We start from the raw sequence: 225729 nt of genomic DNA on the forward strand, positions 1-225729 counted from the left end.
TCATTCTCTCCGGGCGGAATTCCGACCGAAGACGTCGCGCGATACTACCGCCGCCGTGCCGAAGGAGCGGTCGGGTTCATCATATCGGAGGGTACGGGCGTGGATCGTCCGGCATCCCTGAACGATCCGAATGTTCCCCGCTTTCATGGCGAGAAGGAGCTGGCAGGGTGGCGGCGTGTGGTCGACGAGGTGCACGCCGCCGGCGGCCTGATGGCGCCGCAGCTATGGCATGTCGGAGCCGTTCGCACGCGCGCCCAGAATTGGTCTCCTCCCGGCGCCTACGACAGTCCGTCCGGCCTGTCGCGACCGGAGAAGAAGTTCGGCGAGCCGATGAGCGAGGAGGACATTGCAGACGCCATTCGCGCTTTCGCCGACGCGGCGCTTGCGGCGAAGCGTCTGGGGTTCGATGCCGTCGAATTGCACGGCGCGCACGGCTATCTGATCGATCAGTTCTTCTGGGAAGGTACCAATCGCCGAGAGGATACGTATGGGGGCAAGGACCTGCCCGGCCGGGCCCGGTTTGCCGCTGATATCGTCCACGCGGTGCGCAAGTCAGTAGGAACGGATTTTCCGATATTGCTCCGGATCAGCCAGTGGAAGCAGCAGGACTTTGAGGTAAAGCTGGCCGACACGCCTCGCGCATTGGAAGCCTGGCTCAAACCTTTGGTCGACGCGGGAATCGACATTCTGCATTGCTCTCAACGGCGCTTCTGGGAGCCGGAGTTCGATGGCTCCGATTTGAATTTCGCCGGATGGGCGAAGAAAGTAACGGGAGTGCCGACGATTTCGGTCGGGTCGGTCGGTCTGACCGGCGAATTCATCGCCGCATACGGCGGCGAGAGTTCCCGTCCGGCGTCCCTCGACGAGTTGATCCGCCGCCTCGATCGCGAAGAGTTCGATCTCGTCGCGGTGGGCCGGGCGCTGCTTCAGGATCCGCAGTGGCTACTGAAGGTGCGTGACGGCCGGACGGAAGAACTGATGGCTTTCGAACGAACTGCGTTCGCTGAACTGAGCTAAGCGAGCGACGAAAGGGTTTCACGGCAGGGCGATCGCCACTGAATAACGGTTATCAGAATGTTTTGTAACCAGTGTTTCGGCGACTGTTCAAAGCTGGCTGGCAAGCAATAATCGGCTGCACGCCAGTCGACGGGGGAAGCCTGCGTGTCGTTGCGCAGTCGCCTGGAAGCCGTTCGGAGACTTGCAAATGAACGAGACGAAAACCCAGGTTGGCCAGATCCGGACCGAGGTGCACGGGCACGTCTTCAAGATCATCATCGACAATGTGGCGAAGAAGAACTCCTTCAGCCCGCAGATGATGGCGCAGATGTCGGATGCGATGACGCTTCTCGACCGAACGGACGATTACTGGGTCGGGGTGCTCTGTGCCGAAGGCCCGGATTTCACGGCCGGGCTGGACATGCCGAAATTCTTCGGACCCAAGGCCGAGAATACCGAGATCAAGCCCGGCAACATCGATGCGTTCGCGCTCAAAAGCCGGTGCCGCAAGCCGATCGTGACGGCAGTGCAGGGGATCTGTTTCACGATCGGTATCGAGATGATGCTGGCTGGCGATATCGTTGTGGCGGCCGATGACGCCCGGTTCTGCCAGATGGAATCCAAGCGCGGGATCGCGCCACTTGGTGGCGCGCACTTCCGGTATTTGACGCGGGCAGGATGGGGAGATGCGATGTATCACCTGTTCTTGTGCGACGAGTTCAACGCAGCGCGGGCTTACAAGATCGGATTTGTCCAGGAGGTCGTTGCTCCTGGCCAACAGATTGCCCGCGCAATGGAGATTGCGGATCTGATCGCCAGGAACGCTCCGATCGGAATTCAGGTAACCAAGGAAGCCGCGCTGAAATACATCGAGGCCGGTGAAAAAGCTGCGATCGATTACATCCCGAAGATCAAGGATCGCGTCTTCAGCAGCGAAGACATGAAAGAAGGTATCCAGTCTTTCGTGGAACGGCGCTCGGCAGTATTCCGCGGGAAATAGAGATCCCGCGAAACGCCCGCGTAACGGCGCAGTAGAACTTCGCCCACCAGCTTGAGGATTTGACTATGGGAAGCATCAAGAAGGCATTCGATCTCACCGGCAAGAATGCCCTTGTTACGGGCGGCTCCCGCGGCCTTGGGCTCCAGATCGCCGAGGCGCTAGGTGAGCAGGGGGCACGTGTCGTGATTTCGTCTCGCAAGGCGCCAGACCTGGAAAATGCCCAGGCGCATCTTGCCGGTCTCGGTATCAAGGCGGAGTGGATCGCAGCGGATAATTCCAGGGACGAAGACGTCAAGCGGCTCACTGACGAAGCGATCAAGAAGCTCGGCCGGGTGGACATTCTGGTGAATAACGCCGGCGCCACCTGGGGCGCGCCTACCGAAGATCACCCGATCGAAGCGTGGGACAAGGTGATGAATCTGAATATCCGCTCGCTGTTCCTGCTCAGCCAACAGGTTGCAAAGCACTCGATGATTCCCAACAAGTATGGCCGCATTATCAACCTTGCTTCGATCGCGGGCCTGTTCGGAAGTTCCGGAGATATGCAGATGGTTGCCTACAATACAAGCAAGGGCGCCGTGGTTAATTTCACGCGGGCCCTGGCGGGTAGTTGGGGACGCTACGGAATTACGGCCAATGCTCTGGCGCCCGGCTTCTTTCCGTCGAGGATGACGAAGGGCACGATCGAGGCTGTCGGGGTCGAAAAGCTCGCCGCCGGCGCGCCGCTCCGCCGCATCGGCGACGAGGACGATCTGAAAGGCGCCGCGGTTCTCTTCGCCAGCGACGCCGGCAAGCACATCACCGGTCAGATCCTTGCCGTCGATGGCGGTCTGACTTCGGTGATATCGTCTTCCTGAGCTTCTCTGTCCAGCCGCTTTCGATTTGGTGGTGATATGCGCCATTTTGCGGAATTCATATATGATGATAATCATCTAAAAGGTGGCTGTTTCTTAGGTCAGCTCGGAGCAAGCAATGCGTTACCCGAAAGACCATGGGCTGCAGACGCGCAGGCGGATCGTCAGATGCGCGACAGGCCGCCGCCGGCGCAATTGCGACTATGGTCGGTTCGATCGTGCTCGCGCGTGCGGCCGGTGACAAGCGGCTGTCTGACGACCTTTTGGAAGCCGGTCGGCAGGCCGTGCGCAATCAGACCGCAAGCACCACGGCGGAATCCTCTCCAGCGGACCGAATCTGAGTTCCTCTTTCCGAGTCCATCAGCCTCCAGGGCAGCTTCGGCATATCGAGCGTCAAACCATTTGATGCAAACTATGACTTGCAAAATGCAAGCCGTGGTGTAGCCTGCATTTCGCAAATCAAATGATGCGGTCGCAAGAGCCGCCGGCAAACAGGAGGCAGCTTTGTCCGAGGATGCGTTGGTGACGCGCGAACAGCGCGGCAATATTTCCGTTTTGACAATGGTTTATCGGCCGTACAACCTGCTCGGCCCCAAGCTCCTTAACGCGATCGTGGAGCAGGTGGAGGCCGCGCAAAGGGCAGGCAGCCGCGCCATCGTCATCCGCAGCGGACTGCGGCATTTCTCCGCCGGCGCAGATCTGGATATCTTCGAGAAACGTGTGGAGGCAGGCAGCGCAGATCAGGGCGGTGAAAATCGGCGACTGAACGGCGTCGAATTTCTGCGCTTCATGGAGCTTCTGCCAATTCCCCTGATCGCCAGTGTTCACGGCGTTTGCCTAGGTGGCGGTCTCGAGCTCGCGCTATCGTGCGATTACATCATAGCGGCCTCTTCGGCGAAGATCGGATCGGTCGAGGCGACACTTGGTCTGCATCCCTTACTGGGAGGAATCCAGCGGCAGGTGCAGCGTATCGGCGCGCAGCGCGCCAAGGAAATGTCAATGCTGGCTCGGCGCTACGATGCGCCAACGCTGGAGAAGTGGGGATTGATCAATCTCACTGTCCCGGAGGAGTCGTTGGAGACGGCGACCATGGCCATCGCGGAGGAGTTCGCGCAAGGCCCGACGGTGGCGCATGCCGCGACCAAGGAACTCGCGCATATCGCCGTTAATCAGGGCGTGGTGGCTGCGGACGAGGCGATGTCACGAGTACAGGCGCCGATCTGGGCGTCGGAAGACCTCAAGACCGGTCTTGCATCATTCCGCAAGAACGGCCCGGGTCTCGCAAAGTTCGCGGGGCGCTGACATGAGTGGCCCCTTGAGTGGAATCCGGGTCGTCGATTTTTCCCGTGTGCTGGCTGGTCCGCTGTGCGCCCGGACCTTGCAGGACCTCGGCGCTGAGGTGATCAAGATCGAGCCACCAAGCCCCGACGTTTCTCGCTTTGCTTTTCCATCGACCGACGGGATGTCAGGCTATTACGCCCAGCAAAATGCCGGCAAACGCAACGTCAGTATCAATCTCAACATCCCGGGCGCTTACGAGTTGGCGCTGGAACTCTGCGACACCGCCGATATCCTGGTCGAAAATTTCCGGGCGGGCACGCTGGGTTTCTTCGGGCTGGATTACGCAACGCTGTCGAAACGCAATCCACGGCTGATCTACGCGTCGATCACCGGCTATGGGCAGGGTGGTCCGTGGCGGAGCAGGATGGCCTATGCGCCAACCGTGCAGGCCGAGGCCGGCTTTACCGAAAACAGCGTCCGCCACTATGGCAGCGCGCTGACGGAGCCGCGTACCGATAGTCTGTCGCATGCCGACGTCTACGCTGGATTGCAGGCCGTGATCGCGATACTTGCGGCTCTCAACAGCCGCCAGAGGACCGGACGGGGCCAGTATATCGACATCGCAATGGCGGCGACGTTGCTCGCGGTCAACGAACGCGCGCACGTCGATCTTTCCGATGATGACATCGGGGCGGAGCCTGCGGTGCTCGGCGCCACTGATTGTTCCTTCTTTACAGGACCGCAAGGCGAAAATTTCACGGTCGCGACCAGCATTGTTGGCAGCCGGACCTTTCCGTCGTGGCTGCGCGCCATGCGCCGGGTCGATCTGATGGATGATCCGCGGTTCTCAAGCGCTGCCGCGCGCCGCCTGAATTTCGGCGTGCTGCATCAGATCATCCAGTCCTGGATCCTGACCTTTCCGGATATGGCGACCCTCGACGCCCAGTTCGACGAGGCCAAAATCGCCATGGGCGAGATCCGTTCTATCAAGGAGCTCGCGGCATCGGAATGGAGCGATTACTGGGGCGCCGTCCAACGCGTCCCTGACCGCAGCGGCGGCGAATATCGGTTGCCGGGCCGGCCGTGGCATTTTTCGGCAGAAGAGCTGACACCAATTGGCACACCTGCCTTTCAGGGCGAGCATAACTTCGCGGTCTTCAGCGAACTCGGCCTTAGCGAGGCGGAATTGAAACGCTTAAGCGAAGCGGGCGCGCTCGTTTCGCATCGGCGTGCGCTGGAGCCCGAGATCGTCGCCAAGCCGGAAGCCGAGCCGGGACAGGCGGCCTGATCAGAAACGCCGAAGGGCGTACTGGACATACACGAATCCCGCTCAATATGGTATGAGCTGAGTTCGGGTGAAAGAGCTATGTCCAGTGTGAAGCGAAGCCGTCTTGCAAACAAGGAATGTTCCATGGCGCGCGCCATGGAAGTTGTCGGCGACCGCTGGTCCATCCTGATCCTGCGCGAGGCCTATTACGGCGTGAAACGCTTCGACGAATTCGAATACTATATCGGGATCGCTCCCAATATCTTGAGCACCCGGCTGAAGAAATTGATCGATGCCGGCGTCATGACGCGGGTGCCGTTGCCCGAACACGCCGGGCGATACGAATACGTTCTGACCGAGAAAGGACGCGATTTCTTTCCGGCCTATCTCGCGCTTAAGAAATGGGGTGACGACTGGCTGGCGGAGCCCGCAGGGCCGCAGGTAGTGTTCCGCGAACGCGCCGCCGGACGCCCGATCGAATATCCGGCATTGCGGACGAGCGGCGGCAAGCCGTTGCGGCTCGAGGATGTCGAGATCGTTGCCGGCTCGGGTGCTGTTCCATTCAACCGCAAGCGATTTGGTGGCGATGCCGCCGATCGTGCGGCGGCCGGCGCGAAGGCTCACGTTTCACGACGAAAGCGCAAATAGCGCGCGTCTGGTCTCGACCCGGATCAGATTCGCGCGGTATTTCGCCGAAGCGTAGCGGTCGGAGAGGCACTCGGTGGTCTCACTCAGCAATTTTGCCGCCTGGTCGATGTTGTCCCGCGAAAGCGTCTTGCCGATCAGGAAATCGGAAGCGTGTTGGCCGGCGAACGCGTGGTTCGCTGCACCGGTGACGCCGATGGAAATCTCGTCAACCGCATCCTGCTGCAGTCGCACGCCAACCGCGATTCCTACAACGGCAAAACCGCTCGCGGGATGTCGGATCTTTCGGTAGATGAAACGCATGCCGGGCTTCGGCCGCGGAATACGGATGCTGGCGAGAATCTCGTCCGGTGCCAGCGCGGTCGAAAAGATATCGACGAAGAAATCCCGTGCCGCCACCCTTCTCAGGCCATTCGGGCCTGCGATCTCGATCTCTGCCTGCAGCGCCACCACTATCGCCGGCCAGTCAGCCGCGGGATCGGCGTTCGCGAGCGAACCGCCGATCGTGCCGCGGTTACGCACCTGGGGATCGGCAATCAGGCTGGCTGCCTGGCGAAAGATCGGTAATTCCCTGTACAGCGGCTCGGAAGCAAACAGTTCGGCATGGGTGGCCAGTGCGCCGGTCCTGATGCCGGTTTCGCTGATCTCGATTCCCTTGAGCTCGGCGATGCCGCCAATATCGACCAGGAGTTCGGGCGATGCCAGCCGCAGCTTCAGCGCCGGCAACAAGGTATGGCCACCGGCAAGGAGCTTTGTTCCGTCAGGATCGTCGCGCAACAGATCGATCGCCTGGGCGAGCGAAGACGCGCGAACATAATCGAAGGCTGCGGGGATCATTGGGACGCTCCCATGCGTGCTTGTTGCACCGCCGCCCAGACCCGTGGCGGCGTCATCGGCATGTCCAGATATTTGATACCGAACGGTGACAAGGCATCGAGCACGGCGTGAACCATGCAGGGCGGGGCGGCAATCGAGCCGCTCTCGCCGATGCCCTTGACGCCGATCGGATTGGTCGGCGAGGGAGTTTGCTGGAATAGCGATCGGATGTTCGGCACATGCTCGGCGCGCGGAACGGCATAATCGAGCAGCGAACCGGTCAGCAGCTGCCCATTGTCAGGATCGTAGCTGACCTCTTCATAGAGCGCTTGTGCGATGCCCTGCACGACGCCGCCATGGATCTGGCCGGCCGCGAGACGGGGATTGATCAGCGTGCCAACGTCGTCAACCGCGACATAGTCGAGGATATCGACAATCCCGGTCTCCGGATCGACTTCGACATAGGCGAGATGGATGCCTGACGGCGAACCCATGCCGGTCGGGTCGTAAAACACCGTCTCATCAAGGCCCGGCGCGACGCCATCCGGCAGTTTATGCCCGAGATAGGCCATGCGGGCCACCTTCGGGAAGGTTACCGGCGCGATATCGGTACCGGGCACGCTGAACGCGCCGGCCGAATAGGAAACGTCCTTCTCGTCCACTTCCAGCATGCCCGCCGCGATCTTCTTCGCCTTGGCGACAATGCGTTGCGAGGACACGTGCACGCTGGATCCACCGACCGCCATCGAACGGGAATTGAAGGTGCCGTGGCCAGCCTGTACCTGGCGCGTGTCGCCCTGTACGATGTCGATGTCTTCAATCGGAATCTGCAACACGTCGGCAGCGATCTGCGACAACGACGTGATATGGCCTTGTCCCTGGCTCATCGAGCCCGAATAGATCGTGGCTCGTCCGCTGGAATCGATGCTGACCCGCGCGCTTTCCCAGCCGCCCCGGTCGAATCCGCTCACAGCCAACCGGCGTGATGGTGCCATCCCGCACATATGCGTATAGGCGGCGACGCCAATGCCGCGATAGATGCCGCTTCCGCGCAAGGCTTGGCATTCGCTGCGGCGGCCTTCATAGTCGAAAGCCGCGAGCGCCTTGTCGAGCAGTCCCTGGTAATTGCCGCTGTCGTACATCACGCCCGTGCTGCCGTAGGGCCGATAGGGAAATTCCGCCGGTTGAACGAAATTCTTCCGCCGCACTTCGACCTGGTCGAGCTCGAGGTGGCGTGCCACCGCATCGATCGCGCGCTCGGCAATATACGCGCCTTCGGGCCGGCCATAGCCGCGATAGGCATCAACCGGCACGGTATTGGTCACGACGACGCGGGAAATAGCCTCATAGTTGTCTATCTTGTAAGTGCCGGTGCCAAAGTTGATGGTATTCACGGTCGGACCGCCGCTCGCCATGTTCGACAGGTAGGCGCCGACGTTGCCGAAGGTGTCGACCTTCAGGCCGAGGATTTTGCCGTCGTTCCTGAACGCAACCTCGATGTTTTCTGTATGAGCGCGGCCATGGCTGGTCGATTGATGGCTCTCGGAGCGGCTCTCCCACCACTTGACCGGTGCGTCAAGTTCGCGCGCGAGATAGGGGCAGAGCAGGTCTTCCGGATACAGATGCATCTTGGCGCCAAAGCCGCCTCCGATATCAGGTGCGACCACCCGCAATTGATGCTCGGGAATGCCGACCGTTTCCGCGATCCAGCGCCGGTGCATGTGGGGAACCTGGCTGCCGATATAAACCGTCAAGGTGCCGTCCGGTTCTGGCGAGGCAACGATCGCGCGCGTTTCCATGCAGGTGGGGATCAGGCGGTTGTTGACGACGCGCAGGCCGATGACATGATCGGCCTCGCGGGCGGCGTTCTGGTAGTCGCCGCCGCGCACCTTGTAGATCGTGGTGATATTGCCCGGAACGTTGTCATGGAGCTGCCGTGCGCCCTCCCGGATCGCGACTTCCTCATCGATCACAGCGGGCAGCACGTCGTACTCGACTTCGATCATGCCGACGGCGTCATAGGCTTCAGCCAGCGTTTCCGCCACCACGAGTGCCACGCACTCGCCGACAAAGCGAACGCAATCGGTCGCGACCACCGGACGGAACGGTACCTTGCTGCCGGGAATGACCCAGTTCGGCACGATCGGGCCGATCTTGCCGGCGAGCGCCTTGCCGGACAAAACAAGGCGAACACCCGGTGCGACTTTGGCTGCCGACAGATCGACGCTTCTGATCTTGGCGTGGGCGTGCGGCGATCGCAGTACTGCCATATGCAGCATGCCCGGCAACCTGACATCATCGACGTATCGGCCCTTGCCGGCGAGAAACTTGAGATCCTCGCGTCGCCTGAGTGGCTGGCCGATATGGCGGATCGCAGTCGTATCGTTCATGGCTGGTCGCCTTTCGATGCCAGGCTTTCGACTGCGCGGACGATGTTGTGATAGCCGGTGCAGCGGCAGATGTTGCCGGCGAGGCCGTGTCGGATGTCATGCTCGCTCGGATTGGGCTGATCCCTCAATAGCTGGCGCACGCTCATCACCATGCCCGGCGTGCAGAAGCCACATTGCAGAGCGTGATGCTCATGGAACGCCGCCTGAACCGGGCTGAGTTCGGCCCCTATGTCGGTCAGGCCCTCGATCGTTGTGATCGACGCACCGTCTGCCATTACGGCCAGCACGGTGCAGGACTTGATTGCCTGTCCGTCGATCTCCACAGTGCAGGCGCCGCACTGCGAAGTATCGCAACCGACATGCGTTCCGGTGAGGCCAAGGTCTTCCCTGATCAGGTGGACCAGCAATTTTCGCGCTTCCACCGTGACGGTCTTGCGCGTGCCGTTGATCTCCAAGGTTACCACATGACGATCGTCGGGTTCGGGCATGCATTGCTCCTGATTACAGCACGTTGTCTGCCGTACTTCTTTATGAGAGCCGGATGTCGGCAATATCGATCGCGACCATTTGCCCTGCTCTTGATGGGCTTGCCATTCGAGGTCTCGATGGCGACGGCCTCGGGATGATAGACGCTGCGCCAGTCCGGCTTGGTGAACGGCTGATAGCTGACCCGCTGAGCGCCGGTATCGGTCGTGACGTGAACCTGCTTCAGGGCATCGGGCCAACCCTTTCTGGCCCAAAGCATTCCGGTGATCGACATATAGCCTTCGATCGTGCTGGCCGATTTCCAACGCGCGACACCATGAGCGTTGAGGACAAGGTCGCGCAGTTCGCTCATATCCATTGTCCTCCCATTGTGCATTGACCAACTCTAATAATAAGAGTGACTGGAAAGCAAGTGAGTTCTTGCATGAAAATTCCCGGTCTGGCCTTGGATAGCGGGCCAGGCAAGTTTACTCTGGTAATAAGAGTTATTCGGAGGTCCACGCAGATGCGCTCGAAGAGTTTTGAGGGAATGGCTTGTTCGATCGCCGGGGTGCTGGATGCCGTCGGCGATCGCTGGGCAGTCCTGATCTTGCGCGACCTGTCGCTGGGTTTGAGCAAGTACGAGGATTTGAGAAAGTCGACTGGTGTGACCCATGCCACCTTGTCCGACCGCCTCAAGCATCTTGAAGAAAATGAACTGATCGAGCGGCGGCAGTATCAGTCGGGTCCCGATCGTTACGAATACCTCCTGACCCGAAAGGGCAGGGACGTCATCCTCGTCGTTCAGGCGCTTGCCCAGGTCGGGGATAAATGGGGAATTACCGGGGACGCCGGCCCCCCTCTCAAATTCATCAACAGGAACAGCGGACGCCAGGTGAAGCTGGCGCTCGTGGACGAGAAGTCAGCCGAGGTGGTCCGCATGAGGGATGTTCGGCCTCAGGCCGGTCCCGGCGCCGACGATCTGGTGAGGTGGCGACTGACCAAGTTCGATCAACGATGATTTCGGTGCATGGGGAAAGCGCGACGAGATATGAGGGGTGCCTCTCCCCGGCTACAGCCTTTAGGACAGGTACTTAAGTCAATTCTATTTTAGAATTGACTTTCCCGAGAACGGGTCGTTTATTGCGATTGAAATTCCCCAGGCAAGCGGTATCGGGCTTCCGCTGACTTGGACCTTGGGCCGGCTGCATTGCAGCTGGCCCTTTTTGTGAGCCGGCATAGCCGTCGACTGACAGGAAATTGTGCAAACGTGCCTCTGGAATTCCAGCCGGCGGTGGAATAAGTTCTAAAATCGCACTTATAGATTTCCCGCTCGGGCGGTAATTATTATCGCTCTTGCCGACCAACGGAGGGGAGGAACATGAGCGTTGCAGACTTCATTCGCAGCGAAGTGAACGCAAACGAGATTCTTCTGTTCATGAAGGGCACGCCGACGGCGCCGGCTTGTGGATTCTCTGCGCAAGTCGTCCGGATCCTCGACCATCTCGGCGTTCCATTCAGATCGCACGATATCTACCAGTCCGAAGAGCTGCGCCAAGGTATCAAGGATTACTCGGATTGGCCGACGATTCCGCAACTGTACGTCCACGGCGAATTCGTAGGCGGCTGTGACATCGTGACGGAGATGTTCCGATCTGGCGAATTGCAGGCCCTTCTCCTGAAGCAGCCGCAAGCAGAGCAGTCCTGAGCGCACACTGCCGCAACATCGAGATCCCCGGTTGTTCCTGTAGGCCATGTTAACGACTGCGAAGCGCTGCGGCGGTGCTACAGATCCGAGAAGGGGCGGTCTGCCAATGCGGCATTGGTTCGCCAAGGCTGAGCTACTCACACCCTCTCCAAGACACGGGGGGCCGCCAGCATCGCATTCAGCGCCGCCTCAAGCGAAACGAGGCCCATGCCGGTTCTAAAAGCCACCACTTTCGGCCTTAGCATGGCCACTGTCAGCGTATTCGACTGCGCCGTGTCGAAGAAAAACGACAAGGACAGATTGTCGGGCGAGATCAGGACAGCGAACAGGCTGCCAGCGAAGATGCACACGCGCACCGCCGAGTTTCAAGCGATGCCGCGCGGAGCCGGTTCGAGATCGTTGATAACGTCCTTCGCTGCTGCGGCCGTGATCGGTCGGCTGGCCGGAGGCGGCGCGCCCTCCTGCGCCGGCAGGCTGATGACCGCGTGCAATCCCTTCGGCCCGTTGGTCAAGACAATGTCTCCGCCGTGGTGGCGCACAATGGTCCGGGCAATGGAAAGGCCGAGGCCTACGCCTCCCGTTTCGCGGTTTCGCGAATTCTCCATCCGGAAAAATGGCGTAAAAACCTGCTCCCGGGCGCTGTCGGGAATGCCGGGTCCATCATCCGAGACGATGATTTCGATATTATCTGCGCGCCTCTCCACGCTGACGCGCGCCCGCTCGCCATAACGGATGGCATTCTCAATGAGGTTACGGCACGCGCGGCGGAGTGCGTCTGGCCGGCAGCTGTAGCCGATTTTCTGTCCGTTCGAAAAAGAGATGTCATGACCGAGTTCGGCAAGATCGTCGCAGAGACTTTCCACGAGCGCCGAGAGGTCCACGGTTCGCGTCATCTCCGCGGTTGCGTCTTCGCGGGCGAATGCGAGGGTAGCCTCCGTCATCGTCTGGATTTCGGTAATGGTGGAAAGCATTTTCTCGCGGATGTCCTCGTCGTGCACGAATTCTGTACGCAAACGAAGCGAGGTCAGGGGTGTGCGCAGATCATGACCAATGGCGGCCAGCATTTTGGTGCGGTCGTCGACGAAACGGTGCAGGCGCGCTTGCATGCGATTGAATGCCTCGGCGGTGCGTCGGATATCGTCGGGGCCGGTTTCCGGCAGCGGCACGATCTCCTGGCCACGGCCAAGGGCCTCGGCTGCTACGGCGAGGCGGCGCAAGGGTCGCGCAATGCCGCGCGCGGCAAACACGGCAATGATCGACAACGACAATGCCGAAAGGCCGAGCGCCAGGGTGGATTTGGAGGTCCAGAAGCCGTCTTGTGCGGGTTTGGCAAATGCAGTGTTCAGCCACGCCCCGTTCGCCAACTGAACGGCCAGACCCATGCCGGTGGCGTCATCGAGATAAAGAAACTTCGCCGGCCGGGAGAGCGGCCAGGCTTCCGGTTTCAGGTCGATCCACTGTGAGGTGGCGCTGCTGCTCTTGGCTGTGTTTCGGGTGAAGTCCGGTCTCACCTCGGCGGGCACATTGTGGCCAGCAAAGGATACGCGCGGCAATGGCTGCGCCAGGCGCTCCCATGCCTCCTCTCGCCATGCCGAGGCATCCTTCAGGCCGTTGGTCGATATCCAGTATCTCGCCGAACTGGTGTTGCTGGCGTTAAGGATGTCGGTCTGCAGCGACTGAGGGGTCGCTTCCAGGACCCGGGCCAGCGAGGCACACCGGCTGAATATCTCGCCCTTGGCGGCCTTCCGCATCGACTGCCCGTGCTCATCCCAGGAAATGAAGAACACGATTGCTTGCGACAGCACGAGGGATAGCAGCGTGAAGCAGATGAAACGGGCTGCAAGACTGCGCGTCCACAAGCTCATCATGGCTGCCCGATCTCTGCGACGAGGCTGTATCCACCACCCCAGTGAGTCTTGATCAAGGCTGGTACTTTCGGGTCGGCCTCGATCTTCTTCCGCAAGCGGCTGACCTGATTGTCGATGCTGCGGTCGAACGGATCGGCATCTCGGCCGACTGTCAGGTCAAGGAGCTGATTGCGGCTGAGTACCAGGCCCGGATGATCGAGAAATGCGCATAAGAGACGGAACTCCGCCGTGCTGAGCGGCACGGCAACGCCGTCGTTTCCCAGCAATTCGCGCCGGTTGACGTCAAAAGTCCACCGGTCGAAACGTACGATCTTGCTCGCGAGCCGGCCCTTCTGCGGCGGCAGGCTTTGCACTCGCCGAAGCACCGCCTTGATGCGGGCGAGGAGTTCACGGGGATTGAATGGCTTCGTCACGTAGTCGTCGGCGCCGACTTCCAGACCGACGATACGGTCGGTCTCCTCCGCCATGGCAGTCAACAGGATAACGGGAAGCTCCGTGGTGCTGCGTAGATGGCGGCAGAGCGACAATCCGTCTTCGCCCGGCATCATGATGTCAAGAACCACCAGGTCCGGAGCACTTCGTTCGAGCAGACGGCGCAGTGCCACAGCGCTCTCCGCGAGGCTGATGCGGTAGCCATGCTGCATCAAGTATTTGCCGACCAGGTCGCGGATGTCACGATGATCGTCTACGACGGCGATGTGCGGTGCCGATTCCATCCGATTGCTCCGTTCCGCATCATACTGAAGTCCAGCACCCAACCCATCGGAAAAGTGTAACAGAATGTATCGGCTGGGTACGATCGACTGAAATCAAATCCTTGCGGCATGGCTGCCCTGACAGGAACGTGGCGTTAAATCGGGAAAGGTGCCGGCCTGTTCCGTGAGGAACCGCCCCTCATGTGCAAGGATCTTCGATCTCAGTCGAAACATCTTAGCCACAAGCTGTCGCAGAACCTTGTCCCGGCGGGCCGTATCTGTCGCAAATTGTCGCAAACTCGCATGTCCGTCAGGATCTGATGCGATCGGGAAGCCGCATTGAAAGCAACGTGATTGAAGAACGGCAGATGGGAGGAGGCGCCAGGCAAAGACGGCCAACTTGTCGCGAACTATGCAATGCAGCATCCCTGAGACAGATCGCGACAATTCCCGGCAGTTGTCGGCAAAGTTCTGCGACAACCGGGCCGCATCGTGCGCATGTTCAACCGAGCAGGAGCGCTGCATGTGTGCGATGGACGCCGTTTCTCACGGGGCAGTTCTGGAAATCTCGAGCGGCTCATCAGTCGGGAACGATGATGGCGACACCACACAGGGACGGCTTCTTCGCAGAGCCGCATTTCGGATAGCCTGCCTGCTCGTTCTCGTATTGCGAAATACTTCGTCCTCGGCCACGCCCGTTGATTTGACGCAGGGTGCGAGCCGCATGGCCATTTCGCGTCTCGTGACGGATGGCGACTGTTTGACGCCTGAGCCGCATCTCAGGTTCGCATGCGGAGCGCCGGTTCGAAGGCGGAAGCGATCGCGCGCGATCGATGATCGCGCGTGGCGGCCCATCTTTGCGGAATCTCTAGCAGCTTGCGCGCTTCACCCAACGCCTGAATCTGCCTTCGCTCAGCGATCGCGTCCCTTGTGAACAGGGCGGCGCTGTCGCGTAAGCATGTGGAAACGGCGTAACACTTTTGGCGGTGACAGAGCCACCTGCGTCGCCGCACACGATCTGCTCATTCCCGTTCCATCAATTCAGCGATCGCCTTGATGCGGCTTCTGGCGTATTTCGGCAGGCCGGCGCTCAGCGAATCGCCGCTGTTGAAGGAGCTGTTGCCCATGAGCAGTTGCGCGGGCACGAGGTTTCGCAGCATGGGTGTTCTGCTGTATTCCCTTTGCTTGTTCAGCACGTCGTCCCTGACCGCAATCAGGATGTAGACCGTCGCGATGACGGCTTCCCGATCGGCCGGATGCTGTTGCACAACCGCAAGCAGCTTGCCGAACTGGATGACCTGGTTGACCCAAAAGATGTTCTGCTCGAGCCCGCCGCTGACTGTGGATTCGAGCCCTGTCAGGCTCGGCAGCTCGGCAAGCTGCGGCTGCGCGACCAACATGATCTCACTCTGGAACTCGATGAAATCCGGGATCGGCTTCTTGCTCTCCTCGCGCAGCTTGTTGGCAAGCTGAATGCCCGCCGGAATTTTCCCTTCGAACATGTAGCGGGACTGAACGCAGATCGCCTTCGCGTCCTCGCACCAGCGGCGATCCGGTGGACGGTTGTGCGCGGCGCCCGCGTCCTTGTTGGGAACAGCATCGCCCGCCGTGATCGGCCGGTGCTTGACTGCCGGATCGATCTGCTCGAGGAACGCAACATTGGCATACCGCGACAGATCCAATGCCGCTGCCGGTCTTGGAAGTCGAAACCGCGCCTCCGCCTGGTAGACCGAGAGCTTCAGCTTCGTTTGTTGCTTGAGCGTGGGCTCAACGAAGCTCGGGAAGAGCGAGAGGAAGCGCCGCTGACCCGGACGTGAGCGGGCCCAATCGTCGAAAGGAATGAGCCCGGTCGAGGAATCGGCGAGCTTGTCGTTGCGTTGGTCGGCGAAGATGACCGTGCGCGGCTTGATCTGTGCGATTGGAACGCTGGCGACTGCGGGCACGTCCTCCAGCTGGAATTCCTGCGCGGCCGCGCCCGTGCAAGTGGCCACGCAGGCGGCGATGAAGATAGCGGCAGCGTGGAGTCTCATGGCATCAATGCTCAATTCAGCCGCCGCCAGAAATAATCGGGATCGACTCGCAGCGGCGGTCGCGGGAGACGGTCCTCGTCATCGGGATATCCGCGCCAGGAGGGAAATTCGCGCGGACCAAGACGCCAGCCGGGGAATGGAAAGGGCGGCCGGTTATCGCCGTAAAGGCGGTTGTCGTGGGACCACTGCTGGAATGGCCCACTGTCTTCGTCATAACCGCCACGATAGGCGTAGCGTTCGGCACGCGAGACGATCCGAAATTGCGTATCATTGATTCTCCCCGCCGGATCCCTCTTGAGGTGTTCGGTGAAAGCGCGTCCGGAGCCGGCCGGTGCAGGATCGCCGGTATAGGGATCGATCGACAGAGCAGCGAGCTGACGCATGGCTTCGCGCGAAGGGCCGTTCAATGCGGTTTTGGGAGCGTGCAGCTCCCAGGCTGCCTGCACGATCGGCTCGAACATCGGCAGAGCCACTTTTCCGCCGGTCTGGCCGCGCCCAAGGGTGCGGCGCCCGCCGTCGCTGTTGTCGTAGCCGACCCAGATGGCGATGGTAACGTCATTTGTGAAACCGACGAACCAGGCGTCGACCGAATTATCAGTGGTACCAGTCTTGCCTCCGACAAAGGGCGAGAGATGCTTCACCTCGCGCGCAGTTCCGCGCGCGAGCACGCCCTGCAGTATTGATTTCAACTGGTAAAACGATGCGCGGTCGGCGGAGCCGATCCAGTCAACCGCACGCGGATCGTGCTGGTAGATTGGGCGGCCGTCCTGTTCGATCGTTTCGATCGCATGGGGCCGGGGTCGTGCGCCTTCGTTGGCGATCGCTGCATAAAACGCCGCAAGGTCGATGAGCCGCACAGTTTGGGCACCGAGTACGAACGGGTAGTAGCGCATGCATTCTTTGTAGAGCTGCGCTTCCATTGCGAGCTCGCAGACTCTATCGAGGCCTCGCTCGGCGCTTTCGTCGAGGCCGGTCGCGAGCAGTTGCGCGGTGGCGAGATTCCGGGAGTTTTCCAGCGCACGCCGCAGCGTAATGGCGCCCGAAGCGCCGCCGTCGTAGTTCTTCGGCGACCAGAAACCGCGTTGGCGCGCGTAGCCCGTCGCGCCGATCGGTGCCAGCGTAATGGGTTCGTCCATCACCAGCGTGTTGGGTTGCAATCCCTTCTGAAGGGCGGCGAGGTAGGTCAGCGGCTTCAAGGTCGAGCCGGGTTGCCGCAGGCTCTGGACGACGCGGTTGAGCTGGCTTGCCGGATACGAAAAGCCACCCGCCATCGCGAGAATGCGGCCGGTTTCGTTCCCGAGTACGAGCGCCGCTCCCTGCACGGTCGGTCGAATGCGCAGATCGGCACGCGGCGCTTGCTTACCCTTGGCTTCGCGCACCTGCACATAGACTACGTCGTACGGCTTGAGACCTCGCCCGATCGCGGCGCTCCAGGTGTTCAGCGGCAGGATGCTTCCGTCGGTCAGACCGACGTTGATCGCATGGCCGCGCTTTCCACGCGTATTCTCCAGGACGACCGCCGATTGCCAGTGAACGTCATAGAGTGGTAGCCGCGTCGTCTTCAACGCCACGAGCCAAGCCGGCTCCGTGGTCTTCAGGTCAGCCGCTCTCAGACGGACGGCATCGGAAATGTTCGCCTCGGGTCCCTCAAATTTGTAGCGATTGGTGTTCAGCTCGTACCGCGCCAAGCCCTCCTGCAGTGTTGCTTCGACTATGCGCTGCAAGGCCGAGTTGACCGTCGAGTGCACCGTGTAGGAGGAACTGGTGAGAGTATCGAGGCCGGCGGCCACCTTTGCCTCGCGGGCAATGTAATCGACGAGATGAAAGGCGAAGTCCCGTCGCGTCGGCCGGTACTCGACGAACTGCGGCAATACTGCTTGCGCCGCGGCTGCGTCGATCATGGCGTCGTCCTGCATGCGGCCCAGCACGTAGGCAAGGCGCTCGCGCGCGCGCTCAGGGTGGTGGTCGGGATTGAAGTAGTTCGGTCCCTTGGCGAGCCCGGCGAGCAGCGCGCCCTCGACTGCGGAGAGCGCGTTGGCTGGTTTGCCGAAATAGCTGCGCGCCGCCATCTCGATGCCCCAGGCTCCGCGACCGAGATAAATCGAGTTGAGATAGAGCTCGAGGATTTCCGCCTTGGTCAGGGAGCGCTCCATCCGCGAGGCAACGATCATTTCGCGCAGTTTTCTTTCGTAAGTGATGTCGTTGCCCACCAGCAGGTTCTTGACGACCTGCTGAGTAATGGTCGAGCCGCCCTGCGGCCGGCCCGGCTGCGTGAAGTTGCCGAGGAAGGCGCGGACCAGTCCGCGCTCGTCAATGCCGATGTGCTGGAAGAAGCGCTTGTCCTCCGCGGCGATGAATGCGTTGCGCACCGCTTCCGGGATATCTGCAAGCTTGACCCAGATGCGGCGATTGTTCGGCGCGTAAATCTCGGCAACGCGCTGGCTCTTGTTATCGAGGATTACGCTGGTGCCAGGAAGCCTGAGGTGCTTGATCTGCGCGGCGTCGGGCAGATCCTTGACCGCGCTGTTGTAGAAAGCGATGACCTGGCCAAGATCGACCGGAGATCCTTCCACTTTTTCGCCTTTGCAGAACTGTCTGTAGGCCACATGGAGGTCGGCCAGATTCAGTCCTTTGAGTGCCTTGATCTCGCTGCTCAACGCTTCTTTGTCATCCATGGCAGTGGCAATCAGGTCGTCCAGGTTGAGGTCCTCGATGTCGAAAGCCTTGCGCATGTGGGCGCAGCCGGCACCCAAAAGCTGCGCCACCTCGAGGCGGTCGTGCGCCGCATCGAACTCCGTCTTGACCTCATCCGGACGGGTAGTGACCTGGCTGAAGGCAAGCGCCGTGGCGAAGATCTTGATGAGAATCGAGTCCATGACCTGCCGACGGTCGCAAACCGCCTCCGTAAGGTCCCGTTTTTGTAGAACAATATTAAACAAGGCTGTTATGGGGAAAAAGTTCCCGCTGGCTCGCTTTGGCCGCGGTGGGATGCCGGACAGTCAGGGGAAAGACAGTGGGACCCTCTGGCACCCCCGGTGCACGGCGATGGCCATGTCGGGATCAGGCCTTCGAGCTACCTCGACAGCATCCGGTCGGCTCAAGGCTTGGCAGCCGATTACATCGCCAACGAAGAGATCATCTACGGCTGAGCGCAAACATGGGATGGCGCGCCCCGCCGCTTCTCCGGCCGTTCAGCACCGCTCCCGGCCGCGGAACCAACGCTGCGGCCAATGCGTTCTAAAAGCACAGCATTGGCAGCGCACTCATGAATGCCCCTTTTCCCGTCGTGCTTGCCGCGGCGCTCTTCAGCGCTACCATCGCGACGATGCATGCGGATGCTGCTCCTCGAAAAAAGAAGACCGCGGTCCCCCCAGCAGCTAGCGTCGCTCAGCCACCAACGGACAGGTTTTTGGCCTGCGATGTCCGGGTGCGAGACTATCTTCGCGAAGGCGGAGCCGCGATACGGGTCACCAAGATCGAAGTGGATGATGCCCGACTTCAGTTGAACATTCATCATGAGTATGGAGAGGCAGGAAAGTCGCCTCGAAAACACCTCCGCGGGGACAGCGAAGAAGAAATGCGCAAAAATCTGCGCGGAATATTGGATGAGTTCGCGGCAGCGGCGAAGGCCGCAGCGGCTGGTCGCGCTTGGTATGTGATCGCTGCTCGCAAGGTCATGCCGGACCTCCGCGACGGTTCGGGCGAGAACGCGAGTCCGTGGACGGCTGTTGTCCTCGCGGATTTCGAGGGAAAATGCAGACCCATCACGTTCTATCAGTCTGTCGATCGGAACAAGCTCAATCCTGAACTTAGCAAGAAATTGGAGGAGTGAAGTTTTACGCTTGAAGTGATTTGCAGTCGTGGCGACGGCGCCTGGACGCCATGAGGCGCGGGGAGGATGCTTAACTGCCGTCGCCGGTGGGGGGCCGCTGTGACGCGCAATCCCGTCATGAATCAAGCGGCAAACATTCTTCATTTCTGCTATCATCAAACCATGACGATCGGGATTGCCGGACCCGAACGGAAGGCACCAAGGCAAAGCGCCGTGGTCGGGTTCATCATTGCGGCCGTCTTCTCCGGGATTTGCCTGATCCTGCTCTGGCTCGCGAGCGACTTCCTGGTCGACTGGCTGTGGTTTTCTGCGATCGGCTATCCTCAGGTTTTTTGGACGACGATCGGCGCCAAAGCCGTCATCCTCTTTGCAGTCTGGACCGGAACTGCGGCCGTCCTTTGGTTGAACGGATGGCTCGCGGTCCGCTTTGCCCGACGGCAGCCGCCGCAATCTGTCGCGGCCTTCGTGCGGAATCTTTCGGGCAATGTGCCGCCGCCCGACCTGTTCGCGATCGTGCGCGACCGGCTGCCGTGGCCCCGCGTCATCGCGGGCGGTGCCGGTTTGCTCGCTCTGCTGGTTGCCGCCTTGGAAGTCGGCAATTGGGGCGTCATCCTGCAGTTTTTCTATCACGTTCCCTACGGCGCAGACGATCCGCTCTTCAACAAGGATATCAGTTTCTACCTCTTCGTGCTGCCGGCCTATATCCTCGTCAAAAACTGGATGATGCTCACACTCGTTCTGAGCGCGCTCTTCGCCGCAGCGATCTACTGGGTGCACGGCGACATCGAATACGACATCCATCATCGATCGACGTCGCCGACAGCAATCGCCCACGGCTCGGCGTTGCTTGCTCTCCTCTTCGTCGTGAAGGCCTGGTCGTATGTTCTCGACCGTTATCTGCTGCTCTATGGCGACAACGGCGTCGTCGTCGGCGCCAGTTACACCGACGTGCATGTGGGGCTGCCGGGCCTGTGGCTAATGATCGGGCTGTCGATCAGCGCGGCGGTTGCTGCGTTGGCAAACCTCCGGGTGAGGACCTACCGGCTTCCTGCCGCCGCGGTCATGCTTGTCGTCATCGGCTCTTTCGTGCTGTCCGGCATAGCTCCCGTGCTGTTCCGGCAGTTCTTCGTCAAACCAAGCGAGTTGGAGCTGGAGAAGCCCTACATTGAACGCAACATCGCGCTCACCCGGCAGGCATACAATCTCGATCAGATCGCAGCCAAGCCGTTTGCTGCCGAACAGAAGCTTACCTCCAAGACGCTCGACGCCAACAAGGCGACAATCGAGAATATCAGGCTGTGGGACTGGCAGCCCTTGTCAGACACCTACGCGCAGCTGCAGGAGATCCGCACCTACTACAAATTCCATCATCTTGACGTTGATCGCTATTGGCTCGATGGCTCCTACCAAAGCGTAATGATCTCGGCCCGCGAACTGCGGCCCTCCTTGCTGCCGCCGAATGCCCAGACCTGGGTCAACCGCCACGTGCTGTTTACTCACGGCACCGGTGCGGTGATGAGCCCGGTCACTCGCAAGAGCAGCGAAGGGCTGCCATTCTTTTATTTGCGCGACATACCCCCAGTTGCGGACGGAGGCCCCCAGATCCGCGAACCGCGCATCTACTACGGCGAAGAGCACGACAGTTACGTCATCGTCAAAGGGAGCACACCTGAGTTCGACTATCCAAAGGGAAAGGACAATGTCTACGCGGCCTATGACGGCACCGGTGGCGTTCCGATCGGATCGATGGTGTGGAGAGGCCTGTTTGCTTATTACTTCAACGACCCGAACCTGCTGCTCTCAAGCTACATCACCGCCGACAGCCGGATCATGATCCGCCGCAATATCCAGCAACGCGTAGGAACGATCGCTCCCTTCCTCAGGCTCGATCACGATCCTTATCTGGTCATCAGCGAGGGGCGGATGTTCTGGATGCAGGACGCCTATACGGTGAGTTCCTATTTCCCCTATGCACAGCCGGTGCAAGAGCTGGGCCTCAACTACATTCGCAATTCAGTGAAGGTTATCGTCGATGCCTATAACGGAACCGTCGACTTTTATCTGATGGACACCGGTGACCCGGTCGCCGCAACCTTCCAGCGCATCTTTCCGAGCTTGTTCAAGCCGTTCGCGGTTATGCCGGCGGACCTGCAGAGGCACATTCGCTATCCGGAGGATCTGTTCCTGATTCAGGCGCGGCTCTATCAGACTTACCACATGGAGGCGGCCGACGTTTTCTATAACCGCGAGGATCTCTGGCAGTTCCCGCGCCAGCCGGGCGGCGGCGGCGTTGCAACGATGGCCCCCTACTACATCATCATGCGGCTGCCCGGTGAGCCGCAGGCCGAGTTCTTCCTCATGCTTCCGATGGTGCCTAGCCGCCGCGACAACATGATCGCGTGGCTCGCCGCGCGCTGCGATGCGCCCGACTACGGCAAGCTGATCGTCTACGAGTTTCCCAAGGAGAAGCTCGTCTACGGGCCGTTCCAGATCGAGGCGCGGATCAATCAAAGTACCGAGATATCGCAACAGATCACTCTTTGGAATCAGATGGGCTCGCGGGTGATACGCGGTGCGAACTTGCTTGTGATCCCGATCGAGAACTCGATCCTCTATGTAACGCCGCTCTATCTGCGAGCGGAACACGGACACCTGCCGGAACTGAAACGCGTGATCGCAGCCTACGGCGAACATGTGGTGATGAAGGAGACACTCGCCGAGGCCTTGGCCGCGCTGTTCATGGAGCCCGGCGCTGCGCCGGCAGTTTCAACCACGACAGAGGAGAGGCCCGCTACAGGCCCGGCGGCAAGTCAGGCACGTGAAGCGCTTGATCGCTACAATCAAGCAGTAGAGCGATTGAAGTCCGGAGATTGGAAAGGCTTCGGCACGCAGTTCGATGCAATGCGCGAGCTTCTTGAGGAAATGAACCGACGCTCCACCAGCCACTAGGGCCCCGAATCTTCAGTCCAGCGCTGCCTCTGACCGGCGGCGGCTTGCACAAGCCCGGCCGCGAAGTCGGGATCGGAAGTTGTTTTTGCCATTTTGAGCAATGCTGCCGCTGCCTCACGTGCATGGAAGTAATTAGACATGGATACTCACGTCTTACTCTTCTGTTTTCCTGATGCAGCATAAACAAAACGCCGAGTTTCCGTTCCGCGGCGGAAGTACAAAATACACAAAGCGCTTTGGTCCATGACGGACCTGTCGGCTGACTGATCGAAAAAGGAGCTCCTCGGGCGCAGGCAGGGAACCCAACGGCCCACGTAAAAAAGCTTGCTGTGGCTCGCGCGCCACAGGATTGAGGCGAAAAATTCCCTAAACGTTGTAATTGCGACTCAACGGGGAAGATATTTTGGCATGTTTGCGGCGCGGCCCAAGCCAACAAGGTTTCCCGCAACTTTTGTTGCGGTGACAGCACTTGTGATTGCCACGCTGAGGCTAAGCGTCCCTTCGTCCGCAATTGGGAGCGACTTTGAGGAATGTGCGGAGTGGAGCCGAAGGATGTTTTTGGGCGCCGAGCGCGTCGCGCGGATTATGGATTGCGGCGCCCGCTTTGCCGGCCGCCAAAAGATGGGCGGAGGTTATGCCTACTACGATCTATTCCAGTACCGCAGCTTCGATATCGCTGGTCCGAACCCGACTGCGAACGAGCGCGCACGGATTTATGCGGCGTATAAGCGCTTTCTTGATGTGCAACGTCGCGAAGCGGCTTTGGCCGAACTTCAACAGCCAGTCGCCGAAGAGCCTCGCATCCTCGCATTGTCAACGCCCAACCCGCGCCGTCCAAAGCGGTCGAGGCCGGAGTCGTGCATGATAGAAGGCTCGTTGTCGTGTACTTGGGTGAAGTTGGCGTCTACCGTTAGAAACGCGTTTGCTTCGAGCGGCTCCAGGCCTGTAGCTCCAACGAACTCGCGCTAGCGATCGCCACTTCCGACCACCCAACACCTTCCCTTTGGTCGGGCCGGGCAGCATCGTTCTCGCGGCCAAAGTCACGGCTTTCGCTCGGCCAACTTGCCGCAGCGACGCGGTCTCCGATCGGCCACGATCGCAATTGCTCCCTCTTTTCGAACCTCTCGACAGATCCGCCGCGACTTCTTCTGCGCCCTCGTCGAATCGATTATCACGCAAGCATTCTAGCTTCACGAACTCGCGGATGCGACTGGACGTTGCATTCCCGTCAGTTGTCGCCGCAATCCACCGGGGGCTCCTAAGATGCACGTCCCTAAAATTCTTTTCCATTTTATGCAGCTATTTCAATGATATACGAGTCGTGAGCTTTTATTTTGAGACTTTGCGCGCTGTTGCGAAACCCAATCACTTCATCTCTTCCAGCAGCTTCCGCGCTTCACCCAACAACGCCTGAATCTGCTTTCGCTCGGCGATCGCATCCCCGGGAATTACGGTGACAGTGCATAAAACTCTTACCCGGCGTTTGAGTGCACTGTCACCGTAATCGCATCTCGGCTTGAAACCGAAGCGTCGAACCGGCCCAAGCGTAGGCGAACGGCTGCAGGCGGCCTATGAGAAGGTGATGGCGAAGAGGGCCAAAGGCTGACGTCAGCGAGGCGCAGCCCGCGATTGCCTGACGAACGTCGCGGGACAAGCAGCCTCACGCATACGCAAAAACGGCAACTGTCCCCTTCATAGGAAGCTATTGAGCCGCCGTCACTCGCAACGATTTCCTCAGAGCCCGTTTGGGGCTCGCTTCCGGATCCGCGATCGGGCGGCGGTAGGTCGCGACGCGGCGCAGCCAGCCGACCTCGAAGACACGGTTGGATGGAAGGTTGCGAACCCTCTGCTGCAGGACGAACTGCGCCGCATCGGCGAATTCGGCGCGTACGGCCTTCGGATCGCTGGTATCACCGTTCATCTTGAGCAGCACCTGCTTGAGACCCCAACCCTGCCGCCGCCCGGTCTCCCTGTCCATGGCGGCTTCGTTCGGGTTGGTGCCCTCGCCCTTGAAGTTGATGTAGTCGATCAGCGGATAAAAATTCTCGGAGGCGCGAATGACGCGCGTGAACTGGATGACGATATGTTCGCGCTCCGTGCCGTCGGGCGTCGTCTTGAGGATCTTCTCCATCGCACCTTGCGCCCGCGCCACCATGAATTGCGTCTGCTCCGGCACGGTGTCGAGCAGAAACTGCCTCAACTCCTTCATCTGCGGTGAGTTGGCGTTCTTCCTGAACTCGGCCCGGCTTGTCCAAGGGTTGGCCGGAATTTGCGTCTGGTCCAGCCAGGCGGGCAAATGCACGTTCTTCTTGCGCATGAATTCGAGCAGGGCCGGAAAGCTCTCCTCGAAAGGCAGCCATTTGCCGACAGGAAACCAGATGAAATGACCGATGCCCAGGGAAGCGAATTCCTCGTTCGCACTCCATGCCGTGATCGCATCACTTTTTCCGCCTGTTTCATTCAGCCAGATCTTCTGGCCGATCTTCTTCGCCAGATCGCCCGGCAAGACGAGCTGTGGTACAGGTAAATCCTTGGCCTCGTGGCTCGATTTCCGTGCTTCCGGCATTTGAACGGCAGCTTCCGGCGCTGGCTTCTGCACCTCAGGCCGTCGCAGGACTGTTTCGGGGTCCAACTTCTGCGTGTGGGATGCTTGCTCGATGCCAGGCCCGTCCTGCTCTTTTTCGTTATCAGCGACGCGTGTCGCGGCCGGCGCGACTATTTCCGCCAATGCCGTTTGCGTCGCCATGCCAGCGACGATGACACACGAGAGCAGCAATGAGCCGCAAGCAAGCACCTTCGCGCTGTACCGTCCGGGTTTAGCTTGCCGTGCCGTTCTCCTGCCGCTACCCGCACGCCAGCGGCCAATGAAATCACCGCCCATGTCCATGTTTCCGAAGGCTAGCCTGACGGGAAGGGTCGTGCGTGCGAACAACACGATGCGTATGGCGAAATCGTGGGGTCATAGTGGCGGCCCGGTGCCGGCGGACAATCCTGCGCATCGCGCCGACGACGGGGGCGAGAACGCGGTCCCTGAGAACATCCCGAGAATGCTGATGCGCGTTCGACCGACACCTCCCGCAGATCGGGGCATTACGGTGACAGTGCATAAAACTCTTACCCGGAGTTTGAGTGCACGGAATTACGGTGACAGTGCATGAAATTTTCACTCCAGTTGAGTGCACTGTCACCGTAATTGGCCAATGCTTGAACGGCAGGTATGGCTAGCTAGAAATCGAATGCTGTCGGTGCAAGACAAGGGCAAGCTTGCCAACGCGTGGCGCACCCTTCTGCGAAAGCCAATCACTTCATCCCCTCCAGCAGCTTCCGTGCTTCACCCAACAACGCCTGAATCTGCCTTCGCTCGGCGATTGCATCCCTGGTGAACAGGCCGTGCTTGCGCGCATTCTGGTTTGCCCTTGGCGCGCCGGATCCCGGTGCTGCGCCGTGCATGCGGCAGCGCTTCCTGCCATACACCGCCGGCGAGCGGCACGCGCCGCCGGAACGGGTTTTGGCGCCGCAACGTGGGCTCGCCAGCATCGCGCCGGTGTTTCTGATGTGATCGCTCATGCCTGGGCTTCCGGCTTGGCATCAGCGGGAGCGCGCTTTCGCCTGGAGCCCGACCCTTTCGGCGCTTTCCGGCGCCGCGGGTGCCGGCTTCTTGTCCGAAACGATCACGCGCGCATGCTGCGTGACATTGCCGACGATGGCCTTGCCGCCGTCCCCGACCGACACGTTCTGCACGGTGATGGCGGGCTCGCCATGGCTCCGGTAGCGGTTAAGCGCCTCGATCTGGGCGGGAAAGGTGCGGGCGAGCCTGCCCAAGGCGCGCGCGGCGCTGTCGTGCTGGGCGAGATCGTCCGCATTCGCAAGGTGATGGGCGCACCGCATCGCCATCACGTGAACGGAAACCATCTGCGCCACCAGCATGGCCTCGACGGCATCCCGGGGCTTGATGCTCGTCACCATCGAAATCATGAAAGAGAGGTTGACCTCGTCAGGACGCTCGCCGCTCACGCTGGCCTTTACCAGTTGCCTGATAATGCCATGCATCGCTTCGCGGCTGGCGACCCCCAGTGCGTTGGCCATGAGCTGTTCGCCGATTTCAGGGTCAGGATGGTCGATGGAGAATCCGTGCGACAGCAGCTTGATCCGCGGGGCTGCGGCAGCGTTGGTCTGGCCGGTTGCGGCGATCGACGTTGGCACAGTGATATCAGGAGCGGTGTTCATGTCGAGATTCCCTAGGGCACGCGCGGGCCGAGCGCGCGGTTCGGCCACGCACAGGCGGTCGTTCGCCGCGGTGATCCCTGCAATTTCAGTTGTGGGTAAGGATGTTCGGCCGCAATCGTACCGACACGCCCGCTATTGCGGGGCGACGGGCGTTTACAGGATTGCGGGATGATGAAGAAATGCCGCTGATTTGCCCGACGCGTCAAGTTGCTTTTTCGGATGGCGTCGGCCGCCGGCTACTTTGCATGGGGTTGTTTTCGATATTTTGGCAGCGCGCATGTCGGAGGCGCAGCTTCCTAATCCTTCTCCGCCGACCGCCTCAGCTTGAAATGCCCGAACGCCGTCGCGATCGGCTTCGCCGCATCCTCCTGCCAGGCCTGTGCCTGGAAGGCGACGATGCGCTGGCCCTGCCTGACGATCGAGACATTCGCAAAACTGTCCAGCGCGCGTCCCGAACGCAGATAGTTGATGGTCAGGCCGATCGGCTTTGGCGGCGTTGCAATGCCGAGTTCGCGTGCCACGCCAATAATCGCCGTCGTCTCCAGGAAGGCGCCGGTGATGCCGCCGTGAATGGCGGGCAGCACCGGATTGCCGATGATCTTCGGCGAGAACGGCATGCGCAGCACGCCGTCCTCAGTGAGGCGGATGCCGAGGCAGCGGGCGAACGGGCTTTTGGCGAATGGACCGGAAGCATCATCGGGGCAATCGAGAACAGGTACCTCATACGCTTCCCTGTCCTGCAGCATGTTGGTGCGGTTGGCGCCGACCATGAAGCACGCGGCGGCGGTCGCGACAGGATCCTGCTCGGTCTCCTGATAGGCGGTCGAGCGCACGAAGGCGATCGAACGCGTGACGTGATAGCAGATCGAATGCGCCTTGATGTCGAGACCGGGTTTTGCGGGCTTCTGGTAATCGATGCGCAGGTCGAGCGTCGCGATCGCGCGGCTGCCGTCAAGTGCCAGCTGCGCGGCCATGCCGCAGCTCTCGTCGAGCATGGCGGTGACCACGCCTCCGTGGATCACGCCGGTTTCCGTGTCGCCGGCGAAGACGGATTGGTAGGGCAGGCTGGACCAGGCCTCGCCGCGCTCGGCGCGATCGATGCGAAGTCCGCTGGCGCGGCCATAGGTAGACCGGCGTTCCGCGATCGCTTTCGCGAGTTGCTCGAACGGCAGCGGCTGCCCGTCATAGGTGGGGATTTCAGACATGCCGGTGGTTTAGCATGCCGTCGCGGAGAATGTGCAGCAATAGCGCCGCGGAACTGCCGGCGGTCTGCCTTTGCGTTCCTGCGTGCGGGAGTGCAGGTTGGGTGCGCTAAGGCCGCAAAACGTCTTGAATGCGATCATCGCCTTTCGGCGTATCGCGCCGGCTTACTGTCGGCTGATCCTGGGGCGGCCGCGACGCTCTTTCGATGCATTCAATGTCTTCTCGTAATTTCTTTAGCTCGAAATACGCTGTGATGAAGTTGAAATCTGCTGAAGTAGCCGCAGTGGGACGTTTGCTCATATCAATCACTCCGCTCTTTCCAAGAGCCAATAACAAGAACCAATAAATTCGTCGCGCGTGCTCGAAAAAGCAGCGTGCGGACTCGTAGAGGTTAGGCCCCAAGGCCCTCGACGAGTCCGCACCGACCGCGCCGCTTTAACTACCCCCGCAGCCACACTTGCCGATGTTGGCCGCAGAGTCTGTAGCGCCGCGAACACAGCAACACTGAACTCGTCGATGTGGTAACGGAGTTACAGCTTTTTCCCGCTGCTGGACCGCTAACCTCAAATCTTCCCGTCCGCCTTCCTGGCGAAGCGATGCCGCTGTCGGCGATCGATCTGCAGAGGATGCCTTCGCGATGAAATGCGGGATGCGGAACAATACGCATGATGCGCCAGCGTCAGCGGAGGTGGTCGTCGGTCCGAAAATCTGGCTCTATTGGGATCGAGACGGCCCGTATTTTGCCTGCGGAGCTGTTGCCGGCCCTGGCCGGACGGGGGTCTTTGCATACGGGAGTGGCGATATGGGTGGTTTGGTGATCAGTGGCGGCCGGGTGGTGGATCCCGCCAGCGGGATGGACGCCATTGGCGATGTGGCGGTGGTGGATGGCCAGATCTCCGCTGTCGGCACCGGGCTCGGCAGCGCCGAACGGGTGATCGACGCGACCGGGCTGGTGGTGGCGCCCGGCTTCATCGACCTGCACGCGCACGGCCAGTCGATCCCGGCCGACCGCATGCAGGCGTTCGACGGGGTGACGACCACGCTCGACCTCGAGGCCGGCGTCTTGCCGGTCGCATCCTGGTATCGGCGCCAGGCCGATAAAGGACGCGTGCTGAACTACGGGGCCGCCGCCAACTGGGCGTTCGCGCGCATTGGCGCGATGACCGGCTCCAATACGGAAAGCTCGCTGGAGGCGTTCGGCAATGCCATGCGCGATCGCCGCTGGATCGACAACGTGGCCAGCGACACCGAGGTGGCCGGCATCCTCGACCGCCTTGCCATTGGACTGAACGAGGGCGGCATCGGCATCGGCATTCTCAACGCCTATGCTCCGGGCGCTGGCGTCCAGGAATTAACCGCGGTGTGCCAACTGGCGGCAGCGCATGATGTGGCGACCTTCACCCACGTTGCCTATATGTCCCGCATCGACCCGGAAAGCGCCGCCGAGGCCTATATCCGCCTGATCGGCTATGCCGGCGCCACCGGCGCGCACATGCATATCTGCCACTTCAACTCTTCCAGCAAGACGGACGTGGAGCGTTGCGCCGTGCTGGTGGCCAAGGCGCAGGCGCAGGGCCTGCCGATCACGGTGGAGGCCTATCCGTACGGCACCGGTTCGACGGTGCTGGCAGCGGCGTTCTTCAGCGACCCCGAATTCGTGGAGCGCAACGGCACCGGCTACGATTCGGTGCAGCGGGTGACCGACGGGCGACGCTTCCGCGACCGCAAGGAATTGCTGGCGGCGCAGGCGGAGGAGCCCTCCACGCTGGTGCTGTGGCACATCCTGGATACCGAGAACAATCCGCACCATCGCGACCTCCTGGACATATCGGTGCTGTATCCCGGTGGCGCGATCGCGTCCGACGCGATGCCGTGGACGCTGTCGGACGGCAGCGTCTACACCGGCGATGCCTGGCCGCTGCCTGATGACGCCACCTCGCATCCGCGGTCGGCGGGCTGCTTCACCCGTTTCATCCGCGAGTGGGTGCGCGAGCGCCGGGCGGTGTCGCTGCTTGAAGGCATCCGCAAATGCGCCCTGATCCCGGCGGAGATCCTTTCCCGCAGCACGCCCGCCATGCGCGCCAAGGGAAGGCTGCAGGCGGGCGCGGATGCCGACATTGTCGTGTTCGATTTCGAAACGCTGACCGACCGGGCGACCTTCTCGGCGATTAACCGCCCGTCGGAGGGCGTGCGGCATCTGGTGGTCAGCGGCCAGCCGCTGATTTCAGATGGCGTGCTGGATGTGGCGGCAAGGCCCGGCCGGCCGGTGCGCCGGCCCGTTGTCGAGAGCTGATTGTGCCGATCCCGGTCCTGCTGATCACCGGCTTCCTCGGGGCGGGCAAGACCACGATCGTGAACCACCTGCTGGCGAATGCGGCGGGGCGGCGGATCGCCGCCGTGGTCAACGATTTCGGCGCGATCAACATCGATGCGGAGCTGATCGCGGGCGCCAGCGACGGGGTGGTGAGCCTGAGCAACGGCTGCATCTGCTGTTCGCTGGAAGGCGATCTCTTGCGCACGCTCGCCGCCCTGCTGCGGCGTGATCCGCCGCCGGAATTCATCGTGATCGAAACCAGCGGGATCGCCGATCCGTCCGATATCGTGCGCACCCTGATGGATCCCCTGATCTGGCGCGAGGCGCCGCTGGAAACGGTACTGTGCGTGGTGGACGCGACGACGCCGCCGGGGAAATTGAACGACGACGCGCTGTTGCGGTCACAGCTCCGGGCGGCAGACGTGGTGGCGCTCAGCAAGGTAGACCTGGCAGACGCGGCGCGTCGCGCGCAACTGCGCGAGGCGATCCGCGCGTTGCATCCGGCGGCAGTGGTGGTCGATGCCCTGCATGGCGAAGTCCCGGCAGCGCTGCTATTCCCTGTTGACGTCGACCGCGCGCCGACGCCGCGTGAGGTAGGGCCGCGACGACCGGCGATTGACCGCTTCGAAACGCTGAGCTGGACATCGGAACAACTGGTATCGCTCCCGCGGTTGCAGCACGCGATCGGTCGGCTGGCGCCGAAGCTCGTTCGGGCGAAGGGGGTATTCGAGACGGTGGAGCAGCCGGGGCGGTTGATGGTGTTTCAGCTCGCCGGCGGGCGCGCGACGTTGGCGCCGGGCGGGGAACCGGCCGCCGGGGTGCCGCGGACACGGATCGTATTCATCGCCGAGATCGGGATTCTCTCGAAGTCCGAGATCGACACGATCATGGAAGCGTGCATCGAAGCTGTGTGAGTGACGGCATGTTGCCCGATGACTGATTGATCGCGGCGGCCCACTCCTGCCACCGCTACTCCTGCAACGACGAAACACTTGTGGCGATGTTGTCGGCAAGCGCCTTCACCAGAGGCACGTAGCGCTGGACGATGTCGGTGCGGTCGAGCGCGGAGGTGAAGTAGGTCATGCCGACGGTGGCGAGCACGCGGCTGTTGATGATGATGGGAGCAGCGATCGTGTTCGACGAGCGCGGTTCGACCATCGGGTCGCGCTCGGCAAAACCTTGCTTGCGGATTGCGGTCAGCATCGCCAGCGCGCGTTTGCGCTCGGTGGCGAGTTTGTCTTCCGCCTCCTGCGACCGCGCCAGCATGTCGAGCAGCATCGAGCGCTCGCTGATGGGACAGAACGCCAGATAGGCGCGCCCCAGCGCCCGCCCGAGCAGGCTGAGATGCGTGTTGAGCGTGCCGTGAAACGGCGAGACCGGGCTGTCGGGAATCGTGCTGAAGCGGACCACGACCGAACTCCTGTCGAGCACGGCGATGGCGATCGGCCAGTGATATTGCCGCGTGAACGCGATCGCCCATGGGCGCGCGGCCTCCACCACCAGCGGATCGCCGTGAAAGCCGTTGCTCAGCGATTTGACGCGCGAAGCAACCGCGTAACCGCCCTGGCGCCGATCATTCGCGGCATAGCCCATCGCGCATAGCGACTTCATCAATCGCACCACCGTCGATTTCGGCAAGCCGGTCGCTCTGTGCAGGCGGTCGATCGAGGTGACGCGGTGGCGGTTGAGCTCCTCCAGCAGCAGGAGCGAGCGCGAGGCGGCTTCAACCGTGTCGGACTTGAGCGGCATCAGGGATTCCACCTGGTGGAACGCGGCGGAATAGCTATGGCCGACCGGCGTCCTCCCTGCAATCGTTTTCGCCAAGCGCCACGCTGGCCTGCCCACTGAAGGCAGCCCGTGCAGATGGCCGGGGAGGAACAACCGTGTCCGGAGATATCGTCAGGCCGCATTTTTCGTCGTTCCGCCGCCGGCTCGTAGCGCGGCAGCCCGTCGTCGGCTCGTTCATCAAGACGCCGACCACGCATGCGACCGAGATTTTTGGCGCGCTCGGTTATGATTTTGTCGTGATCGACGAGGAGCACGCGCCGATTGATCGCGCGATGACCGATGTCATGCTGCTGGCCGCGCGCGCCGGCAATCTCGCCGGCATCGTTCGGGTGTCGTCGGACGATCCGGCCAAGATCCTGTCCTGCCTGGACTGCGGCGCGGCTGGTGTGCTGGTGCCCCACGTCGCTACCGTCGAGAAGGCGCGCGCGGTTGCCGCCGCCGCGCGATACCGCGGCGGACGGCGCGGTTATTCCGGCTCGTCCCGCGCCGGCGCCTATGGTGGCACGCCGATGTGGTCTCTCGTCGATGAACAGGATGCATCGGTCTGCGCGATCGCGATGATCGAAGACCGGGAAGCGCTGGACCAGATCGACGCCATCGCCGCTGTCGAAGGAATCCACGGCTTCTTCATCGGCCGCGGCGATCTCACCGTCGCCCTCGGCGCCAAATCGTCGGCCGACGCGTCCGTGAAGGACGCGGTCATCAGGATCATCGCCGCGGCGAAGAAGGCCGCCAAGCCGGTCTGCGTGATGGTCGCAAGCGCGGCGGAAGCCAGGGAGTTCGCCGAGCTCGGCGCCAGCGCCTTCATCATCTCGTCGGATCAGGGCCAGATGCGCCGGGCTGCGGCGCAAACGCTGACCGATTTCAACACTCTCGTCAAAACCACGGATGGTTCGCATGTATCACAGCTCTGATCCACGCGCTGCGCTCGCCGCCTCGCCCGTCGGCACAAAGCCCGCCGCCACCCAATTTGCAGGCGCCGAATACGCAAAGTTCTACGAAACGCCGCCGGCCGAGAATCAAAATGGCGCACGCACCTGGTATGCCCGCGGCCAGAACTTCATCATCGCCTACAGCGAGGCCGATGAGGGCGCGGTGCTAAGCCGAACCAACCAGCCCGACGAATATGTCGTGCTGCTTCCCGATCCCGGTGCGGGCGCCGAGATCGTGTGGGGTAACGAGAGCAAGGTCATTGGCGGCCACTCCATCAGCTTTGTGCCGGCGGGCGCAAGCTCCGTCACGTTGCGCGGCGCTGCCAAGGTGGTGCGCATGGTGACAACGCGATCGGAGGATCTCGCTAAGCGCTGCTCCAACGCCGCTTCCTATGCGACGCCGCATCCCAATCTGCCGCCGTTCGAGCCGTGGCCGGAGGCCGCAGGAGGGGCGAAGATCCGGACCTACAGTCTCGACGTCGCGGCGACGCCGGGCCGGTTCGGCCGGATCTTCCGCTGCTCGACCTTCATGGTGAATTTCCTCGAGCCGAAGAACGGTCCGCGCGATCCAAGCAAGATGTCGCCGCATCACCATGACGATTTCGAGCAATGCTCGCTGGCGCTGGCCGGCACCTTCATTCATCACCTGCGCTGGCCATGGACGACTGACATGGCGCAGTGGCGCGCAGACGATCATGAAAGCTGCGGATCGCCCTCCATCGCCGTGATTCCACCGCCCTCCATTCACACCTCGCAGGCTGTCGATCCCAAGCTCAACATTCTCGTCGACATCTTCTGCCCGCCGCGGCTGGATTTTTCGGCCAAGCCGGGCTGGGTGCTGAACGAGGACGATTATCCGATGCCAGCGCAGGCCGCTGCCGGCAAATCCGCTGCCTGACACGTTCTACACGTTCTACTAGAGAGGGCCCTGACCATGGCCGACACGCAAGCGTCCTATACGACCACCGTACCGCTGCCGCCGCTGTCGCGGGCGACGGAAGTCGCCGAGCTTCTGGTCGGGGCGATCGACCTGCACTGCCACAGCGGTCCGGCCGCCATGCCGCGCATTCTCGATCATCACGAGGAACTGCTCGATGCAGCGGAGGCGAAGTTCCGCGCCGTGCTGTTCAAGGATCATTTCTATGCCGGCATGCCGCATGCGATCCTGCTGGAGAAGCTGTTCCCCGAGACCAATGTAAAACTGTTCTCGGGCATCGTGCTGAACAACGCGTCGGGCGGCATCAACCCGCATGCCGTCGATCATACGATCAAGCTCGGTGGCAAGATCGTTTGGATGCCGACGCTGTCGGCAGCGAACCATATCAAGGCGATGGCGGCCGGAAACAAGACCTTTCCGAAGACCTCGCAGAAGATGCTCGATCCGATCCCGCTTTCGGCGCTCGACGCCAATGGCAAGCTCACGGACGATACGAAAAAGGTGATCGATCTCATCGCCGAGGCGGACATCATTTTGGCTGGCGGTCACCTGCCGGCCAGCGAACTACACGTTCTGTTCGACGAGGCGGCGCAGCGCGGCGTCAAGAAGATGATGGTGAACCATCCGACCTACATCGTCGGCTGCGGTGATGCCGATATCCGCCAACTCGTCGCCATCGGTGTCAAGATGGAACATTCGATCTGCATGTTCATCGAGGGCAAATCCCTGAAGTACAGCCCGGATGATCTCGCGCACCTGATCGAAGTGGCCGGTGTCGACAACACGATTCTGTCGTCCGACCTCGGGCTGCAGGGATCGCAGCGGCCGGTCGATGGTTTCCGCAGCATCACGCAGATCCTGCTCGATCTGCAGATGCCGCGGCCGGCGATCAAAAAACTCATCAGCGACAACGCCGCGCGGTTCCTGAATCTTCCGGTGATGCAGTCGGCTGCGCAAGACGCCGCCTAGCGAGGACAAGCGCAAAGACCGCGAATAGCGGCGCGCGCCAAGGGGAGGAGGTCATTATGGGTCGGGGAGATCGCGACGGCGCCGCACCGATGGTCCGCATCATGTCGCGGATCATGGCATCGGGGAGCGCATTACTGTTCGCTGCAGCAAGCCATACGGCCGTCGCCGAGGAGAACCGAAAGCCACCGATCGTCCTGGAATCGATCGGCGCGTATGAAGTGGGCGGCAAAGTCATCACAAAACCCGGTGATCCCAGCCAGACGCTCTCCTGCGACCATGGCTACGTCGAATACTTCATCCCGGCGAAACGGCGCAGCGTCGGCCTGATCATGTGGCATAGCTCCAGCACCAAGGTGTGGGAGAACCGATGGGACGGCGGCGAGGGTTACAAGAGCATTTTTCTGCGCAAGGGGTATCCCGTTTACCTCTGGGACGGCCCGCGCGTCGGTCGCGCGAACTGGAGCTGCGAGCCGATCACCTACACGCCGGATTACTTCGATCAACGCAACTTTGCCGCCTGGCGCTTTGGCGTGAACTATCTCAGCTGGCATCCGAGCCTGCAGTTTCCGACGGCAGACAAGGAAGCCTGGAACCAGGCGACGCGGGCGCGTTACGACGAGTTCGACACGCTCGAGAATGCCTTGTTGCAGGCGGAGGCCGGCGGCCAGGCCATCGACAAGATCGGTCCCGTCGTCGCGCTCACCAATTCCGCGGGTGGCTGGCGCGCACTGCTGTCGGCGCTCAAGGCCAAGAGCGACAACATGAAGGGTATCGTCGCCTATGAAACCCCGGGCTTCGTCTTTCCGGAAGGTGAGGGGCCCGAGCCGAAGCCGGATGCGCCGTTCGGTCCCAATTCCGTGCCGCTGGCCGAATTCAAGAAGCTGACGAAGTTTCCGATCCAGATGGTGTTCGGCGACTACACCGATACGCGCCCTATCTGGGCGACGTCGATCAAGGTGGCGCGGACCTTCTGCGATATCGTCAATCGCCATGGCGGGGACTGCGAGGTTCTGCTGCTCCCCGATGCGGGCCTGCGCGGCAACACGCATATCGCCTTTGCCGATCTCAATAACGAAGCCGTCGCGGACGAACTGTCCAAATGGCTGGGCCGCAAGGGCCTCGACAGGTTTGCCGGAGAATAAGTGCTTGCGTGAACGCGACACGAGCACACAGCTTGGAGGAAACATGCGCCTGCTAGCTTTCGGCCTTCTCGGCCTTGCACTTGCCATTGCGCCATCTCACCGCGCCGTCGCGCAGGAATGGCCGAACCGTCCGGTCACCATGATCGTCCCGTTCCCGGCCGGTGCCGCTGTCGATACGCTGGCACGCGCCGTTGCGCACGCGCTGAGCGAGGATTTCGGCAAGCAGTTCATCGTCGACAATCGCGCCGGAGCTGGCGGCAATCTCGGTGGGACCGCGGTCGCCAAGGCGACTGCCGACGGCTACACATGGCTGTTCGGCACGCCGGCGCCGATCGCGCTCAACAAGCTGATGTACAAGGGGCTGGCTTACGACTCCGAGCGGGATTTCATGCCGGTCATCCTCGTCGCCAAATCTCCGATGATGATCACGGCGACATCAGGCTTTCCGGCGAAGACGCTCCCCGAGCTGATCGCCTATGCCAGGCAGAATCCCGGCAAGGTCAATGTCGGCCATCCCGGCAACGGAACGCTCGGACACATCACCTCGGCCTTGATCCAGCAGTTCGCCGGCGTCGAGATGACGCACGTGCCGTATCGCGGCTCGGCGCCGCTGATCACGGACCTGCTGTCGGGACAGGTCGACGTCGCCATGGATTTCATGCCGACCTATCTGCCGCTGGTGGCCGATCGCACGATCCGTGCGCTTGCGGTGACGACGAGCCGGCGCGTGGCGCAATTGCCCGATGTGCCGACCGTGCAGGAAGCGGGATTCAAGAACTTCGAGGCGACCGCATGGTACGCAATCGTGGCTCCGACCGGCACGCCGCCCGACATTGTGGGAAAGGTGAACAAGGCGGTGAACGCCTTCCTCAGGAGCGACAAGGGCAAGGCAATCCTCGAACAAAACTCGCTGCAAGGCGTCGGAGGTTCGTCGGAAGACCTTAAGGCGTTTATCGACGGCGAACGCGACAAATGGCGTCCCGTAATCGAGACGGCAAAGATCGCGATGCAGTGAAACGAGATCGCTACACATGACGGGCATTGAAATTCCTGCGCTGTCGATTCCAAGGGTAGCGCTCGTCACCGGCGGCAATAGTGGTATCGGAAGGGCCACTGCGGCGCGCCTCGCTGCCATGGGGTCTGCTGTCGTGGTCGGCTACAACAGTCGCCGCGCGCAGGCCGAAGAAGTGATCGGTGGGCTGCAAGGCGAGGGGCATCTCGCCATGCGCATCGCGATCGACGATCCGGTTTCCATCGCGGAGGCCGCGGCAGCCGTGGACAAGCGGTACGGACGGCTCGACGTGCTGGTCAATTGCGGCGGCGCCACGACACCAGTACCTGCCAATGATCTCCAGGGACTAACGGACGAGATCTTCGACAAGACCGTTGCGCTCAACCTGCGCGGACCGTTCGCGATGGTCCGCGCCTTCCGCCCCATGCTGGAGCGCGGCAGCGAAGCCGTCATCGTGAACATTTCGTCCATCGCGGCGCGAACAGGGCTGGGGAGCAGCCTGGCTTATCTCGCCGCAAAAGCGGGCGTCGACGCGCTCACGATCGCGCTGGCAAAGGTGCTGGCGCCGCGCATCCGCGTGTTCTCGGTCTCGCCGGCCGGCGTGGACACGGATTTTGTCGCCGGCCGTACCCGCGAACAGTTGCAGAAGACCGCCGAGAGATTGCCGCTGGCCCACGTCACCACGCCAGACGATGTCGCAAGGGCCGTGATTGCCTGCATCGCCAACCTGACCAGTTCGACGGGAATTGTGCTGCCGGTGGATGAGGGCAGGCACCTTTAGGGCGCAGAATAGCGTCACGGAAAAGGAACGATGGAAAAACTGAAATTCTACATCGACGGCGCCTGGGTCGATCCGGCTGCACCATCGACGCTGGGAATAGTCAACCCTGCAACGGAGGAGATCTTCGCGCAGATCAGCCTGGGCTCGCCGCAGGATGTGGATCGGGCCGTCAAGGCAGCGCGCCGCGCGTTCGCGGCCTATTCGGTAACAAGCGTCGAAGAGCGTCTGTCCTGGCTTCAGAAAATCATCGCAGGCTTCAGAGCGCGGCTGCCGGAATTGGCGCGGATGATGACGCTCGAAATGGGCGCGCCCATCACGTTTGCGACCGAACGCCAGGCGACGGTCGCGCTGTTTCATTTCGAGGAAGCGGCGCGCGTACTCGCGCAATACCGGTTTGAGGAGCGGATGGGGAACGGCATCGTCCGCCGCGAGCCGATCGGTGTCTGCGGGCTGATCACGCCCTGGAACTGGCCGCTGAACCAGGTTGCATCCAAAGTTGCACCGGCGCTTGCGACCGGCTGCACCGTCGTGCTGAAACCCAGCGAGATCGCGCCGCTCAGTGCAATGTTGTTCGCCGAGATTGTCGACTCCGCCGGTGCCCCGGCGGGCGTCTTCAACCTCGTCAACGGCGATGGGCCCACGGTGGGCGAGGCGATCGCCGCCCACCCGGGGATCGACATGGTGTCTTTCACCGGATCGACGACGGCTGGCGTCAGGGTGGCCAAGCTTGCGGCGGATACGGTCAAGCGCGTCGCGCAAGAGCTGGGTGGCAAGTCCGCCAACATCATTCTGGCCGATGCCGACCTGAAAGCCGCCGTGATGCAAGGAGTTCACGCCTGTTACACGAATGCCGGCCAGAACTGCCAGTCACCCACGCGCATGCTAATCCCGCGTGGGCAGCGGGATGCGGCGTTCGAGGCGGCGCGTGAAGCGGTTGATGCGATTCGTCTGGGAGACCCGCTCGACCCCGCGTCCACCATGGGACCATTGGTGAGCCGGGCGCAGTTTCAAAAAGTTCAGGATCTGATCCAGTCAGGTGTGGACGAGGGGGCGACGCTGGTGGCCGGCGGAACCGGGCGGCCCGCCGAAGTCAACCGCGGATACTTTGTTCGCCCGACCGTCTTCGGCGATGTGACGCCGCAGATGAAGATTGCGCGGGAGGAGATCTTCGGCCCGGTGCTGTCGATCATGAGCTATGACAGCGAGGACGAGGCGATTGAAATCGCCAATGACACGCCGTTCGGATTGGCAGGCTTTGTGCAGTCCAAGGACGTGGCCCGCGCCCGCGCCGTCGCCAATCGCATCCGCGCCGGGCGTGTTTACCTCAACGGTGCTCCCTTCGACCGCAGCCTGCCGTTCGGCGGCTACAAGCAGTCGGGCAACGGTCGCGAGTTCGGGGTCTTCGGGTTTGAAGAATATCTCGAGGTGAAGGCCATCCTCGGCCACTAGGGTCAAGCGATCGGTCGGAAATGTCCGGGCGGATGTTTGGTGTCGCGCCGGATCAGCCGGCGCAGCGTGGAGGGCTCCGCATATCCGACCCTCCGCGCGATCTCCTCGACCGGCAGCCGCGTGGTCTCCAGCAGGAATCGCGCGGTCTCCAGCCTGATCCGCTGGATGAATTGAATCGGTGAAACGCCGCAGGTCGCTGCCATTCGCCGGGCGAATGTCCGCGGCGCCAGCGCGACGGCTGCGGCGAGTTCCTCGATCGCAAAGTCGCGCGCGATGTTGTCGCGCACCCATTGCTCGGCCTTGGCAATTTTGGGGTCCTGGCCCGCCAGATAGGTCATCGCCATGAATGGCGCCTGCGAGCGCCGCTCATCCAGCAGGAGAAAGTTGGCGCAGGCTTTCGCCAAGCGCGGTCCGGCGAACCGGGTAACGACTTCGAGCATCAAGTCCATCTGCGCCATGGCCGCGCCGGCGGTTGCGATCGGCCAATCGGCGACGACCATCTGCTCCGTCATGAGTTCGACGCGGGGATAGCGCTGCTGGAACAGCGGCGCGAACCACCATGTCGTGGTCGCCCGCCGGCCATCGAGCAAGCCCGTCTCCGCCAGCAGGAATGTGCTGGCACAGGGCGCGGCGAGCATGGCGCCGTTGCTGAACGCGCGGGTGAGCATGTCGCCCGCGCGCCGGCACGCCGGACTCTTCAACTTGCTGACCAGTTCGTCGGCCGACGGCGTGCCGAGACCGGGAACGATGACAAGTTCTATCCCTCGCAGATTGACGTCGCTGCGGCGGGAGCCGCAGCGCACCGTCGTCACCTCGAAAGGCAGAACGCGTTTCGCCCCGCTGATCCGGTTGGCGGTCGCCATGACGTCATGGGTGATGGCCGCGCTTGAAGCCATGCATCCCTCGATCTCGACAATGGCGACCTTGGTCATGTCAAAAAATGCCTGATAAATGTCATTTTTGACACTAGCCCGCCGGCCGTGAAAACGCAACGATACGCTCGAAAACATCCTCCTGTGAGTACTGATCGATCAAGGAATTGCGCCGATGCCGACCCGGTCCATGAAGCAGGACGATCCGCTCGAGGATTTCACGCGCCGTGACATCACGCTCGATGACGTCACCAAGGTCGTCTACGTCGCTGGCGCAGGGCCTGCCGTCATCGTGATGACGGAGATGCCAGGCATCAGCCCGCATGTCGCGCGGTTTGCGCGCTGGGTTCGCGACGCCGGCTTCACCGTCTACATGCCCTCGCTGTTCGGCCGCGATGGCGCCGTTCCGGGCGCGGAGGAGGGCGCTGCAATCTTTCAGCGCGCCTGTGTGAGCGCCGAGTTTCGCGCCTTGGCCTCCAACCAATCCAGTCCGGTGACGAAGTGGCTGCGATCGTTGGCTCGGTTTGCGCATGGCGAGCGCGGCGGACCCGGCGTCGGCGCCATCGGGATGTGTTTTACGGGAAACTTCGCGCTGACCATGATGCTCGAACCGTCGATGCTGGCGCCGGTGCTCTCGCAGCCGTCACTGCCGCTGAACGATCCGGCCGGCATTGAAATCGCGCCTGACGAAGTCAGGGCGGTGCGCGAGCGGCTCGAACGGGGAGATCTGACTGTCATGGCCTATCGCTTCGAAGGCGACAAGTTCTGCACGGCGCAACGCTTCGCGGCCTATGCAGACGCGCTTGGCGACCGCTTCATCGGCCGGGTGCTTCCGGACAGTGCCGCGAATACCGATCTCGCGCCGTTTTTCGCGCGCCACGTGACGACGCCGCATAGCGTCGTCACCGCGCACCTGATCGACGAGGCCGGCCAGCCGACCATCGCGGCGCGCAACGAGATCCTGGCGTTCTTCAGGCACAGGCTGGCGCCGCCACAAGGCGGATGCAGCTCATAGCGCCCCAAGCGCGCGTCGCGACGGCGCAATCGGCAGCCATTCCGGGATGCGGCGCTTGGCGAGCCAATACGGCCGCCAAAGCGAAAGCCAGGTCATGCGATCGAGCGGCGCGGTGTCCCAGCCACGCCGCACTATGTTGATCTGCGATAGGTCATGCATATGAAGCTGCCAATATGCAACCCGAGACTGCATGCTACTTGTGCGCCATCGTTAACGCGATTTCAAAGCGGCTGGCTTTGCACGCACTCATTCACGCCCGGACCATTGGTCCTTTGCGCGTCCGCCTCAAGAGTGCTTGTCCAGCCGACGCTTCAGCAGGGTCAAATGTTGCAGCAGGTCGGATTGTGCGACGGGTGACAATTCACCGATCAGGGCAATCACCCATTCCTCGTGCCGGCGCGCCATCCGGCCGAATTCCTTGGCGCCTTCCTGAGAGAGGCGCAAACGGAAGGTGCGACGGTCCTCGGAATCGACCTCGCGATGGATAAGGCCGTCGGCTTCCAGCTTCTGCACCAGCGCGGTGATGGCGCCGTTCGAGACCATTAGCAGCTCGGAGACCTCGGACATGGTCGCGCCTTCGGGCTTGCGCGTAAGCTGCGCCAGCAGATCGAAGCGGGCCAGCGTGGTGTTGAATTCTTTGCGCAGTCTTGCGTTCAGCGCCTTCTCGATCCGGGTGGCGCAGGAGAGCAGCCGCAGCCAGATGCGCAATTCCAGATGCGCGCCGTCGGATTCGTGCGCCGGCTCGACCGGCCGCAACGCTTGCCCGCGCGTGCCCTTCGGGGATCTGGCCTTTCGCTTGACTGTGGCGTCCATGGTTGTGATCTCAGATGGAAATCGATCCAATGCTGGCTCCGCCGCAGACATACAGCGTCTGTCCGGTGATGAAGTCGGCATCGGGTGAGCTGAAGAATGTAACCGCGCGGGCGACGTCGCTCGATTTGCCGAGGCGGCCAAGCGGGATCGACTGCGCCAGCTTTTTGGCGCGTTCGGATTCCGGCGACATCACGCTCTCGAACATCTCGGTATCGCCGATCGGGCCGGGCGCGACGACATTGACGGTGATTCCGAAGGGCGCGAGCTCGAGTGCCCAGGTCCGCGCCATGCCGATGATGCCGGCCTTGGTGGCCGAATAGACCGTGCGTGTGGTGGCGCCGAGCGCGGCGCGGGAAGACAACAGCACGATGCGGCCGAAGCGGGCCTGCTTCATGTTCGGCAGCGCCGCTTGTGCCAGCGCGATTCCCGCGCCGAAGTGGAGCTGCGCCAGGGCGCCGACGTCTTCGTCGTCGACTTCTTCCAGCGGCTTGGCGCGGATTGCGCCGGCGTTGTGCACGACATGGGTGATGGCAAACTTCGCGGCGATTTCCGCCGCTGCCTGCCGCGTCGCCGCCGCATCGAGCAGATCGACCTCGCGCGAAGAAAGTTTTGGATGGCTCCAGTCGGGCTTGCGCCGCGACAGCGAGATCACGTCATAGCCCTCGGCGAGAAGATCGCGCGCGATCGCAGCGCCAATGCCGGTATTACCGCCGCTGACGATCGCCGTGTGGTGGAGAGCACCCATCTTTCCTCACATGAAGAGCTGGATGTTGCCGAAGGCAGCATCGCAATTGATCAGGTCGACACGCTTCAGCTTGATCTTCAACTTGCCGTCCTCGACGCTGAGATGATGCGTCGCCCAGGCCGCATAGAGCGTCTGCTCGTCCAGGCGGGTCTCGATGTAATGCATCGGGGTCCAGGTGACGTAGCTGTTGGCGGCGGCATCGCGCGAATCCACCTGCGGCGTCTGCAGCACGTGGTGGCAGCGGCTCTTCGGTTTCTGGCTGAAGGTCCGCGCGCCCTTGAGCCGCTCGACCCGGATCGAGAGCAACAGCTTGTCCTCGTACATCAGCGAGCAGGTCAGCCGTGGATCGGTCTGATTCCATTCCAGCGGCATCCAGTAGAAGGCGTCGTCGGCGTACATATCGAGCCATTCGTCGAAACGCTGCTGGTCGATCAGCCGCGCCTCGCGCACCACGAAGTCGATCAATTCCTGATCGGTGGGGACTGCATTCTTGAGGGGAGCTTCAGCGACCATGCTCATGTCACATCCCCATCGTCATGAATTTGGTCCAGGCTCGGAACTGGTGGCGCATCGGCCACTCGCTGGTGCCGTTGACGGCCACGTTGGTCTGCCCGGCTTCGTCGGGGCTGTAGAGGCGCTGGAGGTTGACCCACTCGTTGCCGTTCGAGTGCAGGCCTTCCTGCGCGCGTTCATACATTTCGAGGTCGTCATGGCCGACGATGGAGGTCGGCGCATTGATGAGCCGGTTGTACATCAGCGTGCGCTCCAGCAGCATATCGGGCGCATCGACGAGCTGGAACGTCCAGGACTCCACCAGCGTTTTGTTGGCGGCGATCGGCTTGAAGTGCCGTAACAGCTGGATCGGACCCTTGATCATGATGTTGGGGAAATAGACGGTGTTGTGCCGGTTCTCGCCGAGGATCGCCTTGGCGCGCTCCTCGCCATAGGCCGCCGTCATCTTTTCGAAATAGCCGGGGATCGCCGAATAGTCGGAATGGATCGAGTGATGCACGCCGGTGTGGCCGTGGCCATTGTCCCAGATCCGGATGCCCATGTTCTCGAAGAACTCGTAAGGGCTCATGAAGGGGGCGATGATCTCGACTGCCATCGGCTTCTTGGTGCCGGGCGGCGCCTTCTTCCAGACCTCGACCACGGTCCCGGCCGAAGATTCGTGTGCCACCATCGGATGGCAGGTGTCGGTCTGGTTCTCGACCAGCATCTTCCAATTGCAATTGTGCATGTAGCGCAGCACGCCGCCGGCGACCTTGAGCTGGCCGACCGGCGAACGGTCGATCATGTTGTCGAAGCTAGACAGGCTTTCGCCAAAGAATTCCTCGAAGTCGAGGCCGCCGTCGTTGATCTTGGCGAACACGAAACCGCGATAGTTGCGGACATGGCGCACCGGCGTCATTCCGGTCGCGGCATGGCTCTGCTCGAAGCCGGTGTTCTCGTAGCCCTTCTTCAGGGGAATCGCGAGCAGCGAGCCGTCGGTCTTGAAGCTCCATGCATGATAGGGACAGCGGAAGAATTTTCCGGTGTTGCCGCAGGTCTCGGAGGTGATGCGCGTGCCCTTGTGCGGGCAGCGGTTGTGCAGAACCTTCACCGTTCCGTCGGTGTGGCGGACCAGCAGGATCGGCTGCGTGCCGATCGTGGTGCCGTAATAGTCACCGGGATTGGGGACCTGGCTGTCGTGGCCGACATAGACCCAGCTATTCGGGAACATGTGCTCCATCTCGAGCTGGAACACTTCCTCGCTGACATAGACGTCGCGGTGAACCTCCTGGTCGCGGACCAGGGCGCGGAGCGCCGCGGCGTTGCCGGCATATCGGGTCATGCGTTCCTCCTTCACAGGTCGAGCACGAGTTTCTTGGTCTTCGCGCGCGAAATACATATCTGCATCACCTTGTTCGACGCCTTCTCGCTGTCGCTCAGGATGTAGTCGCGATGATCGGGGACGCCCTCGATCACCGTGGTCTGGCAGATGCCGCAATCGCCGCGCTTGCAGTCATGCATCGGGTCTTCGCCGGCCTCGAGCAGCACGTCGAGGATGGTCTTACCGGCCGGAATTTCGTAGACGCGTCCGCTGCTCTTGAGTTCGACCTCGAAACTGGCATCGCCGGATTTTTCTTCCGGCGCGCTGAAGATTTCGAAATGCAGCCGTCCCTGCGGCCAGTTCATCCGTTTCGCCAGCGCGATGGCGGCTTCGATCATCGGCAGCGGCCCGCAGAGATAGAGCGGCACCTCGGGCGCAAGCCTGTTCATCAGGCCTTCGAGATCGAAGAGGCCGCCGGCCTCCTCGTCGGCATGGATGGTCGCGCTGGCACCAGCCAGCCGCTCGACCTCGCCGAGAAAGGCCAGTTCGCTACGGCTGCGTCCGGCGTAATAGAACGAGAACGGCCGCTTTGCTGCATTCAATTCGCAGGCCATGGTGAGCAGCGGCGTCACGCCGATGCCGCCCGCGACAAGCGCGACTTCATCGGCGCCTGCATGAAGCGGAAAATTGTTCGCCGGCGGCGAGATCGTCAGGCGGTCGCCGGTCTTGAGGCCGTGCATAAAGGTGGAGCCGCCTTGGCTCTTGTTTTCCTGCAGCACGGCGATGCGATAGGCGGTCGGGTGGTCGGCCGCGCGCGGCGACGTGGTCTCGATCAGCGAATAGGAGCGGCGGCCGACATCGGGCAGGTGGATGTCGATATGGGCGCCGGCAGCCCAGCCTGGCATCGGCGCGCCATTGGCGCGCGCCAGCACGAATTCACGGATGCGCGGCGTGAGTGCCTCGGCCTTCGACACCACGACTTCGAAGTGATCCATCCTCAGGCGTCCTCAAACAGTGTCTCGACGGTACGCAACGCGCCGTCGAGCTCCGCGCCATCGGCGTCCTTCAGCGCGACCTTGATCAACCGCTGCACCCATTCGGCGGCGTCGGCCCGGCCGGCCAGACGCTCGGACGCAAGCATGACCTTGTCGAATTTCGATTCGCCGCGGGAATGCGTGTCCGAATAGCCGCCGACGAGACGGCGGGCCTCGCACACGGCGGTTGCAAGTGCGACGTCGCGTGCTGCGAATTTCCCGATGCGCTGCACCCATTCGTTGAGATGGCGCATTTCGCGGGCATGCCGCAGCGTGCGGCGGCGGAAGCGGCGCAGGCCGGCGACGCCGTACAGCATCAGGAATGCCGACGGAGCGGTCGTGCGCAGTTTGCGTCCGCGATCGATCAACCGCGCGAGCCGCTCGCTGCGCTCGACCTTTTCGCCAAGAAGCGGCGGCAACAGCCCTGCCATTTCCTCGATCCGCGGATGGAAGAACTCGGTAATGGCGAGAATCTGTTCGTCGCCGGCCCGCACCTCGCGGCGCACCCGGTCAAACCGCCCCGCTCGGGTCTTGAGATCCGCGACGCGGATCACGTCGTCATAGGCCATCGCGATGGCAAGATACTTGGCAAAGGCCTGCAGCAGGCCGGTCGCGTCGCGCGGCATCGCTTCCAGGCGATGGAGATATTCGCCGCCATAGGCGACGTCCTGATAATCGACAACGCGCTGCAGGCCGGCCGCGACGATTCCGTGCACCTCTTCCGGCAATTGCCGCGCTCGCGCGACCAGCGCGTCGTAATCGGCGTGACCGATCGGCTCGAGGCGCGGAAGGTGTTTAGCGAGCGGCGGCTTCGCTGCGGGCTTGATCTTCGGATCCTGCTTGAGCGTGGCGACGGCCCGCTCGCGGCCGGCGGAGAAGGCGCGCAGGCTGGCATCGACGCCGACGCCGGCGGCCCGTATCGTTTCTTCAAAATCCTCTGTCGTGAAGGGCAGGGCGTCGGACCCCGCGAGCGCGCCGAACAGCACCGAGGACACCACGCTGCCGGTGGCGTCAGCGATCTCGGCCATGTCGAAGGCGATGAAGCGATTGGCTGCGACATTCGCCGCCTCGTAGACCTGCGATGCGTCGGCAGTGCCGTCGCCGGGCGCGGTTTTTTCGATCACGGCCAGGGAGCGGTGCGAAGAGCCGATTAGGAGCGTGCGGTCGGGCGAGACCAGCCCGCGCAGGATGGCGCGGCCGGCTTCCATCAATTCGGCGCCGATCACGATGTCGACCTTGCCCGGCGCCGGCATCAGCGACAGCACGGGGTGACGGTCGGGTTTGCTGGCGTCGGGCGCGATCATCTCGATGTAATAGATCGTGGCGCCGGTGCGCTGGGCGACGCCGGGCACCGAGGTCGATTGCGCGAACCAGCCGCGCCGCTCGGCCAGCGCCACGATCCAGTCGACCAGCACGCCGCCGCCCTGGCCGCCCATCGCGAGCACCGCAACGGTGATGGGCCGTGCCTGACTGAGCGCGACGGAGGAGGGCGCTACGGAGACGTTCATACCGCCTCCTGTTGGAACATGATCCGCCGTCCCGCCCGCCAGCGCTGCAGCGCGCCGATCACACCCCGCCAGATGCGGTCGAGCCGCGCTTCGAATGCTGACGGATTGGAAACGATGTCGGCACGGTAGAAGGAAGGACACAGCACGGCGGCGTCGGCGACCTCGCCGCAATGCCCACAGCCCACGCAGGTATTGTCGACCGCCGCGACCGGATTGTCCTTTAACGGGTCGGTCGTCGGCTTCACCGACAGCGACGGGCAGCCGGACAGGCGGATGCAGGCGTGGTCGCCGGAACATACGTCGTCATCGACGCCGAAGCGCTCGCGCACGATGCGCTCGCCGCGTTTGGCGGCAGCCGCGACCAGCGGTTTCACGCGCCGCTGCTTGTTCAGCATGCACTCCGAGGAGGCGACGATGATCTTCGGGCCCTTTTCCTCCGTGGTCAGCGCCTCGCGCAGCGTGTCGCGCATACGGGTGACATCGTAAGTGCGGTCGATCTGGCGTACCCATTTGGCGCCGACGCCCTTCACCGCCTCGACGATCGGATGCTTGGTCGAGCGCGAACGGTTGTCGGCGCGGGAGGAGGGGATGTCCTGCCCGCCGGTTGCGGCGGAATAATAATTGTCGACCACGACGATCACCCCGTCGTGCTGGTTGAAGACAGCGTTGCCGACGCCGCTGGTCAGCCCGTTATGCCAGAAGCCGCCGTCGCCCATCATCGAGATCGAGCGCTTGCCCGCGGGAACGTTGAAGGCGGAGGCCGATGCCGGGCCGAGCCCGTAACCCATGGTGGTGGCGCCGATATTGAACGGCGGCAGGATCGAGAACAAATGGCAGCCGATATCGGCGGCGATATGATGCGGGCCGAGTTCCTTTTCGACCAGCTTCATCGCAGAAAAGATCGGCCGCTCCGGGCAGCCGGTGCAGAAGCCCGGCGGGCGCGGCGGCACTACGTCGGCGAGCGCGCGGATCTTCTCATCGACCTCGGTGCGGTCGATGTTCGGTGCGCGCGCGGCGTCCGACAAGATATCCGGGCGCCAGCGGCGGATGAAGGCGCCGATCGCTTCGCCCGTCACCTGCGCGGTGTACTCGCCGGCCATCGGGAACAGGTCCTTGCCGTGCAGCTTGGCCGGAATGTCGGCATTGCGCAGGATCTTGTGCAGCGCCTGCTCGATGAATTCGGGCTGGCCCTCCTCGACCATCAGCACGGCCTTCTTGCCGCGGCAGAAGTCGATCACCTCGCGGTCGACGATCGGGTAGGTCACGTTCATCACATAGAGCGGCACCCGCGTCTCACCCCAGATGTCGGCAAGGCCTGCCTCGCGCAGCGCGGTGATGACGCCGTTATACATGCCGCCCTGCATGATGATGCCGATATCGTCGATATCGCCGTCGAACGTCTCGTTCATGCCGCGTGCATGGATGAATTCGACCGCTGCGGGCCAGCGATGCTCGATCTTCTCCTTCTCGTGCAGGAACGAGGCCGGCGGCAGCACGATGCGGTTGGTGTCGCGTGACGGCTGATCCAGCGCGCGGGAAAGCGGAAAGGCGGGACGGACGTTGTCGCGGGTGGCGAACCGGCCATGCACATGGCAGGCGCGGATCCGCACTTCCAGCATCACAGGCGTATTCGACGCCTCTGACAGCTCGAAGGAATCGTGCACGGCCTTGACGATGGAGGCCACGTTGGGCCGCGGATCGACCAGCCAGAGCTGCGACTTCATCGCAAACGCGTGCGAACGCTCCTGCATGATGGAGGAGCCTTCGCCGTAATCCTCGCCAATGATGATGAGCGCCCCGCCGGTGACGCCGCCCGAGGATAGATTGGCGAGCGCGTCGGACGCGACGTTGATGCCGACCGGCGCCTTGAAGGTGACCGCGCCGCGGATCGGATACATCACGGACGCGGCCAGCGTCGCCGCTGCCGTCGCTTCGCTCGCGCTGGATTCGAAATGCACGCCGAGGTCGGAGAGGATATCCTGCGCGTCCGACAGCACGTCCATCAGATGCGAGATCGGGGCGCCCTGGTAGCCGGCGACGTAACTGACGCCGCATTCAAGCAAGGCCTTGGTGATGGCGAGGATGCCTTCGCCGCGGAATTCCTGGCCGGCGCCGAGCTTGAGGTCCTCGACCTCGCGCGCGAAAGAGCGTTCTGCCATGCTCGCCTCCAAGGCCTTGCCCGGAACTCTGGGATGACCGAATATAATTTTAGACATCAAACAAAAATGATGTCAATCGGGCCGGCGGGTTCACAGGCCTCAAAAACACCGATCGCGCATTTGTGCGCAGTTTCTAGCCTGTTTCGTAGGCTTCGTGCGCAGCCGCCGCGCTTCCGATGGGCGCGCGGCTCGCTTGACAGGATATTTTAGACATGAAACATTATTGGGGCGCGCTGCGCTTGGCGGTGTGCGCCAAAAGCGGCCTTTGCGGGAGACTAGTATGACCCCGGTTTCGCCATTACGCGGGCCGTCGCGCGAACATCTCGCGTGGCCGTTCTTCGATTCCCGCCACAGCGAATACGCTGCCGCGCTCGATGCATTTGCTGCCGATCTTGGCGATACGCACGGCCATGACGTGGACGAGACCTGCCGTTCGCTGGTCCGCAGGCTTGGCGCCGCCGGATTGCTGGAGGCGTCCGTTGCGGGCGACCAACCTGATGCGGTGATCGATTCCCGGCTGATTTGTCTCGCCCGCGAAACGCTGGCCTGGCACAGCGGGCTCGCCGATTTCGCCTTTGCGATGCAGGGGCTTGGCACCGGTGCGGTGGCGATTGCCGGCTCGCCCGAACTGCGCGCACTGGTGCTGCCGAAGGCGCGGCGCGGCGAATGGGTTGCCGCCTTTGCCCTGTCGGAGAAGGAAGCCGGTTCCGACGTTGCCGCGATGGCCTGCAGCGCCCGGCGCGAGGGCGACCACTACATCCTGGATGGCGAGAAGACCTGGATTTCCAACGGCGGCATTGCTGACGTCTATACGCTGTTTGCCCGAACCGGCGAGGCGCCGGGTGCGCGGGGCATTTCAGCCTTTGTAGTGTTGCCGGACGATCCCGGCTTTTCGATCGCCGATCGCATCGATGTGATGGCGCCGCACCCGCTGGCGACGCTGCGTTTTGAGGGCTGCCGGATTCCGGCGAGCCGGCTGTTGGGTTCCCCGGGTGAAGGTTTCAAGATCGCGATGCGCACGCTCGACATCTTCCGGGCATCGGTCGCAGCCGCAGCGTTGGGTTTTGCCCGCCGCGCGCTCGATGAGGCCGTGGTGCATGCCCGGTCACGACGGATGTTCGGCGGCGTGCTGGGCGACCAGCAATTGACGCAAGCCACGCTCGGCGACATGGCCGCCGACGTCGATGCCAGCGCGCTTCTCACTTATCGGGCGGCGTGGCGGCGCGACGTGCAGAAGGCCTCCACGACGCGCGAAGCAGCGATGGCCAAGATGGTTGCGACGGAAGCCGCGCAGGCAGTGATCGACCGCGCCGTACAGATGTTCGGCGGCCGCGGCGTGCGCTCTGGCGAGATCGTCGAGCAGCTCTATCGCGAAATTCGCGCGTTGCGCATCTATGAAGGCGCGACCGAAGTCCAGAAACTCATCATCGGACGCGACGTCCTGAAGGCGATCTAGCCGTACGGCTTTCCAGTCGCGTCCTGCTACGGGAGTTGAGAATGTTCGAAGTCTTGCAGCCGCCCGGTTGGGCCAAGCCGAGCGGTTACGCGAACGGCATCGCCGCGCGGGGCAAGATGATCTTCATTGCCGGCCAAATCGGCTGGAACGAACAATGCAAGTTCGAGTCGGACGATCTGGTGGATCAGATCGGCCAGACCCTGAAGAACGTCGATGCGGTTGTGCGCGCCGGCGGCGCCGCACCCGAGCATATCGTGTCGATGACCTGGTTCCTGCTCGACCGCAAGGAGTATTCAGCGCGCCTGAAGGAAATCGGCGTTGTCTACCGCGGCGTCATGGGCCGTCACTTTCCGACCATGACGGCGCTGCAGGTATCGGGGCTGGTCGAGGATCGCGCCAAGGTCGAGATACAGGCGATTGCGATGATACCCGATTAGATGAATTGACAGGCGATGCCGGAAACGGCGCCAACTCACAGGAGGGCGGCATGGCAACGAAAGCTCGTGAAAACCACCGGGAAGACGTGGCCGGGCGGGCCAATGTCGAGGATACCCCTGAACTGCTCGCCTACTATGACGAACTCGAAAGGCTGGAGGCGGGCGCGCTCTGGACGGTGGCGAACAAGATCGAGCCCTGGCAACCAAAATCATCCTCCGTTCCGGTCTTGTGGCGTTATGAAGATCTTCGCGCGCATGTGCTGCGCTCCGTCGAACTGGTATCACCGGAAAAGGCCGGGCGGCGCGTCATCTATCTGAACAATCCCGGCCGGCGCGAGCACGCCGCCGCGGTCGGCTGGCTCTATTCCGGGCTGCAGGTGATGCATCCGGGCGAGGTCGCATCTGCCCACGCTCATTCGGCCTCCGCGCTGCGCTTCATCATGGAAGGCGAGGGCGCCTACACCATCGTCGACGGTCACAAGATGACGCTTGGCGCCAACGATTTCGTGCTGACGCCGAATGGCACCTGGCACGAGCACGGCGTCTCCAGCGACGGCACGCCCTGCATCTGGCAGGACGGCCTCGACATTCCCCTGGTCAACACGCTCGAAGCCAATTTCTACGTGGTTCATCCCGATCTGCAGCAGAGCGTCGGCTATCCCGTCGACGATATGACGCACACCTGGGGGAGTCCCGGCCTGCGGCCGGCCGGCGCCGAGTGGTCCAAGGGATATTCGCCGCTGCTGAAATATGAGTGGGGTCCGACCTACGAGGCACTGCAGCGCTACGGCAAGGCCACCGATGGCTCGCCATACGACGGCGTTCTCATGAACTATGTGAATCCAGTGACCGGCGGTCCGGTGATGCAGACCATCGGTGCATCGATGCAGATGCTGCGGCCGGGCGAGAGCACCCGAGCGCACCGTCACACCGGCAGTTTCATCTATCAGGTCGCCAAGGGGCGCGGTCACTCCATCATCGACGGCAAGCGCTTCGACTGGAAGGAGCGCGACATCTTCTGTGTTCCGTCCTGGGCCTGGCATGAGCATGTGAACGGCTCGGCCAGCGAGGATGCCTGCCTCTTCACCTTCAACGACCTGCCGGTCATGCAGGCGCTTGGCCTCTATCGCGAGGAAGCGTTCGGCGACAATGGCGGCCGCCAGCCGCTCGTAGCCTAGGAGAGCAGCAGTGCGTCTTGTTACTTATCGCAGCACCGTTGAAGCCGCCGCGCGTCTTGGCGCTGTCGTTGGTGATCTCGTTTTGGACGTCGAGAAGGCCGGGCAGCATGCCGGGCTTGCGCTTCCTTCGTCGATGCTCGATTTCATCGATCTCGGGCCGGCCGCACTGGCCGCGCTCAAAAAGATACTGAACGAAGGCAAGAATAACTGGCCCGTCGGCGCCGCCTTGCCGCTCGCGAACGTCAGGCTGCTGGCGCCGATACCGCGTCCGCGCAAGAACATTTTTGGCATCGGTCTGAACTATGTCGAGCACGTCGCGGAATCATCGCGCGCCCTCGATACCGCGAAGGACCTGCCGAAGCAGCCCATCATCTTCTCGAAGCCGCCGACCAGCGTCATCGGGCCGGATGAAGCCATTCATCACAACAAGGCGATCACGCAGCAGCTCGACTGGGAGGTCGAGCTTGCAGTCGTGATGGGGCGAACCGCGCGGAGGGTATCGGAGGCGGACGCACTCGACTTTGTGTTCGGATACAGTGTGATGATCGACGTCAGCGCCCGCGACAATCGCCGCGCCGGTCAATGGATCTACTCCAAGGGACAGGACACCTACGCGCCGTTCGGGCCGTGCATCGTCACCGCAGACGAAATCACCGATCCACACGCGCTCGATCTCTGGCTGACGGTGAACGGCGTCGAGAAGCAGCGCTCCAACACGCGCCACATGCTGTTCAAGGTGCCGCTGCTGATCGCCGACATTTCGGCCGCGATGACGCTGGAGCCGGGAGACATCATCGCGACGGGCACGCCCGAAGGCGTCGGCGCGGGGCGCTCTCCGCAGGAATGGCTGTGGCCGGGCGATGTGGTGGAAGCCGAAGTGACCGGCATCGGCCGGCTGCGTCATCCCGTGGTGGCGATCTGAGAGGCCGACATGATCTTCGACATGGAGACGCTGGAAGCGCAGAACCGCTACAAGATCCTGACGGCCACGGTGACGCCGCGGCCGATCGCCTGGATCACCACGCTCTCCGCGAGCGGCGTGATCAACGCTGCGCCTTTCAGCTTCTTCAACGTGATGGGACATGAACCGCCCACCGTCGCGATCGGGCTTCTGGCGGGCTCGGAACGCTTCAAGGACACGGCGGCAAATATCCTCGACACCGGGGAATTCGTCGTGAACCTCGTCGCCGAAAGCAACGCCGAGGCCATGAACATCACCTGCATCGATGCGCCGCCGGACATCGACGAACTGAAGCTCGCCGGATTGACGCCGGCCGCCTCGCAGGCGGTGCGCCCGCCGCGTATCGCGGAATCGCCGGTGTCGTTCGAATGCCGCGTCCTCACGTCGCTGGTGACAGGGCCGCGGCAGACCGCCGTCATCGGCCGCGTGCTCCGTGCCCATGTCGACGATGCCGTGATCCTGGACAAGGAACGCTGCCACATCGATACGCAGGCGCTGCACCTGATCGCCCGTATGCATGGCAGCGGCTGGTATGCGCGCTCCACCGACCTGTTCCAGATCGATCGGCCGACCTGGGCAGCGTGGCAGGACAAGAACGCCAAGGCGGAACCTGCGTGACAGGGTTTCCGATGCGTAGGTCGACGAAGCGGAGGACATCTTGAAGATCGCAGTGTTGGGTGGAGGAAACGGTTCGTTCGCGGCCGCCGGGGACTTCGCTTTGGCCGGTCACGAAGTCCGGCTGTGGCGTCGAGATTCGAAAGACGTCGAGGCGCATCGGGCGCAGGGCGGCACGATAACGGTCATCGACCGGTCTGGCCGCAGAGAAGTCCGTCTCGCGGCGATCACGTGTTCGATCGCGGAAGCCATCGAAGCCGCCGACCTCATCCTGTGTCCGGCGCCTGCGTTCGCCCAAGAATCTATCGCCAAACTGGCCGCGCCGCATTTGCGCGACGGCCAAGTCGTGTTTCTGCCGCCTGGGACGTTCGGTTCCTACATCTTCGCCCGCGCCACGAAAGACGCGGGCAACCGCGCGGCAATCGCAACCGCGGAGACCGGGACGTTGCCGTGGCTGGCGCGCAAGCAGGGTCCTTATACCGTCCGCATTTCCGGCAGGGGCGCACGGCTGCCGACCGGGGTATTTCCGCTGCGCCTCGCCCCGCATGCGCTCGATGTGATCGAACGCGCGTTTCCGAACGCCATCGAGCCATGCGGCGATGCGCTTTCGGGGGCGCTGATGAATGCCGGTCCGATCATCCATCCGCCGCTGATCACGATGAATGCCGGCCCGATCGAACATTTCGACAAGTGGGACATCCATAAGGAAGGTACCCAACCGGCGATCCGCCGCGTAACGGACGCGCTCGATGCCGAACGCATCGCCATCCGCGAGGCGCTTGGTTACAGAGCGCCGCATTTTCCGTTGGCCAACCATTACTCGAAGGATGGCGAACCCTGGATGTATGCGCGCGACGCGCACGACCAGCTCACGGATTCCGGCGACTGGTCCGAACGCCTCATCCTCGTCGAGCATCGCTACATGCTGGAGGATTTGCGTCTCGGCTTGTCGTTCCTCGCTTCTGTAGCCGGTCTCGTTGGTGTGCAAACCCCGCTCGTGAAGGCGTTCCTCGCGATCGGTTCCGCCATCACGGGACAGGATTTCGCGGTGACGGGCCGCAGCCTGTCATCACTCGGCCTCGGCGATCTCGACCAGACCGCATTGCAGACCCTTCTGACTGAGGGCTTCAGATGAAACCGGTCATCGGATGTCTCGGCGCCGGACGGATGGGACGCGGCATTGCCGTCGTATTCGCGTTCGCCGGCCACAAAGTCGTCGTTATCGACTTCAAGGAACGGGAGGCGTCGGCATTTGACGCACTGGCGGCCGAAGCCAGGGCTGAGATTCGCTCGACGCTGGAGATCCTCTCACGCATCGATCTGCTTCCGGCCGAGCTCGTGCCGACAATTGCCGAGCGCATTACGATCGTGCCTCGGCAGGAGGCGGGTGCAGCACTGCCGAGCTGCGATGTCATCTTCGAAGGAATGCCGGAAATTCTCGCGCTGAAGCAGGCGGCGCTAGTCGAGGCCTCGCGGTTGGCGGGCGAGCGCCCGATCATCGCTTCGACCACGTCGACAATATTGGTCGACGATCTCTCCGGATCGATCGAGCATCCCGGCCGCTTCCTCAATGCGCACTGGCTCAATCCGGCCTATCTGGTGCCGCTGATCGAATTGTCACCCGGGCGGCTCACCGCGCCGGAGACGACGACGCGGATGAAGGCGCTGCTCGAGGGCATCGGCAAGGTGCCGGTCGTCTGCGCGGCGCGGCCGGGCTTCATCGTTCCCAGAATTCAGTCGCTGGCGATGAACGAAGCGGCCCGCATGGTGGAAGAGGGTGTCGCCTCGGCGGAGGATATCGACAAGGCCGTGATCTACGGCTTCGGATTCCGCTTCGCGGTGCTGGGCCTGCTTGAGTTCATCGACTGGGGCGGCGGCGATATCCTGCATCATGCCAGCCGCTATCTGGTCGAGGCGCTCGGCGACAGCCGTTACGCCGCACCTGACATCATCGCGACGAATATGCGCGATGGGCGGATCGGCATGAAGACCGGGCAGGGCTTCATGAACTATGAAGGCGTCGACTTGGCCGCCTACCGCGAGCAGCGCCTTGCGGCCTTTGCGTCGGCGCTGCGGGCCATGGGTTTGGCGCGCGAACCGGTCGCTTGATGCGCCGTCGCTTCAGTGACCGCCGAGATAGGCCGCGATCAGTTTTGGGTCGTGGATCAGCGTGTCCGCCGGGCCAGACTGGATGATCTCGCCGGTTTCCAGCACATAGCCGTAGTCCGCGGTCTCCAGCGCTGCGCGGGCGTTCTGCTCGACCAGGAGCACCGAGACGCCGAGGCTTCGCAGCGAGGCGATGGTGCGGAAGATTTCGCGGACGATCAGCGGCGCCAGCCCGAGGCTGGGTTCGTCGAGCACGAGCAGTTCCGGCTTCGCCATCAGCGCGCGGCCGAGCGCCAGCATCTGCCGCTCGCCGCCCGATAACGTGCCGGCGGCCTGCTTGCTGCGCTCCTTCAGCCGCGGGAAGCGGTCGAACACATCGTCGAGGCTTTTGCGCGTCGTCGAGCGGTCGCGCAGGCTGTAGGTGCCGAGCAGCAGATTGTCGGCCACCGACATGTCGGCAAACAGCTCGCGCTTTTCCGGCACGAGACAAAGGCCGCGCTCGACGCGGCCCTCGACGTCGATCTTCGCGAGATCGGCGCCCTGAAACACCATGCGTCCGGTCGATTTCAGCATACCAATGGCCGCCATCAGCAGGGTGGTTTTGCCGGCGCCGTTCGGGCCGATCACGGTCACGATCTGCCCTTGCTCGACGGACAGCGAGACGTTTCGCACCGCCTCGACCTTGCCGTAGGCGACCGACACATTCTCGATCGAGAACATCTGTGTCACGCGACACCTCCGAGATAGGCTTCCTGGACCCGGGCATCGCTGCGGATCGCCGCCGGTTCGCCTTCGCAGAGCTTTGAGCCGAAATCGAGTACGACGATGCGGTCGACCAGCGACATGACGAATTCCATGTCGTGCTCGACCAAGAGGATGGTCAGGTGATCCGCGCGCAGCGACCGCAACAGCTCCGCAAGCTTCAGCTTCTCCTGGCGACGAAGGCCGGCGGCCGGCTCGTCGAGCACGAGCAGCGTCGGATCAGCGGCAAGCGCGCGGGCGATCTCGAGCACGCGCTGATTGCCGAGCGGCAGATTGCCGGCGAGCTCGAATGGTTTGTCGCCGAGCCCGACCCGTTCGAGCTGCTGCAGCGCTTCGTAGCGGGCGCTGGCCTCTTCCGCCTGGTTCAGGCGTAAGGCGCCGGCGAGCAGGCCGGTTTTGGTCCGCGAATAGGTGCCGAGCAGCACGTTGTCGAGCAGCGTCATGCGTGGGCGCAACTTGACGTGCTGGAAGGTGCGGGAGATGCCGGCGCGGGCGATGTGGAATTGCTGGTCGTGGGTGATCGAACGGCCCGCGAACGCGATCTCGCCGCTATTCGCGCGCAGCGCGCCGGTGAGCAGGTTGAACATCGTGGTCTTGCCGGCGCCATTCGGCCCGATCAGCCCGAGGATCTCGCCGGATTTCACTTCGAAGCTGACATTGTTGACGGCGACGAGACCGCCAAATCGGCGCTGCGCTTCGCGCACTTTAAGAAGGAGCGTGCCCGGCGCCGGTTTGTCACGGAGCGGCAACGGGTCAGCCACCTGCGGGCGGGACTGCTTGAGGTCAGGCAGAAAGCCTGCGAGGAACGGGACGATGCCCTGCCGGGCACGTTGCAGGAACAGGATGAACAGCGCCGAGAAAGCCACGATCTCGAGCTGGCCGGAGGCGCCCTTGGCGATCAGCGGCAGATAGTCCTGCACGGTGTTCTTCAGCAGCGTGACGATCGCGGCGCCAACCACGCCGCCCAGAATGCTGCCGGCGCCGCCGACCATCGCCATCATCAGATATTCGATACCCATGCCGGCTTCGAACGGTCCGGGGCTGACGAAACGGCCGAGATGGGCGTAGAGCCATCCAGACAGCGAGCCAAGGAACGCAGCGATGACGAACGTCACCAGCTTGATCTGGAACGCGCTGATCCCGAGGCTTTCGACCAGCGTATTGCCGCCGCGAAGCGCGCGCATCGCGCGGCCGATGCGCGAGTCGAGCAGGTTGTAGCAGACGAAAAGAACCGCCACGACAATAGCCCAGATCAGGAAATAGATCTGCCGGCTCTCGACCAAGGCGATCGGGCCGATCGAGATCGGCGGAATGCCCGAGATGCCGTTATGTTGACCGAGGCCATCGATGTTGCCGAACAGGAACGCGATTGCCAATCCCCAGGCGACCGTGCTCAGCGACAGGAAGTGACCGCCCAGGCGCAGCGTCACGAAGCCCAGGATCGCCGCGATGCTGCAAGTAAGAACGACGGCCAGTGCCAGTCCGAGCCATGGCGAATAGCCGTTCACCGCCGTGACCCACGCGGTCGAGTAAGCTGCGACGCCGACAAAGGCGGCCTGGCCGAACGACACAATACCGCCAACGCCGGTCAGCAGCGCCAGCCCGATTGCCGCAAGCGCGTAGATGCCGATGTAGTTCAGCAGGGTGATGCTGAACGGATTGAGCACGAAGGGCGCCGCCACGAGGCAGGCAATCGCCGCGGCAATGATGAGACGGATCTGCTGCAGTGTCATTCCTCGACTTCCTCTTCGGAATGCTGCGAGGCGAGCGAGCGCCAGAGCAGGATGGGGATCAGCAGCGAGAAGACGATGACGTCCTTTAACGTACTGCTCTGGAATGAGGCGAAACTCTCAATAATGCCGACGCCAAATGCGCCGAGCGCCGCGCCTGGATAGCTGGCCATGCCGCCGACGATGGCGCCGACAAAGGCTTTCAGGCCGAGCAGGAATCCGGAGTCATAGAAGATCGTGTTGACCGGTGCGATCAGGATGCCGGAGACGCCGGCCATCAATGATCCCAGCAAATAGGCGATGGTTCCGGCACGCGCAGGCCTGATACCCATCAGCCGGGCGCCGGTCCGGTTCAGGGCGGTGGCGCGCAGCGCCTTGCCGATCAGCGTGAAGTCGAAGAACAGAAACAGCAGGCCGCTGAACACCAGCGCGGCAGTGAGGATCAGCACCGTCTGTCCGGAAACGTGCACGCCGGCGATCTCGATCGCCATCGACGTCAGCGGCTCGGTCCTGACGCCTTCGGGGCCGAAGAACAGCAGGCCAAGTCCGACCAGCGCGAAATGCAGTGCGACCGAGACCGTCAGCAGCAACAGAACCGAGGCGTCCGCGATCGGGCGAAACACGATCCGGTCCAAGAGCGGCGAGATCGGCATGATCAAAAGCAGCGCCAGCACGATCCGGACCGGCATCGGGGGATTGAAGCGCATCGTCAGCCAAACGATGCCGACGACGATCAGCGGCAACACGAGATAGCCGAGCACGGCCTTCGGCACGGAGCGAAGCTCGCCGGCACGCGCCAGCGAGACGACCTCCATGACGCAGGCCATGCACGCCAGCACGACAACCAGGCCGACCGTGCCGGGAAGCTGCTTGGCATCGAGCGCCGCCAGCGTCAGTGCCGTGAAGGCGGCAATGTCGCCGAACGGAATGAAAATCACCCGCGTCACGGTGAAGATCAGCACGGTGCCGATCGCAACCAGGGCGTAGACCGCCCCGGTCGCAATTCCATCGATCGCAAGGATCGCTGCGATGTCTGCCGTCATGCCGTCGGCCGTCCTTCCGTGTTACCCGCAGGCACCGCTCAGGGTTGATAGGTCCAGGCGCCGTTGTTGAGGCGGACGATGACCAGGGCGCGCTCGTCCACGCCGTGATAGGCGCCGGGCTTGAAGTTGTAGACCGCGTGCACGCCCGAGAGCTCCTTGGTGTTGAGGATCTCGTCGCGCAGAGCTTTTCGGAATTCGACGGTGCCGGGTTTCGCGGTCTTCAGCGCACGCTCGGCGGCAGAGGTGAAGATCCTCCAGCCGTCGAAAGAATAGGCCGAGAAGCCGTCCGTGGTCGGGACATTGTTGGCCTTCAGGAAGGCAGCGCGGAACTCGAGCGCGAGCTTCTTGGCGAAATGGTCGTCGGGAAGCTGCTCGGCCACAATGACCGGGCCTGCCGAGACCTGAATGCCTTCAGCAGCCTTGCCGCCGACGCGCACGAAATCGGGATTGACCAGCGCGACCGTGCCGTAGGTCTTGCCCTTGAAGCCGCGTTCGCCGAGCGCAAGCAGCGGCAGCGCGCCCTGCGTGCCCGACCCGCCGATCAGCACGGCATCCGGACGCACGGCGAGAACTTTAAGGATCTGGCCCGTGACCGACGTATCGACGCGCGCATAACGCTCGTTGGTCAGTACCTTGATGCCGTCCTCGGTTTCCACCGCCTTGGCGCCGTTGTAGACGAGATCGCCCCAGGCATCAGAGAAACCGATATAGCCGATGTTCTTCATCGCATCGCGCTTCATGCGGTCGGCGACGACCTTGACCAGCAGCGAGGCGGGCTGCGGAACGGAAATGCCCCATTGGTCGGCCGGATTCGGCTGACCGATCACCGGGGAGACCGCGATCATCGGCACCTTCAATTCGGTTGCGACCGCCAGCATCGCAATGGTCGAGGGGGCGGTGGCGGTGCCGATCAGGAGGTCGACCTTCTCTTCCTCGATGAGCTTGCGCGCATTGCGGGTTGCGGCGGAGGGATCGGAGCCGTCGTCGAGCTGGATCAGCTTGATCTTCTCGCCGTTGACCTCGTTCTTGTATTCCATCGCCGCCTGGATGCCGCGGCCATACGGGATGCCGATCGAGGAGCCGGGTCCACTAAGCGACGTCACGAATCCGATCGTGATATCGGCCTGTGCGGTCGAGGCCGCGACCAGGCCGCCGATGAGTGCAGTCAAACTCAACATCTTGCGCATTGCATTCCCCTTGGTTGAAATCAGCCGCGACCTGAGCGAGATGTCAGCATGGATCGAGGTCGGACCAGCACGATCGATGCCGCGATTGTCGCCGAAAGCAAGCGTGGGCCTGGTGCCTGCATCCGGATGGAGCTACGAAATGAGCGCTACAAGAACTGGTTCCAGCGTCGAGCGTCGCTTTGTTACGACACCTCTTGGGCGCATCCATGTCGCCACGGCGGGAACTGGCTTTCCCATCCTCATGCTGCATCAGACGCCGCGCTCGTGGGACGAATACCGCGATGTGCTGCCGCTGCTCGGCCGCGATTTCCGTGCGATCGCGATGGACACGCTCGGCTTCGGAGATTCCGATCGGCCTGCCGGCGAACCTTCCATCGAATTGTGGGCACAGGGGGCGTTCGCGCTGCTCGATGCGCTGGAAGTGCCGCGCGCTGCCATCGTCGGCCATCACACCGGTGCGGCGATCGCGGTGGAAATGGCCGCGTCGGGGTCTGCGCGCGTCAGCGCGCTGGTGCTCTCGGCCTGTCCTTTCGTCGATGCGGCGCGCCGGGCCAAACATCACGCCATGCGGGTGATCGATGACGTCGAGACACGCACCGACGGCTCCCATCTCACCGAGCTCTGGGCGCGCCGGCAGCCGTTCTATCCCGCTGATGATACCGATCTGCTGCGGCGCTTCATGATTGACGCCCTGCGGGCCGGCGAGATGGCGGCGGAAGGCCACCGGGTGGTGAATCGCTATCGAATGGAGGACCGTCTGGGAAGCATCCAGTGTCCCACGCTGGTCATTGCTCCGACAGGCGATCCGCACGCTCATCCGGTGGCTCCAAAGGTCGCTGGAGCTATCGAGGGCAGTATCTTGCGCGAGCTCTCAGGAGGCATGGTGCCGCTTCCCGATCAGTTGCCGGAAGCTTTTGCTGGAATAGTCCGCGACTTCGTCGCCGCCAATGCAGCCAAGACATGAAACGGCGCGACCGACCGCGGCGAATGCGAACCCGCCCGTAACATTCGCTGTCCCGAGGTCGATGATCTCAGTCACGATTGAAGAGCCTTTATCAACGCAACCATCAACGCGACGTGCGTCTGCACGGCGCCCACTCCCTGTCAATTGTTTAAAGCCTAAAGTATTTCTCGGCCACAGGTCAATACGCCAGATTCGCGCCCCGCGGAAAAAATTTGCGGCACTGCGAGTGCCCGCGAAAGCTGAATTCGCTTGTGCAAAAGGGTGAGGCGCTATCTGCCTGTCCTTTCGGCAAACCGATCCTGTCGTGCGCAGCGTGCGCCCGTGCGCGGTTCAATTGACGCCAAAATTATTTTGTGGTTGAAATATTTCGGTCGAAGGGATGGCGTCGCTCTCCAACGCGCCTCCGCAACGACAGGCTCGTGCGTGTCGTTACCCTCGTGACCGCGAGGGGCGAGCCCCCGCACGCTCCGCCTGTGAACGGGATATCCGCTGTGCGCATCTTCTGGCAGAGCTTCGTCGACCAGGCTACGAGCGCGCCCTACATGACGCGGCTGGCGGCCTATCTGAACGAGATCGCGGCGCCCGGCACCAGCGTCCATGTCGAAGGCATCACGCCTGCCGATCGCGACTTCGGCCGGCTCAGCGAATTCCGCTGTGCGATCCAGGCAGTCGACAATGGGCTCGCGGCGCAGGAGGGCGGCTTCGATGCCTATGTCATGGGTCACTTCCAGGATCCCGGATTGTACGAGTTGCGCTCGGCGCTGACGATTCCAGTCATCGGCGCCGGCGAGGCTACGCTGCTGGCGGCCTCGCAGCTTGGCCGCCGCCTCGGCCTTGTCACGCTCGATAGCGCTTTCGAGGTCTGGCATTACGAGCAGGCCGATCGTTACGGACTTTCCGGCCGCGTGTCGCAGGTCGTCGGAATGGGCTGCCGGCCGGAGGATTTCAGCGCAGCATTCGCGGGCGATGCCGTGGCGAAGGCACGCATGCTGAGCGACTTTGCGGCCTGCGCGCAGCCGCTGGTCGATCGCGGAGCCGATGTCGTCATCCCGGCCGGCGTGTTGCCTGGTCTCCTGATTGCGAGCGAGCATGGGTTCAAGATCGGTCATGCGCCGGTGGTCAACTGCGCGGCGGTCGCGCTGAAGAGCGCCGAGATGTGGGTGCAGTTGCAGCGCCTCAACGGCACCGGGCCGAGCCGCGGGCCGAGCTTCGCGCTGGCCAACGACCGCGCGCGCCAGGATTTTCGCGCGCTTGTAGCGCGCACGCACAAGCCAAACAGCTCTTGAGGACACGACATGCTGCAGCCAGACAAGATTCTGTATGAAGCCGAGGTCACGGCAACCGGCGGACGCGACGGCAAGGCCGCGAGCGATGACGGGTTGTTGTCGGTGTCACTGTCGCTGCCGAAATCGTTGGGTGGTCCGGGCGGACCAGGAACCAATCCGGAGCAGCTTTTCGCCGCTGGCTATGCCGCATGCTTCCTCGGCGCGGTAAAGCTGGTCGCGCGTACCCGCAAGATCACGCCGTCGGCGGAACCGACCGTCACCGCCAAGGTGGGCATGGGCCCGGTCGAGGTCGGCTATGCGCTGACGGTCGAACTGAAGGTGCAACTCCCCGGGCTGGAGAAAGCCGTCGCCGAGGAAGTCGTGGCCGGCGCGCATGAGCGCTGCCCTTATTCCAACGCGACGCGCGGCAATATCGACGTCAAGCTGACCGTGCTCTGAACGGCTCACAGGAACCGGCGGTCCGATGCAGAATTCCATCCGCACACCTTATGACCGGGTCGTGATGGCAGTTCCGGTGACGATTCCTTACGTGCGTTACTCGATCGAGAGCGCGCAGTGGTGGATCGGCCGCGCACTGAAGGCGCTGGTGGATGGTGCCGGGATCACGCCGCGCGACATCGACGGGTTCTGTGTCTCGAGTTTCACGGCGGGACTCGATAGCGGGATTGGTCTCACCCAGCATTTCGGCCTCTGCGTGCGATGGGTCGACACCATTCCGCTCGGCGGCGCCAGCGCGATTGCCGCGCTCCGCCGTGCCGCGCGGGCGGTGCAGGCGAACGACGCCCGCATCGTGGCCTGCGTCGCCGGTGACACCAACCACGTCGATTCCTTCCGCTACACGCTGGAGAATTTTTCGCGCTTCAACCAGGATGCCGTCTATCCCTATGGCGCCGGCGGGGCCAATGCGAGCTTTGCGCTGATCGCGCGCAACTACATGCGGACGTTCGGGGCAAAGCGCGAGGACTTCGGCAGGATCGCGGTTGCCCAGCGCAGCAATGCGCTTCGCAATCCCCATGCCCTGATGAAGGCGCCGCTGACCATCGAGCAATACATGTCGGCGCGGCCGATTGCCGACCCGATCCATTTGTTCGACTGCGTGATGCCGTGTGCCGGTGCGGAGGCTTTCCTCGTCATGAGCGAGGACGTCGCTGCATCGCTGAACCTGCCCGCCGTCAAAATCCTCGCCACCATCGAGCGCCACAACGCGTTCGGCGACGATCCCGTTCAGGTGCGCGGCGGCTGGGCGATGGACGTCGACGAGCTCTATGCGATGGCCGGGGTCAAGCCTGACGATCTCGATTTCGTCCAGACCTACGACGATTACCCTGTCATCTCGATGATGCAGTTCGAGGATCTCGGCTTCTGCAAGAAGGGCGAGGGGCCGGATTTCGTGCGGCAGCATGATCTGACGATCGACGGCAGTTTCCCGCACAACACTTCCGGTGGCCAGCTCTCGGTCGGGCAGGCCGGCGCAGGCGGCGCCTATCTCGGGGTGGTCGAGGCGATGCGACAGGTGCTCGGGCAGGCCGGTCCGACGCAGGTGAGGGATGCCCGCATCGGGTTGGCGTCGGGCTTCGGAATGATCAATTATGATCGCGGCCTCGCTTCGGGCGCGGCGATCCTCGCGGGAGCGGGCTCATGATCGAACCGATCGCAAAGCCGCGCCGGAAGAACCCGCTATTGCGGACGCGGCTGCCGACGTCGCCGCCGCGCGCGCGCAGCCGCGCGTCGCACGGCTTTACGCGGGCCGCCGCCGAGGGCCGCTTCATGCTGCAGCGCTGCGGCGCCTGCGAAACGTTCTGCTATCCGGCGCGCGATGCGTGCCCCAAGTGCCTTTCTGCCGATCTCGTCTTCGCGGATGCGCCGCGGCGCGGCACGCTTTTGTCCGAAACCACGCTGCATATCCCGGCCGACGTGCATTTCCGCGAGCGAGCGCCATGGCGCGTCGGCCTGGTCGCGATGGAATGCGGGCCGACCCTCGTGACGCATTTGCATGCCGATTGCGAAGAGGGCAAGCCGGTCGTGATGTCGTTTCAACTGGACAAGAGCGGGCAGGCCGTGGCCTTCGCCCATCCGGAACGGGAGACATCCAACATGACGGATGACAGGCAGTGGCGTGAGATGACGGCCGATCCGAAATTCCGGCGCGTTCTGGTGACGAATGGGCGGAGCATCGTCGGCCAGGAAGTGGTGGCAGCGTTGAAGGCAGCCGGCGCCTCGATTGTGTTTGTCGGCGTCGCTGAACCGTGGAAGCCGTTCCGCGGCGAGGATGCGTTGCGGGCGCTGGAGGGCGTCGAAATCGTGCCGCTCGATATCGGCGACGAGAAGTCGGTTGCCGATCTGGCGGCCGATATCGGCGGCAAGGTCGACATCCTCGTCAATACCACCGAGCATGTCCGTTCCGGCGGGCTGCTCGATCGTCAAGGCACCAGCGTCGTGCGCGACGAGATCGACCAGACCTATCTCGGCTTCGTGCATCTGGCGCAGGCGTTCGGGCCGGCGATGCGGATGCGGGGCTCCGATGGCGTCAACAGCGCCGCCGCCTGGGTCAACATCCTGTCGGTCTATGCGCTGGCGAACTGGCCAATATTCGGTGCGTATTCGGCCTCGCAGGCGGCTTCGCTCTCGCTGTCGCACTCCTTGCGCGCGGAGCTTCGGCCCGGTGGCGTCAAGGTGGTGAACGTGTTCACGGGCCCGCTCGATATCGAATGGTTCCAGACCGTGCCACCGCCGAAGGTCGCGCCGCGCGTGGTCGCGAGCGCGATTGTCTCGGCGCTCAAGCGCGGCCTTGAAGACGTGTTCGTAGGCGACGTCGCCGAGGACATTCGCCAGCGTCTTGCGGCCAATCCCAAGGCGGTCGAGCGTGAACTTGGGGCGTAAGTGGGTTTGCTGAAAGCGGGAGAAGCGCAATGGACAGCAACAGTCTCATGCAGTTTGCCGGCGCGGTTGCATCCGGCGTGGTGCACGTCGTCGATCTGACCTTCACGCTCAGTCCCGATTTTCCGGTCATCGTGCTGCCGCCCGAGTTCGGTCAGGCTGCGCCGGTCCGCATCCAGCAGATTTCGCGTTACGACGCCGGCGGTCCTGCCTGGTACTGGAACAACCTCACCTTCGGCGAACACACCGGCACGCATTTCGACGCACCGATCCACTGGTTCACGGGCAAGGATCTGCCGAACAATGCGGTCGACACGTTGCCAGTGCGCGACATGATCGCGCCGGCCTGCGTGATCGATTGTTCGGCAGAGGCCGCAATGGATGCGGATTTCCTTTTGACGATTCCGGTCGTCGAGGCCTGGGAAAAACGCCACGGACGGATTCCCGAGCGCCATTGGGTGCTGCTGCGCACCGACTGGTCGAAGAAGGGCTGGCGCGACTATGCCAATCTGAAGGACGACGGCGCGCATACGCCGGGACCGGATGCCGCCGTGATGCGCTGGCTGGTCGAGGAGCGTGGCGTCATCGGCTTCGGCACCGAAACGATCGGGACCGATGCCGGCCAGGCCGGTCATCTCGATCCGCCCTATCCGGCGCACCATTTCCTGCACGGTGGCGGGCGCTACGGCCTGCAATGCCTGTGCAATCTCGATCAGCTTCCGCCGACTGGTGCCGTGATCGTTGCCGCGCCGCTAAAAATCCAGAACGGCTCCGGCAGTCCGCTGCGGGTCCTTGCGCTGGTGCCCGGGCAGGGTTGAGCTCTTTCATCGACATCGAGTGACATCATGAAAAAGAAAACTATCTTGTTGATCGGTGCCGCGTTCCTGCTCGGCGCCTCTGCGCCGGCGCGTGCCGAAATTCTCGTCGGCTTCGTCACCGGCCTGAGCGGACCGGTGTCCTCGATCGGCGTGCCGAATGCCAAGGGGCTCGCCGCAGGCCAAACGTATATCGGCGAGATCGATGGCGAGAAAGTTCGCGTCATCCAGCTCGACGACGGCTCGGATCCGGCTGCGTCGACGCGTAATGCGCGCAAGCTGGTCGAGCAGGAAAAGGTCGACTTTCTGATCGGTACATCAGGCGCGCCGCAGACGCTGGCGATGGCGACGGCTGCGATCGAGATGAAGGTGCCGATGGTGGCGGTCTCGCCGATCGCGCCGGTACCGGCCGGGGAGGGCGGGCCGTGGGTGGTGCAAACACCGCAACCGACGCCGCTGCTCGTCCAGGGCATCGTCGATCACATGAAGAGCCGCAACGTGAAGACCGTGGCCTTCATCGGCTTCTCCGACGCTTTCGGCGACCTGATGTACAACTCGCTGCTGCAAAGCGCCGAGAAGGCCGGGATCAAGGTGATCGCCAACGAGCGCTATGCGCGCTCCGACAACTCGGTCACCGCGCAGGTGCTGCGTGCGGTTTCCCTGCGTCCCGATGCGATCATGCTGGGCGGCACTGGAACGCCCGGCGCGCTGCCGGTGATTGCGCTGGCGGAGCGCGGTTACAGGGGGCCGCTCTACGGCAATCACGGCATGATCAGCGCCGACTTTCTGCGGCTTGCCGGCAAATCGGCGGAGGGAATCATCTGTCCGACCGGACCTGTGACCGCAGGCGAACAGCTTCCCGAGAGCAATCCGATTCGCAAGATCGCGCTCGCATTCCGCGCCGCTTACGAGAAGGCCAATGGTGAGGCGCCGGCCGATGCGTTCTCGCCCTATGCCTTCGATGGCTGGCTGGTGTTCATGGACGCCGCCAAGCGCGCCAAGGCATCAGGTGCCGCACCTGGAACGCCGGCGTTCCGCACCGCGCTGCGCGAGGCGCTGTTTACGACCAAGGATGTGGTCGGCGCGCACGGCATCTACAGCTACACGCCGGCCGACCGGCACGGCGTCGACGACCGCGCGCGCATCCTGGTCCAGATTGAAAACGGCAAATACAAGCTGCTGCCGTAGAGCGCGATGACTTCTCTTCGATTCGTCATCTCGCTCTACGTTTATCATTTGAGCATGATCTTCTCGGAAAACCGGTTCCCACTTTTCCGGATCATGCTCTGACGGCAGCAGTCGTGGCTCAGGCGTGGCGCAGCTTCGCCTTGAGCGCGCGCATGTCGATCGCTCGATTGGCGCTGACGGCTTCGGCCGCGAGCGTCTTGATCTCGCCCCGGGCGAGTTTCCGCGTCGAGGACAGCGGCAATTCATCGATGATGGCGATGTAGCCGGGCACCTTGTAATAGGCGAGGCGTTCGGCGCAAGTCTTGACGATCGAGGCTGCAAGCTCCGCGGCATCGTCGACTTCAGCGTTCGGCACGATGAACGCGAACACCTCTTCGCCGCGGATGTCGTCGGGAACCGGCGTCACCGCGCAGCCGCCAATGCGCGTGTCCATATGGAGCGCGCTTTCGACCTCGAGCACCCCGATGTTCTCGCCGCTGCGTCTTACGATAGTCTTCTTGCGATCGAAGAAGTACATCAGCCCGTCTTCGTCGGCGAACACGAGGTCGCCGGTATGGAACCAGCCACCTTGCCATGCCGCTTCGGTGGCTTCCTCGTCCTTCAGGTAACCACTGAAGAATCCGGCCCGGCCGTCATCGCCTTTGGCGCGGACCAGCAATTCGCCGGGTTTGCCGAGTGCGACATCGGCGCCCTGATCGTCGACGAGGCGATATTCCATGCCTTCAGACGGCCGGCCGACGCAGCGCGCGCCGAAGCCTGCCGGCTCGCGCGAAGTGGTGGTGGCCGCCGCCCCGCCGGTCTCGGTCATCGCCCAGGCCTCGACGATCGGGATGCGATAGCGCTCCTCGAAGGTCGCGCGATGGCGGACATCGACGCCGGGCGCGAACGCGAAGCGCACGCGATGCTGCCGTTCGACCTCGGTCACCGGCAGTTGCAGCAGGATGGCGGGAATGACGCCGAGACAATGCACGACGGTGGCGCCGCTGTCGGCCACGCACTGCCACCAGCGGTTGGCGTGAAAGCGGTCAAGCGGCACTACGGCGCCACCGAGCACCATCATGCCGACCGCGCTGCAGCCGAGCGCGTTCATGTGAAACATCGGCAGCGGCGTCAGGTTGATCTCGCGGTCCGGCTGCAGTTCGGCCACGCCGCCCTGCCCGAGGTACCAGTCCGCGACCTGCAGGAAATAGCGGTTCGACAGCATGCAGCCCTTCGGCTTGCCGGTGCTGCCTGAAGTGAACAGCAGTGCGCATTCGCCGTTGAATTCGGGGCTTTGGGCGCTGACGTCGGTCTGGCACGGTGGAATGCGGCTATCGGTATCGATCAGGCGGGCGCGCCCGAGCGCCGCGTTTTTCGTCACATGGATACGGTCAGGTGTTGCAGCCAGCAGGTCGGCCTGCGACAGCTCGAGCTGGAAGGACAATTCGTCGGGCCGAACGTCGGGATTGATCGGAACGATCGAAACCCCGAGCGCGTTGAGCGCGAGCCAATGCAGGAAAAAGACCGGGCGGTTTTCCAGCAGCAAGGCAACCCGCGCCCCACGTCCATAGCCGGCGGCCGCGTATTCGGCCTGAAGCCGGTCGACCTCGGTCTTGAACGCGCCATATTCGATCCTGAATCCTTCCGGTGCGTAGGGCAATTGCGCACTCGCAGGCGCCAGCAGGAATGGCGCGTCCGGCCGTCTCATGGCGGAGGCCGCGAAGGCGTCGGATGGCGATCGATAGGGAGTGTCGAGGCTCATTGCGGACGTCGCTCCTGTTCCTGCCGCCGCACGGGTGGTGGCCGGAAGTCCGCACGCAGCCCCTTGCTGCGGCGGTCTTCGTCGAATACTTTAAGCCTAAACTATCTTGCTGGCCAAGGGCGATCTATCGCAGACCAGCCCGGCGAAGCCCGAAGATTGGCCTTGGAAGCTGCCTTGGAGGTGCGGATGCAGGTGGGTAATGGCAGCACGGCCGGTCAGCGGCGGGGTGGATCGATCTGGCCTCAGGCGGCCGAGCGTTTTGCGCCGCAGGACCGGATTCTCTCGACCATTTTGACGCGGCAGGCCGCGCAATACCGCGATCGCACACTGTTCGTCTTTGGCGAAACACGGTGGAGCTATACCGAAACGGCGTCGATCGCCGCTGCATCGGCTGGCCGCCTGATAAGGGCCGGAATTCGCGCAGGCGACCGCGTCGCGCTGATGTGCTCGAACCGGCCGGAGTTCCTGGAAGTCTATCTCGGCTGCGCCTGGATGGGCGCCGTGACGGTGCCGATCAATACCGCGCTGCGCGGCATCCAGCTCAGTCACATCCTGCGCAACGCCACGCCGAAGCTGCTGGTGCTTGAGTCGTGCTTTATGCCGGCGATCGAAACCCTGGACAGCGACGTCGCGCCGCCGGACCTTGTCTGGACGATCGGCGAAGCCGCCGCGTCTCCGGCTTCGCCATTGCCTGCGCTCGGCGAGGCGGCTCCGCCCGCGCCGGTGCGGCCTGACGATACGGTCGCGATCCTCTATACGTCGGGCACCACGGGGCCTTCCAAGGGGGTCTGCTGCCCGCAGGCGCAGATGTTCTGGTGGGGCGTCTATTCGGCGCGCGCGCTCGGGATCGTGGAAGGCGATGTGCTGTTCACGACGCTGCCGCTGTTTCACACCAATGCGCTGAACGCGTTTTATCAGGCGCTCCTCAACGGATGCACCTATGTGCTCGAGCCGAAATTCTCCGCTTCCGGCTTCTGGGCCGCGGCGCGGCGGCATCAGGCGACGGTCGGCTATCTCCTCGGCGCAATGGCCGTGATGCTGCTGGCGCAGCCCCCATCAGCGAACGACACCGCGCATTTCGTGCGCGTAGCGCTCGGTGGCGGCGTTCCCGGCCAGTTTCATGGTCCGTTTCTCGAACGCTTCGGCGTGCCGCTGCTCGACGGCTACGGCTCGACCGAGACGAATTTCGTATTCGCGGGCACGATCCCGTCCGATCGCCCCGGCACCCTGGGCTATCTCGTCGATGGCGTTGAGGCCTGCATCGCCGGTCCCGACGACGAACCTCTCCCAGACGGCGAGGCCGGCGAACTGCTGCTGCGCGCGCACGAACCGCTCGTGTTCGCGACGGGGTATTTCGAAATGCCGGACAAGACGGCAGAAGCCTGGCGAAATCGGTGGTTTCACACCGGCGACCGTGTCGTGCGCGATGCGGACGGCCACTATCGTTTCGTCGACCGGATGAAGGATTCGATCCGCCGGCGCGGCGAGAACGTTTCGTCCTGGGAGGTGGAGCAGGTGCTGCTGAAGCATCCGGCGATCGCGGCCTGCGCGATCTATCCGCTGCCGTCCGAACTCGGCGAAGACGAGGTTGCGGCGGCCATCCAACTCGAAGCCGGCCATGCGCTTGAGCCGATTGATATCGTCAGGCATTGCGAAGGCAAGATGGCCTATTTTGCGGTTCCGCGGTTTGTCCGGATCGTCACCGAGATGCCGCTGACCGAGAACGGCAAGATACGGAAGGTCGCGCTCCGCGAGGCCGGCAGGACGCCCGACACCTGGGACTGCGATGCCGCCGGCTACAAGCCGCGCCGCTAGAGCCCCGTTCCGATGGAATCGGAACGGGTCTCTAGATTTTTGATTTGACGCGTTTTCTTGACGCGAACCGGTGTCCGCTTCGCTGGAAAACGCTTTCGAATCAGGCGCGGGATTGTTCCGTTGCGCGCTTCACGGCGTTCTTCAGGTCGTCGAGCTCCCTGACCAATCCGTCGAGCCGCGCTTTCGGAAATTCGGCAAGCAGTGAAGCCAGCCACAGGCTGTGTTTCTTTGCCATCCGTCTGAACGCTCTCCTGCCTTCGGCCGTCATGCAGACGATCTGCACGCGGCGGTCGAGCGGCGAGGGCGACCGCGTGATAAGGCCGTCTTCGACCAGGCGATCCACGATCGGCGTCAGATTTCCGGCCGTGACCATCAACCGCTTCGGCAGTTCACCCAGCACGAGCCCGACCGGTTCACGATCGAGCTGCGCCAGCACGTCAAAGCGCGGCATCGTGAAGTCGAACTCTTCGCGGAACTGGCGCCGTAGCTCCGCGCCGATCAACGACGTGCAGGCCAGGAGGCGAAGCCATACCCTGACCTGGGTGCGATTGTCCGCGTCCTCGCCGGTGATGTTCTCTTCATCGATCAAGCGCGAGCTCCTTGCCGGCCATCAATCTATCTCCCGACGTTTCCGTTGTGCAGCCGTGCGGGCCGGCGTCAAAGGTTCCGGAGTGCAATTCCTTTAGGACCAAATCAACTGTCGACATGAGTGGGCCGAACGATACCGTCCTCGGCGTTGGCAGTCCGTATCGTCCGCGACCGTAACGGAGTATGCCATCACGGGGCAAGCGGCTCATCCTGTTCGCCCGCAGGAAATGGCCTGAATTCGGTGAGAATGCCGCCCTGCGCTCCAGCCTTGGAATCACCCATCGGGGGCGGGACACAGTGTACGAAGGCTTCAATACTCGACTTTACCAGCCGGCCCGGATATGGAAAAATACTTTATACCTAAACTAAATGAGCTCGGTGTATGGCCCGCTTTGAACCTCTGACGCTCTCCGAACTGCCTGATGGCATCTGGCGCACGCGCCTGCCAGTGCGCTTCGGCTCCTGCGATCCGGCCGGAATCGTCTACACGCCGGAATATCTCAACCTGTTCAATGGCGTGATCGAGGATTGGTACGGCGAGGCGCTGGGACTTCCCTATCATGAGCTGGTCGGAATACGGCGGACCGGGCTTGGCTATGCCCACGTCTCGGCGGATTTCGCCAAGCCCAGCAGGATGGGAGAGGTCCTCGACGTCGCGGTGATTGTGCGCGCGATCGGACGCACCTCGGTGAAGCTGACGGTTCACGCGTTCAAGGATGGTTCCGAGTGCGTACGCGCCACCTTCGTAACCGTGACGACGTCGCTGGTGGATCACAAATCGATTGCGTTGCCTGACGACGTGCGCCTCGCGCTGAAAAATTATCAGGCGAGTTGCGGTGGTGCGGCGAGCATTGCCTCGACAAACCTAAAGTATGGACCGAGCAGCAGCCTGCCGGCGTGACTGCCTTATAGCGTGACTGCCTTATGAAGTGGCGCGCGACGGCCTTGTGCGTATGGTAAGCTCTTTCTCGGAAGGAGCGCTCAATGCGCGTATTGGCAACGATTTTGACGATCGCCACGGCGTTGGTGGCCTTGCCCGCGCGCGCCCAGACCTATGATCCAAACTACCCAGTTTGCCTGCAAACCTACGCCATTGGCGGAGGCAGTATTGATTGCAGCTTTACTTCGCTGCCGCAATGCGCAGCGTCCGCATCGGGCCGCGCGGCGCAGTGCCTGAACAATCCATATTTCGCGCAGGGTGACAGGAAACTGCCTCGGCATCGTGGCGTTTACTAGAGGCGGCTGCATCGGCTTGCTTCGGAGGTGCCAATTTTGCCCACGCCATCGCTTCTACGTATAATCCGGCCAAACCACCCATTCCGTGAGGTCATGTGACTGCCCCCAATCCCGCTGCCGGCAAGCCGGTCGATCCCGCTTCCCTCGTCAACGTGCCGCAATTGGTAACGGCCTATTTCGCGTCGAAGCCGGATCCCTCCGATCCCACCCAGCGCGTTGCGTTTGGAACTTCGGGCCATCGCGGGACGTCGCTGAAGAACTCGTTCAATGAAAACCACATCCTGGCGACGACCCAGGCGATCTGCGATCATCGCCGCGAGACGGGGCTCACCGGTCCGATGTTCATCGGCATCGATACCCATGCGCTGGCGGAGCCGGCGCTCGCAAGCGCGGTGGAGGTGTTTGCCGCCAACGGCGTCGAGATCATGGTCGATGAGGGGGGCGGCTACACGCCGACGCCGGTGATCTCGCATGCGATCCTGAGCTACAACAAGGGCCGAACGAGCGGGCTTGCCGACGGCGTAGTTATCTCGCCGTCGCATAATCCGCCTGAAGATGGCGGGTATAAATACAACCCGCCGCATGGCGGTCCGGCCGATACCGACGTGACGGCCAAGGTCGAAAAGGCCGCCAACGCCTACATGGAGGCCGGCATGAAGGGCGTCGCGCGGATGCCGTATGCGCGCGCCCGCAACGCGCCCACGACGCATCTGCACGACTACATCCGTCCCTATGTTGCCGATCTCGGCAATGCCGTGGACATGGCGCTGATCAAATCATCCGGCGTGAAAATCGGGGTCGATCCATTGGGCGGCGCCGCCGTGCATTACTGGCAGCCGCTGATCGAGCACTACGGAATCAACGCGACGGTCGTGAACGACGCCGTCGACCCGACTTTCCGTTTCATGACCGCGGACTGGGACGGAAAAATCCGGATGGATTGTTCCTCGCCGTTCGCGATGGCGAGCCTGATCCAGATGCGCGACAGGTTCGACGTTGCCTTCGCCAACGATACCGACGCCGACCGGCACGGCATCGTCACGCGCACAGGCGGCCTGATGAACCCGAACCATTTTCTTGCGGCAGCGATCGCCTATCTGTTCGAGCATCGGCCGCAATGGGGCCGCGAGGCCGCGATCGGCAAGACCATCGTTTCCAGTTCGATCATCGACCGTGTTGCCAGGAAGCTCAATCGCAAGCTGGTCGAAACGCCGGTCGGTTTCAAATGGTTCGTCGAAGGCCTCGGCAGCGGCGCGTTCGGTTTCGCGGGCGAGGAAAGCGCCGGCGCATCGTTCCTCAAGCGCGACGGCTCGGTTTGGACGACCGACAAGGACGGCATCGTGATGGGGCTGCTTGCTGCCGAAATCCTCGGCCGCACCGGCCGCGACCCGAGCCAGTTGTTTGCCGGACTGACGGCCGAGCTCGGCGTTCCCTTTTACGAGCGGATCGATGTGCCGGCGACACCGAAGCAGAAGAGCGCGCTGAAGGCGCTCGGGCCGGAGCAGCTCGACATGCGCCAGCTTGCCGGTGAGCCGGTCAGCGCGATACGGACGCGCGCGCCCGGCAACGACCAATCCTTCGGCGGCATCAAGGTCGAGTCCGAAGCGGGATGGTTTGCCGCGCGGCCATCGGGGACCGAGGACGTCTACAAGATCTACGCCGAAAGCTTCCGGGACCAGAATCACTTGAAAACGATTCAGCAGGACGCGCAGCGCGCCATCGCGAAGGCTTTCTGAGTTTCGCGATGAGATGGTCCGGAGGTCGATAACGGGAAACGCCGAATTTTCGCCCAAGTGCATCAGTTCGGCACAATTTGCCCTCCAAGGGAACCAGAAACGAACTTTTTCGGTCGTGCGGATTGCGATCACGCTGAAATCACGAAGGCCCGAGCAGTGTTAGGCTCGGGAGTTAGCTGCCAGAAAGACCGTCCCGAACAGGCGGTCTGTCAGCTATCGCGAGGTACCGGGGGATGAAATGAGTGCTGAATCGGTCGTCTACTATCTAAATCGCGTGCCTGAGAGCGATCCGAATGACCAAACCGAATGGCTTGTAACGGCATTGGGCCAATATACCGGCGCGGAACTGCGCGAACTGCTCTATGTGGCGGAAGAACCTGGCTTCTTTGAACTAATGCGCGGGCTGTTTGCGCTCCCGGACGAGAGCCGTGCTGCCCTGCAGCATTTTCTCGAAACCGGTCACCCTCCCGCCATGAAGGCGGGGATCGACCCGAAGGGACGGTTGACGATCGAGCACGTCACTGACGAGCAGCGGGTGAAGCTGCTTCCTGGGATCGCGAATTAGCATCTGCATCTCCTTGAGGTTGTGCTAGGATCTCCCCAGCTTGAAACAGCCCGGGGGAGTCTGCCGATGGCGACGAGGAAGTCTGGCCCGCTCGATGCGATGGTGGGCGTCAGGATTCGGATGTTTCGGATCAACCGCGGCATGAGCCAAGCCCTGCTCGCCGAACGAATTGGCGTTACCTTTCAGCAACTGCAGAAATATGAACGGGGCGTCAACCGGGTCGGCGCCAGCCGGTTGTCGCAGATCGCTTCTGTGCTGGGCGTTTCGGTCGGCGAGTTGTTCGAATCTGTCGGGCCTGGATCTTCCGACTTGAATTCAGCGGCTCGCTTGCTCGCCGAGCCGGGTGCCTTGCGCGTTCTCAAGGCCTATGCGCGAACGACCAGCCCGCGTCTACGGCTTTGCATCGCGAAGCTGGTTGAAAGCATCGCCGATCGAGCGCCCGTGGCCAAGACCACGGTTGCGCAGCTGGGTACTGTCGATCACGATGAGCGGTGGAAGTTTCCTTCGCGGGGATAGTCCTCGTCAAGGAAAGACACGCGGCAATCTCATGCCGCTCCATTGGATTGGATCGTCCGATCGCCGAGTCAGCCGGTCGCGCGAATCGCAAGCCGCTCCCGCTCCGGCGGTCTGCTGCCGGGAATGAACTCGCCTATCCAGTCGCGGCGCGTCGCCTCGATATGCCAGGACATTGCCTCGGCCGAATAGGGGGCGGGATCAGGAATGTCCTTGCGAATCTCCTTGCCGTCGAGCCAGCCGCAACTATGCGAGTAGCGCGCGTTGCAGACGAGGTGGATATCGCCGTGGTCCTGTAGCAGGACGTACCCATCGGCCGGAAAGAACGTGCCGGCAAGTTCGATCGCACCGGGTAACTGACGTACCAACAGGAACGTACTGGTGGATTGCTTTTCCGATTCGGAGACCAGCACGCCGACGAGGCTGTGAATTGGCGCAATCGACTGTGGTGCAACCAGCGCGAGAGGCTCTGTGATCGGGCCGGCCGTCGCAATCGAAAGATACTCGCCCTCAGGTCCCCAACGGCAGGCGATCAGCCATTCGCGGCTACGGTCACGAATCAAGGTCGGCTTGGCATAGTCCGATCGTGCAATATCTGCTGCCATGGCTATGACTAAGGCTTTCGCGAGCATAAGTTCCTCCAGGGCGAAAGGCGGGGCTTGCCTTACGCCCTGAGTCTGCGCGTCAAGTCGTGAGGTCACCGTGAGCGGTACCGAAAATTCGATGCAAGAGTTGCTTGCACGCGCGGCAGCGTTGCTTCTTGGCAACGAATCGGACGCGGCTGGCGATCACGATGCCGAACTTGTGCTACGGGCGCTGGAATACGGCGTTAAATCCAGTGGCCAGATTGATTCGGAAACCGCGAATCGCTCCCATTTGCTTCTCGCTGCCTCGCGATTTTCGCGTGTGTTCGAATTGGTCGCGCCCGATGCGCCTGGCCTGATCAGCTTTGGTGCGCAATTCGATCCGGCGCTTGCCGATCCCTTGCATGACGGATGCCCCATGGTCGGCGTTTCCGGCGTCGGTCTGACGTTGCAGGAAGCATTCCAGGGCTGCATCGGCGAGGGTATAGAGTATCTCTCTCAATTGCAGGCCGGTACCGACCTGTTGCTCAAACCCGGCATCGACGATTGGGCTGGGAAACTCGGTCCGAAGGCGCTGGAATTGGTTGCCGTGCTTTCGGAACGAAGCATGCAACCGGAGCGGGTGCGTTCCTGGTGTCGCGCAACGCGCGTGACCGACGGCGGCGAAGTGTTGCTTCCGGCGGATATCTGTCTGCGGCGTCCGCCGGCACACCGCGACTTCGCGCCGCCATACCCCTTGAGCATCGGCTCAGCCGCGGGTCCGTCGCGGGATGCCGCAGCGCTGCGCGGCCTCCTTGAATTGATCGAACGCGATGCGGCCAGCCTGTGGTGGAGGGGCGGTCGCTTGCCGCGATCGATTCCGGTGCAGCATAAAGCCGACCTCGTGGCGAAAGAGTTGTTGCAGAGGCTTCGCCACGGCGCAGCAGCGCAGCGCCGGACATGGCTACTCGATATCACGACGGATATCGGCGTGCCCTGCGTCGCGGCGGTCTCCTGCCGGTCGGATGGTTCGGGTTTTGCCTTCGGCCTCGCGGCGCGGCCGGCGCTCGAGGCTGCGGTGCGCTCCGCGATTGTGGAAATGTGTCAGCTCGAACTGGCCGACGCCATCGTCGCAACCAAACGCCGCGAGCGTGGTGACGGCGCGCTCAATGCACAGGATCGTATCCACCTGCAGCGCGCAGCCATCGACACCGACCAGTGCAGATTGCTGCAGCCCGTCGCGGAGCACGCGGCCCATCTGCCGCTTCACGCAACTGAAGCGAGCGCCATATTTGAATTGATCGTACAGCGATTGGAAAGACTGGGAGTCGAGACGTTCTGTATCGAACTCACGCGCCAGCGCTTCGCCGTTCCGGTGGTCCGCGTGATCGCCCCGGGCCTGCAACTGGAGCCCTCCGAAATCGTCACGGCTAGGCTGCAGGATACGATGGCGCGAACCGGCGGCGGCGCAATCTATACCGGGGGTGTTGCTTTGATATAGACTGGCAGGAATTAACCAACCGGGTCCGGAAGCCGTTACATGCCGGCCAGTGCCAACGCCATGACATCAGACAACGCCGCGGCGGTGCCCGAAAGCGCGCCGCGTCTGTCGGTATCGCTGGTCGGTCGGTTCGGGGTCCGGTTCAACGGCCGTGCGATCGAACTGCGAACCCGCAAGGCCGGCGCCGTCCTGAGTTACCTCGCGCTATCGGAGGCGAAGCAGGAGAGCCGCGAGCGGCTGGTCGGCCTGCTCTGGAGCCGTTCGGACGAGGAAAAGGCGCGTGCTTCGCTGCGTCAGGTCGTGCGCGAACTGAGGTCCACGCTCGAGGAGGCCGGCTATGACGGTTTCGTCGCGGAGCGGCTGTTGATCGGTCTCGAGACCGGGCGAATCGAAGTCGACATCGAAAGCGTGATTCGACTCGCCGAAACCGGGCGCGTTCACCCGCTGCTGCTCGATACGCCGCAGCTCGATGGCCGGCTGCTCGAAGGGATGGACGATCTCGACCCCTCGTTCCGGGTCTGGGTGCTGGCCAAGCGACAGACCATCCATGAACGGCTGATGCGCAATCTCGACGAAGGCTTGACCTCCGCGAGCGTGCCCCCCGATGCCAAAAAGAGGATCGCGGCTGCGATCGTCAATCTCGATCCGACCCATGAATATGCCTGCCGCTATTTGATGCGGGCGCATGCGGAAGAAGGCGATACGGCCGGTGCGTTGCGCATCTACAAGGCGCTGTGGGATCTGCTGGACCGCGACTACGCGATGGAGCCGTCGTCGGCCACCGAAGAGCTCGTCGCCAATATCAAGCTCGGCATTCTGGAACGCGCGCCGGCCGATCGGGCGGCGTCGGCGGCGAATGACGAATTCGCCGTCAGAATGATCAGAGGGACCGCCGTTCAGCCGGCAGTTCCGATGTCATCAGCGGTCAATGCATCTGCCAAGACGCGCCTCGTGCTGCGCCCCTTTGCCATGCACGGTGTCGATGAGGATCACAGCCATCTGGTGCAGGGGTTCTCCCAGCATCTTGCCGCCTGTCTCGTACGTTTCCGCGAATGGAGCGTGGTCGACCGTCCGCCGGCCGCGATGGTGCTTCCCGCGCCGGACTCCGCGCCCCAATACTGCATCGAGACCACTGCCTATCAGGCAGGCGCCGAGATCAATATCGTGATGGTGCTGCGGGACGACACCACGGGAATCTATATCTGGAGCGAAAGCTTCCGCCTCGGCCTCGGCAACTGGTTTGAAACGCAGCAGCGCGTCATCCGCCGGATCGCGACTTCGTTGAACGTGCAGTTGTCGACGGAACGGCTGATGCGGCTCGCCGGCGAGCCGGACGTGTCGCTCGATCTGCACGACCGCTGGCTGCGCGGACAGAACCTCATGTCGAAATTCGATCCTGAAAGCTGGCGGCGGGCGGTCGCGATCTTCCGCGACGCGATCCGTGACAATCCGGGGTTCTCGCCCTGCTACAGCAGCCTCGTGCAGATCAACAACATCGAGCATCTGGTGCATCCCGGGGTCTTTCGCGATCTCGACAAGGCCAAGGCGACCCTCGAACTGGCGAAGACCGCCGTTCAACTGGACCCGGTCGATTCCAGGGCACATCTGTGCTGCGGCTGGTCCTATGTGATGGCGCTTCGCGAGACGGAGGCTGCGCCGCACATGACGCTCGCCTGCGAGCTCAATGACAACGATCCGTGGACGTTGCTGTCCAGCGCTCACTATGACGCCCTTTGCGGATCGATCGAGCAGGCTCGGCTCAGGGCCGATCAGGCGCTGACGGTCTCACCGGCGCCTTCCTATCTCGAATGGGCATATCATGGCACCATTCGCTTTCTGTGTGGCGACTATGAAGGAGCCCTCGAGGCCTGCGACCGTGCCAATAGCATCGTGCGGATCTTGCCGGCATGGAGGACCGCCACGTTGTTCTACCTCGGTGAGTTGGAAAGGGCGCGCGAAGAAGGTCAGCGCTTCGTGAACGGACTACGCTCGTTCTGGGTAGGCACGTCCGTTCCGACCGACGAGGCAGTGGTTCGGTGGGTCATGCAAGCTCACCCGATCAGCGTGAGCGAGCGACGGGAAACCCTTCGTCGAGGTTTGCTCGGCGCAGGGCTTCCTGTCGGAGATATCGTCCAGCTCTGACTAGAGCGTGATGACTTTTCTTCGAATCGTCATCTCGCTCTTTTGTTTGGTCCAAGCATGATCTTTTCGGAAAGCCGGTATCCACTTTTCCGGATCATGCTCTAGGCGCAGAAGCTGATCGTGTAGTCGCCGATACGCTCGGCGTGCACCTTGAATTTCTCAGCTTCCGGAATTACCGGATCCATCCCGTTGAACAGCCGCTTGTAGAACGGCGGAAGCGGATAGGTTGCGCCCGGCTTGCTGAGCTTCTCTTCGGAGTCCGCGATCGCCACCGCAGGCGGCAGGCGCACGACGATCGTGTCCAGATGCTGCTCGACGAACTGTACCTTCGTGTAGCGGTCCGGAACCGTCATGAACACCTGCGCCTTGGCGAGTTGCTCCTTGAATTCGTCGATGCTGGTCGGGATCGGATATTCGTTGTCGTCGTCGAGGTAGTTCTTGCCCGTCGACCAGGTCTTCACCAGATTGCCCCAGCGCTCATGATTGGTGACTTGCATTCTCTCGAGTGCCATCGTTCTTACTCCTCCGGGTTGAGTGAAGCGGAGAATCCCGCTTCACAAAAATGCGGGCACGGCTTGCCGCAGATCGGCAATTTCGGTGGTGAATTCCACCAGCCGAGCCATGTTTGAGATGTCTGGAATGTCCTGAAGTACGTTCGCCAGGTAAAATTCGCGGGAAATCAGATCCAGTTGGTCGGCGAGCGGGCCGCCGGCCGGCTGCGGGTCGCTCGCGAGCGCCCCGAATATCACCTCCGATACGATGATCGAACCGAGCAGCCCGAGCCGCAAGCCCTCCGTCTGCTGCATCGCCTCGAACAGGACGAAGAATGGCAGCGGCGGATCGTTCGAAAGCGTTTCGACGTCCTCGTCTGTCAGCGCGCCGTAGGTCTGTGACGAGACGAGCCATTCGCGAAGCTGATCGACGCGGTAGGCGCGGTCGGCAAGCAGGCGAGACATGGCGATCAAATGCGGTCGCCTGTCGCCGATCTCGGCAATCAATGCGTCTACCGACCACATGCCGGCGACGCCGGCGCCGAGCAGGTCGCGATAGAGCAGGCCGACCCGTGCCGTTTCGTCGAACGGCGGAAAGATCTGGTCATTGCCCAGCCCATCGCTGAGATGAGGCCCGATGCGGCGGCTGAAGTTCGGCGTCGACCCGTTGATCTCGAAGAAGCGCGACCATTGCACCATCCAGGTCTCGTCGAGAGGCATGTTGCCCGGATCGTTCGCGGAGGTCTTTTCGAGGGTGTTGTTGAGATCGTGGAGCGACAGGTCGTTGATCTGGTATTCCGGTCGCACCATGGCATGACCGAAGCGAAACGCGCCGTGCGAAAACTCGAACGGAATTTCCCAATCTGCGGGCGCGAGGCGGCCGGCCGAAGCGAGCCGGTCCATGAAGTGGGGGGAAGGCCCGCAGTAGCTTGCGTAGATCGCCGGATGAATCACCCGCTGCATCAGGTCGTTGCGGATGATGTTGTGATAGATGGCCGTCAATGCGCTGCGGGCGCACAGGAAGCGCTTGTAGGCTGCGCCGAACCGGCCGTTCGGCCCGGCAGTATCTTCGCGGCCGCGAATGATGTCGACGAGCCCGTTGTGCAACAGTGCGAGCAGCGCAGTGAGCTGCGACATGACGGCATGATCGTCGTTGCGCGGATCGGCGACAAGCGCCTCGGTGAGCGCAACGCGAACGCCCGCAATGCTGCGGTCGATCCCCGTCACGTTCTCGGCCGGTGTCCGCGCGATGTCGCGGAACGGGCAACCGCTCGCGGGCTCGTTCTCCTTCCAGCGCATTCGCCCGAGACGCAGCTTGGTGCGGCGGTCGTCGTTCGGCGCGTCGAGCGCATAGATGTGCGGCGATCCGACAGGGCCGCTGCCGTATAGCGTCTCCAGCCGAAGCGGCGTGCGGCGGGCATTGGTTGTCCCGCGGCCGAGTCCTCCCGCGACTGAAAGCGGAATCGCCGAGTGAACCAGATCATGCGCGATGAACTGCAGCAGATAGGTGTAGCCGGAGGGAATGAAGGGATTCTCCCAGCGCTCCGCCGATCGAGCGTGATGTGGCGGCCATTTAATTGCGGCATCCATTCGCCGCGACAGGCGATGCATCAGTCCACGAAGCTTTGCATGGTGTGCAGGCGAACAGAGCGGATCGACACCGAATGCGCGGAAGCGTTGTGAAGGCGCCGGTGTGCCGAGGAAGTGACGAAAGCCGGGAGTATTCGGCGCTGGATTAGAGGCGCACGTATTGAGCTCTGAAGTTCGGAGAGAGGATGCGTCAGCGACCTTCTGCACAACCATCAAACCTGTCTCGCGCTTGGTCAAGGCGACGAGATTGCGAAGAAAGTCGTGAAATTATCGTGAGTTAAATCGTTAGAACCTGTGAACAAGTGTGGACATCTTTTGGCCAGCGTGTTGTGGCCTGATGCCGCGTAACGGAGCGCCTGCCAGCAGTTTCCCGGCGGGTGATGCGGCGTATGATCCGGCATCTCGCGGCGCCGGCGCGCATAGGCGTATGCGCGAAGCCGGACGGCATCCTTGACGCGATATCTCGGCGCAATGCTCGCGGTGATTATTGTTGTTTGCGTGCCGCGCGAGTTTTTTCGTTCGAGCGCGCCGGGCAAGCTGCCGACAACTATTCAATCGAGCTGAGACCTGACGTCGAGAGTCTTGTGCTTCCCGGCGTCGAGGTAATCGACATCGAGGTGCGCTGCCGGCGATCGATGCCTGGCTGCGGGAGCGCAAATGACGGAGACACGCTCGGCGTTTTCGGAAGCGTTGCCTTGCCCGGCCGTTCCGGATAGCCATGGCGGAGAAAGTTTCCGCGCGAGGCACTCTCTCACCATGGCTGATTTCCACGGCGTCTTTCCCTATCTGGTCTCACCGGTCGATGTATCAGGCGAAATTCGCACCGATGTGCTGGGTCAGCTCTGCGATGATCTCATCAAGGCAGGCGTGCATGGGCTGACGCCGCTCGGGTCGACCGGCGAGTTCGCCTATCTCAACCAGGCGCAGCGCGCGAGCGTGGTGCAGGCAACGATCGAGGCGGCGAGGGGCCGCGTGCCTGTCGTCGCCGGTGTCGCCTCGACGTCGACGGCGGATGCGGTGGCGCAGGCGAGGGCGCATCAGAAGCTCGGCGCCGACGGCATCCTCGCGATCATGGAGGCGTATTTTCCGATCGCCGACGCGCAGGTCGAATCCTATTTCCGCGCCATTGCCGACGCCGTCGACATTCCCGTCGTGATCTACACCAATCCGCAATTCCAGCGGTCCGATCTCACGCTCGATGTCATCGAACGGCTCGCGACCCATCCGCGCATCGGCTACATCAAGGATGCCTCGACCAATACCGGCCGCTTGCTGTCGATCATCAATCGCTGCGGCGACAGCATCAAAGTCTTCTCCGCGTCCGCCCATATTCCGGCGGCGGTGATGCTGATCGGCGGGCTCGGCTGGATGGCCGGCCCTGCCTGCATCATTCCGCGGCAGAGCGTCGAACTCTACAATCTCTGCAAGGCGGCGCGCTGGGATGAAGCGATGGCGCTGCAAAGCAGGCTCTGGCGTATCAATGAGGTCTTTGCGCGCTTCAATCTCGCCGCCTGCATCAAGGCCGGACTCGGGATTCAGGGCTATCCGGTCGGAGACCCGGTCCCGCCGCAGGCGGCGTTGACGGTAGACCAGCGCAAGGTGGTCGAGGCGGCCCTGCGCGATCTCGGATAAGGCTAGATCGCCCGCAGCGCCTCCTTTGGCGTTTCGCGTATCAGCGCTTCGAGGTCACTCTGCTCCAGGGTTTCCTTCTCCAGCAATTTTTCGCTGCGCGGTCCAGGATTGCGCGGCGCGCCTTCAGGATGCCTTGCGCGCGTTCGAACACCCGATCGACGATCGCGCGAACCTCCTCGTCGACTGCTGCAGCGGTTTCGTCCGCATAATCGCGCTCGCGCGTCGGGAAGGGCCGGTCGGCGCCGGCCAGGAAATTGCCGGGATCGCGCTCGTAGGCGACGCTGCCGAGCTTTTCGGACATGCCGTAGCGCGTCACCATGCTGCGGGCGATGTCCGTGACGCGGCGAAGGTCGTCGGCGGCACCGGTGGACAGATGGTTGAACACGATCAACTCGGCCGCGCGGCCGCCAAGCAGCACCGCCATCTTGTTCTCCAACTCCTCCTTGGTCATCAGGAAGCGGTCCTCGATCGGGCGCTGAATGGTGTAGCCGAGCGCGCCGACGCCACGCGGAATGATCGACACCTTGTGCACGGGGTCGACGCCAGGCAGCGAGAGTGCGATCAGCGCGTGGCCCATTTCGTGAAAGGCGACGATCTCGCGCTCCTTCGGATTAAGCAGCCGGTTCCGCTTTTCCAGCCCCGCAACCATGCGCTCGACTGCGTTGTTGAAGTCGGTCATTCCGACCGCAGAGGCGCCTCGGCGTGTAGCCAGCAAGGCGGCTTCATTGACCAGGTTGGCGAGGTCGGCTCCCGTGAATCCCGGAGTCAGCGCCGCAACCGCCTCGGCATCGACGCTCGCATCAAGCTGCACCTTTTTCATATGCACCTTGAGAATTTCAACGCGGCCCTTCTTGTCGGGCCGGTCGACCAGCACCTGCCTATCGAAGCGGCCCGCTCGCAAGAGCGCTGGATCGAGGATTTCCGGTCGATTGGTGGCAGCCAGGATGACGAGCCCGGAACGCGAGTCGAAACCGTCGAGTTCGACCAGGAGCTGATTGAGCGTCTGCTCCTTCTCGTCATGCCCACCTGCAAAAGGGCCGATGCCCCGGGCGCGGCCGAGCGCGTCAAGCTCGTCGATGAAGATGATCGCCGGAGCCTTCTGGTGCGCCTGCTGAAACAAATCACGCACCCGCGCCGCGCCGACGCCGACGAACATCTCGACGAATTCCGAACCTGAAATCGAGAAGAACGGCACCTTGGCCTCGCCGGCCACGGCCTTGGCCAACAGCGTCTTGCCGGTGCCGGGCGGTCCGACCAGCAGAACTCCCTTGGGCATGCGTCCTCCGAGCCGTCCGTAGTCGGTCGGATTCTTCAGGAAGTCGACGACCTCGCGCAGCTCGTCCTTGGCTTCGTCGACGCCGGCGACGTCGGCAAAGTTCACGCCGGTATCGGCCTCGACATAGATCTTGGCCTTGCTCTTGCCGATCGCCATCAGCCCGCCGCCCAAACCTCCGCCTTCCATGGTTCGTTTGCCGATGTACCACCACAGGCCGAAGAACAGCAGCACCGGCATGATCCATGACAAGAGGTCGCGCAGGAAGGTACTCTCGATCTGGCCCGTGAAGCGGACGTTGTATTTCTCAAGCTCCTGCGCGGTCTCCTGATCGACCCGAGTGGTGAGGAACTGTTTCTGCCCGCCGGACAACGGCTCCTTCAACGTGCCTTGCAGTGTGCGGTCGGAAATGCCGACGGTGGCGACCTTCCCCTGCTTCAACAATTGCTGATATTCGCTGTAGGGGATGACGGCAATTTGGCTTGCCGCGGAGAAGAAATACTGGATCAGGAAGATTGCCAAGATGGCGGCGATCGCATACCCGACGTTGAAACGCGTCTTGTTGTTCATCATCGGATTGTTGTTCATGATCCGCGCCTTCACACGAAGCCGCCTCGGGACACTCGCCTGACGAAGAGATCCGCCGGCGACACCGGATTGCGGCTCTCTGACAATGGGAACAGGAAGATTTGGTTTCAATGGTGGCGGAAGCGGCTTGCGGGGCACATCGCCCTACCTAAATCATTGCTGGAAAGCCAACTTCGGCGCGCCAGCAAGTCTCTGAAAGATCAGAAACTTTCGGCTGCTCTGGGTGTTTGGTTATCAGGACATTTCGGCTGAACAGCCCGTGCCTTCCGTTTGCCCTTCGCACGCGAGCGGCATTGCCAGGTGAGTGATCAATGAACCGTCGCTTTGCGCTTTCTTTAGCCGTCATCGCAGCCGTACTGGTGGCGCTGACCCTCTCCAATATTCGCTACAGCCCATGGACCAATACCACCGCCCGAACCGTCGACCAGCGCGGTCCGCTGTCCGATGCCGAGCGCGCAAACATCGAGCTTTTCGAGCGAGTCTCGCCGTCAGTCGTTCAGGTCGCGGCGCGATCCGGCGTGGCCAATCCCTTCGAAGAAGAGGAAGGCCCGGCGGCCTCAGGTCCGGCAGCCTCCGGCACCGGGTTTGTCTGGGACAGTAGCGGCCATGTGGTCACCAACAATCACGTCGTGCAAAATAGCCGCGAGGTAGCCGTTCGCTTCGCCTCGGGCGAGGTGGCGCAAGCTTCAATCGTCGGCGTAGCACCGAACTACGATCTGGCCGTGCTGCGGATCAGGAATCCGCGCCAGTTACCGCCGCCGGTGGCGCTCGGCAGTTCTAACGACCTCAAGGTAGGTCAAATTGCATTTGCGATAGGTAATCCCTTCGGCCTCGATCAATCGCTGACCAGCGGCATCATCAGCGCGCTCAAGCGCCGACTGCCGACCAGCAGCGGCCGCGAGATCACCAACGTGATCCAGACCGACACCGCGATCAATCCGGGCAATTCGGGCGGGCCGCTACTGGATTCGGCGGGGCGGCTGATCGGTGTCAACACGGCGATCATCTCGCCGTCGGGATCGAGCGCCGGCATCGGGTTTGCGGTGCCCGTCGATATCGTCAATCGCGTGGTCCCCGAGCTCATCAAGAACGGCCGCGTGCCGACGCCCGGGATCGGGATTATCGCCGCCAGCGAGGCCGTCTCGACCAGGTTAGGCGTCGAAGGGGTAATCATCGTGCGTACCGCGCCCGGGAGCCCGGCCGAACGCGCCGGCATTCGCGGCGTCGATTTCAACTCGGGTGCACTGGGCGACGTCATTGTCCAGGTTGACGGCAAGCCGGTGCACCGGCTTTCCGACCTGACCGATCAGATCGAGCAAGTCGGCGCCGGCAAGAGCATTCGCATCAGCCTGAAGCGCGGCTCGCAGACTCGCGACATTACCATCGACATCGTCGACATCGGCCGCAGCTGATACTTCTTTTTTGACGACAGAATCTACAAGCCCGCGACACGCGTGCCGCGGGCTTGGCGCATTTATTGCAGCGGATTGAATGAGTTGTCTCGGGCCGAAAAACCGCTAAAACCGCGCCCGATCCGACAGAAGCTTTAAGGACAAACTGATGAACATTCTTCCCGGCAATATGCGTTTTGGTGCGGGCCAGCCGGTCAAGCGTTTGGAAGACCAGAGACTGCTCACCGGGAAGGGACAGTTCATCGACGACAAGCCGGAGGACGGCGCGCTGTGGCTGCACCTGCTGCGCTCGCCCCATGCTCACGCGAAAATCGTTTCGATCGATACGAGCGAGGCCGCCGGGATGACCGGCGTCGCAGCCATCTACACCGGCGCGGACCTGATCAAGGACGATATCGGCACCCTCCCGACGCTCGCGATCTTCAAGCGGCCGGACGGCACGCCGATGACAGTGCCGCCGCGCCGGCTGCTCGCGCATGAAATCGTGCGCTATGCCGGCGAGGCCGTCGCCGCCGTGGTCGCGACATCGCGGGTGCAGGCGCAGACGGCGGCCGAAGCGATCACCGTCGAATACGAGGTGCTGCCCTCGGTGGTCGATCCCGTCGAGGCGGTGAAGCCCGGCGCGCCGGTGGTATGGCCCGAGGCGCCCGACAACATCGTGGCCGCCATGAGCTACGGCGATGCGGCCAAGGTCGAAGAGGCCTTCGCCAATGCCGCGCATAAAGTCTCGCTCGATCTGGTCAGCCAGCGGCTGGTGCCATCAGCGATGGAGCCGCGCTCGACGATTGCCGAGATAGAGAAGAAGACCGGCCGGCTGATCCTGCACGTGCAGTCGCAGACCCCCGGTTCGACCAGGGACCTGCTCGCTGAATCCATTCTGAAGCGGCCGAAGGACAGCGTCCGCGTGCTGGTCGGCGATATCGGCGGCGGCTTCGGCCAGAAGACCAGTCTTTATCCCGAGGACGGCATCGTTGCCTACGCCGCGACCAAGCTGAACAAGAAGATCCGCTGGCGCGGCGACCGCACCGACGAGTTCGTCGGCGGCACCCATGGCCGCGATCTCACCTCGACCGGCGAATTCGCGCTCGACGCCAAGGGCCGCGTGCTCGCCTATCGTGTGCGCTCGATCGGCGGCACCGGCGCGTATTCGTCGGGAACCGCGAACATCATTCCGCTGGTGCTCGGCCCGTTCGTGCAGACCGGGGTCTACGATTTGCCGCTGGTGCATTTCGAGGTGAAATCGGTGATGACCAACACCGCGCCGGTCGGCGCCTATCGTGGGGCGGGGCGCCCCGAGGCGGTGTTCATTGTCGAGCGGCTGATGGATGCGGCCGCGCGCCAGATCGGCATGGACCCGCGCACCATCCGCAAGGTCAACTACATCAAGCCGGCGCAACTGCCCTACACTAACGCCGTCGGCCAGGTGTACGATTCCGGCGCCTTCGCGCACATGCTGTCGCGCGCTGCGGAGCTTTCGGATTGGGATGGTTTTGCCGCCCGCAAGAAGGCGGCGAAGAAGAAGGGGCTACTCTACGGGCGTGGCCTCACCAGCTACATCGAATGGACCGGCGGGCGCGCGCATACCGAAAAGGTCAGCCTGCATGCGACCGCCGAGGGCCGCATCATCCTGCATTCCGGCACCATGGCGATGGGGCAGGGCCTGCAGACCACCTACAGCCAGATGATCTCGGAATCGCTGGGCATCTCCCTGGACAAGATCGATGTCGTGCAGGGCGACACGGACCTGGCCACCGGCTTCGGCAGCGTCGGTTCGCGCTCGCTGTTCGTCGGCGGCACGGCGGTCGCGGTCTCCAGCAATGACATGATCCAGAAGGCGCGCGAGAAGGCGTCCAACGTGCTGGAGACGTCGGTCGGAGATATCGAATATCGCGACGGCTGGCTGACTGTGGTCGGTACCGACAAGCGCATCAGCCTGTTCGAGATCGCGAAGAACGAGGATGGCGCGCGGCTCTCGGTTGACAGTGAAGGCGAAGTCGACGGGCCGAGCTGGCCGAACGGCACGCATATCTGCGAGGTCGAGATCGATCCCGAGACCGGCGTCAGCAAGGTGGTGCGCTACACCACGGTCGACGACGTCGGCGTTGCCGTCAACCCAATGCTGGTGACTGGCCAGGTGCATGGCGGCATCGCCCAGGGCATCGGCCAGGCGCTCTACGAAGGCGTCGCCTATAGCGAGGAGGGTCAGCTATTGACCGCGAGCTATCAGGACTACTGCGTGCCGCGCGCCGACGACATCCCGCCGATCACGGTGATGCTGGATGATTCCGCGCCGTGCCGCACCAATCCACTCGGCGCCAAGGGCTGCGGCGAATCCGGCGCCATCGGCGGCCCGCCCTGCGTCACCAACGGCGTGATGGATGCCTTGAGCGAACTCGGCATCAAGCAGCTCAACACGCCATTGACGCCGGCGAAGGTATGGCAGGCGATCCGGGATGCGAGGGCGGGGGCGTAAGGCGCGCTTTCTCAACTCGTCATGGCCGGGACAAGCCCGGCCATGACGGGTGAGCTAAAGCCCCAGCACCATCTTCGCGACGATGTCCCGCTGGATCTCCGACGAGCCGCCGAAGATCGTATATGCCCGTCCGTTGAGATATTCCGGCACCACCGGCAGCAACTCCTCCGGAATTCCCGGCGTCTCATTCAGGCTATACAGCGGCCGCACCGGCTCGACATAGAGCCCGTCATTGCCGATCACGTCGACGCCGAGCCGCGTCACCGCCTGACGGATTTCGCTGACGCGCAGCTTTAGCAGTGACGACACCGCGCCGGGATTTTGCCCAGTCTGCAGCGCCGACAGCACACGCAGCTCAGTCATTTCCAGCGTATCGATATCGACCTCGATCTCGGACATCCGCACCGCGATATCGGGATCATCGATGGCGCGGCCAGTGACTTCGGACTCGGCGAGGTCCGAAATCGTCTTCAGCGCGTCGCGCAGCTTGGCCGAGGCGATGCCGGCGCCGCGTTCGAATTCGAGCAGGTATTTTCCGTAGGTCCAGCCCTTGCCTTCCTCGCCGACGCGGTTGGCGACGGGGACGCGCACATCATCAAAGAACACCTGGTTGACTTCGTGGTCGCCGCCGATGGTGAGGATCGGCCGCGTCGTGATGCCCGGGGTCTTCATGTCGATCAGGATGAAGGAGATGCCGTCCTGTTGCCGCTCGGTCTCGTTGGTGCGCACCAGCGCGAACATGCGGTTGGCATGATGGGCGTGCGTGGTCCAGATCTTGGTGCCGTTGATGATGTAGTCATCGCCATCGCGCACGGCACGGGTTTTCAGCGAGGAAAGATCGGAGCCGGAGCCCGGCTCGGAATAGCCCTGGCACCAGTAATCTTCGCCGGAGAGAATCCGCGGCAGATAAAAATTCTTCTGCTCGGGCGAGCCGAAGCCGATGATGACGGGGCCAACCATCTTGACGCCCATGACATTGACATTGGGCACGCCGGCGCGGGCGCATTCGGCCTCAAAAATCCAGCGCTGCGCCGGGGTCCAGTCGGGTCCACCGTGCTCCACCGGCCAGCCCGGTGCGCCCCAACCCTTCCTGTGCAGCGCGCGCTGCCAGGCCATGCCGATATCAGGGTCGGAGAACACCGACGGCGTCAGGGCGGTGGCGCGCTTCATCTCCGGCGTGAGGTTGGCCGCGATGAAGTCGCGGACTTCCTTCTCGAAGGCGCGCTCTGCGGCGTTGAAAGCGAGATCCATGGATAGCGCTCCTGTTCAGGCCTGGACGGCACGGCCGCCGAGGGCGGCATGACGGCGATAATGATAGGCGCTGCCGCCGAACAGCGTGTCGAAGGCGAGCAGCCGTTTGAAATAGGAACCGATGTCAAGCTCTTCGGTGACCCCCATGGCGCCGTGAAGCTGGACCGATTGTTCGGCGACGAAGCGCGCGCATTTGCCGATCTTGGCTTTTGCCCCCGACGCGGCGCGGCTGCGCGCCACAGGTTCGGCATCGGCCATCAGCGCGGCACGCAGCGCCATCGAACGCGCCTCGTCGCATTGCATCGCCATGTCGGCGAGGCGATGGCGGATCACCTGATTGGCGGACAGCGGCCGTCCAAACTGCTTTCGTATCTTGGTATATTCGAGCGTCTGGTCGAGCAGAGTCTGCATGATGCCGACCGCCTCCGCGCCGAGCGCGGCCATCGCGCGATCGACCACGGCTTCGATCGCGGACAGCGCGTCGCGGCCGTCGCCGAGCAGGGCTCCGGCGGGAAGCTGCACGCCGTTGAGATCGAGGTTGCAGGCCCGACCGCCGCCGAGACGAGGAAAGTCGCGCGAGGTGAACCCGGCTGCGCCGTGAGGCATGAGGAAGAGCCCGAGCTTGCCGTCATTGTCGCGTGCCGAGACGATGATCTGCCCGGCGGCGTTACCGTCGAGCACGGCGGTCTTCTGTCCATCGAGACGCCAGCCGTCAGGCGTCTTCTTCGCTGATGTCGCGACCTTGGCCAGATCGAAGCGCGCCTGTCGTTCCGAATGCGCGAACGCCACAACCAGCGAGCCGTCGGCGATCTTTGGCAGCAGGGCCTGCTTCTGTGCGTCGGAGCCGCATTCCGAGATAAGCGATGCACCGATCACGACGGTGGAGAGATAGGGCTCAGACACCAGGCCGCGTCCAAAAGCTTCCATCAGAATTCCAATCTCGATCGCGCCTCCGCCGAGCCCGCCATGAGCCTCGGGAATCGGCAGCGCCAGCCAGCCGAGATCGGCGAACTGCTTCCAGATGTCGGCGCTGAAGCCGAGCGGATCGCCCGCAATCTTTCGGCGATGATCGGCGGTATAGGTCTCGCTGACAAAGCGGTCGGAACTTTCGCGCAGCAACCGCTGCTCGTCGCTCAAGGTGAGGTCCATCTGATCTTCTTTGCTTGTTGCTGTTCTATTTTGCTTGGGCGGGTTTGCGGACGGACGGATGAAGGCCTGCCGGATCCACGATCATTCCGAATTCCTGAAGATTGTGCGCGTGACAGAGCTGATGCAGCGCGAATGCCTGCTCGATCGCCGCGGGCTGTCCCATGACGTCCACCGAGCGATTGACCGCTTCCTTGGTCAGTTTCAGCGCAAAAGAGGGTTTTGCCGCGATCCGCTCAGCGAGCTTCATCACGAAGGAGGAGAGTTCGTCCCGCGGCACCACGTGATTGACCATGCCGAGCCGGTGCGCTTCCTCCGCGCTCCAGACGTCTGCCGTGAACAGCAATTCCTTGGCCTTGCGTGGGCCGAGCTCCCAGGGATGCACGAACCACTCGACGCCGCAGACGCCCATGGTCACGACGGGATCGCAGAACTCGGCATCGTGGCTTGCGACGATGAGGTCGCAGGCCCAGGCCAGCATCAGCCCGCCGGCGATGCATTTGCCGTGCACCTCCGCAATCGTCGGTTTAGCGAGATTGCGCCAGCGCCGCGTGATCTGCAGATAGATCTCCTGCTCGCGCGCGAAACGGCCGTGGGCGTTGGGTTCGGCGAATCCGCCCCAATTTCCGACCGGTGGAAAATCCGCGCCGGCGGTGTTTTTGCCGCCGGGTCGCAGGTCATGCCCCGACGAAAAATGCGGGCCGTTGCCGGCGAGGATGATGACCTTGACCGTGTCGTCCTGCACCGCCTGGTCGAAGGCGGCGTTGAGGTCGTAGGTCATCTGCAGGTTCTGCGCGTTGCGTGCCTCGGGCCGGTTCATCACGATCCGCGCTACTCGCGGGTCGGGCCGCTCCACGACGATGGTTTCGAACTGCATGGCGCCCTCGCGTTTCCTTATTGTTGGCGGTCATGTTGTTATTTCGGCAAATGATACGCAAGGGCCGTCGCCTGCAAAATCGGGCCCAGTCGGGCTCGCGCCTGCATACCGGACGCAACCAATCTGCTATGGTGGCGTTGGACTTTTCTTTTGGGAGAGTTCGATGCGCAGATTTTGGACCGTGCTAGCCGCGCTGGCCACGCTGAGCCTGACCAATTGCGGCTACAATGCCATCCAGACCACTGACGAGCAGGTCAAGTCGGGCTGGTCGGAAGTGGTCAACCAATACCAGCGCCGCGCCGACCTTGTGCCCAACCTCGTCAATTCGGTGAAGGGCTTTGCGCAGCAGGAAAAGGACGTGCTGCTCGGCGTCACCAATGCCCGTGCCAAGGTCGGCAGCGTCCAGGCGACGCCGGAAGTGCTGAACGATCCCGCCGCATTCCAGAAATTCCAGGCAGCCCAGGGCGAGCTGTCGAGCGCGCTGTCGCGGCTATTGGTGGTGACCGAAAACTATCCGCAGCTCAAGTCGGACGCCTTGTTCCGCGACCTGATGGCGCAGCTCGAAGGCACTGAAAACCGCATCACCGTGGCGCGCAACCGCTACATCAAGGCGGTGCAGGACTATAACGTCGGCATCCGCACTTTCCCGAACAATCTGACGGCGATGGCATTCGGCTACAAGGAGAAGCCGAATTTCACGGTCGAGAACGAGAAGGCGATCTCGACGGCGCCAAAGGTGGACTTCAACCCGACGCCGGCGCCCGCCAAGTAGCGGACGAAAATGAACGCCGCAAGGGCTTCTCTTCTTGCACTGCTGCTGTGCTGGGCCGCTTCCGCGCTGGCCCTCGTCGCGGTGCCGCCGCTGAGCGGTCGTGTCGTCGATCAGACCGGCACGCTTTCGGCCGGCGATATCGCCGCGCTGACGCAGACATTGCGGGATCTGGAGACGCGAAAGGGCAGCCAGATCGCGGTGCTGATCGTGCCGACGACGGACGGCGAGGCCATCGAGCAATTTTCGCTGCGCGTCGCGGAAGCCTGGAAGATCGGCCGCAAGAAGGTCGATGACGGCGCGCTGCTCGTCATCGCCAAGAACGATCGCCATCTGCGCATCGAGGTCGGCTACGGCCTCGAAGGCGCGCTGACCGATGCCACCACGAAGCGCATCATCGACGAAGACATCACGCCGAAATTCAAGGCCGGCGATTTCGCCGGCGGCGTTTCGGCGGGCGTCACCCGGATCGTCCGGATCGCCGACGGCGAGAAGTTGCCGGAGCCGGAGCCACCGCATTGGCAGGGTCCAGGTCTGTCCAACTATATCGACCCGTTCAATCCCTTTATCCTCGTCTTCGCTTTCATTGTCGGCGGGGTGCTGAGGGCGTTGCTTGGCCGGTTCATCGGCGCGGCGGCAACCGGCGGCATCGTCGGGATCTTCGGCTGGTTCCTTGCCGGATCGCTTGCGGCTGCGATCCTCATCGGTTTTATCGCTTTCGTCGTAACCTTCCTCGTCCAGAACATGGGCTCCATGGGGCCAAGCGTGGGACGCCGCGGCAGGGACAATGGATGGGTCATCGGCGGCAGCGGCGGCTCGTGGTCCGGCGGTAGCAGCTCCGGCGACAGCGACGGCGGATTTCGCGGTGGCGGCGGCAGCTTTGGCGGCGGCGGTGCATCGGGGAGCTGGTAGCCATGAGCATCGGACGTATCACCAGGCATCTTCTCCAGCATCACTGGCGCCGCCGGCGCGATTTCCCGCCGGCCCTCTTGGCGAGGATCGAACAGGCGATCAACGCGGGCGAGGCCACGCATTCCGGGCAGATTCGTTTTGTGGTCGAAGGCGCGCTCGACGGTGCGCCGCTGTTTCGCAACCAGTCCGCGCGGGAGCGGGCGCTGGACGTCTTTTCGCATTTGCGGATCTGGGACACTGCGCATAATAACGGCGTGCTGATCTATCTCCTGCTCGCCGACCGCGACGTCGAGATCGTCGCCGATCGCGGTATCGACGCCAAGGTCGGCGCGGAAGGCTGGGAGAAGATCTGCAGAGAGATGGAAACCGCTTTCAGGGCGGAAGACTTTGAGCGCGGCGTGATCAAGGGCATCGAGGCGGTGTCGCGCGAACTGGCCACGCATTTTCCGAGGGTTGGCGGGGGAACGAATGAGCTACCCGATGCGCCGGTGGTGATCTAGCCGAAGACGAACATGGACAAGATCGATTTCAAGAAGAAGCTCTCAACGCTCTACAGCGCACCAAAAGGCAGTTTTGCTCTCCTCGACGTGCCGGTCATGAAATTCGTCAAGATCGACGGCAAAGGCGACCCCAATCGCGATCCGGCCTACAAGCGCGCCGTCGAGTGGCTGTATTCGGCGAGCTACGCGATGAAATTTGCCACCAGGGCCAAATCGGGAAAAGACTACGTCGTTCCGCCGCTCGAAGGCCTTTGGTGGGCTGACAATCCAGACGATTTTGTCGAACGCCGGAAGCATCTGTGGCAATGGACGATGATGATCATGGTGCCCGACTTCGTTGAGCGATCCCTATACGAGGCGGCCCTGGCAAAATCGCGGGACAAGCTCGGGGAGCCTCCGGTCTCGCTGCGCCTTGAGCCATTGGACGAAGGGCGATGCCTGCAGACGCTGCATATCGGCAGTTACGACGACGAAGGTCCGACGCTCGCCAGGCTTCACAACGAGATCATGCCTAAGAAGGGGATGACGTTTGCAGGGCCACATCACGAGATCTATCTGAGCGATCCACGCAAGACGTCACCGGAAAAGCTCAAGACGATTCTGCGGCAGCCGGTCAGAAGCGCTGGCTGAAGGCCACGCGAACTAGCGGCGCATTTTCCAAGGGCGGAGGGACGAACGAATTGCCGGATGCGCCGGGGGTGCTGTAGTGCGCTACCAACGCCCTAAACCAAGGGATAGTCGGCTCCATCCGTCTGCACAGTGCGAGCCTACCTCAAGACGGTTTGGCCATACCTGCATGCAATGGAATCAGCCGACACCGGGTGTTACCAATCGCGGTAGATGTAGCAAGTGGAATGCAAAGCAACGGAACCGGACCCGTGAGCCGGCAGTTGCAAGATGAGGTCGGCGGCGTAACGCCCGCCGGCCTTTTTCTTGTGCGGTGATCGAACTGCTACCTTACGACTTCGCCGAAGGCCGCTCGCCCACCCGCGCCATCCACGCCACGATGTTGGCATTCGCCGTATCGAGCGGCTGGCCGACCTGGCCGGCGAAATCGAGCCAGCCATAGAGCAGGATATCCGCCAGCGTGAAGCGCTTGCCGCAGAGATAGCCGCGACCGTCGGCCATCTGGCCGTTGAGCCATTGCAGGCGATTGGCGGCGATCATCTTGAGGCCGGGCGAGCAGGGAATTCGCTTCTCGAAAAACTTCAGGCCTTCGCCAAAACGGAAGCCGTTGCCCATATGCTCGCAGATGTTGAGATCGACGCGCCGTCTCCACCACCAAGGCCTACGTCAGCTTCAAAGGCAGATTGTGGAAGGTCCCCCAGGCCTTTCGTGGCGAGCGGCTTGCGATCCGTCCACTCGATACTGACGGCAGGTTCGGAATATTCTTCGCCGCGCATCAGGTCGCGGCAATCGATTTGGGCTGATCCAAAAGTGTCAACCATGTCCCCGAACAGGTGTAAGCTATGTCGCCGGGCTGAGCACTGCGCTCGCAATGACGGGTCAGTCGTCGAGCTTGTTGAGGTCGCGCACCGACTGCATGATCGGCTCGAAATTCGCCCGCGCATCGAGCGCATCGAACAATTGCGCGGTGTCCGACAGCAATCCGTGCGAACGCTGGATCGCAATCCGCACGTCGTCCTGCGGCGTATCGGACAGCCGGCCGTGCCCCGACAGCAGGATCTTTGAGTTCAGGCCCTTCAGCCGCTCCAGCGATTGGATGTAGTCGGCGATGCTGCCGGAGCCGAACACGCCGCCCATCACACCGCCGGGCATCAGCGTATCGGAGGCGAACAGCAGGCCCTTGTCCTGGTCGAACAGCGTGATGCAGGCCGAGGTGTGGCCTGGCGTGTACATCACGTTGAGGCGGAAATTGCCGAGGTCGATCAGATTGCCTTCTTCCAGCCAGAGATCGATGTTGATCGGCACGTTCGGCTCGTTGAACATCTTGCGCAGCATCGAGAAGTCATCGTGCAGCATGATCTTGTTGGCGGCCAGCCGATGCGCGGCGATGAACGCGCGGCCGTGGAACTGATAGGCCGCGCCGATATGGTCGAGATGCTCGTGGCTCAGCACCACCATGTCGATGTCGTCGGGCTTCACCCCAAGATGGTCGAGGCACGTCAGCAGGTGCGGAAAATTCGAGGATAGCCCGACATCGATCATGATGGTGCGCGAGCTGCCGCGCACCAGATAGGCGTTCGCCGCGCGGTTCTTGAAGCGGACCTGGTAGACGTCCTCGGCCGCCTCGATCAGCGTGCAGACGTCGCTGTCGAGCAGAGTCTTGAACGGGCTCGGCTTGCGGTCGCTCATGAACCGGCCGCGGTTCTGAAGGCGACCGAATTGGAGGCCCGCAAGCGCTTGCTGAGCGCATCCATGATCATCAGCGCAAAGGCCGGCTGCTGGCTGACCAGGTAAACGAAGCGAGCATGATTGATCCGCATCACGCGGGTGTGGGGGGCGGCGGCAATGGCGGTTGCCGATCGGGACGAGCCGTCAATGACGGCCATCTCGCCGAAGAACTCGCCCTTGCCGAGGGTGACGATCACGGTCTTGCTGGCGCCGTTCATCTTGGCGATCTCGACCTTGCCGTCGAGCACGACGAAGAGTTCCCGCCCGGTCGAGCCTTCCTCAAAAATGACGTCATCTACATCAAACTCGTTGATGCATTTTTCGATGGTCATGGCGGCCACCTGCCTTTCTGGCTGGTCGGTCGCTCCATGTTAGTCGGGAAACAGACCGGCGCAAACGGAACACAGATGCCGCAGGGCAGCATAGAGCGCCTCGAACGGGGGACGGCCGGCAGGCGACGGCCCAAAAGCCGGGCCGGATGAGTTCCTAAAATTTAGGTAAGGCCGATGCCGGTAACGATTTGGCAAGCAATAAAAGTTACCAAATGGTCAATCAATTCTGGAGAATCCAACGTGAGCGATCAGCAACCCCAGCCCACCAGCGATGAAACCGGAAATATCGGCGTCGGGCCGACAGCGCCCGACATGCCGACGCCGGGCGAGCCGGTAACGGCCGCGGCTGAGGTCGAGGCGGCACAACTCGCGCCCGAGCAGGAGACCTCGCCCAAGCCCGACGCCCCCAAGGTGGAGGCCGTCAAAATGGAAGTGCCAAAGGTCGAGGCGCCAAAGGCCGAAGCTCCCAAAATCGACGCTCCCAAGATCGACGCCGTGAAGCCGGAGGCGCCCCGCTTCCCCGGCAACGTGACGATCATGTCGCCTGGCGATCGCGTCGGCTCCGAGACGAAGGCTGCGCCGGCGGAAGCTTCGTCCGGCAAGCACAGGTTCGGCGCGATGGCCGCCGTGGTGGCGCTGGCGACGGTGTCGGGCGCGCTCGGTGGCGCGCTGGCAACCGCGGGGATCGGAAAATTGATGGCCCAGGAAACGGCCGCGGCCCCAGTGAAGGACAGCGCGCTGGAAGCCTCGGTGACGCGGATCGATGCCGAGATCGTCGCGCTGAAGGCGAGCCTCGAACATACCGCGAAGGCCGGCGTGACCCAGTTCAACAAGGCCAGCGACCGCCTTGACAAGGTTGAGAAGGCGCAGGCCGAGCCTGCCGCAAAGATCGCCAAGCTCAGCGAATCCGTTGACAAGCTCCGCGCTGCCCAGGCATCCGCAGCGACGGCTGCCGCTGCGCCGGCTCCCGCAAAGGACGTGACGGGCACGGTACCGCAGCAGGTTGCTGCCGCCGCACCTGCTCCGGCAGCCGCGCCCACACCCGCTCCGCCCAAGTCTGAAGTTGCCCGGCTGCCGACCGTCGAAGGCTGGGTGTTGCGGGACGTCGCCAACGGTAGCGCCCTGATCGAGAGCCGCCGCGGCATGTACGAGGTCTATGCCGGCGATCCCGTGCCGGGCCTTGGCCGGGTCGATGCCATTCGCAAGCAGGACGGCCGCTGGGTGGTTGTGACCAGCAAGGGGCTGATCGTCGCGCGCTGACAGCTCGATATCTGAACAGGATGGCGCTTCACGGTGACGTGAAGCGCCTTTTTTCTTGAATAGGCCTCTTTGCGCGGTGTTAGTTGGGACATGAGCCGCGCGCCACGATTTCTTGCCATCGTCCTGTTTCTGCTGTGCGGCGCCTCGCCGGCATATGCGGCGCAAGATGCACCCCTGGAACGCGGCGCCGCTATCACTGATCCAGTAACGCTGCGTGAACTCGATGGCGGAAAATTCCGCCTCGATCGGCTGCTGCTGCCGGAGCGGTCGTCGGATACGCCGCTCGCCAATAGCGAGCTGTTCGCCGTGCCGTTGATGACGCCGGTCCGGCAGGCGATCGACGGCGAGTTCGATCGCTATATCGCGTGGCATCGTGCGAACCTTGCGAAGGAAACGATCGGCGTCGGCGAGGGCTTCGATTTCCAATTGTTCGACCGTACGCTTCTCTATTCGGCCGAGACGCGGTTCGTGCTCGCCGGCATCGTCAACCGAATGGACCGCACCTACGCCGCGGAGGCAAGCTGCGGCGAGATCCGCCTGATCTACCGCCTGACGCGGATGAACCAAGCGGCCGGGGATCATGCTTCGCCGCCACGGCTGCCGATGACGCTGAACCTCGTGCTGAAGGCGAAGGGCGAGGGGGAAGCGATCACTTGTCCTGAAATCGCCGCTCGCTGGCTTGCCGCGCCGCTCGCTGGGACGGACCTGATCCGTCATGAAAATATCGATCGCATCGAGACCAATCTGCAGATCGCGCACGCGCCGAAATCAGCCGTGCGCGATTTCCGCACCGATTATCTGTTGAAGGTGTTTCGCTACGATCAGAACGCGCGCGCGTTCGCGGAAGCGCCGATGGAAAACCAGATCGACCGCGCGCGCCTTCTGGCGGACGATGGCCTCAAGCGCGAGTTCAGGGCGTGGTTGCTCGATCCTATCAATCTCGCCGCGTTCGACCTAGGCACTGTGCTGATCCCGGAAAAATTCCTCGCTCAAGGCGCGATTGCGCCAACGCCGGTCGGGTTCGATCCGTCGGATCTGGAGCCAGAGTTTGGTTTGGTGCAGGGAGAGGGCGCCGTGTTCAGCGAGGCCGATGTCGTGGCTGCGCTAAGGAAGGTCGCGGAAGGTGGCGGAAAGCTGCAGAACATACGCTCGCTTGCCGGGTTCGAGCGACGGCTCAACGATGTGACCTGTTCCGGCTGCCACCAGACGCGCGGCATCGGCGGTTTTCATTTCCCCGGCGTCGACTGGATGGCGGACAAGCCGTCGAACTCGACCGTGGTGCCGGGATCGCCGCATTTCTTCGGCGACCAGATCCGCCGCCGCGATATTCTCGCAAGCCTGCGCGACGGCAAACAGCCGGATTACTCGCGCGGCTTTGCCAGCCGTCCGCAGTTGCGCGGCAGCACCGAGCTCGCCGGCACCAACTATTACGACGGCTGGGGCGCGCATTGCTATGTGCAGGCCAGGCAAGCTGCCAACAATGACGCGAGTTTTCGCGACTGGACCTGCGCCGAGGGGCTGAGCTGTCAGGCCGCCGGCAAGATCTCGCGTATCGGCATGTGCTTCGTTAAAGGCCGCTAGCGCTACACGGGCTCACTTGATCGGTCACTTGGCGTAGTGCGTGAGGCGCTTGCCGGGCAACAGATCGTAGGCCGATTTCCAGCCCGGCAATTGCGCCATCCGCCCGAGCCAGGCATTGATCGCGGGATGGCTCACAGCCCAATCATATCCGGTCTCGTCGGCGGGATAATGTAGATAGGCCATCATCGAAATGTCGGCTACCGTCGGCCGCTCGCCGATCGCAAATGCATTCTTCTGCAGATGCTGCTCGAGGATCGACAGGAAGTCATCAATCCGCCTGCGGAAATGCTTCAGCACATGCTCATCCGGCGATGGCGTGAAGGTCCGAAAATAGCGGTAGGTTGCCATGTAGCCGGTGAGCTTGTGGTTGTCCCAGAACAGCCAGCGCAGCAACTCGAACTGCTCCTGCTCGGTCTCGCCGCCGAACCGGCCGAATTGCTTGGCCAGCTTGAGCAGGATCGGCGCGGTCTGGGTGAGGCGCTCGCCGTCCTCTTCCAGCACCGGGATTTCGCCCATCGCGTTGACGTCGCGCCGCCATTCCGGTGTGCGCGTGACGCCGCCGCCGAAATCGGTCCATACGGGCTCGAACTTCTGCCCGCACAATGTGAGCATCAGCGCGAGCTTGTAGCTGTTTCCCGACTCCGGGAAGTAATGCAGACGATAGCTGGGCATGGATTACCTCACGCCACCGCGCCGGCCGCGCGCAGCTTGCCGATGGCCGCTTCGTCATAGCCCGCGGCGTGCAGGATTTCGTCGCTGTGCTCGCCGATGCCGGGTGGCTTGCGCGGCTGAACCTTCTTGCTGCCATCCACCCAGATCGGGCTGGAGATCGTCAGCATGGTGTCGTTCTCGAACGGCACCAGCACTTCGTTCTCGATCATCTGCTTGTCGTCCGGGATGTCGTCGAGAATGCCGACCACGCCGAATACAAGGCCGTTGCCGTCGAGGATCTTGCGCCATTCCGCAAGGTCCTTCCTTGCGAACGTCTCGTCGAAGATCTTGATCAGTTCGAGCGAGCGCGCATGGCGGTCCTTCTTGGTCTCGAAGCGCGCATCGGTGATAAGATCCTCGCGGCCGAGGCAGCGCGCCAGCGTCGGCCATTGCCTGTCCTCGTTGAGCAGGGAGAGGATCAGCCAGCGTCCGTCCTTGCATTGGTAGTGGTTGGTCACCGCATTCAGCGCGCGCTCGCGCGGGCGACGCTCGCCGAACTTCGCGCCGACCAGCTTGGCCTGCGCCAGCACCGAAGCCGCCCATATGCCGTTGGCCATCAGGTTGGAACTGACATGCGAGCCCTTGCCAGTGCGCTCGCGCTTGTAGAGCGCGGTGACGATCGCGCCGTAAAATGCCATGGCGCAGGGGTGGTCGCCCATGCCCGCTATCGAACGCGCTGGCGTGGTGTGTTCATCCGCGCGAACCAGGTCCATCAACCCCGAGCGCGCCCAATATGCATTGGAGTCGAAGCCGGGCTTGTTGGCTTCCTCACCCTTTTCGCCATAGCCGGTGAACGACGCGTAGATCAGGCGCTCATTGTGGGGCGCCAGATGCTCATGGGTGATGCCGAGCCGCTCGCGCACCTGCGGCGGATAGTTGGTAATGAAGACGTCGGCCTGGGCGGCGAGGCGATGCAGCACGGCCTGGCCCTCGGGCTTGGAGAGATCGAGCGCGAGGCTGCGCTTGTTGCGGGCTTCCAGCATCCACGCGAAATTATGCTCGCTATGCGGATAGCCGGGCAAATTCGGCAGGTTGCGATAGGGATCGCCGGTGCCGGGCGGCTCGATCTTGATCACGTCGGCGCCGAAATCCGACAGCACGGTCGCGGCCGCAGGCGCTGCGATGAAGCTCGCGCAGTCCAGAACCTTGAGGCCTTCGAAAATACCCTTATCCATCGTAGCGCCGCTCCGTGTGGCTTGTCTGATTGTTTTTCGTGGGTCGGAATTACCGCCAGCGAAAGCTGGCATTCGGACGCCATTTGACCCATCTCGGGTGGGCGATGCAACTACTCGCCGCCAGACATCAGCGCTGCATTTCCGCCGGCTGCGGCGGTATTGATGGTCACCGTCTGTTCGGTCGCAAAACGCGCCAGATAATGCGGCCCGCCGGCCTTCGGCCCGGTGCCTGAAAGCCCGTGGCCGCCGAACGGCTGGACGCCGACGACCGCGCCGATCATGTTGCGGTTGACGTAGATGTTGCCGACCTGAAGCCGTTCGATCGTGTCTTCCACCGTATCGTCGATCCGGGAATGAATGCCGAGGGTGAGCCCATAGCCCGAGCGCTCGACCGATTGCAGCACATGGTCGAACCGGTCGGCGCGGTAGCGCACCACGTGCAGCACCGGACCGAACACCTCTTCCGTGAGGTGGCCGGCATCGGACAATTCGAAAATATGCGGCGCGACGTAATTGCCTTGTGGTGCGCTACCCGCGAAGTGCACATGGGCTTCCTTCTTCATGCGTGCGATATGCGCGTCCAGCCGCTGCTTGGCCTCGACATCGATCACTGGCCCGATATGCGTGGCGGGATCAGCGGGATCGCCGATGACGAGCTCGCGCGCCGCGCCTGCGATCATCTCGATCATGCGGTCGGCGACGTCATCCTGCAGGAACAGCAACCGCAGCGCCGAACAGCGCTGGCCGGCGGAGCGGAACGCCGAGGTCACGACGTCGTCCGCGACCTGTTCGGGCAGGGCGGTGGCGTCGACGATCATCGCATTGATACCGCCGGTCTCGGCGATGAGCGGCACGATCGGCCCGTCCTTGGCGGCGAGCGCGCGGTTGATCGTGCGCGCTACTTCGGTCGAACCCGTGAAGACGACACCGGCGATGTCGGGATGCGCCACGAGCGCGCCGCCAATCCTTCCATCGCCTGCTAGCATATGCAGCGCTGAGGTGGGCACGCCGGCTTCATGCAACAGCCGCACGGCCTCGGCCGCAATCAGCGGCGTCTGCTCGGCCGGCTTCGCGACGACCGCATTGCCGGCCATCAATGCCGCGGTAACCTGGCCCAGGAAGATCGCGAGCGGAAAATTCCACGGTGAAATCGCGACGAAGACGCCGCGGCCGCGCAGGCAGAGAGTGTTGCTCTCGCCCGTCGGTCCCGGCATCGCCTTGCCTTCGCCGAACAGTTCACGCCCCTGCGCGGCATAGTAGCGGCAGAAGTCCACGGCCTCGCGGACTTCCGATACCGAGTCGTCCAATGTCTTGCCGCCTTCGTGTTGCAGCAGTGCGATGAAATGCGCTGTGCGCCGTTCCAGGAGATCGGCGGCCTTTTCCAAGATGGCGGCACGTGTCTCGGCTGCCGTTCTGGCCCAATGCTTGAAGCCGCCTCGCGCTGCCAGTATCGCCGCATTGGCTTCGGCCTCAGTTGCGTCTGCGACGCTTCCTGGTGTCGGCAATGGTACGGTGGCAATGGCCGAAACCAATTGCTCGAGCGCCGCGCGTTCACCGAATTCGATTCCGCGAGAGTTTTTCCGGTTGGCTCCGTAGAGATCGCGCGGCAGCGGAATGTTCGGATGTGTTGCATTGTCTGCACGACCGATGATATCGGCCGGACGCCGCAGCAATTGCGACACCGGCACCGCCGCGTCGGCGGCGAGCGCGACAAAGGACGAGTTGGCGCCATTCTCCAATAGCCGCCGCACCAGATAGGCAAGGAGGTCGCGATGACTGCCGACTGGCGCGTAGGTGCGATGGGCGATGTCGGAGCGGTCGTCGCCGAGCTTTGCATAGAGCGCCTCGCCCATGCCGTGCAGGCGCTGGAATTCGAAGCCGCTTCGGTCCGTTGCCAGTTCGAGGATGGTCGCGACGGTGAGCGCATTATGGGTGGCGAATTGCGGAAAAATCCGTGGCCGCAGCGCCAGCAATTGTTTTGCGCAAGCGAGGTAGTTCAGATCCGTCATCGCCTTGCGGGTGAACACGGGGTAGCCGTCGAGTCCCCGTTCCTGCGCGCGCTTGATCTCGGTGTCCCAATAGGCGCCCTTGACCAGCCGCACCATCATTTTGCGGTCGAGGCTGCGTGCGAGGCGATCGACGTAATCGATCACTGCGCCGGCGCGCTTCTGATAGGCCTGGATCGCCAGCCCGAACCCGTCCCAGCCTGCCAGCGAGGGATCGGCGAACGCTGCCGATATCACGTCGAGCGACACTTCCAGCCGGTCCGCTTCTTCGGCATCGACGGTGAAGTTGAGGTTATGGGATTTGGCTTGCCTTGCGAGATTGATCAGCCGCGGCACCAGTTCGTTCATCACCCGGGCGCGGCTCACCGCCTCGAAGCGTGGATGCAATGCCGAGAGCTTGACCGAAATGCCGGGACGGTCGGGCAGGGGACGATCACCGGCCGTACGGCCGATCGCCTCGATTGCAATTGAATAGGAATTGAAATAGCGCGCGGCGTCATCGGCGGTGCGCGCGCCTTCGCCGAGCATATCGAAGGAGTAGCGTTGGTGGCGCGACGAATACGGCTGAGCGCGCGACAGCGCCGCGTCGATGGTCTCGCCGAGCACGAAATGATTGCCCATCAGCCGCATCGCCTGACGAGTCGCCGCCCGCACGGCCGGCGCGCCCAGCCGCTTGGTCAGTCGGCCGATGGTCCCCTGCGGGGTCTCGCCGGGCTGGATCACGCGGGCCGACATGCCGAGCGCCCAGGCCGAAGCATTGACCAGGAACGCGCTCGACCTCGTCTCGTGATGGACGAAGTCACCCTGGGCGAGCTTGTCCTCGATGAACTGGTCGGCGGTGCGTGCGTCGGGCACGCGCAACAGCGCTTCCGCCAGCACCATCAGCGCCAGCCCCTCCTTGGTAGACAGCGCGAACTCGCGCAGCATGTCCTCGACCCCGCCGAGCGGATCGTCATTGGCCCTGATCGCTTCGATCAGCACTGTCGCCACGCGGTCGATGTTTTGCTCCTGCGCTGCGCCCAGCCCCGCGGCGCCGAGGAGCCCGGCGGCCATGGCACGATCGTCGGGCGCGTAGGGCGCGCTGAAGGGCGGCAGGACGGGCGGAGAGGTCGACATGCAGTTCTCTTGGCTATTTGCGCAAGCTTACCGCCACTTCAGCCGTAGTTCGATAGACAAATTCGCAGTTTTGCCTTAGATAGTCTGGACGATATTACATCTGGCCGGATAAATGATTGATATTGACAAGATAGACCGCAGAATCCTCTCAATTCTTCAGGCGGATGGCCGTATCGCCAACGTCGAGCTGGCCGAGCGGATCGGGCTCTCGCCGACGTCGATCGGCGAGCGGCTCAAACGGCTGCAGCGCGACGGCTTTGTCGAAGGCTACGGCGCCCGGCTCAATCCGCATCGACTGGGGTTGGGCTTGCTCGTGTTCGTCGAGGTGATGCTCGACAAGACCACGCCCGATGTCTTCGAACGGTTTGCCAAGGCCGTGCAGACCGCGCCCGAAGTGCTGGAGTGCCACATGGTGGCGGGCGGCTTCGACTATCTGGTCAAGGCCCGGGTCGCCGACATGACGGCCTACCGCCGGTTCCTCGGCGAAAGCCTGCTGGCGCTGCCGGGCGTGCGCGAGACGCGGACTTACGCCGTGATGGAAGAGGTCAAGCGCGACGCCCCGCTGCCGGTCGGTTAGCGCCGCCTCTCCGACCCCCCGGCGCGGAACAACTGGCGCACGGACAACACAGCAAGCGGAATTTCCGCGGCGCAGTCCCCAGATCGCAGCCTTGCTTGTTGGCAGTGCGCGGGAGCCGCGCTAATCGTCACGAACGCCGTCGCTTGGGAACTGCGGGAATGATGAGAGACGCCGCTCTGCCGATATGGGGACGCCTCACGCGGAACGGCCTTGCGGCCGCGCTTGTCGCTTTTGTCGCTGCGCTGTTTGCAGCGCCGCCGGCGCGAGCGATCGAGATGAGTGCCGAAGTCGCCAACCTCTATAGCTCGGTTTCGATCTATCCGCCGTCCGCCACCTCCATGACCGTCTGCTACGGCTTCGTCTGCCGCCGCCGCGAGATTCTTGATTTCACGGCCGGCGACCGCAGCGCGCTGACCCAGATTATGGCGGCGGGCCGCGCCTCAGCCGCGGCCGAGCGCGCCGCGATTCAGAAGGCGGTGGTGTGGTTTGATCGCCGCATGGGGCCGATCCTTGGCACCAACAAGCGCGTGGCGAAAGCGGACTTTCGCTACTTCGACGACAAGCACAATTACGATTGCTGGGACACCACGCGCAACACCACCAGCCTGCTCCTGGTGCTGCGGGAGTGGGGCCTGCTGAAGCATCACGCGATCGGCGATCCGCGCTATCGCGGCAATACGCTGGTATTGCAGACGCCGCACAACACCGCGGTGCTGGTCGATCGCGTCACCAAGGTCGAATGGGTCGTCGACCTCTGGCCGCGCGGCTATCTGCAGCCACCGGACGTGATGACGGTCCAGAAGTGGGTTACGGAAGATTGAGCGGCCGGATTTGGCGCAACGACTTGCCATCGCGCGTGCAGAAGCGGTGCCCGCTCCGCCGAACGCTCACAGTTTTCGAGAAATTTTTTAAGCCCAACTCCCGGATCTAACTCCGAGAGCGTGCCGTTGCCGGTTGCGCCTGCGCGCTAAACCTTGAGGTTCTCGGCCGAAGTCTTGCCGCGGTTGGCGATCTCTTCGTACTCGACGGTCTGCCCTTCATTGAGGGTCGAAAGCCCGGCTTTCTCAACTGCCGAAATATGAACGAACACGTCCTTGCCGCCGCTCGAGGGCTGGATAAATCCGTAGCCCTTTGTCGGATTGAACCACTTCACCGTACCCTTAGCCATTCACGTCGTCTCCGCGGAATCAAAAAAATATACGAGCCGCCGGTCCCCGCACTAACCGGCATGCCCGCAGCATCAGGATACGCGGGTTAGGGCGGGCTGGGTAGCGCAAACGGACCGGCCGATTCGGCGAAAAAGCCCCCATTCGCCGCCGATTTCCGCCGTTTTGCCGATTTCCGCGCTCATTTGGGCCGATCGATGCGAAAACCCCGGCCGCGCGAGCGGCCGGGGCTTTGCGGACTGAACGGCTGCGGCCGGATCAGTAGCAGACGTTCACCGTGCGCCAGCGGAAGCCGAACGGCGTCATCACCCGGCGGGTCACGTAGCAGCCTCCATAGCCATAGCCGCCACCGATCAGGCCGATGCTGATGCCATGACCATGGCCGTGGCCAAAGTGATGGTGGTGATGGTGATGCGGCCAGAACCCGCCCGCCGAAGCGGTGTTGGGAGCCAGCGCGACGACGCCGAGGGACGCGGCGGCAACAAGGGCGAGAGTCATTTTGCGAAGCATGGTCGTTCTCTTTCAAATGTGCGCGGTCGACATTTCGTCTTGGCGCGGGTTTAAGTTTCAGTCTTACCCATCGCCAATCTGTCGTGTGCTTGAGAGAGCGGGTTCGAGGTTTCAGCGCCGCGTTCGCCGACAATTTTCTGAACGATTATTCAGGTGTGAAAAACATCACACACGCTTCGAACCGCTATAATTGAAGCGTTTTCACGCTGCCGCGCTTTGCTGTTCGTTAACCAGCGCCGACAAGGTTCGCGCATCCATTACCGTGCGCACGATCATCGGTTCGTTGCGTCCGCGAATCTCGACGTCATGCTGCGGCAACGCATCGGCGTCGAGGCCAGCCGTTGCGCGAACTTCATCGGAGATGACGGCTTCGCATGCAAGGCTCTTGGTCATGTCCTGCAGCCGCGCCGCGACATTGACGGGATCGCCGAGCGCGGTGAACACCATGTGATCGCGATAGCCGATGTCGCCGACGATCACCTCGCCGCCATTGATGCCGATGCCGAAGCGGATCGGCTCGCGCAGATCATGTTCGAGAAACTTGTTCAGGGCGTCGACGTTGGCGGCGATCATCGCCGCCGCCTTCAGGGCCTGACGGCAAGCGTTCTGCCGGCTGGTCGCAAGCCCAAACAGCGCCAGCATGCCGTCGCCGACGAACTGGTTCGGCCTGCCCCCGCTCTCGATCACCGCCTGCGATACCGCGCCGAGGAAGCGGTTGACGATGAAGACGGTGTCGAACGGCAGGCGCTTTTCCGCCAGCTTAGTCGAGCCGCGCATGTCCACGAACAGGCTGACGAGATAGCGCTCCTGGCCGATCCGCGTCGGGTTCGAATCGTGGTGGTCGGCGGATATCGTATGCGGCAGGAACAGCTGGAAAAACGAGAGGTCGGCCGGCGGCCGTAACTGGCAGGCGAGACGGATCGATGGATCCGACGTGCCGACCCGGCCGAGCACGAAAGCCTCGCGCTGCGAAGGCTCTGGCAGCGCGCTGCAGTCGCCGATGATGCGGATGCGGCAGGTCGAGCAACGGGCCCGACCGCCGCAGACGCTGGCATGCGGCACGTTGTTGCGCAGGCTCGCCTCGAGCACGCTGAGGCCCTTCGGCACACGCACCGTGCGGCCGTTGCCGTAGGAGAGGTTGATCATGCCGCGGCGGCGTTCGTTGGCGGCGCGGACGCCGCGCGCCACCAGCGCGATGCCGATCAGGCCGAAATAGCCGAACAGGAAATAGTCGGTGATGCGATCGAGCTTCTGCGCCTCCGCGCGCGTGCCGATCTGGCGCTCCGACTGGGTTTCCGCCCGCCACTCGGTGCTGTCATTGTCGATCACCATGCGCCCGCTCTGATAGAAGCCGAGCATGGAGAGCGTCGGGATCAGCACCGCCGCGGCGAGCAGGAACGGCGCGGCGCGCTTGTAGAACGCCCGCATCCGGAGCCAGAGATAGAGCCCGATGCAACCATGGACCCAGGCGATGGTCATCACTGCGAGCATCATCGGGATCCGCCATGGCGCCCAGATCCAGTACAGGAACAGTATCTGCGGATAGAGTTTCTCGTGCCCGTAGAGCGTCTGGCCGAGCCGAACGCCGATGATGTGTGCGATGATCATCATCGGTATGCTGAGGCCGAGCGCCAGTTGCAGCGGCTCGATTGCCTTCCAGCGAAATTGCCGGCGTTCATACAGCGCCCAGATGCCGAGCGCGGTGTGCACCAGGCATGCCGCATAGAACAGGATCGTGACCGGCAGGAATTGCCAGAATGCCATGTGGAGCTGGACGCCGCTCGCCAGCGCCTCCAGCGAGATATTACCGAGCGCGTGGTTGAGGAAATGGCTGACCAGATAGGCGAACAGGATCACGCCGGTGGCGAGACGGACCTGCCGCAGGCTGATGCCGCGGACGAAGGTCGTGATCTGGTCTCGGGAGAGGGCGGCCATGCGATCCACAGGGTCAATATTGGGCGATATTAGTGCGCCATTTGGACGATGAATACCATCCATCGTCGTCCCTGCGAACGCAGGGACCCATACTGGGCGGCCTCTTAGTGTCACCGTGGCTCATGCCGTTTTCCCCGCCGCCGTCTGGTGGCTATAGGTCCCTGCTTTCGCAGGGACGACGACCAACTTTTTTCCCGTTGCGGCAGGTTGACACTCCAGGGGTGGTCGAGGAGAAAGCGCGCCGTGACCATAGCCCCACCCGATAAGCCCGGAGCCAGTTCCGCCGCGCCGCCGTGGTTTGCAAAGTCCTGGCTTGCCGTGGCGTTGCTGATCGCCGCGTTGACGGCGATGCGGCTGATCTATGCCGGCGTGCTCGATCTGCGGACCGACGAAGCCTATTACTGGAGCTGGTCGAAGGAGAGCGTGCTCTCCTTCCTCGATCATCCGCCCGCCATCGCCTGGCTGATCCGGTTCGGCACTGCGATCTTCGGCGACACCACAACAGGCGTGCGGTTCAGCGGCATCGTCGCGATGCTGGTCACGCAGCTCCTGCTCGCCGACATCGTCCGCCGCGTGACGCATGATATGCGCGCCGTCATCTTCGCGGTGCTGATGCCGGAAGCGGCGCTGTATTACGGACTGTTGATGGCGAAGGTCGCGCCCGACACCGCGATGATCCCGTTTGCGGTCGCCATGCTGTGGTCGCTGGTGCGGCTGCACGAGAGTGGCAACCCGCGCTGGTGGCTTGCCGCGGGGCTGTTCGCAGGGCTTGCGCTGCTCTCGAAATTCACCGCGATCATGCTGCTGCCGGCGGTAGCAGCCTTTGTGCTGGTGCCGGACTGGCGGCGGCGCTGGCTGCTCAGCTCGTATCCGTGGCGGGCGGCGCTGATCGCGGTGATCGTGTTTTCGCCGGTCCTGATCTGGAATGCGCAGCACGATTGGGCATCGTTCCGCTTCCAGTTCGTGCGCGCGGTGGCGGACCGCCAATTCTCGTTGCGCACCGTCGGCGAATTCATCGGCATGCAGTTCGGTCTCGTCGGCTTCGTGCTGCTGCCGGTGGTGCTGTTCGGCGTGACGCTGACGGCCTGGCGCGGCTATCGCACCCGCGAGCCGGTGGCGATCCTGCTCTCGACCGCCGTGCTGGTGCCGTTCCTCTATTTCCTCTGGAAGTCGCTCACGCTGCGCGTCGGCGACACTTGGCCGATGTTCCTGTGGCCCGCCGGCTTTGCCGCCACCGCCATCAACCTCGTCATGCTGTCGAAGGAGGGCGTCTCGGAACGCATGATCAAGTCGACGTTCCGGTGGGCGAGGGTGGCTGTCGTCTCGGGCATCGGCTTCGTAGTCGGCGTGTTCTTCTACTACTTGGCGGCGCCCTGGAACTTGATCGGCCGGACCGATCCGGTCGGCGCCGAAGCGGGCTATGAACAGGTCGTGGTGCGCGCGCGCGAGCAGTTGCGGGCGACCGGCGCGACCTGGATCGCGACATCGGACTATCGCACCTACGCGATGCTGCGCTGGCATTTCAACGGGCAGGTGCCAGTTGTCCAGATCAACGAGCGCGGCAGGTTTCAGGGTTTTCGCGATCCCGGCATGGACCTGATCAAGGATCATCCCGGCCTCTATGTCGGACGCGAGCCGGACCATCGCCTGCCGCTGTGGAATCTGACGACGGCGAAGCGGCAGCCGCTGGAGCGCGTCGAGCGCATCTGGCGCGGGACCGTGATGGATACCTATGCGCTGGAGAAGCTCACCGGTTGGACGCCGGAGCTGGCGCCGCCACCGGATTCGCCGCTGTTCCGCTGGCGCGTGCTGGCGGGGGTTTTGGAGCGAGACGCGGTGGCATCGTAGCTCGCGGGCGCTGCCACAAAACAGGTCGTCATCCCCGCGAAGGCGGGGATCCAGTACGCCGCGGCTTATCGACTCAATCATTGACGTCTCTGGAATACTGGGTCGCCCGGTCAAGCCGGGCGATGACGACTGAGTGTGCGTTTGCGATCTCGCGACATAGGCTGTCCGAGTTGTGAAGGATCTTCCGCCCTCTTTGTCGGAGGGCGCAGGGAAGACCGGGTGCTTGCTGCACCCGAGGTCTCGTGTGCCGTTGCGCATAAGGAAAAACGCACACGAGCATACAGGTACAGCGGAAACACTCCGGCCTTCCCTGCGCAATGGCTTTACGGCTTACTTCGTGCTCTCCCCGGAGAACGGCTCTTTTGCCTCCGTCGCCCCTGAGAAGTTTCGCTTCTCAAGAACTTAACGCCAGCACCGCGGCGTCCGAACCACACGACTTCGCCGTACGCGTACCGCGCGCAACGTCCAGCGCGCCATCTGCGTCCATCGCATCTCACCGCACGTTCGTGACGATCGCGCGCCCCTCATCTTGCCGTGAGACGGGCGGAGTTATGCGACTGATTTGCCCAACCTGTTAAGCGGAATATTTTTTGATTCCGGGCTTGACACAACTTCGGAAAATCAGAAGTGATTTGCCGTCGCGTTTTCTTGCAGCAGTTGGGTGTTGAAATTGCGCTTGGGCGCGACGTCCTACCTATTGGAGCCTTGTTGCGGTTGCGCGGCCGTCGGCCAGCCGGTCATACTCCGCCGCAAATGCGCAGCATGCGCTGTTTCTCTTTTTCGTCGTCCCGGAAAAGCTCGGCCTTGGTGGACCGTTGCTCTGCGACGCGTGCTCAAGAAGCGCCGTCGAAGAATTTTACGCCCTCGATGATGCTTACGCTTCGCCCTCGGAAGCGGACATTGATCCGCGAGCTTCCGTTAAGGGCCAAGACTGGAAGTCGCGGCCGCAGAGCGGTTGCCCGGTCTCTAGGAACGTCAACAAGGCTGGCGCGTTGGATTAGAGCCGCTGATGCGGAAAATCAGCGATGCACTCCCGGCCCGCGAGGCCATCGTCAAACTCGCTGAGGGCGGAGTTACTGCTGTTCGGTGCCGACTGACGACGCAAGGACTGCGAGGCATCATGGCCAACGTCTTGGAGCCCTGGCACCGTTGCAAAGAGCAATATGGAGGGGACATGAGAAACATAGTGAACGAAGCCGGCGAGATCGTCGCCAAGGCAACACGTGACGGCACGTTGGTCGGCGGACACCACCGCATCGCGATGGAGGTTAGCCAAGGTCAAAAGCTGTTCTGGGAAGACACCGGCGGGCCTGTCAATCCTGGGGGCTTCTTCAGGCATCCGGTAAGTTCTTTGCGACATACAGCTTGATGCGCTCGTCGAGCGTCACCTTGAGACCTGTGAGGTTATAATGGCCAAGGTCCCCCGAACACTCCGGCACCGCGGCGCATTCCAACAATGAGCAAGCCCATGAAAGTTAAAGATCTGATAGATGAGCTACAGAAGCTCGATCCGGAGATGCCGGTCGTCGCTTCCAGCCCTGACGGCTTCGATCTCTATGAGCCGACACTTGACTGCGAATGGATCACGATAGACCAGTCCGGTAGTCCGCAGCGCGCCATGTCAGGTGAGGCCGGCGCAGTGCAAGCCCTCCGCCTATAGCTCGGCGGCTAACGACCACAATGCCGCGGTGACGGTCCGATAAGGAGCGCTCGCGACTTCAAAGGCGACCGTACAAGCACAGCCATCTGGTCGCGCTGCGCCCGACGAAGATTTCCGCAATCGATCCGCCGTCAACATGGTGGGCGGGAGAGCGCGGCTAAGACAGTCGGCACTTCGCTCAAAAACGGAAAATCCGGACTAACCTACGGCGCGTTACCCCTGTGACCGGACATCGACCGCCTGACTGGGTAGGTCCGTTTCGTGCCGGAAGCGGAACTCCAACTTATTCGATCTTGATTCGTTTGGTGAGGACCTGCGCCCGCGCGTACTCGTCGTCGGCGACCCTAATCACGTAGGGCTTCTCAAGTTTGTGCTCTACGTCGAACTCGGAGCGGCCCGTGTAGTTGATGTGCCGGCCGTACGTGTGCAGCGACATCGAAATGTCATTTCCAACGTTCCGGACGCTGTGTATGTGTTCAGGATAACAGCGGGCAGTGTCACCAACGGTCATCACTTGTTCACCGCCGCGCTTCAGGTCCGCATAGCCGGGCTTACCACCGTCATCGAGCCGGTCGTAGTTGATCTCTTGTTCTTGGCCTTCAATACCGACCACCACAGCCCAAGTTTTATGGTTGTGCGGGGTAGTGCCGCGGTTAGGCAGCCACGATACCAAGAAAACAGCTAGGTCGTGATTGGGCTCTTCATGGAGCATGTGAACGCCGAAGCCTTGCTCGGCATCGCATTCGCGATATTCGGGGCGGCGCAATTCCGGCGATTGTGCAAATTTCTTGGCGAGGGGTGCGACTAGGTCCGTGATCTCGACTGGATCAGAATGCTGAGCAGTAATCTCCCGCAGGTCGCGCACGTACTGGTCGAGGCTCATTGCATCTACCTCCAAGGTTTAAAGGCGTTGCAATTTTGGGCGAAGTCTACGACGTTCGCGGCGAAACTCAATGTCCACTTTGGGTCCAGTTACAGACCTTTGACGCGCCCCACCGTCCAAGTCCATTTTACCCCTGTGACCGGACATCGACCGCCTGAGCGTCTTCCTACATAGATGTTTCTATCTGCTTACGGTTATCTCGTTTGTAGCATTCTTGGCGGCTATTGGTACGAACTTAGTTCACACGCTTCAGCTCGCAAAGGGACCTCAAAGTCCGCAACCAGAGCTAGGAAAAACCATTCCCTATGACATAGGGCATCGAAGAGCTTAGATCTTGCGCGAAGACGATGTGCGCAATCATGAGCTGGAAGGCTGCAGGATGTGGGCAGCGTTGGCCGCCGCAGGAGAGTAGCGGCTTTGGGCTGCCTTGCGGCCCACTGCATATTATGCTCGCCATCGATCTTTACCCAATACGCACGGGTAGGCGAATCGGTCCTCAAACATGTGAACTCGTTTACAGTCACTTGCGCTCTTTCGGTACATAAGGTGGCTGCGGAGGGCACACGCTATGACCCAACCTGCAAAGCGCATACCCAAATGGCTGACGATTGACGTGCTGGTAATCGTTATATCGCTGGCGATTATCGGGATCGGCATCGGGATCGGGATTGCTCCCTAGCCACGAACATGAACCGGATCGGTTCTGACAGCTACCCGGTACTACCGAAGTTGGTACATCCAGATTGCTGGCTTTCCGAACGGCTCAGTTTTCATAACATCGCGAACAGAGGAGCTCTCTTGTGTGCGCGCTCCGGCGAGAAAACCGCGTTGGCTCAATCCAGCCCCCTGTACCGCAGCCAAGGGCATGTATCTCGTCGGGGCGCGCAAGCAAGAATTGCCTGGCTCAACGCTCCTCGGGACGCTGTGGATGTGACCTGGAAGCGGAACGGCGGTGAATATGCGTGGTCGTTTGTACGGATTAGTCGAGTGTTTGGTATATCAAGCACCAAAGGCCGCTCCCCGGGTTGCATCGGCTGCGAACAGACCGCTGCCAAACGCGACGAGCCAAAAAACGCCTCGACGGGCACGTGGCTTTCCGATGTGGACATTTTCTTACGATCAATCCTCGCGCTGGCAGAAATTCGCGACGGTACCTGAGGAAATTTCGAGCGCGAGGCGCATGGAAAAACCCACAGTCTGCGCCTGGTGAGGCTTCGCTCAACGCTAGCTTGAATTAGATTCCCAGTGAACCACTTCACAATCGCTCTGAATGGAACTCCGCCAGACAACGTGAACCTAACGTCCTTCCCACGTATGCTCCGGGCGATGCGGCCATCCGTTTGCCACAGCGGTAACGCTTGAAGTCATCGTCCCCGCAGAGCTGTGAGCTCTCGGGACGCGTCGATCCCCAAGAAGGGATATCCAGCCACTTCTTTCGAGTACTTTCCGTACATATCGATCCACCTGCGTGTAAATTCTGCAATGATGCCGAAAGCTTCGAATGGTGACCTGATCGTCCCAAGCCTCTGGCTGAATTCAAAAGCAAATTCTATGTTGGCTTGTGTCATTTCCAGAAGCTTCGCTTGATAAGCCTGCACGCTTTCCGTCGCTAACGAAAAATCAAACCCTTTCTTTGGATTGTTATCCCTCATCATCTGACTGCCGCCATCGTGTAGGGCAGCCGCTTTTAAGGCAGCCACCCGATTCTCAACTACGGGATCCATTCTCTCAACTGCGGGATCCTTTTGTTTTGGTTCCTCATGTATCTTAAGGGGCGTTTCAGTAGGGCCTGCGGCGACAGAGCGCAGGGGGACGACAGAGCGCAGAGAGTTGTCCTTCGGGCTTCTAACAACGGCCTGCTTGTTCCGTTGGGCCCGGGCGGCCACTTTCGGGCTTCGGGTGTGCTTCGACGCTGCGGCTGATTTACGCTTGCTCATCTGACGCTCCAAATGGAATGGGTAGGTCGACCACAACGGTCATTTCTGAAAAGACAACAGGCCTTGCGATGTAGCGTTCCAAAGTAGCGTGCCAAACGCGGGATGATGGCACGTTCATGATGTCGATGGCGATTTCAGGTAGCAACGCCCACCAACGAACGTTGAGACTGTTGAATACCTCAGCGCCCTTCGTCGAGATGTGCGGTCTGCTGGGCTTAAGGTGCTGCAGCTTGCAGCCATCGAGGAGAGCGGCCCAAGGAGTGGCTTGCTTCCCCAGGGAATAGCCAAACTGCGTAACCGATTGCATCATGGACGTCGCCGACCGCGGCCCCAACGTCGCCCGCGCGCAAATACCTTGCAGCGCAGCTACGGAACAGTATTCCACCGGATAAATTCGCGGAACGAAACGGCTCGTCCTTCTTTCTGACCTTGGGAGGTGCCCATGACTTCTCATGCCATAGAAGGCGCATGTGCGTTCGCTTGGCGGAACTACTTGCTCCGACACAGCAGTATCAGCGAGAACGATAGCAGGCGTTCCGCCCTCCATCGCTACGTCACCAATCTTCGTGCCACCGGCGAGTATGATTTCGGTCTCCTGCAAATCGCGGCAGTCGCGTACTTGAAAAAACTGGACGAATTGCATGACGACCGAGGTGCGAGACTCGCGGCAGATCAAGCTTTGGCCGAGTGTTTAAAGTCAGGACGTGCGCAAGCCGACACTTAGTTTTTGGACCATACACGGGGGCAGAAGGAGCGAACAGCATGGCAGTCGATACCACTAATTCAAACCGTTCCGCGCGCGAGCCACAGGGACAGCAAATCGGCATGAATTCCTTGAAGCCAATCGTGCACTTTCAGGTCTCAATGCTGAGGATGTGGGCCGCGAGCATCGAGAGGTTCGCGGGCAATTACGAAGAGGCGTTGCAGGAAACCGCGACCCCCGTCGAGGAACAGACAGACAGGCAACGCGCCGCGTCAGCGCGCGGACTGCCTCATTGATCTTAACGCGATCGCGCCGGTCCTCAGCGCCAACTGATTGGCTTGCGTATCTCGGCCGGGATGGTCAGCAGACTACTTAGCGGCTTAGCGCGAGACCAGCACCATGCTCCCTAGCGGAATCGGACCTCACGCCTCGTCGTCGCGCTTGCTCAGGAGATCCTTCGCAAGATCGGAGAGCGCAGGCCGCGGCAGCGCGGTGAACGGCAATGGGCGGGTGACGTCGATGGCGGCCAACCCTAGCCTTGCGGTGAGCAGGCCGTTGAGCACGCCTTCGCCGAGCCGCTGCGAGAGTTTGGCGGCGATGCCGTGGCCGAGCATCTGCTGCACCAGGCTGTCGCCAACCGCCAGGCCGCCGGTGATGGCGAGATGGCCGATGACGTGGCGGAGCAGGCTGAGCATGCCAAGCGTACCGGGACGGCCGCCATAGAGCCGCGCCAGTTGCCGAATCAGGCGCATCGCGGCGACGAATACGAACAGCACGTCGATCAGGGCGCGCGGGCTCACGGCCGTGACCACCGACACGCGCTGTGCCGCGGTCGAGACCAGCCGCCGCGCTTCTTCATCGAGCGGCGCCATCAATTCGCGCTCGGCCAGCTTGATCATGTCGGCGCCGTCGATGATGTCGTCGGCATGACTTGTCAGCGTGGCGCGGGCGCGCGCCAGTCGCGGATTCTGATGCGCGAGCTTGAGCAGATCGTTGACGACGGCGCGGCTCTCGGCGCGGTCGTCGCTGCGCAGCACCTCCGTGGCGCGCAGATGCAGCTTCTCGATCGCCGCCAGCCGCGCCAGCCCGAACGCTTCGCGGCCGATGACGACGGCCAGCGCCAGCCCCGCCGCCACCGCAAATGCCAGCGCGACGTAGCCAAGAGTCTGGCTGCGCGCGAACAGGTCCTCGATCAGGTTGACGATGCCGAGACCTGTGCCGAGCAACACCAGGCCACCGACCGCCGACCAGAACAGCGTGCCCCAGCGAAAGCCGCGGCGCACCGGGATACGGGGCGCATCGATCGGCACGGGCAGCAGCGCGGGATCCGCCTCGGGCGTGATCTGCACCGTGCCGCGGGCGGGGCGGCCGGCCTCGTCCGGATCGATCACGACGACGCCGGGATCGCCGAGCTTGAACGTCGCCGGCCGCCGAGGGGGCGTCTTCTCGCTCATTGCAGTCGGTCTCCGATCAGGAACTGGAGGGCGCGGTCGAGGCGGATGTGAGGCAGCGCGGGCTCTTCCTTGGCGTTGCGTTCCAGCAGCGGCGGCCGGAAGCGCAGGAAGCGGAAATCGGCGTTGTCGTGCAGCGTGCTGGAAAGGCCGCGAAAGCCGCCGTTGAATAGCTCTTCGGGATCGGCAGGCAAGTCGCCCGGAAAGGTCGCAACTTCCGTCTCGCCGTCAAACGTATCGCCATTGGCGGTCTCGCCAGGCGCGGGCGTGCCGAGGATCGACGGCAGCTTCTCCCGGCCGCGCGCGACCATTGCCTCGCGCGTGGCGCGCACCGCGGCGAGCGCAACGACATCAATGGCGGCGCCGGCATATTCGGCGCGATCGGCCGCCTTGGCGACGGCGCGCCGCAAGACGGCTTCCAATCGGTCATGGCTGGACTGGTGCAGATGATCGGCCTTGGTGGCGGCAAACAGGATGCGATCGATCCGGGGGCGAAACAGGCTGCTCAGGATCGTGCTGCGGCCGATGCGGAAGCAATCGAGAATGCCGGCCAGCGCCGCTTCGAGATCGTGCAGCGCTTCGGGGCCGGCATTGAAAGCGGCGAGCGCATCGACCAGCACGATCTGCCGGTCGAGCCGCGCGAAATGATCGCGGAAGAACGGGCGCACCACCACGTCCTTGTAGGCTTCATAGCGTCGCCGCATCATCGCCCACAGCGAGCCGTCGGGCGCCGTGCCGTCGATGGCCACATCGAGCGGCGCGAAGGTCAACGCCGGCGAGCCTGCGAGGTTGCCCGGCATCAGGAAACGGCCGGGCGGCAGCAGGCTCATGGCGAAACGTTCGTCGCGGCAGGCGCGCAAATAGTCGGTGAAGAGCTTTGCGGCGGCGAGCGTCGCCTGTTCGTTTTCGCGGCCTTCCGCGTCCAGCGTCTTCAGGTGCTCATGCCAGGGCGCGGCGAGTTTTACGCGCGGGCCCTCGCGCGACAGCGCGAGGCTCTCGGCCGACCACTGCTCAAAACTCCTGTTGAGCAGCGGCAGGTCGAGCAGCCATTCGCCGGGATAATCGACGATGTCGATGGTGAGCGTGCGGTCCGCGCCGTTCTGCCGCTGGTAGTCGATGACCAGGCGCAATTCGGAAATGTCGACGGTCGAGTTCGGCCAGCGCCGTTCCTCGATCAGGGTGCGGACGTGGCTTTCATAGGCGAAGCGCGGCACCGCGTCGTCCGGCTGCGGCTCGAGCCGGGCGCGGGCGATCCGGCCCGTCGCATACGGCTCGAATACCGGAAACCTGCCGCCGCGGGTCAGGCCGTGGATCAGCGCCGTGATGAACACGGTCTTGCCGGCGCGCGAAAGGCCGGTGACGCCGAGCCGCACGGTGGGATGGAAAAAGCTGTCGCCGTAATCCAGCAGCGCCCGTGCCGACAGGCGCGCTTCCTCGACGATCTCTGAAAAACTGGGAGGCATGCGGGTGGAGGACTCGGTGCAAAATGCGCTTGGTGGGCGATGTTCAGGAAAGTGGCGACTGAAGAGGTAAAATCAAGCTCTCGTGATCGCCTGACGACCGGATCCTCAGGGATCGCGGAGCGTCTTCTGGCAGCACGAAAATGCCACGTCGATGGGGTAGGCGATGGTCCGCCGGAACTTGTCATCGGGGCGCGCGTTCGTGTGACCGCCGACGGATGATGGCGGCGTTCGGGCCCGTCGGCTTGAACGCTTCGTTGATCTCGGAAGACCCATGTCCTATCGCTCCTTCACCAGCTTTGACGGGCCTGCATGACCATCTTCAGATTGAAACAATTCGCCTCGACATCCCTCCATGCTGCGGCCGATGCCATGCACTGGAACTACGACCGTGCCGAACTGATCGCCGATGGCGTCGTGCATATCCTCGGCATCTCGCTCGGGCTTGTCGCCGCCACCGCGTTGATCGTGCTGACCGCGATCTATGCCAGCGCATTCGAGGTTGCCGTGGTATCCATCTACGTCGCGGGCCTGCTGGCGATGCTGACCTTGTCCGCGGTCTACAATCTCTGGCCGGTGTCGCGCGCCAAATGGGTGCTGCGCCGTTTCGACCATTCGGCGATCTATCTCTTGATCGCCGCCACCTATACGCCGTTCATCGTGCAGCTCCGGGAAAGCTATCTCGCGATCGCGCTGCTTACCGGGGTGTGGTGCGCCGCGATCGCCGGCGTGGTGCTGAAGCTGGCGCTGCCGGGGCGCTACGATCGCCTGGCGGTCGGGCTCTATCTCGCGCTCGGCTGGAGCGGCGTTACGCTATACGACGCCGTGGTGAAGGCGGTGCCGCCGCTGGCGCTGGGCTTCGTGGTGGCGGGTGGCGTGCTCTATAGCCTTGGCGTGATCTTCCATGCCTGGCAGCGCCTGCGTTTCCAGAACGCGATCTGGCATGGCTTCGTCTTGCTCGGCGCCGCCTGCCATTATACGGCTATTCTCGATATGATGATCCTGACCTAGGATCATAACAAACGGGAGAGAGCGCTCATGCAGGTGACAGGCAAAGTCGTGGTCGTCACCGGCGGCGGCAATGGCATCGGCCGGGCGATGTGCGAAGCCTTTCACCGCGAAGGCGCGGCCAAGGTGGTGGTCGTCGATATCGATCCTGCCGCCGCGCGGGCCGTCGCCACGCCGATCGGCGGAGCCGCCTTCAAATGCGATGTCGGAAAGGAGAAGGACGTCCTTCACGTCATCGAGGAGACCGAGCATCAATTCGGCCCGATTGCGCTGTTCTGCTCCAATGCCGGCATCGGTGGCGGCTTCGATCCGCTGTCGGTCAATGCCGGCGGAACCTCCGACGAACCCTGGTCGCGGAGCTGGGCTGTCCATGTCATGGCCCATGTCTATGCGGCGCGGCATCTGATCCCGCGCATGAAGGCGCGCGGCGGCGGCTATTTCCTCAACACGATCTCGGCGGCGGGATTGCTGTCGCAGGTCGGCAGCCCGGCCTATTCGACCACCAAGCATGCGGCCGTGGGCTTCGCCGAAAACCTTGCGATCTCGCACAAAGCCGACAACATCAAGGTTTCGATCCTGTGCCCGCAGGGCGTCGACACCAACATGCTGCGCTCGATCCCGAAAGGCCCGCAATCCGGCGACGGCGATCTCGCGCCGGAACAGGTGGCGCAGGACGTGCTGAAGGGGCTGGAAGCGGAAACCTTCGTAATCCTGCCGCACCCGCAGGTGCTCGGCTACATGCGCAAGAAAACCGAGAACTACGACCGCTGGATCGCGGGCATGGCGAAGATCCAGGCGAAAATGCGGGAGAGCTACGGTAAATAACTTAGCGAGAAGGGCGGCCTTATCGGCCGCCTTTCCCGATTACGTCGCTACTGGCACCTGTGCATCAGGCCGTCATCGAGGCGGACCATAGTGCCGGGCTGGCAGATGATGCCGTTGCGTGCCGCGTAGTCCTGGCTCCATACGCCGGGGCCGCCGTAATAGGCGGGGCCGCTATATACGCTCGGGCCGCCGTAATAGGCGTAGGGACCACCGCCGCCGTAGTAGGCGGCGGTCGCTCCGGCTGCGACAGCACCAGCCGCGACGGCGCCGGCGCCCACCGCGGCGACACCGGCCGCGGTCCGCCGCGCCTGCCGCCGGGTAACGCCCGGGGTGTATGGATCAGCCATCTGTGCCTGCGCGGGCTCGATAGACAGCAGCAAAGCGCCCTTTTGTTCGGTCCAGCCAACGGAGAGCATGGTTGTGCATGCGAAGACGGAGACCGCCAGGGCAGCTTTTCCGAGACTTGTCTTACTCATGACATTCACTCCACGGTTGCCCCATGCCAAATTTTCGTGCGAGCGTAGAGTGCCGTCAAGTAAACGCCGCGTGCGAACTGACTGACGAAGTGTTGAGCCTTTGAATCAAATGGGGTTCCATGAGCTGGCGTGTCTGGCCATTCGGAAAAGCTCCGGCGACGCTGCCGGATGCTCCGCACGCGCTGCTGGCTGACATCGAGAAGGGCAAGCGGTATCTCGACGAGGTCGACAACGGGAAATGGGTCTATCCCGCGTGCAAGCGGACCGCGTCGGATGCTGGAGCCGACAAGGGGGAGGTCTGCAACCATACGCGGCTGGAAGCCATGCGCTATCTGCTGACGGTCCCCAGGGGTGAATTCAGGCTGCTTGCCGAGCCGGATTCACAAGCGGCGATACTGGAGGCCTATCTGCGTCAGTTGCCGCACGATGAAACGGTGATCGAATTCACCGGCAATACGATGAGCGATCTGGCGATCGCCGTCGTCGCCGGATTCAACTGGCTCACTCATTGTGCCAGTCTGGCCGGCGCCGACCGCCGAAAATTTTCAGGCACGCTCAATCGCTTCCGCAAGGTCGCGGTGTCGGCGCAGAAATGGTGGGAGATGGAGGGCGCGAAAGCGCGCTACGCGCAGATGCTGCAGGCGCAGCAGGAACCGCCCCTGTTCTTGAATCTGGTCTGGGCGGACTATGGGCGGCTTGCGGGCGAAATCGCCGCGGCGCGGGCCTAGCCCTTCTGCGCGTAGAGCAGCGGCACGGCCGAATCCACCAGCACCTCGATCAGGCTGACGCCGTCATATGCGAGCCCGGTCTTCAGCGCGCCCGCGAGTTCGGATGATTTTGTCACCCGCGCGGCGTGGCAGCCCATGCCTTCGGCGAGCTTGACGAAATCGATGCCGGGCAGCTCCAGCCCCGGCACATTGCGCACCTGCATCACCTGGCTGAACGAACGCATCGCGCCGTAGCCGGCGTTGTTGATCACGACGACCGTCAGCGGCAAATTGCGGCGCGCGGCGGTCCATAGCGCCTGGATCGAATACATCGCCGAGCCGTCGCCGATCAGGCAGACGGTGCGCACGCCCGGCCGCCCCAGCGCCATGCCGACCGCGGCGGGCAGGCTGTAGCCGAGGCCGCCGCTCGCCATGGTGTAAAAACTGTCCTGGCCGCGCATCGGCATGAATTTTTGCATCGCCGGGCGATGCGAGGGCGCTTCCTCCACCAGCACCGCATTGTCGGGCATGGCTTGCGAAAGCGAGTGCAACAGGAATTCGACCGGCAGCGGATCGGCGGCCGTCGGCGCCGGCGGCAGCACGCGGCCCGCAGCAATCGCACGCGTCGTCTCGGGCAGCAGGTCGAGCAGCATCGCGAGCGCCGGCTTCATGGTGGCGACGATGCTGGTGCCCGATGGCGTGACGGCGGCGGCGTCCGCGTCGTCGGTGATCTGGTAGATCGTGGTGCCGCCGTCGAAGATCGCGGCGTGGCCCTCGACATGGAAGGTGAAGACCGGCGCGCCGATCACGACCACGAGGTCGTGGCCACGCAGCGTGTCCGATAGCTGTCCGGGCGATGCGTGCAGGAAGCCGGCGAATTGCGGATGCCGTTCCGGGAACGAGCAGCGCGCCGAAAACGGGCTGGCCCAGACGGCGGCCTTGGTCTTCTCAGCGACCCGCACCATCAGCTCGACCGCTTCGGCGCGGTCGACGGCCGGGCCGACGACGAGGGCCGGGCGCTTGCTGGCGATGAGCGCATTTGCCAGCGCCTTCATGCTTTCCGGATCAGGGCCGAGCTCGCGGCTGACGTGGCGGGCCTCGACCGGTTGCGCCGGTCGCGTCCAATCGTCGATCGGGATCGAGACGAAGGTCGGCCCGCAGGGCGGCTGCATCGCCACATAATAGGCGCGCGCGATCGCGGCCGGCACGTCTTCCGCGCGCGCCGGCTCGACACTGTATTTGACGTAAGGCCGCGGAAATTCGGAAGCGCGCTCGGCATAGAGAAAGGCCTGCAGCGGCAGGATCGAGCGCGCCTGCTGGCCGGCGGTGATGACGAGCGGCGTCTGGTTGCGGTGGGCGGTGTAGATATTGCCGAGTGCATTGCCGACGCCGGCGCCGGAATGCAGATTGACAAAGCCGGCGTTGCGGGTCGCCTGCGCATAACCATCGGCCATGCCGACGCAGGAGGCCTCCTGCAGGCCGAGCACGTAGTCGATGTCGTCGGGCCAGTCGCTGAGGAACGGCAGTTCGGTCGAGCCGGGATTGCCGAACACGCGCTTGATGCCGAACGCGCGGAGCAGGCCGAAGGTGGCGTCCTTGACGGTGAGCGAGGCGGCGGCGGATTTCGCTGGTTTGCGGGACGACATGAGATGAATCCCCAGAGCTGGCTCCGTCATTCCGGGATGGTGCGTTAGCACCAGACCCGGAATCTCGAGATTCCGGGTCCGATGCTTCGCATCGTCCCGGAATGACTACCTCAAACTACTACCAAACAGCCGTGCCCTTCATCGTCGGCTGTCCCTCGGCATTGGCGATCCACAGCTCCATGCCGGCGTTGGTCTCGTTGGCGTTGATCGAGAATTCGCTGCCTTCGAACAGCGGCTGCACGCCGCGATAGCTGAACTTCTTCGGCGCCGAGTCGCCGTGAAGTTTTGCGGCGAATTCGACGATCAGCGCGGCCTGCAAGGGACCGTGGAAGATCAGGCCGGGATAGCCCTCGACCTTGGTGACGTAGTCGCGGTCGTAATGGATGCGGTGGCCGTTGAAGGTCAGCGCCGAATAGCGAAACAGCAGCACGGGATCGCTGACATGGCTTTCGCGATGCCTGGCGACCGGCGGCGGCGGAGGGGCTTTCGGCGGTGAAGCAGGCGCTGTGCCACCGATGTCGCGGTAGACGATATCCTGCCGCTCGCGGATGGCAACCCCGCGCGCCGTCGTGACCGTGTGCTCGACGGAGACGAAGCATAGCGTGCCGGTCGAGCCCGTCTTCACCGTCACATCAGCGATCCGCGAGGTCCGCGTCGCTTCATCGCCGACGCGTAAGGGCGCGAGGAATTCGATTTCGCCGCCGGCCCACATCCGGCGCGGCAGCGGCACCGGCGGCAGGAAGCCGCCGCGCGTTGGATGCCCGTCGGGGCCGAGCTGCGACATCGGAAACACCGGCTGCGCCAGGCACCAATGCGTGGTCCACGGCGCGGCGTCGCCCGCCTTGGGCTCGCCGATGTCCTGAAACAGGGTTGAGCGCAGGCCCTTCACGAGTTGCGCAGTGACGATGTCGGACGCTTCCGTGCTGCGGCCGATCCATTGGCGCAGATGGTCGAGATCGAGTTTTGTTGCGGCTTCGGTCATGACTTCAGGCTTTTGATACGGGCTGCGGGAAGTTCAACGTGGTCGCCGATGGCGGGCACGGGGCCATAGTGCCGTTCTTCACCGACGAAGATCGCAGCGGGTGCGGCATAACTCACCTTGCCCTTGGGGGTATCGACCTCGATGCGGCGCAGATGCGGGTGCACGGCGAGGTCGGCCATGGTGTTCACTTCCGCAAACGCGATGTCGGCGTCGTCGAGGCGCTTGAGCAATTCGACGCGATTCATCGAGGCAAAGGCGTCGGCTACCGTCTTGTCGGTGAGCTGCCGGTTGCGCACGCGCTCGACCATGTTGGCAAAGCGCGGATCGTTGGGCAGGTCGGGCTGATCCAGCACCTCGGCGCAGAGCTTCTTCCATTCGCGCTCGCTCTGGATCGAGATCAAGATGCCCTTGCCGTCCCTGGAATTGAACACGCCATAGGGCGCGATCGAGGGGTGGGCCAGCGCCATCCGCTTCGGCGGATTGCCGGCCTCCGAATTGATCAGCGGCACCGCCATCCAGTCGGCCATCACGTCGAACATCGAGATCCTGATATCGGCGCCCCGGCCTGTGCGTCCCCGCGCGATCAAGGCTTCGAGGATCGCAGCATGCGCGGTGGCGCCGGTGGCGATATCGACGACGGAGATGCCGACGCGGGACGGGCCTTCGGGGCCGCCAGTGATCGAGGCAAGCCCGCTCTCGGCCTGGATCAGGAGATCGTAAGCCTTGCGTTCGGCATAGGGGCCTTCGTCGCCATAGCCCGATATGGTGCAGCAGATCAGCGCCGGGTAATCCTTCTTCAGCCGTTCCAGCGAGAAGCCGAGCTTGTCCATCGAGCCGGGTTTAAGGTTCTGCAGCAACACGTCGGCGCTTGCGATCAGCTGTTCGAGCGCGGCGCGGCCGTCCCTGGTGGCGAGGTCGATCACTTGCGAATTCTTGCCGCGGTTGAGCCAGACAAAATAGCTGCTCTGGCCTTTTGCCGCGGCGTCATAGCCGCGCGCGAAATCGCCCTCGGGGCGTTCGACCTTGACGACATGTGCGCCGGCATCCGCCAATCGTGAACTACAGAATGGCGCTGCGACAGCCTGTTCGACGGAGACGACGATCAATCCTTCCAATGGCAGCATCTGACGTTCTCAGTAAGAGCGGGGTAGGCCAAGCACATGCTCGGCGACGTAGGACAGGATCAGGTTGGTCGAAATCGGCGCGACTTGATACAGCCGGGTTTCGCGGAACTTGCGCTCGACGTCGTATTCCTCGGCAAAGCCGAAACCGCCATGGGTCTGCACGCAGGCGTTGGCCGCTTCCCAGGAGGCATCCGCCGCCAGCATCTTCGCCATGTTGGCTTCCGCGCCGCAATCGAGGCCAGCCTCATATTTACGGGTAGCTTCCTTCACCATCAGTTCGGCGGCGCGCATCGCGGCGTAGGCCTTTGCGATCGGGAACTGAATGCCCTGGTTCTGGCCGATCGGGCGGCCGAACACGGCGCGCTCCTTGGCATAGCCGGTGGCCTTGGCGATGAACCATTTGGCGTCGCCGATGCATTCTGCTGCAATGAGAATGCGCTCAGCGTTCATGCCGGAGAGAATATAGCGAAAGCCTTTGCCCTCGTCGCCGATCAGGTTCTCGGCCGGCACCCGCATGTCCGTGAAGAACACTTCGGTCGTGGCGTGGTTCATCATGGTGCGGATCGGGCGGATCTCCAGACCCTTGCCCTTGACCTCGCGCATGTCGACGATGAAGACGGAAAGCCCATCGGTGCGTTTCTTCGCCTGCTCCTTCGGCGTGGTGCGCGCCAGCAGGATCATCAGGTCGGAATGTTCGGCGCGGCTGGTCCAGATCTTCTGGCCGTTGACGACGTAGTGGTCGCCATCACGCTTGGCGACGGTCTTCAGCGAAGAGGTGTCGGTACCGCTGGTCGGCTCGGTGACGCCGAACGCCTGCAGCCGCAATTTGCCGCTGGCGATGCCGGGCAGGTATTTCGCCTTCTGGGCGTCGTTGCCGTGCCGCAGCACGGTGCCCATCGTGTACATCTGGGCGTGGCAGCCGCCGCCGTTGCATCCGGCGCGCTGGATCTCTTCCAGGATCGCGGCGGCGGCCGAGAGTTTCAGCCCGGAGCCGCCATACTCCTCGGGGATCAGGACCGAGAGGTAGCCGGCTTCGGTCAGCGCATCGACGAACTCCTTCGGATACGCCATCTGGCGGTCGAGCTTGCGCCAGTATTCGCCGGGAAACTGGGCGCAGAGCTTGGCGACGGCGTCGCGGATGTCGTGGAATTCGTCCTGTTGTTCTTGTGCGGTCATTGGTTTTTCTGGCGATGGATGGTGGGTGATGTCAATTGCTTAGGAAGCGGGCCGTTGTGAAACGATCGCCGGTCTCCTATGCTGAATTGTTATAGCGTGTGAACCTGCCTTCGAAGATTGGCAAGCGATGGATATCAGGCAGCTCAGGACCTTCAGTTGCGTGGCCGAGCTCGGCAGCCTCAGCAAGGCCTCCGATACGCTGCGGGTGGCACAGCCGGCGCTGAGCCGGCAGATCAAGCTGCTTGAACATGAATTGCGGGCCGAGCTGTTCACGCGGAACGGCCGCGGCATGGTGCTGACCGACGCCGGCCGGCTTCTGCTCGCGCGAACCTCCGGCATCGTCCGGCAGATCGACCAGGTGCGAGACGAGATCCAGTCCGCCGGCGGCCCGCCCTCGGGCCGCGTGGTGCTTGGCCTCGTGCCGACCGTGAGCTGCGTGATTTCGGCGCGGCTCGCCCGGCGCACAGTCGACACCTATCCGGGCATTTCGCTCTGCATCGTCGAAAGCTACAGCGGCCATCTGACGGAATGGCTGCACCGCGGCGAAATGGATCTGGCGCTGATCTACGGGCCGTCGAGCGATCTGCATCTTGCCGTGCAAAGCCTCGGCCGCGATCCCATCGTCGCTGTCGGGCCGCGTGGCAGCGGCCTTTCGAAAAAGAAGCAGGTCGATATCGGCTGGCTGTTGAAACAGCGCCTGGTGCTGCCCAGTCATTCGCACGGGCTCCGGGCGCTGATCGAGCAGGCGGCGGCGAAGAAGAAGCTGAAGCTCGACGTCAAGCTGGAAGCGGATTCGTTCCGAGTGCTGACCAGTCTCGTCGAGGAAGGCCTGGGATATACCCTGTTGCCACCTTCTTCGGTGCGCAATGAGGTCGCCAACGGCCGGCTGGAAACCGCGGCGATATCAAAACCGTCGCCGATGCGCGAACTGACCCTTGCGTCTCCCATCGATCATCCCGGCTCGACTGCGATTGCGCTAGTCACCGAATTGCTTCGCGACGAGCTGATCGCCTGCCGCGAAGAGGGCCTCTGGGACATCAAGCTCGCCTGAGCCGACGCCGGGCCGCAGCGATTGGCTTAGAGCAAAACGGCCAGGGGCGGCATTCTCATCTGGTTACTTCTGTCATGCCGCAATTGTATAGGGGGCGGGGCCGGCTTGCCGGACGATGGTGCTGGCCTTTAACCGAGGACTTCGCGTCCCAGGCCCGCAAGCTTCTCGATGATATTCAAGGGAGCGCATGCTCGTTTAGCGGCATGTCTGGTAATGTCCCCAGCGGATAGCGGAGAAGGCACTCACGCGACGGGACGACGGCGCGGTCTTGAGGTCGGTTGCCTCTTCCTGCTTTTCACCGCCAATGCGCCGTGTTGATCAGGTAGGGCTTCGCGCCTTGCGTCTGCAGCTTCCCTCAAAGCTCGCAGGCGCGCCATGTTTTCGCGAACGGCAACAGCCCGCCGCTCGACATCCGCCATGGCCTGCTTTCCTTGTTCGGCTGCAATCCGTTGACGGTGCGTTCTTGCGATGCTTTCAGGGGAGGGTTCGCCAGGTTTCCTGCCAGCCATGCGCTTGCCTTCCCACTCCAATGACAATAACCCGCTCAACCCCTAGAGTTGAGCGGGCATGACGCCTTTCCAGTACATCCGTGGAAAGGCGCGGCCGGCTTTAGGCCAGCGAAAGATTTTCCGCGCTTACCTTACCCCGCATCGGGTCGGTCTTGATCTCGAATGTGACCTTCTGGCCCTCGGCCAACCCGGCAAGTCCGGCGCGCTCGACCGCGCTGATGTGCACGAAGACATCAGTGCCGCCGTCGTTCGGCTGGATGAACCCGAAGCCTTTTTGGCCGTTGAACCATTTCACAGTACCTGTCGTCATTTCTCTCTCCAAAGCGCAAGCATGTCGCGCAACCATCATGCGAACCAATTCAACGTCGTCGATGTCTTTGGAAAAGGAGCCCGCGGGCGCGATCAACAAGGCACGGCGGCTAATCGAATAGTGGCAATGTATACAACTATTGCGATTTTTCAAGGGGCGGGAACAACTTATTTGCGAGGCATCTAAGCAGGTTAATCTCGCTTTCTCGAGCTTCGACGGATTGGATTGCGGATGGCGAGTTCCGGTTGACACTCTCGGCCCGGAGTGGTCACGTTCTATGACCAAAGCGCTCGTCGCACTGGGATAGCCCCGGTGCTTCGGATCGGTGAAGCAATCGCCGACGCGGTCATCCTCACATCGCCGTTCATCGAAGTTCCTGTGCAATTGGCTGGCAGCAGGACCGGTCCTGCTTACCAGCCCAAACGCGAGGATCGACTCATGCAAGTAATCGTCCGCGACAACAATATCGAGCAAGCCCTGCGCGTGCTGAAGAAGAAGATGCAGCGCGAGGGAGTATTCAGGGAAATGCGTAGGCGCCGATGTTACGAGAAGCCGTCAGAGGAGGCTGCAAGAAAGAAATCCGACGCTGTACGCCGGATGCGTAAGCTTGCGCGAAAGCAGGCGATCCGGGATGGTTTGATCGCGGCCCCGCCGGCGAAAAAGAAGGAAATCAAGCAGCCAGTTCCTTCTACGACAAAGTCATGACAGGAACATTAGAAGGCTCGATCGCTTGTCTGCTATCGCATGCGCGACACGCAGGAGGCGCGCCAAGATAAACGCCTGCCGGCTCCCAATAGAAGGAGAGCCCTCATGATCCGCGACTACTTTGACATAAGGGATGGCGACACTCTCTACGCGGATGAAGAGGGGTTGGAGCTGGACGATCAAACGGCGGCTGAGGTCGAGGCCGCGAATGTTCTTGCTGGTTTGGCGAGGGATCTCTCTCCGCAGGGCGAGCGGAATCACATGGCTATCGAAGTTCACACCAGCGCCGGAACAATTTTCCAGGCAGCATTCATCTTCGAGAGCGCTCAGCCTAAGGAACAGCATTAGTACAAGTCCGTTGTCTTGCTCTTGGATCACTACATCATGTCGATACCAACTAAAGCAAGGAAGCGGGAGCGAACCGCAACAGCACGCGATCCGATGATGGGATTTCGCGCAGCCCCCGTCCTGCGAGCATCCATTGTGAGATGGGCCGAGAACCAACCCGATAAGCCTACTCTTTCAGAGGCAACGCGCCGTCTGGTTGAACTTGGCCTGGACGTAAAGGTAAAAAGCCGGTTATCGGGCAAAGATCAGAAATTGCGGGCTCGGGAATTGGCTGCCAATGCAATCGATCGCGTCGCTGATTCAAAAGCATCTGCGGAGGATCAGGCAGACCGTAAGCGCCGGCTAATTAAGGGGCCGCAAGAGTTCCGTGAGGCCCGCGTTGATCGTGCTAAGAAGAAGTGATTGCAATGGACGAAAGAATTCCAGCAGCCATGGCCAGTACGCTGCTTCTATCCGGGCAAATGCAATTACGATTTGGGCCGGCAGTATTTCGATGTGTGATTGACTGAGCGGGCAGACGTAGAGCTCGAGTCGTACCATCCTGTGTCGAGATGGTGGCTTCCCTTGCCTTTGCCCTATGTGAACAAGCGGTCGGTCGCTTTATCGAGCCGTTTGTCCGAACCGCTCGCGTCATTGAGATGACCAACCAACTCTCCGGATACTCGGTAGATGTTAATCCCTTTGAGGTCATATAGCTTCGTGCCATGACGGTCGAAAATTTCTCGACCTACTACGGCGCCGACGCGAATACCCTTGCTGTTGAATATATTGCCTGTCATGAGTGCCTCCTTGCTTGAGGTCGAGCCGCGAGAATTCTGCGCTCTTCGTTGCCGTGTCAGAGTAGCTTTTGCGGGAGCGGCTTCAGTTCACCGCGCGCACTTTTGCCGGGCACAAGGCAGGCTTCGTCGAGCCTATGCCGGGATCAGCGATCGTCTCCCAGTTGTTGCCACAAGCGGAACACCGCCATTCGTTGACAGCCCCCGTGGATAAACAGGTTGATCTGACCGGAGCAGTGACAACGTGTCCGCAGGTACAGGTATTCGTCCCTCGTGATGGAGAGCGGCGCGGCTCGTCGCTGACCATCCTGGAGGCCCAGCGACGCTCGAACCTTCGCTGAAAATGCAATGGATAGATAATCGAACTCACGGGCTCCCTCCTGTAGGCGGCGGGAGCACGGTACGGTCTCTCAGTCACTGAAGCCGTTTTTACGATCAGTGATACTGCTAATATAGGGCTTGAGCCATCCTATAGCTAGTCGAAGCTCTCAGGACTCGCGTCCGCGATGGAGCGGGGGTAGATGATGATCCCTCAAACTGGGCGCCAATTTGGGCACTGCCCTGCACATAGCGGTCACTAATCCCGACAGCAGTAGTTCCCCACTTGGCGCGGCAAGCTGCGCGACTTTATCGCGGCTATTGAAAGCCGCGCCGTCACCAACGAGCAGTGCTGGATTTGAAGAAAGCCGCGTTTGGTCTCCGCGCAGCGGCGCTTGCCGTTTCCTTTTAGCCAAGGCGTGAGCCGCCGCCTCCTTCGAGCCAGGTGGCGCTTCAACCGAGTGCGCGCTCCACGGCGTGACGCAGCCAGACCATTCCGCCCTCTAGCGTCTCGCAGTGGGTGAGGCGTAGCGATTGCCCGGCGCCCGGACGGTCACCGTCGTGGCCGTCATAATCGACGATGCTTTGCGCCCCCGCGACACCATCGACCGCCGGATGAAACAACGTGCTGAATTCGTCGATCAGCTGGCGCTTCAGGAATGCCCCGTTGATCCTGCCGCCACCTTCGAGAAGCAGCTTCTTGACGCCGAACAGCGAAGCGATCTCTTCGATGGCGCGCGCCAGATCGTCGCCCCGCGGGCCGGCGAACACGTAAGACACGCCGTCCTCGCGCAGCTCCGCGAGATATGCATCGGAGACCTGCTCTCCCAAAACCGCGACGACATGGTCGCCGCTTATATTGTCCTTGCCGTAGTGAACGCGGCCCGATGGGTCGATGCTGATCGCAAGTTTGCGCCCGTTACGCGGGCCAACATGCGCTTCGCGCGCAATCCTGGGCGCGTCTTTGACAGGCCGCTCTGTTCCCTTGGACAACTCGCTCATCGTCCGTCTCCCGACAATCCATCCATCGGCGTCGAACTGGTCGTGGACGCGTTCATAGTGACTGCGCAAGATGGCCGCCGAGTTGCCCGAGGCGGGTGAGGTGAAGCGGCTCGGATGAAGCCGTCCGTCAATGGAAGTGCTCATGTGGCAGATGATGTAGGGTCGCATTAGGTTTCTCTTCTTGAAGCGATCAACGCCGGTGCCTTAACGCCTTGACCAAGGCGGTGAATGCTGGCGACTGGCGTCGGCTCGGGTAGTAGAGATGATAGCCGTCCCAATGCGGCGAGAATTTCTGCAGGACACGCACCAGCCGCCCTTTCGAGACATAGGGGAGAATGATCTCTTCCGGTATGTAAGCAAGGCCAAAACCGTCCAGCGTCGCATCGAGCGCGTTGAAGGTGTTGCTGAAGGCGAGCTGGCCATCGACGCGAATCTTCAACTGCCGGCCATCTTCCTCGAATTCCCACGCATACATGCTGCCAGACGACGGCAGGCGGAAGTTGATGCACTCGTGCTGGACAAGCTCCCTCGGATGCTTCGGCTTCGGATGGTCCTTGAAGTATTCAGGGGAGCCCACAACAGCGAGACAAAAATCCGGACCGATCCGCGCCGAGATCATGTCCTTGGCCAGATGCTCGCCCATGCGCACGCCCGCATCGAAACGTTCGGTCACGATGTCGGTAAGTCCGTTATCGAGGGTGAGCTCGACCTTGACGTCGGGATACTTGGCAAGAAACATCTTCAGCTTCGGCCAGATCACAAAACTGATCGCGTAATCCGCGGCTGCAATCCGGATCGTACCCGCGGGCTTGTCGCGCAACTCCCCTAGCGCCTCGACTTGCGCTTCGATCTCGTCGAAATGCGCGCCGATGCCGTTGAGCAATCTTTGCCCAGCCTCCGTGGGAGCGACAGCGCGCGTTGTGCGGGTCAGGAGAGCAATTCCGAGACGTGCTTCGAGCTGGCGGATCGTGTGGCTGAGCGCAGACTGCGAGACGCCAAGTGTGGCCGCTGCCCTGGTGAAGCTGCCTTCGCGGGCCACCGCTCGGAAAGCCAAAAGGTCAAGGACGTTGTCGCGCAGCACTCATGAGTCCTTCTCACAATTACTCCATGAGTATAGGTCCCACTGCGGCAATGGCGATGCTACCGCTTTAGAGAAAACATTGTCCCGACGACTAGCGGGCGCGATCAATCGTGACACTGACGGATCCGGGCCGGTCGAAAATCGAAACGTCGCCGCTCACGTGTCCAAGGATGATGATCCCCGGTTGCGGCACTTGGCCGTCGCGGTAGTAGATGACGAAGTGGTTGGACGTCCAAAGCCCGAGCGTACCCTTCGAGAAGCCTGTCTGCCGCGGGACTTCCGCCAACGCTGCAGGAAGATTGCCGGTCTTTTCCTGACGCAGGTGATCGCGCATCTGGATCGTGACGGGCAACATCCGGACAAGCGATCTGGCGGACTCATTGTCCGAAAGTTCAGCTTTCACTTCGCCCCATTCAGATGAAATGACGATCCGCTCCTGCGCCATGACCGGTCTCCCCAGCACGATAAGAACTGCAATTGCTACCAGTGTCCTGATGAGCATCACGGTCTCCTGAAAGACCTACGTATGTTCAATGAAGAAGGACTGGAGTTTGTCCGTCCAGTACCATCAAGTATGAGGCGCATAGCACAAAAGATTAGCCGGCAAGAAACGGATGCCGTCATGAGCCGCATTCATGAATGCCGCTGGGAAGACGGGACTCATGCTGCCCAGTCATCGTCGGACTGTTGGCGCTCAGTATCAATGGGACGGCCCTAGCCAATGTTCGCGGCTGCCCGCGCCTTGTCGACGCCGCCGCCGATCGCAAGTTTCACCGCCCATGCCACACGTTCCGTGGCCCAGTTGCTGTCGTGCAGCCTGCGGTGATCCATCGGGTCGGCGAAGCGCCGACTTGACCGACCGATGTCCGAGTTCGAGCGCGAAGTCGAGAACATTTGCTCGCACGCAGTTCTGAGCAATTTTGAATTGGGACAGCTCCAGTGTCTGATCCAGCGCAATCCACTCTTGTAGCGTTGCTGTTGAACTTTCGCACGGTTCCCGTGACCCACCCTAAGGGGGCTTCCGGATCACGGAGGTTCTGATGACGAGACATCGAACGATTACCGGGTTCGTGGCTGTCGCTCTGCTCGCGGTCGCCGCAACCGCCGCCACCATGCGGTCGCACGTGCATTGGACCGACGGCAATGTCGTATCCGCCGGCACGACTGCAAAAGGCCCCACGGCTGACGCCAACGAGTTCCCGGCTGCGAGTTTTGACGACCGCTGGTCCGCGATGTCAGCTCCGACGACGGATACGGCTGAGCGCAAGCTCGACGATCGCTAAGTGCTGTCGCAGTCGGACGACTTGGCGAAATCTGCAATGGACTCTTGGTCGTTGGGGCGACGCTTCGCGTGATGGGCGCGATCGCGCGCATGGCAACATGATTGGTACATTCACACCGCATTGGCAGTCGTTTCGAAAATCCAGCTTTTCGAAGGAGGCAAGGATGAACGTGCTGAAATCTGCAATCGTTGGCCTGGCCCTAATTTCAGCTCATGCACCGGTTCGGGCGGACGTCATCGGTGACTGGAACAACACCGCAATGGACGTGATGAAGGCGGTCAACGTGGGCGGTAATCCGTGGACGCGCAGCATGGCGCTGGTGAACGTGTCCATGTCTGACGCGGTCAACTCGGTGCAGCAGCGATATTCACGTTACATACCAGAACTCCCAATTGACCCGAATGCCTCGGCCGAGGCTGCGGCCGCGGCGGCTGCCCGCGAAATTCTCATGCGCCAGTATCCCGGCCAGAAGGAGCGGATTGATGCAGCCTTCGCGGAGACGATGAAAACCATTCCGGACAATCCGGCACGGGCTGCAGGCATTGATTTGGGCAAGAATGTTGCGGACGCCGTTTTCACGGAACGGCAGAGCGACGCGACAAACACGCCCGACACATATCGCCCGCTTACCACGCCCGGTGTCTGGGTGCCGACCACGCCGCCGCTGTTCCCGCAATATGCGACGGCCAAGCCATGGGGCCTGGACAGCGCTAGTCAGTTCCGCCCGGCTCCGCCCCCGGCCCTCAACAGTGCGCTTTACGCGCGCGATTACAACGAAACCAAGGAAATGGGCGGCGTGAAAAGCACGAAGCGGACCGACGCGCAGTCCGACGCCGTGCGCTTCTGGACGCAGGCCAATCTTGGGCCTGCATGGTATCAGGCTGCCAGGCAGGCTTCCGCTCGTCATAACCTCTCCGTGGCAGAAAGCGCGCGCGTGTTCGCACTGATGTCCATGGCTCTCGCCAATTGCTTCATTGTCGATTGGGACGCCAAATTCCAATACCATTTCTGGCGGCCGATCACCGCGATCCGCAACGGCGACCAGGACGGCAACGATGCGACTGAACGCGAGGCAGGCTGGCTGCCTCTGAACACCACGCCGATGCATCCGGAATATCCGTCGCAGGCGGGGATCAACGCGGGTGCTGCGCGAGGCGTTCTGGAAGCCGTTTTCGGCAGCGGGACGGAAGACTTCGTCGCGACCGATACGTCCGACGCGCGCCTTTCACGCAAATTCACCAGCTTTGCGCAGATGGCTCAGGAGCACAAAGAGGTGCGCGTCTGGGGCGGCATTCATTTCCGCAATTCGCTGGAGGTCGGAGACGCGATGGGGCGCAAGGTCGCCGACCATCTCGTGGCAAATTACATGAAGCCGCCGAGGTAGGCTCATGTTCGGCGCCATCACAAGGCGCCTGATGACCGGCGGCGCGCTGCTGCTCACCGCCTTCCTCGCCGCAGACGCCGCTGGCATCGACGACGATCTGCCCGACCTTAACGACCAGGTCGGGCGGATGGCTGCCGAGGTCGCACTCGAATTGCAGCAAGTCTGTCCGCCCGCTTCACCGTCGGACCAGGCAGCCTTCGACCGATGCCGGCGCAGCCTGTTCGGCGACTCCGCGTTGCGGCGCAGCCTCGCGCCGCGGCTGCTGTGGGGCCGCCGGAATCAGGACGCCACGGTAGCGCTCGAAAACACCAATCTCACGCAGTTCGCACCCGATGTGATTGCCGGCCTGTATCTCTCGCTGTTCATGTACAGCGGCGAGTACAGCACCGAGTATGTCGAGCGCGAGCGATTGTACCTGATCCGTCTGCGAGCAGGGTTCCGCAACCTGCTATCGCCCGGGCAGTTTCCCTATCCCTTCTGGCACCAAGAGGAAAAGTGGAGTGTTTATCAGGCCGTGAATTCGGTTCTGCTCTGGGTCAATCCAAAGACCGCGAAGATCGTCATCGGGCAATTTACCGAGCGGGGTAGCGGCGACCCCGTTGTCGCCACGCAACTGATATGGCCCAAATTCGATGGCAAATGGATGTGGATGGACAAGGAGGGTCGCATCCAGCCGCGCGTGACGCTGTTCGACGGCTTGTTCCGGCACGACAATCCCTATCTGGCAGAGCTCGACACCACCTACAGGACGCTGGCGCTGCGGATGCGCGACGCGCAATGCGATAATTGTCACGTGCCGAACAACCCGATGCCGATGCGCCGGCTGCTGCTGTTGCACACACCCGCCCACGCGGCAGGCGAGATTGCCCGGTTGTTGAAGACGGTGCGCGCAGACAGGATGCCGCTCGACGACGCCGGCAATGAACAGCCACTCGATCCCGCGCTCAAACGTGCGCTGCTCGAAAGCGGCGCAGCTTTCGAAGAACTGGTGAAGGCCGCAAAAGATTGGGAAGCGGCACGCCGGGATTGAATGGCACTCGACTGATCTTCATTCGAGAGGCCGCGCGCGGCTTCGCACCGCTACGCCGCGACAGGCGGTCCGAACCACATGGTCAGCGCGTCAGCCAGCCCCAACTGAGCCTGGTCTCCAACCCAGGCCACATGTCCGTCGGGCCGGATCAGCACGGCGCTGGGAGCCGCGACCGCGCCAAGCACCGGAAGCTCCCACGTGCCGGCATATTGCGCGTCGATCTGCCGTACCCGCTCCGCCCACGGCGTGATGTCGAGGGTGCCGGGCTCACCGAGGTTGAGCAGCACCGGCCGGGCATCGTGCAGCAGGGTGAAGGTCCGGAGCCGGCCGTTTGCTGTGATCAGGTCGAGGTCGGGCATGCGGCGGCCGAGCAGGGGATGTCCTTCGCCGAGATCGTAGTGGATGTCGAGGCCGGAGATCATCGCGGCGATCCGTTTGCGCGGTTCGTCCATGCCGAGGAGGTCGGACATGGTGTCCTGCAGGGCCTTGACGCGCTCGTCGGGGCGACGCATCAGCGCGACTTGCGCCATCGTGTTGCGCAGCACGCGCACCGCGACCGGGTGGCGCTCGGCATGATAGCTATCCAGCAGGCTTTCCGGCGAGGTCTGCTTGACCACCTGGGCCAGCTTCCATCCGAGATTCACCGCATCCTGCACGCCGGTGTTGAGGCCCTGTCCTCCCGCGGGGTAGTGCACATGCGCGGCGTCGCCGGCGAGCAGCACGCGCCCCTTGCGATAGGACGCCGCCTGCCGGGTCATATCGGTAAAGCGGGAGATCGAAGCCGGACTGTGGATCCCATAGTCGGTTCCGTAGACGGCGATGAGCGCCTCGCTCAGATCGCTCAAGGTAGGTTCGCTGGTGGAGCCAAGGTGTTGCTCCGTCACCATGACCCGCACCGGCCCCCCATCCTCCATCCTGCTCAAGCCATGGATGCCGCTGGCGTCGTGGCGGATGCCCCATTCCGGCTCTCGGGCGACCTCAACCTCGGCGATCAAATGGCTGGTGGTCGGATCCCAGCCGGGGAAATCGATGCCGGCTGATTTACGGATCAGGCTGCGGCCGCCGTCGCATCCGACGAGATAGTTCGTCCGCAAGGACTTCCCGTCGGAAAGTGCGACGTCGACGCCGGTGTCGTCCTGCGCAAAACCAGTCACCTCGCGTCCGCGATAGATCGGCACCGAAAGCTCGTCGACCCAGCCGGCGAGGATGCGTTCGATATGGTTCTGCCATAGCGCGAGCCCGTAATTGTGCCGGGTGGGAAAGTCGCTGATGTCCAGACGGATCAAGGCGAAGCCGGCGACCTGCGCCACCTGTCCCTGCGACAGGAACCGATCGGCGATGCCGCGCTGATCGAGCACCTCGATGGTGCGGGAGTGCAGCCCGCCGGCGCGCGAGCCGGCGAGCTCCTGGTCACGGCGCCGCTCGACAATGGCAACATCGACGCCCGCCAGCGCCAGCTCGCCGGCCAGCATCAGCCCGGTCGGACCTCCGCCGGTGATCACCACCGCATGATCGATCAATGCACTCATTTCGTGACCCCGTAGGTTGTGGCTTCGGGTGGCGGTTGTACGGGATGAGTGGGGTCTTGAAGCAAGCCCGTTGCGCCCCACATATTGAAGTGGGCGAGGGGCCGCGTTTACGGCGCCTTTCGTCATGGCCGGGCTTGTCCCGGCCATCCACGTCTTTCTTGATTGATTGAAGCAAAGACGTGGATGCCCGGGACAAGCCCGGGCATGACGTGGTGGAAACAGCGCCTGATTTTGTTGGCTGGATTTTGAGTTAGACTCCGAGCCGCCCCAAGCCACTTTTGACCCAAAGCTCAGACCGAAAACCAGTCACCGGTGCCAGCTCGGCGTTCAGCCGTGATACGCAAACAGCTCGATCGGCTCGCTGAAGCCGCGCACCGGATGTTCGCCGACGCGTTCGAGATCGAAATCGCTTTTGACCAGCTCGGCGAACGCCTTGGACAGCAGCACCGTCCGGCCCAATTGCTTGGTGAGCGCCTCCAGCCGCGAAGCCATGTTGACCGCGGGTCCGATGACCGTGAAGTCGAGCCGCGTGCGCGATCCGATATTGCCGTACATGACGTCTCCGACGTGGATGCCGATGCCGTAGTTCAGCGGCGCACGACCGGTCTTTCCGTTCTGTTCGTTCAGGGCAATCATGGCCTGACGGGCATCAGTCACGGCGCGCAGCAGATTGGCGCAGGCTGACGGCTGGCTGAGCGGAAAGATGGCGAGCAGGCCGTCGCCGATGAATTTCAGGATTTCGCCGCCATGCCGCGCAATCGGCTCCGACATCGCGTCGAAATAGCTGTTGAGAAGATCGATGACGTCATCCCGCGGCCAGTTGTCGGAGATCTTCGTGAACTCGCGCAGATCGCAGATCATGATGGCGGCGCGCACCGTCGTGCCGCTGCCGCGACGGGTGGCGCCGGCCAGGATGAGCTCGCCGGCATGCGATCCGACATAGGTTTCGAGCAGTGTTCGCGCCAACCGGTTCTTCATGCGGATTTCGCTGACCAGCGCCAGAACCGGCAACAGCTTCCGTAGGCCGGCGATGTGCGCGTCGTCAAAACCGCCGGGCCGGTCGGTCGCGAAGGTCACGATGTGCCGCTTGCCGAGCGTATGGTACAGCGGCCAGGCCACATAGTCGGTGAGGCCTTTCGCCCGCATCTCGTCATAGAGGGCGTGCTGGCGGCCCAGCGCGGGATCGCGTTCGAGGTTCTCGCGCACCTCGGTGGTGCCGTCATGGATTTCGTTGGCGGGACTGCCGATGTATTCGGATCGCTCCCTGACATCGTAGTCGACCCTTTCAATCTCCGCCTCGCGCATCCCATCCGCCCAGGTGATCCGGGCGCCAAGCCATTGCGGATGGTAGATCAGCAGATGAAGCGTCGCCCGCTTGAGGGGAATGCCCGCGCGCTGAAGCCGCACGCACAGCTCGGCGAAGATATTGTCGATGAAGCGCTGATCGCGCGTCTCGTTTGTCAGCCAGTGCACGACTGCGTTGTCGGAATCGGCGGGAACGGGATCGATGTTGCGGGGCGCGTCCATATCTTCGTCCTCGGCAGTGAGCTCAGTCGACGGTACGGGGTATGTCGTGTCGCCATCCAACTGTGTCAACGGAGGTCGCCTCTACAACTGAATCAGGGTGCTAGCTCTGCTCTGACCTCACCGAGCAGCGCCATGCCGCCTAATCGACCCAGTTCGTCCGAACATTTCGCGCTCTTCCCGTAGCAGCCGAATGCAACGGTGACGCACTCCGAAAGCGGCCCGATGCAGGGAAGGCCTGTTTTGCCAAATGTGGTCATGCAAGGCACGACGCGGCGTTCTTCAAAATCCAGACCGGGAATACGAGCAAGGATCTGCTCTTCAAGCCCATCAGCCACGGAAATCGATCCGCCCGATCTGAACCAGTCCTTGATATCCGCCTCGCTTTCGAGCGGAAGATCGACCGGATCACCGCCGAGCTTTAACCAGGTTTGGCCGTCCGGATAGGGGATTGGCGGCAGAATATAGGGATTCTCGCCCTTGGGCTCGATACAGCGCATCGACGGCATTCCGGCCAGGCGTTGAACCTCCGCCGCGCCAAGCCGAAACAGCGCCACGGTACGCCCATAGACCGTAAAACCCATTGATTGACCGAGCAGTGATTGGGTATGCCCGCCTGCTGCAACGAGAACGCGCTCGACCTCGACATCGCCCGATCTGGTCCGGATCGTCACACCAGAACCGCTTTCCGAAATCCCCAGAGCAGGTTCGTCGATGATCCGAGCTCCGGCGCGCTCCGCCGCGATCGTCTGCGCCCGGACCAAGCGGCGCGGGCTGATGTATCCGGCATTCCGGGGCTCGAAATAGCCCTGCATTCCCGCCGTAAATCCCAGAAACCGAAATCGCTCCGCGAGCCCTGTCCCATCATACGCTTCACAAAAGATCCCGGCTTCAGCGGCGATTTTGCCAACCGAAGCGACGTCGCTTCTTTCGCCAGGGCCAACGTGAAGCACGCCGACTTCCCGGTAGAATTCCACGCCGCTTTCCGCTGAAATCTCGCCGTAGCGTGAAATCGCGGCACGGTTCATTTGTCTCCAAAATGGCTCGGAATCGAAAATGCGCGTGATCCGACCCTCATCGTATTGGCTGCCAAAGACGCCGTTATGGCGCGAAAAATCGGCCGGCTCATCGGGCCCAATCAGCGCAACATCATGGCCCATTTTGCACAAATGACGCGCAGCCGCCGCCCCGATCAGACCACGTCCGATCACCGCAAGTTTCTTCGCTCTATTGGCGCTCACGATTAACTCCTAACGCCTTGTTTGCAAGCAGCATGCCTAGCGCGGCCGCAACTCGGCCGGAAGATCCATGGCGCGCATGGTGGCGGTACCGAGGGCGGACAGCGTCTGGGAACCTTCTTTTTCGAAAACAACTCGACGTGGCAACGCCGATTGAGCCCGACATTTCAGCGTTCTAGCTTACGTTTCACTTTCCCGGGCGCCCTCTGCTTCGCGACGCCACACGCCCGGGCTGACGCCAACCAAGCTCGAGAATACCCGCGTAAAGTGGCTTTGATTGGCAAACCCGGCCGATATCGCTACCTCAGCAAGTGACAAGCCATGGACGGTCATCAACTGCTTGGCCGCGCTGACGCGTTGGCGAAGGAGCCATTGATGTGGTGGCAGGCCGACAGACGTCCGAAATGCTCGAGCAAAATGGCTAACCGAGAGGTCCAGCTCAGCCGCGATTTCTTGCAACGTAAGTTTCCCGCTGAGATCGGACTCGAGCCTTTCGCAGGCCCGCTTCGCCTGCCACGGAGCAAGGCCGCCGCATAGCGGTTTGATGTTTCGCAGTCCGCCATACGCCTGCGCGACATGCGCTGTGAGCGCAAGCATCATGTGATCGACGAAAAGCTGGTTCGCTTCGGATGGACGGCGCAATCCCTGCAAGAGCGATGCGCCGATGTGATGTACAACCTGGTCGTGAAAGCCGGTGCCGAACTGATAGTCGAGTTGATCGACACGCCGCACGCCGAACTGCTCTGCGATACCGTTGAGAGCCAAGGCCGGAACATAGAAATTGAGGGAGTGAAATGGCTTATCGATCACATAGCGCGGGTCGCACTTCATGTCGTATACATACGTCTGGCCTGCGCGGATATCGGGTTTGGCCACGCACTTGCCACGCTCCCAGTATTCGCAGTTGGGATAATCGCGAAATTTCAAGCTAAAGATGTAGGCATCTTCGGGCAGAATGGCGCCGCAAAGGCCCGGAACGGGATTGTCATCGCGCGTTTCAGTGGCTGCGACCTCGACACCTCGCACCGACCGCGTGATCAGCGATGACGGTGTATTCTGAAGGTGCAGAAGCTCTTTCCACTTCTGACCGTGAAAACCGCTCTCTGCCATATGGATCAGCCCATCGGTAACGCGGACCGGGCGGGTCAGCATCGTTGCTGCGCGGTCACGCTATTATCGTAGATCAGCAACGGGCCGTCCAGCGCGGCTGATGACCGGATTTTACCCGCGATTCCAAAGCTATCGTGGAACGTCCTCGTCCGCTAAGTGTTCCATATCGGACGCCACCACTACCGCGGGGCCGCTCTTGGCTCTTTTCGGACCTCACGCAATGTCTGACTTGAGTGCGGGATGCGCACCGAGGCAGACGCCCACCGACCATCTAGGATTTATAGGTTTGCGCTTCTAGCGCGGCCGCAACTCGGCCGGCAGATCCATCGCGCGCATGGTGGCGGTACCGAAGGCGCAGAGCGTCTCGGCGCCTTCTTTCTTCGAAAACAGCTCGACGGTGGCGACGCCGATCGATCCCGACATCTTCAGCGTCTTGGCGCGGGCGATCAGCTCCGTGCCGTCGGCGGGGCTGAGGAAGTTGACCTTGAGCTCGACGGTGACGCCGATCTTGCCCTTGGGGAGAGCGGACGTGATGGCGATTCCTGCGGCATGATCGGCGAGCGAGGTGATGACGCCGCCGAAAAAATGCCCGAAGAACTGCAGCAGGTCGTCGCGGCGCGCCAGCGCGATCTCGGCATAGCCCTGCTTGATGGCAACGATGCGGATACCGGCGGCGCCGGGAAAGCCCTTGGCGTTGATCGCCTCCGCCAGTTCGGGCGGATTGAGCTCGGCACTCATCCGGGAATGCGGACCGGCAGTTGCTCGATGCCGCGCACGAAGGAGGAATAGACCCGCTTCGGCTCGCCGACCACCTCGATGCGATCGAAGCGCTTGAGCATTTCCTGCCACACGATCTTCAATTGCAATTCAGCAAGGCGCATGCCGACGCATCGGTGGATGCCGAATCCGAAGGAAAGGTGGGTGCGCGGGCGGGCGCGGTCGATGATGAATTCGTCGGGCCGCTCGATGCCTTCCTCGTCGCGGTTGCCCGAGACGTACCACATCACGACGCGATCGCCCTTTTTGATCTTCTTGCCGCCGATCTCGGTATCGGTCAGCGCGGTGCGGCGCATATGGGCGAGCGGCGTCTGCCAGCGGATCACTTCCGGCACCATGGTGTCGATCAGGGCCGGGTTGTCGCGCAGCTTTTGGTACTGGTCCGGATGCTCGTTCAGCGCCAGCACCGAGCCGCTCATGGTGTTGCGCGTGGTGTCGTTGCCGCCGACGATCAGAAGGATGATGTTGCCCATCAGATTATCGGGGTCCATGTGCCGCGTGGCGTCGCTATGCGCCATCATCGACAGCAGGTCGTTCTTCGGCGGCGTGTTGACGCGCTCGTTCCAGAGCTTTGAGAAATAGGCGTAGCACTCGTCCATTTCCTGGCGCCGCTGCTCCGGCGAGTCCACGACGCCGCTCTTGGGCAGCGCGGTCGAAACGTCGGACCAGCGCGTCAGCTTGCGCCGCTCTTCCCAGGGGAAATCGAACAGGGTGGCCAGCATCTGCGTGGTCAGCTCGATCGAGACGCGCTCGACGAAGTTGAAGGTTTCGTTGCGCGGCAGATCGTCCAGCACCTTTTGCGAGCGCTCGCGGATCAGTTTTGCCAGCTCGTCCAGATGGGTCGGCGTGAACATCGGCGACACCGTCTTGCGCTGCGCCGAATGCCGCGGCTGGTCCATCGCGATGAAGCTCGGATAGTCGTAGCCGGGCGGCACGTCGCGGATCGAGATGCCGCCGAGCGTGGAGTCGGAGGAGAAGATGCCGTGGTTGGTGTCGACATGCATGATGTCGTTGTACTTGGTCACCGACCAGTAAGGCTCGATCGGCGAATTCTCGCAGTAGTGAACCGGCTCTTCCTTGCGCAGCCGCTCGAACCACGGCCACAGGGTGTCGTTCTGGAACAGCTTTGGCGCACCGGGATGAAAGTCCTTCAGCGGGGTCGAATAGGCCTCTTCGCGCGCGGCGCGCAGAAGCTCTTTCTTGTCGGCTTTGATTGAGGTCTGGACGTTCATGTTGGTAATAATCCCGATAGAGTCCAAAGGGTTAGCCGGCGATGCGGACCGGCAGGGTCTCGTAGCCTTTGACGAAACTCGAATATACCCGCTTCGGTTCGGCTATCACCTCAATATTATCGTATCGCTTGAGGATTTCTTCCCAGATAATCCTTAGTTGTAGTTCCGCCAGGCGGATTCCGACGCAGCGGTGGATGCCGAATCCGAAGGAAAGGTGGGTGCGGGGGCGGGCGCGGTCGATGATGAAGTCGTAGGGGCGGTCGATCACGTCCTCGTCCCGGTTGCCGGAGACGTACCACATCACGACCTTGTCGCCCTTTTTGATCTGGCGCCCACGGAATTCGATGTCTTCGAGCGCGGTGCGGCGCATATGCGCCAGCGGCGTCTGCCAGCGGATCACCTCGGGCACGAAACTGTCGATCAGGTCGGGGTTGTCGCGCAGCTTGCGATACTGGTCCGGATTCTTGTTCAGCGCATAGATGCTGCCGGAGAGGGTGTTGCGGGTGGTGTCGTTGCCACCGACGATCAAAAGGATCAGATTGCCGAGGAAGTTCTTCGGGTCCATGTCGCGCGTAGCGTCGCTATGCGCCATCATCGATAACAGGTCGCTCTTCGGCGGCTGGTTGATGCGTTCCTTCCACAGTCTGGCGAAATAGGTCGCGCATTCCATCAACTCCGCCTGGCGTTCTTCCTCCGTGGCGACGAGGCCGCCGGGGCCGGGAAGCGTCGTGGCGACGTCCGACCAGCGCGTCAGCTTGCGGCGGTCTTCCCAGGGAAAGTCGAACAGCACGGCGAGCATTTGCGTGGTGAGCTCGATCGAGACCTGGTCGACCCAGTCGAAAACGTCACCTCTCGGCAGATTGTCGAGGCATTCGGCGGAGCGCTTGCGGATGTTGATCGCGAGCTCGTCGAGATGGGTCGGCGTGAACATCGGCGCCACCGTCTTGCGCTGCGCGCTGTGGCGCGGCTGGTCCATGGCGATGAAGCTTTCGCGGCGCAGGTCCGGCGCGACATCGCGGATGGTGATGCCGCCAAGCGAAGCTGCCGACGAAAACACCGCGTGGTTGGTCTCGATGTCCATGATGTCGTTGTACTTGGTGATCGACCAGTACGGCCCGAACATCGAGTCCTTGCAGTAGTGCACCGGCTCCTCGCGGCGCAGCCGGTCGAAATACGGCCAGAACGAATCCGTCTTGAACAGCTCGGGATTGCTGACGTCGAAATCCGCCAGCGGCATGGACTGAGCCGCATCATGCGCGGTTCGCAGTTGGGAATCGCTGGCGAGATCGACGGTTCCGTGCATGGGTGGCTCTCCCTGAATTCTACCCACGCGAAGCATGCCGAGCGGGCGATGTTTTACCCTATTACATCTCGACCCGGCCCCCGGCGCAAGGGCGAGTTGGGTGCATTTGGCCGCATCGACTAGCTGCCGACCTTGGCGGTCCCGATGCATTTCGCCGCGTGACAAGCGCAGGCCCGGAGCATAAGTCTGTTTGAAACAACGTTTAATTCGCCGGGAGGCGGCCATGATTCCCAACGCGCAACGAATGTTCAATTTCGACCTCGGCGAGACTGCGGATGCGATCCGCGAGACCGTGCATGCCTTTTCCCAGAACGAGATCGCGCCGCGCGCCGAAGAGATCGACCGCAGCAATCAGTTTCCGCGCGACTTGTGGCCCAGGATCGGCGCACTCGGCCTGCACGGCATCACGGTCGAGGAGGAATATGGCGGCGCCGGCCTCGGCTATCTCGAGCACTGCATCGCGCTCGAGGAAATGTCGCGGGCGTCAGCTTCGGTCGGCCTGTCCTACGGCGCCCATTCCAACCTCTGCGTCAACCAGATCCGCCGCAACGGCAACGAGGCGCAGAAGCGCAAATATTTGCCGAAACTGATCTCCGGCGAGCATGTCGGCTCGCTGGCGATGTCGGAGCCCGGCGCCGGCTCGGACGTGGTCTCGATGAAGACCCGCGCCGACAAGAAGGGCGACCGCTTTGTGCTGAACGGCAACAAGATGTGGATCACCAACGGCCCGGTGGCCGATACGCTCGTGGTCTACGCCAAGACCGATCCCAATGCCGGCCCGCGCGGCATGACCGCCTTCATCATCGAGAAGGGCATGAAGGGATTTTCCACTGCGCAAAAGCTCGACAAGCTCGGCATGCGCGGCTCCGATACCTGCGAACTGGTGTTCGAGGATTGCGAAGTCCCCGAGGAGAATGTGCTGAGCGAGGTCGGCCGCGGCGTCAACGTGCTGATGTCCGGCCTCGACTACGAGCGCGCGGTGCTGGCGGCAGGCCCGATCGGCATCATGCAGGCCTGCATGGACGTGGTGCTGCCTTACGTCCACGAGCGCAAGCAGTTCGGCGAGCCGATCGGGACGTTCCAACTGGTGCAGGGCAAGATCGCCGACATGTACACCACCATGAACGCCTCGCGCGCCTATGTGTACGCGGTGGCAAAGGCCTGCGACCGCGGCGAGACCACGCGCGAGGACGCCGCGGGCGCGATTCTCTACGCCGCGGAAAAAGCCACGCAATGCGCGCTCGACGCCATCCAGCTTCTCGGCGGCAACGGCTACATCAACGACTATCCGACCGGCCGGCTGCTGCGCGACGCCAAGCTCTACGAGATCGGCGCCGGCACCAGCGAAATCCGCCGCATGCTGATCGGGCGGGAACTGTTCGAGAAAACAGCGTAGCGCCCAGATTTACGTGCGCATCACCAAATCCAATGCGCGCTGATGAAGGCAAGGCGCTATGCGAGTATTTCATATTGCCTGGGACGCCAGCTTGTTAAACTCACAATGCCGACACTAATCGCAGCGCACAAGAGAGTCGCAGAGCGAGCCAGAATGACGGATCAGCTAGAAGTTGCGGCCCTTCATCGGATTGGTAGCGCCAGTCCTCAGAAGCGGGAACGGTACTCATTTGATTTCGTGGTCAATGGAGTATCTCTCTTCGAAGCCACTCAAGCATTCAAATACGATATGTGCGGATCTCTTTCGAATCCGCAGTTCGAACGCGAAGAGGCTCGGCAAATCAATAGTAGAACGGCTGCTATGTTGACTTCGGATGTTCCTGTCGGCGGTCACCGTGTGGCTCTGTTTGTTTGCCCGGAGTGCGGCGATTTCGCTTGTGGCGCCATTACTGCCCGTGTTTCACGAACTGAGCTTGGCGTGCAGTGGTCTGATTTCGCGTACGAAAATGGATTGGATACCGCTTCTAAGCTCGGTCTCGGGCCCTTTGAATTTGAGTGGGCCGCTTACCTAACGGAAATCGAACGCTCGAAAGCCGATTAAGTCCGCTTTTTGCTTGGCGGACTTTCATGTGATGTTCGGTTTCAGTCCGCAAACCGCCGCAAAGCGGACTTGGATCGAGCCATATTCCTCAATCTCGATTTAAGAGTTCACGCACTATAGGAACTCATTGTGGGACCTGGGTCACACACCGGCCGATGATTTTGTGGTTTGATCCGCCACCGTCGCGCTGGAGTTGAATCATGAACCAGATGAGCTGGCCCCCTCAGGTGCCGCCACCGCCGCCTATGCCCGTGCCGCCGCCGATGCCGGTGGCGTTTTCCGGCAGCCGCGGCGACTTTTTTCATCTGGTCAAGCGCGGCGCAGGCCTCGAATTCGTTACCCTCGGCTTCTATCGCTTCTGGCTGCTCACCGATATCCGCCGGCATCTCTGGGCCAACACCTTGGTCGACGGCGATGCCGCCGAATACACCGGCCGCGGCAAGGAATTGCTGATCGGATTTCTGGTTGCGCTGGCGATCCTGGTGCCGGTCTATCTCGCCTATTTTCTCGCCGGCCTTGAGGCCGAGCATATCCAGGCGTTTGCCAGTATTCCGCTGGTCGCCTTCTTCTACATCTTCGGGCAGTTCGCGATCTACCGCGCGCGGCGCTATCGCCTGACGCGCACGGTGTGGCGCGGCGTGCGGTTCTGGATGAGCGGTTCGGGATGGAAATACGCCTTGCTGGCATCGCTGTGGGGCCTGTTGTCGGCGGTGACCCTTGGACTGGCGCTGCCGTGGCGCACGGCCGCGCTTGAGCGCTACAAGATGCGCCATTCCTTCTACGGCGACCTGCAGGGCAGTTTCGAGGGGCGGGGCTGGGAGTTCTTCAAGCGCGGCTGGTGGCTGTGGCTGCTCGCGCCGATCGCGTTTGTTGTGTACCCGATCGCGCCGTTCATCTATGGGGCCTTCAAGGCGATCGAATGGCGCTGGTGGCTCTCGGGCATCCGGTTCGGCGACGTGCGCCTGGAATCGTCGCTGCCCAAGAGCGCATTGATCGGCCTGTACTGGAAAGTCATCGGCTGGATCGTGGTGCTCGGCTTGGCGTTCTCGGTCTATCTGGCGCTGGCGGCGGCGCTGGTCGCCAGCATGAGCGGCGATGCATTCGGCGAATTCTTCACGTCGCAGGAATTCGCCAAAAGTATCCCGCTGCTTGCGCTCATGGGCATCGGCTACCTGGCATTTGCACTGGCGATGAATATCGTAATACGGGTCTATCTGGTACGCGACCTCTGGGTGAGGGTGCTCGGCTCGGTCAATATCAGCGGCATCGAGGCGGCCGCCAACGTTGCCGCGCGGGGCGAGATGGCCAACGCGCTCGGCGAAGGATTTGCCGACGGCCTCGATGTTGGCGGCTTTTAAGGCTTCGGTGTCGCCATGAATAGCGAAGCGTCAGTTCCTGCAACACAGATCCTCGACGGTTCGGCGGCCTATTTCGACGGCGCGTCGAGCCGACGGCGCACCGTGACGCTTCGCCTTGCCGACCGGCTCGAAATCGTCGAGGGCGAGCAAACGCTGGCGGCGTGGGCCTATGCCGACATCCGCCGCGCCGATAGTCCGACTGGCGTGCTGCGCGTGAGCTGCCAGGCTGCGCCTGCGCTGGCGCGGCTCGAGGTTCGCGATACCGGCCTTGCGAGCGAGCTCGTCGCGCGCTGCGGCAGCATCGACGATCACATGATCGGCCGTCGCGGCGTCGCCACCATCGTCGGCTGGTCGATCGCGGCGACGGTATCGATCGTTGCCGTGGTGCTGTTCGGGTTGCCGCTGCTGGCCGACCGCCTCACGCCGCTGGTGCCCGAAGCGTTCGAGCGGCGGCTCGGCGAGGTCGCGGACAGCCAGATCAAGAAGATCTTCGATGCCAAGGTCTGTGACAACCCCGCGGGGGAGAAGGCGTTCACCAAGCTCGTGACACAGATTCGCGAAGCCGCCGGCCTCGACACGTCGGTGCAGTCTGGCGTGCTGTCGAGTTCGATTCCGAATGCCTTCGCGCTGCCGGGCGGCAAGGTCTATCTGTTCGACGGACTATTGGCGAAGGCCGAGAACGCCGACGAGATCGCCGGCGTGCTGGCCCATGAGCTCGGCCATCTCAAGCATCGCGACAGCATGCGCAAGCTGATCCACGACGGTGGTAGTTCATTCCTGATCGGGCTGTTGTTCGGCGACATCACCGGCTCCAGCGCGCTGATCTTCGGCTCGCGCACGCTGGTGACGTCATCCCATTCGCGTGAGGCCGAGCATAGCGCCGACAGCTTTGCGATCGACGTCATGCACCGGCTTGGCCGGCCGGCGAAGCCGGCCGGAGAACTGCTGCTTCGGGTGACCGGAAAGGAAGGCAAGGGCCTTTCCATTATCTCCACCCACCCCCTGAGCGAGGATCGGCTGGCGCGGATGAGCCGGCAAGATCCGCCGGCCGGCAGGCCGCCGCTGCTCTCGGCCGAGGAGTGGAAGGCGCTCAAATCGATCTGCAGCGCCAAGATCTGATGCCGGCTACCTTCGGGCGCTTTTTCGCGACCTTGCCGCCTCGATCGGCGCGGACGCGGCGCCCGCGGGCTTCAGGTCCCATACCGCCTGCATGGCCGAGAAGGCCTGCGAGATCATCGACTCGTGGCGCCGCGACGCCAGGCAGGCGAAGCTGAGGTCGCAGGTCAGCGTCACCTTGTCGGCAACGACGATATTCCGTTTCGGCGCGACTCGGTCGAGCACGCAGACGCGGGCGAGGCTGAGACAGTCGCCGGATTCGACGAAGTCGATCATGGCCTCTTCCTGATCGGCGAAGGCGACGCGCTTCAGCAATGAGCCCGTCGGCCGGAACACGTCGTCGAGCAGCCGCCGATGCGCCGAGTCATACGGCGTCGCAATCCAGGGCAGGTCGGCGAGGTCGCCCCAATCCTTGCCCATCACCTTGTCGCTCCATTCGCGAGGCGCGATCACGCGATAATCGAAGCGCATCAGCGGCATGAGCTGAAATTTGCCGTCGTCGATGGCTCGCTCGGACAGTATCCCTGACGCGAGGCATTCGGGGGGTGTGGCATCGACATAGTATCCGACGTCGAGTTCGCCCCTGCCGATCTGGGCCAGCACGTCGTCGGTCATGCCGTAACGAAGGAAAACTTCGGTCTTCTTCGAAGAGGTGGCGAGGCTTCGCACGAACGGGCCGAGCCGGATCGACTCCGGATCCTGGATCGTGCCGACGCGCAGCGTCCCGCGCAGCGATTCGCGCAAGGAATCCGCCGCCGTCCTGAAATCCGCCGAGGCCGATACCGTCCGGTGCGCCAGCGGCAGCAGGGCGGCACCCGCTTCCGTCAGCGTAAAGCCGCCCGGCGTCCGGTTGAAAAGCTGCAGCCCTGTATTCTCCTCCAGGCCCTTCAGTTGCAGGCTGACGGCAGGCTGGGTGAGGTGCAGCAGCGTGGCCGCGCGTGACACCGTGCCTTCACGGGCCACGGTGATGAAGCAGCGCAAGGCCTGGATCCGAGGCAGGTCGTTCATTTGAAAGACTTATAAGAGTCGCCCATAACCAACATTAAACAGGATTTGCTCTTGGAAGTCACAATGTTTCGTAAATAAAACTTTGCGTTGTCATGGGAATAAAGGCGAATTGTTCCGTCCGGGCTATTCAATCTGTCGTGCAGATGGCGCTCGCGAAGCATTCAGAAGGGCCTGGCTGCGGCCGCGGTCTGCGCCTTGTTCGACAGTCGAGAATTCTCGGCGGTCATTGCGAGCCAACGGGTCGCGAATGCGCGCCCGGCTTGCGCCGCGCAGTGATGACAGGCCCCGCGAAGCAGTCCATCGCTCCGCGCTTGCGGAAGGATGGATTGCTTCCGCCTTCGCCCTTCGAGCTTCGGCGGACAAGTCGTCGCTTCAGCGCAAAATTGCTCTGCAATTTTGTCGCGAGCTCGCTTGCACAAACGCTTCGCTTTTGTCGCAGGCAATGATGGGGTGAGGCAGGCGACCAGGCCGTGACCCATAAACCGGGAACGACCGAATTTGGTAGGAAGCGGAAAGACGGCTTTGAGGGAGCAAACAGCGGAAGCTGTCGTTATCGAACAAGGTTTGAAAAGGAGGCTGTTGTGATCCACCACGTTTCGGTAGGGACGAATGATGTTGGGCGCTCGAAGCGTTTCTATGACGCCGTTTTGCCCATCGTCGGCATTGTGCCAATGGCCGAGGATGAGGGTGGACTGGGTTACGGAAGCGGCACGTTTCACTTCAGCGTTCAGGTTCCAATTGACGGAAGACCTGCAACCGTTGGCAATGGCACTCACATCGCCTTTGCCGTGGAAGACCGTTCCATGGTCGATCGATTCTACGCAGCGGCACTAGAGCACGGTGGTCGCGACGACGGTCCGCTGGGGCTGCGGCCAGACTACGATGCCAACTACTATGGAGCCTTCGTCCGCGATCCAGACGGTCATAAAATAGAAGCGGTGACCTACTCCGCAAAATAGTCATCAGCTTTTGCCCGGTTACAGCCGGCACCGCTCTGCGATGAATCTGCGCATTGGCAGTTTGGCCGCGCCCTTCACTGCGGCAGGTTGTTGACCTTGCGCACCCAGGCGCGCACGTCGGTCAGCACGTCCGGCAGCAACGCCTTGACCTCCTGCACGGTCATGCCGGGCTTGATCCGGGGATCATAGAGCAGGTTGAGGAGATACTGGTCGTAGACGTCGAAATAGCCCATCGACACATTGTCGTTGAACATGGTCCAGGGCACGCTCGCCGTATCGTTGATCGGTCCCAGCGATTGCAGCAATTCCTCATAGGCGCAGTCGAAGAAGACGAAGTCGCCATTGTCGACGGTGAGGATCACGTCGGAGTGTTCGATTTCGAACTTCTCGTTCTTGCGAAAGCCGGACAGGCATTGCGGGTCGAGTGAGGAGCGGATCTCGCGCGCCCGTTCGCTGCCGTAGAAGGTCGCGATGGTGCGATGGAGATCGCGATCGCGCACCAGCTTGACTTGCACATTGGCGTCTTCGAGGCTTGCGGCCATGGCGATATCGAGGTGCTGAACGCGCGCGGCGATGTCGGCCACGATTTTCGCAAGCTGCGCCTTGCGGTCGGCGCGGGCACCGTCGGCGAACACCCGCACCGGCCCGTCATATTTTCGGATGCGGTCGACGCGGCCGGCGAGATGATACTCGGCGCCAAAGGCGATCTTGAGAAAGCCTTCGACGATCTCGTTATCGGTAAAGATCCTTTTCTCGCTGCGTTGACGCTGCGCGATGGCGGGAAGGTCGGCGAACGCCGTGCACGGCAGCAAGATCCCGCCGAGTACTGCGGCGCTCAGGGCAGCCGCTAGCGTCCGTACATGCAGGAATCGGCGGAGCGTGCGCATTCGAACGACGCTGCAGCAATCGGCGCGTGCGTGCAAGACCAGAAAGTCCCGATCACGCGCTTGCGCGCATGATCGTCGCGGGTTCCTGCAGCGAGAGTCTAGTTCTTCACGACGACCGGCGTGCCGACGGAGACGCGGCTGTAAAGATCGGTCACGTCCTCATTGGTCATGCGGAAGCATCCGGAGGAGACCGCTTGTCCGATCGTCTCGGGCTCGTTGGAGCCGTGGATGCGGTAGAGCGTCGATCCCAGATACATCGCCCGCGCGCCGAGCGGATTGTCGATGCCGCCGCGCATATGGCGCGGCAGGTCGGGACGGCGGCGGAGCATCTGGGCCGGCGGGGTCCAACTCGGCCATTCCCGCTTCGCGCTGATGCGGTGGGTTCCGCTCCAGCGGAAGCCGTCCCGGCCGACGCCAATGCCATAGCGTATCGCCTGGCCGTTACCGAGCACGAGATAGAGCCGGCGTTCGGCGGTGTTGATGTAAATCGTGCCGGGGGCGTAATTGGCGTTAAACATCACAGTCGTGCGCGGGATCGGGCTCGATCCGCTGGGCATGCCGGGCCGGAAGAAACCGGGGCCGCCGCCCATGATGTCGCGCGAGTCTTCAAAGAAACCTTGAAATAAACCTTGGGCCTGCGCCTGGCCGGCCCCGGCCAGCATGGTCAGCGCCGCAAACAGCAAAGCAAAAGCCCGGGTCATCTTTTTCTTCCTCGCGAAAAAAACTGAATATGAGAGGACACAGGCCATAATTGCGGCGGTCGTGCAACCAACGAGCCTGTGACCACAGCCATTTTCAATCGCCGCGGTTAAAAAAGGCAACATGCCCTACGCGATGGCTGCATTGTTCCGCTAAACCTTTGACGAAATGTGTGAACAATGATTGATCGTCAGCGGCTCCTCAAAAAAGATCGCGAAGGGAACGAGAGCATGAACGGTGCGGAAAGTCTGGTGCGGACATTGGTCGCGGGCGGGGTGGACGTCTGCTTCACCAATCCCGGCACCTCGGAGATGCATTTCGTCGCCGCACTGGACCGGGTCGAGGGGATGCGCTGCGTGCTCGGGCTGTTCGAGGGCGTGGTGACGGGCGCCGCCGACGGCTATTACCGCATGAAGGGTACGCCGGCCTCGACGCTTTTGCATCTGGGGCCCGGTCTTGCCAATGGGCTTGCCAATCTCCACAACGCCAAGAAGGCCAATTCCGGCATCGTCAACATCGTCGGCCAGCACGCGACCTATCACATCGGGTACAACGCTCCGCTGACGTCTGACATCGAGGGGCTGGCGCGGCCGATGTCATCCTGGGTGCGGACCTCGCCGGATGCCAAGTCGGTCGCCGCCGACGGCGCTGCCGCCATCGCCGCCGCCAAGAGCTCGCCGGCGCAGATCGCCACCCTGATCCTGCCCGCCGATACCGCCTGGAACGAGGCCGACGGCATCGCACAGGTGCCTGATGACAACCAGCGCGCCAGTTATTCCGCGCAGGCAGTGGACAACGCCGCCAAAGTGCTGCGCAACGGCGGCGCGTCGACGCTGCTGTTGATGACCGGCAGCGCGCTGACCGAGCACGGGCTGGCGCTGGCGGCCCAGATCGCGGGCAAGACCGGCTGCAAGGTAATGGGCCAGACCTACAATCCGCGCATGGCGCGCGGCAAGGGCCGGTTCTCGATCGACCGCATCCCCTACGTGATCGAGCAGGCGCTGCCGATCCTGAAAGACTTCAAGAACATCGTGCTGGTCGAGGCCAACGATCCCGTCGCGTTCTTCGCCTATCCGAACAAGCCGAGCATGCTCAAGCCCCAAGGCTGCGAGGTGCATCGCATGACCACGGGCGCCGAAAATTCCGTCGCCGCCCTGGAAGCGCTGGCCGGTGCGCTTCACGCGCAGCCGGCCGACCGGCAGCCGCAGAAAACGGTCGAACTCGCCAAGCCGACCGGCGCGCTGACGCACGCCTCGATCGCGCAGGCAATTGCAATGGCGATCCCGGAGAATGCCATCGTGGTCGATGAATCCGTCACCACCGGCCGCGGCTTCTTTCCGCCGACGGCTGCCGCCGCCCCGCACGACTGGCTGCAGAACATGGGCGGCTCGATCGGCTTTTCGACGCCGGTCGCGACCGGTGCTGCGGTGGCGTGCCCGGACCGCAAGGTGATCTGCGTGGTCGGCGACGGCAGCGCGATGTACACGCTGCAATCCCTCTGGACACAGGCGCGCGAAGGCCTCAACGTCGTCACGATTGTATTTGCCAACAAGATCTACCAGATATTGCGTGGCGAATTCGACGGCGTCGGTGCCGGCGAGCCGGGGCAGCGGGCGCTCGACATGCTCAAGATCGACCGTCCCGACCTCGACTTCGTGGCCCTCGCCAAGGGCATGGGCGTGCCGGCGCGCGCGGTCGCCAATGCCGACGATTTCAACAAGGCGCTGGCAGAAGCCGTCGCCGAGCCGGGGCCGCGGCTGATCGAAGTGCAGATGTAAGGTGACAATCGTCTGAAAGTTTTGAACTAGCCGGAATGCCGCAATTGTGAAATCGTCATTGCGAGCCAACGGGTCGCGCGAATGCGCGCTCGATGACAGGCTCCGCGAAGCAATTCATCGCGCCACAAGTGGACGGATGGATTGCTTCGTCGCTTTAGCGCAAAATTGCTCTGCAATTTTGTCGCGAGCTCCCTTGCGCAAACGCTTCGCGTTTGTCGCGGGCAATGACGATGCCGAGGCGCCATGCAGACCGAACTGAACAAGGTCGTCACCGCACTTCACGAGTTCTACGCGCGCGAGGCCTATCTGCTCGAAAAGGACGTTGGCGAACGCGCACTGACGCATCGCCTGGCGGTGCATTTCGAACCGCAGTTCCCTGGCTGGGAGATCGATTGCGAATACGACCGGCTCGGCGATCGCACGCTGCGGCTGCCGCATGGTTCGACCGTCTCGACCGACGATCATCTGGCGAAATCCATCTATCCCGACATCGTGGTGCACCAGCGCGCGATCCCCAACAATCTGCTTGCGGTCGAGGTGCGAAAAGCGGCCAATCATCAGCCGCTCGAACATGACCAGCACAAGCTGCGGGCGCTGACCGATCCGCATTTGTGGTTCGCCTACTGGATCGGCGTGCTGCTGACGCTAGGCAAAACCCATGTCACGATGTCGGAGGTCTATACCAGCGGCGTTTACGACCAGGCCCTGTCCGGCTGGTTCGCAGGCCGGCTGAAGGATGCCGGACTAAGCGCGGGATAGCCTCGCGAACGGAGAAAGCGTGATGACATTTACTCGATCGATCCTGGCCATCGCATTCGTCGCCGTCGCGCAGCATGCGTTGACGCAGCAGGCTCGGGCGCAGGCGGCTCCCGCGCCGGATCTGGAAGCCATTCTGGCCAATCCCAAAATCGTCAAAACGCTGGACGACATCAAGGCCGACGACGAGCGGACCTTTGCCGAGCAAAAGCGCATCACCGAAATCCCGGCGCCGCCGTTCAAGGAGAAAGTCCGCGCCGAATATTATCAGAAGCGGATGCAGGAGCTCGGCTTCAAGGATGCTTCGATCGACGCAGAAGGCAATGTGATCGCGCTGCGCAAGGGCAGCGGCGGCGGCCGGCCCAAGCTCGTGGTATCGGCGCATCTCGACACGGTATTCCCCGAAGGCACCGACGTCACCGTGAAGGAGAAGGACGGTGCGATCGTCGCGCCCGGCATCGGCGACGATTCGCGCGGGCTTGCGGCGATGCTGTCGCTGATCAAGGTGATGAACGAAAACCAGATTGCGACCGTCGGCGACATCCTGTTCGTCGGCACGGTAGGTGAAGAAGAACTCGGCAATCTGCGCGGCGTGAAGGCGCTGTTCCGCGATCACACCGATATCGACGGCTTCATTTCGATCGACGGGCTCGGCATTACGCGGGTCGTCAACCAGGCGACCGGCAGCCATCGCTACGAGTTCACCTTCAAGGGCCCCGGCGGGCACTCATTCCAGGAGTTCGGATTGCCTAGCGCGACGCATGCGATGGGCCGGGCGATCGCAAAGATCTCGGAGCTGCAGCCGCCCGCCGATCCCAAGACCACGTTTACCGTCGGTACCGTGACCGGCGGCACCTCCGTCAACGCCATCGCGGCGGAAGCGCGGATGACAGTCGACATGCGCTCGAACTCGACCGAAGAACTCCTGAAACTCGAGGCGCGGCTGCTCGAGTTCGTCAAGGAAGCGGTGGCGGATGAAAACGCGCGCTGGAAGTCCGACAAAATGACGGTGGAGGCAAAGCTGATCGGCGACCGCCCGGCGGGCATCGTGCCGATGGATTCGCCGATCGTGCAGGCCACCCAGCGCACGGTGGCGGCCGTCACAAAGGGACCGCGGCCGACCTTCGCCGGCTCATCGACCGATTCCAACATTGCGATGTCGCTCGGCATCCCGGCGGTCACCATCGGCGGCGGCGGCGAGGGCGGCAACTGGCACTCGCGCAATGAATGGTACAAGCCGACCAATGCCTGGTACGGCCCGCAGAACGCGCTGCTGACCGTCCTGATCCTGACCGGGCTCGACGGCGTGACTAAACCGGAGCTTCCGGTACGAAAAGCCGCCAAATAGGGCCAAACCAGCCGTCAAAACCGCGTTTCGGCCGTTAGCCATGCCCCCGATTGGACAAATTGTCGGCAAATTGCGGCCAAAGCGGTAACCGAAACTTCCCCCGTAGTAATACCGGCGTAGGGGGAGTGGCATGGCGTACAGGATCGTGGCGGAGCGCAAGGACGAGACCGTCAGGATGGACCGGAGCAGCATGCTGGTGGCGGTCGCCAAAGCGCGGGTCTGGGCCAGCGAGGGGTGGAAGGTCACCATCATCGTCGGCGACGAAAACGAGATCGCACCGGCCGATGCACGCCGGCTTTCCTTCGTCTAATTGAAGACTGGCGCGCCGTCTCTCCGACGGTCGCCAAATAGCGTGGAACCGGGAACCAGGGACCGACGTTATTGCTGCAGGCAGGCTTCTGGAGCAATGCCATGCAGTGGCGGTCAGCAAGCACCGGCCCCGACGAAATGCGCGGCACCGGCGACGACGACAACATCTCCTACGCAACCGGATGGACCATCAGCGGGCTAGCGACGCTAGGCACCATCGTCGCGATCTGGGTGCTGGGGATCTGACTTAAGCTTTCGGCGCGACCCGCCTGCCGCCGGTCACGAGCAGCCCCGACTTGCGGCCGATCTACAGGCCAAGCACCAGCACCACACCGGAAAGAAAAACAGCGTTAGAATGCCGGCCTCTTCAGGGTCGGTACGCAGCAGCCATCTGACGAAGCCGATTGGTGCGAACAACCCAACCGCGCCGCCGGCAAGGGTGACGATGTCATGACGATCTTCTGGGCGGTCATCTGCTAACTGGCAATCGCTTCGTCAAAAGGACTGGCTGCAAACGCGACGGGCAACATAGCAATGCGGGCAACCGAGCAATGGTGGATGCACAATCAAAAGGGTTGGCGGCACCACTCGGGGACTCTCTTGCGGCTTGCCGACGGCGTCAAGCTACGGTCGAAGCCTTGCCCCCGAAAGCTTGCGATCGAGGATTGCAACCTCGCTTCGGCCTATTCTCTAATCATCCCACGTGCGCTCCCCGCACCGGCATTCGAACATGTGGACGATGGAGCCCGTGTGGGAGTTGATCATCGTTCGAACCAGCTTCAATCTTTCACCGCAGGAACGGCAGGTCTTGTGCGTCGTCTCGCTTTCCAAAACGGCGACCTTCTCGCCGAGGAATAAGTCCATGATCTCCCCCCTCTCAAGTCGCTGCCGGGAATAATTCGTCAGGGGCCGGAAAAAACCAACGAGATTATTTCGCCGGAATCGCTTTCGGCCGACGCGTTGCCTTCCTGCATCGGCGGATGGGTCAGGCGGGCTTTCCCGTATGGAATGGCCAAGTCATGCAGGTGACCGATGCTGCAGCGCACTACGCTTCCGCGCCACAAGCTCGTCTCAATGTAACCCGAATCACGCTCTTACCTTGCCGCATCAGTGCAGACGCTTCGTTTCACTTATTGAATAGCTTTGATGATGGTTCAGGAAACCGGCAAAATTATTGTCGGCACGCGCTTTAAGATGAGCGCGCTTGGAGCCGATCGATGCCCAGAGCTGGCTGGCCGGACTGGCATCGTTGTCCACGTCAGTCCCCGTACCACCGGCATCACCGTGCTGTTCGACGGCGCCAAAAGACCAACTGTTCTGCACAGGGACTTTATCTCTCTGGTCTAGGGTCCGGGCGCCGCCAAGCACATATTGCCGCGTCACACAAAACCGCGACGATCAGGCAGCATCATCTGCCGAACGAAGCGTGGTGGCCGAATCCTTCAGGCAGCGATGAGAGTACACGAGCGAGCGCGATCGATACGCAATCGGGATCATCTGGCGCTCCATAGTGGAGGGGAAGGTCACCGTTCTCAATGCTGCGTCGTGCTGGCGGGATTGACCTGCGGTCGAAGGCAGGTGGTGGACGCACAAGGGATCGAACCTTGGACCTCTCCCGTGTGAAGGGAACGCTCTCCCGCTGAGCTATGCGTCCGGGAAATGTGGGCGAACAACAGGCCCTGTCAGAGCTCGCGATTTACGAAGGACGGGCCCCTAGTGTCAAGCGATCAGTCGTGCACAGCGTCGTGTTTCCGCGCCAATCTGAGGGAATTTACGCCCCCTGCTGGCGGGCGCGGGAGGCGTGCGACTGCAACGCGCGGATGCGCTCTGCCAGCGTGCCGCCGCCTTCCGAGGCGACCGTCGCGCCGGTGACGTCGTTGGCGGGCTTGGCCGGCACTTTCGGCACGTCAGGTTCCGCCGCCAGCATCGCCTCGATCGCCGAATTCGGTCCTTCGAGCTGCATGGCGAGCTTGGCGACTTCCGCGGCTATGTCGTTGATGCGCTCGCGCAGCAGCGCGTTTTCCATCCGCTCGGTCTGCCAGGAGCTTTCGGCCTGTTGCTGGATGGCGTTGATTTCGCGCTGGAGCTTCGCGCGCTCGTCGCGGGCGGTCCGGAGCTGTTCTTCCAGCGCCGCCTTCTCGGTTCGCAATTTTTCCACGGTCGGCGACTTGCCGCCGTTCATGCCTGCGATCTCCTCGCGCAGTTCTCGCGCGGCGCGCTCTGCGTTTTCATTCGCCTGCCTGAGCTGATTGTTTTCGTATTCGCGCTCGGCCAGCATCTTGCCTTGCGTCGCCAGCCGCGCTTCGAGGTCGTTGACGCGGTTGCCGAGCATCTCGGCTTCCTTGACCTGCACGATCAATTGCCGGTCGAGATCGGTGACGCGCTGGCTCAAATTTTCGACGCGGCTGCGCGCTTCCGTCAGTTCGTGCGTCGCGCGCTCGGAATCGGCGCGCTCCTGGGCGAGGCGAGCCTGCGTCGTCGAAAATTCCTTTTCGGCGTCGCCGACGCGGCCCTTCAGTTGCTCGATCTGCGTGCGCACTGCGACCAGCTCGACCTGGCGGCTGTCCGCCATCATCGATCGGTCGTTCAGTTCGGTATTGATCCTGCCGAGTTCGGCCTGCTTATCGGTCAGCGCCTGTTCGGCGTTGCGCAACAGCTCGGTCTTGGCCACAAATTCCTCTTCGGTGGCGCGGAGTTGCTCCTTCATCGCCTTCTCGCGCGCTTCGAGCGCAAAGATCGTGGCGTTCTTTTCGCCGAGTTCGATCTTCATGCGGTTGATCGCGTCGCTCTTCTTGCCGAGTTCGGCGAGCTGGCTGGTGGTCTTGTTCTTCAGCTGCTCGACGCTCATTTCGAGCCGCCGCGCCGACATCGCGAATTCCGCGCGGAGCTGATCCTTGTCGGCCTGGATTTCGGCCATCGACAGCGGGGTCGCCGCCTCGAGCCGCCGCGTCGTCAGCCGCACCGCCCGGTTGTGCACCAGCGGCACGATCATCAGACCGAACAGCATGGAGACCAGAAAACCGATCGCCAGATACATGATCGGCTCGATCATGAATGGTTACTCCACACAGACAAGGATTCGTTAATCACATTGCCACGCCGGGCCGGGCCTACGCCAGCCCAATGCCGCGTTAACCTGAATCCACCTGGGGAGACGCGCGCAGATGCTTGAAGACGGGCTCAGAAGGGGTTCCAGGTCGCGCGCGGGGTATATTTGAGATAGCCGACATTGGCGCCGAGCCGCAGTCCGATGCCGGAGCGGATCGGCACCAGCACGATGTTGTTGGCAGTCAGCGCGGTCATGCCGAAGCCGCCGACGATATAGGCGGAGCCGTCGATGCCGACGAAGCGCTGGTAGATCGCGTTGGTGGCGGGCAGGTTGTAGACCAGCGTCATGGTGCGCGCGCCGTCGCCGCCCCAGTCGAAACCAACCGACGGTCCCTGCCAGTAGACGCGCAAGTCGCCGGCATTCTTGGTGTAGAGCGTGCCTTCGCCATACCGCAGGCCCGCCACAAAGGCGCCTGAGCCTTCTTCACCCAGCACATAGCCGTTGGGCAGGCCCCATTGACTGACCGCGCGCTCGATCACGGACGCCAGCCCCCGCGAGACGTTGCCGAAGAATTTGTGCCCGGCCGAAACCAGCTCCTCGGGCCCGAAGGTCTCGGGCCCGGGCTGGCGCTGCGGCGGCGGGTAAGGCCCCCCCGGCGGTGGCGGCTGCTGTGCCGAAGCCGGAACTGTCCAGCACATCAGCGCGGCAAACGTCACCGCGGCAAGGCGTGAAGCAAACGTCATGAAAGAACCCCTGGCATCGAAATTCTGGCCGCCGCCTTAACCTGACGCCAACAAGCATGGCTCTAGGTTGCGTCCAGTGTCCCCTCGACTCGCATGTTATCGGCACCAACTATGACGGCACAACGGCAGGAAAGATACGGTTTGCGCCCCGGAATGGCCGCTTTTGCCTTATTGGTGAGCTTTTTTTGCGCGCTCAGCCTTGGTTTGGCCGCCCGCGCGGCAACCACCGAGCGCGTGGTGGTGAACCGCTATTCCGGCCTCGCTATCGGCGGCTTCGATCCGGTCGCTTATTTCACCGAATCCATGGCCTTGCAGGGCTTGCCGGATTTCGAGGCGCGCGGCGCTGGCGCCATCTGGCGTTTCCGCAACGAGGGCAACCGCGCCTCTTTCGTCGCGCATCCGGAAATCTACGGGCCCCAATTCGGCGGCTACGACCCGGTCGATCTTGGGCGGGGCGTCACCTATGCGGGCAACCCGCGCTTTTGGGTCGTCGTGGGCCAGCGGCTCTATCTGTTCGGGCGCGAGGACAACCGCGACGCGTTTGCGGCCGACCCTTCGCGTTTCCTGAAAGAGGCGACGACACGCTGGCCGGCGCTGGAGCGCGGGCTCGCGCAGTAGGTGGCAGACTCAAGGATTGGGCGCGGAGTTCGGATCGCCCCAGGCGATGAATTCCGGAACGATGAAGCCGCTCCGTCCGGTGCCGAATTGCAGGGAAGCGCCGGCTGAATCGGTGATCCTGCCGCCGGCGGCCACAACGACGGCATGGCCCGCGGCGATGTCCCACTCCGAGGTCGGCGACAGCCGCGGATAGATATCGACGGAGCCTTCGGCCACCCGGCCGAGTTTCACCGCCGAGCCAAGCTCGCACCGCACCGCGCCCGGCCTCGCCGCAATGAAGGCTTCGCTCCTGGCATCGCCATGCGAACGGCTGACCGCGACCGTCCAGGGCTGGCCGCGCGGCGGGCAGCGCCGGGTGCGTATCGGTTCGACCAGCGGCTTATACTCGCCAAGCTCCTTGCCAAGCGTCAGCCGCTCGGCGCCGCGGCCGACCATGCCGCGCCAGATCAGGCCGAGCGCGGGCGCGCTGATGATGCCGAGCAGCGGGGTCCCCTGCGTCACCAGTGCCAGGTTGACGGTGAATTCGTTGCGCCCGGCGACGAATTCCTTGGTGCCGTCGAGCGGGTCGATCAGGAAGAAGCTTTCCCTGTAGGGCAGCGCGGCCGATTGAGTGCGCTCTTCCGATAGCGCCGGTATTTCGGGCACCAGCCGGGCAAGACCCTCGGCGATGATTCGGTCGGCCGCCAGGTCGGCCTCCGTTACCGGCGAGCCGTCGGTCTTGCCGTCGACTTGCATGGCGGAACGGTTGACGGCGAGGATGGCGGTACCGGCGCGGATCACGATCTCGGTCAGCGGCTCGATCAGCCTTGCTGCGGCATCGCGATCGAGCACGGGTGGACGTGCCTCATTCATGAGCTCGGCCCAATTGCTGTTCGTCCTGCCTTACCATTGCCGCCCCCTGCTGGCAGCAGGGGGCTGCGCAGTGTATCACCGATAGGCACGCGTGATTCGTAACGGCCCGCCGGTAATTCGCGACCAGGCGGCTTTCCAGGAACCCATGATGTCTGGCACTTCGTCTCCCGGTCCGGCTCCCGATACCCTCGAACTTGCGGCGCTGCTGTGTTCGCGCGTCTGTCACGATCTCATCAGCCCGGTTGGCGCAATCGTCAATGGGCTTGAGGTGCTTGATGACAATCCGAAGCCCGAAGATCGCGATTTCGCGCTCGATCTGATCCGCAAGAGCGCCAAGACCGCCTCCGCCCGGTTGCAGTTCTGCCGCCTGGCGTTTGGAGCTGCGGGATCGGCGGGCGCGCAGATCGATCTCGGCGATGCCCAGACCATGGCACGCGGCCACATCGAGGATGGCAAGATCACCATCACCTGGAATCTGCCGCGGCTCCTGCTGCCGAAGAACCGCGTCAAGCTGCTGTTGAACATGCTGATCATCGCGCAGCAGACTATACCGCGCGGAGGTACGCTGACGATCGATCCGATCGGCGACGGCGAGACGATGGGTTTTCGCGTCACGTCTTCCGGCCTGAACGCTCGCGTGCCGCAGAACATCGCCGATCTCCTGAGCGCAAGTTCGACGGCAACCGTCGATGCACACGCGGTGCAGCCTTACTATACGCGGCTGCTGGCGCAGGCCTGCGGGCTCAGCGTGACGCTCGCGCCCGACGGCGAAAAGGTGGTTGTTACCGCTTCCTGAAGTGCGCCAACATGGTTAATCAACGGTGAAAACAGCCGGCAGATTTGATTTCTGCCGTCTTATCTCTTTGTTGATCCCGTTCTTTTCCACTTGCTCAACCAATATTAAACGCTTTGCATAGAAGCTGGCTTCGTTCCGTAAGGCGCGTCGATGTCGCGTGCCGCTGCGTGCGAAGGCCAGTTTCATGGATGATTTGTTGCGGGAGTTCCTGACCGAAACCAGCGAGAGCCTGGATACGGTCGACAATCAGTTGGTGCGGTTCGAGCAGGACCCGAGCGACGCGAAGATTCTGGATAACATCTTCCGCCTGGTCCACACCATCAAGGGCACCTGCGGCTTTCTGGGGCTGCCGCGGCTGGAAGCGCTCGCCCATGCCGGCGAGACCTTGATGGGCAAATTCCGCGACGGCATGCCGGTCAAGGCCGAAGCCGTGACGCTGATCCTGTCCTCGATCGACCGCATCAAGGAAATCCTCGCCGGGCTTGAGGCCACCGAGACCGAGCCCGAAGGCACCGACGAAGACCTGATCGAAAAGCTGCACGCGATGGCCGAAGGCGGCCATCATGCGGAAGCGCATCCTGAACCCGCACCCGCGCCGGCCCCCGTAGCGCCGCCGGCCCCGCCCGCGATGACCAGGGGCACGCTGGTCGAGCAGGTGCTGGAACGCCCGTTGCGTCCGGGCGAAGTCTCGCTCGACGACCTCGAGCGCGCCTTCCGCGAGACCGAGACCGAAGTTGCAGCAGCGCCGGCGCCCGTCGCCAAGGCCGCGCCCGCGCCGGAAGCTGCCGTCAAGGAAGCTGCCAAGGAAGCCAAGGCCAAACCGGCCAAGCGTGCCGCCGCTGTCGAGGCCGATGGCGAGGTCGCCGACAAGATCGCCAACCAGTCGATCCGCGTCAACGTCGACACCCTCGAACACCTGATGACCATGGTCTCCGAGCTGGTGTTGACCCGCAACCAGCTTCTGGAAATCTCCCGCCGCAACGAGGACACCGAGTTCAAGGTGCCGCTGCAGCGGCTCTCCAACGTCACCGCCGAGCTGCAGGAAGGCGTCATGAAGACGCGGATGCAGCCGATCGGCAACGCCTGGCAGAAGCTGCCGCGGATCGTCCGCGACCTCTCCGGCGAACTCGGCAAGCAGATCGAACTGGAGATGCACGGCGCCGACACCGAGCTCGACCGCCAGGTGCTCGACCTGATCAAGGATCCGCTGACGCACATGGTGCGCAACTCCGCCGACCACGGCCTGGAGACCCCGGCCGAGCGGCTGGCTAGCGGCAAGGGCGAGCAGGGCACCATCCGGCTGTCCGCCTATCACGAGGGCGGCCACATCATCATCTGCATCGCCGACAATGGCCGCGGTCTCAACACCGAGCGGATCAAGGCCAAAGCACTGCAGAACGGTCTCGTCACCGAGGCCGAGCTGGAGAAGATGACCGAAGCCCAGATCCACAAGTTCATCTTCGCGCCGGGCTTCTCGACCGCTGCCACCGTCACCTCGGTCTCCGGCCGCGGCGTCGGCATGGACGTGGTGCGCACCAATATCGACCAGATCGGCGGCACCATCGACATCAAGTCGGTCGCCGGCGAGGGCTCGTCCGTCACCATCAAGATCCCGCTGACGCTCGCCATCGTCTCGGCCCTGATCGTCGAAGCCGGCGGTGACCGCTTTGCGATCCCGCAGCTCTCGGTGGTCGAGCTGGTCCGGGCGCGGGCCAACTCCGAACACCGCATCGAGCGCATCAAGGACACCGCGGTCTTGCGGCTGCGCAACAAGCTGCTGCCGCTGATGCACCTGAAGAAGCTGCTGAAGATCGACGACGGCTCCTCCAGCGACCCCGAGAACGGCTTCATCGTGGTGACGCAAGTGGGCAGCCAGACCTTCGGCATCGTGGTCGACGGCGTGTTCCACACCGAAGAAATCGTGGTCAAGCCGATGTCGACCAAACTGCGGCACATCGACATGTTCTCCGGCAACACCATTCTGGGCGATGGCGCCGTCATCATGATCATCGACCCCAACGGCATTGCCAAGGCGCTCGGCGCCTCCGGCGCCTCGGCCCATGAGATGGCCGATGAAGCCTCGGCCGCGCATGCGATCGGCGGCGAACAGCTGACCTCGCTGCTGGTGTTCCGCGCCGGCTCCAGCCAGCCCAAGGCGGTGCCGCTCGGCCTCGTCACCCGGCTCGAGGAGATCGCCACCGACAAGATCGAGCTCTCGAACGGCCGCCACATGGTGCAGTACCGCGAGCAGCTGATGCCCTTGGTGCAGATGAACGGGGTCAGCGTCCAGACCTCGGGCTCGCAGCCGATCCTGGTGTTCGCCGACGACGGCCGCTCGATGGGGCTCGTGGTCGACGAGATCATCGACATCGTCGAGGAGCGGCTGCACATCGAGGTCGCCGGCCAGCAGGAGGGCATTTTGGGCTCGGCCGTGATCAAGGGCCAAGCCACCGAGGTGATCGACGTCGGCCACTTCCTGCCGATGGCGTTTGCCGACTGGTTCTCGCGCAAGGAGATGCGGGCCTCATCGACGGCGCAGTCGGTGCTGCTGGTCGATGACTCCGCGTTCTTCCGCAACATGCTGGCCCCGGTCTTGAAGGCCGCCGGCTACAAGGTGCGGGTCGCCGTCAACGCCCAGGAAGGCCTTTCTGCGCTGCGCTCGGGTTACAACTTCGACGTGGTGCTGACCGACATCGAAATGCCGGACATGAACGGCTTCGAGTTCGCCGAGACGATCCGCGCCGACCACAATCTGGGCCAACTGCCGATCATCGCGTTGTCCTCGCTGGTGTCGCCGGCGGCGATCGAGCGCGGGCGGCAGGCCGGCTTCCACGATTATGTCGCCAAGTTCGACCGTCCCGGCCTGATCGCGGCGCTGAAGGAACAGACCGCCGACGACAGGCGCGCGGCATGAACAAGTTCAGCCCGGCATGAACAAGTTCAGCCGCACGGCCTAAGGAACCCAGCACATGACAACAACCAAGACCGACACCATCGACGGCACCGTGGCCGAATACGTCACCGCCGTGATCGGGGGACAATTGTTCGGCCTGCCGATCTCGCGGGTGCAGGACGTGTTCATGCCGGAACGGCTGACGCGGGTGCCGCTGGCATCCGCCGAGATCGCCGGCGTGCTCAATCTGCGCGGCCGCATCGTCACCGTGGTCGACATGCGCGCCCGGCTCGGGCTGCCCAGGAACGACGACGGCAAGCCGCCGATGGCGGTCGGCGTCGACCTGCGCGGCGAGTCCTACGGCCTCTTGATCGACCAGATCGGCGAGGTGCTGCGGCTGCCCGACGCCAGCTGCGAGGAAAACCCCGTCAACCTCGATCCCCGCATGGCCAAGCTCGCCGGCGGCGTGCACCGCCTCGACGGCCAGCTCATGGTCGTCCTCGACGTCGATCGCGTTCTCGAAATCGTGCCGGACCTGATGGCGGCATGAAGACCGAAGCTGGAATGAAAACATCCCTCTTGGGATCTGGTGCAATTGGAGGCCTAAAATGAAAACATGTCTGGTCGTCGATGACTCGAGCGTCATCCGAAAAGTCGCACGCCGCATCCTCGAAGGTCTCGACTTTCAGATCGTCGAGGCCGAGGACGGCGAGAAGGCGCTTGAAGCCTGCAAGCGTGCGATGCCCGAAGCGGTCTTGCTCGACTGGAACATGCCGGTCATGGACGGCTACGAATTCCTCGGCAATCTGCGCCGCATGCCCGGTGGCGACGCGCCCAAGGTGGTGTTCTGCACCACCGAGAACGACGTCGCGCACATCGCGCGTGCGCTGCATGCCGGCGCCAACGAGTACATCATGAAGCCGTTCGACAAGGACATCGTCACCGCGAAGTTCCAGGAAGTCGGTCTGCTCTGACTCTCGCGTTAGTGATCCCGGCGGCTCAGCGGCCTTCGGCGTTGTTCTTGTAAGTGTACGCTTGAGTTGGGTCGGGTGAAGTAATGAGTGTTGCGTTAACGAAGTCTCCGCCGCCAATCTCGACACGGCAGGACAAGCTGCGCGTCATGGTGGTCGACGACTCCGTCGTGATCCGCGGGATGATCTCGCGCTGGATCGGCGCCGAGCCGGATATGGAGGTCTCCGCCTCCTTGCGTACCGGTCTCGACGCCGTCAACCAGATCGAACGTATCAAGCCGGATGTTGCCGTGCTCGATATCGAAATGCCGGATCTCGACGGCATTTCGGCGTTGCCGCAACTGCTGGCGAAAAAGCGCGACCTCGTCATCATCATGGCGTCGACGCTGACCCGCCGCAACGCGGAGATCAGCTTCAAGGCGCTTTCGCTCGGCGCATCCGACTATATTCCAAAGCCGGAGAGCACCCGCGAGGCATCCGCCGCCGAGACTTTCCACCACGATCTGATCCAGAAGATCCGTCATCTCGGCGCCAGGGCCCGCCGTCGTGCCTCGCCTGCCGCGAGCCCGGCGCTGGCGCCGGCACCCGACCGGATACGCGAGGTATTGCCCCATCCGGTCGCAGCGCCGGCTCCGCAACTGCAGCTCGCGCGCCGGTCCTTCAGCATGCTGGCGCCGCGCGTGCTCCTGATCGGTTCGTCGACCGGCGGTCCGCAGGCGCTGATGGCGCTGGTCGCCGACATCGGGCCGGTGATCGACCGCTTTCCGGTGCTGATCACCCAGCACATGCCGCCGACCTTTACCACCATTCTCGCCGAGCATCTGGCGCGCGCAAGCCGCCGGCCGGCGCATGAGGCCGTTGACGGCGAGATCGTCAAGCCCGGGCGGATCTACCTTGCGCCGGGCGGTCGCCACATGCGGGTCGTGCGTCACGGCGCCGAGACGGCGATCGCGCTCGACGACGGGCCGCCGGTGAATTTCTGCAAACCCGCGGTGGACCCGCTGTTCAATTCCGCGATCGACGTCTGGCAGGGCAGCATCATGTCGGTGATCCTGACCGGCATGGGCTCCGACGGCATGCGCGGCGGCAAGGAGATCGTCGCCGCCGGCGGCAGCGTGATTGCCCAGGACGAAGCCACCAGCGTGGTGTGGGGCATGCCGGGCGCGGCCGCCAATGCAGGTATTTGCGCGGCAGTCCTGCCGCTCAATCAGATTGCGCCCAAACTGGTTCGGTTGTTTTCGGGAGATCGTTCGTGACGCCTTCAGACTATGAGTATCTGCGTAAGCTTCTGAAAGAGCGCTCCGGGCTCGATCTTTCCGCCGACAAGCAATATCTGGTCGAAAGCCGGCTGCTGCCGCTCGCGCGCAAGTCCAGCCTGCCGGGCATTTCCGAACTCGTCGAGAAGATGAAGGGCGGGGCCAGCGCGCTGACGGCCGAGGTGGTCGAGGCGATGACCACCAACGAGACGTTCTTCTTTCGCGACAAGATCCCGTTCGATCATATGCGGGAGACGGTGATTCCGGCGCTGGTGCAGGCGCGCGCTGCCCGCCGCACGTTGCGCATCTGGTGCGCGGCTTCCTCCACAGGGCAGGAGCCGTACTCGATCGCGATGTGCCTGAAGGAGGCCGGACCGCTGTTGTCCGGCTGGCGCACCGAGATCGTTGCGACCGACCTGTCGCAGGCGGTGCTGGAGAAATCGAAGGCCGGCATCTTCAGCCAGTTCGAGGTGCAGCGCGGATTGCCGATCCAGTTGCTGGTGAAATATTTCACCCAGAACGGCGAGCTCTGGCAGATCAACGCCGAGCTCCGCAGCATGGTGCAGCATCGTCAGCTCAACCTGCTGCAGGACTTCTCCCATCTCGGAGTGTTCGACGTCATCTTCTGCCGCAACGTGCTGATCTATTTCGATCAGAACACCAAGACCAACATTTTCGAGCGGCTGTCCCGGATGCTGGAGCCCGATGGCGTGCTGGCGTTGGGCGCGGCCGAATCCGTTGTCGGCATTACCAACACGTTCAAGCCCTATCCGGATCGGCGTGGACTTTATCGTCCGAACATCGCTCCGGTGATCAGGGTGGGGGCGTCGACCCTGGTGCCGCAAACTTTGCGGGCGGTTGCCGCAGCGCGCTGATCTCGTTCTTCAGCCCGTGCCTCGGATGCCCGCCGCGCTATAGAATCGCGTGCGGCACGAAGCGCGACGTGTTGCCGGTGATCGGGTTCTCGTCTTCGCGGATCGACAGCCCGCACGGCGTGTGATCGACCAGCCAGCTTCCGAGCACCGGATACTGGTCGGAAAAGCTCGGCAGCGACGCGAACGCCTGCCGGATGAATCCTTCCGCGCCATACGGGCCCTGCTGCTCCGCCAGCGTGGTGCCGGCACTGACGAGCGCGACGTTGGCGCCCTCGCGCGAATACAGCGGCTTGCGGACGAACGAGGAGCCGAGCATGGTTGCCTTCGGATCGTCCTCGAAATAGGCCGGCAGCAGATTGGGGTGCTTCGGAAACATCTCCCACAGCAGGGGGAGGATGCCCTTGTTGGAGAGGATCGCTTTCCAGGGCGGCTCGATCCAACGTGTCGGTGCGCTCGACAGCTTCGCGCCGAACGCGTCCTGAAACATCCATTCCCAGGGGTAAAGCTTGAAGGCAAGCTCGATGGCGCGGTCCTCGAGATCGACGAAGCGGCCATCGCCGCCGAGCCCGACGTCCTTGATGTCCATCAGCGTGGTCTTCAAGCCGGCCTGGCTCGCGGTGTCCTGCAGATAGGCCAGCGTGCCGCCATCCTCGGGATTATCAGTCATTCCCGCGAGATGCAGATGCTTGGCGCCACCGTGCTTCTTCCAGGCGTCAATCAGGCGCTCATGGATTGAATTGAACTGGTCGGCGCGCTTCGGGATGACGTTGCGCTCCATCGCCTGTTCGAGCCAGGTCCACTGAAAAACCGCCGCTTCGAAAATCGAGGTCGGCGTGTCCGCGTTGTATTCCAGCAGTTTCGCGGGACTCCAGCCGTCATAGCTCAGGTCCAGCCGGCCATAGAGGCTAGGGTCACGGCGGCGCCAGCTCTCGGAAATCAGCGGCCAGAACGCTTCCGGTATCTTCAGCCGGCGCAGATATTTTTCGTCCTTGATCGCGCGGCCGACCAGTTCGAGACACATCGCGTCGATCTCGGCGGTGGGTGCCTCGATCCGCCGTTCGATCTCGTTCAGCGTGAACGCGTAATAGGCCCGTTCGTCCCAATAGCGTTCGCCGTTGATGGTGTGAAAGGTAAATCCAACACCTTCGGCGGTGGCACGCCAATCGTCGCGTTCGGGGCAGGGGATGCGTTGCATGAAATTCAGCCGCCAGAAAAGCCGATGGCGTGCCCGAACGAGCCGAAGCCGCCGCGCTGCGCCGAGTGCGACCCGGAATCGTACGAGGAATGGCTCGATGATGAGGAAGAGGAGGAGTCGCTGCTGTAGTAGCTGCTGCGTCCTGACGATCCGCCGCCGGAGCCGCCGCCAGAGCTCGAGGAAGAACTGCGTGACGAGCATTCGGCCGGGTTTTGCGTCGGCGATGCGTAGGCGTTCGACGGTTGCTCGCAGGTGCGGCTCGGCATCAGCGTGTAGGCGGCACTGCCGACCGCAAAGGTACCCATCAACAGAAGGGCGACATGGCCGGAGCGCTTGGCCGGCGGCGGAACGGGACGTGGCGAAGCCGGCACCGAGACCGGTTTGCGCTTGCCAAAATCCTGGTTTGGTTTGTCTGCCATGGTCAGTAGACCATGCAGGCGGCGTTCAGCGCGCCGGCGGCCAGCGAGGACAGCCCAAGCCAGATCGCGGCGGCGAGTTCGCCGGACGCTATCCGCTCCGACAGCTTCGGCACGGGAACCCTGACGAGGTAATAGACGATGATCTGCACGATCAGCGCGATGCCCGCCCAGATCAGGCAATCCCAGACATTGGCCGAATGGGTGATAGCGCTGACCAGCGGCAGCACGAAGCCGAGCAGGCTCAGGCCCAGCGCGATCGCGGCCGAAGGCTCATTGGCGCGGATCAGATCGAATTCGTTATGCGCCGTGATGCGGGTGTAGACGAAGAGGTAGGCCACCACGGCGACGATCGCCGTGCAGAAATACACCAGAAACGCCGGCAGCCCGGCAAGCGATTGCAGGATCATGGAATTCGCCCCAACTCGTGCGTCCCTGAGGGTCGCACGATCTGTCAGTCGGCGCATCGGGGCGGCGGGTTCAATCCCAATAATTCTCTGTCCGAACAAAAACCTTGCATTTGCGGCGCGGTCCAGTCGGGAGAAGTGAGCCTTGCAGCTCGTCATTGGTCAGGCGGGGATTGGCTCGTGAGCTTCACAGGGCTTGTGCAGCAGCCGCGGCCCGCAGGGTGTGGGTGAAATCGTGGCAGCTTTCGTGGAACTCGGATCGGCCCGGGGAGGTTGTAATATAAGGTGATTAAACTTTGGAGACGCAATCCGGGCTGGACGAACTACCTGAGAAAATACCTGCACTCTGCTCAGGAGGATCGCCATGGCCACGAACCTGGTCTCTGTAGTGATGCAATGCCTCACGCCGGACATGATAGCGAAGATCGCTTCTGCTCTGGGTCTTGATCGCAATGTTGCGCAAAAAGCCATCGCGGGTGCGATTCCCGCGCTCCTTGCAAGCTTCGCTGACGTTGCCTCCACTCCTAATGGGGCACGCCAACTCACCAACACGCTGACACAGCAATCCGGGTCGCTTGAGAGCTTCAAGAATCTCATCGGCGGTTCCGGCCAGAACACGCTGGCGGAAACGGGATCGAACATGCTTTCGGGCCTGTTCGGTGGCGGAACGCTGGACACAATGGCACAGACGATAGCCAAGTTCGCGGGGATCGGTGAAGGCACCAGCAAGTCGATGCTCAGCATGCTTGGCCCGCTGGTGCTTGGTGCGCTAGGTCAGCAGCAAGCCAGCACGGGCCTTGACGCAAGTGGGCTGGTGTCTCTTCTCACTTCGCAGAAGGATCAGATCGCCGCGGCAATACCGTCCGGTCTCGCCGGTCAGTTGAGTGCCGCCGGTCTCATTGACGGAGCGACTGAAAGCTTGCGCAGCGGTGCGGCGACAGCCAGCGCGGCTGGCGGCCGAGCTGCAGAGGCTTCGGAGCGGACCATTTACGGGGCTGGTCAGGCAGCCTCGGCGGTGGCGAGTAGGACATCGGCACCGTATTGGCCGTACTGGTTGGTCGCGGCGGTGGTATTGGGTGGTCTCATCTGGTTAGCCCTTGGTCGTTCAGGGGAAGACCAGGTCGCTCAGGTGTCGCCTCCCTCCACGACGCGGACCGCGACCGGAACCGTGGGGGCGGCGCCGACGGATTTGACGGTCGGAGGAATGAATCTGGCGAACCAGATCAACTCCTCGGTTGGGTCCATCAGGACCGTGCTTCCCGGCATCACCGATGCCGCATCGGCCGAGGCTGCCCTGCCCAAGCTGAGGGAGGCAACAGCTCAATTGAATGAGGTCAGCTCGCGCGCGACGCAGCTCTCTCCTGAAGGAAGGAGCACCCTCGTAAAGCTGATTGTGGTCGCGACCCCCACGATTAACCAGATGTGTGACAAGGTGCTGGCGACGCCCGGTGCTGGCGATATTGCAAAGCCGGCGATTGATGAGCTTCGAGGCAAGCTCGACGCCCTCGCGCGCTCCTGACTGTCAGAATGCCGTGTCGGTCGGCCTGCGCCGGACGGCACGGCAAAGTGCTGCCGGCGGCCTTGTCGATAGCCCAGTTGACAGGATCCGCTGCCCAACAAGAACCCCGCCATTTCGGGGGGGCGCAAATCCTCCAGAGCCTTGACGCGGTCGGCTATTCCCTGACCTCGATCTTGCCCTTCATCGCCGGGTGCAGGCCGCAGATGTAGTCGTAGATTCCGGCATCGGCGAGGGTGATCTGGGTGGTCTGGCCTTTCAGCGCGATCGACGAGCGCTGGGCCTTGGGGCCGGTGATCGTCACCTGGTGCGGTGAGGAATCGGCGTTGTGCCAGGTGATGGTCTGGCCCTTGCCGACGACAACGGTCTCCGGCCCGAACTTGAAGTCGGCGATCGAGACCACGCCGGGCCCCGGCGCGGGCTTTGCCATGGCGCCTTCGGGCGTGCCCTTCAGGCCCGCCAGTGAGATAACGAAATCCTGCCCGGCATGCGGCTTGTGGCAGGTGAAGCAGGCCGTCAAATTGGCCTTGTCGTTGACCTTCTTGTCCGGGCCAAACGCCTGATACTCCCATTCGCCGTTGCGAATGTCGTCCTTGTACTCGGTCCCCCAGCCGTCGCGCTTCTCCATCACCGTGTAGGCGACAAGGTCGCCCTTCTGGAAACGGCCGTTGGCATCCTTGAGCGGCTCGCCGGCCGCATCGAGTTGCGCCTTGTATTGCACCAGCATCAGCACCGTGCCGCTCGGGATCGGCTGCCCCTTGCGAACTGCATCGACCGCTGCCGGCGTCGCAAAGAGCTCGCGATACTGCTTGTTGTCGTAACGATCGACCGTGGCGTAGAGCGTGCCCTTGTCGAAATTCTCCGGGAAGGCGACCTTGTCGCCGCCGGCGAGCGCCGAATAGCCGATGAGCGCGCCCGATGCCGACCCGAGCGCGATAGCGGCAACCAGCCTGACGTTTTTCATGGCTTCCCCCTTCGTTTGCGGACAATTCAGTCAGCTACGAGACACCGCCAAGCGGGTTTCAATCCGGGGGAAGCGAAATTTGTCGCGGGTAAGCTGCGGGCCCAAACAAAAACCCCGCCGTTTCGGGCGGGGTCCAGTCGGATGGAGTGAGCCTTCTGGCTCGCTGTAAACCCTGATTAGGCGGGGATGCGCTCGTCCGCCTCGTGCGGCTCGCGCAGCACGTAGCCGCGGCCCCACACGGTCTCGATGAAGTTGCGGCCTTCGGAGGCGTTGGCGAGCTTCTTGCGCAGCTTGCAGATGAAGACGTCGATGATCTTCAGTTCCGGCTCGTCCATGCCGCCATAGAGGTGGTTGAGGAACATTTCCTTGGTGAGGGTGGTTCCCTTGCGGAGCGAGAGCAGCTCCAGCATCTGGTATTCCTTGCCCGTCAGGTGCACGCGCTGGCCGCCGACCTCGACCGTCTTGGTATCGAGATTGACCACGAGGTCGCCGGTCTGGATGACCGACTGGGCGTGACCCTTGGAACGCCGCACGATCGCGTGGATGCGGGCAACCAGTTCGTCCTTGTGGAAGGGTTTAGTCATGTAGTCGTCAGCGCCGACGCCGAGACCCTTGACCTTGTCCTCGATACCGGCGAGGCCGGAGAGGATCAGAATGGGAGTCTTGATCTTGGATACCCGAAGCTGCTTGAGCACGTCGTAGCCGGACATGTCGGGCAGGTTAAGGTCGAGAAGGATAATATCGTAATCGTAAAGCTTACCGAGATCGACGCCTTCTTCTCCGAGGTCCGTCGTGTAGACGTTGAAACTCTCGGATTTCAGCATCAATTCGATCGACTGCGCGACGGCGCTGTCATCTTCTATCAGCAAAACGCGCATGCCAGTCCCCTTGTAGTCCGCCGCTCCGGGCGTCAGGTCGGCCGCACTTGCGGCACTCAAAACGCCTTTGAACAACTGATTCGGATCCTGACAGACACATGGTTAACAAACTCTGATTCCGGTTCGCAAGCTCTTTAAGTGCAATTTTTATCGAATCGCCCTAAGATGTTGCTTCGAAGCAGCTTTTCCCAACCGTGCGCGCTCAGTCTCCACATTAAGAGGCGGGCCTAACCGACTCCCGCGACTTACCCTTCTTCTGACGGGCAAGCGCTCTCAGTCACCAAAGACAGTGACGCAATGATTAATGATGCGGGTAAACACGAGGTTAAGCGGTACCGGCTAAAACGTGGAAACTTAAGGTTTTCGCAATGAAGGCACTCGCGGAGCAAATCGGCGATATCGACGGCGTCAATATATATGGCCGTGTTGTGGGCGTGCGCGGGCTGATGGTCGAGATCGCGGGGCCGATCCATGCAATGTCGGTCGGCGCGCGGATCGTCATCGATACCGGCGGGAACCGACTCATCCCGGCTGAGGTCATCGGGTTTTCCGGCAGCAATGCTGTCGTCATGCCGTTCGGTGGGCTCGACGGTGTCAGGCGCGGTTGCCGTGCGGTCATTGCGACCGCGGCCAGTCAGGTGCGGCCGTCACCGGCCTGGCTCGGCCGCGTCGTCAATGCCATGGGGGAACCGATCGACGGCAAGGGGCCGCTGGTGCAGGGTCCATCGCCGATGGCCTATCGCAACGCGCCGCCGCCGGCGCATTCGCGCAAGCGAGTCGGCCCGCCGCTCGATCTCGGGGTGCGGGCGCTCAATACTTTCCTGACCTGTTGCCGCGGCCAGCGGCTCGGCATCTTCGCCGGTTCCGGCGTCGGCAAATCGGTGCTGCTGTCGATGCTGGCGCGTAATGTCGATGCCGACATTACCGTCATCGGCCTGATTGGCGAACGTGGCCGCGAGGTGCAGGAATTTCTGCAGGAGGATCTCGGCGACGAGGGGCTGGCACGCTCGGTCGTGGTGGTCGCAACGTCGGACGAGCCCGCTCTGATGCGGCGGCAGGCCGCCTATCTGACACTCGCGATATCAGAGTATTTCCGCGACGAGGACAAGGACGTGCTGTGCCTGATGGACTCCGTCACGCGCTTTGCGATGGCGCAGCGCGAGATCGGTCTGTCGGCCGGCGAGCCGCCCACCGCCAAGGGCTATACGCCGACGGTGTTTACGGAACTGCCGAAGCTGCTGGAGCGGGCAGGGCCGGGAACCGGCATCGGCACCATCACCGCTATCTTCACGGTGCTGGTCGACGGCGATGATCATAACGAGCCGATCGCGGACGCGGTGCGCGGCATTCTGGATGGCCACATCGTGATGCAACGCTCGATTGCGGAACGTGGCCGGTTTCCCGCGATCAACATCCTCAAATCGGTCTCGCGCACCATGCCGCGCTCGGCCAATCCCGACTATCTGCCCGTGATCACGCGGGCTCGGCAGGTGATGGCGACCTACGCCGATATGGAGGAGCTGATCCGGCTAGGCGCCTACCGCGCGGGTTCCAGTCCGGAGGTCGACGAGGCAGTAAAGCTGCATGAGCCGCTCGAAGGCTTTTTGCGCCAGGCCAAGGATGAAAAATCAAGCCTGGATGACGGCTATCGCCACTTGGCGCACATCCTCAGCAATTTGGAAACGGAACGCTAACTTTGTCAGGCCATCATCCCCGGCACATGATTAACGACGCCGGTGGGGCCCCCCGGGGAGCCGGCTCCGTCCCGCGTTCAGATTGGGACTTCTGGGGAGTATGAGTCGATGAAGTCACGAGAAACGCTGATCCGCCTGAAGAAATTTCAGGTCGACGAGAAGCGCCGTAGGGTTACCCAGATCGAAGGCATGATTGCCGACTTCCAGCGCATGTCGGTCGATCTCGAGCGCGAAATCCAGACCGAGCAGGAGCGGGCCGGGATCAACGATCCGACCCATTTCGCCTACCCGACCTATGCCAAGGCCGCGATCCAGCGCCGCGAAAACCTGACCCGCTCCGCCGACGAACTGCGCATCCAGCTCGAAGACGCCAAGAGCCTGTTGAGCGAAGCGTTCGAGGAGCTGAAGAAGGTCGAGTTGCTCGACGAGCGCGACCAGGCGCGCGAGCGCGCCGAGGAGAGCGCCCGGGAGCAGGCCGACATGGACTCAATCGGCCTGATGCGCGCCCGGCTTGGCGTCGCCTGACGAGCCTCCGCTGATTTCGACACAATCGAAAACCCGGGCCGCAAGGCCCGGGTTTTTCGTTGCGGGCTCGCCGGCCCGCGCCACTTGGTGGCCCTTTTGACGCAAGGTATGCTACGAAACTTCTCGATTGCTCCGGCGTAAGACGCGATGGAGGGTCGCGATTTGGGGGACGTTGAATGCTGACGCCAGCGGAGCTGGTCTGGCTGATTGCCGCGGTGGCGAAGGGGGACGAGGCCGCTTTTGAGCGCCTGTACGCCGCCACGCGCGCGAAACTCTTCGGCGTCGTGCTCCGTATCTTGCGGCGTCAGGACCTCGCGGAGGAGGTCATTCAGGAGGCTTACGTCAAGATCTGGAACAGTGCCGGCCAGTTCAACCCGGCCCTGTCTTCGCCGATCACATGGATGGCGTCGATCGCGCGCAACCGGGCGATCGACGTGGTGCGCAAGAAGAGCGAAAGCTCGATTGAGGAGGAGCCGGCCGCGATGGAAGTGGCAGCCGATTCGCCCGATCCGCTGACGCGGCGCGAGATGACGGAAGAGTTGAAGCGGTTGCTGGAATGCGTCGGCCGTCTCGAGCCGGACCGGCAGAAGCTCGTGCTCCTTGCCTATTACAACGGCTGGAGCCGCGAGCAGCTCGCCGCCAAGTTCGAGACGCCAGTGAATACGGTGAAGACGTGGCTGCGCCGCAGCATGATGGATATAAGGGAGTGTCTCGGGCTCTAGCGGTCCGGATCTTGAACGATGGCCCATAGCGAAGACCATATCGCGCTCGCCGCGGAATACGCGCTCGGCACTCTCGATGCCGACGAGCGCGCGCAGGTCGAGACCATGATGGCCGTCGACACCGATTACAGCGCGCTCGTCCACGCCTGGGAATACCGGCTGGGGGTGCTGAACCAGATGGTCGGCTCCGTCGAACCGCGGCCGATCGTATGGGAAAACATCAAGGCCGCGATCGGACATTCCACCGAGCAACGGGCGCCGCTGGTGCTGCCCGAGGCGGGGCAGCCTGCACCGACGCCTCAGCCTGCAGCCGAGCCGGTGGTGGCACCGGTCGTGGCCGAGGCGGCGCCGGCCGTACAGGACAATACGGTCGCGGACAATTCGAACGTCATCCAGTTCGCCAGTCGCGCAAAGCGCTGGCGCAATGTTGCTTCCATTGCCAGCGCGCTGGCCGCGGCGCTGGTCGCGATGCTGGCGGTGCAGGTCTATCAGCCGGATCTGTTGCCCGAGGCGCTGCGGCCAAAGCCGCGGATCCAGACGGTCGAGGTGAAGACGCCGGCGCCATCGCCGGTGCCGTCAGCGCAATATGTCGCGTTGCTGCAGCGCGACGGCGGCTCGCCCGCGTTCATCCTGACGGTCGATGCGGCGACGAAGAATTTCACCGTCCGCAAGGTCGGTGCCGACGCCGAGCCAGGCAAGAGTTTTGAGCTCTGGCTGATCTCCGACAAGCTGCCGCAACCGCGCTCGCTCGGCGTGATCGGCGGCAGCGATTTCACCGCGCGTCCGGTGTTGGCCGACTTCGAGGCCGGCACGATCAACGCCGCGACCTATGCGGTTACCGTCGAGCAGGCCGGCGGCTCGCCGAGCGGCAAGCCGACCTCGGCGCCGATCTTTACCGGCAAGCTGATCGAGACGGTGCCGGCTGGCGCTCCGCCACGTTAAGACGATCGAAATGGAGTTCGCGGTGCCTACCTGGCTGGGGCCACTTCTTGCTCTCTTGCTCCTCGTCGGCTTTATCGGTTTTGCGCTTCGCCAAGGCACGAAAGTGAAATCGGACAAAGATGCAAGCGATTCAGGAACAGGGACCGAATGGCTAGGCGGTGACAAATCATCTGCTGGCGATGGGCATTCCGGACATTAGGCTAAGGTACAATTCCGACGGCGCTACACCCCACAAAAAGAAAACGCCCGTGGGGAGCGGGCGTTTTCGTAGTCAACTTGGGGGTAGTTGGGGTCTTGATTATCCACACGGCGACTTTGGGGGGCTGTAAAGAGCCGCGTGAATTCCGTGAAATCTCTCCTTTAGCGTACGACTGAGTTGCCTGAGCTGGTAATCGCGACCGGCTTGCCGGCCTTCATCACGCGCGTGCTCGCGGTCTGGGTGAGACCTTCATCCGAGGTCGTGCGTGCGGAGATGCTGAACCCGGCGACCACGATACCTGCCACGAGCGCCACGACCACGATCTTGAGATGGGTCGTGCGATCTGCGCTGTAGATCGAGTGGTTCATGGAAGTCTCCTGCCGCCTTCCCGCCTACGGATTTGTTGGATGCGTCCGCAGGTTGGTTCAACGTCTCGCGTCAGGAAACGTAGGAATCCGCCGTTCAGTTCCAAAGAGGCGATCACAAGGCGGTGAAAAGACTTGAACGGCTGCGATCAAGGAGGCGCGCGCGGGCGACGAAAATGAACGATTGTTTATCTGCTACAATACGTTATGCCAGCCGAAGCGCTGGCGGCGCAGAATCTCGCCAATTTTCCCGATTCTAACAAACCGTTTGCATGTGGCGAAATCGCCTCGCCATTTTTACCGCTGATTTGCGCCCCGCCGCACGCCTTCCTAGACACTGCCGACCGTCTTCAGCCGCGCGCGCGGATGGATCTCGGCCTGCGACAAGACAGTGGTTTGCGAGCGGAAGCGTTCGACCAGCGAGCGCACGAACGGGCGGATTGCAGCCGAGGTAACCAGTACCGGCGCCTCGCCCTCGCGTGCCGCCTGCTCGAAGGCGTTGCGCACGGAGGTCATGAACTCCGACAACTTTGAGGGCTGCATCGCGAGGCTGCGCTCCTCGCCCTGACCCACGATCGATTCCGCGAACGCCTGCTCCCAGCGCGCCGACAGCGCGATCAGCGGCAGATAGCCGTTGTAGGTGGTGTTCTGCGCGCAGATCTGGCGCGCCAGCCGCGCGCGGACATGCTCGACCATGATGGTGGGGTTGCGCGAGAAGGCGAGCGCGTCCGCGATGCCTTCGAGGATGGTGGAGAGGTCGCGGATAGAGATCCGCTCGGCCAGGAGGAGCTGCAGCACGCGCTGGATGCCCGAAACCGTGACCTGGCTCGGCACGATGTCCTTGACCAGTTCACCCTGCTCCTTCGGCAGGTCCTTCAGGAGCTTCTGCACCTCGCCATAGGACAGCAGGTCGCTCATGTTGTTCTTGAGCAGCTCGGTCAGGTGCGTCGACAGCACGGTGGCCGCATCGACAACGGTGTAGCCCTTCAGCGAGGCCTCTTCCTTCAGAGCCGCATCGACCCAGGTGGCCGGCAGGCCGAAGGTCGGCTCAACGGTGTGGATGCCGGGCACGCCGACCTGGTTACCGGCGGGGTCCATGACCATGAACTGGTTCGGCCAGATCTTGCCGGAGCCGGCGTCCACCTCCTTGATCTTGATGACGTAGGTGTTGGCCTCGAGCTGGACGTTGTCGAGGATGCGCACCGCCGGCATCACAAAGCCCATTTCGATCGCGAGCGAGCGGCGCAGCGCCTTGATCTGTTCGGTCAGGCGGTCGGTGCCGTCAGGGCCGTTGACCAGCGGCAGCAGCGCGTAGCCGAGTTCGATCTTGAGGTCGTCGATCTTGAGGGCGGTGGCGATCGGCTCTTCGGCCGCGGCCTGGGCGGCTGCGGCTGCGAGTTCGGGCGCTGCCGCTGCGGCCGCTTCCGCCTCCCTGGCGGCGCCGTTGCGGTTGCGCGCCTTCCAGGCCAGCGCTGCGGCGCCGCCGCCGAGCGCGAGGAACGGGATCATCGGAATGCCCGGCAGCAGCGCCAGCACCAGCATCACGCCGGCGGACATGCCGAGCGCCTGCGGATAACCCGAAAGCTGCTTCATCAGCGCCTTGTCGGCGGCACCGGTGATGCCGGCCTTCGACACCAGCAGGCCAGCGGCGGTCGAGACGATCAGCGCCGGCACCTGCGTCACCAGGCCGTCGCCGACCGTCAGGATGGTGTAGGTGCGGGCGGCATCGCCAAAGCTCATGCCCTGTTGGGCTACGCCGATGATGATGCCGCCGACGATGTTGATGAACACGATCAGCAAGCCCGCGATGGCATCGCCGCGGACGAATTTCGAGGCACCGTCCATGGCGCCGAAGAAGCCGCTTTCGTCCTCGAGTTCCTTGCGGCGTGCCTTGGCGGTCTTTTCGTCGATCAGGCCGGCGGAGAGGTCGGCGTCGATCGCCATCTGCTTGCCGGGCATCGAATCCAGCTGGAAGCGGGCGGCGACTTCGGCGATGCGGCCCGAACCCTTGGTGATGACGACGAAGTTCACGATCACCAGAATCGCGAACACGATAATTCCGATGACGAAATTACCTGACATCACGAAATTGCCGAACGCCTCGATGACGTGGCCGGCGGCCGCGGTGCCTTCGTGGCCGTGCGACAGGATCAACCGCGTCGAGGCCATGTTCAGCGACAGCCGCAGCATGGTCGAGATCAAGAGCACGGTCGGGAATGCGGAGAATTCCAGCGGCGCCTGGATGAACAGCGAGGTCATCAGGATCAGAATCGACACCGTGATCGAGATCGCCAGGAACAGGTCGAGCACGATCGCCGGCAGCGGCAGGATCAGCACCACCAGGATGATGAGGACGCCGAGCGCCAGCGCCAGATCGCCGCGCTTGAGGACATCGCCGATTTCGCTGAGGCTCGGAAACTTGCCGCCCGTGCCTGCGCCGCCCTGACCCGCCGTGACATCGACCATGGTAGCCGCATCCCCCCGCGACTGACGCCCGCGGGCGCCAAACGTCTTCGCGGCGGCCGAAGGGCCGCCGGTTCGAAAGTGAGGCACCGCACTGGCGTCCACGGGGTTCCTCCCGTTTTACGCGGCCGACGACACTCGACTTCACCCGGCAATATTTGCCGGGTGTATGGTTAGCAAAGGGTTAACGGGGGATATTGGGACGGTCATTCCGGGATGGTCCGAAGGACCAGACCTCAGGTGTGCAATTGCACACCGGGGCTTCTCGTGCCGTATCCGAATGCTCTCCTCGCACCGAACTCATCGTACTCCGCGCAGGCGGGATACCCAGTACGCCGCGGCCCATCGGCTCTATCGCTGGCGTCTCTGGAATACTGGATCGCTGGCTGCCGCCCGGCGAAACGCGTTTTCAGCGCGTCGCAATTTGGGCAATTGAATTAGTCACGTCCTACACCCGGAAGGTCGCGATCATGACCGCCGTCGTGCCGCTCACAGCCTGTGTGCGGAGTGCTCCCGATGGGGGGCACCTTGCGACGCGCTGCCGTCATAGTGGAGTGGTGACCCCAAGGCATGCATCAGCGGCTTTCAGCATCGCTGAGGAAGTGGGCGGTCGGTCGCAGTTCTGCGTTGGCGTCCCCCACGCAACTACTTCTTTTTGCTGGAACCCAAGATCGGTTGCCAGCCTCCGGCCTTCTGACTGGGCGCGGCGGCTATCACCTTGATCTTTTCCTTCTTGGGTTTCTTGACTTCCCGATTGCCGCGTCGCTCTTTGGCCATGTCGGTCTCCTCCTGTTTTTCGAGATGATTGAATTCGTTCTCCAGGAGGACCTGCCCGCGCGGGGGTGCAGATCCTCACGTCCACATAGCCTTGGTGCAGAAGCTGCCTGGCCTTCCTGAGCGCGGCCGCCGCCGTAGCGCGGCCGAGATTTTTGCGGACGCCTTCATGATTGCCGCCGACCAGGTATTTCAATTGCGATCGCCTGGAGGCAGCTCGCGCTTGTTTTCCCAATGCGCTTGCCTTGCGCGAATGAGTGCCGGCCTCGCTATAAATTGCTTTAGGCATGGAGGACGGCCACCGCGATCACAATGATCACTGGAAACACTGGGATGATCACGGGCGGCACGATCCACTCGGCCAAGCCAAATTGCCGCAAGAGAATGCTCCTGCTTCTTTGCGCGGGAGCGCGCGGCCCTCAGTCACCGATGGATGCCATAGGAAATGCGGTGATCGCTGACCCTACGCCGATATCCCCACAATAGCGAGCGCCACCACGCTTCCTGCCAACCGCGGCATGAGCGCGCAGGACGCGGCAAGGAATCTATTCGTCGCGCGGCAAGAAAGCGATAGCTATTGGTACTGAAGGGGCGCATGCTGCTCTCGGGGCCAACGCCCGCGCAGGCGTTTTCGAGGAAAGGCAGGCGCAAGTGGCTATCGTGTCCCGACGTGAAGTCGTCACCTTCAAGCACCCGTTCCGGATCAGAGGCATCGATCGCCTGTTGCCCGCCGGCGACTACGAGGTCATCACCGATCAGGAGAAAATCGACGGACTGTCGTTCGCGGCGTTCCGTCGCGTCGCCACCATGATCATGGTGCCGGCGAAAGGCTCGCGCGGCCTCGCAACGGAGATGGTCTCGATTGGCTCGGTCGATCTGGCGGACGCGCAGCGCGTCGATGCGAGTGCTTCCGATGGCTGACGAGCCGCTCGACCTCGATAGCCACCGTGGGATGGCGGCGCAGAAAGCGACCGACCTCCGCCGTGCGCTGGCGGAGGTGGAGACCCATGCGCTGGAATTGCGCGAGCGCCAAGCGGAGATCGAACGTCACTTGCTGTCGTTTCCCGCCGCCTCGTGGCCGGAGGCGGCCGTCAAGGCGCGCTACGTTATGACGCTGTATGCCGCAGGACTGCCGCCGGACGACACGCGGCATCGTGACCTCGTCGCCGCCATTCTTGAGGATTTTGACCGGCTCACCGAGCACGGCTGAGGCAATGATCGCGTGACGCTTCGAAGGAGTGAGACGTATGACGCTCCTGCGGGTCCGCCATGGATGAGCTGGAGGGTGTGGTGCGCGCGAGAACGGGCCAGCGTGAGACGAAATTCATGCGGTTGCGTGAGCGCGTCGAAGCCTGCACCGCCGGTAAATATCAGTTGAGCGAGTTCGAGGGGGCATCGCCCGGCATCATCCTGCGCAGTATCGACTTCCGGAAACAGCGATAGCAGCTTCCCTATGTACCCTTACTTGACACACGCTAGGCGTTATTTCGGTGTAAGCTATCAGTCATCACCGCTTCGTCCATGGCAACCGTCGGTGACTGAGAGTGTTGTGCTCCCGCCGCAAACTGGGAGCGCCACATGCTCGACCCGCAACTGACCAACGAGCCTTCGCCCCGCGAGACTCTGTCCCGCTGTCCGATGTGCCAGGCCCGCGTGAAGGTGCTGCGCGTTGTGCCGGGAAGACCCGGCTTCGAGCATTGGACCTTGAGATGCTGGACCTGCGGGCTTGTCCATGAAGCCCAGACTTCCGCAGATCCGATCAAAGCCGAAGCCTGAGGCTGGTGCGCGGCCCCGCGCCGAAAGGCTGTCGAAAGCCATTCTCGACGTTAGCCGTCGAACTGTTTCAGGCATTCGCAGCCGACTGCCCGCGTGCAAGCCAAAGCGTTAGCGATGGAGTGGAGACGTTTGGTCGCCGCGCGGCAGCGCCGAATGTTCGCGTGGAAGGGACCGCAGTGAGCGTCAGTCGGGTATACGTGCCGATAGCCCTCGTCATGGACATCGAGCCAGGCTTCCCTCCTACTTGGAAGCTGACTTCCTCCGCTTGCTTTTGGTTGCCGGCACGTCGGCCGCATTACGCTCGTCTTCGCGCCTTCTCGCTTCCTCGGCTTCCCTCAAAGTTCGCAAGCGCGCCATGTTTTCGCGAACCGCAATAGCTCGCCGTTCGACATCGACCAAAGCTTTTTTTCCCTCCTCGGCCGCGATCCTAAGACGATTTGCTCTCGCAATGCTTTCAGGGGAAGGTTCGCCCGATTTTCTGCTAACCATGTTCTTCCCCTCAATTTCACGACGAAAACCCGCTCAACCCTTGGGCCGAACGGGCATAGCGCTTTCCAGTACATCCGTGGAAAAGCGCGACGGGCGTCAGACGAGCGAGAGATTGAGCCTGCGGGCGCATTCAACAAGGCACAGGCTGATCGAATGAATCTAGCATATAGCAGTTTCCCTGTGTTGCAATGGGCGCAGCCAACTTACCCTTAACTCCATGCGCGGAGGGGTGATGGGTATCGCTTCCGCCTTCGCTGGAGGATCTACGGCGAACAAGTCGCTCCGTCCTTCCACACGCTACTGGGACCGCGTCTCATGGCCATCACAGCAAGACCCGTCGCAGAACATGATCTCGAACTGATCTGCAAGCACCGCGAGCGAATGTTCGCCGCCTCCGGCCGCACGCGTGAATCGCTGCGGCCGATGACGGTGGCTTTCGAGCAATGGCTCGCACCACGACTTGGCGATGGCAGCTATTTCGGCTGGATGCTGGAGGAGGCGGGCGTCGTGATCGCGGGCCTCGGCATGATGATCATCGACTGGCCGCCGCATCCGAGCCATACGACCGACCACCGCCGCGCGTATATCCTCAACGTCTTCGTCGAGCCCGAACACCGCGGCAAGGGTCTGGCGACGCAGTTGATGGCGCTGGCCGAGGCGAGGGCGCGCGAACTTGGCGTCGGCTATGCGATCCTGCATTCGACCAAGCAGGGTCGGCCACTGTACGAAAGGCTGGGGTGGGGGCCGACGAGCGAGATGGCGATCCGATGGGAGTAAGGACGAACGGCTTCGGAATGAGAACATACTCATCGCAAAGACGATGCTGCACGTAGGATGGGTGGAGCGACGCGATACCGATCGATCGCGTACGTCGATAGGTGATGGGTTTCGCCTCGCTCTACCCATCCTACGGCGCAACGCCGAAGACGGAATTGGGTTCCTGCGACTTTTGACGATCACGGTCGAACTGCTTCTGAAGCAAACACGTTATGGATGTGGGGCGTAACAGAGTGAGCGCTGCCATGTGGATGGAACTAGGTCTGCTGGGCGCAGCTGGATTATTGCCTCTGATTGTTGTGGTTGCGATCTTTCAAGCCGCCAATCTGCGGCGAGGCAGAAAGATCGGGCCGTCTCCGGATCGCAATTGGGTTTCTTCTTCTGAACTCAGAGGCCCGGATTAACTTCTGCGATCAGCTCGTAACCGCCTCTATGGTTTCAACAAGCGCAACCCGGACGAGCGGAGCGACATTCGTTGTCCTGCTACCCACATACTCGCGGCAAATGCGACAATGACCGTCGCGCCCGCGCGCTGCATCGCCCATTCCCGCGAGCTAGTCATGAAGGTCTGGCACTTGGAGATAATCACCGTTGACGCTTCTCGCGGCGTGACCGGCCACCACTGCAGCCGCCATCGAAATAACCATCAGGATCAAAGCGGCAAAGATGATGCCAATCAATTTCAAAGCGCGCTTGTCTGCCATCGCGAAGCGTCCTTCAAGGGCCGAGAAAGACCCGGTCGTTATCCGAGCCGGGCCTTTCCCTTCCTCTCGCAATTCCGCTTATTGAACAACACGAAGAAAATAGTATCCGAGGCCACCGACAACGATCACGGTCGGGACGGCCCAAAGCAGCAGAACTGGCATGTACGCCTCCTCCTCATCGGCTGCCCTCATCGATAAACGCAGTTCGATTGCCACTTGTTCCCGCACCGAACTTCCGTGGTATGATGCTTTACCGAAAGCACCCGAGGGGAACAGCCCCATGCCGATTTATCGCCTGTTGCAAAATATGCCGATGGGGCCTGAAGAGATCAGCCGCTTGACGACCGCCTATGAGCAAGCATTGCGCGCCATCGGCATCGTTGACCGAGGCGATCCGCTGGCTGAACTTCTCGCCAAGAAAATCATCGAAGTTGCACAGACCGGCATCCGCGAGCCGGCCGATATCTCTGCTCGGGCGATCAAGGAAATCGGCATCCCAACGTAGAAGGCTTCTCGTCGCGTCATCCTCGTGGATCATTCACGAGGATAGCTACTGTCGGACAAAATCTTAACGATCTAAATGCAGGTAGCTCGCATGAGCAAAGCGATATGCGGGGCTCGGCATTACCAACCCCGATGTCGCTTCCGCCTACGCTCGTTGAGTTAGGGGACAAGTCACTCATCCGGGCTACGCTTGCTTTTTCTCCACGCGTTCGGCTGGCGCGAGCCTCCTTTTCCGCCTGGCAAGCGATCTTGTTCCTCCATTCAACATTCGCGCGTCGGAACATCCGGGCCGACGTTAACCCTATCGGCAAACAGGCTCTACGGGGTCGAGTTATTCTGTGAGCCGCCACCAAGTTGTCGCATTAGACCGGAGAATTTTCACCGCCACTGAACAAGTGGAGAAGCATAATGCTGAAGATGGTGTTGGTGGGCCTCCTCATCCCATTGGGTGTAGGAGTACTAGCGGCAATGGAACTCAGAACTCCAATGCGTAGTGCGGTAGTGGTCGTCCAGCCCCCTGTCGAGACAACCGTAGGCACTTCCGATTCACATGTTGCCTTGGCGAAGGCTGATCGACTTGAAATTGCCGCTGCGAGCAGCGAGGCACCAGCGCAGCCTGCGCTAGTCGACGAGCGCATTTCTCCGTCGGAAAGCATCAGTATCAGTTCTTCGGAGCCCCCGAGGGTGATCATCCGCCATCGACACGATCCCAAATCAAAGAAGGTCACTACCGGGGCTCGTCCTAAGTCGAAACCAACGATCACCGCTATCAACCGAACTACTATTTCTGAGCGGCGAAAGGCCGCCAGCAACACCGAACCCTGTCGACTAAGCGCGTTTGGTGGGTTGCGCAAAGCTTTGAATTCAGTCGACTGCGAAATCTGATTCATTGAAACGGCTTCGGTCTGAGGTGCCGCAGTGCATGGGGGCAGTCCCGCCACATCGATGCAACGGACTTACTGAGTTTCTACGACCCATCGAGATTCAAGATAAATAAGAAGCCACCTTGCACGCCTTCCGCGCGGCTACAGGACCGGGGCCCCGGTCTTGCTCTCCAGATCAGAATGAATCCACCGCCTTGCCGGATTTGAGCCCTATTGTGACCCATGTCGCGGCCAAAGGTCGTTTCCGAGGGGGCGCAACTCTGGGGTTCTCATGTCCGGTCATCTGCGATTTTGCATCGCTGCCTTTGTACTTCTCGTAGGTCTCCCGACTTCGCCTGCGTCTTCGAATCCTCTTGCAGACTTGTTCAATGTCTCTCCTCCCCAGACAGCCACTGAGCCTGCCCCCGCGGAAAAGGAAAGGGAGTGCTTGCCACGGCCCGGTACGTCGACGGCGGAGGGGCAGCGCTGGGTCTATCGCTCTGAGGGGCGCCGCAAGTGCTGGTTCCAGGCTGCCGATGGGACCGCGACGGTGAAGCAGGTTCGTCATCGCACCGCGAAGCCTCGTGTCGCCGCTCCCGAGGAGAATGAAACCGCGCGGCGCAACAAGGCGGTCATGGATGCGCGTGCGGAGATGCTGCGCTCCGCACCGGCGGAAACGTCTCAGCCGACGCGGCCCGCTCCCGAACTCAACGTGGTTGATGCCGCTTCCGCCCCGGCTACGGGGGCCGCGGCCTTTGTGCCGCCGGCAGCCGTCGCCAACGGCGCGACCAATCAACTCACACCTGACCAGCCCGCGCCGCGCCGGCTCGACGCGGAGACGCTTCTGGCAGCCGCACCGGCCCCACGCGACGCGGCTGCCGTTTCCGCTCCTTCAGCTGCGCCGGTCTCTTCTCCCATCGCCGAGGCGGCCGACGACGGGTGGGGCTGGATGGCAACCTGGCTTGGCGTGCTGCTGATGGCGCTGGGCCTCGCCTCCGTCTTGGGCTCGAGCCGGACCCTTCGAGAGGCCGTGCTGCTGCGCGATTGATGCGAAGAGCAGTGGCTGTCCTATGCGGGCAGTAGCCAAGTAATCCTCAGCCTCTTCGTGGAGCCAGCGCATCGGCGCAGGGGGACTTGCCAAACGTTTTTTGGCGCTGGCCGACGAGAGGGGCCGCGAAATCGGCCTTTGCTGCGCGATTCTTCGATCGACGCGGCAAGGCCGCGCGCTCTACGAAAGGGATGGGGACCGACGAGCGAGTTGCGATCCGCCGGGGAATAGGCGGCAACACCAACATGAACTCATCGGGATAAGGTAGGCGCGTTGAGGTGCAGTGATGCCGCGCGAAGAGGCGATGGGTATCGCTTTCGCTCCACCCATCCTACGCGCTCAGCAACAGAGATCAGTGGACAGAAAAGCCGAAGCGAAAAACGGAGCGCCGCAGGTCAACCTTTTAGCGACCTAAAAGCCAAATCCTCGCGCTCCATAGCGCATCAAAAGTCTCGGGGATGTAGTTCGGTGCCCGCGCTTGCACGGCTTCCTCCGGTGCCCAATCTTGCACGGCTTCCTTCGGCGCCCAGGCCTGCGCGTCCAGTGGATTGAAGCGCTTCTCCGGGACCATGTTCACGACATTCTTGACATCTTTGCGCGACGGTTGCGCGGGCTCGTCCTTAGGCAATGGTTGCGCGGCCACGCCCTTGGGCCATTCCAGCAGGGCTTTCGAAAGCCCCGGCTTGCCTTCGTACCAGCATTTTCGTCCGTCGATGAGACGATACGACCACCATTTTCCGTTCGGATCTGACGGCATCGCGGCGCTGCATTGCTGTTTTGCTTCCACCCTTGGCATTCCCAACAACAGCGCCGCAACGAAAGCCGTCAGAGCCATTGATGAAAGCTGCTTGCTCATTTGGGCGCCTCGAAGCAACTGCGCTGCTGCAAGCGGCTCACGGCAGCCATCACATCGGGGCGTTCGAGAACTTCCACCAGCTTGTCGAGGACACGCTCATTGTTCTGAGGACGGGGTTGCAGGTATTCTTCCAGTATGGATTGGGCCTCGCCAATTGCCTGAATTGCCAATTGTTGATCGGTCATACGCGTTACTCACAAAGCGCCCCGCGAAAAAGAAAGGAGGCAAATCAAGACTGCATTTGGGTTTTTCCCCGTTTTTCTTCAGAGTTCCATCAATTTTTGTTTCAGCGTTGCTGAAGCCCAACAATTTCTCTGGTCAGGTAAGTAATTGATTTGCATAATAATTTAGCGGAGGCGCCCTTATTAGGACGCTTATAGGGCCAGTGCGACGATCTCGAAGGCACCGCACGGCGCATCCTGTTCGAAGGCAATGAAACGGGCCTGTGCTCGCGAAAACATCCCGCGGAATACCGTCAGCGGACGCCATTTGATCGAATTGTGATGTGGCGGCGTGAGCCAGTTCACAGAACTTGCCGGCTGTTCGGCAAGAATGGGGCATCGCCCGACCGAACAATTCACCTCAAATCTTTTTCGGAAAATTGAGGGCTGTGTCATGAGTAAGCTCGAACACCTGCTGCAGCAAGCAACCCGCGCCGAGAGGGTCTCGAAAGCCATTATCGATATGCTCACTGCCGACCGGCTTCAGGCATTCGCAGTCGAATGTCGCGCGCAAGCCAAGGCGCTCGAGACCGAGCAACAAAAAGGCAGTCCATCGCAACCCGTCAGGCCCGCCGCTTGAGCAGAGCGGCAATTGTAGCTGTTGCTCTCACCAACACGCGCGCGACTTCTCGATGATGAAGTCCGGCGGCGTCGCGGGCATGTCCGCAGGATCTGTGGGTCGGTCAGGCTGCAGCATGCAGGATGGGTGGGCGTAGCGATACACATCAATCACGTGCGCCAGATGCGTGATGGGTTTCGCCACGCTCGACCCATCCTACGCACGGCCCTCGGCCAGCAATTCGACCCCTGCTGGCATATCCGTACCTTGTAGGCTTCAGCAGGGGGAAGGGCGAAGCGCAGACAAGCGATGGGTCTCGCTTCCACGTTCGCTCCAGCGAGCTACGGCGGACACTGATTTGCGCGAGCCCGCAAGGATTGTTGGGGATGGTGACTGCGCGCTGCAAGAACCGCATCCAGAAATGGTTGCGCGTGCAAGCGCGCTACCTCGGTCGCTTCTGTCGGCCCTGGCCCAAATTGTTCCAGCGGAGCGTCGCCTTAGTTACGGGAACTCGTGCCCTGAAAATCGATTGTTCGTGTGCTGCCTCGCCCTGTTGGAGGCAGGGCAATCGGAAGTGGACGGCACGGGCTTCTGCCGGAGCACTTTAAATGAAAACATTTTTCAAGGCCGTCATCTGGATAGCGGCCCTCGTCGTAGGTCTTGTTTTTTGGAATGTGACTCCCGACTTTCGACCGCTGGTCTCTTCGATTCTGGCGGCAGCATTCGTCTGTTACGTATTGTCTGTTATCGTCGAAGTCACCGTCAAGCGCGTCATATCGGACGAACAATCGGAGCTCCGTAGCCGTCTTGACGTCCTGGATCGCAAGGTTACCGCAATTTTACGGGACACGTTTGAACGACGCCGCCTTCGATGAAGGATTTGAAGCAGTGGCGCGCCACGCAAGCGCCGACAATAAAGCTCTGGCGGCCCGCGTCGTTGGCGCAAACGCGCCGTGGTGCCTGGCAGCTTCCTCAGGCCATATTCACTCAAAAAGCAGTAGGACCAATCCACTGCTGAGTGCTGTCAGCCAGATTAGCGAGACCACGAAGGGGACATCGTGATGTGTCATGCTCATCAACCCAGCGAAAGGCCGCCCGATCTTATGATCCCGCGGCCTCCAGGTTTACAATCAATTGCCAAGTATTATTTCGATTCGCTCGTTCTCGGAGAGTACACCTGCGGTGGGCCTTTTGCTTCACAAATGATAAGTTTTGGGAAAAAGCGGCAAAGCGGCCGAAGGTCCCGGGAGGCGGGCGTCGGTCGAATTCCGACCGACGCCCCGCCCGAGCGGCAACGAACCCGTGTGAGCCGTCAGCCTAGTCGCAGTACGACCACCTGCCATAGCCGTCGTCGCACCGCGCTCGCGCGCGGTAGGGTACGGGCAGCGGCGGCCGCGGCGCGTATTCGACCGCGTAGTCATTGTCCTGCGCGTAGTAACGCTCCTTAGCGTAGTAGCGCTCGGGATAGGCGGGCGCTCGGTCCACATAGACCGGCTGCGCGGGGTAGCCGTATTCGCCATAGACCGCTGCCGGGGCGCGGAAGGCAGGGGGAGGCGCTTCGTAGGAGCGATAGCCGTAACCGGGTTCTGCGTAAGGCGATTGCCGATAGGCCGCCCCCGGGCGCACATAGACGTTCGAGGAGGGCGCATAAACTCCGCCCGGCGCCACGTAGACGGATGAGAGGTCGCTGGCCGCGGCGGGCGCGGAGCACAGGGCAGCAAAGGCCAGCGCGAGCGATGATCGGTACATGTGTGAAGCCTCCAACTACTCAAGCCGCGCCAGCCAGCACGGTTAATTTTCGCTAAACAAAACGCAGGGCGCAATGATATTTTGCGCGAATAAGTGTGCCATTTCTGGACTGCACACATACATTTGCATCGTGAGTTGAGGAACAAGCGCAGCGCGACCAAGTGCGCAGTTTCGCAATTGTCGTGTTTGCAAATTCGGTAGATGGCTCCGTCATTGCCTGCGACAAACGCGAAGCGTTTGCGCAAGGGAGCGAAGCGACGAAGCAATCCATACTTCCTTGCGGCTCAATGGATTGCTTCGCGGAGCCTGTCATCGGGCGCGCGTTCGCGCGACCCGTTGGCTCGCAATGACGGCTGAAGACACGCACACACAGGATCACCCGCCAATGAGCGCCTTCGCCATCCGAACCATGCAGCCTGACGAAATCTCCCTCGCCATAGACTGGGCCGCAGCCGAGGGCTGGAATCCGGGGCTCGCCGACGATGCCTGCTTTGCGTCCGTCGATCCCGAAGGATTCTTCATCGGCGAACTCGACGGCGCGCCTGTCGCGACCGTTTCCTGCGTCAATTACGATGCGCGCTTTGCCTTTCTCGGCTTTTACATCGTGCGCGCGGATCTGCGCGGCAACGGCTACGGGATGCGGATATGGAATGCGGCGATCGCGCATGCCGGCGCGCGCGTGATCGGGCTGGACGGCGTGGTGGCGCAGCAGAACAATTACAAAAAATCCGGCTTTCAGCTCGCTTACGCCAACATTCGCTATGGCGGCGTGGTGACTGTGCCGGATACGTCGCGGGCCGGGGTGATTGCGCTGAGCGACGTTCCGATGGCGGCGATCGAGGCGGATGATGCGACGGTGTTTCCGGCGCCGCGGCCAGCGTTTTTGCGCGCCTGGATCGCCTCGCCCGGGCATGTCGGTTGTGCAGTGGTGCGCGATGGCGGGCTTAAGGGATGGGGTGTGATCCGTCCGTGCCGGAAGGGTTTTAAGATCGGGCCGCTGGTTGCCGACGATCGCGCGACGGCGGAGACGATACTGTCCGCCTTGCTTGCAAAAGTGAACGGCGGTGAGATTTTTCTGGATGTACCCGGCATCAACCGCGAGGCGGTCGCGCTGGCGGAAGGAATTGGGCTCGCGCCGGTGTTCGAGACGGCGCGGATGTACACGGGCGCGATTCCGCCGCTGCGGCTAGAGCGGGTGTTCGGCGTTACCAGCTTTGAATTGGGGTAAGGAATGCAACCACCCGCGGATGCTAGGCGCCCCGCCGCGACGCCGAAAAGATCTCCCAGCTCACCATGAAGATCGCCGCGATCAGCGGGCCGATGACAAAACCGTTGAGGCCGAAGACTTCGATGCCGCCGAGCGTCGAGATCAGCACCACGTAGTCCGGCAGCTTGGTGTCCTTGCCGACCAGGAACGGGCGCAGCACATTGTCGACGAGGCCGATAACGAGTACGCCATAGGCGATCAGGCCGAGGCCCTGCCAGATCGCGCCGGTGGCGAGGAAGTAGATGGCGACGGGGACCCAGACCAGGCCGGCGCCGACGGCCGGCACCAGCGACAAGAACGCCATCAGCACGGCCCACAACAGCGCGGCGTGAACGCCGAGAAACCAGAACGCCAGCCCGCCGAGCGCGCCTTGCGCCATCGCGACCAGAATGCCGCCCTTGACGGTGGCGCGGACGACGTCGGCAAAGCGGCTGAACAATGCGGCCTTGTGGTCGGCGCCGAGCGGAACGGCTTCCTTGATCCGTTCCGCCAGCGCCTTGCCGTCCCGCGTCAGGAAGAACAGCAGGTACAGCATGATGCCGAGGCCGATCATGAACTCGAACGTGTTCACGCCGATGCTGAGCGCTTGCGGCGCCAGGATCTGGCCGCCCTTCATCAGGCCGGACGACAAGGTCTCGCGAAGCCCCGAGAGGTTGGTCAGGTTGAACCGCTCCAGAAAGCCCACCGCCCAGGCCGGCAGCGCATCGAAGATGCGCTGGATGTAGCTCGCAAGATCATATTCACCGGACTGGATTTTGCCGAACAGGGAGGTTGCTTCCTGGACCAGCGAGGTCGCGACGATGGCGAGCGGCAGGATCACGATGGCGATGGTGAGCAGGACCGTCACCACCGCCGCGAGGTTCGGCCGGCCGGGCATCGAGCGCAGCAGCGCGCGGTTGACCGGCGCAAAGATGACGGCGACGATGATCGCCCAGAGGATGGCGCCGTAGAACGGCTGCAGAACCCAGGCAAAGGCGAGGGTGACGGCAAGCAGCAGCAGCCGGAAAACCTGGTCGTCAATTCGTCGCACGGGCATCTCGTTCGTTGGTTTCTCGGCTGCGCCGTCGTTCGGGCAAGCGGCGGATGGGTTTCGCTTGCGCTCTACCCATCCTACGGAGTTGCGTCGCGATGTCGAGGAGCGCTCACTTGCTCTTCTGGATCTTGGTGACCGTATAGGCCGAGCCGGCTTGCTCCGCCTCGAACTCCACCTTGTCGCCGACCTGCACCTCTTTCAGTATCGCGGGGTCCTTGACGCGGAAAGCCATGGTCATGCCCATGTCCATGCCGAGGCTCTTGATCGGGCCGTGCTTGAGCGTGATCTTGCCGGCGGCCTCGTCGATCTTCCTGACTTCGCCCTGGACAGCTTCGGCCTGCGCGTAGGCTGCGGGCGGCAACGAGAGCGCAGCGAATATGGCGACGGCCAAAGTCTGCATCGTCTTCTTCATCATCATCATCTCTCTGGGCTCGTTTTCACTCACTTCACCGTCACCTTGCCGATCATGCCACTCTCGCGGTGGCCGGGGATCAGGCACGAATATTCGAACGTGCCTGATTTGGTGAACTTCCAGACGATCTCGGCCGACTTGTTCGGCTTGAGCCGCACGGCGTTCGGATCGTCGTGCTCCATATGCGGATGCTTCTTCATGTCGTCAGCGTGGTTGAGGTTTTCTTCCGTGGTGGCGAGCAAAAATTCGTGGTCGTCCTCGCCGACGTTGCGGATCACGAAGCGAATCTGCTCGCCACGCTCCACCTCGATACTTGGCGGCGTGTAGGCCATCTCGCTCATTTTGACCTCGATGGTGCGCGAGGTTCTTTTGGGATCGCCGGGCTCGCCTGCCGAATAGGTTTTGTGGGTGTGCTTGTCGTGGCTGAACGCCAGTAGCGGCCATGCCGAAAGGCCGATCAGCACGAGGCCGACCATTGTGATATTCTTCATCTCTGTTTCTTTCCTCTTCGTTCCTCAGCGAAGCGCCGCCGCGATGTGCGGCCCGCCAGGCTGAATCCATGATCTCGCGATGCGCCGCGGGCATGCGCGCGCTTCAATCGCGCGGCGGCCCACCTCGTTACGTCAGAGATCAGGCGATGGGAGGACGGTAGAGTAGAGGGGGCGCCTTGCCTGGCAGGCGCTGGAAACTCTCGGAGACGCAGGTCGACATCGGCTGCGAGGGTTTTGCGATGGCGGGCAGATCGGCCGCGATCGCGGAGACGCAGAGCATGGCACAGCACGGGCTCATGGCGCCCTTGCCGTCATGCTCATGTTTGGCCGGTTCGGGCATGGCGTGACCGGCATCGGCGTGTTGCATCGCATGCTGATCCGCCTGCATCTCATGATGCTGATACGCGGCGGCATGCTCCGGCTCAACACCCTCATGCCCGTGGACGGCCCCCGTCCCGGACTGGTGCATGAGGCACGACGCGGCGTCGCCGAGGGCCAGCGATGCGCCTGGCGCGAGCACGCAAAACAGGTAGAGCAGGGCGGCAAACCACCCCGCTTTGGCGCGCATCGGCCTCGTCAAGCGAACGAACATTTCGGTACCCTAATGCTGCTCGCCGGTTCAGCCAAGCCATTGGAGGGCTGCTGCCCCATCACATCTGCATGCCCAACATAGCGGCAATGTGGCTTGACGTTAGGCGAATTGCCTCCGAAGTTGCGTTGCCGTGGTAATTTCTTCTGAGATCTCCAGAGAGTCCGACCTGTTCGTTCCCGATTCGCGCCGGGCGTGGACCCGGCTTGCCGTTGCCGTCTTGATCGGCTCGCTCGGTAGCGTCGGCATGTGGTCGGTGGTGGTCGCGCTGCCGGTGGTGCAACTCGATTTCGGCGCGAGCCGCGGCACCGCTTCGCTCGCCTTTACGATGATCATGCTCGGCTTCGGCTCCGGCGCGGTATTGACCGGCAAGATCACCGACCGTTACGGCATCGTCACCGCGATCGGGCTCGGTATCGGCATTTTGGGGCTCGGCTATATCGTCGCGGGCATGTCGACCTCGATCTGGCATTTCATTCTGGTGCATTTCGCGATCGGGCTGTCGTCGTCGGCCACTTTCGGCCCGCTGATGGCGGAGGCTTCCCACTGGTTCGACCGCTACCGCGGGCTCGCGGTCGCCGTCGCTGCCAGCGGCAATTACATCGGCGGCGCGATCTGGCCGCCGCTGGTGAATCTCGGCATCGAGCAACTGGGCTGGCGCACCACCCACATCGCGCTCGGTATCTTCACCGCGGTGGCGATGACGCTGGCGCTGATCGGCCTTCGTATGCTGATGGGGGCGGGCGGCCAGCGCGACCACGAGAACGCCGCCCCGCCGCGCATGGATCTGCGAATTTCCACCAATGCGCTGACGGCGATCCTGTCGCTCGCCGCGATTGCCTGCTGCGTCGCGATGTCGATGCCGCAGGTGCATATCGTCGCCTATTGCAGCGATCTCGGTTATGGCGTGGCGCGCGGTGCCGAGATGCTGTCGCTGATGCTCGGCTTCGGCATCATCAGCCGGATCGGAAGCGGATTTCTTGCCGACAAGATCGGCGGCATCCGCACGCTGCTGATCGGCTCGGTGGCGCAGGGCACGGCGCTGTTGTTCTATCTGTTCTTCGACGGCCTGACCTCGCTCTATGTCATTTCCGCGATGTTCGGCCTGTTCCAGGGCGGCATCGTGCCGAGCTACGCCATCATCGTGCGCGAGGCGATGCCGGCCTCGGAAGCCGCGACACGGGTGGGCATCGTGATCTTCGCCTCCGTGTTCGGCATGTCGTTCGGCGGCTGGGTCTCGGGCGCGATCTTCGACGCGACAGGCTCCTACATGGCGGCGTTCGCCAACGGGCTGGCGTGGAATGCGCTCAACATTGCGATCATGCTGCTGCTGTTGCTGCGCGCGCGTCAGCGGCTGGCGATGGCTTGAGGATCGATCCAGGAACTTTGGCGCGGCAGCGGCACCATGGCGTTTGCGATCAAGGCCGAAATCTCCGATCCGCGCGCGAAAGCGTTCTCGCTGATCGCGCAGAAGACGATGTATGGCGGCAAACAGATCGCCGAGGGCGACACGATATTCGTGTTTGCGAGCGAGAACGAGGGCGGGCAAGGCCTCATCGCGCGCGGCGTCGTCACCTCCGCCGAAGCGGTTGCGAAGAAGCGTGGCGTCGCGAGGCAAACGCCGCGTGTGAGCGTCGCCATCAAACGCACGGCGCTTGCGAAGCGGCCGCTGGGGCGGAGCGAACTCAGAGGCTTCACCGACTGGAATGACGGCCAACCCGAGAGCGAACTCAATTTCAAATTCTATCGCCAGGCAACGAACAAGATCGTCGGCATCTCGGACCAGGCTGCGGATTTCCTCGGCGATTTCTTCTAGCCGACGCTGCGGGAGACTAGACCGCCTGTCCCGCCTTCAGCAGCGAACATCCCGTGATCTTCAGGCTGCCGTCGCTCTGCTGCTCCAGCGTGTACATCGCCTCCCAGGCTTCGCCATTGTCGTCGACGATGTGGACGCGCTGGGCGATGCGGCCGCCGGCTGAGCGCGCTTCGCCGAATTCAAAGCTCTTGTGGCGATAGACCGGCGCGTAGCCCTGGCGGACCATCTGCATGAAGATATCGGCCTGCGGAAAGAGCTGCTTGATCTCGGGCGCGGCATGGGAATAGGCCGCTGCGGCATCGTCGCTGGCGAATGCCTGCTCCTGGGCGCGGATCACGTTTTGCGCGGCGGCGACGTCGTCGGCCCTGGCGGGGGCGAGGAAGGCTAGCAGGCAGGCAAGAAGCAGGACGACAGCTCGCATGAGGGGGCTCCCGATGGTTCGCGATGAACCGGCAGTGCGCTGAACCAGTCTATCACGGCGCGGCGGAAGTGAGGATACCGCATGCATCGTGGGCCCAGACCGCCGATTTAATCGAGGTACGCAGCCAGGCCGATCCGGGTTCGGATACCGCGCTACGTCGCGACAGATAATGCGATTGAGCGAAAATCATGCGGGGACACCAGGAACAAGCCGATGGGACCACCGTTTCTCTCCGGGAGGACGACCGATGACGCTCGCGCGCGGCAGTATCCGCGGTTATGAAATAGACCGGATGGTGCTGCTATTCTCCATGATGGACGGGCCGAAGGAAATACCCTGTGCCGTCAGCGCTTCGGCGATGGACGATCTGGAACATGTGCCGCGGACGGCGCCGGAGCGGCGCGAGGAGCAATTCCTTCGATTGCGCGACCGGATCGAGCAATGCGCGTCGCGCAAGTTTGACGCCCGGGAGTTCGAGGGGACGCCGCCCGGCATCATCGTGCGGAGTATCGATTTTCGCCGTTAGCTCTGTTGCAGGGCCTGTTCCAGGCGACGGCTGCCGCCGCTATGGCAGGCCGCCTAGTGCGAGTGCAGGTCGAGAAATGGCGTGTCGTTGGCGCTGACATAGAAGATGACGACCTTGGTCGGCTCGGTGGCGCTGCGGTTATAACCGGTCATCGGCACCTTGGGCGGCTCGACCAACGCTTCGCCGGCCTTGACCGTGAGCGGCGGGCGGCCGTCGAGCTCGAGGGTAAAGGTGCCTTCCAGCACATAGACCGTCACCGGAAAACGGTGGGTGTGATAGACGGTCTTGTCGCCCGGCTTGAACGTTGCCGTCATGACCCGCACGGTTTGCCTGTCGTCTTTGGGTAACCCCTCGACGACCTGCTGCAGCACCATATTGGGCTTGGCGAGATTGGGTGCTGCCGCGCCGTGCTGCTGCGCCAATGCAAGATTGCTGACGCCGAGGCCGGCGAGCAGGGCGATGCCCGGGACGAGATGGCTGCGCATGTATCGCTCCTTTGTTGGCCAATCACGGCGCGGTTTCGATGCAGAAGCTTAGGGCGGCATGGCCGTGCCGCGGGAGCCGCAAGATTGCTAGGGCCCGCCCCAAAAGTGCATAATGGGTGCATGTTCGACTGGAACGATTTGAAGTACTTTCTCGCCGTCGCGCGCCATGGCAGCACGATTGCCGCCGGCAAGGCGCTCGGCACCAGCCAGTCGACCGTGCACCGCCGGCTCGAAGAGCTCGAACGCCGGATCGGGCAGGCGCTGGTGACGCGGCAGGTGAGCGGCTACCGGCTCACCGAATACGGCACCACGCTGTTGCCTTTTGCCGAACGCATCGAGGCTGCGGTCGCGGATTTCCAGCGGCGGGCAGCCGACGTCGAACAGGACATGAAGGGCACGATCCGCGTCACCTGCCCGGAGCCGATCGTCATCCGCATGACACAGTCGGGCCTGATCGAGCGGTTTCATGCGCGCTATCCGCATCTGCGCGTCGAATTCATCACCAGCGACCGCTATCTCGATCTCTCGAAGGGGGAGGTCGACATCGCTTTCCGCTCGGGCGACACCGACGACGAGCTGATCGGCCGCAAGATCGCGGACTCGTTCTGGGGCGTCTATGCCAGCCGAGACTATGTCGAACGTCACGGCAAGCCCGATCGCGTCGAGGACTTGTCGCAGCATTCTATCGTCGGCTTCGACGAGACGCTGGCTGGTCACCGCGCTGCAAAATGGCTGAAGGACGTAGCGCCCGACGCCAGGATGCCGGTGCGCAACAACAGCGTGCTTGGTCTCGTCTCCGCGGTGAAATCCGGCGCCGGAATAGGACCGCTGCCGACGGCGCTCGGCGACGCTGAGCCTGATCTGGTCCGCGTGCTCGGCCCGATTCCGGAATTGACGCGAAGCTGGCGGTTACTGACGCATCCCGATATCCGCCGCGTGCCGCGGATCGCGGCGTTTTTCGATTACATCATTGAGCAGCGTGACGCGCTGAAACCGACCCTTACCGGATAAGAGAGGAGGAAACCGCCGCGGCGGCTGGCAGCGCTCGTCATCGCTTCGACGGAGGGAACGGTCGCGATGTGCCGCGCCGCGCGCAGCACCCAGCGGCTCGACGACGTCAGGCAGGAACTCGAACTGGTGCTGTCGAGCGCACTGGCGAAGTAGGCCGATATGCTTCACCTTCGAGTGCCGATGTCAGACATCCAACGGAGCGGATCTGACGAGATTGAGCGGTTTGAGGCGACGTAGTCAATCTCGCCGCGCGTGATACCAATGTCCGCAAGCTCGCTGTCCGTCAGGCGACACAACTCGGTTCGCAGCTTCCCGCGTTTGCGCCACGCCTGAAATGCATTCCAATATGCTTCGAGAGGACTGTAGAACTGCCGCTTCGCTGTTGCCGGTCCCAGCTCGGTGGACCCCTGGATCGTGCTCATGGCGGTGTGTCCTGTCTGGACTTCTTGATCAGACAAGGTTGCCGCAAGATGCGCCGGCGCGCTTAACTGGTGGCTTACATTTCCCTTACCGGCAGCTTATTCTTCGTGCTCCAGGGCCTTGGAGGTGACCTCGGAAGGAATGGCAATTTGCGCTATCTCTTCGAGAATTACACGCTTGACACCGAAAAGCGTGAATTGCATCGCGGGGTGAATGCGGTATCAATCACACCGCAGGCTTTTGACCTGCTCGATTACTTGATTCGAAACAGGGAGCGCGTCGTCAGCAAAGACGACCTCATTACTGCCGTTTGGAATGGGCGCATTGTATCTGATGCTGCGTTGACGACCCGCCTGAACGCCGCCCGGAATGCGATCGGCGATTCCGGCGAAGAGCAGCGCCTCCTCAAGACAATGGCGCGGAAGGGCTTCCGTTTCGTCGGGCAAGTACAGGAAGAGCGAAGCGGCGCAGCGCCGGACAACTGGGCAGAACCGCCGAAAGGCCCTCTGACGTTGCCCACCAGGCCTTCAGTCGCCGTCCTCCCCTTCGTCAACCTAAGCCTGGATCCAGAGCAGGAGTATTTTGCCGATGGCATCGTGGAGGACATCACGATGGCGCTGTCGCGCTTTCACTGGCTCTTTGTGATCGCACGTAATTCGAGCTTCACCTACAAAGGCCGAAGTGTGGACGTGAGGCAGGTCGGCCGCGAGCTTGGGGTGCGCTACGTACTCGAAGGCAGCGTGCGCAGGGCAGGAAATCGCCTGCGCATCGCGGGGCAGCTCATTGATGCCGAAACTGGAGCACATCTGTGGGCTGACCACTTTGATGGTGCGCTCGAGGATGTATTTGATCTACAGGACCATGTGACTTCCAGCGTGGTGGGTGCAATCGCACCAAAGCTGCAGCGCGAGGAAATCAAGCGGGCAAAGCGCAAACCAACTGAAAATCTGGATGCATACGACTATTATCTGCGTGGGCTGGCGAGCGCTGGTCGGTGGACCAAGGACGGGAACGTCGAAGCACTCCGGCTCTTTTCCAAGGCAGTCGAACTCGATCATGGTCTGGCCTGCGCTTATGGCATGGCTGCGTGGTGCTACGTGCGGCGGAAAGCGCGTGGTTGGATGGACGACCGCATTCAAGAAAGTGCGGAAGCTGTCCGGCTGGCTCGGAAGGCGGTGCTGCTGGGGGAAGATGACCCGATTGCGCTGTGCATGGGTGGATATGCACTCGCCTTGGTAGGTCGTGAGTTCGACGACGCGGCGGCGTTCATGGACCGGGGACTTGCGGTAAATCCTAACGCGGGGCGAAGTTGGGCCCTTAGTGCGTGGTTAAGAGTCTGGAGAGGTGAGCCGGACCTGGCACTCGAGCACGCTACGCGTGCGATGCGCTTGAGCCCGCTCGATCCTTCCATGTACGCCATACACGGGGCCATGGCCTATGCCCATTTTCTTGGAGGCCAGTATGACAAGGCGTCGTCATGCGCCGAAAGCTCTCTGCGGTTCAATCCGACTTTCCAGCTGGCCACATGCGTTTTCGCAGCGAGCAATGCCGTCGCGGGGCGACTAGACCTGGCACAACGAGCGATATCACGAGCACTCGAATTTGATCCCGATTTACGCGCCGCCAATCTGAGAGATTTGTTTCGCCGGGAGGAGGACTTCGCCACCTTCGCCAAGGGTCTCCGCAATGCGGGCCTTCCTGATTAAACCCCATCTCATTGATCGTGCCGGTTCGGTGGCGCCGGCACGCGCGCAGGCGACGCCCTCGGCTTGCGCTTAATGCCGGGTCCGGTATTGGACGCGCCTACGCCACTGCTCAAAGGAAACGGCTGTCCATTCAAAAGAACTCACGATGCCAGCGCGGTTAGAAGCATCCGCGCGAGGTCGGCGCTGACGTAGGGCTTCGGCAGCAGCAGCACGCCAGCATCGAGGCGGCCATGATGAATAAGGGCATTCTCAGCATAACCGGACGTATACAGCACTTTCAGCTCCGGGCGCCTTTTGATCCCCTCGGTCGCGAGCTGGCGGCCATTCACGCCACCGGGGAGCATTACGTCAGTGAACAGCAGATCAATGCGTTCGGGGCCATCGATGATTGCCAGCGCTTCGGCAGCATTGCCGGCGGCGAGCGTGCGGAATCCGAAGCGGGTGATTTGCGCCACGACATATTCGCGGACCAGCGGGTCGTCCTCGACAATCAAGATAGCCTGGTCGCCATGTTCGCCCGCATATCCGCCGGTCTCGCCGGCCGGCTCCTCCGGGCCACCGCCCGTGGCCTGCGGCAGGTATAGCTTCACGGTCGTGCCGTGGCCTTCTTCGCTGTAGATCTTGATATGTCCATTCGACTGTTTGACGAAGCCATACACCATGCTGAGGCCGAGCCCTGATCCTTTCCCGGCCTCTTTGGTAGTAAAGAACGGTTCAAATACCTTCTCGAGCAGGTTGCTCGGGATTCCACTCCCGGTGTCACTCACTGCAATCATGACATAGTTGCCCGGTCTAACCTCGCTATTCAGGCGAGCGTAGTTCTCATCGAGCGCCACATTCTTGGTTTCCAACGTCAGCTTGCCGCCGTCAGGCATGGCGTCACGCGCATTCAGGGCCAGGTTCAGAATCGCGGTCGAGAGCTGACTGGGATCGATCAGAGCCGGTGCGGAATCGTGCGCCAGCATCGATTCAATTTCGATGTGCTCGCCGAGCGTCGGTCGCAGCAGACCCGCTGCATCGATCACCAGCGCATTGACGTCGGTATTGCGCGGCTGCAGCGGCTGTCGACGGGAGAACGCCAACAAATGTTTCGTCAGCTCGGCCCCCCTTGCCGCGGCTCCGCTAATCAAGTTGGTGATCTGAACGAGATGGGGACGATCCTTGACAGCATCACTGAGGATCTCAATGGTCCCGGTGATCACGGTCAGAATGTTGTTGAAGTCGTGCGCGACGCCACCGGTGAGCTGGCCGATGGCCTCCATCTTCTGCGCTTGCTGGATGTTGGATTCGGTGGCCTCTTTCTCCTCAAAACGCTTGAGCATGGCCTCGGCCTCGCGGCGTTGCCTGACTTCCTCCTCGAGTGCGGCATAGGCATTCGCAAGCTGAATGCGCGTCGGCAGCACCAGGATCCGCGGCAGCAGGAGCAGCAGGCCTGCCGCGATCGGGACCGAGATCAGCGCCAGGAAGGCCTTGGCCAGGGCCTCGATTTCATAGGCCGGCATCCATATGGTGTAGATCGACAGCAGCCGGGTCACGCCGCAGACTGCGACGAAAATCGCGAACGTCAGGAATACGCCCCGGAACATGAGCTCACGGTGGCGCCGCCACACGAAGAACGCGAGGACGTACGCCGTCGTAAAGAAGGCGCCGGCCACCATCGCGTCGGAAACGACATTCAGCCAGACTAATTCCGGCTTCCACAACAGGCACGCGCCGTGCTCGGTGAGCTTCGACATGTGGAAAGCTCCAAGAAGCGGCCGCAGGGGTGCAGCCACACCAAGGAAACTATTCAGCTTTTTCGCTACCCGCGCAAGCGCAGCGCGGGCTCGGCGAATGTTCTCGTGCCCATCTTTGAAATAGCCTTAATCATGGCCCGCAGTGACAGCGTGCTCGAACCGAACAGTGACGTCGCCTTTGATCACTCAGCGGACCACTTCTTGCGCCAGACTTGGCGGGAGCCCGCTGAGACGAGGCAGAGGTCGCGCTCGTCATCGCATCGACGGAAGGAACGGTCGCGTTGTGCCGCGCCGCGCGGAGCGCCCCGCCGCTCGAGGATCTCAGGCAGGAACTCGAACTGGTGCTTTCCAGTGCGCTGGCGAAGTGGGCAAAGATGCCCGCGCGTGGCGTTTCATTCAGGCGCGCTTGTCCGCTTTTCGACTCAAATCTTGACGGGAGTAACCCGAATGCGCCACCCGGGTATTGCACCGATCAGCTATGAATGCGCGTTTTCACCCAAAATGTAAGGAGGGTGCGATGAGCGAACAGGAGAACCGGCAGCTCGTTGAGCAGGCTTATGCAAAGTTCAAAGCCGGCGACATCCCCACACTGTTACAATCCATGTCAGAGGACATCACGTGGCAGTTGCCGCAGGTTGAGAACGTGCCATTAGGCGGCAAGCGACAGGGGCGCGGCGAGGTCGGCGAGTTCTTTTCGACGCTCGCGAGCCTAATGGTTCCGCGTTCGTTCGAGCCACGCGAATTCATTGCCCAGGCAGACAAGGTTGTCGTGCTGGGTCACTACGACTGGCAGGTCAAAGCCAACGGGCGGACCTGGGAGAGCGACTTCGCGCACGTCTTTACCGTCCGTGGCGGCCAGATCGTAGCCTTTCAAGAGTACACGGACTCAGCCGCGATTGCCAAAGCGTTTAATCAAGCTTGAGCAATTGCTGAACTAGCCGCACGCAGCCAGCGCCTGCCGCATTTCGGCCGGGGTGGCAGGTTCCGCGCCATGCTCGCGCACCATTCGCACGGCCTCTTCGACCAGTTCGAGATTGGTCGCGGTGGTGCCGAGCGGCGCGTCCTCGAGGCCGACGCGAATATGGCCACCTCGCGTGATCGTCTCGGCAAACAGCGGGCGAAGATCGGCGCTGACGCCCGCGATCATCCAGGGCGCGCCGGGCGCTTCCTCCTCCAGTAGCGCATGGTAGGCCGCAAGCGCATATTGCTGAGGTGGAAGGCCGACCGCGATCAGATTGCAGAACATCAGACGATAGATCGGCGCCTTGACGCCGGCCAAGCGCGCCAGCGCTGCGCCGGCACGCAAAAAGCCGGGCTCGTAGATCGCAAAATCGGTATGCAGGCCGTGGCGCGCCGCGAGATTCAGCGCATGCCGGATCTGGGATTCCGGATTCAGGTAGGTGCCGCCAGGCAGCGTGTCCGCCGTGATTTTTGTCAGGCTCAGATTGACGCTGCCGGGGTCGATGACGGCGAAATCCAGGAGGCCGCGTGCGGCAAGCTCTTCGATGCCGGCAAATCGGGTCGCGACGTCGGCGAACGGGCTGTCGTCGTCGCTGCCTCTGGTTATGAATGCCGGATAGGACGGATAGACCGGCACATCGACCTGGCCCCGAATGCCTTCGATGATGCGGGCATAGACCTCCCAGTCGTAGGTCTGCGGGCCGCCGCCATCATAGGCATGGACGTGAACGATGGTAGCGCCGGCCCGCGCACAGGCGACGCCCTCGGCGATGATGGTCTCAACGGTATCGGGAACGCCGGGCTGCAACACGCGGCCCCATGAGCCGTTCAACGCCGCTTCGATCCAGACCTTGCGCATGCTGCCCCCAAATTTTTCTATCACCGGCCCGTTCAGAACGTCGGCGGTGTGCAGGCCGAGATTACTTCGCACGGCTTGCCGCCGACGCAGCGGAAGCGGTGCGGCCTCCGGCTTTCGAAATAATAGGCATCGCCGGGGTCGAGAATGCGGCGTTCGTCGTCGACGGTTACCTCCAGCCGGCCGCTCACCACGATGCCGCCTTCCTCGCCGTCATGGGTCAGCGGCACCCGGCCGGTGTCGCTGCCGGGCTCATAGCGCTCTTTCAGGATCTGCAACGCGCGGCCGAACATGGTGTCACCGACCTGGCGGTAGGAGATCGGCTGCTTGCCGATCTCGGTCAGTTCGTCGGAGCGATAGAACGCCTTGCGCGGGCGCTCCGGCTCGATCGCGAAGAATTCGGCAAGGCCCATAGGAAGGCCGTCGAGGATGCGCTTGAGCGCGCCGACGGACGGGTTCATCTGGTTCGATTCGATCAGCGAGATCGTCGAATTGGTCACGCCGGAGCGCTTTGCCAGCTCGCGCTGCGACAGTTTGTGCCGGGCCCGAATGAATCGGAGTCGCCCACCGATATCGACGCTCATCGGAAAATCCCTGTTGCAGGTGTTTCGGATAGAGCAAATATGCCTCGGTGGGGTCAATAAAATCAATAGGTTGCAGAACTCAAGAAAAGGACTTGTTGTGGCTTCCCGAGCGTGGCCCGGTGGTATCTTGAGCTGCCAGCAAAGGAGCTACCCGTGACCCTTCATCAGAAGCCGAACACCCTGCAGACCGACTCGTTCTGGATGCCCTTTACGGCCAACCGGCAGTTCAAGAAAACGCCGCGGCTGTTCGCTTCCGCCGAGGGCATGCACTACACCACGGTCGACGGCCGCAAGGTGATCGACGGCTCCGCTGGTCTCTGGTGCGTCAATGCCGGCCATGGCCGCCGCCAGATCGCCGCCGCCGTCGAGCGGCAGTTGATGAACCTCGACTTCGCGCCGTCGTTCAACATGGGCCATCCGCTGGCGTTCGATTTCGCCGAGCGGCTGACCGAGATCGCGCCGAAGGGGCTGGATCGCGTCTTCTTCACCAATTCGGGCTCCGAGTCGGTCGACACCGCGCTGAAGATCGCGCTGGCCTATCAGCGCGCCATCGGGCAGGCGACGCGCACCCGCCTGATCGGCCGCGAGCGCGGCTATCACGGCGTCGGCTTCGGCGGCATGTCGGTCGGCGGCATGGTGGCCAATCGCCGCGCCTTTGCGACCCATCTGCCCGGCGTCGATCACATCCGCCATACCCATGATCTCGCCCGCAACGCCTTCGCCAAGGACCAGCCGGATCACGGCGCGGAGCTTGCCGACGATGTCGAGCGGATGGTGGCGCTGCATGGCGCCGACACCATCGCCGCCGTCATCGTCGAGCCGGTGCCGGGCTCGACGGCGGTGCTGCCGCCGCCGAAGGGCTATCTGCAGCGACTGCGCGAACTCTGTACCAAGCACGGTATTCTCCTGATCTTCGACGAGGTCATCACCGGCTTCGGCCGCTTGGGCGCGCCGTTCGCAGCGGATTATTTCGGCGTCACGCCTGACATGATGACGACGGCCAAGGGCATCACCAACGGCACCGTGCCCTGCGGCGCTGTTTTCGCTAGCCGCAAGATCCATGACGGGCTGATGACGGGCCCGGAGGGAACGATCGAGCTGTTCCACGGCTACACCTATTCGGCACATCCGACCGCCTGCGCCGCCGGCCTTGCGACGCTCGACATCTACAAGGACGAGGGACTTTTGACCCGCGGCGCGTCGATGGCGGAATACTGGCGCGATGGGTTGCATTCGCTGAAAGGCCTGCCGAACGTCGTCGACATCCGCAATTGCGGCCTGATGGGCGCGGTCGAAGTCGCGCCACGCAGCGACGGCGTCGGCGCGCGCGGCTATGACGTGATGGTCGACTGCTTCAATCGCGGGCTTTATTTGCGCATGAGCGGCGACAGCTTTGCGTTGTCGCCTCCCTTGATCGTCGAGAAGAGCCATATCGACGATATCGTCTCGATCCTCGGCGACGCGATCAAGCGGGTGGCCTGATCCTTGCTCGCAGGGAGCCGTAGCGTTTTCGAGCGAAGTGGACCCCGGTTCGCGTAAAGAAAACGCGTCAGACAAAAACTGAAGCCGCGGCGTGAACGCCGCGGCGGATGCGTGAGGAATCGTGAAAGTCATTATTCTCGGCAGTGGCGTGATCGGCGTCACCACAGCCTATTATCTGGCGCGCGCCGGCCATGAAGTTGTTGTCGTCGACCGTCAGGCCGAGCCCGCGCTGGAGACCAGTTTCGCCAATGCCGGCGAAGTCTCGCCCGGCTATTCCTCGCCTTGGGCCGGGCCCGGCGTGCCGGTGAAAGCCATCAAGTGGCTGTTGATGCGGCACGGGCCGCTGGTGATCTGGCCCAAGCTCGATCCCGTGATGTGGATCTGGGGGCTGAAGCTGCTGCGCAACTGCACGATAGAGCGCTACGCCGTCAACAAGAGCCGGATGATTCCGATCGCCGAATACAGCCGCGACTGCCTGCGGGCACTGCGCGACGAGATCGGCATCAAATATGACGAGCGCAGTCGCGGCACGTTGCAGCTCTTCCGCAAGCAGAAGCAGCTCGATACGACTGGCGACGACATCGCGGTGCTCAAGCAGTATGGCGTTCCCTACGAAGTGCTCGACCGCGACGGCTGCATTGGCGCGGAGCCTGCGCTGGCGACGGCGAAGGCCAGTTTCGTCGGCGGACTTCGGCTGCCGCAGGACGAAACCGGCGACTGCCACATGTTTACGCAGGCGCTCGCCCAGGAAGCCGCCAAGCTCGGCGTGCAGTTCAAGTTCAACACCACGATCGAGCGGCTGATCGCGGACGGCGGCAAGATCACCGGCGTGATGACGAGCGAAGGCCTGCTGCAGGCGGACAGCTATGTCGCCGCACTGGGAAGCTGGTCGCCGCGACTGCTCGATCCACTCGGCATTTCTGTTCCGGTCTATCCGGTGAAGGGCTATTCGATCACCGTGCCGGTCACCGATCCCGACGGCGCGCCGGTCTCGACCGTGATGGACGAAAGCTACAAGGTCGCGATCACGCGGCTCGGCAACCGCATCCGCGTCGGCGGCACCGCGGAAATCTCAGGCTATTCGAATACGCTGCATCCGGCGCGGCGGGCGACGCTGGATCATTCCCTGACCGACATGTTTCCGCGCGGCGGCGACCTCGGCAAGGCGAGCTTCTGGTGCGGCCTGCGCCCGATGACCCCGGACGGTCCGCCGGTGATTGGCGCCACGCGCTACAGCAATCTGCACCTCAACACCGGCCACGGCACGCTCGGCTGGACCATGGCATGCGGCTCGGGAAGAGTGCTGGCGGACCTGCTGTCGGGGCGGAAGCCGGATATCGACGTGAGCGAGTTGACGGTTAGCCGGTACGAAAAGCGGTTTGGTTGAGGGCGCACGACGCTCTCCGCCGCCGTCAATTGCGAGGAGCGAAGCGACGAAGCAATCCATGTCTCCGCGATCCGCGCGATGGATTGCTTCGCTTCGCTCGCAATGACGGGCGCAATTAGCTCGCGCTCGTCATACAGTCCACCCGCATCACCCCCGACCAGGTGGATCAAACGCCCGGATCGGCGGCAGCGCCCCCGAATACTTCTCGCACTCGACCACGGTCACCTGACCGCAGCAGCCTTGCGCCAGTCGCGATGTGCCGATGTCGCGGGTAAGGACGTTCGGATTGCCGTGGACGCAGAGTGGATGCTCGGTCGCACCAGGCTCCGGATCGTACCAGGCGCCGGTGGACAATTGGATTACGCCGGCCATGACGTCGTCGGTGACGGCGGCGGCGGCCAGGCATGCGCCGCGATCATTGAACAGGCGGACAATGTCGCCATTGGCGATGCCGCGGCGCTTGGCATCGTCGGGATGGAGGCGGACGACTTCACGGCCGGCGATCTTGCTCGACTGGCTGTAGGCGCCGAAGTCGAGCTGGCTGTGCAGCCGTGTCGCGGGCTGGTTGGCGATCAACGTCAGCGGGTGGCGCGAATCTGGTGGTTCGGTCGACGGCAGCCAGGCTGGGTGAGGCGGGCAATCGTCGTAGCCAAAGCCTGCGATGGCTTTCGAGTAGATCTCGATCTTGCCGCTTGGCGTTGAAAGCTTGTTGCCCGCGGGATCGTTACGGAAGGCGCGAAGGAAGCCGCCGTCATCGGGCCCCGACGGCAGCGCGAGTTCGCCGCGCCGCCAGAACTCGTCGAAGTCAGGGGCATCCCAACCGGCCTCGGCCAACGCCTTTCGCGTCGGCTCGTACAGATGAGCCAGCCATTGCCGGCTGTTCCGTCCTTCGGTGAATGCCTGCTCGACGCCCAGTCGCCGCGCGAGGTCGGCAAAGATGTCAAAATCGTCGCGCGCTTCGCCGATCGGGTCGACCGCCCGGCGCATCGCGATCAGCCTCGGGTCGGTGCCGGCGGCACCGATATCGTCGCGCTCCAGCGTCATGGTCGCCGGCAGCACGATGTCCGCGAATTTCGCCATCGGCGTCCAGGCGCTTTCGTGCACCACGATGGTTTGCGGCGCGTTGAAAGCCCGCCGCATGCGGTTGATGTCCTGATGATGGTGGAAGGGGTTGCCGCCCGCCCAATAGACCAGCTTGATGTTGGGATAGTGCATGGAACGGCCGTTGTATTCGAACGGCTCGCCTGGATGGAGCAGCATGTCGCTGACGCGCGCCACTGGAATGAAATCGCTGACGCCATTCTTGCCCTGCGACAGCGTCGGAATTGGAACGGCGTTGAGCCGGCGGCCGGTGTGTCCGAGCGCACCGAGCGCGTAATTGTAACCGCCGCCGGGCAGACCGATCTGGCCGAGCATCGCCGCGAGCACCGCGCCCATCCACACCGGCTGTTCGCCATACTGCGCCCGCTGCAGCGAATGCGAGACCGTGATCAAGGTGCGTCCGCGCGGCAGGCGGCGGGCGAGGTCGACGATCGTGCCGGATGAAATGCCGGTGATGTCTGCCGCCCATGCCGCGTCCTTTGGCGTATGGTCATCGCGGCCGAGCAGATAGCGTTCAAAACTATCGAAGCCGGTGCAATAGCGTTCGATGAAGGCCTTGTCGCAGAGACCTTCGGTCAGAAGCGTGTGCGCGAGCGCCAACATCAGCGCGACGTCGGTGCCAACTTTGATCGGCAGCCATCTTGCGTTGGCCTCGTTCGGTAGGTCGTCCCGCAACGGACTGATGCAGTAGAACGCTGCGCCGCGGTGCGCGGCTTTCGCCATCGCGTCGCGCTCGATGTGGCGGCTGATGCCGCCGCTTGCGACGTGCGAGTTCTTCAACGCCATGCCGCCGAAGGCCAGCACGGTATCTGAATGTTCGGCGATCTGATCCCAGGTCACGTTGTGGCGCGAGACAGCCTCATAGCCGCCCATCACATGCGGCAGGATCACCGCCGAAGCGCCGGCGCTGTAACTGTTCACCGAGCGCACATAGCCGCCGAACGCCATGTTCAGGAAGCGATGAACCTGGCTCTGCGCGTGGTGAAAACGTCCGGCGCTGGACCAGCCATAGGAGCCGCCGAAGACCGCGGCGGCGCCATATTCAGTTTTGACCCGCGATAATTCGCTCGCCAGCAGGTCGATAACCTTGTCCCAGGAACACTCGACGAATTCCTGGTCGAACGTGCGCGCGGCGCGCACGCTGCGGTCCAGCCAAGCCTTGCGGACCATCGGCTGTAGGATGCGCGCCTTGTGGCGCATCGCGGTGGTAAAATTCTGCAATATCGGCGAGGGCGCAGGGTCACCCTCGTAAGGCGTGACATCGAGGGTGGCGCCGTTCCATCTCGCGGAGAAGGCGCCCCAGTGCGCGCTGTGCGGCGCCCAATCGTCTGTGGCCTGGTCCATGATTTACTCCAGACTGTGGCTACCCGGCTTGCGTCACGCAGTTCACCCACAACACGACGGATTTTGCATCATCCGCCGGATTTGAGAAGCGGTGCGGCCGGCGGCTGGCAAACCGAAAACTGTCACCGGTTTTCAGCGTCCAGGTCTCGTCATCCACCGTCAGCGTCATCTCGCCTTCCAGCACCAGCCCGGCTTCCTCGCCGTCATGCGTATAGAGCTCGTCGCCGGTGTTTCCGCCGGGCTCGAGGTGCACGAGAAACAGATTGAGGCGGTTTTCCGTTCCGGCCGGGCTCAGCAATTGCTTGGAAATGCCGGTGCGCCACAGTTTTAGTTCGGCGCGCTGCAACTGGCGCGTCACCACGCCGCCGGAAGCGCCATCATCGCTCGGCCTGGAGCCGAACAGCGCGGCGATGCCGACGCCGAGGACGTCGGCGAGCGTCGCGAGCACGCGAAGCGAGGGGGACGACAGGCCGCGCTCGATCTGGCTGAGGAAGCCGATCGACAGATCGGTTCGCGCGGCAATCGTCTCCAGCGACAATTTGTGTTCGCGGCGCAAGTCGCGAATACGGCGGCCAACCGCCAGATCCATTGCGGGTTCAGCCGGCCTGGCGGCGGGTTTCGCCTTCGCCCTGCGTGCTGCCTTTCGGGGTTTGGGCGCTGCTTTCTTTATTCTCTTGCTGCCGCTCACGTCAGGCTGCTTTCTTCATATGCATGAAAATGGCTTGCAATACCCGGGGAACTGTGACCACAATTTCATATTGGTGAAAATAGGCTCGAACGGCGTTGCCCGCAACTTATTTGGTCCAAGGCCAAGCGGGAGGGCCGGAACGGTGTCCGGTTTCAGGAGGGTGTGCAATGGCTCTGAAGCGTCTCGTTCAGGCCGCGGTGGCGGCTTTGGTTCTCACAGCCGCAATGCCGGCATCCGCGCAGCAGGTCCTGAAGGTAGGCTCGACGCCGACAGGCGTGCCCTTCACCTTCCTCGACACCAAGACCAACAGCATTCAGGGCATCATGGTCGATCTCATCACCGAGATCGGCAAGGACGCCGGCTTCCAGGTTCAGATCGAGCCGATGCAGTTCTCCACCCTGATCGCATCGCTCACCTCGAACAAGATCGACATCATCTCGGCGGCGATGTTCGTTACGCCTGCGCGCAAGGAAGTGATCGATTTCTCCGAACCGTTTTACAGCTATGGCGAAGGCCTGCTGGTGCCGAAGAGCGACAGCAAAGCCTACGCCAGCCAGGAAGATCTGAAAGGTGCGGTGGTCGGTGCGCAGGTCGGCACGGCTTTCGTCGATGCACTGAAGAAATCGGGCCTGTTCAGCGAAGTAAAAGCCTACGACACCATTCCCGACATTTTGCGCGACGTGAACGCAGGTCGCCTGAAGGCCGGCTTCGCCGACTACCCGATCCTCGCCTACAACCTCAAGCAGGGCGGTTTCCCCGAGGCGCGCATCGTCGAGAGCTATAAGCCTGCGACGGTCGGCTCGGTCGGCATCGGCGTGCGCAAGGGCGATACCGAGCTGCTCGCCAAGATCAACACTTCGCTGGCGAAGCTGAAGGCGAACGGCACCGTCGAAAAGATTCTCGATAAATGGGGCCTGAAGGCGCAGGCTTCCTGATGCAGGCGTTCTGGCGCGACACGGTCGAGTTCCTGCCGATCCTGATGAGCGGCGTGGCGCTGACGATCATCGTCACGGTCGGCTCGCTCCTGCTGTCGACCGCGCTTGGCCTGATCTGGGCCTTGATGCGGGTATCCGGCATCGGCATCTTCACGGGATTCAGCGCCGGGCTGATCAACGTCATCCGCGGCATCCCGATCATCGTGCTGCTGTTCTACCTCTACTTCGTGATGCCGGAACTCGGCCTGACACTGACGGCGCTGCAGGCGGCCATTCTCGGGCTCGGCATCGCCTATTCGGCCTATCAGGCCGAGAACTTTCGTGCCGGCATCGAGGCGATCGACAAGGGGCAGATCGAGGCGGCGCAGGCGATCGGCATGGGCTGGTGGCAGACCATGCGCCGCGTGGTGTTGCCGCAGGCGGTCAAGATTGTGCTGCCGCCCTACGGCAACATCATGATCATGATGTTGAAGGACTCGTCGCAAGCGTCCACCATCACGGTCGCCGAGCTTGCGCTGCAGGGCAAGCTGATCGCATCTTCGACCTTCAAGAACACCAGCGTGTTCACGCTTGTAGCGCTGATGTATCTCACCATGAGCATTCCGCTCATTCTCCTGGTTCGTCATTTCGAGAAGCGCGCGGGCCAGAAATGATCGAACTGACAAACGTCCACAAGAGTTTCGGCAAGGTCGAGGTGCTCAAGGGCATCACGGCCTCCGTCGAGAAGGGCGAGGTGGTCTGCATCGTCGGGCCCTCGGGCTCCGGCAAATCCACCATCCTGCGCTGTATCAACGGGCTGGAAAGCTATGACAGCGGCGATATCCTTGTCGAAGGTGCGCGGGTGGACCGCAACGCACCTTCGATCGTTTCGATCCGGACGCAGGTCTCGATGGTGTTCCAGCGTTTCAACCTGTTTCCGCATCGGACCGCGCTGGAGAACGTCATCGAGGGCCCGATCTATGTGAAGAAGGAGCCGCGCGCCGCGGCGCTGGAGCGCGGCCGTGCGCTATTGGCGCAGGTGGGGCTCGCCGAGAAGGCCGAAGTCCATCCGCCGCAACTGTCCGGCGGGCAGCAGCAGCGGGTCGCGATTGCGCGCGCGCTCGCGATGCAGCCGAAGGCTATTCTGTTCGACGAGCCGACCTCGGCGCTCGATCCGGAACTGGTCGGCGAGGTGCTCTCGGTGATGCGCAAGCTCGCCGATGATGGCATGACCATGGTCGTCGTTACCCATGAGATGGGTTTTGCCCGCGATGTCGCCGACCGCGTGCTGTTCATCGACGGCGGCGTGATCGTCGAGCAGGGGCCGGCGAAATCGGTCCTCAATCAGCCGCAGCATGCGCGCACGCAGGACTTTTTGCGGCGTGTGCTGCATCCGCTCTAAGCTTTCCGGTTGTTGTCCATGAATACGCCTGTATCCTTGCCGTTGCCGCCAAGCCTCTATGCCGATACGGCGGTCGCGCCGACACCGACGCCGCCGCTCGATGGTGACAGGAGTGTTGCGGTCGCGATCATCGGCAGCGGCTTTACGGGACTCTCCACCGCGTTGCATCTCGCCGAGCAGGGCGTGAACGCGCTCGTGCTGGAGGCGCAACAGCCAGGCTGGGGCGCTTCCGGCAACAATGGTGGCCAGGTCAATCCGGGCCTCAAGCATGACCCTGACCAGATCGAAGCGGATTTCGGCGCCGAACTCGGCCGCCGCATGATCGATTTCGCCTACGGCACCACGAACTATACGTTCGAACTGATCCGCCGTTACCAGATACCCTGCGAGGCGCGGCAGAACGGCACGCTGCGCGCGGCCTATAACGAGGCGAGCGCAGCGGCGATCGAGAATACGGCGAAGCAATGCATCCGCCGCGGCATGCCGGTGACACTGTTGAACCGCGAGCAGATGCGCGAGATGACCGGCACTGACCGCTATCTTTGCGCCATGCTGGACAACCGCGGCGGCGATCTGCATCCGCTGAGTTATGCGCGCGGGCTGGCGCGTGCGGCGATCGCGGCAGGCGCTGAAGTCCATGGCGAGACGCCGGCGCTGTCCCTGTCGCGTGAAGGAGCCGGCTGGCGGGTCGACACGCCGCGCGGGATCGTGCGCGCGGAAAAAGTGCTGCTGGCAACCAATGGCTTCACGGATGATCTGTGGCCGGCGCTTCGCCGCAGCATCGTGCCGGTGTTTTCGTCCATCACCGCCACCGCGCCTCTGCCTGACGACGTCGCCCGCGAAATCATGCCGACCCGTCCGGTCCTCTACGAGAGCGGACACATCACGGTCTATTACCGCATCGATCAACACAATCGTTTGCTGATGGGCGGTCGCGGGCCGATGCGCTGGATCAGCAAGCCGGCCGACGTCGCCTATCTCATCCGCTATGCCGAGCGGCTATGGCCGCGGCTGAAGGGCGTCATCTGGACGCACGGCTGGAACAGCCGGCTCGCCATCACGCCCGACCATTATCCGCATGTGCACGAGCCCGCGGAAAACCTTCTAATCTCGCTCGGCTGCAACGGCCGCGGCGTCGCGCTCTCGACCGCGATGGGCGGGCAGCTCGCACGCCGCCTCATCGGTGGTAGGACTGCGGAAATCGACATGCCCGTCACCGCCATCAAGCCGATGGCGTTGCACGCCTTCTGGCCGCTCGGCGTCACCGCCGCGGTGCTGGCGGGGCGGGTGCGGGATCGGCTGGGGTTGTAGCGATCTCTCAATCACAGCGTAGTTGCTGCGGAACCTCCGGCAGCGGCGAACGTTCGCTTGCGTAACGCCCATGCGGAGGAGGTTCATATGCGCAAGCAACTGCTGTTATCGACAGGAATTATATGCCTGATGCTGGCACCGGCTGTTTCCTACGGCCAGGCTCCGGGAGCAAGAGGCGAAGAGCAGAAACAGATGCGGCCAAGCGATTCCGGCAAGGGTGCTGCATCGCAAGAACGTGGCGCCGAACGGGCGCAGGAACGCGGGCAGGCTGCGGAACAAAAGGCGCAAGGAGGCCGCGAGGAGAGGGGAACCGGTTCCCGGCAAACCGAGGAAAGGGGCAAGGCCGCGCCATCGTCCGAGCGCCCGGCGACCGCGGCCGATGACAGCAGGCGCGGCCGTGGCGACGATGCCAAATCCGGCGAGCGCGCGCAGGATTCCCGCAGTCGCGACGCACAGACGGCGCGCGAAAAGGACGCTAAGGATGGTAGCAAGGACAGCAAGGGCAGCGCCGAGATGAAGCGCGACAGCGACCGCGAAAAATCGCGCGCGGAATCCGACAAGGCCAAGGAAGGAAGCACGGCTGCCCAGAAGGAGCGCGAGAGCACGACCACGGCCCAGAAAGAACCGGGCCGCGATCAGCGCGACGGCGCGAAGAACGCCGCCGAGCAGGGCAAGGATGCAAGCCGGCCGTCAACGGCGACCGACACCACGCGCACGCAGCCTTCCACCAGCGCGCAGACCGGCCAGAGCCAGACAGGTCAGGCCCAGACCAGTCAGCAGTCCAACGTCTCCGTCGACAAGCAAGTACGGATTTCCGAGACCCTGACCCGCGAACGTCTCGCCGCGCCCCAGCGCAACCTCAACGTCTCGATCCGCGTGGGCGAGCGAATTCCGCAGCGTGTGCGGGTTCATCGGCTGCCGGATACAATCGTGGCGATCGAGCCGCAATACCGCGGCTATGATTACTTCACGACCGAGGAAGAGATCGTGATCGTTGAGCCGCGCACCCATCGTATCGTCAGCCAGATCCCGCGCGACGCATCCCGCATTCGCGCCGCCGGCGGAGCGAGCGGCACTGGGAGCACGAGCGGTACTGCCGGCACGGGCAGCTCAGGCAGTTACACCGGCACGATGGCCGCTGCCGGTGGTGCCTCGCCGTGCCGCATCATGCGGCGCGACACCGCGGGCAATGTCACCGAACTGACGCCACAGACGGTCGGCTCGGCGGCGGCACAGCAGGAAACCATCAGCGTCACGGTCCGCGTGCCCGGCGGCGCCTCGACCGCGCCGATTGCGCTGGGTGCCGCGGACGGACAGATCGTGGTATCCGGCCAGACCGGCGCCGATTGCATGGTGACGATCGAGCCGCAGACACGGTAGGGCGCGCTATCGCAATTAAACAACGAAGTGCGGCACCTTGGTGCCGCACTTTCTTATTTGCGGTGCCGGATTAGTCGAACAGCTATACCTCACCCCTCCGCCACCGCCTCGCTCCAGGCGTGGAACGGTTCGGTTGCGCCGCTGTTGGTGTCGCCGTTGCGCATCACGATGCTGGGGCAGGCGAATTTCATCGGCAGGGCCTGGATGCGTGCTTCCTCGTAGTCGAAGCGCGCGCCCAATGCTTCGCGCGCGGCCTGCGGCAGGCGGACGTCGCCGATCACGACCGCGCCTTCACTGGCGTCGATGCGGGGCTGATGAATCGCCGCATCGAGGTCCATGCCAAAGTCCATCACGAAGGACAGGAGCTGGCTCACCGCCGGCAGGATGCGGCGGCCGCCGGATGCGCCGACCGCGATGCGGCGGCCATCAGCCGCCTGCGCCAGCACCGGCGTGTAGTTGGTGAGGCAGCGCTTGCCCGGCGCCAGCGAATTCGGCATGCCCGGCGTCGGGTCGAACCACATGATGCCGTTGTTCATGGTGATGCCGGTCTGGCTAGATACGAATTTGGAGCCGAAGGTGGAGAGCAACGTCTGCGTCACCGCCGCCATGTTGCCGTCGCGATCGACCGCCGAGAAATGCGTGGTGCAGGCCGGCGCCAGCGCTTCGGCGCCGAGCGAACGCCTGCCGTCCTGGTCACCCATGTCCTTCAGGCGCTCGCGATAGGCGGCCTGCAGCGCCGATGCATAAGCGAGATAGGCCGCCGCATCCGGTCCACCACGCGCGGGCTTCAGATCCTTCTGCAGCAGACCGAGCGTGCGCGAGAGCGTCGGGCCGGCGGTGAGTTCGGGCGTCGCCAAAACCTTGCCGCCGCGATAGGAGATCGCCAGCGGCTCGCGGAATTGGGCGCGGAATGGCCTGAGGTCGTCGACCGACAATGCGCCGCCGGCGGCCTGGATGTCGGCGGCGAGGCACTTCGCCAGATCGCCTTCATAGAAGTCGCGGGGGCCGGCGCTAGCAAGCTGCGCCATTGTGGCCTTGAGCTTGTCCTGCGGCATGCGAACGCTGGACCTGATGCCCCATTGCGGGTTCGGCGGCAGGCCGTCTTGCAGATAGGCGGCGGCGCTGGCGGGGTAACGGCGCAGATCGGCTGCGGCGCTCGAAATCATCACCGTGGTCCACCAGTCGACCGCAAGGCCTTCGCCGGCAAGCGCGACGCTCGGCGCCAGCAATTCCTTCCATGGCAGTTTGGCGTGACGGCGATGCGCTTCCTCCATGCCGGCGACCACGCCGGGCACCGCGATCGAGCCGGGGCCATGAATATTGCGGTCGTCCTTCACGCGCGGCCAAGGGAAGATGTCGGACGCCGCGCCATCGCCGGTCAGCGGATAATCCTCCACCCGCAGGCTCGCGGGCGCGCGCATGCCGTAGTCGATGACTTCGTAGCGGTCTTCACGCGCGCGGTAGAGCACCATCGCACCCCCGCCCCCGGGCCCGCTCATCCACGGCTCCAGCACGCCAAGTGCAAATGTGGTCGCGATGACAGCATCGACGCAGTCGCCGCCCGCAGCCAGCACCTCGGCACCCACTTGCGCCGCGCGGTTCGATTGGGCTGCAACGATGCCGCCTTTGGAACTCACGGCCGGTTTGTGGATTTGCTGCGTGGTCGAAAACTGGTCGCGCATGGATTGCCCTTGTTCTTTTATTGATCATGTTGCGGTAGGTGAGCCCGGCAGCAGTCCCGTTGCCCTGCTGATCTTACCGGCACTGCGACGAGGATACTGGTCCCTCCGCGTCTTAAGGGAAATTTTGTTACCCCGGAAGAGGCCCTGGCGCAGTGCCTAATCCGGAAGGGTAGGTGGACAGCAAGATTAGGCTTGCGGAAGCTATGGGCACGGCGCAATGTTTATGAAATCGCCAGTCAGCTTGGTGTTCTCCCCAACGAAGGCGAATTGGCGCGCCGTGGAGGGTAGAAAATGCCTCGCGGTTCGAATTTTCTGATTAGCCGCCTTGCACCGGCGACCCTTGCGCGCATTGCGCCTCATCTATCAGTAATTGAGCTGGCCGCTTCAGAGGTGCTTGCCGAACCCCACCAGCGCATCCAGCGAGTCTACTTTCCGCATTCCGGCATCATTTCCAGCATCGTCGAGCTGGCGGACGGCAGCACCATAGAAACCGGCATGGTCGGCAACGACGGCGTGTTTGGCGCGAGCCAGGCGCTTGATGACAAGGTTTCGCTGAATCTCGTGACTGTTCAGATTGCCGGCAAGGCTTCGGTCATGGCCGCGGATAGGCTCCGTGCCTTGGCCAGCGAACTGCCGGATTTCAAGGCGCTTCTGATAAAGTACGAGCAGTTCTTCCTTGCACAGGTCCAGCAGACCGCGGCCTGCAACGCCGTCCACGACATTGATGCGCGTACCTGCAAGTGGCTTTCGCGGATGCACGACCTGGTCGGCCCCGACCTGTTGCTGACGCAGGAGTTCGTTGCGCGGATGATGGGCGTCCGGCGCACCAGCGTGACGACGGTGGCCGGTGCACTGCAGGGCGCCGGCTTGATCTCCTATAGCCGTGGCCGGCTCCACATCGTCGATATCGAGCGGATACGCAAGCGCGCCTGCGAATGCGATGACGCCGTCCGGTCGCACTTTCGGCGGATGTTCGAGGCGGTGGAGACCGACACGCATAAAGATCGATGCGTATGAGTTGCTGGCTTGGGCCGGCACATCGGAACTCAGCGCTGCACGGACCGCCCGCGAGGTGAGCGAAACGCCTGATCGAATCCCTGCGGATTTCAGCTTCCTGCTCGCACTCGACAAGTTTCTTGCGCCAGGATTCCGCAAGGGGGGTGCGCCCCAGCGCTATCGGTGGCCGAGGGCAAGGTTTTTCTGCAATGGACGGCTTCCGTTAGGAACCAGAAGCAGTTTCTGAAATTCGTCTGGAGAGAGCAGGGGGCCGCGGGGCTGAAGAGCCAGATCGTATTGGCTTCGGAACCTCGGCGATTGATCGCATCTAAGTTGTAAGAAGGATGCGGTCATACTTGCGTATAGCGGAACTGTCCGATCTCTAGACCATTGACGCATTCCGATGGTCTTATCCGACCACGCGTCTTCGAAAGAGGACGTCCGCGCCGCAGGAGGTACCATGCCGCTGTTCTATTTCATTCTGAAAGCGGGCCGTCAGACCTATCCGGACGTCGAGGGTCAGGAATTTCGCGACGAGGCTGCCGCGCGGGAGCATGCCCACGCCGTAGCGCGCGAACTGATGCGCAACCGGGAGACCGAGACCAGCCACTGGCGCATTCAGGTTTGCGACGACTATCTCGAGCCATGCTACGAGTGTCTGTTCGCCGACATTGACGAGACATGGGCGGGCTGCGACGGCAAGCTGCGGCGCTCCCTGACGGCGGTGGCGCGGACCACAACCACGATGGGCGATGCGCTGCGTAATATCGACAGCCCCATTGCCGATCTACGGCAGACGCTCAGTCTGATAGACACCATCCTGTCAAGCAGTCACCAATTGAACCACATCGCCGATCGATCGAATGGCCGGGGGTAGGGCGCAATAGACCTCCTGCATCATCATGACGACCCCAAAAATATTGGTCTGGTCATGAAATAAAGACCTGCGAGACCTCGCGGTTTGAAATTGGCGTCCAGGCTCCGCGGTGGCACAGTGCAGATGAACGAGGCATCTGCAAGGGGGCGGGCGTGACCGCGGACGCGTTCATTCATCTGCCAGATCTGCGCGCGCGGGTGACGCAGCCGGAAAAATCGCTGCTGCGCCTGACGCCGGAAATGTTTGCGATGTGGGAGCAGCGGGCGCGGGCCGCAGGATGGCCGGTGAGCTGGCGGCTGCCGGACGAAGCGATCGAGGCATCGCGGCTTGCCGTGCTCGGCGATCACCCTGATAGCGACGATCTCTGGATCTATTGCTACGGCTCGCTGATGTGGGACCCCGGATTCCATTTCGCCGAAGTGCGGCTTGCCGACGTCGAAAATTATCAGCGCCGCTTCACGCTGAAGATCAATCTCGGCCGTGGATCGCATGACTATCCGGCGCTGATGCTGTCGCTGGAGCCGCAGGCCGGGTGTTGCCGGGGATTGGCGTTTCGCATCGCGGCGGATTCCGTGCATGCGGAATCGGCGATCCTGTGGCGCCGCGAGATGCTGCGCGGCGGCTATGCGCCGGCGATGGTGCCGATGACGACGCCGCAGGGGCCGATCACGGCGCTTGCCTTCGTCTCCAACCGCGCGCACCCGAGCTATGTCGGCGAACTGCCGCTCGCCGAGACCGCGGCAATGATCGCAAGCGGCAAAGGCGTTCTCGGCACCAACCGGGAATACCTCGTGCAACTGGCGACGCAGTTACAGGCGTTGGGGATCGAGGATCCCTATGTCGCGCAGTTGCACGCGCAGATTGGCGCCGATCCGAGTGCCTAGGTGATCCAGCCTGCCGCTTGTCATCGCTACGTCCCGCTTTCAAACATTGTTTTAGAGCCGATTTCGCGGTGCAACCCGGCATGCTGACGCAAGTGCGGAAGCCGCGGATATTGCTATAATGATGCCCGGCCGCGCAGAGATCGTCGGCGTCAAGAAACAATAATGGGGGAAGCCGTGCATGACCGGGGAGATCAAGCCGCATTACGAGGTCGTTGTCGTTGGCGCCGGCGTGTCGGGCATTTATCAGATCAAGCGGCTGGCCGACCTTGGGGCGGATGCTCTCGTGCTCGATGCAGCCCCCGATCTCGGCGGGACCTGGTACTGGAACCGCTACCCGGGCGCACGCTTCGATTCCGAGAGCTATACCTACGGTTATTCGTTCTCGAAGGAACTGCTCAACGAGTGGCACTGGAAGGAGCGCTTCTCGGCGCAGCCGGAGAATCTGCGCTATCTCAACTACGTCACCGACAAGTTTGATTTGCGCAAATACATGCGGTTCAACCGCAAGGTGGAGGCGGCGGCGTTCGACGAGGCCAGCCATCTGTGGCGGCTCAGGCTCGACGACGGGCGCGAACTCTCCTGCCGCTTCCTCATTCTTGCAGTCGGGCTGCTCTCGATACCGACGCCGCCGCGGCTGGAGGGCATATCGGCGTTCAAGGGGCGTTCGTTTCATACCTTCCATTGGCCGCACGAACCGCTTGAGCTGGCCGGCAAGAAGGTCGGCATCATCGGCACCGGCGCCACCGCGATCCAGGTGATCGGCGAGATCGCCGACAAGGTCGGCGAACTCACGGTGTTTCAGCGGCGGCCGAACTGGAGCGCGCCGCTCAACAACGGCCCGATCTCGAACGCCGAGATGGCCGACATCCGCTCGCGCTACGACGAGATCTTCGCCGCCTGCAGGCGCACGCCCGGCGGTTTCGAGCACGAGCCTGACAGGCGGGGCTTCTATGAGGCCACCCGCGAGGAGCGCATCGCGCTGTGGGACAAGCTCTATGACGAGCCCGGCTTCGGCATCTGGCTGAGCAATTTCCGCGAGATCTTTACCGACGAGGCGGCCAATGCGGAGTTCTCCGCCTACATCGCCGAGCGTATCCGACGACGGGTGAAGGATCCGGTGACGGCGGAAAAACTGATCCCCAGGGATCACGGTTTCGGCGTGCAGCGGGTGCCGCTGGAGACCAATTATTTCGAGGCCTATAACCGCGACAATGTGCATCTCGTCGACATCAGCGAGACGCCGATCGAGCGGGTGACCGAAACGGGCCTGCGCACCAGCGCGCGCGACTATGAGCTCGACATTATCGTCTACTCCACCGGCTTCGACGCCATCACCGGCGCGTTCGATGCGATCGACATCACCGGCGTCGGCGGGGTGAAACTCGCTGACCGCTGGCGCGACGGTCCCTCGACCTTTCTCGGCATGATGGCCAACGGCTTTCCGAATTTGTTGATGCCAACCGGCCCGCAGAGCGGTTCGGCGTCGACGAACTTTCCGCGCGGCATCGAGAACGGTGTCGGATGGTGCATGGGCCTGCTCGCCCACATGTGGGAGCGCGGGCATACGCGGGCCGAACCGACGGCGGAGGCGCAGGCGCGCTGGACGGCGCATGTGACCAAGATGTACGCCATCATGCTGATGCGCAAAGCCAAGTCGTGGTTCACCGGCTATAATTCCAACATCCCCGGCCACGAGCATGGCAAGACCCGCTACCTCGTCTACAATGGCGGCACGCCGAAATATGTCGCCGCCATCACCGAGGTCGCCGAGAGGGGGTATGAGGGGATTGTTTTCGATGCGCAGGCAATGCCTTCGGCCACGCGTCGGCCGCAAGCATCGAGGGCGGGGTAGATCGCACCAGAACTTCGCGCCGCGATTTGTGGCCCGAAGTTCCGGCAGCACCGGCCGCTTCGCAGGAAAGGTCCATGCGCAAGATTTCGATTCGTGGCTGGATTGAACTCCCGTCGCCGCAATCGTTCGACGGCGCGACCGCGATCGTGGGGCTCGATGACGTGACCTTGATCGACGCGTTATCGACGCGGATTGCGGAGACCGTGATCGAAGGGATCAGCGGACGGCAGGATCGCATTCCCTTCCATTTGGAAGCACAGTGGGATTTCCGCTCGCGCGACAGCTATGTGCTGGCGGCGGAAATCCGGGGGGCGGACCGGGACCGCCCTGGTCCCGGCGACTTCCTGACGACGGTCGCCGTGCCCTGGACGGTCGACCAGACCGATGGGAACACGGTGCCGGTTACTCGGATTTGAACGCGGGGACGCGTCGAAGCGCTGATGTCGACAAGGTCATGTCCAGCGCGATCACGAGCTCGCCGAAAACCTGCGAGATCCGCTTGAGCTTTTCCATTTCGACCGCCGAGACTTGCAGGCTGGATTCGCCTTCGGGGGCCAATCTTGCGTAGGTCCTGGCGCGATCGGCCAGATAGCCGATACCGGAACGAAACAGCGGCGCCCCCGACTTCGGAATTTCCAGCAACAGCTTCAGCGCCTCCGGGTGCCGGCCGCTACGCGCCAGATACTCGATGCGGA

The 225729-nt window shown here is 62.5% G+C and carries 220 protein-coding genes, 1 tRNA gene and 2 pseudogenes (2 of these 223 cut by a window edge); 120 read left to right on the top strand and 103 right to left on the bottom strand.

What is annotated here, in order from left to right:
* The 6 genes from ACH79_RS16680 to ACH79_RS16705 all read left to right on the top strand — a co-directional run.
* Positions 1-1017, top strand: partial view of an NADH:flavin oxidoreductase gene (locus ACH79_RS16680; RefSeq protein ID WP_161851957.1) — the 3' portion only. The gene continues 84 nt to the left of window position 1, outside the view; only the last 1017 of its 1101 coding nucleotides appear in the window; the start codon falls outside the window, past its left edge; it ends in the stop codon at positions 1015-1017.
* A gap of 187 nt (positions 1018-1204) precedes the next feature.
* A complete protein-coding gene (locus tag ACH79_RS16685) occupies positions 1205-1996 on the top strand; it encodes a crotonase/enoyl-CoA hydratase family protein (protein WP_161851958.1) in 792 nt (263 codons plus the stop codon).
* A 65-nt stretch (positions 1997-2061) separates the two neighbouring features.
* Positions 2062-2853 carry an SDR family oxidoreductase gene (locus tag ACH79_RS16690; RefSeq protein WP_161851959.1) on the top strand — a complete coding sequence of 264 codons (792 nt, stop codon included), beginning with the start codon at positions 2062-2064 and terminating at the stop codon, positions 2851-2853.
* Positions 2854-3354: 501 nt separating this feature from the next.
* Positions 3355-4152, top strand: coding sequence for an enoyl-CoA hydratase/isomerase family protein (locus tag ACH79_RS16695; protein WP_161851960.1), 798 nt, complete (start codon positions 3355-3357; stop codon positions 4150-4152).
* 13 nt (positions 4153-4165) lie between these two features.
* The gene (locus ACH79_RS16700) at positions 4166-5419 is read left to right on the top strand and encodes a CaiB/BaiF CoA-transferase family protein (protein WP_246738568.1); all 1254 of its coding nucleotides are present in this window, start codon (positions 4166-4168) and stop codon (positions 5417-5419) included.
* Between the two features lie 123 nt (positions 5420-5542).
* Positions 5543-6046 carry a helix-turn-helix domain-containing protein gene (locus ACH79_RS16705; RefSeq protein WP_161851962.1) on the top strand — a complete coding sequence of 168 codons (504 nt, stop codon included), beginning with the start codon at positions 5543-5545 and terminating at the stop codon, positions 6044-6046.
* On the opposite strand, the gene ACH79_RS16710 is transcribed toward ACH79_RS16705, so the two are convergent.
* Genes ACH79_RS16710 through ACH79_RS16725 form a run of 4 tightly spaced genes read right to left on the bottom strand, consistent with a single transcriptional unit; the run spans position 6026 to position 10087 of the window.
* Complete coding sequence (locus ACH79_RS16710; RefSeq protein ID WP_161851963.1) at positions 6026-6880, bottom strand: xanthine dehydrogenase family protein subunit M; 855 nt, start codon at positions 6878-6880, stop codon at positions 6026-6028. The two genes, ACH79_RS16705 and ACH79_RS16710, sit on opposite strands and share 21 nt — an antisense overlap.
* Positions 6877-9249, bottom strand: coding sequence for a xanthine dehydrogenase family protein molybdopterin-binding subunit (locus ACH79_RS16715; RefSeq protein WP_161851964.1), 2373 nt, complete (start codon positions 9247-9249; stop codon positions 6877-6879). Before ACH79_RS16715 ends, ACH79_RS16710 begins: the two co-directional genes overlap by 4 nt.
* Positions 9246-9737 carry a (2Fe-2S)-binding protein gene (locus ACH79_RS16720; protein WP_161851965.1) on the bottom strand — a complete coding sequence of 164 codons (492 nt, stop codon included), beginning with the start codon at positions 9735-9737 and terminating at the stop codon, positions 9246-9248. Before ACH79_RS16720 ends, ACH79_RS16715 begins: the two co-directional genes overlap by 4 nt.
* Entirely contained in the window at positions 9707-10087 is a 381-nt protein-coding gene (locus ACH79_RS16725) for a hypothetical protein (RefSeq protein WP_161851966.1), read from the bottom strand. Before ACH79_RS16725 ends, ACH79_RS16720 begins: the two co-directional genes overlap by 31 nt.
* 153 nt (positions 10088-10240) lie before the next feature.
* Between ACH79_RS16725 and ACH79_RS16730 the strand changes: the two genes are divergently transcribed.
* Together ACH79_RS16730 and grxD are read left to right on the top strand one after the other, a co-directional pair.
* On the top strand, positions 10241-10735 hold the full coding sequence (locus tag ACH79_RS16730) for a helix-turn-helix domain-containing protein (RefSeq protein WP_161851967.1): 495 nt from the start codon (positions 10241-10243) through the stop codon (positions 10733-10735).
* A 360-nt stretch (positions 10736-11095) separates the two neighbouring features.
* Positions 11096-11422: a Grx4 family monothiol glutaredoxin gene (grxD, locus tag ACH79_RS16735; protein WP_161851968.1), complete on the top strand. Its 327-nt coding sequence runs from the start codon at positions 11096-11098 to the stop codon at positions 11420-11422.
* A 137-nt stretch (positions 11423-11559) separates the two neighbouring features.
* Here grxD and ACH79_RS16740 read toward each other — a convergent pair whose 3' ends face one another.
* The 5 genes from ACH79_RS16740 to ACH79_RS16760 form a co-directional block, all read right to left on the bottom strand.
* Complete coding sequence (locus tag ACH79_RS16740; RefSeq protein ID WP_161851969.1) at positions 11560-11772, bottom strand: hypothetical protein; 213 nt, start codon at positions 11770-11772, stop codon at positions 11560-11562.
* A 15-nt stretch (positions 11773-11787) separates the two neighbouring features.
* The gene (locus ACH79_RS16745) at positions 11788-13290 is read right to left on the bottom strand and encodes a HAMP domain-containing sensor histidine kinase (protein WP_161851970.1); all 1503 of its coding nucleotides are present in this window, start codon (positions 13288-13290) and stop codon (positions 11788-11790) included.
* Positions 13287-14006, bottom strand: coding sequence for a response regulator (locus ACH79_RS16750; RefSeq protein WP_161851971.1), 720 nt, complete (start codon positions 14004-14006; stop codon positions 13287-13289). Before ACH79_RS16750 ends, ACH79_RS16745 begins: the two co-directional genes overlap by 4 nt.
* Before the next feature lie 1001 nt (positions 14007-15007).
* Positions 15008-16015, bottom strand: coding sequence for a hypothetical protein (locus ACH79_RS16755; protein WP_161851972.1), 1008 nt, complete (start codon positions 16013-16015; stop codon positions 15008-15010).
* 11 nt (positions 16016-16026) lie between these two features.
* Positions 16027-18891: a penicillin-binding protein 1A gene (locus ACH79_RS16760; protein ID WP_161851973.1), complete on the bottom strand. Its 2865-nt coding sequence runs from the start codon at positions 18889-18891 to the stop codon at positions 16027-16029.
* 389 nt (positions 18892-19280) lie between these two features.
* Between ACH79_RS16760 and ACH79_RS16765 the strand changes: the two genes are divergently transcribed.
* Complete coding sequence (locus ACH79_RS16765) at positions 19281-19847, top strand: hypothetical protein (protein ID WP_161851974.1); 567 nt, start codon at positions 19281-19283, stop codon at positions 19845-19847.
* Between the two features lie 162 nt (positions 19848-20009).
* Positions 20010-22796: a UPF0182 family protein gene (locus ACH79_RS16770; RefSeq protein WP_161856401.1), complete on the top strand. Its 2787-nt coding sequence runs from the start codon at positions 20010-20012 to the stop codon at positions 22794-22796.
* A 1702-nt stretch (positions 22797-24498) separates the two neighbouring features.
* On the opposite strand, the gene ACH79_RS16775 is transcribed toward ACH79_RS16770, so the two are convergent.
* From ACH79_RS16775 to ACH79_RS16795, 5 genes are all read right to left on the bottom strand, one after another.
* A complete protein-coding gene (locus ACH79_RS16775; protein WP_371419417.1) occupies positions 24499-25362 on the bottom strand; it encodes a hypothetical protein in 864 nt (287 codons plus the stop codon).
* A gap of 734 nt (positions 25363-26096) precedes the next feature.
* Complete coding sequence (locus tag ACH79_RS16780; protein WP_161851976.1) at positions 26097-26363, bottom strand: HGGxSTG domain-containing protein; 267 nt, start codon at positions 26361-26363, stop codon at positions 26097-26099.
* A gap of 21 nt (positions 26364-26384) precedes the next feature.
* Positions 26385-27071: a hypothetical protein gene (locus tag ACH79_RS16785; RefSeq protein WP_371419418.1), complete on the bottom strand. Its 687-nt coding sequence runs from the start codon at positions 27069-27071 to the stop codon at positions 26385-26387.
* A 248-nt stretch (positions 27072-27319) separates the two neighbouring features.
* Positions 27320-28228 carry a PaaI family thioesterase gene (locus ACH79_RS16790; protein WP_161851977.1) on the bottom strand — a complete coding sequence of 303 codons (909 nt, stop codon included), beginning with the start codon at positions 28226-28228 and terminating at the stop codon, positions 27320-27322.
* A gap of 106 nt (positions 28229-28334) precedes the next feature.
* Positions 28335-28526 carry a hypothetical protein gene (locus tag ACH79_RS16795; RefSeq protein WP_161851978.1) on the bottom strand — a complete coding sequence of 64 codons (192 nt, stop codon included), beginning with the start codon at positions 28524-28526 and terminating at the stop codon, positions 28335-28337.
* 502 nt (positions 28527-29028) lie between these two features.
* Here ACH79_RS16795 and ACH79_RS16800 point away from each other — a divergent pair.
* A complete protein-coding gene (locus ACH79_RS16800) occupies positions 29029-30519 on the top strand; it encodes an amidohydrolase family protein (RefSeq protein ID WP_161851979.1) in 1491 nt (496 codons plus the stop codon).
* 2 nt (positions 30520-30521) lie between these two features.
* Positions 30522-31454 (top strand): GTP-binding protein, encoded by a 933-nt coding sequence (locus ACH79_RS16805; protein WP_161851980.1) that lies wholly within the window; start codon positions 30522-30524, stop codon positions 31452-31454.
* Positions 31455-31509: 55 nt separating this feature from the next.
* Here ACH79_RS16805 and ACH79_RS16810 read toward each other — a convergent pair whose 3' ends face one another.
* Positions 31510-32364, bottom strand: coding sequence for a DNA-binding transcriptional regulator (locus tag ACH79_RS16810; RefSeq protein WP_161851981.1), 855 nt, complete (start codon positions 32362-32364; stop codon positions 31510-31512).
* Positions 32365-32423: 59 nt separating this feature from the next.
* On the opposite strand from ACH79_RS16810, the gene ACH79_RS16815 reads away from it, so the two are divergent.
* From ACH79_RS16815 to ACH79_RS16845, 7 genes are read left to right on the top strand one after another with little or no spacing between them, the layout of a single operon-like run.
* Positions 32424-33242 carry an HpcH/HpaI aldolase/citrate lyase family protein gene (locus tag ACH79_RS16815; protein ID WP_246738570.1) on the top strand — a complete coding sequence of 273 codons (819 nt, stop codon included), beginning with the start codon at positions 32424-32426 and terminating at the stop codon, positions 33240-33242.
* Positions 33226-34158 carry a hypothetical protein gene (locus ACH79_RS16820; protein WP_161851982.1) on the top strand — a complete coding sequence of 311 codons (933 nt, stop codon included), beginning with the start codon at positions 33226-33228 and terminating at the stop codon, positions 34156-34158. Before ACH79_RS16815 ends, ACH79_RS16820 begins: the two co-directional genes overlap by 17 nt.
* A gap of 36 nt (positions 34159-34194) precedes the next feature.
* A complete protein-coding gene (locus ACH79_RS16825) occupies positions 34195-35166 on the top strand; it encodes a DUF6282 family protein (protein WP_246738571.1) in 972 nt (323 codons plus the stop codon).
* Between the two features lie 56 nt (positions 35167-35222).
* Complete coding sequence (locus tag ACH79_RS16830) at positions 35223-36308, top strand: alpha/beta fold hydrolase (RefSeq protein ID WP_161851983.1); 1086 nt, start codon at positions 35223-35225, stop codon at positions 36306-36308.
* 43 nt (positions 36309-36351) lie between these two features.
* Complete coding sequence (locus ACH79_RS16835; RefSeq protein ID WP_161851984.1) at positions 36352-37323, top strand: tripartite tricarboxylate transporter substrate binding protein; 972 nt, start codon at positions 36352-36354, stop codon at positions 37321-37323.
* A gap of 16 nt (positions 37324-37339) precedes the next feature.
* Positions 37340-38101 carry an SDR family NAD(P)-dependent oxidoreductase gene (locus ACH79_RS16840; protein ID WP_161851985.1) on the top strand — a complete coding sequence of 254 codons (762 nt, stop codon included), beginning with the start codon at positions 37340-37342 and terminating at the stop codon, positions 38099-38101.
* Positions 38102-38131: 30 nt separating this feature from the next.
* Complete coding sequence (locus ACH79_RS16845) at positions 38132-39550, top strand: aldehyde dehydrogenase family protein (protein ID WP_161851986.1); 1419 nt, start codon at positions 38132-38134, stop codon at positions 39548-39550.
* 2 nt (positions 39551-39552) lie between these two features.
* Here the strand turns inward: ACH79_RS16845 and ACH79_RS16850 are convergent, their stop codons facing one another.
* Positions 39553-40482 carry a GlxA family transcriptional regulator gene (locus ACH79_RS16850; RefSeq protein ID WP_161851987.1) on the bottom strand — a complete coding sequence of 310 codons (930 nt, stop codon included), beginning with the start codon at positions 40480-40482 and terminating at the stop codon, positions 39553-39555.
* 115 nt (positions 40483-40597) lie between these two features.
* On the opposite strand from ACH79_RS16850, the gene ACH79_RS16855 reads away from it, so the two are divergent.
* Complete coding sequence (locus ACH79_RS16855) at positions 40598-41437, top strand: dienelactone hydrolase family protein (protein WP_161851988.1); 840 nt, start codon at positions 40598-40600, stop codon at positions 41435-41437.
* Here ACH79_RS16855 and ACH79_RS42980 read toward each other — a convergent pair.
* The 8 genes from ACH79_RS42980 to ACH79_RS16890 all read right to left on the bottom strand — a co-directional run bounded on the left by ACH79_RS42980 (position 41432) and on the right by ACH79_RS16890 (position 49509).
* Positions 41432-41596 carry a hypothetical protein gene (locus ACH79_RS42980; RefSeq protein ID WP_202639391.1) on the bottom strand — a complete coding sequence of 55 codons (165 nt, stop codon included), beginning with the start codon at positions 41594-41596 and terminating at the stop codon, positions 41432-41434. The two genes, ACH79_RS16855 and ACH79_RS42980, sit on opposite strands and share 6 nt — an antisense overlap.
* A 126-nt stretch (positions 41597-41722) precedes the next feature.
* Positions 41723-42250, bottom strand: coding sequence for a MarR family winged helix-turn-helix transcriptional regulator (locus ACH79_RS16860; protein ID WP_161851989.1), 528 nt, complete (start codon positions 42248-42250; stop codon positions 41723-41725).
* Positions 42251-42260: 10 nt separating this feature from the next.
* The gene (locus ACH79_RS16865; protein ID WP_161851990.1) at positions 42261-42995 is read right to left on the bottom strand and encodes an SDR family NAD(P)-dependent oxidoreductase; all 735 of its coding nucleotides are present in this window, start codon (positions 42993-42995) and stop codon (positions 42261-42263) included.
* Positions 42996-43001: 6 nt separating this feature from the next.
* The gene (locus ACH79_RS16870; protein ID WP_246738572.1) at positions 43002-43514 is read right to left on the bottom strand and encodes an aromatic-ring-hydroxylating dioxygenase subunit beta; all 513 of its coding nucleotides are present in this window, start codon (positions 43512-43514) and stop codon (positions 43002-43004) included.
* A 1-nt stretch (position 43515) separates the two neighbouring features.
* Positions 43516-44829, bottom strand: a complete 1314-nt coding sequence (locus tag ACH79_RS16875) for an aromatic ring-hydroxylating dioxygenase subunit alpha (protein ID WP_161851991.1) — start codon at positions 44827-44829, stop codon at positions 43516-43518.
* 11 nt (positions 44830-44840) lie between these two features.
* Positions 44841-45803, bottom strand: coding sequence for a PDR/VanB family oxidoreductase (locus ACH79_RS16880; RefSeq protein WP_161851992.1), 963 nt, complete (start codon positions 45801-45803; stop codon positions 44841-44843).
* Between the two features lie 2 nt (positions 45804-45805).
* Positions 45806-47350 carry an indolepyruvate oxidoreductase subunit beta family protein gene (locus tag ACH79_RS16885; RefSeq protein ID WP_161851993.1) on the bottom strand — a complete coding sequence of 515 codons (1545 nt, stop codon included), beginning with the start codon at positions 47348-47350 and terminating at the stop codon, positions 45806-45808.
* A complete protein-coding gene (locus ACH79_RS16890) occupies positions 47347-49509 on the bottom strand; it encodes an indolepyruvate ferredoxin oxidoreductase subunit alpha (protein WP_161851994.1) in 2163 nt (720 codons plus the stop codon). The genes ACH79_RS16885 and ACH79_RS16890 overlap by 4 nt, the downstream gene beginning before the upstream one ends.
* A 280-nt stretch (positions 49510-49789) precedes the next feature.
* Between ACH79_RS16890 and ACH79_RS16895 the strand changes: the two genes are divergently transcribed.
* The 7 genes from ACH79_RS16895 to ACH79_RS16925 are packed head-to-tail and all read left to right on the top strand — an operon-like array spanning position 49790 to position 56265.
* Positions 49790-50965, top strand: a complete 1176-nt coding sequence (locus ACH79_RS16895) for an acyl-CoA dehydrogenase family protein (protein WP_161851995.1) — start codon at positions 49790-49792, stop codon at positions 50963-50965.
* 41 nt (positions 50966-51006) lie between these two features.
* Positions 51007-51402, top strand: a complete 396-nt coding sequence (locus ACH79_RS16900; RefSeq protein WP_161851996.1) for a RidA family protein — start codon at positions 51007-51009, stop codon at positions 51400-51402.
* Positions 51403-51452: 50 nt separating this feature from the next.
* The gene (locus tag ACH79_RS16905; protein ID WP_161851997.1) at positions 51453-52580 is read left to right on the top strand and encodes a cupin domain-containing protein; all 1128 of its coding nucleotides are present in this window, start codon (positions 51453-51455) and stop codon (positions 52578-52580) included.
* A gap of 10 nt (positions 52581-52590) precedes the next feature.
* Positions 52591-53502 carry a fumarylacetoacetate hydrolase family protein gene (locus ACH79_RS16910; RefSeq protein ID WP_161851998.1) on the top strand — a complete coding sequence of 304 codons (912 nt, stop codon included), beginning with the start codon at positions 52591-52593 and terminating at the stop codon, positions 53500-53502.
* Between the two features lie 9 nt (positions 53503-53511).
* Complete coding sequence (locus ACH79_RS16915) at positions 53512-54159, top strand: flavin reductase family protein (protein WP_161851999.1); 648 nt, start codon at positions 53512-53514, stop codon at positions 54157-54159.
* Positions 54160-54199: 40 nt separating this feature from the next.
* Positions 54200-55291: an NAD/NADP-dependent octopine/nopaline dehydrogenase family protein gene (locus ACH79_RS16920; RefSeq protein WP_161852000.1), complete on the top strand. Its 1092-nt coding sequence runs from the start codon at positions 54200-54202 to the stop codon at positions 55289-55291.
* Positions 55292-55323: 32 nt separating this feature from the next.
* The gene (locus ACH79_RS16925; RefSeq protein ID WP_246738682.1) at positions 55324-56265 is read left to right on the top strand and encodes a 3-hydroxybutyryl-CoA dehydrogenase; all 942 of its coding nucleotides are present in this window, start codon (positions 55324-55326) and stop codon (positions 56263-56265) included.
* A gap of 12 nt (positions 56266-56277) precedes the next feature.
* Here ACH79_RS16925 and ACH79_RS16930 read toward each other — a convergent pair whose 3' ends face one another.
* From ACH79_RS16930 to ACH79_RS16945, 4 genes are read right to left on the bottom strand one after another with little or no spacing between them, the layout of a single operon-like run.
* A complete protein-coding gene (locus ACH79_RS16930; RefSeq protein WP_161856406.1) occupies positions 56278-56982 on the bottom strand; it encodes an ABC transporter ATP-binding protein in 705 nt (234 codons plus the stop codon).
* A 5-nt stretch (positions 56983-56987) separates the two neighbouring features.
* Complete coding sequence (locus tag ACH79_RS16935) at positions 56988-58757, bottom strand: ATP-binding cassette domain-containing protein (protein ID WP_161852002.1); 1770 nt, start codon at positions 58755-58757, stop codon at positions 56988-56990.
* Complete coding sequence (locus tag ACH79_RS16940; protein ID WP_161852003.1) at positions 58754-59797, bottom strand: branched-chain amino acid ABC transporter permease; 1044 nt, start codon at positions 59795-59797, stop codon at positions 58754-58756. The genes ACH79_RS16935 and ACH79_RS16940 overlap by 4 nt, the downstream gene beginning before the upstream one ends.
* A 38-nt stretch (positions 59798-59835) precedes the next feature.
* Complete coding sequence (locus ACH79_RS16945; RefSeq protein ID WP_161852004.1) at positions 59836-60984, bottom strand: ABC transporter substrate-binding protein; 1149 nt, start codon at positions 60982-60984, stop codon at positions 59836-59838.
* 139 nt (positions 60985-61123) lie between these two features.
* Between ACH79_RS16945 and ACH79_RS16950 the strand changes: the two genes are divergently transcribed.
* From ACH79_RS16950 to ACH79_RS16980, 7 genes are all read left to right on the top strand, one after another.
* Positions 61124-61948 (top strand): alpha/beta fold hydrolase, encoded by an 825-nt coding sequence (locus tag ACH79_RS16950; protein ID WP_161852005.1) that lies wholly within the window; start codon positions 61124-61126, stop codon positions 61946-61948.
* Between the two features lie 491 nt (positions 61949-62439).
* Complete coding sequence (locus tag ACH79_RS16955) at positions 62440-63234, top strand: aspartate/glutamate racemase family protein (RefSeq protein ID WP_161852006.1); 795 nt, start codon at positions 62440-62442, stop codon at positions 63232-63234.
* A gap of 9 nt (positions 63235-63243) precedes the next feature.
* Positions 63244-63672 (top strand): organic hydroperoxide resistance protein, encoded by a 429-nt coding sequence (locus ACH79_RS16960; protein WP_161852007.1) that lies wholly within the window; start codon positions 63244-63246, stop codon positions 63670-63672.
* 25 nt (positions 63673-63697) lie between these two features.
* Positions 63698-64876: a thiolase family protein gene (locus ACH79_RS16965; protein ID WP_161852008.1), complete on the top strand. Its 1179-nt coding sequence runs from the start codon at positions 63698-63700 to the stop codon at positions 64874-64876.
* A complete protein-coding gene (locus tag ACH79_RS16970) occupies positions 64873-66114 on the top strand; it encodes an SDR family NAD(P)-dependent oxidoreductase (protein WP_161852009.1) in 1242 nt (413 codons plus the stop codon). Before ACH79_RS16965 ends, ACH79_RS16970 begins: the two co-directional genes overlap by 4 nt.
* A gap of 29 nt (positions 66115-66143) precedes the next feature.
* Positions 66144-66929: a cyclase family protein gene (locus tag ACH79_RS16975; RefSeq protein WP_161852010.1), complete on the top strand. Its 786-nt coding sequence runs from the start codon at positions 66144-66146 to the stop codon at positions 66927-66929.
* Between the two features lie 27 nt (positions 66930-66956).
* Positions 66957-68114: an ABC transporter substrate-binding protein gene (locus ACH79_RS16980; RefSeq protein WP_161852011.1), complete on the top strand. Its 1158-nt coding sequence runs from the start codon at positions 66957-66959 to the stop codon at positions 68112-68114.
* 118 nt (positions 68115-68232) lie between these two features.
* On the opposite strand, the gene ACH79_RS16985 is transcribed toward ACH79_RS16980, so the two are convergent.
* Positions 68233-69855 carry an AMP-binding protein gene (locus ACH79_RS16985; protein ID WP_161852012.1) on the bottom strand — a complete coding sequence of 541 codons (1623 nt, stop codon included), beginning with the start codon at positions 69853-69855 and terminating at the stop codon, positions 68233-68235.
* Positions 69856-70041: 186 nt separating this feature from the next.
* Between ACH79_RS16985 and ACH79_RS16990 the strand changes: the two genes are divergently transcribed.
* On the top strand, positions 70042-71670 hold the full coding sequence (locus ACH79_RS16990; RefSeq protein WP_161852013.1) for an ATP-dependent acyl-CoA ligase: 1629 nt from the start codon (positions 70042-70044) through the stop codon (positions 71668-71670).
* Positions 71671-71770: 100 nt separating this feature from the next.
* Here ACH79_RS16990 and ACH79_RS16995 read toward each other — a convergent pair whose 3' ends face one another.
* Complete coding sequence (locus ACH79_RS16995) at positions 71771-72259, bottom strand: MarR family winged helix-turn-helix transcriptional regulator (protein ID WP_161852014.1); 489 nt, start codon at positions 72257-72259, stop codon at positions 71771-71773.
* A 381-nt stretch (positions 72260-72640) separates the two neighbouring features.
* On the opposite strand from ACH79_RS16995, the gene ACH79_RS17000 reads away from it, so the two are divergent.
* The 5 genes from ACH79_RS17000 (at position 72641) to ACH79_RS17020 (ending at position 76311) form a co-directional block, all read left to right on the top strand.
* Entirely contained in the window at positions 72641-73159 is a 519-nt protein-coding gene (locus ACH79_RS17000; RefSeq protein ID WP_161852015.1) for a thioesterase family protein, read from the top strand.
* Between the two features lie 83 nt (positions 73160-73242).
* Positions 73243-73494, top strand: coding sequence for a DUF3551 domain-containing protein (locus ACH79_RS17005; protein ID WP_161852016.1), 252 nt, complete (start codon positions 73243-73245; stop codon positions 73492-73494).
* 95 nt (positions 73495-73589) lie between these two features.
* Positions 73590-75230, top strand: a complete 1641-nt coding sequence (pgm, locus tag ACH79_RS17010; RefSeq protein WP_161852017.1) for a phosphoglucomutase (alpha-D-glucose-1,6-bisphosphate-dependent) — start codon at positions 73590-73592, stop codon at positions 75228-75230.
* A 238-nt stretch (positions 75231-75468) separates the two neighbouring features.
* Complete coding sequence (locus ACH79_RS17015) at positions 75469-75795, top strand: hypothetical protein (protein WP_161852018.1); 327 nt, start codon at positions 75469-75471, stop codon at positions 75793-75795.
* Positions 75796-75936: 141 nt separating this feature from the next.
* Entirely contained in the window at positions 75937-76311 is a 375-nt protein-coding gene (locus ACH79_RS17020) for a helix-turn-helix domain-containing protein (protein WP_246738573.1), read from the top strand.
* Between the two features lie 68 nt (positions 76312-76379).
* Here the strand turns inward: ACH79_RS17020 and ACH79_RS17025 are convergent, their stop codons facing one another.
* Positions 76380-76940: a hypothetical protein gene (locus ACH79_RS17025; RefSeq protein ID WP_161852020.1), complete on the bottom strand. Its 561-nt coding sequence runs from the start codon at positions 76938-76940 to the stop codon at positions 76380-76382.
* A gap of 274 nt (positions 76941-77214) precedes the next feature.
* Here ACH79_RS17025 and ACH79_RS17030 point away from each other — a divergent pair, with 274 nt between their 5' ends.
* The gene (locus tag ACH79_RS17030) at positions 77215-78372 is read left to right on the top strand and encodes a YcaO-like family protein (RefSeq protein ID WP_161852021.1); all 1158 of its coding nucleotides are present in this window, start codon (positions 77215-77217) and stop codon (positions 78370-78372) included.
* 39 nt (positions 78373-78411) lie between these two features.
* Positions 78412-80514 (top strand): BTAD domain-containing putative transcriptional regulator, encoded by a 2103-nt coding sequence (locus ACH79_RS17035; protein ID WP_161852022.1) that lies wholly within the window; start codon positions 78412-78414, stop codon positions 80512-80514.
* A 101-nt stretch (positions 80515-80615) separates the two neighbouring features.
* Here ACH79_RS17035 and ACH79_RS17040 read toward each other — a convergent pair whose 3' ends face one another.
* Positions 80616-81026 (bottom strand): hypothetical protein, encoded by a 411-nt coding sequence (locus tag ACH79_RS17040; RefSeq protein ID WP_161852023.1) that lies wholly within the window; start codon positions 81024-81026, stop codon positions 80616-80618.
* A 42-nt stretch (positions 81027-81068) separates the two neighbouring features.
* On the bottom strand, positions 81069-82595 hold the full coding sequence (locus tag ACH79_RS17045; RefSeq protein WP_161852024.1) for a peroxidase family protein: 1527 nt from the start codon (positions 82593-82595) through the stop codon (positions 81069-81071).
* 756 nt (positions 82596-83351) lie between these two features.
* Between ACH79_RS17045 and ACH79_RS17050 the strand changes: the two genes are divergently transcribed.
* Positions 83352-84227 (top strand): dihydrodipicolinate synthase family protein, encoded by an 876-nt coding sequence (locus ACH79_RS17050; RefSeq protein WP_161856407.1) that lies wholly within the window; start codon positions 83352-83354, stop codon positions 84225-84227.
* 2 nt (positions 84228-84229) lie between these two features.
* Here the strand turns inward: ACH79_RS17050 and ftsH are convergent.
* Positions 84230-86070 (bottom strand): annotated as a pseudogene (gene ftsH, locus ACH79_RS17055) (ATP-dependent zinc metalloprotease FtsH).
* Positions 86071-86399: 329 nt separating this feature from the next.
* Between ftsH and ACH79_RS17060 the strand changes: the two are divergent.
* Both ACH79_RS17060 and ACH79_RS17065 read left to right on the top strand, forming a co-directional pair.
* The gene (locus tag ACH79_RS17060; RefSeq protein ID WP_161852025.1) at positions 86400-87500 is read left to right on the top strand and encodes a S1C family serine protease; all 1101 of its coding nucleotides are present in this window, start codon (positions 86400-86402) and stop codon (positions 87498-87500) included.
* A gap of 148 nt (positions 87501-87648) precedes the next feature.
* Entirely contained in the window at positions 87649-89973 is a 2325-nt protein-coding gene (locus ACH79_RS17065; RefSeq protein ID WP_161852026.1) for a xanthine dehydrogenase family protein molybdopterin-binding subunit, read from the top strand.
* 54 nt (positions 89974-90027) lie between these two features.
* On the opposite strand, the gene ACH79_RS17070 is transcribed toward ACH79_RS17065, so the two are convergent.
* The 3 genes from ACH79_RS17070 to ACH79_RS17080 are packed head-to-tail and all read right to left on the bottom strand — an operon-like array spanning position 90028 to position 93247.
* Entirely contained in the window at positions 90028-91224 is a 1197-nt protein-coding gene (locus ACH79_RS17070) for an acyl-CoA dehydrogenase family protein (RefSeq protein ID WP_161852027.1), read from the bottom strand.
* A gap of 15 nt (positions 91225-91239) precedes the next feature.
* Positions 91240-92373: an acyl-CoA dehydrogenase family protein gene (locus ACH79_RS17075; RefSeq protein WP_161852028.1), complete on the bottom strand. Its 1134-nt coding sequence runs from the start codon at positions 92371-92373 to the stop codon at positions 91240-91242.
* A 25-nt stretch (positions 92374-92398) separates the two neighbouring features.
* On the bottom strand, positions 92399-93247 hold the full coding sequence (locus ACH79_RS17080) for an enoyl-CoA hydratase (protein WP_161852029.1): 849 nt from the start codon (positions 93245-93247) through the stop codon (positions 92399-92401).
* Between the two features lie 163 nt (positions 93248-93410).
* On the opposite strand from ACH79_RS17080, the gene ACH79_RS17085 reads away from it, so the two are divergent.
* Genes ACH79_RS17085 through ACH79_RS17100 form a run of 4 tightly spaced genes read left to right on the top strand, consistent with a single transcriptional unit; the run spans position 93411 to position 96058 of the window.
* Entirely contained in the window at positions 93411-94019 is a 609-nt protein-coding gene (locus tag ACH79_RS17085; protein WP_161852030.1) for a LemA family protein, read from the top strand.
* A 9-nt stretch (positions 94020-94028) separates the two neighbouring features.
* On the top strand, positions 94029-94928 hold the full coding sequence (locus tag ACH79_RS17090) for a YgcG family protein (RefSeq protein WP_161852031.1): 900 nt from the start codon (positions 94029-94031) through the stop codon (positions 94926-94928).
* A gap of 2 nt (positions 94929-94930) precedes the next feature.
* Positions 94931-95428, top strand: a complete 498-nt coding sequence (locus ACH79_RS17095) for a TPM domain-containing protein (RefSeq protein WP_161852032.1) — start codon at positions 94931-94933, stop codon at positions 95426-95428.
* 12 nt (positions 95429-95440) lie between these two features.
* Positions 95441-96058: a GyrI-like domain-containing protein gene (locus ACH79_RS17100; protein WP_161852033.1), complete on the top strand. Its 618-nt coding sequence runs from the start codon at positions 95441-95443 to the stop codon at positions 96056-96058.
* A gap of 327 nt (positions 96059-96385) precedes the next feature.
* On the opposite strand, the gene ACH79_RS17105 is transcribed toward ACH79_RS17100, so the two are convergent.
* Positions 96386-96670, bottom strand: coding sequence for a glutathione binding-like protein (locus tag ACH79_RS17105; protein ID WP_161852034.1), 285 nt, complete (start codon positions 96668-96670; stop codon positions 96386-96388).
* Between the two features lie 23 nt (positions 96671-96693).
* Between ACH79_RS17105 and ACH79_RS17110 the strand changes: the two are divergent.
* Positions 96694-96858, top strand: a pseudogene (locus tag ACH79_RS17110) (IS481 family transposase); the annotation flags it as partial.
* 76 nt (positions 96859-96934) lie between these two features.
* Here ACH79_RS17110 and ACH79_RS17115 read toward each other — a convergent pair.
* Entirely contained in the window at positions 96935-97744 is an 810-nt protein-coding gene (locus ACH79_RS17115) for an MBL fold metallo-hydrolase (protein ID WP_161852035.1), read from the bottom strand.
* The gene (locus ACH79_RS17120) at positions 97741-98115 is read right to left on the bottom strand and encodes a Crp/Fnr family transcriptional regulator (RefSeq protein WP_161852036.1); all 375 of its coding nucleotides are present in this window, start codon (positions 98113-98115) and stop codon (positions 97741-97743) included. Before ACH79_RS17120 ends, ACH79_RS17115 begins: the two co-directional genes overlap by 4 nt.
* Positions 98116-98355: 240 nt before the next feature.
* Between ACH79_RS17120 and ACH79_RS17125 the strand changes: the two genes are divergently transcribed.
* Together ACH79_RS17125 and ACH79_RS17130 are read left to right on the top strand one after the other, a co-directional pair.
* Positions 98356-99375: a hypothetical protein gene (locus tag ACH79_RS17125; protein ID WP_371419419.1), complete on the top strand. Its 1020-nt coding sequence runs from the start codon at positions 98356-98358 to the stop codon at positions 99373-99375.
* Between the two features lie 90 nt (positions 99376-99465).
* Positions 99466-100956 (top strand): hypothetical protein, encoded by a 1491-nt coding sequence (locus ACH79_RS17130; protein ID WP_161852037.1) that lies wholly within the window; start codon positions 99466-99468, stop codon positions 100954-100956.
* 24 nt (positions 100957-100980) lie between these two features.
* On the opposite strand, the gene ACH79_RS17135 is transcribed toward ACH79_RS17130, so the two are convergent.
* The 3 genes from ACH79_RS17135 to putA all read right to left on the bottom strand — a co-directional run bounded on the left by ACH79_RS17135 (position 100981) and on the right by putA (position 105964).
* Entirely contained in the window at positions 100981-101628 is a 648-nt protein-coding gene (locus ACH79_RS17135; RefSeq protein WP_161852038.1) for a glutathione S-transferase family protein, read from the bottom strand.
* A gap of 8 nt (positions 101629-101636) precedes the next feature.
* Complete coding sequence (locus ACH79_RS17140; RefSeq protein WP_161852039.1) at positions 101637-102842, bottom strand: CaiB/BaiF CoA-transferase family protein; 1206 nt, start codon at positions 102840-102842, stop codon at positions 101637-101639.
* A gap of 110 nt (positions 102843-102952) precedes the next feature.
* Positions 102953-105964 (bottom strand): bifunctional proline dehydrogenase/L-glutamate gamma-semialdehyde dehydrogenase PutA, encoded by a 3012-nt coding sequence (putA, locus tag ACH79_RS17145; RefSeq protein ID WP_161852040.1) that lies wholly within the window; start codon positions 105962-105964, stop codon positions 102953-102955.
* Positions 105965-106076: 112 nt separating this feature from the next.
* Here putA and ACH79_RS17150 point away from each other — a divergent pair, with 112 nt between their 5' ends.
* A complete protein-coding gene (locus ACH79_RS17150) occupies positions 106077-106541 on the top strand; it encodes an Lrp/AsnC ligand binding domain-containing protein (protein WP_202639258.1) in 465 nt (154 codons plus the stop codon).
* A 161-nt stretch (positions 106542-106702) separates the two neighbouring features.
* The gene (locus tag ACH79_RS17155) at positions 106703-107362 is read left to right on the top strand and encodes a hypothetical protein (protein WP_246738574.1); all 660 of its coding nucleotides are present in this window, start codon (positions 106703-106705) and stop codon (positions 107360-107362) included.
* 146 nt (positions 107363-107508) lie between these two features.
* On the opposite strand, the gene ACH79_RS17160 is transcribed toward ACH79_RS17155, so the two are convergent.
* From ACH79_RS17160 to ACH79_RS17170, 3 genes are all read right to left on the bottom strand, one after another.
* Positions 107509-107709 carry a cold-shock protein gene (locus ACH79_RS17160; RefSeq protein ID WP_028351035.1) on the bottom strand — a complete coding sequence of 67 codons (201 nt, stop codon included), beginning with the start codon at positions 107707-107709 and terminating at the stop codon, positions 107509-107511.
* A gap of 256 nt (positions 107710-107965) precedes the next feature.
* On the bottom strand, positions 107966-108217 hold the full coding sequence (locus ACH79_RS17165) for a hypothetical protein (RefSeq protein ID WP_161852041.1): 252 nt from the start codon (positions 108215-108217) through the stop codon (positions 107966-107968).
* Positions 108218-108418: 201 nt separating this feature from the next.
* On the bottom strand, positions 108419-110152 hold the full coding sequence (locus ACH79_RS17170) for an adenylate/guanylate cyclase domain-containing protein (RefSeq protein WP_161852042.1): 1734 nt from the start codon (positions 110150-110152) through the stop codon (positions 108419-108421).
* A gap of 348 nt (positions 110153-110500) precedes the next feature.
* Here ACH79_RS17170 and ACH79_RS17175 point away from each other — a divergent pair, with 348 nt between their 5' ends.
* The 3 genes from ACH79_RS17175 (at position 110501) to ACH79_RS17185 (ending at position 113660) form a co-directional block, all read left to right on the top strand.
* On the top strand, positions 110501-112000 hold the full coding sequence (locus tag ACH79_RS17175; protein WP_161856411.1) for a glycosyltransferase family 39 protein: 1500 nt from the start codon (positions 110501-110503) through the stop codon (positions 111998-112000).
* Between the two features lie 1174 nt (positions 112001-113174).
* Positions 113175-113369, top strand: a complete 195-nt coding sequence (locus ACH79_RS17180; RefSeq protein ID WP_161856412.1) for a hypothetical protein — start codon at positions 113175-113177, stop codon at positions 113367-113369.
* 99 nt (positions 113370-113468) lie between these two features.
* Entirely contained in the window at positions 113469-113660 is a 192-nt protein-coding gene (locus ACH79_RS17185; protein WP_161852043.1) for a hypothetical protein, read from the top strand.
* Positions 113661-113943: 283 nt separating this feature from the next.
* Here the strand turns inward: ACH79_RS17185 and ACH79_RS17190 are convergent, their stop codons facing one another.
* The gene (locus ACH79_RS17190) at positions 113944-114543 is read right to left on the bottom strand and encodes a cysteine dioxygenase family protein (protein WP_161852044.1); all 600 of its coding nucleotides are present in this window, start codon (positions 114541-114543) and stop codon (positions 113944-113946) included.
* A 687-nt stretch (positions 114544-115230) separates the two neighbouring features.
* Between ACH79_RS17190 and ACH79_RS17195 the strand changes: the two genes are divergently transcribed.
* Positions 115231-115701, top strand: coding sequence for a hypothetical protein (locus ACH79_RS17195; RefSeq protein WP_161852045.1), 471 nt, complete (start codon positions 115231-115233; stop codon positions 115699-115701).
* Positions 115702-115907: 206 nt separating this feature from the next.
* Here the strand turns inward: ACH79_RS17195 and ACH79_RS17200 are convergent, their stop codons facing one another.
* Together ACH79_RS17200 and ACH79_RS17205 are read right to left on the bottom strand one after the other, a co-directional pair.
* The gene (locus tag ACH79_RS17200) at positions 115908-116480 is read right to left on the bottom strand and encodes a phasin family protein (RefSeq protein ID WP_161852046.1); all 573 of its coding nucleotides are present in this window, start codon (positions 116478-116480) and stop codon (positions 115908-115910) included.
* Positions 116467-116790 carry a hypothetical protein gene (locus tag ACH79_RS17205; protein ID WP_161852047.1) on the bottom strand — a complete coding sequence of 108 codons (324 nt, stop codon included), beginning with the start codon at positions 116788-116790 and terminating at the stop codon, positions 116467-116469. Before ACH79_RS17205 ends, ACH79_RS17200 begins: the two co-directional genes overlap by 14 nt.
* Before the next feature lie 452 nt (positions 116791-117242).
* Between ACH79_RS17205 and ACH79_RS17210 the strand changes: the two genes are divergently transcribed.
* Positions 117243-117479, top strand: a complete 237-nt coding sequence (locus ACH79_RS17210) for a hypothetical protein (RefSeq protein ID WP_161852048.1) — start codon at positions 117243-117245, stop codon at positions 117477-117479.
* Between the two features lie 126 nt (positions 117480-117605).
* Here ACH79_RS17210 and ACH79_RS17215 read toward each other — a convergent pair whose 3' ends face one another.
* Together ACH79_RS17215 and ACH79_RS17220 are read right to left on the bottom strand one after the other, a co-directional pair.
* Positions 117606-118637: a YcjF family protein gene (locus ACH79_RS17215; protein WP_161852049.1), complete on the bottom strand. Its 1032-nt coding sequence runs from the start codon at positions 118635-118637 to the stop codon at positions 117606-117608.
* Positions 118634-120097, bottom strand: a complete 1464-nt coding sequence (locus ACH79_RS17220; protein WP_161852050.1) for a YcjX family protein — start codon at positions 120095-120097, stop codon at positions 118634-118636. The genes ACH79_RS17215 and ACH79_RS17220 overlap by 4 nt, the downstream gene beginning before the upstream one ends.
* A gap of 309 nt (positions 120098-120406) precedes the next feature.
* Here ACH79_RS17220 and ACH79_RS17225 point away from each other — a divergent pair, with 309 nt between their 5' ends.
* Entirely contained in the window at positions 120407-121105 is a 699-nt protein-coding gene (locus ACH79_RS17225; RefSeq protein ID WP_161852051.1) for a hemolysin III family protein, read from the top strand.
* 27 nt (positions 121106-121132) lie between these two features.
* Positions 121133-121927: an SDR family oxidoreductase gene (locus tag ACH79_RS17230; RefSeq protein WP_161852052.1), complete on the top strand. Its 795-nt coding sequence runs from the start codon at positions 121133-121135 to the stop codon at positions 121925-121927.
* A 47-nt stretch (positions 121928-121974) separates the two neighbouring features.
* Here the strand turns inward: ACH79_RS17230 and ACH79_RS42985 are convergent, their stop codons facing one another.
* A complete protein-coding gene (locus ACH79_RS42985; RefSeq protein ID WP_202639259.1) occupies positions 121975-122403 on the bottom strand; it encodes a hypothetical protein in 429 nt (142 codons plus the stop codon).
* A gap of 119 nt (positions 122404-122522) precedes the next feature.
* Here ACH79_RS42985 and ACH79_RS17235 point away from each other — a divergent pair, with 119 nt between their 5' ends.
* Positions 122523-123131, top strand: a complete 609-nt coding sequence (locus tag ACH79_RS17235; protein WP_161852053.1) for a hypothetical protein — start codon at positions 122523-122525, stop codon at positions 123129-123131.
* Here ACH79_RS17235 and mdlC read toward each other — a convergent pair.
* The 4 genes from mdlC to ACH79_RS17255 form a co-directional block, all read right to left on the bottom strand.
* Entirely contained in the window at positions 123128-124756 is a 1629-nt protein-coding gene (gene mdlC, locus ACH79_RS17240; protein WP_161852054.1) for a benzoylformate decarboxylase, read from the bottom strand. The two genes, ACH79_RS17235 and mdlC, sit on opposite strands and share 4 nt — an antisense overlap.
* 118 nt (positions 124757-124874) lie before the next feature.
* A complete protein-coding gene (locus ACH79_RS17245) occupies positions 124875-125738 on the bottom strand; it encodes a MaoC family dehydratase N-terminal domain-containing protein (protein ID WP_161852055.1) in 864 nt (287 codons plus the stop codon).
* Positions 125735-126862, bottom strand: coding sequence for a CaiB/BaiF CoA-transferase family protein (locus tag ACH79_RS17250; RefSeq protein ID WP_161852056.1), 1128 nt, complete (start codon positions 126860-126862; stop codon positions 125735-125737). Before ACH79_RS17250 ends, ACH79_RS17245 begins: the two co-directional genes overlap by 4 nt.
* Positions 126863-126871: 9 nt before the next feature.
* Positions 126872-128038, bottom strand: coding sequence for an acyl-CoA dehydrogenase family protein (locus ACH79_RS17255; protein ID WP_161852057.1), 1167 nt, complete (start codon positions 128036-128038; stop codon positions 126872-126874).
* Positions 128039-128165: 127 nt separating this feature from the next.
* Between ACH79_RS17255 and ACH79_RS17260 the strand changes: the two genes are divergently transcribed.
* Positions 128166-129089, top strand: a complete 924-nt coding sequence (locus tag ACH79_RS17260; RefSeq protein ID WP_161852058.1) for a LysR substrate-binding domain-containing protein — start codon at positions 128166-128168, stop codon at positions 129087-129089.
* Positions 129090-129698: 609 nt separating this feature from the next.
* On the opposite strand, the gene ACH79_RS17265 is transcribed toward ACH79_RS17260, so the two are convergent.
* Positions 129699-129908, bottom strand: coding sequence for a cold-shock protein (locus ACH79_RS17265; RefSeq protein ID WP_161852059.1), 210 nt, complete (start codon positions 129906-129908; stop codon positions 129699-129701).
* Between the two features lie 438 nt (positions 129909-130346).
* Between ACH79_RS17265 and rpsU the strand changes: the two genes are divergently transcribed.
* The 3 genes from rpsU to ACH79_RS17280 all read left to right on the top strand — a co-directional run bounded on the left by rpsU (position 130347) and on the right by ACH79_RS17280 (position 131363).
* Entirely contained in the window at positions 130347-130613 is a 267-nt protein-coding gene (gene rpsU / locus ACH79_RS17270) for a 30S ribosomal protein S21 (protein ID WP_161856413.1), read from the top strand.
* Between the two features lie 105 nt (positions 130614-130718).
* Positions 130719-130961 carry a hypothetical protein gene (locus ACH79_RS17275; RefSeq protein ID WP_161852060.1) on the top strand — a complete coding sequence of 81 codons (243 nt, stop codon included), beginning with the start codon at positions 130719-130721 and terminating at the stop codon, positions 130959-130961.
* Positions 130962-130997: 36 nt separating this feature from the next.
* Positions 130998-131363, top strand: coding sequence for a hypothetical protein (locus ACH79_RS17280; RefSeq protein ID WP_161852061.1), 366 nt, complete (start codon positions 130998-131000; stop codon positions 131361-131363).
* Positions 131364-131536: 173 nt separating this feature from the next.
* On the opposite strand, the gene ACH79_RS17285 is transcribed toward ACH79_RS17280, so the two are convergent.
* The 4 genes from ACH79_RS17285 to ACH79_RS17300 form a co-directional block, all read right to left on the bottom strand.
* Positions 131537-131740, bottom strand: coding sequence for a hypothetical protein (locus ACH79_RS17285; RefSeq protein ID WP_161852062.1), 204 nt, complete (start codon positions 131738-131740; stop codon positions 131537-131539).
* 768 nt (positions 131741-132508) lie between these two features.
* Positions 132509-133225 carry a dihydrofolate reductase family protein gene (locus tag ACH79_RS17290; RefSeq protein ID WP_161852063.1) on the bottom strand — a complete coding sequence of 239 codons (717 nt, stop codon included), beginning with the start codon at positions 133223-133225 and terminating at the stop codon, positions 132509-132511.
* A gap of 22 nt (positions 133226-133247) precedes the next feature.
* The gene (locus tag ACH79_RS17295; protein ID WP_161852064.1) at positions 133248-134138 is read right to left on the bottom strand and encodes a LysR family transcriptional regulator; all 891 of its coding nucleotides are present in this window, start codon (positions 134136-134138) and stop codon (positions 133248-133250) included.
* A 91-nt stretch (positions 134139-134229) separates the two neighbouring features.
* Entirely contained in the window at positions 134230-134583 is a 354-nt protein-coding gene (locus tag ACH79_RS17300) for a cyclophilin-like fold protein (protein ID WP_161852065.1), read from the bottom strand.
* Positions 134584-135178: 595 nt separating this feature from the next.
* Here ACH79_RS17300 and ACH79_RS17305 point away from each other — a divergent pair.
* From ACH79_RS17305 to ACH79_RS17315, 3 genes are all read left to right on the top strand, one after another.
* Positions 135179-135421 (top strand): hypothetical protein, encoded by a 243-nt coding sequence (locus tag ACH79_RS17305; protein ID WP_161852066.1) that lies wholly within the window; start codon positions 135179-135181, stop codon positions 135419-135421.
* Positions 135422-135584: 163 nt separating this feature from the next.
* On the top strand, positions 135585-136805 hold the full coding sequence (locus tag ACH79_RS17310; protein WP_161852067.1) for a vanadium-dependent haloperoxidase: 1221 nt from the start codon (positions 135585-135587) through the stop codon (positions 136803-136805).
* Between the two features lie 4 nt (positions 136806-136809).
* A complete protein-coding gene (locus ACH79_RS17315) occupies positions 136810-137835 on the top strand; it encodes a hypothetical protein (protein WP_161852068.1) in 1026 nt (341 codons plus the stop codon).
* 50 nt (positions 137836-137885) lie between these two features.
* On the opposite strand, the gene ACH79_RS17320 is transcribed toward ACH79_RS17315, so the two are convergent.
* The 7 genes from ACH79_RS17320 to ACH79_RS17350 form a co-directional block, all read right to left on the bottom strand.
* Positions 137886-139364 carry an FAD-dependent monooxygenase gene (locus tag ACH79_RS17320; RefSeq protein ID WP_161852069.1) on the bottom strand — a complete coding sequence of 493 codons (1479 nt, stop codon included), beginning with the start codon at positions 139362-139364 and terminating at the stop codon, positions 137886-137888.
* A 327-nt stretch (positions 139365-139691) separates the two neighbouring features.
* Positions 139692-140891, bottom strand: coding sequence for an adenylate/guanylate cyclase domain-containing protein (locus ACH79_RS17325; RefSeq protein ID WP_161852070.1), 1200 nt, complete (start codon positions 140889-140891; stop codon positions 139692-139694).
* A 92-nt stretch (positions 140892-140983) separates the two neighbouring features.
* On the bottom strand, positions 140984-142129 hold the full coding sequence (locus ACH79_RS17330) for an FAD-binding oxidoreductase (RefSeq protein WP_161852071.1): 1146 nt from the start codon (positions 142127-142129) through the stop codon (positions 140984-140986).
* A 177-nt stretch (positions 142130-142306) separates the two neighbouring features.
* The gene (locus tag ACH79_RS17335; protein ID WP_161856414.1) at positions 142307-143236 is read right to left on the bottom strand and encodes an AraC family transcriptional regulator; all 930 of its coding nucleotides are present in this window, start codon (positions 143234-143236) and stop codon (positions 142307-142309) included.
* 294 nt (positions 143237-143530) lie between these two features.
* Complete coding sequence (locus ACH79_RS17340) at positions 143531-143974, bottom strand: PaaI family thioesterase (RefSeq protein WP_161852072.1); 444 nt, start codon at positions 143972-143974, stop codon at positions 143531-143533.
* On the bottom strand, positions 143971-145245 hold the full coding sequence (locus ACH79_RS17345) for a cytochrome P450 (RefSeq protein WP_161852073.1): 1275 nt from the start codon (positions 145243-145245) through the stop codon (positions 143971-143973). The genes ACH79_RS17340 and ACH79_RS17345 overlap by 4 nt, the downstream gene beginning before the upstream one ends.
* Positions 145246-145276: 31 nt before the next feature.
* A complete protein-coding gene (locus ACH79_RS17350; protein ID WP_161852074.1) occupies positions 145277-146548 on the bottom strand; it encodes a cytochrome P450 in 1272 nt (423 codons plus the stop codon).
* A 223-nt stretch (positions 146549-146771) separates the two neighbouring features.
* On the opposite strand from ACH79_RS17350, the gene ACH79_RS17355 reads away from it, so the two are divergent.
* The 4 genes from ACH79_RS17355 to ACH79_RS17370 all read left to right on the top strand — a co-directional run bounded on the left by ACH79_RS17355 (position 146772) and on the right by ACH79_RS17370 (position 151021).
* On the top strand, positions 146772-147944 hold the full coding sequence (locus ACH79_RS17355) for an isovaleryl-CoA dehydrogenase (protein ID WP_161852075.1): 1173 nt from the start codon (positions 146772-146774) through the stop codon (positions 147942-147944).
* A gap of 153 nt (positions 147945-148097) precedes the next feature.
* Positions 148098-148544 (top strand): hypothetical protein, encoded by a 447-nt coding sequence (locus ACH79_RS17360; protein WP_161852076.1) that lies wholly within the window; start codon positions 148098-148100, stop codon positions 148542-148544.
* Positions 148545-148744: 200 nt separating this feature from the next.
* The gene (locus ACH79_RS17365) at positions 148745-149902 is read left to right on the top strand and encodes a DUF898 family protein (RefSeq protein ID WP_161852077.1); all 1158 of its coding nucleotides are present in this window, start codon (positions 148745-148747) and stop codon (positions 149900-149902) included.
* A gap of 15 nt (positions 149903-149917) precedes the next feature.
* Positions 149918-151021, top strand: coding sequence for a M48 family metallopeptidase (locus ACH79_RS17370; RefSeq protein WP_161852078.1), 1104 nt, complete (start codon positions 149918-149920; stop codon positions 151019-151021).
* Between the two features lie 6 nt (positions 151022-151027).
* Here ACH79_RS17370 and ACH79_RS17375 read toward each other — a convergent pair whose 3' ends face one another.
* Positions 151028-152026, bottom strand: coding sequence for a LysR family transcriptional regulator (locus tag ACH79_RS17375; protein WP_161852079.1), 999 nt, complete (start codon positions 152024-152026; stop codon positions 151028-151030).
* Positions 152027-152496: 470 nt separating this feature from the next.
* Between ACH79_RS17375 and ACH79_RS17380 the strand changes: the two genes are divergently transcribed.
* Positions 152497-152985 (top strand): VOC family protein, encoded by a 489-nt coding sequence (locus ACH79_RS17380; protein WP_246738576.1) that lies wholly within the window; start codon positions 152497-152499, stop codon positions 152983-152985.
* Positions 152986-153059: 74 nt separating this feature from the next.
* On the opposite strand, the gene ACH79_RS17385 is transcribed toward ACH79_RS17380, so the two are convergent.
* The gene (locus ACH79_RS17385; protein WP_161852080.1) at positions 153060-153872 is read right to left on the bottom strand and encodes a DUF2927 domain-containing protein; all 813 of its coding nucleotides are present in this window, start codon (positions 153870-153872) and stop codon (positions 153060-153062) included.
* 98 nt (positions 153873-153970) lie between these two features.
* Positions 153971-154573 (bottom strand): L,D-transpeptidase, encoded by a 603-nt coding sequence (locus tag ACH79_RS17390; protein WP_161852081.1) that lies wholly within the window; start codon positions 154571-154573, stop codon positions 153971-153973.
* Positions 154574-154801: 228 nt separating this feature from the next.
* Here ACH79_RS17390 and ACH79_RS17395 point away from each other — a divergent pair, with 228 nt between their 5' ends.
* The 5 genes from ACH79_RS17395 (at position 154802) to ACH79_RS42990 (ending at position 159008) form a co-directional block, all read left to right on the top strand.
* Entirely contained in the window at positions 154802-156349 is a 1548-nt protein-coding gene (locus ACH79_RS17395) for an acetolactate synthase large subunit (RefSeq protein WP_161852082.1), read from the top strand.
* A 243-nt stretch (positions 156350-156592) separates the two neighbouring features.
* The gene (locus ACH79_RS17400; protein WP_161852083.1) at positions 156593-157108 is read left to right on the top strand and encodes a hypothetical protein; all 516 of its coding nucleotides are present in this window, start codon (positions 156593-156595) and stop codon (positions 157106-157108) included.
* Positions 157109-157130: 22 nt separating this feature from the next.
* Complete coding sequence (locus ACH79_RS17405) at positions 157131-158453, top strand: M20/M25/M40 family metallo-hydrolase (protein WP_161852084.1); 1323 nt, start codon at positions 157131-157133, stop codon at positions 158451-158453.
* A gap of 130 nt (positions 158454-158583) precedes the next feature.
* On the top strand, positions 158584-158763 hold the full coding sequence (locus ACH79_RS17410; RefSeq protein WP_141686714.1) for a hypothetical protein: 180 nt from the start codon (positions 158584-158586) through the stop codon (positions 158761-158763).
* A 101-nt stretch (positions 158764-158864) separates the two neighbouring features.
* Positions 158865-159008: a hypothetical protein gene (locus tag ACH79_RS42990; RefSeq protein ID WP_202639260.1), complete on the top strand. Its 144-nt coding sequence runs from the start codon at positions 158865-158867 to the stop codon at positions 159006-159008.
* 861 nt (positions 159009-159869) lie between these two features.
* Here the strand turns inward: ACH79_RS42990 and ACH79_RS17415 are convergent.
* From ACH79_RS17415 to ACH79_RS17430, 4 genes are all read right to left on the bottom strand, one after another.
* The gene (locus ACH79_RS17415) at positions 159870-160019 is read right to left on the bottom strand and encodes a hypothetical protein (RefSeq protein WP_161852085.1); all 150 of its coding nucleotides are present in this window, start codon (positions 160017-160019) and stop codon (positions 159870-159872) included.
* Positions 160020-160341: 322 nt separating this feature from the next.
* Positions 160342-160416 (bottom strand) — tRNA-Val (locus ACH79_RS17420).
* 117 nt (positions 160417-160533) lie between these two features.
* Positions 160534-161814: a hypothetical protein gene (locus tag ACH79_RS17425; RefSeq protein ID WP_161852086.1), complete on the bottom strand. Its 1281-nt coding sequence runs from the start codon at positions 161812-161814 to the stop codon at positions 160534-160536.
* 128 nt (positions 161815-161942) lie between these two features.
* A complete protein-coding gene (locus ACH79_RS17430) occupies positions 161943-162554 on the bottom strand; it encodes a DUF1134 domain-containing protein (protein WP_161852087.1) in 612 nt (203 codons plus the stop codon).
* Positions 162555-162707: 153 nt separating this feature from the next.
* On the opposite strand from ACH79_RS17430, the gene ACH79_RS17435 reads away from it, so the two are divergent.
* Positions 162708-163172 (top strand): YHS domain-containing (seleno)protein, encoded by a 465-nt coding sequence (locus ACH79_RS17435; protein ID WP_246738577.1) that lies wholly within the window; start codon positions 162708-162710, stop codon positions 163170-163172.
* Between the two features lie 9 nt (positions 163173-163181).
* Here the strand turns inward: ACH79_RS17435 and ACH79_RS17440 are convergent, their stop codons facing one another.
* Positions 163182-164024, bottom strand: coding sequence for a 3'(2'),5'-bisphosphate nucleotidase CysQ (locus tag ACH79_RS17440; protein WP_161852088.1), 843 nt, complete (start codon positions 164022-164024; stop codon positions 163182-163184).
* A 148-nt stretch (positions 164025-164172) separates the two neighbouring features.
* On the opposite strand from ACH79_RS17440, the gene chpT reads away from it, so the two are divergent.
* The 6 genes from chpT (at position 164173) to ACH79_RS17470 (ending at position 170815) form a co-directional block, all read left to right on the top strand.
* Entirely contained in the window at positions 164173-164820 is a 648-nt protein-coding gene (gene chpT, locus ACH79_RS17445; RefSeq protein ID WP_161852089.1) for a histidine phosphotransferase ChpT, read from the top strand.
* A 184-nt stretch (positions 164821-165004) separates the two neighbouring features.
* A complete protein-coding gene (locus ACH79_RS17450) occupies positions 165005-167734 on the top strand; it encodes a hybrid sensor histidine kinase/response regulator (RefSeq protein ID WP_161852090.1) in 2730 nt (909 codons plus the stop codon).
* 55 nt (positions 167735-167789) lie between these two features.
* Entirely contained in the window at positions 167790-168263 is a 474-nt protein-coding gene (locus ACH79_RS17455) for a chemotaxis protein CheW (RefSeq protein WP_161852091.1), read from the top strand.
* A 58-nt stretch (positions 168264-168321) separates the two neighbouring features.
* Entirely contained in the window at positions 168322-168687 is a 366-nt protein-coding gene (locus ACH79_RS17460; RefSeq protein WP_057834994.1) for a PleD family two-component system response regulator, read from the top strand.
* An 83-nt stretch (positions 168688-168770) separates the two neighbouring features.
* Positions 168771-169940: a chemotaxis response regulator protein-glutamate methylesterase gene (locus ACH79_RS17465; protein ID WP_161852092.1), complete on the top strand. Its 1170-nt coding sequence runs from the start codon at positions 168771-168773 to the stop codon at positions 169938-169940.
* The gene (locus tag ACH79_RS17470) at positions 169937-170815 is read left to right on the top strand and encodes a protein-glutamate O-methyltransferase CheR (RefSeq protein WP_161852093.1); all 879 of its coding nucleotides are present in this window, start codon (positions 169937-169939) and stop codon (positions 170813-170815) included. Before ACH79_RS17465 ends, ACH79_RS17470 begins: the two co-directional genes overlap by 4 nt.
* A 37-nt stretch (positions 170816-170852) precedes the next feature.
* On the opposite strand, the gene ACH79_RS17475 is transcribed toward ACH79_RS17470, so the two are convergent.
* The 3 genes from ACH79_RS17475 to ACH79_RS17485 are packed head-to-tail and all read right to left on the bottom strand — an operon-like array spanning position 170853 to position 172836.
* The gene (locus ACH79_RS17475; RefSeq protein ID WP_161852094.1) at positions 170853-172010 is read right to left on the bottom strand and encodes a glutathionylspermidine synthase family protein; all 1158 of its coding nucleotides are present in this window, start codon (positions 172008-172010) and stop codon (positions 170853-170855) included.
* A gap of 5 nt (positions 172011-172015) precedes the next feature.
* Positions 172016-172429, bottom strand: a complete 414-nt coding sequence (locus ACH79_RS17480; protein WP_161852095.1) for a hypothetical protein — start codon at positions 172427-172429, stop codon at positions 172016-172018.
* 2 nt (positions 172430-172431) lie between these two features.
* On the bottom strand, positions 172432-172836 hold the full coding sequence (locus ACH79_RS17485; RefSeq protein ID WP_161852096.1) for a DUF350 domain-containing protein: 405 nt from the start codon (positions 172834-172836) through the stop codon (positions 172432-172434).
* 361 nt (positions 172837-173197) lie between these two features.
* Between ACH79_RS17485 and ACH79_RS17490 the strand changes: the two genes are divergently transcribed.
* Entirely contained in the window at positions 173198-174352 is a 1155-nt protein-coding gene (locus tag ACH79_RS17490) for a DUF937 domain-containing protein (RefSeq protein WP_161852097.1), read from the top strand.
* Between the two features lie 154 nt (positions 174353-174506).
* On the opposite strand, the gene ACH79_RS17495 is transcribed toward ACH79_RS17490, so the two are convergent.
* Positions 174507-175313: a cytochrome P460 family protein gene (locus ACH79_RS17495; protein WP_161852098.1), complete on the bottom strand. Its 807-nt coding sequence runs from the start codon at positions 175311-175313 to the stop codon at positions 174507-174509.
* Positions 175314-175489: 176 nt separating this feature from the next.
* On the bottom strand, positions 175490-176191 hold the full coding sequence (ctrA, locus tag ACH79_RS17500; RefSeq protein ID WP_016848562.1) for a response regulator transcription factor CtrA: 702 nt from the start codon (positions 176189-176191) through the stop codon (positions 175490-175492).
* 368 nt (positions 176192-176559) lie between these two features.
* Between ctrA and fliI the strand changes: the two genes are divergently transcribed.
* The 4 genes from fliI (at position 176560) to ACH79_RS17520 (ending at position 180074) form a co-directional block, all read left to right on the top strand.
* Positions 176560-177885 (top strand): flagellar protein export ATPase FliI, encoded by a 1326-nt coding sequence (gene fliI / locus ACH79_RS17505; RefSeq protein ID WP_161852099.1) that lies wholly within the window; start codon positions 176560-176562, stop codon positions 177883-177885.
* Positions 177886-177993: 108 nt separating this feature from the next.
* Positions 177994-178410 carry a flagellar export protein FliJ gene (gene fliJ, locus ACH79_RS17510; protein ID WP_161852100.1) on the top strand — a complete coding sequence of 139 codons (417 nt, stop codon included), beginning with the start codon at positions 177994-177996 and terminating at the stop codon, positions 178408-178410.
* A 176-nt stretch (positions 178411-178586) separates the two neighbouring features.
* Positions 178587-179132 (top strand): sigma-70 family RNA polymerase sigma factor, encoded by a 546-nt coding sequence (locus ACH79_RS17515; RefSeq protein WP_161852101.1) that lies wholly within the window; start codon positions 178587-178589, stop codon positions 179130-179132.
* A gap of 18 nt (positions 179133-179150) precedes the next feature.
* On the top strand, positions 179151-180074 hold the full coding sequence (locus ACH79_RS17520; protein WP_161852102.1) for an anti-sigma factor domain-containing protein: 924 nt from the start codon (positions 179151-179153) through the stop codon (positions 180072-180074).
* A gap of 360 nt (positions 180075-180434) precedes the next feature.
* Here ACH79_RS17520 and ACH79_RS17525 read toward each other — a convergent pair whose 3' ends face one another.
* The 3 genes from ACH79_RS17525 to ACH79_RS44780 form a co-directional block, all read right to left on the bottom strand.
* Positions 180435-180641, bottom strand: a complete 207-nt coding sequence (locus ACH79_RS17525) for a hypothetical protein (RefSeq protein ID WP_161852103.1) — start codon at positions 180639-180641, stop codon at positions 180435-180437.
* Between the two features lie 327 nt (positions 180642-180968).
* Positions 180969-183104, bottom strand: coding sequence for a flagellar biosynthesis protein FlhA (flhA, locus tag ACH79_RS17530; protein ID WP_161856417.1), 2136 nt, complete (start codon positions 183102-183104; stop codon positions 180969-180971).
* Positions 183105-183746: 642 nt separating this feature from the next.
* Complete coding sequence (locus ACH79_RS44780; RefSeq protein WP_256380321.1) at positions 183747-183878, bottom strand: hypothetical protein; 132 nt, start codon at positions 183876-183878, stop codon at positions 183747-183749.
* Positions 183879-184526: 648 nt separating this feature from the next.
* Between ACH79_RS44780 and ACH79_RS17535 the strand changes: the two genes are divergently transcribed.
* The 5 genes from ACH79_RS17535 to ACH79_RS17555 all read left to right on the top strand — a co-directional run bounded on the left by ACH79_RS17535 (position 184527) and on the right by ACH79_RS17555 (position 186917).
* Positions 184527-184796: a hypothetical protein gene (locus ACH79_RS17535; protein WP_161852104.1), complete on the top strand. Its 270-nt coding sequence runs from the start codon at positions 184527-184529 to the stop codon at positions 184794-184796.
* The gene (locus ACH79_RS17540; RefSeq protein ID WP_161852105.1) at positions 184789-185085 is read left to right on the top strand and encodes a hypothetical protein; all 297 of its coding nucleotides are present in this window, start codon (positions 184789-184791) and stop codon (positions 185083-185085) included. Before ACH79_RS17535 ends, ACH79_RS17540 begins: the two co-directional genes overlap by 8 nt.
* A 59-nt stretch (positions 185086-185144) precedes the next feature.
* Positions 185145-185318, top strand: a complete 174-nt coding sequence (locus ACH79_RS17545; protein ID WP_161852106.1) for a hypothetical protein — start codon at positions 185145-185147, stop codon at positions 185316-185318.
* Between the two features lie 135 nt (positions 185319-185453).
* Positions 185454-185651, top strand: coding sequence for a hypothetical protein (locus ACH79_RS17550; protein ID WP_161852107.1), 198 nt, complete (start codon positions 185454-185456; stop codon positions 185649-185651).
* Between the two features lie 804 nt (positions 185652-186455).
* On the top strand, positions 186456-186917 hold the full coding sequence (locus tag ACH79_RS17555; RefSeq protein WP_161852108.1) for a GNAT family N-acetyltransferase: 462 nt from the start codon (positions 186456-186458) through the stop codon (positions 186915-186917).
* A gap of 554 nt (positions 186918-187471) precedes the next feature.
* On the opposite strand, the gene ACH79_RS17560 is transcribed toward ACH79_RS17555, so the two are convergent.
* Positions 187472-187621 carry a hypothetical protein gene (locus tag ACH79_RS17560; RefSeq protein WP_161852109.1) on the bottom strand — a complete coding sequence of 50 codons (150 nt, stop codon included), beginning with the start codon at positions 187619-187621 and terminating at the stop codon, positions 187472-187474.
* Positions 187622-187901: 280 nt separating this feature from the next.
* Between ACH79_RS17560 and ACH79_RS17565 the strand changes: the two genes are divergently transcribed.
* Positions 187902-188126 carry a hypothetical protein gene (locus tag ACH79_RS17565; protein WP_161852110.1) on the top strand — a complete coding sequence of 75 codons (225 nt, stop codon included), beginning with the start codon at positions 187902-187904 and terminating at the stop codon, positions 188124-188126.
* Positions 188127-189436: 1310 nt separating this feature from the next.
* Positions 189437-190036, top strand: coding sequence for a hypothetical protein (locus ACH79_RS17570; protein WP_246738579.1), 600 nt, complete (start codon positions 189437-189439; stop codon positions 190034-190036).
* Between the two features lie 403 nt (positions 190037-190439).
* Here the strand turns inward: ACH79_RS17570 and ACH79_RS42995 are convergent, their stop codons facing one another.
* Positions 190440-190892 carry a hypothetical protein gene (locus ACH79_RS42995; protein ID WP_202639392.1) on the bottom strand — a complete coding sequence of 151 codons (453 nt, stop codon included), beginning with the start codon at positions 190890-190892 and terminating at the stop codon, positions 190440-190442.
* Positions 190889-191077, bottom strand: a complete 189-nt coding sequence (locus ACH79_RS17575; RefSeq protein ID WP_161852112.1) for a hypothetical protein — start codon at positions 191075-191077, stop codon at positions 190889-190891. The genes ACH79_RS42995 and ACH79_RS17575 overlap by 4 nt, the downstream gene beginning before the upstream one ends.
* Positions 191078-191405: 328 nt before the next feature.
* On the opposite strand from ACH79_RS17575, the gene ACH79_RS43995 reads away from it, so the two are divergent.
* On the top strand, positions 191406-191693 hold the full coding sequence (locus ACH79_RS43995; RefSeq protein WP_246738580.1) for a hypothetical protein: 288 nt from the start codon (positions 191406-191408) through the stop codon (positions 191691-191693).
* Between the two features lie 27 nt (positions 191694-191720).
* Here the strand turns inward: ACH79_RS43995 and ACH79_RS17585 are convergent, their stop codons facing one another.
* Entirely contained in the window at positions 191721-191876 is a 156-nt protein-coding gene (locus ACH79_RS17585; protein ID WP_161852113.1) for a hypothetical protein, read from the bottom strand.
* 404 nt (positions 191877-192280) lie between these two features.
* Between ACH79_RS17585 and ACH79_RS17590 the strand changes: the two genes are divergently transcribed.
* Positions 192281-192547 carry a hypothetical protein gene (locus tag ACH79_RS17590; protein WP_161852114.1) on the top strand — a complete coding sequence of 89 codons (267 nt, stop codon included), beginning with the start codon at positions 192281-192283 and terminating at the stop codon, positions 192545-192547.
* Between the two features lie 442 nt (positions 192548-192989).
* On the opposite strand, the gene ACH79_RS17595 is transcribed toward ACH79_RS17590, so the two are convergent.
* The gene (locus tag ACH79_RS17595; RefSeq protein ID WP_161852115.1) at positions 192990-193421 is read right to left on the bottom strand and encodes a hypothetical protein; all 432 of its coding nucleotides are present in this window, start codon (positions 193419-193421) and stop codon (positions 192990-192992) included.
* 385 nt (positions 193422-193806) lie between these two features.
* On the opposite strand from ACH79_RS17595, the gene ACH79_RS17600 reads away from it, so the two are divergent.
* Positions 193807-194649 carry a GNAT family N-acetyltransferase gene (locus ACH79_RS17600; protein ID WP_161852116.1) on the top strand — a complete coding sequence of 281 codons (843 nt, stop codon included), beginning with the start codon at positions 193807-193809 and terminating at the stop codon, positions 194647-194649.
* A gap of 22 nt (positions 194650-194671) precedes the next feature.
* On the opposite strand, the gene ACH79_RS17605 is transcribed toward ACH79_RS17600, so the two are convergent.
* From ACH79_RS17605 to ACH79_RS17620, 4 genes are all read right to left on the bottom strand, one after another.
* Positions 194672-195718 carry an AI-2E family transporter gene (locus ACH79_RS17605; protein ID WP_161852117.1) on the bottom strand — a complete coding sequence of 349 codons (1047 nt, stop codon included), beginning with the start codon at positions 195716-195718 and terminating at the stop codon, positions 194672-194674.
* 112 nt (positions 195719-195830) lie between these two features.
* Positions 195831-196133 (bottom strand): copper-binding protein, encoded by a 303-nt coding sequence (locus tag ACH79_RS17610; protein ID WP_161856419.1) that lies wholly within the window; start codon positions 196131-196133, stop codon positions 195831-195833.
* Between the two features lie 29 nt (positions 196134-196162).
* Positions 196163-196624, bottom strand: coding sequence for a plastocyanin/azurin family copper-binding protein (locus ACH79_RS17615; protein WP_161852118.1), 462 nt, complete (start codon positions 196622-196624; stop codon positions 196163-196165).
* A 139-nt stretch (positions 196625-196763) separates the two neighbouring features.
* Positions 196764-197192, bottom strand: a complete 429-nt coding sequence (locus ACH79_RS17620) for a hypothetical protein (protein ID WP_246738581.1) — start codon at positions 197190-197192, stop codon at positions 196764-196766.
* A 154-nt stretch (positions 197193-197346) separates the two neighbouring features.
* On the opposite strand from ACH79_RS17620, the gene ACH79_RS17625 reads away from it, so the two are divergent.
* Together ACH79_RS17625 and ACH79_RS17630 are read left to right on the top strand one after the other, a co-directional pair.
* The gene (locus ACH79_RS17625; protein ID WP_161852120.1) at positions 197347-198582 is read left to right on the top strand and encodes an MFS transporter; all 1236 of its coding nucleotides are present in this window, start codon (positions 197347-197349) and stop codon (positions 198580-198582) included.
* A 36-nt stretch (positions 198583-198618) separates the two neighbouring features.
* Positions 198619-199029: a hypothetical protein gene (locus ACH79_RS17630; protein WP_161852121.1), complete on the top strand. Its 411-nt coding sequence runs from the start codon at positions 198619-198621 to the stop codon at positions 199027-199029.
* A 16-nt stretch (positions 199030-199045) separates the two neighbouring features.
* Here ACH79_RS17630 and ACH79_RS17635 read toward each other — a convergent pair whose 3' ends face one another.
* The gene (locus ACH79_RS17635) at positions 199046-199450 is read right to left on the bottom strand and encodes a DUF4864 domain-containing protein (protein WP_161852122.1); all 405 of its coding nucleotides are present in this window, start codon (positions 199448-199450) and stop codon (positions 199046-199048) included.
* Between the two features lie 247 nt (positions 199451-199697).
* On the opposite strand from ACH79_RS17635, the gene ACH79_RS17640 reads away from it, so the two are divergent.
* Positions 199698-199976, top strand: a complete 279-nt coding sequence (locus ACH79_RS17640; RefSeq protein WP_161852123.1) for a DUF1488 family protein — start codon at positions 199698-199700, stop codon at positions 199974-199976.
* Between the two features lie 53 nt (positions 199977-200029).
* On the opposite strand, the gene ACH79_RS17645 is transcribed toward ACH79_RS17640, so the two are convergent.
* Positions 200030-200461, bottom strand: a complete 432-nt coding sequence (locus ACH79_RS17645) for a cupin domain-containing protein (RefSeq protein WP_161852124.1) — start codon at positions 200459-200461, stop codon at positions 200030-200032.
* 120 nt (positions 200462-200581) lie between these two features.
* On the opposite strand from ACH79_RS17645, the gene ACH79_RS17650 reads away from it, so the two are divergent.
* Both ACH79_RS17650 and ACH79_RS45125 read left to right on the top strand, forming a co-directional pair.
* A complete protein-coding gene (locus ACH79_RS17650; protein WP_161852125.1) occupies positions 200582-201472 on the top strand; it encodes a LysR family transcriptional regulator in 891 nt (296 codons plus the stop codon).
* A 39-nt stretch (positions 201473-201511) separates the two neighbouring features.
* Complete coding sequence (locus ACH79_RS45125) at positions 201512-201625, top strand: hypothetical protein (RefSeq protein ID WP_371419461.1); 114 nt, start codon at positions 201512-201514, stop codon at positions 201623-201625.
* An 11-nt stretch (positions 201626-201636) separates the two neighbouring features.
* On the opposite strand, the gene ACH79_RS45130 is transcribed toward ACH79_RS45125, so the two are convergent.
* Positions 201637-201894 carry a DUF1127 domain-containing protein gene (locus ACH79_RS45130; protein WP_161852126.1) on the bottom strand — a complete coding sequence of 86 codons (258 nt, stop codon included), beginning with the start codon at positions 201892-201894 and terminating at the stop codon, positions 201637-201639.
* Positions 201895-202041: 147 nt separating this feature from the next.
* Between ACH79_RS45130 and ACH79_RS17660 the strand changes: the two genes are divergently transcribed.
* Positions 202042-203598, top strand: a complete 1557-nt coding sequence (locus ACH79_RS17660) for a winged helix-turn-helix domain-containing protein (RefSeq protein ID WP_161852127.1) — start codon at positions 202042-202044, stop codon at positions 203596-203598.
* A 140-nt stretch (positions 203599-203738) separates the two neighbouring features.
* Here the strand turns inward: ACH79_RS17660 and ACH79_RS17665 are convergent, their stop codons facing one another.
* Positions 203739-205334: an ATP-binding protein gene (locus tag ACH79_RS17665; protein ID WP_161852128.1), complete on the bottom strand. Its 1596-nt coding sequence runs from the start codon at positions 205332-205334 to the stop codon at positions 203739-203741.
* A 517-nt stretch (positions 205335-205851) separates the two neighbouring features.
* Between ACH79_RS17665 and ACH79_RS17670 the strand changes: the two genes are divergently transcribed.
* A complete protein-coding gene (locus ACH79_RS17670; RefSeq protein WP_161852129.1) occupies positions 205852-206256 on the top strand; it encodes a nuclear transport factor 2 family protein in 405 nt (134 codons plus the stop codon).
* 12 nt (positions 206257-206268) lie between these two features.
* On the opposite strand, the gene ACH79_RS17675 is transcribed toward ACH79_RS17670, so the two are convergent.
* Positions 206269-207153: a 3-keto-5-aminohexanoate cleavage protein gene (locus ACH79_RS17675; protein WP_161852130.1), complete on the bottom strand. Its 885-nt coding sequence runs from the start codon at positions 207151-207153 to the stop codon at positions 206269-206271.
* A gap of 32 nt (positions 207154-207185) precedes the next feature.
* Complete coding sequence (locus tag ACH79_RS17680) at positions 207186-207734, bottom strand: cupin domain-containing protein (RefSeq protein WP_161852131.1); 549 nt, start codon at positions 207732-207734, stop codon at positions 207186-207188.
* A 153-nt stretch (positions 207735-207887) separates the two neighbouring features.
* Here ACH79_RS17680 and ACH79_RS17685 point away from each other — a divergent pair, with 153 nt between their 5' ends.
* Together ACH79_RS17685 and ACH79_RS17690 are read left to right on the top strand one after the other, a co-directional pair.
* Complete coding sequence (locus ACH79_RS17685) at positions 207888-209216, top strand: aspartate aminotransferase family protein (RefSeq protein ID WP_161852132.1); 1329 nt, start codon at positions 207888-207890, stop codon at positions 209214-209216.
* Between the two features lie 121 nt (positions 209217-209337).
* Positions 209338-210603 carry a D-amino acid dehydrogenase gene (locus ACH79_RS17690; RefSeq protein WP_161852133.1) on the top strand — a complete coding sequence of 422 codons (1266 nt, stop codon included), beginning with the start codon at positions 209338-209340 and terminating at the stop codon, positions 210601-210603.
* A 147-nt stretch (positions 210604-210750) separates the two neighbouring features.
* Here ACH79_RS17690 and ACH79_RS17695 read toward each other — a convergent pair whose 3' ends face one another.
* Positions 210751-213048, bottom strand: coding sequence for a molybdopterin guanine dinucleotide-containing S/N-oxide reductase (locus tag ACH79_RS17695; RefSeq protein WP_161852134.1), 2298 nt, complete (start codon positions 213046-213048; stop codon positions 210751-210753).
* Positions 213049-213067: 19 nt separating this feature from the next.
* Positions 213068-213736, bottom strand: a complete 669-nt coding sequence (locus ACH79_RS17700; RefSeq protein WP_161852135.1) for a cupin domain-containing protein — start codon at positions 213734-213736, stop codon at positions 213068-213070.
* Between the two features lie 167 nt (positions 213737-213903).
* Here ACH79_RS17700 and ACH79_RS17705 point away from each other — a divergent pair, with 167 nt between their 5' ends.
* The 5 genes from ACH79_RS17705 (at position 213904) to ACH79_RS17725 (ending at position 218743) form a co-directional block, all read left to right on the top strand.
* Positions 213904-214671: an ABC transporter substrate-binding protein gene (locus tag ACH79_RS17705; RefSeq protein WP_161852136.1), complete on the top strand. Its 768-nt coding sequence runs from the start codon at positions 213904-213906 to the stop codon at positions 214669-214671.
* A complete protein-coding gene (locus ACH79_RS17710; RefSeq protein WP_161856420.1) occupies positions 214671-215324 on the top strand; it encodes an amino acid ABC transporter permease in 654 nt (217 codons plus the stop codon). Before ACH79_RS17705 ends, ACH79_RS17710 begins: the two co-directional genes overlap by 1 nt.
* Positions 215321-216052: an amino acid ABC transporter ATP-binding protein gene (locus tag ACH79_RS17715; protein ID WP_161852137.1), complete on the top strand. Its 732-nt coding sequence runs from the start codon at positions 215321-215323 to the stop codon at positions 216050-216052. Before ACH79_RS17710 ends, ACH79_RS17715 begins: the two co-directional genes overlap by 4 nt.
* A gap of 18 nt (positions 216053-216070) precedes the next feature.
* Positions 216071-217363 carry an FAD-binding oxidoreductase gene (locus ACH79_RS17720; RefSeq protein ID WP_161852138.1) on the top strand — a complete coding sequence of 431 codons (1293 nt, stop codon included), beginning with the start codon at positions 216071-216073 and terminating at the stop codon, positions 217361-217363.
* Positions 217364-217450: 87 nt separating this feature from the next.
* Positions 217451-218743 (top strand): DUF1236 domain-containing protein, encoded by a 1293-nt coding sequence (locus ACH79_RS17725; protein WP_161852139.1) that lies wholly within the window; start codon positions 217451-217453, stop codon positions 218741-218743.
* 89 nt (positions 218744-218832) lie between these two features.
* Here the strand turns inward: ACH79_RS17725 and ACH79_RS17730 are convergent, their stop codons facing one another.
* Positions 218833-220425: a gamma-glutamyltransferase gene (locus ACH79_RS17730; protein WP_161852140.1), complete on the bottom strand. Its 1593-nt coding sequence runs from the start codon at positions 220423-220425 to the stop codon at positions 218833-218835.
* Positions 220426-220920: 495 nt separating this feature from the next.
* On the opposite strand from ACH79_RS17730, the gene ACH79_RS17735 reads away from it, so the two are divergent.
* From ACH79_RS17735 to ACH79_RS17755, 5 genes are all read left to right on the top strand, one after another.
* A complete protein-coding gene (locus ACH79_RS17735) occupies positions 220921-221442 on the top strand; it encodes a Crp/Fnr family transcriptional regulator (protein ID WP_161852141.1) in 522 nt (173 codons plus the stop codon).
* A 439-nt stretch (positions 221443-221881) separates the two neighbouring features.
* Positions 221882-222298, top strand: coding sequence for a hypothetical protein (locus tag ACH79_RS17740; RefSeq protein WP_161852142.1), 417 nt, complete (start codon positions 221882-221884; stop codon positions 222296-222298).
* 152 nt (positions 222299-222450) lie between these two features.
* Positions 222451-223182 (top strand): gamma-glutamylcyclotransferase, encoded by a 732-nt coding sequence (locus tag ACH79_RS17745; RefSeq protein ID WP_161852143.1) that lies wholly within the window; start codon positions 222451-222453, stop codon positions 223180-223182.
* 178 nt (positions 223183-223360) lie between these two features.
* The gene (locus tag ACH79_RS17750; protein WP_161852144.1) at positions 223361-225034 is read left to right on the top strand and encodes an NAD(P)/FAD-dependent oxidoreductase; all 1674 of its coding nucleotides are present in this window, start codon (positions 223361-223363) and stop codon (positions 225032-225034) included.
* 74 nt (positions 225035-225108) lie between these two features.
* Entirely contained in the window at positions 225109-225450 is a 342-nt protein-coding gene (locus ACH79_RS17755; protein WP_161852145.1) for a hypothetical protein, read from the top strand.
* Here the strand turns inward: ACH79_RS17755 and ACH79_RS17760 are convergent.
* Positions 225437-225729, bottom strand: partial view of a hypothetical protein gene (locus ACH79_RS17760; RefSeq protein WP_161852146.1) — the end only. Its footprint extends 841 nt past the window's final position; 293 of the gene's 1134 nt are visible here — the last part of the coding sequence; its start codon lies beyond the right edge, outside the window; the stop codon is at positions 225437-225439. The two genes, ACH79_RS17755 and ACH79_RS17760, sit on opposite strands and share 14 nt — an antisense overlap.

The sequence above is a fragment of the Bradyrhizobium sp. CCBAU 051011 genome (assembly GCF_009930815.1).
Taxonomy (GTDB): Bacteria; Pseudomonadota; Alphaproteobacteria; order Rhizobiales; family Xanthobacteraceae; genus Bradyrhizobium.

Bases quoted from the DNA above. Each gene is read 5' to 3' on its own strand.
- ACH79_RS17440 (WP_161852088.1), bottom strand. From the start codon at position 164,024: ATGAATGAGGCACGTCCACCCGTGCTCGATCGCGATGCCGCAGCAAGG.
- ACH79_RS16685 (WP_161851958.1), top strand. From the start codon at position 1,205: ATGAACGAGACGAAAACCCAGGTTGGCCAGATCCGGACCGAGGTGCAC.
- ACH79_RS16975 (WP_161852010.1), top strand. From the start codon at position 66,144: ATGGACAGCAACAGTCTCATGCAGTTTGCCGGCGCGGTTGCATCCGGC.
- ACH79_RS17255 (WP_161852057.1), bottom strand. From the start codon at position 128,038: ATGACCGCACAAGAACAACAGGACGAATTCCACGACATCCGCGACGCC.
- ACH79_RS17395 (WP_161852082.1), top strand. From the start codon at position 154,802: ATGAACGGTGCGGAAAGTCTGGTGCGGACATTGGTCGCGGGCGGGGTG.
- ACH79_RS16860 (WP_161851989.1), bottom strand. From the start codon at position 42,250: ATGGACGCCACAGTCAAGCGAAAGGCCAGATCCCCGAAGGGCACGCGC.
- ACH79_RS17715 (WP_161852137.1), top strand. From the start codon at position 215,321: ATGATCGAACTGACAAACGTCCACAAGAGTTTCGGCAAGGTCGAGGTG.
- ACH79_RS17085 (WP_161852030.1), top strand. From the start codon at position 93,411: ATGCGCAGATTTTGGACCGTGCTAGCCGCGCTGGCCACGCTGAGCCTG.
- ACH79_RS17265 (WP_161852059.1), bottom strand. From the start codon at position 129,908: ATGACGACAGGTACTGTGAAATGGTTCAACGGCCAAAAAGGCTTCGGG.
- ACH79_RS17250 (WP_161852056.1), bottom strand. From the start codon at position 126,862: ATGCTGCCATTGGAAGGATTGATCGTCGTCTCCGTCGAACAGGCTGTC.
- ACH79_RS17130 (WP_161852037.1), top strand. From the start codon at position 99,466: ATGAGCCGCGCGCCACGATTTCTTGCCATCGTCCTGTTTCTGCTGTGC.
- ACH79_RS16720 (WP_161851965.1), bottom strand. From the start codon at position 9,737: ATGCCCGAACCCGACGATCGTCATGTGGTAACCTTGGAGATCAACGGC.
- flhA (WP_161856417.1), bottom strand. From the start codon at position 183,104: ATGGTCGATGTCACGGCGGGTCAGGGCGGCGCAGGCACGGGCGGCAAG.
- ACH79_RS17140 (WP_161852039.1), bottom strand. From the start codon at position 102,842: ATGGATAAGGGTATTTTCGAAGGCCTCAAGGTTCTGGACTGCGCGAGC.
- ACH79_RS17290 (WP_161852063.1), bottom strand. From the start codon at position 133,225: ATGCGACCCTACATCATCTGCCACATGAGCACTTCCATTGACGGACGG.
- ACH79_RS17115 (WP_161852035.1), bottom strand. From the start codon at position 97,744: ATGAGCGACCGCAAGCCGAGCCCGTTCAAGACTCTGCTCGACAGCGAC.
- ACH79_RS17545 (WP_161852106.1), top strand. From the start codon at position 185,145: ATGGATGAGCTGGAGGGTGTGGTGCGCGCGAGAACGGGCCAGCGTGAG.
- ACH79_RS17405 (WP_161852084.1), top strand. From the start codon at position 157,131: ATGACATTTACTCGATCGATCCTGGCCATCGCATTCGTCGCCGTCGCG.
- ACH79_RS17080 (WP_161852029.1), bottom strand. From the start codon at position 93,247: ATGCAGTTCGAAACCATCGTCGTGGAGCGGCCCGACCCGCGAGTAGCG.
- ACH79_RS17035 (WP_161852022.1), top strand. From the start codon at position 78,412: ATGCCGGCCAGTGCCAACGCCATGACATCAGACAACGCCGCGGCGGTG.
- ACH79_RS17465 (WP_161852092.1), top strand. From the start codon at position 168,771: ATGAGTGTTGCGTTAACGAAGTCTCCGCCGCCAATCTCGACACGGCAG.
- ACH79_RS17155 (WP_246738574.1), top strand. From the start codon at position 106,703: ATGAGAGACGCCGCTCTGCCGATATGGGGACGCCTCACGCGGAACGGC.
- ACH79_RS45130 (WP_161852126.1), bottom strand. From the start codon at position 201,894: ATGAGCACGATCCAGGGGTCCACCGAGCTGGGACCGGCAACAGCGAAG.
- ACH79_RS17430 (WP_161852087.1), bottom strand. From the start codon at position 162,554: ATGACGTTTGCTTCACGCCTTGCCGCGGTGACGTTTGCCGCGCTGATG.
- ACH79_RS17065 (WP_161852026.1), top strand. From the start codon at position 87,649: ATGAACATTCTTCCCGGCAATATGCGTTTTGGTGCGGGCCAGCCGGTC.
- ACH79_RS17390 (WP_161852081.1), bottom strand. From the start codon at position 154,573: ATGACCCGGGCTTTTGCTTTGCTGTTTGCGGCGCTGACCATGCTGGCC.
- ACH79_RS17300 (WP_161852065.1), bottom strand. From the start codon at position 134,583: ATGGCGCAGGAGCGGATCGTCATTTCATCTGAATGGGGCGAAGTGAAA.
- ACH79_RS16840 (WP_161851985.1), top strand. From the start codon at position 37,340: ATGACGGGCATTGAAATTCCTGCGCTGTCGATTCCAAGGGTAGCGCTC.
- ACH79_RS17100 (WP_161852033.1), top strand. From the start codon at position 95,441: ATGGACAAGATCGATTTCAAGAAGAAGCTCTCAACGCTCTACAGCGCA.
- ACH79_RS17070 (WP_161852027.1), bottom strand. From the start codon at position 91,224: ATGGATCTCGCTTTCAACGCCGCAGAGCGCGCCTTCGAGAAGGAAGTC.
- ACH79_RS16790 (WP_161851977.1), bottom strand. From the start codon at position 28,228: ATGTCTGAAATCCCCACCTATGACGGGCAGCCGCTGCCGTTCGAGCAA.
- ACH79_RS17460 (WP_057834994.1), top strand. From the start codon at position 168,322: ATGAAAACATGTCTGGTCGTCGATGACTCGAGCGTCATCCGAAAAGTC.
- ACH79_RS44780 (WP_256380321.1), bottom strand. From the start codon at position 183,878: ATGGCCAAAGAGCGACGCGGCAATCGGGAAGTCAAGAAACCCAAGAAG.
- ACH79_RS42990 (WP_202639260.1), top strand. From the start codon at position 158,865: ATGCAGTGGCGGTCAGCAAGCACCGGCCCCGACGAAATGCGCGGCACC.
- ACH79_RS17455 (WP_161852091.1), top strand. From the start codon at position 167,790: ATGACAACAACCAAGACCGACACCATCGACGGCACCGTGGCCGAATAC.
- ACH79_RS16950 (WP_161852005.1), top strand. From the start codon at position 61,124: ATGAGCGCTACAAGAACTGGTTCCAGCGTCGAGCGTCGCTTTGTTACG.
- ACH79_RS17400 (WP_161852083.1), top strand. From the start codon at position 156,593: ATGCAGACCGAACTGAACAAGGTCGTCACCGCACTTCACGAGTTCTAC.
- ACH79_RS17595 (WP_161852115.1), bottom strand. From the start codon at position 193,421: ATGTACCGATCATCGCTCGCGCTGGCCTTTGCTGCCCTGTGCTCCGCG.
- ACH79_RS16715 (WP_161851964.1), bottom strand. From the start codon at position 9,249: ATGAACGATACGACTGCGATCCGCCATATCGGCCAGCCACTCAGGCGA.
- ACH79_RS16760 (WP_161851973.1), bottom strand. From the start codon at position 18,891: ATGGACTCGATTCTCATCAAGATCTTCGCCACGGCGCTTGCCTTCAGC.
- ACH79_RS17220 (WP_161852050.1), bottom strand. From the start codon at position 120,097: ATGCCTCCCAGTTTTTCAGAGATCGTCGAGGAAGCGCGCCTGTCGGCA.
- ACH79_RS17540 (WP_161852105.1), top strand. From the start codon at position 184,789: ATGGCTGACGAGCCGCTCGACCTCGATAGCCACCGTGGGATGGCGGCG.
- ACH79_RS17050 (WP_161856407.1), top strand. From the start codon at position 83,352: ATGGCTGATTTCCACGGCGTCTTTCCCTATCTGGTCTCACCGGTCGAT.
- ACH79_RS17450 (WP_161852090.1), top strand. From the start codon at position 165,005: ATGGATGATTTGTTGCGGGAGTTCCTGACCGAAACCAGCGAGAGCCTG.
- ACH79_RS17285 (WP_161852062.1), bottom strand. From the start codon at position 131,740: ATGACAGGCAATATATTCAACAGCAAGGGTATTCGCGTCGGCGCCGTA.
- ACH79_RS16725 (WP_161851966.1), bottom strand. From the start codon at position 10,087: ATGAGCGAACTGCGCGACCTTGTCCTCAACGCTCATGGTGTCGCGCGT.
- ACH79_RS17620 (WP_246738581.1), bottom strand. From the start codon at position 197,192: ATGCGCGCCAAAGCGGGGTGGTTTGCCGCCCTGCTCTACCTGTTTTGC.
- ACH79_RS17710 (WP_161856420.1), top strand. From the start codon at position 214,671: ATGCAGGCGTTCTGGCGCGACACGGTCGAGTTCCTGCCGATCCTGATG.
- ACH79_RS42980 (WP_202639391.1), bottom strand. From the start codon at position 41,596: ATGCATGACCTATCGCAGATCAACATAGTGCGGCGTGGCTGGGACACC.
- ACH79_RS17275 (WP_161852060.1), top strand. From the start codon at position 130,719: ATGATCCGCGACTACTTTGACATAAGGGATGGCGACACTCTCTACGCG.
- ACH79_RS16835 (WP_161851984.1), top strand. From the start codon at position 36,352: ATGCGCCTGCTAGCTTTCGGCCTTCTCGGCCTTGCACTTGCCATTGCG.
- ACH79_RS17355 (WP_161852075.1), top strand. From the start codon at position 146,772: ATGATTCCCAACGCGCAACGAATGTTCAATTTCGACCTCGGCGAGACT.
- putA (WP_161852040.1), bottom strand. From the start codon at position 105,964: ATGTCGACCTCTCCGCCCGTCCTGCCGCCCTTCAGCGCGCCCTACGCG.
- ACH79_RS17665 (WP_161852128.1), bottom strand. From the start codon at position 205,334: ATGTCGAAGCTCACCGAGCACGGCGCGTGCCTGTTGTGGAAGCCGGAA.
- ACH79_RS17590 (WP_161852114.1), top strand. From the start codon at position 192,281: ATGAAAACATTTTTCAAGGCCGTCATCTGGATAGCGGCCCTCGTCGTA.
- ACH79_RS17020 (WP_246738573.1), top strand. From the start codon at position 75,937: ATGAGCCAAGCCCTGCTCGCCGAACGAATTGGCGTTACCTTTCAGCAA.
- ACH79_RS16875 (WP_161851991.1), bottom strand. From the start codon at position 44,829: ATGACCCGATATGCCGGCAACGCCGCGGCGCTCCGCGCCCTGGTCCGC.
- ACH79_RS17345 (WP_161852073.1), bottom strand. From the start codon at position 145,245: ATGAACGTCCAGACCTCAATCAAAGCCGACAAGAAAGAGCTTCTGCGC.
- ACH79_RS17150 (WP_202639258.1), top strand. From the start codon at position 106,077: ATGATTGATATTGACAAGATAGACCGCAGAATCCTCTCAATTCTTCAG.
- ACH79_RS17600 (WP_161852116.1), top strand. From the start codon at position 193,807: ATGAGCGCCTTCGCCATCCGAACCATGCAGCCTGACGAAATCTCCCTC.
- ACH79_RS17670 (WP_161852129.1), top strand. From the start codon at position 205,852: ATGAGCGAACAGGAGAACCGGCAGCTCGTTGAGCAGGCTTATGCAAAG.
- ACH79_RS17635 (WP_161852122.1), bottom strand. From the start codon at position 199,450: ATGCGAGCTGTCGTCCTGCTTCTTGCCTGCCTGCTAGCCTTCCTCGCC.
- ACH79_RS16900 (WP_161851996.1), top strand. From the start codon at position 51,007: ATGTTCGAAGTCTTGCAGCCGCCCGGTTGGGCCAAGCCGAGCGGTTAC.
- ACH79_RS17615 (WP_161852118.1), bottom strand. From the start codon at position 196,624: ATGAAGAATATCACAATGGTCGGCCTCGTGCTGATCGGCCTTTCGGCA.
- ACH79_RS17495 (WP_161852098.1), bottom strand. From the start codon at position 175,313: ATGAAAAACGTCAGGCTGGTTGCCGCTATCGCGCTCGGGTCGGCATCG.
- ACH79_RS17060 (WP_161852025.1), top strand. From the start codon at position 86,400: ATGAACCGTCGCTTTGCGCTTTCTTTAGCCGTCATCGCAGCCGTACTG.
- ACH79_RS16710 (WP_161851963.1), bottom strand. From the start codon at position 6,880: ATGATCCCCGCAGCCTTCGATTATGTTCGCGCGTCTTCGCTCGCCCAG.
- ACH79_RS17190 (WP_161852044.1), bottom strand. From the start codon at position 114,543: ATGAGCCTCGACCAGTACGTGCGCGACCTGCGGGAGATTACTGCTCAG.
- ACH79_RS17675 (WP_161852130.1), bottom strand. From the start codon at position 207,153: ATGCGCAAGGTCTGGATCGAAGCGGCGTTGAACGGCTCATGGGGCCGC.
- ACH79_RS17680 (WP_161852131.1), bottom strand. From the start codon at position 207,734: ATGAGCGTCGATATCGGTGGGCGACTCCGATTCATTCGGGCCCGGCAC.
- ACH79_RS17575 (WP_161852112.1), bottom strand. From the start codon at position 191,077: ATGACCGATCAACAATTGGCAATTCAGGCAATTGGCGAGGCCCAATCC.
- ACH79_RS17200 (WP_161852046.1), bottom strand. From the start codon at position 116,480: ATGAGCAAGCGTAAATCAGCCGCAGCGTCGAAGCACACCCGAAGCCCG.
- ACH79_RS16905 (WP_161851997.1), top strand. From the start codon at position 51,453: ATGGCAACGAAAGCTCGTGAAAACCACCGGGAAGACGTGGCCGGGCGG.
- ACH79_RS17525 (WP_161852103.1), bottom strand. From the start codon at position 180,641: ATGAACCACTCGATCTACAGCGCAGATCGCACGACCCATCTCAAGATC.
- ACH79_RS16825 (WP_246738571.1), top strand. From the start codon at position 34,195: ATGGCCGACACGCAAGCGTCCTATACGACCACCGTACCGCTGCCGCCG.
- ACH79_RS16750 (WP_161851971.1), bottom strand. From the start codon at position 14,006: ATGGAATCGGCACCGCACATCGCCGTCGTAGACGATCATCGTGACATC.
- ACH79_RS17135 (WP_161852038.1), bottom strand. From the start codon at position 101,628: ATGCCCAGCTATCGTCTGCATTACTTCCCGGAGTCGGGAAACAGCTAC.
- ACH79_RS17245 (WP_161852055.1), bottom strand. From the start codon at position 125,738: ATGACCGAAGCCGCAACAAAACTCGATCTCGACCATCTGCGCCAATGG.
- ACH79_RS17025 (WP_161852020.1), bottom strand. From the start codon at position 76,940: ATGCTCGCGAAAGCCTTAGTCATAGCCATGGCAGCAGATATTGCACGA.
- ACH79_RS16890 (WP_161851994.1), bottom strand. From the start codon at position 49,509: ATGGCAGAACGCTCTTTCGCGCGCGAGGTCGAGGACCTCAAGCTCGGC.
- ACH79_RS16765 (WP_161851974.1), top strand. From the start codon at position 19,281: ATGAATGCCCCTTTTCCCGTCGTGCTTGCCGCGGCGCTCTTCAGCGCT.
- ACH79_RS17475 (WP_161852094.1), bottom strand. From the start codon at position 172,010: ATGCAACGCATCCCCTGCCCCGAACGCGACGATTGGCGTGCCACCGCC.
- ACH79_RS16865 (WP_161851990.1), bottom strand. From the start codon at position 42,995: ATGGGTGCTCTCCACCACACGGCGATCGTCAGCGGCGGTAATACCGGC.
- ACH79_RS17005 (WP_161852016.1), top strand. From the start codon at position 73,243: ATGCGCGTATTGGCAACGATTTTGACGATCGCCACGGCGTTGGTGGCC.
- ACH79_RS16800 (WP_161851979.1), top strand. From the start codon at position 29,029: ATGGGTGGTTTGGTGATCAGTGGCGGCCGGGTGGTGGATCCCGCCAGC.
- mdlC (WP_161852054.1), bottom strand. From the start codon at position 124,756: ATGTCGTCCCGCAAACCAGCGAAATCCGCCGCCGCCTCGCTCACCGTC.
- ACH79_RS17315 (WP_161852068.1), top strand. From the start codon at position 136,810: ATGTTCGGCGCCATCACAAGGCGCCTGATGACCGGCGGCGCGCTGCTG.
- ACH79_RS17210 (WP_161852048.1), top strand. From the start codon at position 117,243: ATGGCAGTCGATACCACTAATTCAAACCGTTCCGCGCGCGAGCCACAG.
- ACH79_RS17230 (WP_161852052.1), top strand. From the start codon at position 121,133: ATGCAGGTGACAGGCAAAGTCGTGGTCGTCACCGGCGGCGGCAATGGC.
- ACH79_RS16745 (WP_161851970.1), bottom strand. From the start codon at position 13,290: ATGATGAGCTTGTGGACGCGCAGTCTTGCAGCCCGTTTCATCTGCTTC.
- ACH79_RS17180 (WP_161856412.1), top strand. From the start codon at position 113,175: ATGAGAAACATAGTGAACGAAGCCGGCGAGATCGTCGCCAAGGCAACA.
- ACH79_RS17560 (WP_161852109.1), bottom strand. From the start codon at position 187,621: ATGGCAGACAAGCGCGCTTTGAAATTGATTGGCATCATCTTTGCCGCT.
- ACH79_RS17000 (WP_161852015.1), top strand. From the start codon at position 72,641: ATGGCCCGCTTTGAACCTCTGACGCTCTCCGAACTGCCTGATGGCATC.
- ACH79_RS17435 (WP_246738577.1), top strand. From the start codon at position 162,708: ATGGCCGCTTTTGCCTTATTGGTGAGCTTTTTTTGCGCGCTCAGCCTT.
- ACH79_RS17160 (WP_028351035.1), bottom strand. From the start codon at position 107,709: ATGGCTAAGGGTACGGTGAAGTGGTTCAATCCGACAAAGGGCTACGGA.
- ACH79_RS16930 (WP_161856406.1), bottom strand. From the start codon at position 56,982: ATGTTCTCGATCGAGAATGTGTCGGTCGCCTACGGCAAGGTCGAGGCG.
- ACH79_RS16960 (WP_161852007.1), top strand. From the start codon at position 63,244: ATGCTGCAGCCAGACAAGATTCTGTATGAAGCCGAGGTCACGGCAACC.
- ACH79_RS16830 (WP_161851983.1), top strand. From the start codon at position 35,223: ATGGGTCGGGGAGATCGCGACGGCGCCGCACCGATGGTCCGCATCATG.
- ACH79_RS17485 (WP_161852096.1), bottom strand. From the start codon at position 172,836: ATGATCCTGCAATCGCTTGCCGGGCTGCCGGCGTTTCTGGTGTATTTC.
- ACH79_RS17365 (WP_161852077.1), top strand. From the start codon at position 148,745: ATGAACCAGATGAGCTGGCCCCCTCAGGTGCCGCCACCGCCGCCTATG.
- ACH79_RS17735 (WP_161852141.1), top strand. From the start codon at position 220,921: ATGGTCGGCAACGACGGCGTGTTTGGCGCGAGCCAGGCGCTTGATGAC.
- ACH79_RS16795 (WP_161851978.1), bottom strand. From the start codon at position 28,526: ATGAGCAAACGTCCCACTGCGGCTACTTCAGCAGATTTCAACTTCATC.
- ACH79_RS16990 (WP_161852013.1), top strand. From the start codon at position 70,042: ATGCAGGTGGGTAATGGCAGCACGGCCGGTCAGCGGCGGGGTGGATCG.
- ACH79_RS17095 (WP_161852032.1), top strand. From the start codon at position 94,931: ATGAGCATCGGACGTATCACCAGGCATCTTCTCCAGCATCACTGGCGC.
- ACH79_RS17235 (WP_161852053.1), top strand. From the start codon at position 122,523: ATGAGCTGGCGTGTCTGGCCATTCGGAAAAGCTCCGGCGACGCTGCCG.
- ACH79_RS17350 (WP_161852074.1), bottom strand. From the start codon at position 146,548: ATGCACGGAACCGTCGATCTCGCCAGCGATTCCCAACTGCGAACCGCG.
- ACH79_RS17720 (WP_161852138.1), top strand. From the start codon at position 216,071: ATGAATACGCCTGTATCCTTGCCGTTGCCGCCAAGCCTCTATGCCGAT.
- ACH79_RS17520 (WP_161852102.1), top strand. From the start codon at position 179,151: ATGGCCCATAGCGAAGACCATATCGCGCTCGCCGCGGAATACGCGCTC.
- ACH79_RS17260 (WP_161852058.1), top strand. From the start codon at position 128,166: ATGGATATCAGGCAGCTCAGGACCTTCAGTTGCGTGGCCGAGCTCGGC.
- ACH79_RS17335 (WP_161856414.1), bottom strand. From the start codon at position 143,236: ATGGCAGAGAGCGGTTTTCACGGTCAGAAGTGGAAAGAGCTTCTGCAC.
- ACH79_RS17610 (WP_161856419.1), bottom strand. From the start codon at position 196,133: ATGAAGAAGACGATGCAGACTTTGGCCGTCGCCATATTCGCTGCGCTC.
- ACH79_RS17075 (WP_161852028.1), bottom strand. From the start codon at position 92,373: ATGGACCTCACCTTGAGCGACGAGCAGCGGTTGCTGCGCGAAAGTTCC.
- ACH79_RS16690 (WP_161851959.1), top strand. From the start codon at position 2,062: ATGGGAAGCATCAAGAAGGCATTCGATCTCACCGGCAAGAATGCCCTT.
- rpsU (WP_161856413.1), top strand. From the start codon at position 130,347: ATGCAAGTAATCGTCCGCGACAACAATATCGAGCAAGCCCTGCGCGTG.
- ACH79_RS17090 (WP_161852031.1), top strand. From the start codon at position 94,029: ATGAACGCCGCAAGGGCTTCTCTTCTTGCACTGCTGCTGTGCTGGGCC.
- ACH79_RS16870 (WP_246738572.1), bottom strand. From the start codon at position 43,514: ATGAGCATGGTCGCTGAAGCTCCCCTCAAGAATGCAGTCCCCACCGAT.
- ACH79_RS17490 (WP_161852097.1), top strand. From the start codon at position 173,198: ATGGCCACGAACCTGGTCTCTGTAGTGATGCAATGCCTCACGCCGGAC.
- ACH79_RS16885 (WP_161851993.1), bottom strand. From the start codon at position 47,350: ATGAACGTCTCCGTAGCGCCCTCCTCCGTCGCGCTCAGTCAGGCACGG.
- ACH79_RS42995 (WP_202639392.1), bottom strand. From the start codon at position 190,892: ATGAGCAAGCAGCTTTCATCAATGGCTCTGACGGCTTTCGTTGCGGCG.
- ACH79_RS17310 (WP_161852067.1), top strand. From the start codon at position 135,585: ATGAACGTGCTGAAATCTGCAATCGTTGGCCTGGCCCTAATTTCAGCT.
- ACH79_RS17705 (WP_161852136.1), top strand. From the start codon at position 213,904: ATGGCTCTGAAGCGTCTCGTTCAGGCCGCGGTGGCGGCTTTGGTTCTC.
- fliJ (WP_161852100.1), top strand. From the start codon at position 177,994: ATGAAGTCACGAGAAACGCTGATCCGCCTGAAGAAATTTCAGGTCGAC.
- ACH79_RS16780 (WP_161851976.1), bottom strand. From the start codon at position 26,363: ATGAGCGATCACATCAGAAACACCGGCGCGATGCTGGCGAGCCCACGT.
- ACH79_RS17645 (WP_161852124.1), bottom strand. From the start codon at position 200,461: ATGCGCAGCCATCTCGTCCCGGGCATCGCCCTGCTCGCCGGCCTCGGC.
- ACH79_RS17040 (WP_161852023.1), bottom strand. From the start codon at position 81,026: ATGGCACTCGAGAGAATGCAAGTCACCAATCATGAGCGCTGGGGCAAT.
- ACH79_RS16985 (WP_161852012.1), bottom strand. From the start codon at position 69,855: ATGAGCCTCGACACTCCCTATCGATCGCCATCCGACGCCTTCGCGGCC.
- ACH79_RS16925 (WP_246738682.1), top strand. From the start codon at position 55,324: ATGGGACGCGGCATTGCCGTCGTATTCGCGTTCGCCGGCCACAAAGTC.
- ACH79_RS17375 (WP_161852079.1), bottom strand. From the start codon at position 152,026: ATGAACGACCTGCCTCGGATCCAGGCCTTGCGCTGCTTCATCACCGTG.
- ACH79_RS17550 (WP_161852107.1), top strand. From the start codon at position 185,454: ATGCTCGACCCGCAACTGACCAACGAGCCTTCGCCCCGCGAGACTCTG.
- ACH79_RS17515 (WP_161852101.1), top strand. From the start codon at position 178,587: ATGCTGACGCCAGCGGAGCTGGTCTGGCTGATTGCCGCGGTGGCGAAG.
- chpT (WP_161852089.1), top strand. From the start codon at position 164,173: ATGTCTGGCACTTCGTCTCCCGGTCCGGCTCCCGATACCCTCGAACTT.
- ACH79_RS16915 (WP_161851999.1), top strand. From the start codon at position 53,512: ATGATCTTCGACATGGAGACGCTGGAAGCGCAGAACCGCTACAAGATC.
- ACH79_RS16895 (WP_161851995.1), top strand. From the start codon at position 49,790: ATGACCCCGGTTTCGCCATTACGCGGGCCGTCGCGCGAACATCTCGCG.
- ACH79_RS16755 (WP_161851972.1), bottom strand. From the start codon at position 16,015: ATGAGACTCCACGCTGCCGCTATCTTCATCGCCGCCTGCGTGGCCACT.
- ACH79_RS17015 (WP_161852018.1), top strand. From the start codon at position 75,469: ATGAGTGCTGAATCGGTCGTCTACTATCTAAATCGCGTGCCTGAGAGC.
- ACH79_RS42985 (WP_202639259.1), bottom strand. From the start codon at position 122,403: ATGAGTAAGACAAGTCTCGGAAAAGCTGCCCTGGCGGTCTCCGTCTTC.
- ACH79_RS17195 (WP_161852045.1), top strand. From the start codon at position 115,231: ATGAACCGGATCGGTTCTGACAGCTACCCGGTACTACCGAAGTTGGTA.
- ACH79_RS17105 (WP_161852034.1), bottom strand. From the start codon at position 96,670: ATGGGCAACGGCTTCCGTTTTGGCGAAGGCCTGAAGTTTTTCGAGAAG.
- ACH79_RS16705 (WP_161851962.1), top strand. From the start codon at position 5,543: ATGGCGCGCGCCATGGAAGTTGTCGGCGACCGCTGGTCCATCCTGATC.
- grxD (WP_161851968.1), top strand. From the start codon at position 11,096: ATGAGCGTTGCAGACTTCATTCGCAGCGAAGTGAACGCAAACGAGATT.
- ACH79_RS17370 (WP_161852078.1), top strand. From the start codon at position 149,918: ATGAATAGCGAAGCGTCAGTTCCTGCAACACAGATCCTCGACGGTTCG.
- ACH79_RS17565 (WP_161852110.1), top strand. From the start codon at position 187,902: ATGCCGATTTATCGCCTGTTGCAAAATATGCCGATGGGGCCTGAAGAG.
- ACH79_RS17320 (WP_161852069.1), bottom strand. From the start codon at position 139,364: ATGAGTGCATTGATCGATCATGCGGTGGTGATCACCGGCGGAGGTCCG.
- ACH79_RS16775 (WP_371419417.1), bottom strand. From the start codon at position 25,362: ATGCCGGAAGCACGGAAATCGAGCCACGAGGCCAAGGATTTACCTGTA.
- ACH79_RS16935 (WP_161852002.1), bottom strand. From the start codon at position 58,757: ATGACACTGCAGCAGATCCGTCTCATCATTGCCGCGGCGATTGCCTGC.
- ACH79_RS17185 (WP_161852043.1), top strand. From the start codon at position 113,469: ATGAAAGTTAAAGATCTGATAGATGAGCTACAGAAGCTCGATCCGGAG.
- ACH79_RS17340 (WP_161852072.1), bottom strand. From the start codon at position 143,974: ATGAGTGCCGAGCTCAATCCGCCCGAACTGGCGGAGGCGATCAACGCC.
- ACH79_RS17215 (WP_161852049.1), bottom strand. From the start codon at position 118,637: ATGAGCGAGAAGACGCCCCCTCGGCGGCCGGCGACGTTCAAGCTCGGC.
- ACH79_RS17280 (WP_161852061.1), top strand. From the start codon at position 130,998: ATGTCGATACCAACTAAAGCAAGGAAGCGGGAGCGAACCGCAACAGCA.
- ACH79_RS17170 (WP_161852042.1), bottom strand. From the start codon at position 110,152: ATGGCCGCCCTCTCCCGAGACCAGATCACGACCTTCGTCCGCGGCATC.
- ACH79_RS17385 (WP_161852080.1), bottom strand. From the start codon at position 153,872: ATGCGCACGCTCCGCCGATTCCTGCATGTACGGACGCTAGCGGCTGCC.
- ACH79_RS16940 (WP_161852003.1), bottom strand. From the start codon at position 59,797: ATGACGGCAGACATCGCAGCGATCCTTGCGATCGATGGAATTGCGACC.
- fliI (WP_161852099.1), top strand. From the start codon at position 176,560: ATGAAGGCACTCGCGGAGCAAATCGGCGATATCGACGGCGTCAATATA.
- ACH79_RS17045 (WP_161852024.1), bottom strand. From the start codon at position 82,595: ATGGATGCCGCAATTAAATGGCCGCCACATCACGCTCGATCGGCGGAG.
- ACH79_RS16730 (WP_161851967.1), top strand. From the start codon at position 10,241: ATGCGCTCGAAGAGTTTTGAGGGAATGGCTTGTTCGATCGCCGGGGTG.
- ACH79_RS17480 (WP_161852095.1), bottom strand. From the start codon at position 172,429: ATGGCAGACAAACCAAACCAGGATTTTGGCAAGCGCAAACCGGTCTCG.
- ACH79_RS17755 (WP_161852145.1), top strand. From the start codon at position 225,109: ATGCGCAAGATTTCGATTCGTGGCTGGATTGAACTCCCGTCGCCGCAA.
- ACH79_RS17555 (WP_161852108.1), top strand. From the start codon at position 186,456: ATGGCCATCACAGCAAGACCCGTCGCAGAACATGATCTCGAACTGATC.
- ACH79_RS16770 (WP_161856401.1), top strand. From the start codon at position 20,010: ATGACGATCGGGATTGCCGGACCCGAACGGAAGGCACCAAGGCAAAGC.
- ACH79_RS17205 (WP_161852047.1), bottom strand. From the start codon at position 116,790: ATGATGCAATCGGTTACGCAGTTTGGCTATTCCCTGGGGAAGCAAGCC.
- ACH79_RS17325 (WP_161852070.1), bottom strand. From the start codon at position 140,891: ATGGACGCGCCCCGCAACATCGATCCCGTTCCCGCCGATTCCGACAAC.
- ACH79_RS16945 (WP_161852004.1), bottom strand. From the start codon at position 60,984: ATGCGCAAGATGTTGAGTTTGACTGCACTCATCGGCGGCCTGGTCGCG.
- ACH79_RS17120 (WP_161852036.1), bottom strand. From the start codon at position 98,115: ATGACCATCGAAAAATGCATCAACGAGTTTGATGTAGATGACGTCATT.
- ACH79_RS17740 (WP_161852142.1), top strand. From the start codon at position 221,882: ATGCCGCTGTTCTATTTCATTCTGAAAGCGGGCCGTCAGACCTATCCG.
- ACH79_RS17305 (WP_161852066.1), top strand. From the start codon at position 135,179: ATGACGAGACATCGAACGATTACCGGGTTCGTGGCTGTCGCTCTGCTC.
- ACH79_RS16850 (WP_161851987.1), bottom strand. From the start codon at position 40,482: ATGACCAAGGTCGCCATTGTCGAGATCGAGGGATGCATGGCTTCAAGC.
- ACH79_RS17630 (WP_161852121.1), top strand. From the start codon at position 198,619: ATGGCGTTTGCGATCAAGGCCGAAATCTCCGATCCGCGCGCGAAAGCG.
- ACH79_RS17425 (WP_161852086.1), bottom strand. From the start codon at position 161,814: ATGATCGAGCCGATCATGTATCTGGCGATCGGTTTTCTGGTCTCCATG.
- ACH79_RS16845 (WP_161851986.1), top strand. From the start codon at position 38,132: ATGGAAAAACTGAAATTCTACATCGACGGCGCCTGGGTCGATCCGGCT.
- ctrA (WP_016848562.1), bottom strand. From the start codon at position 176,191: ATGCGCGTTTTGCTGATAGAAGATGACAGCGCCGTCGCGCAGTCGATC.
- ACH79_RS16970 (WP_161852009.1), top strand. From the start codon at position 64,873: ATGATCGAACCGATCGCAAAGCCGCGCCGGAAGAACCCGCTATTGCGG.
- ACH79_RS17730 (WP_161852140.1), bottom strand. From the start codon at position 220,425: ATGCGCGACCAGTTTTCGACCACGCAGCAAATCCACAAACCGGCCGTG.
- ACH79_RS17695 (WP_161852134.1), bottom strand. From the start codon at position 213,048: ATGGACCAGGCCACAGACGATTGGGCGCCGCACAGCGCGCACTGGGGC.
- ACH79_RS16965 (WP_161852008.1), top strand. From the start codon at position 63,698: ATGCAGAATTCCATCCGCACACCTTATGACCGGGTCGTGATGGCAGTT.
- ACH79_RS16855 (WP_161851988.1), top strand. From the start codon at position 40,598: ATGCCGACCCGGTCCATGAAGCAGGACGATCCGCTCGAGGATTTCACG.
- ACH79_RS17750 (WP_161852144.1), top strand. From the start codon at position 223,361: ATGACCGGGGAGATCAAGCCGCATTACGAGGTCGTTGTCGTTGGCGCC.
- ACH79_RS17165 (WP_161852041.1), bottom strand. From the start codon at position 108,217: ATGCTTCGCAAAATGACTCTCGCCCTTGTTGCCGCCGCGTCCCTCGGC.
- ACH79_RS17225 (WP_161852051.1), top strand. From the start codon at position 120,407: ATGACCATCTTCAGATTGAAACAATTCGCCTCGACATCCCTCCATGCT.
- ACH79_RS17650 (WP_161852125.1), top strand. From the start codon at position 200,582: ATGTTCGACTGGAACGATTTGAAGTACTTTCTCGCCGTCGCGCGCCAT.
- ACH79_RS16820 (WP_161851982.1), top strand. From the start codon at position 33,226: ATGTATCACAGCTCTGATCCACGCGCTGCGCTCGCCGCCTCGCCCGTC.
- ACH79_RS17410 (WP_141686714.1), top strand. From the start codon at position 158,584: ATGGCGTACAGGATCGTGGCGGAGCGCAAGGACGAGACCGTCAGGATG.
- ACH79_RS17175 (WP_161856411.1), top strand. From the start codon at position 110,501: ATGCGGCTGATCTATGCCGGCGTGCTCGATCTGCGGACCGACGAAGCC.
- ACH79_RS16880 (WP_161851992.1), bottom strand. From the start codon at position 45,803: ATGGATCACTTCGAAGTCGTGGTGTCGAAGGCCGAGGCACTCACGCCG.
- ACH79_RS17360 (WP_161852076.1), top strand. From the start codon at position 148,098: ATGACGGATCAGCTAGAAGTTGCGGCCCTTCATCGGATTGGTAGCGCC.
- ACH79_RS17640 (WP_161852123.1), top strand. From the start codon at position 199,698: ATGACGCTCGCGCGCGGCAGTATCCGCGGTTATGAAATAGACCGGATG.
- ACH79_RS17725 (WP_161852139.1), top strand. From the start codon at position 217,451: ATGCGCAAGCAACTGCTGTTATCGACAGGAATTATATGCCTGATGCTG.
- ACH79_RS16980 (WP_161852011.1), top strand. From the start codon at position 66,957: ATGAAAAAGAAAACTATCTTGTTGATCGGTGCCGCGTTCCTGCTCGGC.